The sequence below is a fragment of the Pseudomonas sp. GD04091 genome (assembly GCF_029836165.1).
GTDB lineage: Bacteria > Pseudomonadota > Gammaproteobacteria > Pseudomonadales > Pseudomonadaceae > Aquipseudomonas.
In genome coordinates this window covers 1-166,630 of the sequence record NZ_JAOEBG010000011.1, presented here as the reverse complement: position 1 = coordinate 166,630, position 166,630 = coordinate 1, and the positions used below count along the sequence as shown (strand labels likewise).

The 166,630-nt window shown below is 65.5% G+C and carries 154 protein-coding genes, 2 tRNA genes and 1 pseudogene; 77 read left to right on the top strand and 80 right to left on the bottom strand.

The window, feature by feature from the left end; translation table 11 throughout:
- Positions 1 to 532 precede the first annotated feature (532 nt).
- A complete protein-coding gene (locus N7422_RS15670) occupies positions 533 to 910 on the bottom strand; it encodes a metalloregulator ArsR/SmtB family transcription factor (protein WP_008786737.1) in 378 nt (125 codons plus the stop codon).
- A gap of 43 nt (positions 911 to 953) precedes the next feature.
- On the bottom strand, positions 954 to 2,051 hold the full coding sequence (locus N7422_RS15665; RefSeq protein ID WP_008786738.1) for a cation diffusion facilitator family transporter: 1,098 nt from the start codon (positions 2,049 to 2,051) through the stop codon (positions 954 to 956).
- Positions 2,052 to 2,275: 224 nt separating this feature from the next.
- Here N7422_RS15665 and N7422_RS15660 point away from each other — a divergent pair, with 224 nt between their 5' ends.
- Together N7422_RS15660 and N7422_RS15655 are read left to right on the top strand one after the other, a co-directional pair.
- Positions 2,276 to 2,533 carry a metal-sensing transcriptional repressor gene (locus N7422_RS15660; RefSeq protein ID WP_019396551.1) on the top strand — a complete coding sequence of 86 codons (258 nt, stop codon included), beginning with the start codon at positions 2,276 to 2,278 and terminating at the stop codon, positions 2,531 to 2,533.
- 9 nt (positions 2,534 to 2,542) lie between these two features.
- The gene (locus N7422_RS15655) at positions 2,543 to 3,853 is read left to right on the top strand and encodes an MFS transporter (protein WP_008786740.1); all 1,311 of its coding nucleotides are present in this window, start codon (positions 2,543 to 2,545) and stop codon (positions 3,851 to 3,853) included.
- Between the two features lie 38 nt (positions 3,854 to 3,891).
- Here N7422_RS15655 and N7422_RS15650 read toward each other — a convergent pair whose 3' ends face one another.
- Positions 3,892 to 4,248 carry a metalloregulator ArsR/SmtB family transcription factor gene (locus N7422_RS15650; protein WP_008786741.1) on the bottom strand — a complete coding sequence of 119 codons (357 nt, stop codon included), beginning with the start codon at positions 4,246 to 4,248 and terminating at the stop codon, positions 3,892 to 3,894.
- Between the two features lie 238 nt (positions 4,249 to 4,486).
- Between N7422_RS15650 and N7422_RS15645 the strand changes: the two genes are divergently transcribed.
- The 4 genes from N7422_RS15645 to N7422_RS15630 all read left to right on the top strand — a co-directional run bounded on the left by N7422_RS15645 (position 4,487) and on the right by N7422_RS15630 (position 8,808).
- On the top strand, positions 4,487 to 6,982 hold the full coding sequence (locus N7422_RS15645) for a heavy metal translocating P-type ATPase (RefSeq protein ID WP_008786742.1): 2,496 nt from the start codon (positions 4,487 to 4,489) through the stop codon (positions 6,980 to 6,982).
- A gap of 15 nt (positions 6,983 to 6,997) precedes the next feature.
- Complete coding sequence (gene cueR, locus N7422_RS15640) at positions 6,998 to 7,477, top strand: Cu(I)-responsive transcriptional regulator (RefSeq protein ID WP_008786743.1); 480 nt, start codon at positions 6,998 to 7,000, stop codon at positions 7,475 to 7,477.
- Positions 7,478 to 7,493: 16 nt separating this feature from the next.
- On the top strand, positions 7,494 to 7,832 hold the full coding sequence (fdx, locus tag N7422_RS15635) for an ISC system 2Fe-2S type ferredoxin (protein WP_008786744.1): 339 nt from the start codon (positions 7,494 to 7,496) through the stop codon (positions 7,830 to 7,832).
- Between the two features lie 217 nt (positions 7,833 to 8,049).
- Positions 8,050 to 8,808, top strand: a complete 759-nt coding sequence (locus tag N7422_RS15630; protein ID WP_008786745.1) for a glutaredoxin — start codon at positions 8,050 to 8,052, stop codon at positions 8,806 to 8,808.
- 74 nt (positions 8,809 to 8,882) lie between these two features.
- Here the strand turns inward: N7422_RS15630 and N7422_RS15625 are convergent, their stop codons facing one another.
- Positions 8,883 to 9,077: a heavy-metal-associated domain-containing protein gene (locus N7422_RS15625; protein ID WP_003821167.1), complete on the bottom strand. Its 195-nt coding sequence runs from the start codon at positions 9,075 to 9,077 to the stop codon at positions 8,883 to 8,885.
- 57 nt (positions 9,078 to 9,134) lie between these two features.
- Positions 9,135 to 9,509, bottom strand: a complete 375-nt coding sequence (locus N7422_RS15620) for an Lrp/AsnC ligand binding domain-containing protein (RefSeq protein ID WP_008786746.1) — start codon at positions 9,507 to 9,509, stop codon at positions 9,135 to 9,137.
- Between N7422_RS15620 and N7422_RS15615 the strand changes: the two are divergent.
- The 3 genes and pseudogenes from N7422_RS15615 to N7422_RS15605 form a co-directional block, all read left to right on the top strand.
- Positions 9,466 to 9,624 (top strand): annotated as a pseudogene (locus N7422_RS15615) (4-hydroxyphenylpyruvate dioxygenase); the annotation flags it as partial. The gene N7422_RS15620 and the pseudogene N7422_RS15615 sit on opposite strands and share 44 nt — an antisense overlap.
- 286 nt (positions 9,625 to 9,910) lie before the next feature.
- Positions 9,911 to 10,855, top strand: a complete 945-nt coding sequence (locus tag N7422_RS15610; RefSeq protein WP_008786747.1) for a LysR substrate-binding domain-containing protein — start codon at positions 9,911 to 9,913, stop codon at positions 10,853 to 10,855.
- On the top strand, positions 10,852 to 11,130 hold the full coding sequence (locus tag N7422_RS15605; protein ID WP_008786748.1) for an EexN family lipoprotein: 279 nt from the start codon (positions 10,852 to 10,854) through the stop codon (positions 11,128 to 11,130). The genes N7422_RS15610 and N7422_RS15605 overlap by 4 nt, the downstream gene beginning before the upstream one ends.
- Here the strand turns inward: N7422_RS15605 and N7422_RS15600 are convergent.
- Positions 11,120 to 11,371 carry a hypothetical protein gene (locus N7422_RS15600; protein WP_124014400.1) on the bottom strand — a complete coding sequence of 84 codons (252 nt, stop codon included), beginning with the start codon at positions 11,369 to 11,371 and terminating at the stop codon, positions 11,120 to 11,122. The two genes, N7422_RS15605 and N7422_RS15600, sit on opposite strands and share 11 nt — an antisense overlap.
- On the opposite strand from N7422_RS15600, the gene N7422_RS15595 reads away from it, so the two are divergent.
- The 15 genes from N7422_RS15595 to N7422_RS15525 all read left to right on the top strand — a co-directional run bounded on the left by N7422_RS15595 (position 11,366) and on the right by N7422_RS15525 (position 25,859).
- Positions 11,366 to 13,369 (top strand): conjugal transfer protein TraG, encoded by a 2,004-nt coding sequence (locus tag N7422_RS15595; protein WP_019396555.1) that lies wholly within the window; start codon positions 11,366 to 11,368, stop codon positions 13,367 to 13,369. The two genes, N7422_RS15600 and N7422_RS15595, sit on opposite strands and share 6 nt — an antisense overlap.
- Positions 13,366 to 13,830, top strand: coding sequence for a CopG family transcriptional regulator (locus N7422_RS15590; protein WP_008786751.1), 465 nt, complete (start codon positions 13,366 to 13,368; stop codon positions 13,828 to 13,830). The genes N7422_RS15595 and N7422_RS15590 overlap by 4 nt, the downstream gene beginning before the upstream one ends.
- Positions 13,827 to 14,879 carry a P-type conjugative transfer ATPase TrbB gene (gene trbB / locus N7422_RS15585; protein WP_019396556.1) on the top strand — a complete coding sequence of 351 codons (1,053 nt, stop codon included), beginning with the start codon at positions 13,827 to 13,829 and terminating at the stop codon, positions 14,877 to 14,879. The genes N7422_RS15590 and trbB overlap by 4 nt, the downstream gene beginning before the upstream one ends.
- Positions 14,876 to 15,259 (top strand): TrbC/VirB2 family protein, encoded by a 384-nt coding sequence (locus N7422_RS15580; protein ID WP_008786753.1) that lies wholly within the window; start codon positions 14,876 to 14,878, stop codon positions 15,257 to 15,259. The genes trbB and N7422_RS15580 overlap by 4 nt, the downstream gene beginning before the upstream one ends.
- Positions 15,256 to 15,528, top strand: a complete 273-nt coding sequence (locus tag N7422_RS15575; protein WP_008786754.1) for a VirB3 family type IV secretion system protein — start codon at positions 15,256 to 15,258, stop codon at positions 15,526 to 15,528. The genes N7422_RS15580 and N7422_RS15575 overlap by 4 nt, the downstream gene beginning before the upstream one ends.
- 12 nt (positions 15,529 to 15,540) lie before the next feature.
- Positions 15,541 to 17,994, top strand: coding sequence for a conjugal transfer protein TrbE (gene trbE, locus N7422_RS15570; RefSeq protein WP_008786755.1), 2,454 nt, complete (start codon positions 15,541 to 15,543; stop codon positions 17,992 to 17,994).
- A complete protein-coding gene (gene trbJ / locus N7422_RS15565) occupies positions 17,991 to 18,716 on the top strand; it encodes a P-type conjugative transfer protein TrbJ (RefSeq protein ID WP_008786756.1) in 726 nt (241 codons plus the stop codon). The genes trbE and trbJ overlap by 4 nt, the downstream gene beginning before the upstream one ends.
- A gap of 12 nt (positions 18,717 to 18,728) precedes the next feature.
- Positions 18,729 to 19,013 carry a hypothetical protein gene (locus N7422_RS15560; protein ID WP_008786757.1) on the top strand — a complete coding sequence of 95 codons (285 nt, stop codon included), beginning with the start codon at positions 18,729 to 18,731 and terminating at the stop codon, positions 19,011 to 19,013.
- Complete coding sequence (gene trbL, locus N7422_RS15555) at positions 19,010 to 20,380, top strand: P-type conjugative transfer protein TrbL (RefSeq protein ID WP_021221531.1); 1,371 nt, start codon at positions 19,010 to 19,012, stop codon at positions 20,378 to 20,380. Before N7422_RS15560 ends, trbL begins: the two co-directional genes overlap by 4 nt.
- 24 nt (positions 20,381 to 20,404) lie before the next feature.
- On the top strand, positions 20,405 to 21,109 hold the full coding sequence (trbF, locus tag N7422_RS15550; RefSeq protein ID WP_008786883.1) for a conjugal transfer protein TrbF: 705 nt from the start codon (positions 20,405 to 20,407) through the stop codon (positions 21,107 to 21,109).
- Entirely contained in the window at positions 21,106 to 22,104 is a 999-nt protein-coding gene (gene trbG / locus N7422_RS15545; RefSeq protein WP_008786882.1) for a P-type conjugative transfer protein TrbG, read from the top strand. The genes trbF and trbG overlap by 4 nt, the downstream gene beginning before the upstream one ends.
- Positions 22,105 to 22,106: 2 nt before the next feature.
- The gene (locus tag N7422_RS15540; protein WP_008786881.1) at positions 22,107 to 23,381 is read left to right on the top strand and encodes a TrbI/VirB10 family protein; all 1,275 of its coding nucleotides are present in this window, start codon (positions 22,107 to 22,109) and stop codon (positions 23,379 to 23,381) included.
- Positions 23,378 to 23,620 (top strand): DUF2274 domain-containing protein, encoded by a 243-nt coding sequence (locus N7422_RS15535; RefSeq protein ID WP_008786880.1) that lies wholly within the window; start codon positions 23,378 to 23,380, stop codon positions 23,618 to 23,620. Before N7422_RS15540 ends, N7422_RS15535 begins: the two co-directional genes overlap by 4 nt.
- Positions 23,621 to 23,943: 323 nt before the next feature.
- A complete protein-coding gene (gene upp / locus N7422_RS15530; RefSeq protein ID WP_279807360.1) occupies positions 23,944 to 24,582 on the top strand; it encodes a uracil phosphoribosyltransferase in 639 nt (212 codons plus the stop codon).
- Positions 24,583 to 24,584: 2 nt separating this feature from the next.
- On the top strand, positions 24,585 to 25,859 hold the full coding sequence (locus tag N7422_RS15525) for a uracil-xanthine permease family protein (protein ID WP_279807359.1): 1,275 nt from the start codon (positions 24,585 to 24,587) through the stop codon (positions 25,857 to 25,859).
- A 70-nt stretch (positions 25,860 to 25,929) separates the two neighbouring features.
- Here N7422_RS15525 and hemH read toward each other — a convergent pair whose 3' ends face one another.
- Positions 25,930 to 26,943 carry a ferrochelatase gene (hemH, locus tag N7422_RS15520; RefSeq protein WP_279807358.1) on the bottom strand — a complete coding sequence of 338 codons (1,014 nt, stop codon included), beginning with the start codon at positions 26,941 to 26,943 and terminating at the stop codon, positions 25,930 to 25,932.
- A gap of 13 nt (positions 26,944 to 26,956) precedes the next feature.
- Positions 26,957 to 27,862: a TIGR01777 family oxidoreductase gene (locus tag N7422_RS15515; RefSeq protein WP_279807357.1), complete on the bottom strand. Its 906-nt coding sequence runs from the start codon at positions 27,860 to 27,862 to the stop codon at positions 26,957 to 26,959.
- Positions 27,863 to 28,048: 186 nt separating this feature from the next.
- Here N7422_RS15515 and N7422_RS15510 point away from each other — a divergent pair, with 186 nt between their 5' ends.
- The 5 genes from N7422_RS15510 (at position 28,049) to N7422_RS15490 (ending at position 33,127) form a co-directional block, all read left to right on the top strand.
- A complete protein-coding gene (locus N7422_RS15510; RefSeq protein WP_279807356.1) occupies positions 28,049 to 29,035 on the top strand; it encodes an NAD(P)/FAD-dependent oxidoreductase in 987 nt (328 codons plus the stop codon).
- Positions 29,036 to 29,142: 107 nt separating this feature from the next.
- Positions 29,143 to 30,111, top strand: coding sequence for a DUF523 and DUF1722 domain-containing protein (locus N7422_RS15505; RefSeq protein WP_279807355.1), 969 nt, complete (start codon positions 29,143 to 29,145; stop codon positions 30,109 to 30,111).
- Positions 30,101 to 30,964: a MerR family transcriptional regulator gene (locus N7422_RS15500; protein ID WP_279807354.1), complete on the top strand. Its 864-nt coding sequence runs from the start codon at positions 30,101 to 30,103 to the stop codon at positions 30,962 to 30,964. The genes N7422_RS15505 and N7422_RS15500 overlap by 11 nt, the downstream gene beginning before the upstream one ends.
- A gap of 25 nt (positions 30,965 to 30,989) precedes the next feature.
- Positions 30,990 to 32,432, top strand: a complete 1,443-nt coding sequence (gene phrB, locus N7422_RS15495) for a deoxyribodipyrimidine photo-lyase (RefSeq protein WP_279807353.1) — start codon at positions 30,990 to 30,992, stop codon at positions 32,430 to 32,432.
- A complete protein-coding gene (locus N7422_RS15490) occupies positions 32,429 to 33,127 on the top strand; it encodes an SDR family NAD(P)-dependent oxidoreductase (protein ID WP_279807352.1) in 699 nt (232 codons plus the stop codon). The genes phrB and N7422_RS15490 overlap by 4 nt, the downstream gene beginning before the upstream one ends.
- A gap of 51 nt (positions 33,128 to 33,178) precedes the next feature.
- On the opposite strand, the gene N7422_RS15485 is transcribed toward N7422_RS15490, so the two are convergent.
- The 6 genes from N7422_RS15485 to hemA all read right to left on the bottom strand — a co-directional run bounded on the left by N7422_RS15485 (position 33,179) and on the right by hemA (position 38,545).
- Positions 33,179 to 33,697 carry an acyloxyacyl hydrolase gene (locus tag N7422_RS15485; RefSeq protein WP_279807350.1) on the bottom strand — a complete coding sequence of 173 codons (519 nt, stop codon included), beginning with the start codon at positions 33,695 to 33,697 and terminating at the stop codon, positions 33,179 to 33,181.
- A 117-nt stretch (positions 33,698 to 33,814) separates the two neighbouring features.
- Positions 33,815 to 34,612: a glutamate racemase gene (murI, locus tag N7422_RS15480; RefSeq protein WP_279807349.1), complete on the bottom strand. Its 798-nt coding sequence runs from the start codon at positions 34,610 to 34,612 to the stop codon at positions 33,815 to 33,817.
- Positions 34,605 to 35,360 carry a molybdopterin-synthase adenylyltransferase MoeB gene (locus N7422_RS15475; RefSeq protein ID WP_279807348.1) on the bottom strand — a complete coding sequence of 252 codons (756 nt, stop codon included), beginning with the start codon at positions 35,358 to 35,360 and terminating at the stop codon, positions 34,605 to 34,607. Before N7422_RS15475 ends, murI begins: the two co-directional genes overlap by 8 nt.
- Positions 35,354 to 36,184, bottom strand: a complete 831-nt coding sequence (gene prmC / locus N7422_RS15470; RefSeq protein WP_279807347.1) for a peptide chain release factor N(5)-glutamine methyltransferase — start codon at positions 36,182 to 36,184, stop codon at positions 35,354 to 35,356. The genes N7422_RS15475 and prmC overlap by 7 nt, the downstream gene beginning before the upstream one ends.
- A gap of 4 nt (positions 36,185 to 36,188) precedes the next feature.
- Positions 36,189 to 37,271, bottom strand: a complete 1,083-nt coding sequence (prfA, locus tag N7422_RS15465; RefSeq protein WP_279807346.1) for a peptide chain release factor 1 — start codon at positions 37,269 to 37,271, stop codon at positions 36,189 to 36,191.
- Positions 37,268 to 38,545, bottom strand: a complete 1,278-nt coding sequence (gene hemA, locus N7422_RS15460; RefSeq protein ID WP_279807345.1) for a glutamyl-tRNA reductase — start codon at positions 38,543 to 38,545, stop codon at positions 37,268 to 37,270. Before hemA ends, prfA begins: the two co-directional genes overlap by 4 nt.
- A gap of 991 nt (positions 38,546 to 39,536) precedes the next feature.
- On the opposite strand from hemA, the gene N7422_RS15455 reads away from it, so the two are divergent.
- From N7422_RS15455 to N7422_RS15410, 10 genes are all read left to right on the top strand, one after another.
- Positions 39,537 to 41,261, top strand: coding sequence for a tetratricopeptide repeat protein (locus N7422_RS15455; protein WP_279807344.1), 1,725 nt, complete (start codon positions 39,537 to 39,539; stop codon positions 41,259 to 41,261).
- A gap of 3 nt (positions 41,262 to 41,264) precedes the next feature.
- Positions 41,265 to 41,882, top strand: a complete 618-nt coding sequence (lolB, locus tag N7422_RS15450; RefSeq protein WP_279807343.1) for a lipoprotein insertase outer membrane protein LolB — start codon at positions 41,265 to 41,267, stop codon at positions 41,880 to 41,882.
- Positions 41,883 to 41,886: 4 nt separating this feature from the next.
- Positions 41,887 to 42,747, top strand: coding sequence for a 4-(cytidine 5'-diphospho)-2-C-methyl-D-erythritol kinase (gene ispE, locus N7422_RS15445; protein ID WP_279807342.1), 861 nt, complete (start codon positions 41,887 to 41,889; stop codon positions 42,745 to 42,747).
- Between the two features lie 20 nt (positions 42,748 to 42,767).
- Positions 42,768 to 42,842: transfer RNA gene (locus tag N7422_RS15440), tRNA-Gln, on the top strand.
- A gap of 45 nt (positions 42,843 to 42,887) precedes the next feature.
- Positions 42,888 to 43,829 carry a ribose-phosphate pyrophosphokinase gene (locus tag N7422_RS15435; RefSeq protein WP_279807341.1) on the top strand — a complete coding sequence of 314 codons (942 nt, stop codon included), beginning with the start codon at positions 42,888 to 42,890 and terminating at the stop codon, positions 43,827 to 43,829.
- Between the two features lie 121 nt (positions 43,830 to 43,950).
- The gene (locus N7422_RS15430) at positions 43,951 to 44,547 is read left to right on the top strand and encodes a 50S ribosomal protein L25/general stress protein Ctc (RefSeq protein WP_279807340.1); all 597 of its coding nucleotides are present in this window, start codon (positions 43,951 to 43,953) and stop codon (positions 44,545 to 44,547) included.
- 79 nt (positions 44,548 to 44,626) lie between these two features.
- The gene (pth, locus tag N7422_RS15425) at positions 44,627 to 45,211 is read left to right on the top strand and encodes an aminoacyl-tRNA hydrolase (protein WP_279807339.1); all 585 of its coding nucleotides are present in this window, start codon (positions 44,627 to 44,629) and stop codon (positions 45,209 to 45,211) included.
- A gap of 22 nt (positions 45,212 to 45,233) precedes the next feature.
- Positions 45,234 to 46,334, top strand: coding sequence for a redox-regulated ATPase YchF (ychF, locus tag N7422_RS15420; protein WP_167059009.1), 1,101 nt, complete (start codon positions 45,234 to 45,236; stop codon positions 46,332 to 46,334).
- Positions 46,335 to 46,529: 195 nt separating this feature from the next.
- A complete protein-coding gene (locus tag N7422_RS15415) occupies positions 46,530 to 46,826 on the top strand; it encodes a cupin domain-containing protein (RefSeq protein WP_279807338.1) in 297 nt (98 codons plus the stop codon).
- A gap of 184 nt (positions 46,827 to 47,010) precedes the next feature.
- Positions 47,011 to 48,180, top strand: coding sequence for an MFS transporter (locus N7422_RS15410; protein ID WP_279807337.1), 1,170 nt, complete (start codon positions 47,011 to 47,013; stop codon positions 48,178 to 48,180).
- Here N7422_RS15410 and N7422_RS15405 read toward each other — a convergent pair.
- Genes N7422_RS15405 through N7422_RS15380 form a run of 6 tightly spaced genes read right to left on the bottom strand, consistent with a single transcriptional unit; the run spans position 48,158 to position 53,834 of the window.
- A complete protein-coding gene (locus tag N7422_RS15405; protein ID WP_279807336.1) occupies positions 48,158 to 49,084 on the bottom strand; it encodes a LysR substrate-binding domain-containing protein in 927 nt (308 codons plus the stop codon). The genes N7422_RS15410 and N7422_RS15405 overlap by 23 nt on opposite strands.
- Before the next feature lie 38 nt (positions 49,085 to 49,122).
- Positions 49,123 to 50,067, bottom strand: coding sequence for an HlyD family secretion protein (locus tag N7422_RS15400; RefSeq protein WP_279807366.1), 945 nt, complete (start codon positions 50,065 to 50,067; stop codon positions 49,123 to 49,125).
- Between the two features lie 9 nt (positions 50,068 to 50,076).
- Positions 50,077 to 50,283 (bottom strand): DUF1656 domain-containing protein, encoded by a 207-nt coding sequence (locus N7422_RS15395; RefSeq protein ID WP_279807335.1) that lies wholly within the window; start codon positions 50,281 to 50,283, stop codon positions 50,077 to 50,079.
- Positions 50,273 to 52,429 (bottom strand): FUSC family protein, encoded by a 2,157-nt coding sequence (locus N7422_RS15390; RefSeq protein WP_279807334.1) that lies wholly within the window; start codon positions 52,427 to 52,429, stop codon positions 50,273 to 50,275. Before N7422_RS15390 ends, N7422_RS15395 begins: the two co-directional genes overlap by 11 nt.
- 60 nt (positions 52,430 to 52,489) lie before the next feature.
- Positions 52,490 to 53,110, bottom strand: coding sequence for an isochorismate family cysteine hydrolase YcaC (gene ycaC / locus N7422_RS15385; protein ID WP_279807333.1), 621 nt, complete (start codon positions 53,108 to 53,110; stop codon positions 52,490 to 52,492).
- A 34-nt stretch (positions 53,111 to 53,144) separates the two neighbouring features.
- Positions 53,145 to 53,834, bottom strand: coding sequence for a hydrolase (locus N7422_RS15380; RefSeq protein ID WP_279807332.1), 690 nt, complete (start codon positions 53,832 to 53,834; stop codon positions 53,145 to 53,147).
- Positions 53,835 to 54,301: 467 nt separating this feature from the next.
- On the opposite strand from N7422_RS15380, the gene N7422_RS15375 reads away from it, so the two are divergent.
- The 3 genes from N7422_RS15375 to N7422_RS15365 all read left to right on the top strand — a co-directional run bounded on the left by N7422_RS15375 (position 54,302) and on the right by N7422_RS15365 (position 57,723).
- Positions 54,302 to 54,691 (top strand): nuclear transport factor 2 family protein, encoded by a 390-nt coding sequence (locus N7422_RS15375; RefSeq protein ID WP_279807331.1) that lies wholly within the window; start codon positions 54,302 to 54,304, stop codon positions 54,689 to 54,691.
- An 88-nt stretch (positions 54,692 to 54,779) separates the two neighbouring features.
- Positions 54,780 to 56,279 (top strand): cytosine permease, encoded by a 1,500-nt coding sequence (locus N7422_RS15370; RefSeq protein WP_279807330.1) that lies wholly within the window; start codon positions 54,780 to 54,782, stop codon positions 56,277 to 56,279.
- Positions 56,280 to 56,292: 13 nt separating this feature from the next.
- Positions 56,293 to 57,723 carry an aldehyde dehydrogenase family protein gene (locus N7422_RS15365; protein WP_279807329.1) on the top strand — a complete coding sequence of 477 codons (1,431 nt, stop codon included), beginning with the start codon at positions 56,293 to 56,295 and terminating at the stop codon, positions 57,721 to 57,723.
- A 152-nt stretch (positions 57,724 to 57,875) separates the two neighbouring features.
- Here N7422_RS15365 and N7422_RS15360 read toward each other — a convergent pair whose 3' ends face one another.
- The 3 genes from N7422_RS15360 to N7422_RS15350 all read right to left on the bottom strand — a co-directional run bounded on the left by N7422_RS15360 (position 57,876) and on the right by N7422_RS15350 (position 62,154).
- Positions 57,876 to 60,278, bottom strand: a complete 2,403-nt coding sequence (locus N7422_RS15360) for a DUF3772 domain-containing protein (protein ID WP_279807328.1) — start codon at positions 60,276 to 60,278, stop codon at positions 57,876 to 57,878.
- A 54-nt stretch (positions 60,279 to 60,332) separates the two neighbouring features.
- Positions 60,333 to 61,391 carry a bifunctional DNA-binding transcriptional regulator/O6-methylguanine-DNA methyltransferase Ada gene (ada, locus tag N7422_RS15355; RefSeq protein WP_279807327.1) on the bottom strand — a complete coding sequence of 353 codons (1,059 nt, stop codon included), beginning with the start codon at positions 61,389 to 61,391 and terminating at the stop codon, positions 60,333 to 60,335.
- Positions 61,392 to 61,527: 136 nt separating this feature from the next.
- Positions 61,528 to 62,154: a DNA-3-methyladenine glycosylase gene (locus tag N7422_RS15350; RefSeq protein ID WP_279807326.1), complete on the bottom strand. Its 627-nt coding sequence runs from the start codon at positions 62,152 to 62,154 to the stop codon at positions 61,528 to 61,530.
- 167 nt (positions 62,155 to 62,321) lie between these two features.
- On the opposite strand from N7422_RS15350, the gene N7422_RS15345 reads away from it, so the two are divergent.
- The 3 genes from N7422_RS15345 (at position 62,322) to N7422_RS15335 (ending at position 66,338) form a co-directional block, all read left to right on the top strand.
- Positions 62,322 to 62,837, top strand: coding sequence for a sigma-70 family RNA polymerase sigma factor (locus N7422_RS15345; protein WP_279807325.1), 516 nt, complete (start codon positions 62,322 to 62,324; stop codon positions 62,835 to 62,837).
- Entirely contained in the window at positions 62,824 to 63,780 is a 957-nt protein-coding gene (locus N7422_RS15340; protein ID WP_279807324.1) for a FecR domain-containing protein, read from the top strand. The genes N7422_RS15345 and N7422_RS15340 overlap by 14 nt, the downstream gene beginning before the upstream one ends.
- A 98-nt stretch (positions 63,781 to 63,878) precedes the next feature.
- Positions 63,879 to 66,338 carry a TonB-dependent siderophore receptor gene (locus tag N7422_RS15335; RefSeq protein ID WP_279807323.1) on the top strand — a complete coding sequence of 820 codons (2,460 nt, stop codon included), beginning with the start codon at positions 63,879 to 63,881 and terminating at the stop codon, positions 66,336 to 66,338.
- A 55-nt stretch (positions 66,339 to 66,393) separates the two neighbouring features.
- Here the strand turns inward: N7422_RS15335 and N7422_RS15330 are convergent, their stop codons facing one another.
- The 3 genes from N7422_RS15330 to N7422_RS15320 form a co-directional block, all read right to left on the bottom strand.
- Positions 66,394 to 67,551 carry an MFS transporter gene (locus N7422_RS15330; protein WP_279807322.1) on the bottom strand — a complete coding sequence of 386 codons (1,158 nt, stop codon included), beginning with the start codon at positions 67,549 to 67,551 and terminating at the stop codon, positions 66,394 to 66,396.
- Between the two features lie 125 nt (positions 67,552 to 67,676).
- Positions 67,677 to 67,820 carry a hypothetical protein gene (locus N7422_RS15325; RefSeq protein ID WP_279807321.1) on the bottom strand — a complete coding sequence of 48 codons (144 nt, stop codon included), beginning with the start codon at positions 67,818 to 67,820 and terminating at the stop codon, positions 67,677 to 67,679.
- A 252-nt stretch (positions 67,821 to 68,072) separates the two neighbouring features.
- Positions 68,073 to 69,287: an MFS transporter gene (locus N7422_RS15320; protein WP_279807320.1), complete on the bottom strand. Its 1,215-nt coding sequence runs from the start codon at positions 69,285 to 69,287 to the stop codon at positions 68,073 to 68,075.
- A gap of 186 nt (positions 69,288 to 69,473) precedes the next feature.
- Between N7422_RS15320 and N7422_RS15315 the strand changes: the two genes are divergently transcribed.
- Complete coding sequence (locus tag N7422_RS15315; RefSeq protein ID WP_279807319.1) at positions 69,474 to 70,409, top strand: FecR domain-containing protein; 936 nt, start codon at positions 69,474 to 69,476, stop codon at positions 70,407 to 70,409.
- Between the two features lie 96 nt (positions 70,410 to 70,505).
- A tRNA-Met gene (locus N7422_RS15310) sits at positions 70,506 to 70,582 on the top strand.
- 102 nt (positions 70,583 to 70,684) lie between these two features.
- Here N7422_RS15310 and N7422_RS15305 read toward each other — a convergent pair.
- The 4 genes from N7422_RS15305 to N7422_RS15290 all read right to left on the bottom strand — a co-directional run bounded on the left by N7422_RS15305 (position 70,685) and on the right by N7422_RS15290 (position 75,317).
- A complete protein-coding gene (locus tag N7422_RS15305) occupies positions 70,685 to 73,123 on the bottom strand; it encodes a TonB-dependent siderophore receptor (protein ID WP_279807318.1) in 2,439 nt (812 codons plus the stop codon).
- Between the two features lie 58 nt (positions 73,124 to 73,181).
- Positions 73,182 to 74,141, bottom strand: a complete 960-nt coding sequence (locus N7422_RS15300; RefSeq protein WP_279807317.1) for a FecR domain-containing protein — start codon at positions 74,139 to 74,141, stop codon at positions 73,182 to 73,184.
- Positions 74,138 to 74,623, bottom strand: a complete 486-nt coding sequence (locus N7422_RS15295) for a sigma-70 family RNA polymerase sigma factor (RefSeq protein WP_279807316.1) — start codon at positions 74,621 to 74,623, stop codon at positions 74,138 to 74,140. Before N7422_RS15295 ends, N7422_RS15300 begins: the two co-directional genes overlap by 4 nt.
- Before the next feature lie 79 nt (positions 74,624 to 74,702).
- Entirely contained in the window at positions 74,703 to 75,317 is a 615-nt protein-coding gene (locus tag N7422_RS15290; RefSeq protein WP_279807315.1) for a LysE family translocator, read from the bottom strand.
- Positions 75,318 to 75,504: 187 nt separating this feature from the next.
- Here N7422_RS15290 and N7422_RS15285 point away from each other — a divergent pair, with 187 nt between their 5' ends.
- Positions 75,505 to 76,410 (top strand): LysR substrate-binding domain-containing protein, encoded by a 906-nt coding sequence (locus N7422_RS15285; RefSeq protein WP_279807314.1) that lies wholly within the window; start codon positions 75,505 to 75,507, stop codon positions 76,408 to 76,410.
- Here the strand turns inward: N7422_RS15285 and N7422_RS15280 are convergent.
- Positions 76,350 to 76,934 (bottom strand): D-Ala-D-Ala carboxypeptidase family metallohydrolase, encoded by a 585-nt coding sequence (locus tag N7422_RS15280; protein ID WP_279807313.1) that lies wholly within the window; start codon positions 76,932 to 76,934, stop codon positions 76,350 to 76,352. The two genes, N7422_RS15285 and N7422_RS15280, sit on opposite strands and share 61 nt — an antisense overlap.
- 64 nt (positions 76,935 to 76,998) lie before the next feature.
- Here N7422_RS15280 and N7422_RS15275 point away from each other — a divergent pair, with 64 nt between their 5' ends.
- Positions 76,999 to 78,162, top strand: coding sequence for a hypothetical protein (locus tag N7422_RS15275; protein ID WP_279807312.1), 1,164 nt, complete (start codon positions 76,999 to 77,001; stop codon positions 78,160 to 78,162).
- A 216-nt stretch (positions 78,163 to 78,378) separates the two neighbouring features.
- Here the strand turns inward: N7422_RS15275 and rimI are convergent, their stop codons facing one another.
- Together rimI and N7422_RS15265 are read right to left on the bottom strand one after the other, a co-directional pair.
- The gene (rimI, locus tag N7422_RS15270) at positions 78,379 to 78,834 is read right to left on the bottom strand and encodes a ribosomal protein S18-alanine N-acetyltransferase (protein WP_279807311.1); all 456 of its coding nucleotides are present in this window, start codon (positions 78,832 to 78,834) and stop codon (positions 78,379 to 78,381) included.
- On the bottom strand, positions 78,831 to 79,628 hold the full coding sequence (locus N7422_RS15265; RefSeq protein ID WP_279807310.1) for an energy transducer TonB: 798 nt from the start codon (positions 79,626 to 79,628) through the stop codon (positions 78,831 to 78,833). The genes rimI and N7422_RS15265 overlap by 4 nt, the downstream gene beginning before the upstream one ends.
- Before the next feature lie 232 nt (positions 79,629 to 79,860).
- Between N7422_RS15265 and mksB the strand changes: the two genes are divergently transcribed.
- From mksB to mksF, 3 genes are read left to right on the top strand one after another with little or no spacing between them, the layout of a single operon-like run.
- Entirely contained in the window at positions 79,861 to 81,150 is a 1,290-nt protein-coding gene (gene mksB / locus N7422_RS15260; RefSeq protein WP_279807309.1) for an Mks condensin complex protein MksB, read from the top strand.
- Complete coding sequence (mksE, locus tag N7422_RS15255; protein WP_279807308.1) at positions 81,140 to 81,847, top strand: Mks condensin complex protein MksE; 708 nt, start codon at positions 81,140 to 81,142, stop codon at positions 81,845 to 81,847. The genes mksB and mksE overlap by 11 nt, the downstream gene beginning before the upstream one ends.
- Positions 81,844 to 84,675: an Mks condensin complex protein MksF gene (mksF, locus tag N7422_RS15250; protein WP_279807307.1), complete on the top strand. Its 2,832-nt coding sequence runs from the start codon at positions 81,844 to 81,846 to the stop codon at positions 84,673 to 84,675. The genes mksE and mksF overlap by 4 nt, the downstream gene beginning before the upstream one ends.
- A gap of 132 nt (positions 84,676 to 84,807) precedes the next feature.
- Here the strand turns inward: mksF and N7422_RS15245 are convergent, their stop codons facing one another.
- The 5 genes from N7422_RS15245 to rplU form a co-directional block, all read right to left on the bottom strand.
- Positions 84,808 to 85,248, bottom strand: a complete 441-nt coding sequence (locus tag N7422_RS15245) for a CreA family protein (RefSeq protein ID WP_279807365.1) — start codon at positions 85,246 to 85,248, stop codon at positions 84,808 to 84,810.
- Between the two features lie 22 nt (positions 85,249 to 85,270).
- Entirely contained in the window at positions 85,271 to 86,389 is a 1,119-nt protein-coding gene (gene proB, locus N7422_RS15240; RefSeq protein ID WP_279807306.1) for a glutamate 5-kinase, read from the bottom strand.
- A gap of 87 nt (positions 86,390 to 86,476) precedes the next feature.
- The gene (gene cgtA, locus N7422_RS15235) at positions 86,477 to 87,700 is read right to left on the bottom strand and encodes an Obg family GTPase CgtA (RefSeq protein ID WP_279807305.1); all 1,224 of its coding nucleotides are present in this window, start codon (positions 87,698 to 87,700) and stop codon (positions 86,477 to 86,479) included.
- Between the two features lie 187 nt (positions 87,701 to 87,887).
- Positions 87,888 to 88,145 (bottom strand): 50S ribosomal protein L27, encoded by a 258-nt coding sequence (gene rpmA / locus N7422_RS15230; RefSeq protein ID WP_003247464.1) that lies wholly within the window; start codon positions 88,143 to 88,145, stop codon positions 87,888 to 87,890.
- A 37-nt stretch (positions 88,146 to 88,182) separates the two neighbouring features.
- Complete coding sequence (rplU, locus tag N7422_RS15225; RefSeq protein WP_003247466.1) at positions 88,183 to 88,497, bottom strand: 50S ribosomal protein L21; 315 nt, start codon at positions 88,495 to 88,497, stop codon at positions 88,183 to 88,185.
- A 245-nt stretch (positions 88,498 to 88,742) separates the two neighbouring features.
- Here rplU and N7422_RS15220 point away from each other — a divergent pair, with 245 nt between their 5' ends.
- The 3 genes from N7422_RS15220 to N7422_RS15210 all read left to right on the top strand — a co-directional run bounded on the left by N7422_RS15220 (position 88,743) and on the right by N7422_RS15210 (position 90,600).
- Positions 88,743 to 89,711, top strand: coding sequence for a polyprenyl synthetase family protein (locus tag N7422_RS15220; RefSeq protein ID WP_279807304.1), 969 nt, complete (start codon positions 88,743 to 88,745; stop codon positions 89,709 to 89,711).
- A gap of 150 nt (positions 89,712 to 89,861) precedes the next feature.
- Positions 89,862 to 90,203: a zinc ribbon domain-containing protein YjdM gene (locus tag N7422_RS15215; protein WP_046857186.1), complete on the top strand. Its 342-nt coding sequence runs from the start codon at positions 89,862 to 89,864 to the stop codon at positions 90,201 to 90,203.
- Positions 90,204 to 90,354: 151 nt separating this feature from the next.
- A complete protein-coding gene (locus N7422_RS15210) occupies positions 90,355 to 90,600 on the top strand; it encodes a hypothetical protein (RefSeq protein WP_028691179.1) in 246 nt (81 codons plus the stop codon).
- Positions 90,601 to 90,676: 76 nt separating this feature from the next.
- Here the strand turns inward: N7422_RS15210 and N7422_RS15205 are convergent, their stop codons facing one another.
- The 5 genes from N7422_RS15205 to N7422_RS15185 all read right to left on the bottom strand — a co-directional run bounded on the left by N7422_RS15205 (position 90,677) and on the right by N7422_RS15185 (position 95,525).
- The gene (locus N7422_RS15205) at positions 90,677 to 91,294 is read right to left on the bottom strand and encodes an FKBP-type peptidyl-prolyl cis-trans isomerase (RefSeq protein WP_186661735.1); all 618 of its coding nucleotides are present in this window, start codon (positions 91,292 to 91,294) and stop codon (positions 90,677 to 90,679) included.
- Positions 91,295 to 91,379: 85 nt separating this feature from the next.
- Entirely contained in the window at positions 91,380 to 91,685 is a 306-nt protein-coding gene (locus N7422_RS15200; RefSeq protein ID WP_279807303.1) for a DUF6482 family protein, read from the bottom strand.
- Between the two features lie 132 nt (positions 91,686 to 91,817).
- Positions 91,818 to 92,306: a TIGR00645 family protein gene (locus tag N7422_RS15195; RefSeq protein WP_279807302.1), complete on the bottom strand. Its 489-nt coding sequence runs from the start codon at positions 92,304 to 92,306 to the stop codon at positions 91,818 to 91,820.
- Between the two features lie 278 nt (positions 92,307 to 92,584).
- Positions 92,585 to 92,923 (bottom strand): hypothetical protein, encoded by a 339-nt coding sequence (locus N7422_RS15190; RefSeq protein ID WP_279807301.1) that lies wholly within the window; start codon positions 92,921 to 92,923, stop codon positions 92,585 to 92,587.
- Between the two features lie 163 nt (positions 92,924 to 93,086).
- The gene (locus tag N7422_RS15185) at positions 93,087 to 95,525 is read right to left on the bottom strand and encodes an AAA family ATPase (RefSeq protein WP_279807300.1); all 2,439 of its coding nucleotides are present in this window, start codon (positions 95,523 to 95,525) and stop codon (positions 93,087 to 93,089) included.
- Between the two features lie 257 nt (positions 95,526 to 95,782).
- Here N7422_RS15185 and N7422_RS15180 point away from each other — a divergent pair, with 257 nt between their 5' ends.
- From N7422_RS15180 to N7422_RS15170, 3 genes are all read left to right on the top strand, one after another.
- On the top strand, positions 95,783 to 96,271 hold the full coding sequence (locus N7422_RS15180) for a DUF3015 domain-containing protein (RefSeq protein ID WP_279807299.1): 489 nt from the start codon (positions 95,783 to 95,785) through the stop codon (positions 96,269 to 96,271).
- Positions 96,272 to 96,349: 78 nt separating this feature from the next.
- Positions 96,350 to 98,203, top strand: coding sequence for a DUF4105 domain-containing protein (locus tag N7422_RS15175; RefSeq protein ID WP_279807298.1), 1,854 nt, complete (start codon positions 96,350 to 96,352; stop codon positions 98,201 to 98,203).
- Positions 98,204 to 98,346: 143 nt separating this feature from the next.
- Positions 98,347 to 98,844: a GreA/GreB family elongation factor gene (locus tag N7422_RS15170; RefSeq protein ID WP_279807297.1), complete on the top strand. Its 498-nt coding sequence runs from the start codon at positions 98,347 to 98,349 to the stop codon at positions 98,842 to 98,844.
- 142 nt (positions 98,845 to 98,986) lie between these two features.
- On the opposite strand, the gene gdhA is transcribed toward N7422_RS15170, so the two are convergent.
- The 3 genes from gdhA to N7422_RS15155 form a co-directional block, all read right to left on the bottom strand.
- Positions 98,987 to 100,327 (bottom strand): NADP-specific glutamate dehydrogenase, encoded by a 1,341-nt coding sequence (gdhA, locus tag N7422_RS15165; RefSeq protein WP_279807296.1) that lies wholly within the window; start codon positions 100,325 to 100,327, stop codon positions 98,987 to 98,989.
- 287 nt (positions 100,328 to 100,614) lie between these two features.
- On the bottom strand, positions 100,615 to 102,282 hold the full coding sequence (gene ettA / locus N7422_RS15160) for an energy-dependent translational throttle protein EttA (RefSeq protein ID WP_110739113.1): 1,668 nt from the start codon (positions 102,280 to 102,282) through the stop codon (positions 100,615 to 100,617).
- Between the two features lie 228 nt (positions 102,283 to 102,510).
- Complete coding sequence (locus N7422_RS15155; protein WP_279807295.1) at positions 102,511 to 102,900, bottom strand: hypothetical protein; 390 nt, start codon at positions 102,898 to 102,900, stop codon at positions 102,511 to 102,513.
- 255 nt (positions 102,901 to 103,155) lie between these two features.
- On the opposite strand from N7422_RS15155, the gene N7422_RS15150 reads away from it, so the two are divergent.
- Positions 103,156 to 106,989, top strand: coding sequence for a GGDEF and EAL domain-containing protein (locus N7422_RS15150; protein WP_279807294.1), 3,834 nt, complete (start codon positions 103,156 to 103,158; stop codon positions 106,987 to 106,989).
- A 309-nt stretch (positions 106,990 to 107,298) separates the two neighbouring features.
- Complete coding sequence (gene glyA, locus N7422_RS15145) at positions 107,299 to 108,552, top strand: serine hydroxymethyltransferase (RefSeq protein WP_198743758.1); 1,254 nt, start codon at positions 107,299 to 107,301, stop codon at positions 108,550 to 108,552.
- Positions 108,553 to 108,608: 56 nt separating this feature from the next.
- On the opposite strand, the gene N7422_RS15140 is transcribed toward glyA, so the two are convergent.
- From N7422_RS15140 to N7422_RS15120, 5 genes are all read right to left on the bottom strand, one after another.
- A complete protein-coding gene (locus N7422_RS15140) occupies positions 108,609 to 108,908 on the bottom strand; it encodes a Fis family transcriptional regulator (protein ID WP_279807293.1) in 300 nt (99 codons plus the stop codon).
- On the bottom strand, positions 108,905 to 109,261 hold the full coding sequence (locus tag N7422_RS15135; protein WP_279807364.1) for a type II toxin-antitoxin system RelE/ParE family toxin: 357 nt from the start codon (positions 109,259 to 109,261) through the stop codon (positions 108,905 to 108,907). Before N7422_RS15135 ends, N7422_RS15140 begins: the two co-directional genes overlap by 4 nt.
- A 114-nt stretch (positions 109,262 to 109,375) precedes the next feature.
- The gene (gene yjiA, locus N7422_RS15130; RefSeq protein WP_279807292.1) at positions 109,376 to 110,353 is read right to left on the bottom strand and encodes a GTPase; all 978 of its coding nucleotides are present in this window, start codon (positions 110,351 to 110,353) and stop codon (positions 109,376 to 109,378) included.
- Positions 110,354 to 110,431: 78 nt separating this feature from the next.
- Entirely contained in the window at positions 110,432 to 110,629 is a 198-nt protein-coding gene (locus N7422_RS15125; protein WP_279807291.1) for a YbdD/YjiX family protein, read from the bottom strand.
- A gap of 13 nt (positions 110,630 to 110,642) precedes the next feature.
- The gene (locus N7422_RS15120; protein ID WP_279807290.1) at positions 110,643 to 112,709 is read right to left on the bottom strand and encodes a carbon starvation CstA family protein; all 2,067 of its coding nucleotides are present in this window, start codon (positions 112,707 to 112,709) and stop codon (positions 110,643 to 110,645) included.
- Positions 112,710 to 112,873: 164 nt separating this feature from the next.
- Here N7422_RS15120 and N7422_RS15115 point away from each other — a divergent pair, with 164 nt between their 5' ends.
- A complete protein-coding gene (locus N7422_RS15115; RefSeq protein ID WP_279807289.1) occupies positions 112,874 to 113,242 on the top strand; it encodes a PilZ domain-containing protein in 369 nt (122 codons plus the stop codon).
- A 260-nt stretch (positions 113,243 to 113,502) separates the two neighbouring features.
- Positions 113,503 to 115,020, top strand: coding sequence for a nucleobase:cation symporter-2 family protein (locus N7422_RS15110; protein ID WP_279807288.1), 1,518 nt, complete (start codon positions 113,503 to 113,505; stop codon positions 115,018 to 115,020).
- Between the two features lie 125 nt (positions 115,021 to 115,145).
- Here the strand turns inward: N7422_RS15110 and N7422_RS15105 are convergent, their stop codons facing one another.
- The 9 genes from N7422_RS15105 to radA all read right to left on the bottom strand — a co-directional run bounded on the left by N7422_RS15105 (position 115,146) and on the right by radA (position 126,954).
- Positions 115,146 to 116,474, bottom strand: coding sequence for a TolC family outer membrane protein (locus N7422_RS15105; RefSeq protein ID WP_279807287.1), 1,329 nt, complete (start codon positions 116,472 to 116,474; stop codon positions 115,146 to 115,148).
- A gap of 5 nt (positions 116,475 to 116,479) precedes the next feature.
- Positions 116,480 to 117,826 carry an HlyD family type I secretion periplasmic adaptor subunit gene (locus tag N7422_RS15100; RefSeq protein WP_279807286.1) on the bottom strand — a complete coding sequence of 449 codons (1,347 nt, stop codon included), beginning with the start codon at positions 117,824 to 117,826 and terminating at the stop codon, positions 116,480 to 116,482.
- 2 nt (positions 117,827 to 117,828) lie between these two features.
- Entirely contained in the window at positions 117,829 to 119,562 is a 1,734-nt protein-coding gene (locus tag N7422_RS15095) for a type I secretion system permease/ATPase (RefSeq protein WP_279807363.1), read from the bottom strand.
- 179 nt (positions 119,563 to 119,741) lie between these two features.
- Positions 119,742 to 120,338, bottom strand: coding sequence for a heme acquisition protein HasA (locus N7422_RS15090; protein WP_279807285.1), 597 nt, complete (start codon positions 120,336 to 120,338; stop codon positions 119,742 to 119,744).
- 49 nt (positions 120,339 to 120,387) lie between these two features.
- Positions 120,388 to 120,999 carry a heme acquisition protein HasA gene (locus tag N7422_RS15085; RefSeq protein WP_279807283.1) on the bottom strand — a complete coding sequence of 204 codons (612 nt, stop codon included), beginning with the start codon at positions 120,997 to 120,999 and terminating at the stop codon, positions 120,388 to 120,390.
- An 82-nt stretch (positions 121,000 to 121,081) separates the two neighbouring features.
- Positions 121,082 to 123,748, bottom strand: coding sequence for a TonB-dependent hemoglobin/transferrin/lactoferrin family receptor (locus N7422_RS15080; RefSeq protein ID WP_279807362.1), 2,667 nt, complete (start codon positions 123,746 to 123,748; stop codon positions 121,082 to 121,084).
- A 204-nt stretch (positions 123,749 to 123,952) separates the two neighbouring features.
- Positions 123,953 to 124,942: a FecR family protein gene (locus N7422_RS15075; protein ID WP_279807282.1), complete on the bottom strand. Its 990-nt coding sequence runs from the start codon at positions 124,940 to 124,942 to the stop codon at positions 123,953 to 123,955.
- A 68-nt stretch (positions 124,943 to 125,010) separates the two neighbouring features.
- Positions 125,011 to 125,514 carry an RNA polymerase sigma factor gene (locus N7422_RS15070; RefSeq protein WP_279807281.1) on the bottom strand — a complete coding sequence of 168 codons (504 nt, stop codon included), beginning with the start codon at positions 125,512 to 125,514 and terminating at the stop codon, positions 125,011 to 125,013.
- 72 nt (positions 125,515 to 125,586) lie between these two features.
- Positions 125,587 to 126,954 carry a DNA repair protein RadA gene (gene radA / locus N7422_RS15065; protein ID WP_279807280.1) on the bottom strand — a complete coding sequence of 456 codons (1,368 nt, stop codon included), beginning with the start codon at positions 126,952 to 126,954 and terminating at the stop codon, positions 125,587 to 125,589.
- A gap of 178 nt (positions 126,955 to 127,132) precedes the next feature.
- On the opposite strand from radA, the gene mscL reads away from it, so the two are divergent.
- The gene (mscL, locus tag N7422_RS15060; protein ID WP_279807279.1) at positions 127,133 to 127,546 is read left to right on the top strand and encodes a large-conductance mechanosensitive channel protein MscL; all 414 of its coding nucleotides are present in this window, start codon (positions 127,133 to 127,135) and stop codon (positions 127,544 to 127,546) included.
- A 39-nt stretch (positions 127,547 to 127,585) separates the two neighbouring features.
- Here mscL and N7422_RS15055 read toward each other — a convergent pair whose 3' ends face one another.
- Positions 127,586 to 128,362 (bottom strand): ferredoxin--NADP reductase, encoded by a 777-nt coding sequence (locus N7422_RS15055; protein ID WP_279807278.1) that lies wholly within the window; start codon positions 128,360 to 128,362, stop codon positions 127,586 to 127,588.
- 216 nt (positions 128,363 to 128,578) lie between these two features.
- Here N7422_RS15055 and N7422_RS15050 point away from each other — a divergent pair, with 216 nt between their 5' ends.
- Positions 128,579 to 129,283: an autoinducer binding domain-containing protein gene (locus N7422_RS15050; RefSeq protein ID WP_279807277.1), complete on the top strand. Its 705-nt coding sequence runs from the start codon at positions 128,579 to 128,581 to the stop codon at positions 129,281 to 129,283.
- A gap of 77 nt (positions 129,284 to 129,360) precedes the next feature.
- A complete protein-coding gene (locus tag N7422_RS15045) occupies positions 129,361 to 130,485 on the top strand; it encodes a methyltransferase (protein ID WP_279807276.1) in 1,125 nt (374 codons plus the stop codon).
- A gap of 65 nt (positions 130,486 to 130,550) precedes the next feature.
- On the opposite strand, the gene N7422_RS15040 is transcribed toward N7422_RS15045, so the two are convergent.
- The 3 genes from N7422_RS15040 to N7422_RS15030 are packed head-to-tail and all read right to left on the bottom strand — an operon-like array spanning position 130,551 to position 133,149.
- Positions 130,551 to 130,691 (bottom strand): DUF2474 domain-containing protein, encoded by a 141-nt coding sequence (locus tag N7422_RS15040; protein ID WP_279807275.1) that lies wholly within the window; start codon positions 130,689 to 130,691, stop codon positions 130,551 to 130,553.
- A 12-nt stretch (positions 130,692 to 130,703) separates the two neighbouring features.
- A complete protein-coding gene (cydB, locus tag N7422_RS15035) occupies positions 130,704 to 131,711 on the bottom strand; it encodes a cytochrome d ubiquinol oxidase subunit II (RefSeq protein ID WP_279807274.1) in 1,008 nt (335 codons plus the stop codon).
- Position 131,712: 1 nt separating this feature from the next.
- Positions 131,713 to 133,149 carry a cytochrome ubiquinol oxidase subunit I gene (locus N7422_RS15030; RefSeq protein ID WP_279807273.1) on the bottom strand — a complete coding sequence of 479 codons (1,437 nt, stop codon included), beginning with the start codon at positions 133,147 to 133,149 and terminating at the stop codon, positions 131,713 to 131,715.
- A 343-nt stretch (positions 133,150 to 133,492) separates the two neighbouring features.
- On the opposite strand from N7422_RS15030, the gene N7422_RS15025 reads away from it, so the two are divergent.
- From N7422_RS15025 to N7422_RS15005, 5 genes are all read left to right on the top strand, one after another.
- Positions 133,493 to 134,713: an MFS transporter gene (locus N7422_RS15025; protein ID WP_279807272.1), complete on the top strand. Its 1,221-nt coding sequence runs from the start codon at positions 133,493 to 133,495 to the stop codon at positions 134,711 to 134,713.
- A gap of 245 nt (positions 134,714 to 134,958) precedes the next feature.
- Entirely contained in the window at positions 134,959 to 136,254 is a 1,296-nt protein-coding gene (locus tag N7422_RS15020) for an NCS2 family permease (protein WP_279807271.1), read from the top strand.
- A complete protein-coding gene (gene trmA / locus N7422_RS15015) occupies positions 136,251 to 137,336 on the top strand; it encodes a tRNA (uridine(54)-C5)-methyltransferase TrmA (RefSeq protein WP_279807270.1) in 1,086 nt (361 codons plus the stop codon). The genes N7422_RS15020 and trmA overlap by 4 nt, the downstream gene beginning before the upstream one ends.
- Positions 137,337 to 137,394: 58 nt before the next feature.
- The gene (locus tag N7422_RS15010) at positions 137,395 to 138,300 is read left to right on the top strand and encodes a LysR family transcriptional regulator (protein ID WP_279807269.1); all 906 of its coding nucleotides are present in this window, start codon (positions 137,395 to 137,397) and stop codon (positions 138,298 to 138,300) included.
- A 104-nt stretch (positions 138,301 to 138,404) separates the two neighbouring features.
- On the top strand, positions 138,405 to 138,842 hold the full coding sequence (locus tag N7422_RS15005) for a cupin domain-containing protein (protein ID WP_279807268.1): 438 nt from the start codon (positions 138,405 to 138,407) through the stop codon (positions 138,840 to 138,842).
- Positions 138,843 to 138,956: 114 nt separating this feature from the next.
- Here the strand turns inward: N7422_RS15005 and pcaG are convergent, their stop codons facing one another.
- Positions 138,957 to 139,562, bottom strand: coding sequence for a protocatechuate 3,4-dioxygenase subunit alpha (gene pcaG, locus N7422_RS15000; RefSeq protein WP_279807267.1), 606 nt, complete (start codon positions 139,560 to 139,562; stop codon positions 138,957 to 138,959).
- Between the two features lie 11 nt (positions 139,563 to 139,573).
- Positions 139,574 to 140,293 carry a protocatechuate 3,4-dioxygenase subunit beta gene (gene pcaH, locus N7422_RS14995; RefSeq protein ID WP_279807266.1) on the bottom strand — a complete coding sequence of 240 codons (720 nt, stop codon included), beginning with the start codon at positions 140,291 to 140,293 and terminating at the stop codon, positions 139,574 to 139,576.
- A gap of 174 nt (positions 140,294 to 140,467) precedes the next feature.
- Here pcaH and N7422_RS14990 point away from each other — a divergent pair, with 174 nt between their 5' ends.
- Together N7422_RS14990 and N7422_RS14985 are read left to right on the top strand one after the other, a co-directional pair.
- A complete protein-coding gene (locus N7422_RS14990) occupies positions 140,468 to 141,352 on the top strand; it encodes a neutral zinc metallopeptidase (RefSeq protein WP_279807265.1) in 885 nt (294 codons plus the stop codon).
- 199 nt (positions 141,353 to 141,551) lie between these two features.
- Complete coding sequence (locus tag N7422_RS14985) at positions 141,552 to 143,471, top strand: methyl-accepting chemotaxis protein (RefSeq protein ID WP_279807264.1); 1,920 nt, start codon at positions 141,552 to 141,554, stop codon at positions 143,469 to 143,471.
- 85 nt (positions 143,472 to 143,556) lie between these two features.
- Here the strand turns inward: N7422_RS14985 and ggt are convergent, their stop codons facing one another.
- The 3 genes from ggt to N7422_RS14970 form a co-directional block, all read right to left on the bottom strand.
- Positions 143,557 to 145,224: a gamma-glutamyltransferase gene (gene ggt / locus N7422_RS14980; RefSeq protein WP_279807263.1), complete on the bottom strand. Its 1,668-nt coding sequence runs from the start codon at positions 145,222 to 145,224 to the stop codon at positions 143,557 to 143,559.
- A 118-nt stretch (positions 145,225 to 145,342) separates the two neighbouring features.
- Positions 145,343 to 146,239, bottom strand: coding sequence for a LysR family transcriptional regulator (locus N7422_RS14975; protein WP_279807262.1), 897 nt, complete (start codon positions 146,237 to 146,239; stop codon positions 145,343 to 145,345).
- 118 nt (positions 146,240 to 146,357) lie between these two features.
- Complete coding sequence (locus N7422_RS14970; protein WP_279807261.1) at positions 146,358 to 146,948, bottom strand: NAD(P)H-dependent oxidoreductase; 591 nt, start codon at positions 146,946 to 146,948, stop codon at positions 146,358 to 146,360.
- A 160-nt stretch (positions 146,949 to 147,108) separates the two neighbouring features.
- Here N7422_RS14970 and N7422_RS14965 point away from each other — a divergent pair, with 160 nt between their 5' ends.
- Entirely contained in the window at positions 147,109 to 147,423 is a 315-nt protein-coding gene (locus N7422_RS14965) for a putative quinol monooxygenase (RefSeq protein WP_279807260.1), read from the top strand.
- Here the strand turns inward: N7422_RS14965 and N7422_RS14960 are convergent.
- Positions 147,413 to 148,177 carry a sulfite exporter TauE/SafE family protein gene (locus N7422_RS14960; protein ID WP_279807259.1) on the bottom strand — a complete coding sequence of 255 codons (765 nt, stop codon included), beginning with the start codon at positions 148,175 to 148,177 and terminating at the stop codon, positions 147,413 to 147,415. The two genes, N7422_RS14965 and N7422_RS14960, sit on opposite strands and share 11 nt — an antisense overlap.
- Before the next feature lie 77 nt (positions 148,178 to 148,254).
- On the opposite strand from N7422_RS14960, the gene N7422_RS14955 reads away from it, so the two are divergent.
- Positions 148,255 to 149,142: a LysR family transcriptional regulator gene (locus N7422_RS14955; RefSeq protein WP_279807258.1), complete on the top strand. Its 888-nt coding sequence runs from the start codon at positions 148,255 to 148,257 to the stop codon at positions 149,140 to 149,142.
- A gap of 21 nt (positions 149,143 to 149,163) precedes the next feature.
- Here the strand turns inward: N7422_RS14955 and N7422_RS14950 are convergent, their stop codons facing one another.
- Together N7422_RS14950 and N7422_RS14945 are read right to left on the bottom strand one after the other, a co-directional pair.
- The gene (locus N7422_RS14950) at positions 149,164 to 149,571 is read right to left on the bottom strand and encodes a type II toxin-antitoxin system HicB family antitoxin (RefSeq protein ID WP_279807257.1); all 408 of its coding nucleotides are present in this window, start codon (positions 149,569 to 149,571) and stop codon (positions 149,164 to 149,166) included.
- A 56-nt stretch (positions 149,572 to 149,627) separates the two neighbouring features.
- Positions 149,628 to 149,810 carry a type II toxin-antitoxin system HicA family toxin gene (locus N7422_RS14945; protein WP_279807256.1) on the bottom strand — a complete coding sequence of 61 codons (183 nt, stop codon included), beginning with the start codon at positions 149,808 to 149,810 and terminating at the stop codon, positions 149,628 to 149,630.
- 212 nt (positions 149,811 to 150,022) lie between these two features.
- Here N7422_RS14945 and N7422_RS14940 point away from each other — a divergent pair, with 212 nt between their 5' ends.
- Together N7422_RS14940 and N7422_RS14935 are read left to right on the top strand one after the other, a co-directional pair.
- Positions 150,023 to 150,787, top strand: coding sequence for an aminoglycoside adenylyltransferase family protein (locus N7422_RS14940; protein ID WP_279807255.1), 765 nt, complete (start codon positions 150,023 to 150,025; stop codon positions 150,785 to 150,787).
- An 89-nt stretch (positions 150,788 to 150,876) separates the two neighbouring features.
- Entirely contained in the window at positions 150,877 to 151,221 is a 345-nt protein-coding gene (locus N7422_RS14935; protein ID WP_279807254.1) for a cupin domain-containing protein, read from the top strand.
- Between the two features lie 143 nt (positions 151,222 to 151,364).
- Here N7422_RS14935 and mmsB read toward each other — a convergent pair whose 3' ends face one another.
- Positions 151,365 to 152,255, bottom strand: coding sequence for a 3-hydroxyisobutyrate dehydrogenase (gene mmsB, locus N7422_RS14930; protein ID WP_279807252.1), 891 nt, complete (start codon positions 152,253 to 152,255; stop codon positions 151,365 to 151,367).
- Between the two features lie 10 nt (positions 152,256 to 152,265).
- On the bottom strand, positions 152,266 to 153,792 hold the full coding sequence (locus tag N7422_RS14925; RefSeq protein ID WP_279807251.1) for a CoA-acylating methylmalonate-semialdehyde dehydrogenase: 1,527 nt from the start codon (positions 153,790 to 153,792) through the stop codon (positions 152,266 to 152,268).
- A 134-nt stretch (positions 153,793 to 153,926) separates the two neighbouring features.
- Here N7422_RS14925 and N7422_RS14920 point away from each other — a divergent pair, with 134 nt between their 5' ends.
- On the top strand, positions 153,927 to 154,877 hold the full coding sequence (locus N7422_RS14920; protein ID WP_279807250.1) for a LysR family transcriptional regulator: 951 nt from the start codon (positions 153,927 to 153,929) through the stop codon (positions 154,875 to 154,877).
- Positions 154,878 to 154,926: 49 nt separating this feature from the next.
- On the opposite strand, the gene N7422_RS14915 is transcribed toward N7422_RS14920, so the two are convergent.
- The 6 genes from N7422_RS14915 to recC all read right to left on the bottom strand — a co-directional run bounded on the left by N7422_RS14915 (position 154,927) and on the right by recC (position 166,560).
- Positions 154,927 to 155,418: an OmpA family protein gene (locus N7422_RS14915; protein ID WP_279807361.1), complete on the bottom strand. Its 492-nt coding sequence runs from the start codon at positions 155,416 to 155,418 to the stop codon at positions 154,927 to 154,929.
- A 6-nt stretch (positions 155,419 to 155,424) separates the two neighbouring features.
- Positions 155,425 to 156,696, bottom strand: a complete 1,272-nt coding sequence (locus tag N7422_RS14910) for a diguanylate cyclase (RefSeq protein WP_279807249.1) — start codon at positions 156,694 to 156,696, stop codon at positions 155,425 to 155,427.
- The gene (locus tag N7422_RS14905; protein ID WP_279807248.1) at positions 156,693 to 157,268 is read right to left on the bottom strand and encodes a YfiR family protein; all 576 of its coding nucleotides are present in this window, start codon (positions 157,266 to 157,268) and stop codon (positions 156,693 to 156,695) included. Before N7422_RS14905 ends, N7422_RS14910 begins: the two co-directional genes overlap by 4 nt.
- Before the next feature lie 69 nt (positions 157,269 to 157,337).
- A complete protein-coding gene (gene recD, locus N7422_RS14900) occupies positions 157,338 to 159,413 on the bottom strand; it encodes an exodeoxyribonuclease V subunit alpha (protein WP_279807247.1) in 2,076 nt (691 codons plus the stop codon).
- On the bottom strand, positions 159,410 to 163,081 hold the full coding sequence (recB, locus tag N7422_RS14895) for an exodeoxyribonuclease V subunit beta (protein WP_279807246.1): 3,672 nt from the start codon (positions 163,079 to 163,081) through the stop codon (positions 159,410 to 159,412). The genes recD and recB overlap by 4 nt, the downstream gene beginning before the upstream one ends.
- The gene (gene recC, locus N7422_RS14890) at positions 163,078 to 166,560 is read right to left on the bottom strand and encodes an exodeoxyribonuclease V subunit gamma (protein WP_279807245.1); all 3,483 of its coding nucleotides are present in this window, start codon (positions 166,558 to 166,560) and stop codon (positions 163,078 to 163,080) included. The genes recB and recC overlap by 4 nt, the downstream gene beginning before the upstream one ends.
- Positions 166,561 to 166,630 lie beyond the last annotated feature (70 nt).

Sequence of the window (166,630 nt, the reverse complement as noted above, 5' to 3'; positions counted from 1 at the left end):
GGGCGCCGCGGCCTTGCCCTCGTCCTTGGCGTCGCGGGCGGCAATCGCTATGCCCCCGACGGCTGCGATGACGCCTGCCACCACAACGATTCTGATTTTTTTACGCATGGAAGTGCCCCTTTCTTGGATGCAGGACTCCGGCCCTTCCGAAGCGCTCTGCAGAAATTTGTGTGGAGGCTAGGCGTTACAACGAAGGCAAGGTCAAGCCCTTTGGGTTGCCCTAGCGGGCAGGCTGCATGGACAAGGTGGTGGGAAAACCCCGCGTCGTCGCTGTGGCCACTCCGACATCCAGCTCACGAGTGCCGTTGTGCGGTTGAACCGGTCGGTCTTGTGGGTGATTGCGAGCGCGGGAGGCTCAGGCGTCCAAGCTGCCGCTGCCCATTGCTGTGCCTGCGCGGCATCCCGGCGCCCAGGCAGGGCCCGCGATTCAGGGTGTTGCGCCCAGGCCGCATCGAGGACGTCCTTGAGGCTAACCGGCGGCGTGGGTACCGGCGCCTCGCAACCTGCCATTCGCCTGGGTGCTTGGGCCTGGTCAGTCGTCGGCTTTGTCCTCGGAAATGTGGACCGCCATGTCCTGCAGCACCTGGCTGACGTGCTGGTCCGCGATGCTGTAGAAGATGTGCTTGGCTTGGCGTTCGCCGCGCACGAGGCGCGCACCGCGCAGCAGCCGCAGGTGATGGCTGACCAGAGACTGCGACAGGTCGAGCGCTTCGGCGATGTCCCCCACGGCGACCGAGCCATGCATGCACTGCAGCAGGATCTTCAATCGCGATTGGTCGCCCAGCAGGCGGAAGGTCTCGGCCAGAACAGCGACGTCACTTTGCGACATTGCGAGGGCATCGGTCGCCGCGTCGTGGCTGGTGGTCGAGCATTGCGCGGTGTCGGCGCTGGTGGTTTTGCGGGACGTCATGGATGCAAATCCTCAAGTGGAGTGCGAGCCGGCTCGCGCGGCCTCAATGCCTGTGACCAGGAGCGGAATGGTCGTGGTCATGGCCGTGGCTGTGCCCGCCGCCATGCTTGTGATTGCCATGATCATGGCCGCTGTGGTCGTGCCCGCTGTGGTCATGACCGCTGTGATCGTGGCCGCTGTGGTCCTGACGCTCCGACGTGGGCTGCAAGCTGCAGACGTTCTCGTCGGTGCCCGAGTTCCAGTCGATCCCGACCGTGGCGTGTTCGATGCTGAATTGCTCTCGAAGCACCGCTTCGACGCGCTTGACCACGGCGCGTGCTTCCTCGTCCACGTTGGGGCGAACGTGCAGCGTGGCCATCGTGCGCCCGGAGGTGAGCTGCCACACGTGAACGTGGCTGACGGCCGCCAGGCCCGGCACGGCGCCCATCAGGCCTTGCTCCACCTTCTCCGGCGAAGCATCCTCCGGCGCGCCTTCCAGCAGGATGTGGATCGACTTGGCGAGCAGCTTCCATGCGCTGCGCAGGATCAGCGCCGCGACCAGGACCGACAGGATGGGATCGATCGGCGTCCAGCCCGTGAGGTAGATGACGATCGCAGCGACGATGGCGCCGACCGAGCCGAGCAGGTCGCCCATCACGTGCAGGATGGCCCCCTTCACGTTGACGTGATCGGTCTCTCCGCGGGTCATGATCCACAGCACGAGCACGTTCACCAGCAGGCCGAGCACGGCGACGATCATCATCGGGCCGGCCAGGATCACGGGCGGCGCCTGCAGCCGCTCCCACGCCTCGTAGGCGATCCAAGCGACGATCGCGAACAGGGTCACGGCGTTCAGGAAACCGGCGATGACCTCGAAGCGCAGGTAGCCGAAGGTGCGCTTGCTGTCGGCCGCGCGGCGGCCGAACCGGAATGCTGCGTAGGCCAGTGCGAGCGCCGCGGCGTCGGTCAGCATGTGGCCCGCGTCGGCCAGCAAGGCCAGCGAGCCCGACAGCACGCCTCCGACGGCCTCCACGACCATGAAGCCGAAGATCAGGAAAAAGGACAGCAGGACCTTGCGCTCGTTGGCGCTGGTCACGGTCGGGGTGTGGTCATGATCATGGTCGTGATCGTGACCATGGTCATGTGCGTGGGATTGGGACATGGGGCCTCGGGAAACTGGGTCTTTGACTGTGGCTCAAAATATAACACATGAACATGTTTTCATGTGAATTGTTGTACACATTTGTGTTCGCGTCTCACCACGGCCGGGATGCCGCTCCGGGCAATTGCCTTAGCCTGGCTCGGCGACCATTCCCCCCGCCTGGCAAGCAGCCGTTGATCTAACATCCAGTGGCAGTATCCCCCCTGGGGGGATATGATTTCAGCATGGAAGACATGCATAAGCACACCACCCATCCCGACCTGGTGAAGCGGCTCAAGCGCGCCGAGGGGCATCTGCGGCACGTCATCGGGATGATCGAAGGGGGAGAAACCTGCCTCGACATCGCCCGCCAGCTCGCGGCGGTGGAAAGCGCGGTGACGGCGGCCAAGCGCGTCCTGATCCACGACCACATCGACCACTGCCTGTCCCATGACGAGGACTCCGTTCTGACCGAAATGAAGGCGCTGACCAAACTGCTCTGAGGCCGTCCGATGCTCTCCGTCCTGAATAACCGCACCTACCGCCACCTGTTCACCGCCCAGGTGATCGCGCTCGTCGGCACCGGCCTGATGACGGTGGCGCTCGGCCTGCTGGCCTACGAGCTGGCCGGCGCGGATGCAGGCGCGGTGCTCGGGACGGCGCTGGCCATCAAGATGCTGGCCTACGCGGGGGTCGCGCCGGTCGCGCAGGCCTTCGCCGACCGGCTCCCGCGGCGCTCGCTGCTCGTGGCGCTGGACCTCGTGCGAGCGGCCGTCGCGCTGTGCCTGCCCTTCGTCACCGAGGTCTGGCAGATCTACCTGCTGATCTTCGTTCTGCAGGCGGCATCCGCCGGCTTCACGCCGACCTTCCAGGCCACCATCCCGGACATCCTTCCCGACGAAGAGGACTACACGAAGGCGCTGTCGCTGTCCCGGCTGGCCTACGACCTGGAAAGCCTGATTTCCCCGATGCTGGCCGCCGCGCTGCTGACCGTCATCAGCTTTCACAACCTGTTCGCGGGAACGGTGCTCGGTTTCCTCGTTTCAGCCGCTCTCGTGGTCAGCGTGCGGTTGCCCACGTCCGTCCCCGGCCCGCGCCGCGGCATCTGGGAGCGAACGACGCGCGGCACGCGCATCTACCTCGCCACGCCTCGCCTGCGGGGCCTGCTGGCGATCAGCCTGGCCGTCTCGGCGGCCGGCGCGATGGTGATCGTGAACACGGTGGTGCTCGTGAAGGCGCGTTTCGGCCTGGGCGAAGTCGAGGTGGCGTGGGCACTGGCGGCGTTCGGAGGCGGCTCGATGGTGGCCGCCTTCGTCTTGCCGTCCCTACTGGAGAAAGTAGCCGACCGACCCGCGATGCTCACCGGCGCCGCTGTCCTCGTCGTGGGCACGGCGATCGGCGCACTGCTGCCGAGCTATGCGCTGTTGCTGCCGCTGTGGCTGGTGATCGGCTTTGGCTACAGCGTGGCGCAGACGCCATCCGGCCGTCTTCTGCGCCGCTCGGCCCACGCCGAGGACCGTCCAGCGATCTTCGCGGCCCACTTCGCGCTGTCGCACGCCTGCTGGCTCATCTGCTACCCGCTGGCCGGACGCTTCGGCGCGGCCATGGGGCTGCAATCGACGTTCGTCGTCATGTCCTTGATCGGCCTAGCTGGCGTGGCGCTGGCGCTTCGGCTGTGGCCGGCCAGCGACCCGTCGGACTTGGCCCATGACCATCCGAACCTGTCGGCGGATCACCCCCACTTGCGTCAGCACGCGAACCAAGGCGGGCACCATCACGTGCTGGTCGTGGATGACTTGCACCGGATCTGGCCGAAAGGATAGGCCTCACGGGACGCGGTAAGGGCTGTTTCGCACCAAGGCTAGTCGTCGCTGTTGTCCTCAACGATGTGGATGGCCATGTCCAGCAGCACCTGGCTCACGTGCTTGTCCGCTACCTCATAGAAGATCTGCTTGGACTGGCGCGCGCCCTTGACCAGACGGGCTCCACGCAACAGTCGAAGGTGATGGCTGACCAACGACTGCGAGAGTTCGACGGCTTCCGCGATGTCGCTTACCGACGTGGACCCCTTCATGCAGCACAGCATGACCTTGAGCCGCGACGGATCGCCCAGGAGCCGGAAAGTCTCGGCCAGGATGGTCACGTCATTCTGTGACAGGGAGGCCAGATCGGTGCTTGGGCCCTTCGGTGGGGCACTGGCTGGTTTGCGTGGAGTCATCTCTCAAAAATTCCTACCCTCGAACGGCTGTTCGTGCCCTTCAGGATCAACGAGGCTGCGACCGCTTGAGCGCGCGCACAGCCCGGGACCAGGGCGAGCCTGGCGACCAAGGCCCCTCGTTTCCCCCGTGCGCCGGGCCATTTCTGAAACCTGACAGTACCCGAAAAAAGCGCTTGACCTTCCCACGATGGTAAACCCTAAGCTCCCCCATGTCGAATATCAACTATGGGAAACAACCATGAGCATGCCAATAACGAGTGATGCTCGTGCCACCGCAGCAGCGATCAGCCTACCCATCGAGGGCATGACCTGCGCGAGCTGCGTCGGCCGAGTCGAGGCCGCCCTGGCCAAGGTGCCGGGCGTGGACAGCGTGTCCGTCAATCTCGCCACCGAGCGGGCGGACATCCGCCTGGCCAGTCCTGTCGATCGCATCGCGTTGATCCAGGCGGTCGAGAAGGTCGGCTACGACGTGCCGGCTGGCACCGTCGAACTGGCGGTCGAGGGCATGACCTGCGCCTCCTGCGTGGGCCGCGTCGAGAAGGCACTCAAGGCCGTGCCCGGCGTCACCGAGGCCACGGTCAACCTCGCGACCGAGCGTGCCACCGTGCGCGGCGTGGCCGCCGTGGCGGACCTGATCGCGGCCATCGAGAAGGTCGGCTACGAGGCCAACCCGGTGGATACCGGCGCGCAGGCCGACGAGGAAGCCGCCGAGAAGAAGGACGCCGAGCGCGCCGAACTCAAGCGCGACCTGACCCTGGCCGCCGTGCTGGCGCTGCCTGTGTTCGTGCTCGAAATGGGCTCGCACATGATTCCCGGCATGCATGAGTGGGTGGCTTCCACCATCGGCATCCAGCAGAGTTGGTATCTGCAGTTCGTGCTGACCCTGCTGGTGCTCGCCATTCCGGGCTGGCGCTTCTACGAGAAGGGCTTCCCGGCGCTGTTCCGCCTGGGTCCCGACATGAACTCGCTGGTCGCGGTCGGCACGGCCGCAGCCTTCGGCTATTCGATGGTCGCCACATTCGCGCCCAGTCTGCTGCCGGCCGGCACGGTGAACGTGTACTACGAGGCGGCCGCCGTCATCGTGGCGCTGATCCTGCTGGGCCGCTTTCTTGAGGCACGGGCCAAGGGCCGCACCTCCGAGGCCATCAAGCGCCTGGTCGGCCTGCAGGCCAAGGAGGCGCACGTGCTGCGCGACGGCCGCATCGTGGACATCCCGATCAACGACGTGGCGCAGGGCGACATCGTGGAAGTGCGCCCCGGCGAGCGCGTGCCGGTCGATGGTGAAGTGACCGAGGGCCGCAGCTTCGTGGACGAGTCGATGATCACCGGCGAGCCGATTCCCGTCGAAAAGGCGGAAGGCAGCACCGTGGTCGGCGGCACCGTCAACCAGAAGGGTGCGCTGACGCTGCGTGCCACCGCCGTGGGCGGTCAGACCATGCTGGCGCAGATCATCCGCATGGTCGAGCAGGCGCAAGGTTCCAAGCTGCCGATCCAGGCCGTGGTGGACAAGGTGACACTGTGGTTCGTGCCCGCCGTCATGCTGGCCGCCGTGCTGACCTTCCTGGTCTGGCTGGTGTTCGGCCCGTCGCCCGCGCTGTCCTTCGCGCTGGTCAATGCCGTGGCGGTGCTGATCATTGCCTGCCCGTGCGCCATGGGTCTGGCGACGCCGACCTCCATCATGGTCGGCACGGGCCGGGGCGCCGAGATGGGCGTACTGTTCCGCAAGGGTGAAGCCCTGCAACTGCTCAAGGACGCCAAGGTGGTGGCCGTGGACAAGACCGGCACGCTGACCGAGGGCCGCCCGGTCCTGACCGACCTGGAGATTGCCGACGGCTTTGACCGCAACCAGGTGCTGGCGAAGGTCGCCTCTGTCGAATCGCGCTCGGAGCATCCGATCGCACGCGCCATCGTCGAGTCGGCCGTGGAAGGTGGCATCGCGCTGCCGACGATGACAGACTTCGATTCGGTCACGGGCATGGGCGTGCGCGCCACCGTGGACGGCGCGCGTGTCGAGGTCGGTGCCGATCGCTTCATGCGTGAGCTGGGGTTGGACGTGAGCGGCTTCGCTCGCACGGCCGAGCGCCTGGGCAATGAGGGCAAGTCGCCGCTGTACGCCGCGATCGACGGCCGACTGGCCGCCATCATCGCGGTGGCCGATCCGATCAAGTCCAGCACGCCCGCGGCCATTGCCGCGCTGCACCAGCTCGGCCTGAAGGTGGCGATGATCACTGGCGACAACGCGCGTACCGCGCAGGCCATCGCCAAGCAACTGGGCATCGACGAGGTGGTGGCCGAAGTGCTGCCCGAGGGCAAGGTCGAAGCCGTGCGCCGCTTAAAGGCCACCCACGGCCAGATCGCCTACGTGGGTGACGGCATCAACGATGCGCCGGCGCTGGCCGAGGCCGACGTGGGCCTGGCGATCGGCACCGGCACCGACGTGGCGGTGGAGTCGGCCGACGTGGTGCTGATGTCCGGCAACCTGCAGGGTGTGCCCAACGCCATCGCGCTGTCCAAGGCCACCATCGGCAACATCCGCCAGAACCTGTTCTGGGCGTTTGGCTACAACACGGCCCTGATCCCGGTGGCCGCTGGCGTCCTATACCCCGCATACGGTGTGCTGCTGTCGCCGATCTTCGCGGCCGGAGCGATGGCGCTGTCCAGCGTGTTCGTGCTCGGCAACGCGCTGCGCCTGCGCCGCTTCCAGCCGCCGCTGGCGGCGGATACCGCTCATTGAGAAAGGAGGAACACCATGAACATCGGTGAAGCATCCAAGGCCTCGAAGGTCTCGGCCAAGATGATCCGCTACTACGAGCAGATCGGCTTGATTCCCCCGGCCGACCGGAACGATTCGGGCTACCGCGCCTATAGCCAGGACGACGTACACCGGCTGCACTTCATCCGGCGTGCGCGCGACCTCGGCTTCTCGGTGGCCGAGATCACGGACCTGCTGGGACTGTGGAACGACAAGTCGCGCCGGAGTGCCGACGTCAAGCGCCTGGCGCAGCAGCACATCTCCGAGCTGGACCGGCGCATCGCGAGCATGTTGGAGATGGCCGAGACGCTCAAGGCGCTGATCCGGTGCTGCGCCGGCGACGAACGGCCCGACTGCCCGATCCTGCACACGCTGGAGCAACTCGATACCAGCGACGACGAGCCCGAAGCGCGCACCGGCGCCGTGCCACGGCGTGCAAGTGGCAACGCAGCGGCAAAGAAGCCGCGTGCGCACTGAGCAGCCGGGAGAGACCATGCCCAAGATCACCGTCTTGCCCCATCCTGAACTGGCGCCCGAGGGCGCCGAGCTGAACGTGCCGGTCGGCACCTCGATCTGCGAGGCGCTGCTAGACAACGGCATCGAGATCGAACATGCCTGCGACATGAGCTGTGCCTGCACGACCTGCCACTGCATCGTGCGCAAGGGATTCGATTCCCTCAACGAGGTCGAGGAGTGCGAGGACGACCTGCTTGACCGGGCCTGGGGGCTAGAGGCGCAATCGCGCCTGAGCTGCCAGGCCATCGTGGCGAACGAGGACCTGACCGTCGAGATCCCGAAGTACACGATCAACCATGCCAAGGAGAACCACTAGGACCCAGCGTGCCGCCGCGGGCGCGCCGGCCTGCGGCGGGGTTGCTCTGGCAGACGGAGGACTGACGGCGTTGCAGCCTGACGACCGCCCCGGGAGCCAGATGCCTACACCCCCTTGCACCACCGCCGGTTAGGCTGGAAATGTCGTCAAAGTCCTTCAATCCGTGATAGTCGGCGCTGCGGCCGGCCCATGAAAAGTCCCACAGGAGAAGTCCAGCATGTCTGCGCCCAAACAAGCCACGCTCTACCGGATGGTCATGCCCGGCCATACCTGCCCCTACGGGCTGAAGTCGCTCGATCTGCTCAACCGCAAGGGCTACGAGGTCGAGGACAAACACTTGGCGAGCCGCGAGCAGACGGATGCGTTCAAGAAGGAGCATGGCGTCGAGACCACGCCCCAGGTCTTCATAAACGGGCGGCGCGTGGGCGGCTACGACGACCTGCGCAAATTCTTCGGCATGTCCGTGAAGGACAAGAACGCCGTGACCTACACCCCTGTGATCGCGCTGTTCGCCATGGCGGCCGCGATGGCGCTGGCGGCGAGCTGGGCGGCCTTCGGCCAGCTCTGGAGCATTCAGGCGGCAGAGTGGTTCGTGGCCTTTGCCATGTGTCTCCTGGCGCTGCAGAAGCTCAAGGACGTGGACGGCTTCGCGACGATGTTCCTCAACTACGACCTGCTGGCCAAGCGCTGGGTTCGGTATGCCTATTTCTACCCGTTCGCGGAGGCCATCGCAGGCGTCCTGATGGTCGCGGGCGTGGGGATGTGGGTGTCGATTCCGTTGGCGCTGTTCATCGGGACCGTCGGGGCCGTGTCGGTTTTCAAGGCGGTCTATGTCGATCGCCGGGAACTCAAGTGCGCCTGTGTGGGCGGGGACAGCAACGTGCCGCTGGGCTTCGTGTCCCTGACCGAGAACCTGATGATGGTGGCGATGGCCCTGTGGATGTGGGCCAAGGTCGCCTACCTTGGGATGCACTGAGCGCCGCGCCAGGTACGGCGCAGCGCACGTGCTCGCATCGGCCGTCCTGTGTGCAGGCCGGCCACGACGCGGTGTTACTGCGCGCGCGGCGGGAAGCCAGCTTCGCTCAGGGCCGCGGCGATCTGCTCTTGCGAGGCCGAGGTCTGGACCTCGACACGGCGGGTCGGCGGGTCCGTGACGATCTTGGCGTTGGGGTCGATCGTTTGGATCGTTTTCGTAACGGTGCGGGCGCAGCCGCCGCAGGTCATGTCTTCGAGATGGAATTGCATGGAAAACTCCTTTCGGGTTGGGGTGTTTGAAGTCTGGTCCTTGCCACGGTTGGAAGGTCAAGCGCTATTTGCATCCCCGCTACACCAATCGGCCGAATGCTCATAGGGCAAGGCCGTGGTGCTCTTTACCCGATCCAGCACGAAGCTTGTCTTGCAGTCCTGCACGCTGGGGTGCTTGAGCAGCGTGTCGAGCACGAAGCGAGAGTAGTGAGCCATGTTCCTGACGACCACCCGCAGCAGATAGTCCATGTCGCCGGTCAGCGCATGGCATTCCACGACCTCCGGCCATTTCTGGACCGACGCGCGGAACACGTCCATGGGATTGCGCTTGTGCGAGTCGGAGTGCTTTTCGAGACGCACGTTCAGGTAGGCCGTGAGCGTGAGGCCGATCTTCTCCGAGCCGCTGCTCGGCCCGGTGTTCTTCGAGTTCATCGAGCGCAAGGGCAACTACCGCGAGGGCTTCGGCGAAGGTAACTTCGGTGCCTTGTTCGAGTCGATGGAGCGCGACCAGATCAACCGCGGCGCGCTGGAAATCAACCCAGCCTGATTCGGGCTTTCCCCCTGAAGGCATAGCACCTTCCGCATCTCGCGAGCCCCGGTGGGGCTCGCACTATTTTGGCAAGCGGCCTCCACGATGCCCATTGGCCCTCGTGCAGCTTGCACCATTCATCTCCTCACAATCGAACATCACCACGGCACGGTGCAGGCTTCTTTGACTAATATATGAACACATGTATAATTGTTTATTCAATATTTGGCCTCAGCTCGACTGGTGCTACAGCAGGCGTGCATCTCGTCCCCCGAATCAACATGGATCATGGAAGGACAAGACTATGGAACTTCGTCACTTGCGCTGCTTCATTGCGGTTGCTGAGGAACTCCATTTCGCCCGCGCTGCCGAGCGGCTGCACATCGAGCAGTCTCCACTGTCACGGGCCATCAAGGAACTGGAAGAAGAACTGGGCGTGATGCTGTTTGCCCGCACCACGCGCAGCACTCGGCTGACCCGTGCGGGCGAGCTGTTTCTGGAGCACGTGCGCCGCGTGCTCTCCGCCTTGGAGCAGGCACGCGATAGCGTGAAAGCGGCAGCAAACGGTTTTCATGGCCAGTTGCGCGTGGCATTGTCCGACGGCATCACGCCGTCGCGCCTTTCTGCGTTGCTCGTACTTTGCCGCCAGGAAGAACCCGAGGTCGAAATCCGGTTCTTCGAGGTGCCCCTATCGCAACAGATCAAGGGGCTGCATAGCGATCTGTATGACGTAGGGTTTGCTCAATCCGACGAAGTGGGCGACGGTATCGTCGCCACGCCCGCATGGAGCGATGCGCTGATGGTGGCCGTGCCAGCTCGGCATCCGCTTCTGGCCCACAAGCGCATCCCCTTGGATGAGTTGCTTCGCTATCCACTGGTTCTGTGCGATCCACAGGCATGTGAGGGCCATGCCAAGCAAGTTGAACGGGTGTTGCGCCGTGCGGATGTGGAGCCACTGATTGCAGAGAGGGTTTCGTCCACCGACCTGATGATGGCCCTAGTCTCGGCCGGTTTTGCGCTCGGCCTAGCAGGCAGTGCACACATTGCCGCCAGCCGTGAGCCGGGTGTAGTGGCCCGGCCGCTAGCTTCGCGCGTGTCGCCCCTCACGACCTATCTGTTGCGGCTGGACGGAGATCCGTCCGACGAGTTGGCGCGGTTTATTGAGCGCGCACAGGCCATCGAACAGCCGGAAACCCCCAGGCCCATACGAGGCCGTAATCCCGATCACCCGGAGGAACTGACGCCATGAAGAAGATCATCCCATTCTTGCTGGTTGCCGTGTTGACTGCCTGCGGCCAGTCCGATGGGCCACAGAAGTCCGCCGGTTCCGCAGCCAACATCCCGACAGTGGAAGAGCTGGCGGCCAACCCCGAACGGCTCAAGGAACTGCGCCAGCAGTGCAAGACCGACCGCCCCAAGCTGGGCGACGTGTTGTGCAACCGGGTGGCCGAGGCCACGCGCAAGCGGTTCTATGGCGACGGGGAAACGCCCTACACACCGCCGAAGGAGCCGCCTAAGTTTTGATCGTGGCCGCTTCGCCACGAATATTGGATTTCCTGACCGACACGCCGCAACGCGCCTGCGCTTGCGACGTTTTTCGTTGGCTCGCCACCGCGCTAATTCTTTCTTTTTGCTCGATCTTTCTGCTTAAAACGGTCTTTGACCGGCACTGACGCGGCACCGATCCTGACGCCTCCGGCACGTCCTTGTGCCGCTTTTTCCATGAGGAATCGGCGCAGGAGAAATCGGAGGCCAGGTCATGCAAGGGACGAACGTGCTGTTCGGTCAGATCGCCGTGGTATTCGGCATCGTGATCGCCGGAGTGTGGGGTGCCACACAATGGACAGCAGCAGCCCTTGGCTATCAAGTACGCCTTGGCTCGCCCTGGTTCGATCTTCTTGGCACGCCGATCTATCACCCGTGGAAGCTGTTTGAGTGGTGGTTTTCTTACGGCGCCTATACCCCGGAAATCTTCGACACCGGCGGAGCCATCGCTGGCAGCAGTGGCATGGTCGCCGTGGCCGTCGCCATTGCCATGTCGGTCTGGCGCTCGCGGCAGGCACGCCTTGTCACGACCTACGGATCGGCCCGCTGGGCGAACGCGCATGACATTCGCAAGGCGGGCCTCACGCAGCCAGAGGGCGTGTTCCTCGGCCAGCACGACCGCCAGTACCTGCGCCATGAGGGGCCAGAGCATGTCCTGACGTTCGCACCCACGCGCTCGGGCAAGGGCGTCGGCCTGGTGGTGCCGACGCTGCTTTCTTGGCCCGCGTCCGCCGTCATCCACGACATCAAGGGCGAGAACTGGCAGATCACCGCAGGCTGGCGCTCGCGCTTCTCGCATTGCCTGCTGTTCAACCCCACGGATGCGAAGTCGGCGGCCTACAACCCGCTGCTGGAGGTGCGGCGCGGCGCGCATGAAGTGCGCGACGTGCAGAACATCGCGGACATTCTGGTCGATCCCGAAGGCGCGCTGGAGAAGCGCAACCATTGGGAAAAGACCAGCCACGCGCTGCTGGTCGGCGCGATCCTGCATGTGCTCTACGCGGGCGAAGACAAGACGCTGCGCGGCGTCGCCAACTTCCTCAGCGACCCGGCCAGCCCGTTCGAGCTGACCTTGCATCGAATGATGACCACGCCCCACTTGGGCGAGGGGCCGCATCCGGTAGTCGCGTCGGCGGCGCGTGAAGTGCTCAACAAGTCGGACAACGAGCGTTCCGGCGTGTTAAGCACCGCCATGTCGTTCCTCGGCCTGTATCGCGATCCCACGGTGGCCGAAGTCACCTCGCGCTGTGACTGGCGCATCGCCGACCTGATCGCGGCCGAGCATCCGGTGTCGCTGTACCTGGTGGTGCCGCCTTCGGACATATCGCGCACCAAACCGCTCATCCGCCTGATCCTCAACCAGATCGGGCGACGCCTCACCGAATCGCTGGACGGCAGCGACGGCATCGAACGCCGCCACAAGCTGCTGCTGATGCTCGACGAGTTCCCGGCCCTGGGGCGGCTCGACTTCTTCGAGACAGCCTTGGCCTTCATGGCGGGCTACGGCATCCGCAGCTTCCTCATCGCGCAGTCACTCAACCAGATCGACAAGGCGTATGGACAGAACCATTCCATTCTCGACAACTGCCACGTCAGGGTGACGTTCGCCACCAACGACGAACGCACCGCCAAGCGCATTTCCGAGACGCTGGGCACTGCGACCGAGCTGCGCGCGCAACGCAACTACGCGGGCCACCGGCTCGCGCCGTGGCTGGGCCACCTCATGGTGTCGCGCCAGGAGACGGCCCGCCCGCTGCTGACGCCGGGCGAGGTGATGCAGCTTCCGCCGGACGATGCCGTAGTGATGGTGTCCAGCATGGCGCCGATCAAGGCCCGGAAGCTGCGCTACTACGCCGACGCCAATTTCAAGCAGCGCGTGCTGCCGCCGCCCGAGCTGGCGGACGGCCGGTACGCCGACGCGCCGCCACTGCGCCCCGACGACTGGAGTGGCCTGGCGATTCCTGCCGTGCCTGCCGCGCCTGCGGCCGATGCCGCCGAAGGCTTCCGGGCGTCGGCCGACGACGGCGGCCCGCGCCGTCAGCCCGAGCTAACTGAGGCCGTCGCCTACGACCCCGAGCTGGCCGCGCCCGCGGCCGACCTCGGCCTGCTCGATGACGACGACGACCTGCCGCTTCCCCTTCCTCGCCAGCTTGATCCGGCCATGCAGCGCACGGCCCGGCTGGCGTCCCTCGACCCCAACGACGGAATCGAGCTATGAGCCACTATCGCCTGAACCTCTTTATCCAGCCCGAGCACGCCCAGCGGCTCGATGAACTGGCCGCCAAGAAAGGCGTGTCCAAGTCCAGCATCGTCGCCGCTGCCTTGGCGTCCTGGCTGTCGCCGGACGCGGCCGACCAGCGCGAGGCGGCCATCGCCAAGCGCCTTGATCGCCTCTCGCGCCAGGCCGAGCGAATGGAGCGCGACCAGAGCATCGCCATCGAGACGCTGGCGCTGTTCATCCGCTACTACCTGACCGTCAGCACGCCGGTTCCCGAGGCGCACCAAGAGGCGGCCCGCGCCTTGGGCAAGGCGCGTTTCGAGCAGTTCACCGAGCAGCTTGGCCGCCACCTGATGCGTGGGCGCAGCCTGGTGCGCGACGTGGTGGAGGAATTGCATCCCGATTCGGTGCGGATGGAGGACGCGGCGGCAGCCGCCGATGCGCAGGAGCGTGCGTCATGAGCGCCGTTTCCCAATCCATGAGTGCCACGTCGCTCGACCGGCGCATCCAGATGCTGCGCACGGCAATGGGGCCGCTGATCGCCACCGCGCTCGAAGACCCCGACGTGGTGGAAATCATGCTCAACCCTGACCGCACCCTTTGGGTGGATCGCCTGTCGTCGGGCCGCGCGCCTATGGGCGTGGAGCTGCCCGAAGCCGATGGCGAGCGAATCATCCGCCTGGTCGCGGCCCACGTCGGCGCGGAGGTGCATCGCGGCCAGCCGCTGCTGTCCGCCGAACTGCCCGAAACCGGTGAACGCTTCGAGGGCATCCTGCCGCCAGCCGCGCCGGGGCCGGCCTTCGCGCTGCGCAAGCGCGCCATCGGCGTGATCCCGCTGGAGCGGTACGTCGTGGACGGAATGATGACCGCCGCCCAGGCGGGCTTTTTGGTGCGCGCCGTGCGCGAGCGCCAGAACGTCCTGATCGCGGGGGCCACCAGCAGCGGCAAGACGACCTTGGCGAACGCGCTGCTGGCCGAGATAGCTGCCACGGGCGACCGCGTGCTGGTGCTCGAAGACACGGTGGAGCTGCAATGCGCGGCCCGCGACCACGTTCCGCTGCGCACGCGCTCCGGCGTGGTGTCCATGACCGAGCTGGTGCGCTCGTCCATGCGCCTGCGACCTGATCGCGTCGTCGTCGGCGAGGTACGCGGTGCCGAGGCGCTGGATCTCATCAAGGTGTGGGGCACCGGCCACCCCGGCGGCGTCGCCACGATCCACGCCGGCTCCGCGCTGGGCGCGTTGCTGCGCCTGGAGCAACTGATTCTCGAAGTGGCGGTGAATCCGCCGCGTGCGCTGATCGCCGAGGCGGTCAACGTGGTGATCCAGATCGCCGGGCGCGGACGCAAGCGCCGCATCGAGAACATCGCCCGCATCGTCGGCTTCGACGGCGTGGGCTACCAACTGGTGGACGCGCTGGAAACGCCGTTTCCCGAGCTGCCGCCGATCCCTGATGCCGCACCCGCTGCGGCGACTTCCTCGTCCCCTGACCAACCTGGAGAACTGCTATGACGCAGATGACCATTCCTGCTTTCCGTGTTTCCGTAAATCCGGCTTTGCGCCTTGCACGGCTGCGCTGCCTGGCCCGCCCTGCGGGGCGAGGGCTGCTGCTGGCCGCGCTGTTGCTGTTCCTGGCTGGCACCGCGCAGGCCGCTGGTTCCTCGATGCCCTGGGAAGGCCCGTTGCAGTCGATCTTGGAGTCGATTCAGGGGCCGGTGGCGCGCATCGTCGCGGTCATCATCATCATTGCCACGGGCCTCGCGCTCGCCTTCGGCGACACGTCGGGCGGCTTTCGCAAGCTGATCCAGATCGTGTTCGGCCTGTCCATCGCGTTCGCGGCTTCGAGCTTCTTCCTGTCGTTCTTTTCGTTCTCGGGCGGGGCTGTCGTATGAGCGGCCCGGATAGCTTCGCGGCCGGGTTCGAGGTGCCTTTGCATCGCTCGCTCACCGAGCCGATCTTGCTGGGCGGCGCACCGCGCACCGTGGCGATTGCCAACGGCACGCTGGCCGCCGCCGTCGGGCTGGGCCTGCAACTGTGGATTCCTGGCGTGGTGCTCTGGATCGTCGGCCATTCGCTGGCGGTATGGGGTGCGCGCGTCGATCCGCAGTTCATGGCCGTGTTCGCCCGGCACATCAAGCACCGCCCGCTGCTGGACGTGTGAGGGGACGCCGCCATGCTGAACCTCGCCGAATACCGCCAGCGCCCGGCCTTGCTCGCCGATTGGCTGCCGTGGGCCGGGCTCGTCGCGCCGGGTGTCGTCTTGAACAAGGACGGCAGTTTCCAGCGCACGGCCCGGTTTCGCGGGCCTGACCTCGACAGTGCCACGCAAGGCGAGCTGATCGCCACGTCGGCCCGCTTGAACAATGCGCTGCGCCGGCTGGGATCGGGCTGGGCGCTGTTCATCGAGGCCGAACGCAGCGCCGCCGCGGACTACCCGCACTCAGAGTTTCCGGAGGCGCTGTCGTGGCTGGTGGACGAAGAACGCCGCTCGGCCTTCGAGGACACCGGCCATCACTTCGAGAGCGGCTATCACTTGACGCTGGTGTACCTGCCGCCTGAAGAATCGCGCGCTCGTGCCGCCAAGATGCTCTACGAGAACACGCCGACGAATGGCGTGGACTGGCGCGAGCGGCTGCAAGCCTTCGTCGCGGAAACGGATCGGGTCTTTGACCAGCTCGATGGCGTCATGCCGGAAATTGCCTGGCTCGATGACGCGCAGACCCTGACCTACCTGCACGCGACCATCTCGACGCGACGCTATCGCGTCGGTGTGCCCGAGGTGCCTTTCCACATCGACGCGCTGCTGGCCGACTCGCCGCTGGTTGGCGGCCTGGCCCCCATGCTGGGCGACCGGCACCTGCGCGTGGTGTCGGTGCGGGGCTTTCCGACCTCGACCTGGCCGGGGATTCTGGACGACCTCAACCGCCTCGGATTTGCGTATCGCTGGAGTACGCGCTTCCTCTGCATGGACAAATCCGAGGCGGAAAAAGACCTCGCCCGCCTGCGCCGCCAGTGGTTCGCCAAGCGCAAGAACGTCATCGCGCTGCTGCGCGAAACGATCTTCCAACAGGAGTCGCCGCTGGTGGACACGGATGCCTCGAACAAGGCGACCGATGCCGATGCCGCGTTGCAGGAGCTGGGCAGTGATCAAGTCGCCTTCGGCTACCTCACCGCCACGGTGACGGTGCTCGATGCCGACCCGGCCGCAGCCGACGAGAAGCTGCGCATGGTGGAGCGCGTCATCCAGGGCCGGGGCTTCGTGACCATCTCCGAAACGCTCAATGCCGTGGATGCGTGGCTGTCCTCGCTCCCCGGCAACGCCTATGCCAACGTGCGCCAGCCGATCGTCTCGACGCTGAACCTGGCGCACATGATGCCGGTGTCGGCCGTGTGGGCCGGCCCCGAGCGCAACGCGCATCTGGACGGCCCGCCTCTCATCGTGACGCGCACCGATGGCGCCACACCGTTTCGCTTGGTCACGCACGATGGCGACGTGGGCCACATGCTGGTGGCCGGCCCGACGGGCATGGGCAAGTCAGTGCTGCTCGCCACGCTGGCGATGCAGTTCCGCCGCTACCTCGGCTCGCGCATCTTCGCGTTCGATATGGGGCGTTCGATGCGCGCCACGATCCTCGGGCTTGGCGGCGAGCACTACGACTTGGGCACGGACGGCGAAATCGCCTTCCAGCCGCTCGCCCGCATTGACCGCGAAGGCTACCGCACCTGGGCCGCCGAATGGATCGAAGGCCGTTTGCTGCATGAAGGCGTAGCAGTCGGCCCGGACGAGAAAGCCGCCATCTGGTCGGCGCTGGGCAGCTTGGCCGGTGCGCCCGTCGAGCAGCGCACGATGACCGGCCTGTCGGTGCTGCTGCAATCGAACGCGCTGCGCCAGGCGCTCGCGCCCTATGTGCTGGGCGGCGCGCACGGCAAGCTGCTGGATGCCGACCACGACCGGCTGGGCATGGCGGACGTGCAGGGTTTCGAGATGGAGGAGCTGATGCACAGCAAGGCCGCCGTCATGGCCGTGCTGCATTACCTCTTTGCGCGCTTTGACGAACGCTTTGACGGTGCGCCCACGATGCTGATCCTCGATGAAGCGTGGCTGTTCCTGGATGACCCGGTGTTTGCCGCGCGCATCCGCCAGTGGCTCAAGACGCTGCGCAAGAAAAACGTGTCGGTGATCTTCGCCACGCAGTCGCTCGCGGACATTAAGGATTCGAGCATCGCGCCCGCAATCATCGAGAGCTGCGCAAGCCGCATCTTCCTGCCGAACCCGCAGGCGACCGAGCCGCAGATTCGCACGATCTACGAGGGCTTCGGGTTGAACTCGCGCCAGATCGAGATCGTCGCCACCGCGCAACCCAAGCGCGACTACTACTACCAATCCCGCCTCGGCAACCGCCTGTTCGACCTCGACCTGGGGGCGGCGACGCTGGCCTTCGCGGGCGCTTCCACGCCGCAAGACCAGCGCGACATAGACCGCGTGCTGCTGGACGCCGGCACGCCCGGCTTCGCGGGTGCCTGGCTGCGCCATCGCGGCCTCGATTGGGCGGCTGACCTGCTGCCCTCGTTCCCCGGCCTCGCGCCGGATTCCCTCGCTGACCAACCACAGGAGATCCTGCCATGAAGAAGCGCCTTGTCGCCGCTGCCATCGCGGCCATGCTTTGCACCGCCACTGCCCATGCGCAATGGGTCGTGATCGACCCCACCAACCTCGTGCAGAACACGATGACCGCGATCCGCACGCTGGAGCAGATCAACAACCAGATTCGCCAGCTCCAGAACGAAGCGCAAATGCTGATGAACCAGGCGCGCAACCTCGCCAGCCTTCCATCCAGCGTGGTCGGCCAGTTGCGCGCCAACCTGGCGACGACCGAGCGGCTGATCGCCCAGGCCCGAGGCTTGGCCTACGACGTGACGAATCTGGATCGGGAGTTTGCCCGCCTGTACCCGGAGCAGTACGCCGCCACCGTCAGCGGCGACCAGATGTACCGCGACGCCCAGGAGCGGTGGAAGAACACGCTGGGCGGCTTGCAGACCACCATGCAGATGCAGGCGCAGGTGTCGCAGAACCTGGGCGAAGACGAAAGCGTGCTGGCCGATCTGGTCGGCAAGAGCCAGTCGGCGCAAGGCGCGTTGCAGGCGATGCAGGCCATGAACCAGTTGCTCGCCTTGCAGGCCAAGCAGTCGATCCAGTCGCAGCGGCTCCAGATCACGCAAGACCGGGCCGCCTCGCTGGAACTGGCGCGGCAGGCGGCGGCCACCGAGCGCGCCCGCGAAGTGCGGCGGCGCTTCCTCGGGGAAGGCACGCCGTACACGCCGCAGTCCGTCAACTTCTACCGCGACTGACAGGAGGCCGCCATGCGATGCGTCCTCGTCCTTGGTGCCGTGCTGCTGGCCGCTTGCGGCGAGCAGCCGGCCGACAACCTCGCCGATGCCCTGGCCGCCGATCGCGTGCGGCTCAAGGCATTGCGCGCGCAATGCGCGGCCGACCGGCAGGCCACGGGCGAGGACGCTTGCCGCGCCGCCGCCGAAGCCTTCCGGCGGCGCTTCTTTTCCGGCGAGGCCGGGCCGGATGAATACCAGACGCTGGCCGACCTGCCGCCGATCCCGCCCAGCTTCGAGGAACCGGAGGGCACGCCATGAATGACGTGACCATCATCGACCAGTTCCTCAACACCTTCGCCACCTACATCGACTCGGGTTTCGGGCTGCTGCGCGGCGAAGTGGCGTTCCTCACGGCCACGCTGATCGTCATCGACATGACGATCGCCGGGCTGTATTGGGCCATGAGCCACGCCACCGGCCAAGGCGATGACGTGATCGCCAAGCTGCTGCGCAAGGTGCTCTACGTCGGTGCCTTCGCCTACATCCTCAACAACTTCAACTGGCTGGCCAGCATCGTGTTCCGCTCGTTCGCGGGGCTGGGCATCACCGCCACCGGCTCGGCCATCACGATGGAGAACTTCTTGCAGCCGGGCCGGCTCGCCAAGACCGGCATCGACGCCGGGGCGCCGATTCTGGAGCAGATCGGCGAGATGGCGGGCTTCCCCGAGGTGTTCGCCAATCTCGATCCCATCGTGGTGATGTTCCTCGCGTGGCTGGTCGTGGTGCTGTGCTTCTTCGTGCTGGCGATCCAGCTTTTCATCACGCTGATCGAGTTCAAGCTGACCACGCTCGCCGGGTTCGTGCTGGTGCCGTTCGCGCTGTGGAACAAGACCAGCTTTCTCGCCGAGAAGGTGCTGGGCAACGTCGTGGCCGCTGGCATCAAAGTGCTGGTGCTGGCTGTGATCGTCGGCATCGGCTCGGGCCTGTTCGCGCAGTTCCAAGTCCACCCCGCCGAGCCGAACATCGACCACGCGCTGGTCATCATGCTGGCCTCGCTCACCTTGCTCGCGCTCGGGATCTTCGGCCCCGGCATCGCCACGGGCCTTGTGTCCGGCGCGCCCCAGCTCGGCGCGGGCGCGATGGCCGGTGCCGCCGTCGGCGCGGCCGGAACGGCAGTGGCTGTCGGTGCTGCCGCGACGGGCGTGGGCGGCGCGGTGGCCGCTGGCGCGCGCATGGCCCCGGCTGCCGCCAAGCTGGCCGGCAGCGGCGCGCGTGCCGCCACGTCGGCGGCTGGCAGCGCGAAGTCGGCGTTCCAGGCGGGTTCCGCTGCCGCCGGCGGCGGTGCCAAAGGCGCGATGGCGGGCTTGGGCAACGTCGCCAAGACCGGCGCGCAGTCTGCCGGACGCGCTGCCGCATCCCGCGCTTCCGCTGCCGGGCAGCGCATGGCCGCACCGTTCCGCGCGGGCTGGAACGGCGACGCTGGCGCGTCAGCCGGCCAGGCCGCCACCAGCGAAGCGCCGGCAGGCGCTGCCGCTGCACAGGCGCCCGAGCAGCCCGCTTGGGCCAAGCGGCTGCATCGCCGCCAGCAGCTCACCCACGCCGCGACCACCGCTGCCCACGCGCTGCGCGGTGGCGACGGCGGCGGCTCCGGGCAAGGCCCGAGCCTGCGCGGCTCCGACGACTGACGCGATTCACAAGGAGAACTGACCATGCGATTCAAGAAACCGCAGGTGCGCTACGCCGACACGCCGCAGCCTGCCACGCCGTACCAAACCGCCGGCCAGGTGTGGGACGACCGTATCGGCTCGGCCCGCGTCCAGGCCAAGAACTGGCGATTCATGGCCTTCGGCTGCCTCACGCTCGCGCTGCTGATGGCCGGCGGACTGGTGTGGCGCTCGGCGCAATCCATCGTCACGCCCTACGTCGTGGAGGTGGACAACGCGGGCCAGGTGCGCGCCGTGGGCGAAGCCGCCACGCCGTACCGGCCCAACGATGCGCAGACGGCGCACCACATCGCGCGCTTCGTGACGCTGGTGCGCTCGCTGTCCATCGACCCCATCGTCGTCCGCCAGAACTGGCTGGACGCCTACGACTACACGACCGACAAAGGCGCGGCCGTGCTCAACGACTACGCGCGGGTCAACGACCCGTTCGCGCGCATCGGAAAGGAGTCGGTGACGGTGCAGATCACCAGCGTCGTGCGTGCCAGCGACACGTCTTTCAACGTGCGCTGGACGGAACGCCGCTACGTCAACGGCGCTGCGGCGGGCCTGGAACGGTGGACGGCCGTGGTGTCCATCGTGCTCCAGCCGCCGCGCACCGAAGAACGCCTGCGCAAGAACCCGCTGGGCATCTACGTCAACGGCCTTTCCTGGAGCCGCGAGCTGGATTCTTCCGAAGGAGCAAAACCATGAACCTGTCTTTCCGCTTTTACGCTTTGCCGTTGATGCTTGTTGCCCTGGCGGGCTGCGCCACGCAAGGCAAGCCGCCGCCGACCATCTCGCTCGATGAGCCGGTGCCGGTGCAGGCCCAGCCGATGCCGGAGCCGCCCGCGCCCGTGGAGGTTGTGGCCGTGCCCGAGGTGCTGCCGATGCCGGCGCAGTTGATGCCGGCACCCGAGGCCGAGGACGCCAAGCCCACGCCCGAGCCGGCCGACGAGAAGGTGCGCGTTTCACGCGCCAATGCCGAGGCGCGTGTCGCGCCCACGCGCGAGGGCTACGTCAACGCGATTCAGGTGTGGCCCTTCACCGATGGCGCGCTGTATCAGGTCTATGCGGCCGTGGGCCGGGTGACGATGGTTGCCTTGCAGCCGGGCGAGGAGCTGGTGACGGTGGCCGCCGGCGATACCGTGCGCTGGATCGTGGGCGACACGTCCAGCGGCAGCGGTGCCGACTTGCGCGTCAACGTGCTGGTCAAGCCGATCCGCTCGGGCCTCAAGACCAATCTGGTCATCATCACCAGCCGGAGGACGTACCTGCTGGAACTGACTTCCACGGAAAAGACGTGGATGGCGTCGGTGTCCTGGGAGTACCCGCGCGACCGGATGCTGGCCTTGCAGCGCCAGGCGCAAGCGGCCAGCGCCGCCGCGCCGGTGGATAGCGGCCTGTCGCTGGAGAACCTGCGCTTTCGCTACGCGATCGGCGGCAGCAATCCGTCGTGGAAGCCGCTGCGCGCTTTCGACGACGGGCAGAAGGTCTATATCCAGTTCCCCGCCGGCATCGCGCAAGGCGAACTGCCGCCGCTGTTCGTGATCGGGCCGGAAGGCGACGGGCAACTGGTGAACTACCGCTTCCGTTCGCCGTACTACATCGTGGATCGCCTGTTTGGCGCGGCAGAGTTGCGCCTGGGCGGTGACAAGGGCGACGTGGTGCGGATCGAGCGCACGGATGGCGTGGCACGGAGGAACTGACCATGAGCCAGGACGATACCCCCGACCTCGCCACGCGGCAGGCAGGCAAGGTCGCGCCCGAGGCGGTGGCGCTTCGCGCCCAGCCGCGTGCCGTGACCCGGTTGAACCGGCGCACGCTGGCCGTCCTCGTCGGCGGCCTGTCGGTCGCCGTGCTCGGGGCCACGATCTGGTCATTGCAACCGCACCGGCGCGGCGCGGGCGAGCAGACCGAGCTTTACAACGTCGATCGCGTCTCGAAGTCCGAAGGGCTGGACGGCCTGCCGTCCGACTACTCGAAGCTGCCGCCGAAGGTGCCCGAGCTGGGGCCGCCACTGCCGGGCGATCTTGGCCCGGCCATCGTGAACTCGCAGCAGTCCGCCGTGGCCGCTTACGCGGCCCCCGGCCACGATCCCAACGACGCCTTGCGCAAGGAGGCGGAAGCCGCAGCGGCTTCGTCGGTGTTTTTCCGCTCGGGCGGCCAGGGCCAGGCCGCCGCCACGGCCACGGTGGCGCCGCCGGGTGTGCCTGGTGCTGCCAACACGCTCGCGGCCTTCGACCCGCTCGCGGCTGGGCCGGCCTCGGCGGCGCCCCAGCCTGCCGATCCGACAGCTGTGCAAAACCGGCAAGACCAGAAAGAGGCGTTCCTGAAAGGCGGCTCTATGGAAACCCGCAATTCCGGAAACCTGAAAATGCCGGCCTCGCCGTATCAGGTCATGGCCGGAACGGTGATTGCGGGCGCGCTGGTGACGGGCATCAAGTCGGACTTGCCAGGCGACGTGATCGCCACGGTGACGGAGCCGGTCTATGACTCGGCCACGGGCAAGTTCCTGTTGATCCCGCAGGGGTCGCGCATCCTGGGTAAATACAACAGCCAGGTCAGCTACGGGCAGAGCCGCGTGCAGGTGGTGTGGAACCGGGTCATCCTGCCCGATACGTCCTCGCTGACGCTCGACAACCTTGTCGGCACCGATCCAGCCGGCTACGCCGGCCTGGAAGACGACGTGGACTGGCATTGGAATCGCATCGTCGCGGGCGCCGTGCTGACGACGCTGCTGGGCGTAGGCGCCGAGTTGGCCGCGCCAGAGAACCGCCAGGACGGCAACCGCATCGTCATCGCGGGGCGCGACAGCGCCCAGGACAGCATCAATCAGGTGGGTCAGGAGATCACCCGGCGCAACATGGACATCCAGCCGACGCTGACCATTAGGCCGGGCCTGCCGGTTCGCGTCATCGTGAACCGGGATCTGGTGCTGCGGCCGTGCCAGCCGCTGTTCTTCAACCGGGGAGCTTCCCAATGAACACGAAGAAACTGCGGCTAGGGCCGCTGCCCAAGACCGAGAGCGTCAAGCTGACCTTTGCCTGCCCGGCCAGCTTGAAAGCCGACCTCGACCGCTACGCCGCGCTGCACGCGCAGGCGTATGGCGAGGCCGTCGATGCCGAGAAGTTGATCCCGCACATGCTGGAGGCGTTCATGGCGGGGGATCGGGGATTCAGGAAGGGCACCACGACGCGGAGCGTGCCGTCCAAGCCGACGTGATGGCCCTCGAAGCCTGCCCAGCAACATCCATCGAACGCGCAGCCCAAGGCTGCGCGTTCTTCATTCTGGATGCCGCCAAGAGCCGCCTGGGCTATGATGACAAGACAAGCCCGCCGTCCCTCGGCAATCCAGCACGACACAGTGCGATGTGGCTTTCTCTCCCAACGCTCCTATGTGGCTCCTAGCCCACGAAGCCACACCGCGCCAAAGTGGCCGAGAAAAGAGCTAACCTACTGTCCCATATACGGTTTCAAGTCCTGCGTGATTTGCACAAAGGACTTGACACCAGAACTTTTTTGCCCGCCTCCCGGAGCCCTCCCTCTATGCCTACTCGTGAGATCCGCCATCCGCTGATCCGCCACAAGCTCGGCCTGATGCGCCGTGCCGATATCAGCACCAAGAATTTTCGCGAACTCGCCCAGGAAGTCGGCGCGCTCCTGACCTACGAAGCCACCCAGGACCTGCCGCTCGAGACCTACGAGATCGACGGCTGGTGCGGCAAGGTCCAGGTCGAGAAGATCGCCGGCAAGAAGATCACCGTGGTGCCGATCCTGCGCGCCGGCATCGGCATGCTCGACGGCGTGCTCAGCCTGGTGCCGGGCGCCAAGGTGAGCGCCGTGGGCGTGGCCCGCAACGAGGAAACCCTCGAAGCCCACACCTACCTGGAAAAGCTCGCGCCGGACATCAACCAGCGCCTGGCCCTGATCATCGACCCGATGCTGGCCACCGGCGGCTCGATGGTCGCCACCATCGACCTGCTGAAGAAGGCCGGCTGCAGGGAAATTCGCGCCATGGTCCTGGTCGCGGCACCCGAAGGCATCGAAGTGGTGGAAAAAGCCCACCCTGACGTGCAGATCTACACCGCCTCGATCGACCAGCGCCTGAATGAACACGGCTACATCGTTCCCGGCCTGGGCGATGCCGGCGACAAGATCTTCGGCACCAAGCAGAAGGACGCCTGATCATGCAGGACGGCTTCAACGACCCGCTCTGGCGTCAGGTCGTTTCGGGCGCGCAGATGCTCTTCGTGGCATTCGGCGCGCTGGTGCTGATGCCGCTGATCACCGGCCTCGACCCCAACGTGGCACTGTTCACCGCGGGCCTCGGCACCTTGCTGTTCCAGCTGGTGACCGGCCGCCAGGTCCCGGTGTTCCTGGCTTCGAGCTTCGCCTTCATCACCCCGATCATTCTCGCCAAGGGCCAGTTCGGCCTGGCCGCGACCATGGGTGGCGTCATGGCGGCCGGCTTCGTCTACACCTTCATGGGCCTGATGGTGAAGATCAAGGGCACCGGCTTCATCGACCGCATGCTGCCCCCGGTGGTGATCGGCCCGGTGATCATCTCCATCGGCCTGGCCATGGCGCCGATCGCCGCCAACATGGCGATGGGCAAGGGTGGCGACGGCAGCGTGCTGATGCCGTACAAGACCGCCATGCTGATCTCGATGCCGGCGCTGCTCACCACCCTGATCGTCGCCGTGTTCGGCAAGGGCATCTTCCGCCTGGTACCGATCATCGCCGGCGTGCTGGTGGGCTTCGGCCTGTCGTTCGCCTTCGGCGTGGTCGACACCGCCAAGATCGCCGCCGCCCCATGGTTGGAACTGCCGAACTTCACCGCGCCGGAGTTCAACTGGCAGGCGATCCTGTTCATCGTCCCGGTGGCCCTGGCCCCGGCGATCGAGCATATCGGCGGGGTGATCGCGGTGGGCAGCGTGACCGGTCGCGACTACCTGAAAAAGCCCGGTCTGCACCGCACCCTGCTCGGCGACGGCCTGGCCACCACCGCCGCAGGCATGTTCGGCGGCCCGCCCAACACCACCTACGCCGAAGTGACCGGCGCGGTGATGCTGACCAAGAACTACAACCCGAAGATCATGACCTGGGCGGCGGTATTCGCCATCACCCTGGCCTTCATCGGCAAGTTCGGCGCACTGCTGCAGAGCATTCCGGTCCCGGTGATGGGCGGCATTCTCTGCCTGTTGTTCGGCTCGATCGCAGCCGTGGGCATGAACACCATGATCCGCCACAAGATCGACCTGGCCGAGGCACGCAATCTGGTGATCGTGTCGGTGACCCTGGTGTTCGGTATCGGTGGCGTGTTGATCGGCAGCGGCGACGGTCCGGACGACTGGGGCCTGAAGGGCATCGCCCTGTGCGCCGTGGTGGCCATTGCCCTGAACCTGATCCTGCCGGGCAACGATGGCTGGAAAAACAAGAAGCTGGATGATCAGTTGCCTTGATCCCGCTTCAGCCTGTACCGGCCTCTTCGCGGGTAAATTGGCGAAGAGGCCGGTACAGGCGGCCTGAAGATCAGGCCTTCTCGCACATCCCCGCCAGCACCCTCACCCACTGCGGGTGATCATTCAGGCACGGCACCAGCACCAGCTCTTTCCCGCCGGCCTCGATGAACTGCTCGCTGCCGCGCATGCCGATCTCCTCGAGCGTCTCGATGCAATCGGCGACGAATGCCGGGCACATCACCAGCAGTTTCTTCACCCCAGCCTTGCCCAGCTCATCCAGACGGGTTTCGGTGTACGGTTCGATCCACTTGGCCCGCCCCAGTCGCGACTGGAACGACACCGACCACTTGCCCTGCGCAATGCCCATCTTCGTGGCGAATGCCCGTGCCGTGGCCAGGCACTGGCCGCGATAGCACACCGCTTTCATCTCGGCGCTGGCGTCCTTGCAGCAGTCGGCGGCCTGGAAGTCGTGGTTGCCGGTAGGATCGAGCTTTTTCAAGTGTCGCTCAGGCAGGCCATGGAAGCTCAGCAACAGGTGGTCGTAATCCTGCTCCAGGTATGGCCGGGCACTGGCGGCCAAGGCCTCGATATAGTCGGGGTGCTCGTAGAACGGCTGCAGGATGCGGGTTTGCAGGGGCAGCTTGCGCTCGGCGATGGTCTGCTTAGCCAACTCGACGACGGTGGTCACGGTGCTGTCGGCGAACTGTGGATAAAGCGGCGCCAGGGTCACCTTGCGAACCCCCTGGGCGGCCAGGCGCTCCAGCACTTCGGGTAGCGCCGGCTCGCCGTAGCGCATGGCGATTGCCACCGGGCCATGGGGCCAATGGGCGGTCATCGCCTGCTGCAGGCGGCGAGTCAGCACCACCAGCGGCGAACCCTCGTCCCACCAGATCGACGCGTAGGCATGGGCCGACTGCTCCGGCCGCTTGATCAGAATCAGCGACACCAGCAACCGGCGTACCGGCCATGGCAGATCGATCACGTACGGGTCCATGAGGAACTGGTTGAGGTAACGGCGCACGTCGGCGACCGAAGTAGAAGCCGGCGAACCCAGGTTGACCAGCAGCAGGGCGTGATCGGTCATGCAGCGTCCTATGTCAGAGGCGGCTGGACAGATTGTCCAGGGCCGATTGCAGATCGTTGAAGCGGAACGTGAAGCCCGCGGCCAGCAGCCGCACCGGGCGCGCCCGTTGACCGCCGAGCAGCAGCGTCGAGAGCTCGCCGAGCCCGGCCTTGAGCAGCAGCGCCGGCATTGGCAGGAACGCCGGGCGGTGCAAGGCGCGGCCCAGACGCCTGGCGAACTCGCGGTTGCGTACCGGCTCCGGCGCGCAGGCATTATAAGGACCGCTGGCGTCGTTGGTGTGCAAGAGAAAATCAATCAGGGCGATTTGATCGTCGATGTGCACCCAGGGCATCCACTGCCGGCCATCGCCCAGCGGCCCACCCAGGCCCAGCTTGTAGGGCAGGCGCAGGCGCGACAGAAAGCCGCCATCGGCGGCCAGCACCAGGCCGGTGCGGATCAGGGCCACGCGCATGCCCAGGGCCTGGGCACGCAGGGCGGTTTCTTCCCAGGCGATGCACAGCTGGCTGGCAAAGTCCTCCTTTACCGGCGGCGAGGCTTCGGTCAACTCACGCTCGCCACCGTCGCCATACCAACCCACCGCCGACCCAGAGAGCAATACCCCGGGACGCTGTTCGCGCCCTTCCAGCCAGGCCAGCAACTGCTCGGTGAGCGTGACCCGGCTGGCCCAGAGCAGCGAACGTCGCGCCGCGGTCCATGGCCGGTCGGCGATCGGCGCGCCCGCCAGGTTGATCACCGCATCCACCGTATCGTCCGCGGCAATCTCGTCCAGCCGTGCGACGCCACGCACGCCCGTACCACAGATTTTCGCGACCTGTTCGGGCCGGCGGCTCCACACCGTCAGGCGATACCCCTGCCCTCGCCAGAACTGGCACAGGTGTTGGCCAATCAGGCCGGTACCGCCGGTCAGCAATATATGCATGGCTGTGTCCTCACAGTTGGCGGCCGTGGTCTATTTTTAAGATCAAGGCACTTTTTTGACCGAACGCTCTCGGATAACCATAGGCCAACCTGCCTATCGAGCGGAATAACCTTATACAAACATTGTGCATTGTACAGGTTTGCCTGGCAGCGTAGGCTGCGCATAGCAAGGTTCGAAGAGGCCATCATGACAGTACCTATCGCCATCATCGGTGCCGGCATCGCCGGCCTGTCCGCCGCCCAGGCCTTGCAAAAGGCCGGGCAGACCGTCCATCTGTTCGACAAAGGCCACGGCAGCGGGGGACGCATGGCCAGCAAGCGCAGCGAGGCTGGTGCGCTTGACCTCGGCGCCCAGTATTTCACGGCCCGTGACCGGCGCTTCGTCGAGCAGGTCCAGCAGTGGGTCGCCGATGGCTGGGCCGCGCAGTGGAAGCCACAACTGTACAACTACCGCGACGGCGAGCTGACCCCCTCCCCCGACGAGCAGATCCGCTGGGTCGGCGTGCCGCGCATGAGTGCGATTACTCGAGGCCTGCTCAAGGACGTCACGGTCAACTTCGGTTGCCGCATCGCCGAGGTGTTCCGTGGCAAGCAATACTGGCACCTGCAGGACACCGAAGGCTGCAGCCATGGCCCATTCAGCCGGGTGGTGATCGCTGTGCCGGCGCCACAGGCCACGCCATTGCTGGCCGCAACCCCGAAACTCGCAGCGGTCGCCGCGGGGGTGCAGATGGAGCCGACCTGGGCGATCGCCCTGGGTTTCGAGACGCCGCTCGACACCCCCATGCAAGGCTGCTTCGTGCAGGACAACCCGCTCGACTGGCTCGCCCGCAACCGCAGCAAGCCTGGTCGCGACGAGCACCTCGACACCTGGGTGCTGCATGCCACCTCCAGCTGGAGCAAGCAGCACATCGACCTGCCCAAGGAAGAAGTGATCGAACAGCTATGGGGCGAATTCGCCGAACTGGTCGGTTGCGTGGTTCCTGCCCCGACATTCGCCCTTGCCCATCGCTGGCTCTACGCCCGCCCGGCCGGCAACCACGAATGGGGCGCTCTGGCCGATGCCGACCTAGGGCTGTATGCCTGTGGCGACTGGTGCTTGTCGGGACGAGTGGAAGGCGCGTGGCTCAGCGGCCAGGAGGCGGCCAAACGCCTGCTGGAACACCTTGAGTGATTGGGTCGACAAACCTATACAAAAAAATTCCTTGTATAAGTTTTTATCTGTGCTGGAATTGACCTGTACAAACCGTGCCACCTGTACAGGTCATTCCGGAGACAGCGATGAACGCCTCCCCTTTCGAGCCCAAGCCGCGCCTGGCCATCAGCGCCTGCCTGACCGGCCTCAGCGTGCGCTACAACGCCGGGCACAAGGCCTCCGCCCTGTGCCTTGAACTGCTCCAGGAACATTTCGACTGGGTTCCCTTGTGTCCCGAGGTCGCCATCGGCCTGGGGACGCCCCGCGAGCCCATCCGCCTGGTTGGCGACCCGGAGCATCCCGTGGTCACCGGCACGCGCAACGGCGCGACCGACCTGGCCGGCCCCTTGCGGGCCTATGGCGAGCAGATGGCCGACGAGCTCGATGACATCTGCGGCTATATCTTCATGCAGAAGTCACCCTCATGCGGCCTGGAGCGGGTCAAGGTCTACCAGGAGGACGGACGCCCGGCCCACCAGGCCGGGCGCGGCGCCTACGCCGCCGCTTTTTGTGCCCGTCGTCCCGACTTGCCGGTCGAAGAGGAGGGCCGCCTGCACGATCCGATCCTGCGGGAAAATTTCATTGCCCGCGTCTATGCCTATGCCGATTGGCAGCAACAGCGACGCCAGGGTTTGAGCCGCGGCGCGCTGATCCGCTTCCACGCCCGCTACAAGTACCTGCTGATGGCCCACAACCCCCACGCTTACCGCACGCTCGGTCGCCTGCTCGGCACCATGAGCCGCGACGACGACCCCGAACAGCTGGGCCAGCGCTACTTCCACCAGTTGATGCAGGCCCTGCGCCGCTGCGCCAGCCGGGGCACCCACGGTAATGTCCTGCAGCACCTGAGCGGTTATCTGCGCAATGACCTCGGTCCGGCAGACAAGGCCGAACTGCAGCAGCTCATCACCCAGTACCAGAAAGGCGTGGTGCCACTGGTGGTGCCCCTGACCCTGCTCAGGCATCACCTGCGCAATCACCCCGCCCCCTACCTGGCGCAACAGGCCTACCTGCACCCCCATCCCGAAGCCATGGGACTGCGCAATGCCATCTGATGAACTGCTGCCCATCGGCGAGGTAGCCCGCCTGACCGGTGTCAACCCGGTCACCTTGAGGGCCTGGGAGCGCCGCTACGGACTGATCAAGCCCCAGCGCACGCCAAAGGGACATCGGCTTTATCCACAGGAGCAGGTGCAGCGGGTCCAGGCCATCCTGCGCTGGCTGGAGCGAGGCGCCGCCGTGAGCCAGGTGCGCGAGCTGCTGGATCACAGCGCCAATGCCACGCCTGCACTGCAGGGCGAATGGGGCGCGCGGATCGAGCAGGTGGTCGAGGCCATAGGCCGCCTGGCCCAACGCCCGCTGGACCAGCTGCTGAACCAGGCCATGGCCCTCTACCCCGCACTGACCGTGTGCGAACACCTGCTCCTGCCCCTGCTCGACACCTTGGCCCAGCGCTGGCGAACGCACTTCGACGCACGCCTGGAGCAGGCCTTCTTCCAGACCTGGTTGCGCAGCAAGCTGGGCGCCCGGGTGTACCACGACAGCCATTCGCAGCCTGGCCCTGGGGTGCTGCTCGCCCGCACCGACGATACGCCTTTCGACGCCAGTTTCTGGCTGTGCGCCTGGCTGTTGAGCAGCAATGGCCATGCGCTGGAAATCCTCGAGTGGCCGGTCGAACCCCGGCAGCTGCGCCAAGCCATGGCACAGCTGCAACCACGCGCGCTGGTACTTCACCTCGGCGGCCATCCCGACCTTCCGGCACTGGGCCGTGCACTGCGCGATGTCGATGCGCCGAAACTCCTGGGAGGCGCCGCGGTCCTTCTCCATAAGGCCGAACTGAACGCGCTGGGCTTACCAGGCTTGCAGCTGTTCGACAGCCCGATGGCCGCCTTGCGCGGCCTCCAGTAACCATGACCGACAGGCCTGAGCTTCTATGCAACTGATCTGGCTACGCAGCGACCTGCGCATCGCCGACAACACCGCCCTGAGCGCCGCCTGCCAGCGCGGCCCGACCGTGGCGCTGTGGATCGCCAGCCCCGGCCAGTGGCAGGCCCATGACGACGCGCCGTGCAAGGTGGACTTCTGGCTGCGCAACCTGCGCCTGCTGCGCCAATCCCTGGACGCGCTGAACATCCCATTGCTGATCCGCAGCGTTCCCACCTGGCACGAAGCGCCGCAGTGTGTTCTCGATATCTGCCGTCAACACCGGATCGAGGCCGTGCACTGGAATGACGAATACGGCATCAACGAAAGCCGCCGTGACGAGGCGACCCGCGACCTGCTGCAGACGGCCGGCATCACCGCCACCGGCCATCTCGACCAGTTGCTGTTCAAGCCGGGAAGCGTGCTGAACCGCAGTGGCCGCTATTTCCAGGTGTTCACCCAGTTCAAGCGTGTCTGCCTGGAACATCTGCACCGCAGCCTGCCCGCGCTCGTCCCTCCAGTGCGCCGCCAGGAACCTGTGGAAATCACCAGCGACCCGATTCCCCAACACATCGAAGGGTTCGAGACGCCGCCCGAAGCCTTGCGCGACTACTGGCCCGCGGGCGAGCAGGAGGCGCAACGACGCCTCGCACGCTTCACCGAAGAGGCCATCCAGGACTACCCGCGACGGCGCGACCTTCCCGCCGAGGCCGGCACCAGCCAGCTCTCCCCCTACCTGGCTGCCGGCGTGCTCTCGCCCCGGCAATGCCTGCACGCGGCGCTGGCCAGCAATCAAGGCGAATTCGACAGCGGCAGCACCGGTGTGCAGACCTGGATCAACGAACTGCTGTGGCGCGAGTTCTACAAGCATGTCCTGGTGGGTTACCCGCGCGTTTCTCGGCATCGTGCCTTCCGCCCGCAGACCGAGGCGCTGCCATGGCGCGACGCCCCGGAGGACTTCGAAGCCTGGCAGCAAGGTCGCACGGGCTTCCCGATCATCGACGCCGCCATGCGCCAACTGCTGCACACCGGGTGGATGCACAACCGCCTGCGCATGATCGTCGCCATGTTTCTCAGCAAGAACCTTTTGATCGACTGGCGCCTGGGTGAGCGGCACTTCATGCGCCATCTGATCGATGGCGACCTGGCCGCGAACAATGGCGGCTGGCAATGGAGCGCGTCGACCGGTACCGATGCGGTGCCCTACTTCCGGATATTCAACCCCATCACTCAATCGAATAGATTTGATTCAAAATGTGTATTCATTCGAGAATGGCTTCCTGAGCTGGAAGGTCTTGATGACAAACGGATTCATCAGCCTCGCAAATCAGCCGACTTATTCGAAATAGGCCTCTACGCAAGGCCGATCGTCGATCTTGACAGTAGTCGCCAGCGGGCACTGGAAGCATTCAAAGGCCTGCCTGGCATGCAGTATCAGGAGGAGCTCTCGTGAGCATCGCGCGGACATTCTGGGTTACAGGCGCCACCCAGGGACTGGGGCTGGCATTGGTCGAACGATTGCTCGAACAGGGTCATCGGGTCGCTGCGAGCGTCAACTCGCTCCAGGCGCTCCAGGCCCTGCAGGAGCGGTACGGCGTCAACCTGCTATGCCTGGCTGGCCAATTGCAGGAAATCGATCAGGCCAGCAACGCCATCGAAGCCTTCAAGCAGCGCTGGAGCACACTTGACGGTCTGATCATCAACGCCGGTACCTGCGACTATCTGCCGGCCGAGGTGAACGATACCGACCTGTTCGAGACGATCGTCAGCAGCAACCTGCGCGCCACGGATAACAGCCTGGCCTGCGCCCTGCCCTTGCTGGCACAAGGGGACAAGCCACAGGTCATGGCCATACTGAGCCGCTATTCGGCCTTGCAACTGCATGAACCGAATCAGCCCCTCAATGGCACCAACAGCCCCTTGCACTGGTTGCGCGAGCAGCGCCATGCCTTGCAGGCCCTGGGCATCGACCTGACCATCGTCGCCCCCCAATCATTGAAGACACCGGTGACCCTGGCCCAGGCGATTCCCGAGCAATGGACGGCACAGACCACGGCACTGGAACTGGTCGCAAGACTGGATCAACGCCAACCGGAACTGGTGCTGGAGGCACTGAGCCTGAACAGCCTGTGGCCACTGCCGCGCTGACCTGCTCGCGACCATCGCCGGCAGCCTGGCTTGCCGGCGATGGCGATGGCGCTACAACGCCATGCGATAGTGCAGCGCGTAGCTTTCGACGCCGTCGTTGGGTTGCTTGATACCCGCATTCGAATAATGAATCGCGCGAATACCAACCTCATGCCCACCCGCAAAACGCAGGCCGAAACCGATCCGGTCCTCGAACTGGAACGATGAACCGAGTTCGTTATCCTCGAGCTCTGTGCTCGAGAACGCCGCTACCCCGATGCCGGCCTCGATGTAAGGTTTCACCGACTCCCCGGCGAACTCGTAGACGAACACCGGCGCGAAGGACAGGCTGTGATTGCTGGCAGTCTCATCCCCTTGCCAGTAGGTATAGGCACCATCCCAATAGCCCGTCAGACGCCCGACACTGGTCTGCCACCAGCTGACATCCCAGTTCGACTGCAGCCCCAGACGATAGACCATGGTCGAGTCGCCCGTCTGCCCTACCGAAAATGAAACATCGGCGGCCTGCACGGTCATCGCCTGCCCCAGCGTGATAGCGGCAAGCGCCGCCAAGCCCAGCAGTTTCTTCATGAGAAACATCCTTCTTCCTGATGTTGTTGTCAGTGTTCTGCCTGCGCTCAGGCAAAGCGATAGAAGTCGGCGACGGGACGATAGTTCCAACTTCCTATCAGGCCTTTCACACTTTTTTTACATCGGAAAGCTTTGCACGCTGCCGGATTTATTCCACAGAAGAGGCAGGATTTTTTCCAGAATGGCCGGATCGGCGCTGCTCCAGAATGCCGTTGGCCGTGCCGGCCCTTCGGCCAGCAGGTCGCGCGCCCCCAGCAGGCGCTGCAACTGCCGCGCCACGGCGGCGCCGGTGTCGATGATCGCCACGTCCGCCGGGACCATGTCCGCGAGCATCGGGCGCAGGAAGGGGTAATGCGTGCAACCCAGGATCAACGTGTCGCAGCCAGCAGCCAGCAATGGTTGCACGTAGTGCAGCAACAACTGGCGCAACCGCGGGCTCGCCAGATCGCCGGACTCGATGAGTTCGACCAGCCCGGGGCAGGGCTGGGTGATGACCCGCACATCATTGGCGAAGCGGTCGAGCAAGGCGGCGAACTTGGCGCTCTGCAATGTGCCGGTGGTGGCCAGGACCCCGACCACGCCCGAGCGGGTCGCCGCCGCCGCCGGTTTTACCGCAGGTTCCATACCCACCAAGGGCCAGCCTGGATAAAGCTCGCGCAGATCGGCCACTGCCGCCACGGTGGCGGTATTGCAGGCCAGGACCATGGCCTTGGCCCCCAGCCCGTGGAAGTATCCGGCGATATGGCGAAGACGCTGACGTATGTAGTCCGGGGACTTCTCGCCATAGGGCACGTGGCCACTGTCGGCCACGTACAGCAACGACTCGTTGGGCAGCAGCCGCTGGATCTCGGCGAGCACCGACAGACCGCCGACCCCCGAGTCCATCACGCCTACCGGCGCCGAACGCTCAGCCATGACGGCTGGCGCACACGGCGCAGGCCGGATCACGCTTGACCCGCAGTTCACGCATGCGCGTGCCCAGGGCATCGATCAGCAACAACCTGCCAACCAGCGGCTCGCCGAAGCCGGCCAGCAGCTTCAGCGCTTCCAGCGCCTGCAGGCTGCCGACCAGGCCCACCAGAGGGCCGATCACCCCGGCCTCGCTGCAGGTCAGTTCGGCTTCGCTGCCATGACCATACAGGCAGTGATAGCAAGGGCTGCTCTCGCTGCGCGTGTCGAACACCGACAACTGCCCTTCCAGACGGATCGCCGCGCCACTGACCAGCGGTTTGCCGGCGGCGACGCAGGCGGCATTGACCGCCTCGCGGGTGGTGAAATTGTCGGAGCAGTCCAGCACCACATCGACTGCCGCCACGGCGGCGGCCAGCGAATCTTCGTCCAGCGCCTGGCGGTGGGCGACCAGCCTGATCTCCGGGTTGATGGCCTGCAGGCGTTTGATCGCCGAATCCACCTTGCTCATGCCGACGCTGTCGCTGTCGTGGATGATCTGGCGCTGCAGGTTGGTCAGGTCGACGGTATCGAAGTCGGCCAGGTGCAGCTCGCCGACCCCGGCCGCGCCCAGGTACAGCGCCACCGGCGAGCCCAGCCCGCCAACGCCGACCACCAGCGCCTTGCCGTGCTTGAGGCGCAACTGCCCGTCGATGTCCACCTGCGACAGCAGAATCTGCCGGCTGTAACGCAACAGCTCTTGATCGGTCAGCATGGCAGGCGCCCCAGACTGATGCGTTCATGGCCACCCAGGTCGACCCGGCTGGTCACTTCGGTGAAACCACTGGCGACCAGCAGATCACGCACCGCGCTGGCCTGGTCATAGCCGTGCTCGAGCAGCAACCAGCCGCCGGGCAGCAGATGCCGTGGCGACTGGGCGATGATCAGCCGCAGGTCGTCCAAGCCATCTTCACCGGCCACCAGCGCACTGCTCGGCTCGAAACGAACGTCCCCAGCCACCAGGTGCGGATCGGCGGCACGGATATAGGGTGGGTTGCTCAGAATCAGATCGAAACGCTCATCGGCGAGGGCGTCGAACCAGTGGCTGCCACGCACCTGGACATTGCCCAGGCCCAGACGCTGGCGATTGCGCTCGGCCAGGGCCACGGCCTCCTCGACACGGTCGACGGCGATCACCTGCCAGCCCGGACATTCACTGGCCAGGGCCAGGGCGATGGCCCCGGTGCCGGTCCCCAGGTCGAGCACGCGAGCGGGCGTTGGCGCTACCAGCTCCAGGGCCGTCTCCACCAGCAGCTCGGTGTCCGGACGCGGAATCAGCGTGTGCGGCGCGACTTCCAGGTCCAGCTTCCAGAAGCCTTGCTGGCCAAGGATGTAGGCCACCGGCTCGCCGGCACGACGACGCTCGAGGTAGCCGGCGAAGATCTCGGCCGCTTCGCTGCTGACGATGCGTTCGGGCCAGGTGTGCAGGTAACTGCGCGACTTGCCCAGGGCCGCGGCCAGGAGCAGTTCGGCATCCAGCCGTTCGGTCGGCGACTCCGGCAACTGGGCGCTGCGCAACAGGCTGGCAATGATGGTCATGCGCTCAATCCCCCAGGGCGGCCAACTGATCGGCCTGGTATTCGGCCAACAGCGGCTCGATCACCGCGTCCACACCACCGGCAAGGATATCGTCCAGGGAATAGAGCGTGAGGTTGATACGGTGATCGGTGACCCGGCCCTGTGGATAGTTGTAGGTGCGAATGCGCTCGGAGCGGTCGCCCGAGCCCACCAGCAGCTTGCGTTCGCTGGCGATGGCGTTCTGCGCGGCACTGGTCTGCATGTCGTTGAGCTTGGCCGACAGCCAGGACATGGCACGTGCGCGGTTCTTGTGCTGCGAACGCTCCTCCTGGCACTCGACCACGATGCCGGTGGGCAAGTGGGTGATGCGGATCGCCGAGTCGGTCTTGTTGACGTGCTGGCCGCCGGCGCCCGAGGCGCGATAGGTGTCCACGCGCAGGTCGGCCGGGTTGATCTCGATCGCCACCTGCTCATCGGGCTCGGGCAACACCGCCACGGTGCAGGCGGAAGTGTGGATACGCCCCTGGGATTCGGTCTCGGGCACGCGCTGCACGCGGTGAGCGCCGGACTCGAACTTCAGCTTGCCGTAGACGCTGTCGCCTTCGACCCGGGCGATGATTTCCTTGTAGCCGCCGTGCTCGCCCTCGTTCTCGGAGAGGATCTCCAGGCGCCAGCCGCGTTTCTCGGCATAGCGCGAGTACATGCGGAACAGGTCGCCGGAGAAGATCGCCGCCTCGTCGCCGCCGGTGCCGGCGCGGATTTCCAGGAACACGTTGCGCCCGTCGTTGGGGTCCTTGGGCAGCAGCATGCGCTGCAGCTGCGACTCCAGCCCGAGCAGTTGCTCCTTGGCTTCGCGCACTTCCTCCACGGCCATTTCGCGCAGGTCGGGGTCGGCGTCCTTGAGCAACGCCTGGGCGCCCTCGAGGTCATCCTGAACCTTGCGCCACTCTTTATAGGCGCCGATCACCGGTTCGACCTCGGCGTACTCGCGGGAATAGGCGCGGAAACGGGTCTGGTCGGAAATGACTTCGGCGTCACCGAGCAGCGCGGTGAGTTCCTCGAAGCGGTCCTGGAGCGTGTCCAGTTTGTTCAGCAGCGACGCTTTCATTGCGGGGATTTGTCCGTCGAGCCCTCGTGGAGGGCGAAGAGTTCCTGGGCCATGGCCAGCGCATCGAGGCGGCCTTCGGCGGAGAGCTTTTTCAGTTGCACGCTGGGCGCGTGCAGGAGTTTGTTGGTCAGGCCCCTCGCCAGCTGCAACAGCACCTCTTCAGGATTGCCGCCATTGGCCAGCAGGCGCTGGGCCTTCTGCAGTTCTTCGTCGCGCAGGCGTTCGCTCTGCTGCCGGTAGGCCTTGAGCACATCCACCGCCGCCAGCTCGCGCAGGCGCACCATGAAGTCGTCGGCGCCGGCCGAGACCAGCTCCTCGGCGGCCTGGGCCGCGCCCTGTCGGCTCTTGAGGTTTTCCGCGACCACTTCATGCAGGTCGTCGACGGTATAGAGATAGACGTCGTCCAGCTCGCCGACCTGCGACTCGATGTCGCGCGGGACGGCGATGTCGACCATGAAGATCGGCTTGTGCCGACGCTGTTTCAGCGCGCTTTCCACCGCGCCCTTGCCAAGAATCGGCAGCTGGCTGGCGGTGGAGCTGATGACGATGTCGCTGTGGGCCAGCTCCTGTGGAATGTCCGAGAGCAGCACGGCATGGGCGCCAAACTGCTCGGCAAGAATGCTGGCGCGCTCCAGGGTGCGATTGGCCACGACGATACGCCGCACCCCCTGCTCGTGCAGGTGGCGGGCGACCAGGGTGATGGTCTCGCCGGCGCCGATCAGCAGCGCCTGGCTGCGTCCCAGGTCGGAGAAGATCTGCTTGGCCAGGCTCACCGCGGCGAACGCCACCGACACCGGGTTCTCGCCGATGGCGGTGTCGGTGCGCACCTGCTTGGCGGCGCTGAAGGTGGCCTGGAACAGGCGCCCGAGCAATGGCCCCACGGTGCCGGCCTCGCGGGCGACGGCGTAGGCCGACTTCATCTGGCCGAGAATCTGCGGCTCGCCGAGCACCAGCGAGTCGAGGCCCGAGGCCACGCGCATCATGTGCCTGACCGCGTCGTGGTCCTCATGGACGTAGGCGCTGGCGCGCAGCTCATCGAGGCTCAGCTGGTGATAGTCGGCCAGCCATTGCAGCACGGCGTCGGCGGCAAGGTGGTCCTGCTCTATATAGAGTTCGCTGCGGTTGCAGGTCGACAGGATCGCCGCTTCGCGGCTGGCGGTCAGTCGGCACAGCTGCTGCAGGGCGTCGACCAGCTGCTCTGGGGTAAACGCCACGCGCTCGCGTACGTCTACCGAGGCAGTCTTATGGTTGATACCAAGTGCAAGAAAGGCCATGCAAGGTCGCTGATTGGGACGTGAAGCCGATAATTGTCCTACTTCGCAGGTTTTAGAACAACCACCGTTCGCTATTGTGGTGATGAGGCCCGCCTATCGGCCCACACCTCCACCCGCCGTTGCCGTTGCCGATCGAGAGTTTATCCCATAGTCCACTAGCGACAGCTGCGTCAGCCCAGGCGCCGCCCGTAACTTCGCGACTTCAGGAGGCCGAACGCAGGTCTTGCGGAGGGAGGTGACGGGCATGGATGCCCGTCAAGCGCTGGGGCCCAGGATGGGCCCTACAGCGCGGTCCTCCCGGGAGCAAGGCCGGAGTGAGGGAACCCGGAGCGAAGCGGAGGGCCGGATGAACGGAGCGCCACGGCTTTGGTTACTTTGGCCACGACCAAAGTAACCCGCCGTAAGGGCGGAAAGGTGACTGTGCGTCGACATAGCCAATGAATGCGCTTACACCTATAAAAACCCACTCCAAAACGTTTTGGTTTTGGTTTTGGTTTTTTAGAGCGTGTGTATTGAAAGCTGTATGCACATTCATTCGCTGTGGCGACGCACAGTCACCTTTCCGCCCTTACGGCGGGTTACTTTGGACGCGGCCAAAGTAACCAAAGCCGCCCGGCTCCATTCATCCGGCCCCTACGCTTCGCTCCGGGGTCCCCTCACTCCGGTCTTGCTCCCGGGAGGACCGCGCTGAACGCCCCATCCTGGGGCGCAGCGCTTGACGGGCATCCATGCCCGTCACCTCCCTCCGCAAGACCTGCGTTCGGCCTCCTGAAGTCGCATTCTGCGTTGCCTGAACTACCGCGCGCTTAGAAGCAAAAGCAAAAACAACGGCAACGGCAGGATGCCGTGGAGTGGTTGCGAACCACCGCCCCGGCGCATTGTCCCTATACTCCGAAGCACCGCTTCACACCACGACCTTCGCAGGTGGGTTTGCCCTCACGCTTGTGTCATCATGCTCCGACCGCCGGTTTAGCCTCTTTAATAAGCCTCTATGAACAAATCCTACGCATTGCTGCTTGCCCTCGCCCTGCTCCAGGGCTGCCAGAGCCTGGCCCCGCAGAAGACGGACGCCCAACCGCCCGTTGCCGACGCAGGCAAGAGCGCGGAAAAGCCGGTGGTGTACGGATCGTTCAAACAGGACACCCTGTACAGCCTGTTGGTGGCCGAGCTGGCCGGCCAGCGCAACCGTTTCGACATTGCCCTGAGCAACTACGTCGACCAGGCCGAGAAGACCCAGGACCCGGGCGTCTCCGAGCGCGCCTACCGCATCGCCGAGTACCTCGGCGCCGACGAGCCGGCACTGGACACCGCCCTGACCTGGGCCCGCAACGACCCGCAGAACCTCGACGCCCAACGCGCCGCCGCCATCCAGCTGGCCCGCGCCGGGCGCTACGACGACTCCATGACCTACATGGAGAAGGTGCTGCAAGGCCAGGGCGACACCCATTTCGACTTCCTCGCCCTGTCGGCAGCCGAAACCGACCAGAACACCCGCGACGGCCTGATGCAGAGCTTCGACCGCCTGCTGGTGAAATACCCCGACAACGGCCAGCTGATCTTCGGCAAGGCGCTGCTGCTGAACCAGGACGACAAGCCCGAACAGGCCCTCGACCTGCTCGAAAGCCACCCACCGCAAAACGGCGAAATCGCCCCGGTGCTGTTGCGCGCCCGCCTGCTGCAAGCGCTGGATCGTGGTCCGGAAGCACTGCCGCTGCTGCGCGGGGCAATCCGCGACAACCCCGACGACAAGCGCCTGCGCCTGACCTATGCGCGCACCCTGGTCGAACAGGACCGCATCGACGACGCCAAGGCCGAGTTCGAAAGCCTGCTGCAGCAGTACCCGGAAGACGACGAGATCCGCTATTCCCTGGCCCTGGTATGCCTGGAAACCAAGCACTGGGACGAGGCCGAAGGCTACCTGCAGGAACTGGTCGAGCGTGACGCCAACGTTGACGCCGCCCACCTCAATCTCGGCCGTATCCGTGAAGAACGCGGCCAACCGGCGGCCGCCCTGCGCGAATACGCCCTGGTCGGCCCGGGCCCGGACTACCTGCCGGCACAATTGCGCCAAGCCGACATCCTCATTGCCAATGGTCGTAGCGCCGAGGCCTCGCGCCTGCTCGCCGAAGCCCGCGAAGCACAGCCCGACTACGCCATCCAGCTGTATTTGATCGAGGCCGAGAGCCTGGGCAACAACGGCAAGGAGGCCCAGGCCGGCCAGGTGCTGGAACAGGCGATCAAGCGCTACCCGGACGACCTCAACCTGCTCTACACCCGCGCCATGCTCGCCGAGAAGCGCAACGACCTGGCGCAACTGGAAAGAGACCTGCGCGCCATCCTCGCCCGCGAGCCGGAAAACGCCATGGCGCTCAACGCCCTTGGCTACACCCTGGCCGACCGCACCACCCGCTACGCCGAAGCGAAAGCCCTGATCGACAAGGCCCACCAGCTCACCCCGGACGACCCGGCGGTGCTCGACAGCCTGGGCTGGATCGCCTATCGCATGGGCAACCTCGAAGAAGCCGAGCGCCAGCTGCGCCTGGCCTTCGAACGCTTCCCCGACCATGAAGTCGCCGCCCACCTGGGCGAAGTCCTGTGGGCCAACGGCAAGCGCCGCGAAGCCCGCCAAGTCTGGGCCAAGGGCTTCGAAGCCCAGGCCGACAGCCCCATCCTGCGCAAGACACTGCTGCGCCTGACCGGATCCGAGAGCCTGTAAATCATGTTCCTGCGTCATTGCATCACCTTCACCCTCATCGCCCTGCTCGCCGGCTGCGCCGGCTTCGGCAGCAAGGAAGCCGTTCAGGGCCAGGGCAGCCCGCAGCTGTGGCGCGAGCACAAGCAGCAGCTGGGCAACCTCGATGGCTGGCAGATCAACGGCAAGGTCGGCATCCGCGCCCCGCGCGACTCCGGCAGCGGCACGCTGTTCTGGCTGCAGCGCCAGGACTACTACGACATTCGCCTGGCCGGCCCGCTGGGCCGCGGGGCGGCGCGCCTGACCGGCCGCCCCGGCGGCGTGGTGCTGGAAGTCGCCAACCAGGGCCGCTATGAGGCCCAGACCCCCGAGGCCCTGCTGGAAGAGCAGCTCGGCTGGCGCCTGCCGGTGTCGCACCTGGTGTGGTGGGTGCGCGGCCTGCCCGCCCCGGACAGCAAGAGCCAGCTGACCCTCGATGGCGACAGTCGCCTGGCCAGCCTCACCCAGGACGGCTGGCAGGTCCAGTACCTCAGCTACATAGAACAGAACGGCTACTGGCTGCCCGAGCGCCTGAAACTGCACGGCGAGAACATCGATGTAACGCTGGTGGTGAAGGACTGGCAACCACGCCAGCTGGGGCACTGAGTCGATGGACAAGCTCACCCTGCCCGCGCCGGCCAAGCTCAATCTGTGGCTGCACATCACAGGTCGCCGCGCCGACGGTTACCACGAGCTGGAAACCGTGTTCCAGTTCCTCGACCACGCCGACGAACTGAGCTTCGCCCTGCGCGACGACGGCCAGATTCGCCTGCAGACCGAAATCGACGGCGTGCCCCACGACAGCAACCTGATCGTCCGCGCCGCGCGCCAGCTGCAGGCGCAATCGGCAACCGCGCTGGGCGCCGACATCTGGTTGGACAAGGTGCTGCCCATGGGCGGCGGCATCGGCGGCGGCAGTTCCGACGCGGCGACCACGCTGCTGGCGCTCGCACACCTGTGGCAACTGGACTGGGACGAAGATCGCCTGGCCGCCCTGGGCCTATCGCTGGGTGCCGACGTACCGGTGTTCGTCCGTGGCCACGCCGCCTTTGCCCAGGGCGTCGGCGAACAACTCACCCCGGTCGATCCCGAGCAACCGTGGTACGTCGTGCTGGTGCCGCAAGTGTCTGTCAGCACAGCGGAAATTTTTTCGCATCCAGAGTTGACACGTGATTCCCTCCCCCTTAAGATGCGCCCCGTTCCCGAGGGAAACAGTCGAAATGACTGCCAACCGGTAGTAGAGCAACGTTATCCAGAAGTTCGCAATGCGCTGATTTCTCTGGGTAAATTCACCGAAGCTCGAATGACCGGCACTGGAAGTTGTGTGTTTGGGGCCTTCCCAAGCAAAGCCGAAGCTGATAGAGTTCTGGCCCTTCTTTCAGAGACCCAAACAGGGTTTGTGGCGAAAGGAAGCAATGTTTCGACGTTGCATCGCAAGCTGCAAAGTCTGATCAAGAAGTCGAGTTCATAAGAGCTCGCAGCAACAGATACAGGGGCGTCGCCAAGCGGTAAGGCAGCAGGTTTTGATCCTGCCATGCGTTGGTTCGAATCCAGCCGCCCCTGCCATTTCTTATACTCATCCAGGTTACCCTCAGCCTCCAGGTACTGCGCGTGTCCAAGATGATGGTCTTCACGGGGAATGCCAACCCCGATCTGGCTCGGCGTGTCGTACGTCAGCTGCACATTCCACTGGGTGATGTTTCTGTCGGCAAGTTCTCCGACGGCGAAATCAGTGCTGAGATCAATGAAAACGTTCGTGGTAAGGACGTCTTCATCATCCAGCCAACCTGTGCCCCAACCAACGACAATCTGATGGAACTGGTAGTGATGGCCGATGCCTTCCGCCGTTCGTCAGCGTCGCGAATCACCGCCGTGATTCCCTACTTCGGATACGCCCGCCAGGACCGTCGTCCGCGTTCGGCACGTGTAGCCATCAGCGCCAAAGTCGTCGCTGACATGCTCACTGTCGTGGGTATCGACCGTGTACTCACTGTCGACCTGCACGCTGACCAGATCCAGGGTTTCTTCGATATCCCCGTCGACAACATCTACGGCTCGCCCGTACTGGTCGACGACATCGAGGACCAGCGTTTCGAGAACCTGATGATCGTCTCCCCGGACATCGGTGGCGTGGTACGTGCCCGTGCCGTCGCCAAGTCCCTGGGTGTCGACCTGGGTATCATCGACAAACGCCGCGAAAAGGCTAACCACTCCGAGGTTATGCACATCATCGGCGACGTCGAAGGACGCACCTGCATCCTGGTAGACGACATGGTCGACACCGCCGGCACCCTGTGCAACGCGGCCAAGGCCCTGAAAGACCACGGCGCCGCCAAGGTCTACGCCTACTGCACGCACCCGGTTCTGTCGGGCCGTGCGATCGAGAACATCGAGAAGTCGGTACTGGACGAGCTGGTGGTCACCAACTCCATCCCGCTGTCCGCCGCTGCTCAAGCCTGTGACCGTATCCGTCAGCTGGATATCGCACCGGTTGTCGCTGAAGCGGTCCGCCGCATCAGCAACGAAGAATCGATCAGCGCGATGTTCCGCTAAGCGGAACGCACGTTGACGAAAAGCGCCCCGCCCCAACACTGGCTGTTGGGGCGGGGCTTTTTTGCCATCCCCGTTGGCGCTGGTCGCAAACGCCCTCGGGAGGCTATTTTGGAGAAACAAAATGACTGACTTCATCCTGAACGCCCAAGCGCGTACTGACCTGGGGAAAGGTGCGAGCCGCCGCCTGCGTCACTCCGCCAGCATCCCTGCCGTTGTCTACGGTGGCGATAAAGAAGCCCAATCCCTGACCATCGTGGCCAAGGAAATCGCCAAGCTGTTCGAAAACGAAGCTGCCTTCAGCCACGTGATCGAGCTGAACGTCGATGGCGCCAAGCAGAACGTCGTGGTCAAGGCCATGCAGCGCCACCCGGCCAAAGGCTTCATCATGCACGCCGACTTCGTTCGCGTCGTTGCTGGCCAGAAGCTGACCGCCAAGGTTCCAGTTCACTTCGTCGGCGAAGAAGCCCCGATCAAGAAAGGCGGCGAGATCTCGCACGTCGTTTCCGAGATCGAAGTGTCCTGCGAAGCCAAGGACCTGCCTGAGTTCATCGAAGTCGACCTGTCCAAGGCCGAAATCGGTACCATCATCCACCTGTCGGACCTGAAAGCTCCGAAAGGCGTAGAGTTCGTCGCTCTGGCCCACGGTGATGACAAGGCTGTTGCCAACGTCCACGCCCCGCGCGTAGCCGCTGAAGCTGCTGAAGGCGCTGCCGAGTAATCCACTCGCACGCCGGCGTTGATCGGGTTACAGTGCCGCGCGCACCGTAACCCACCAACTCCAAGGAAGAGCCCCTGACGTGACCGCCATCCAGTTGATCGTCGGCCTGGGTAACCCCGGCCCCGAATACGAACAGACCCGGCATAACGCAGGGGCTCTTTTCGTTGAACGCCTCGCCAGCGCCCAGCGCGTTTCGCTGACCGCTGACCGAAAGTATTTCGGCCTGACGGCTAAATTCAGCCATCAAGGCAACGATGTTCGTCTGCTGATCCCCACCACCTACATGAACCGCAGCGGCCAGTCCGTGGCGGCATTGGCGAATTTCTTCCGGATCAAGCCGGACGCCATCCTGGTGGCCCACGACGAACTCGACCTGCCCCCCGGCGTCGCCAAGCTCAAGCAGGGCGGCGGCCACGGCGGGCACAACGGCCTGCGCGACATCATCGCGCAGCTCGGCAACCAGAACGACTTCCACCGCCTGCGGCTTGGCATTGGCCACCCGGGCGACGCCAAACTGGTCTCCAACTTCGTCCTGGGCCGCGCGCCGCGCGCCGAGCAGGAGAAGCTCGACGCCAGCATCGATTTTGCCCTCGGCGTGCTGCCGGACGTGCTTGCCGGCGATTTCGCCAAGGCGATGCGCGAGCTGCACAGCCAGAAGGCCTGACACTTAAGAAAGGGGAATACCCATGGGTTTCAATTGCGGCATCGTCGGCCTGCCCAACGTCGGCAAGTCCACCCTGTTCAACGCCCTGACCAAGTCCGGCATCGCGGCGGAGAACTTCCCCTTCTGCACCATCGAGCCGAACAGCGGCATCGTGCCGATGCCCGACGCGCGCCTGGCGGCGCTGGCCGAGATCGTCAAGCCGAACCGTATTCTGCCGACCACCATGGAGTTCGTCGACATCGCCGGCCTGGTCGCCGGTGCGTCCAAGGGTGAAGGCCTGGGCAACAAGTTCCTCGCCAACATCCGCGAGACCGACGCCATCGCCCACGTGGTGCGCTGCTTCGAAGACGAGAACGTGATCCACGTCTCCAACAGCGTCGACCCCAAGCGCGACATCGAGATCATCGACCTCGAGCTGATCTTCGCCGACCTCGACAGCTGCGAGAAGCAGCTGCAGAAGGTCGCCCGCAACGCCAAGGGCGGCGACAAGGATGCCCTGGCGCAGAAGGCCATCCTGGAAAAACTGATCCCGCACTTCACCGAAGGCAAGCCGGCGCGCAGCCTGATGAAGAACATGGCTGACGACGAAAAGGCCGTCATCCGTGGCTTCCACCTGCTGACCAGCAAGCCGGTGATGTACATCGCCAACGTTGCCGAAGACGGCTTCGACAACAACCCGCACCTGGACGTGGTCAAGGCCATCGCCGAAGAGGAAGGCGCGGTCGTGGTGCCGGTGTGCAACAAGATCGAAGCCGAGATCGCCGAGCTGGAAGACGGCGAAGAGAAGGACATGTTCCTCGAGGCCCTCGGCCTGGAAGAGCCAGGCCTGAACCGTGTGATCCGCGCCGGTTACGAGCTGCTCAACCTGCAGACCTACTTCACCGCCGGCGTGCAGGAAGTGCGCGCCTGGACCGTACGCGTCGGCGCCACCGCGCCACAGGCCGCCGGGGTGATCCACACCGACTTCGAGAAGGGCTTCATCCGCGCCGAAGTGGTGGCCTACGACGACTTCATCCAGTTCAAGGGTGAAGGCGGCGCCAAGGAAGCCGGCAAATGGCGTCTGGAAGGCAAGGACTACATCGTCAAGGACGGTGACGTGATGCACTTCCGCTTCAACGTCTAAGCGCAAGTCGGCGTCCCCATCGCGGGGCAAGCTCGCTCCCACTGACTCGATAGAGGATCTGTGGGAGCGGGCTTGCCCCGCGATGCGTTTGCGCGCAACAAAGGTAAGTGTCCACGCAACTGACTGCCAGCAGACCTGGATTTAACATGCCGCTGGAGTAGCCCAGGCTAGGTGCTTTTCGAGCAAAGGTGCCCCATGACACAGAACCTCCCACGCGCCCAGGCCGTCCCCACCGTGCAGGTGGACACCGACGAAGTCATCGTTACCGAATGGCGTTTCGCGCCCGGCGCCGAAACCGGACGTCACCTGCATGGCCATGACTACGTGGTCGTACCGATGACCGATGGCATCTTGTTGCTGGAGACCCCGGAGGGCGAGAAGCACGCTGCGCTGGTGGCAGGCCAGAGCTACTTTCGCAAGGCCGGCGTGGAACACAATGTGGTCAATGCCAGTGACCACGAGATCGTGTTCATCGAGACCGAGTTGAAATAGCACGGATACACACGTTTGCTGTGGGAGCGGGCTTCGCGTTTTGCGCGTAACCCTCTACACTCTCCCAGCTTGTACCGGGATAACCGAAGCACTGCCTCGAAACCCGATGGACCTGACCACTGCCGGTCAACCGTCGGGACAAATGGGTCCGGACCTTGGCCGGCCCGTTTATCGGAGGCAACACATGAGCCCGCGTATCTGGCTGCTGGCCCTGGCGACATTCGTCACGGGCATGGCGGAAAACATCACTGTCGGCATCCTGCCGGCACTGGCCGATGGCCTGTCGGTACCGCTCGGCATCGCCGGGCAACTGACCACGGTCTTCTCCCTGAGCTTCGCTCTCGCCGCGCCCTTCTCGCCCCTGCTCACCACCCGGCTGCCGCTGCGCCGCCTGCTGTGCGTCACGCTGGCACTGTTTGCCCTGTGCAATCTGGCGGCGGCACTGGCGCCGGGCTATTCCACGCTGCTGATCGCCCGCATCGGCATGGCGGCGACCAGCGCCCTGACCTGCCTGACCTGCACGCTGATGGCCACGCGCATGGTCCCAGATGCCCTGCGCGGCCGGGCCATCGGTGTGATCTTCATGGGCATCTGCAGCTCGCTGGTACTGGGCGTCCCCGCCGGCATGCTGCTGTGCGACGTGGCGGGCTGGCGCGGTGTCTTCCTGGGACTGGCGGTACTGGCCATGGCGGTGTTGCTGATGGCCTGGCACGGGTTGCCCCAGGTGCAAAGCAGCGAACGCGTGGCACTGGGCAGCTACCTGCGCCATCTGCGCGACAGCCGCCTGGTAGCCGCGCAGGCCGTGTCGCTGCTGATGATCGCCGGGCATTTCACGGTGTTCGCCTACCTGGCGCCTTATGCCCAGCACGTCGCCCAGATGCCGGTGCAGTGGCTCGCTGCGGTGTTTGCCGCCTTTGGTATCGCGGGCGTGTCGGGCGGCTATGTCGGTGGCTGGATGGCCGACCGCCTTGGCGCGGGCAAGGCCATCGCGATCGCGCCGCTGCTGTACCTCGCCAGCCTGCTGCTGCTGCCCTTCAGCGCAGGCTCGCCCTGGCTGTTCCTGCCGGCGATGATGCTCTGGGGTGGGCTGAGCTGGACCACCTCGCCGGTGGTTCAGAGCTATCTCGCCAGCCGTGGGCCCGGCACCTTCCCGGCCGGCATGAGCCTGAACATGTCGGCGATGCACCTGGGCGTCGGGCTCGGCTCGGCCATCGGGGGCGTGGTGATCAGCCAGTCGACGCTGGCCGCGACTCCCTGGGCCGGGGCGCTGCTGACGGCAATGGCGGCGGGGCTGGCGATCTGGTCGGCGCGCCCGCCCCGCTCGCCGGGCTTCAGCGAGCGCGAACTGGCGTAGCGTCCTGCTGCTCCTGCTCGAACGCGTCGGCCAGAAAGTCGATCAGCTTGCGCACGGCCGGCATCAACCCACGCCGGGAAGGAAACAGCGCCACCACCTCGCCTTCCCGCGGGGTCCAGCCGTCCAGGACATGGAGCAACCGCCCACTGGCAAGGTCGGCCATCACCACCTCCTCAGGCAGCACCGCCATGCCGACCCCGGCCAGAGCGCCTTCGCGCAGCACCGCCAGGTCATCCGAAACCACACGGGGGCGCACGCGCACGAAGGCCTCGGCCCCTTGTGGTCCGGTCAAGGTCCAGGTGTAGTCCTGTACGTTGCCTCCCCAGCACAGGCTCGGCAACGCCTCCAGCGCGGCCGGCGAGCCCGGCTTGCCATGCTCGACCAGCAGCCCCGGGGAAGCCACCAGGCACTGCCGGCTCGGCGCCAGCCGGCGCATGATCAGTTCGCTGCTTTCCAGGCGCTGATGCTGCACGCTGAGCACCAGGTCGTAACCCTCGCCGATCACGTCCACGCGGCGATTGAAGCTTTTGACCAGTAGCTCGACCACCGGGCACTGCGCCATGAAGCGGGCCAGCATCGGCGCCAGACGCGAGTCGAGCAGTTCGGTGCTGCTGGCCAGGCGCACGATGCCGCGCGGCTCGGCACGGTTGCGTTCGACCGCATCCTCGGCGGCGACGGCCTGCTCGAGCATGCCCAGGCAATGGCGGTAATACTCAAGCCCCACCTCGGTGACCTGGAACTGCCTGGTCGAGCGCTGGATCAGGCGCACGCCCAGGCGCTCCTCGAGCTTGGCCACCCGCCGGCTCAGGCGTGACTTGGGCAGGCCGAGGATGCGCCCGGCGGGAGCGAAGCCACTGTGTTCCACCACCTTGGCGTACAGATACAGGTCGTTCAGGTCAAACATCGGCAACACTCGTCCACGGTTCACCGCTGCATCATCCGTCATTCCTCGAGTATCGTCACAGTGGCGGTGGTCCCGGCCCGCAGTGCGGGGGCCTGGGCGTCGGGCGGGTCCAGGCGCAGGCGCACCGGCACGCGCTGGGCCAGCTTGACCCAGGTGTAGTTCGGGTTGACGTTGGCCAGCAGGCGATTGCCGGGCTGATTCTCGCGGTCGGTGATGGCGTAAGCGATGCTCTCCACCGTGCCCCGCAGGGCCTGGCCATTCATCAGCACGATGCGCGCACGGCTGCCGATGGCGATGCGTGGCAGCTTGGTCTCTTCGAAATAGCCACTGACATGGAACGAGTCGCCGTCCACCAGCGCCAGCAACGCCGCGCCCGGCTGCGCGAAGTCGCCCTGGCGGGTCAGCAGGTTGGTGACATGGCCATTGACCGGCGCCAGCACCTCGGTGCGTTGCAGGTCCAGCCGCGCCTGCTCCAGGGTGGCCTCGGCCAGTTGCACGTTGGCTTGCGCCAGGCCGAGGCTGGACTGCTCGCGCAGCAGGTCGGCCTGGGCGACCGCGACATCGGTCCTGGACTTTTCCCACTCCTCGGCGGAGATGGCCGACAGAGACTGCAGCTTGCCACGGCGCTGTTCCTCGCTACGTCGTTGTTTGAGCAGCGCCTGGTTGGCGACGATGTTCGCCTGCGACTGGCCCAGGGCGGCCCGCGCCACTTCGACCGCGCGCCGGGCATGCAGCACGGCCAGTTCATAGCGCGCCGGATCGATCCGCAACAGCAGGTCGCCCTTGTGCACGAACTGGTTGTCCCGCACCGGCAGGGCGACGATTCGGCCACTGACCTCCGCCGCCAGGGTGACTACATCGGCACGCACCTGCGCGTCACGGGTCCAGGGCGCCTGGGTGTAATGGGTCCAGGCCAGCCAGCCCAGCACGATGGCCACGACCAGCATGGTCAGGGTCAGGCCACGCGACAACAACGGTTTGATCGACGACATCTACACGCTCACTCCCATCCACAACAGCAACGCCGCGCAGATCGCGGTGTACACGGCGCCCTGGAACAGCGCCGGATGCCAGGCGAATGCCAGTACGCCCATCCGACGCAACAGGACATCGACCAGCAGAAACAGCGGCAGCGCCAGCAGCAGTGCCTGGGCGATGGGCGGCAGGTAGACCCCGCCCAGCTCGAAATCAATGGGCATCGGCCACCTCCGGCAACGCCCGCGATCCTTCAGGCTCCAGCACCCGGCGATAGCGCGTCAGCAACTGCCCGGCCACCGCCAGCGCGACCCGCAGGATGAACAGGCGGCGCAATGCCTCGCGGCCCATCTGCCCTTGCGCTCCATGCAGGGCATCGAGCACCTGCGCCTGGTCGCTCAGCTCACGCAACAGCGGATCGAGCGCCACCGCGCCCTGGCCGCCGATGAAATCGGCAACACCCTGCAAGCTTTCTCGCAATCGTGCCCGGGTCGCCGAGGGCAACTCCAGGTCGCTGTTGCACAGGGTGCGCGCCTGACCCAGGGCGATGGCCAGCGCCGGGCACACCAGTGCGCATTCGACGCGCTCGCGAGAGGCGGCGTCCGGGGCCGCCGGCAGCAGGCCAATCAGCGCCGACAGGCGATCGAGCAGCAGGCTCTCGAAAGCGAACTGCCCGGCCAGCGAACCGCTCTCGAGCACCTGACGGCGGACATCCTCACGGGTCTGGCGGAACAATCGGGCGATGCGTTTCTGCGCATTGAACGGGAACACCAGCGCGAACACGGCCATCGCCAGCACCCCGGCCGCCAGGTAGCCGCCGGCGAACTCGAACCACTGGATATCGCTGTTGTGATAGGCCCCGACATTCTGCGGCCCGATCATCAGCAGGCTGATCAGGCCGATACCCATGCCGATCCCGGCGGTCATCGGGTTGGCCAGGCCGACCGCCGCCAGGTACAGCAGCGGCGCCAGGCACAGGGCAAGCATCTCGAAGTCGGTGAACAGCGGCAGCACGGCGAACTGATAGAGCGCCGACAGGCCCATGCCCACCAGCAGCCCGCGGTTGTAGTTCTGGCTGGCCAGCAGCGGCCGGGGCAAGGTCGCCATCAGCGAACACATCACGCCCATCAGGATCACCGCCGAGCGCGCGCCATCCCAGGCGCTCTCGATCCACAACCCGCCGATCAGCAACAGCGCCAGGCAGGCGCGCACGGCGTTCATCGCCGCCAGGGGCCAGTCCAGGTGCAGGGTGCTGGCGCGGCTCTGCTGCCGGGGGCAACTGGCCAGGCGGCCCTGCTGGATCGCTTCGTTCAGCTCGATCAGCTCGTCCAGTTGCTGCAACAGGCGCGCCTGCTCCCAGCGCAAGGCCCAGGCCAGGGCGCGCAGCTGCGGGGGCAGCGGCTCGTTGAGAAACTCGGCACGGTCGGCGGCGTCATCGAACCCCTTGTGCAGGGTGCGCAGGGCCTCGCGGTCCACTGCCGAAAGTGCCATGCCGTCACGCGCCAGCGCATCCAGGCTCGCCAGTTCGGCGTCGCGCAGCACCTGGATATCCGTCGGCAGCGGCCCCTGCCAGTGCGCCTTGACCAGCTCGCGCTGCTGACGCAGCACCAGCAGGCGCGAAACCAGCAGCACCAGCTGGTTGGCGAACAGTTGCACCAACCCATCGCCGCTGCGCAGGTGCGGGGCGTCGAAATACAGGTGCCGACGCAACCCCTCCAGTGCGCTGACCTCGGCGATCAGCCGGGCCTGGCGCTGACCGAACGCGGCTTCGTCCTCCTCGGTGCGGATCACCTCGGCGGCATGCTGGGCGATCAGTTTCAGCAGGCTGTCGACCTTGGCGAAATAGCTGTTGGCCACGGGCTGGGGGCGGGCCGTCAGCAGGCTGACCACGGCCACGCAGGCCACCGCCAGCAAGGTCTCGGTGACCCGCGTGACAGCCAGCAGAAAGGTGCCTTCGGGTTCGGGCACGGCCAGCATGGCCACCACCACGGCGGTGAAGCCGCTGAGCACGAAGGCATGGGAATCGGTGTAGCGCAGCAAGGTTCCACCGGCGGTGCACAGCCCCAGCCACAACGCCAGGCTGACCACCAGGGTGTACGGCATCTGCGCGAACAGCGCCATCAGCAGCACGGCCACCGCCGCGCCGACCACGGTGCCGAGCACCTGGGCGAGGCTGCGCTTGAGGGTCATGCCGGCCAGCGGCAGGCTGATGATGATGACCGTCATCAGTGCCCATTTCGGTTGTTCCAGGTCGAACACGAACGCCAGGTAGAGACACAGCAGGCCCGCCACCACCGTGCGCAGCGCGAACAGCAGCACGTCGCGCCCGGGGCGCAGGGCAAGCCTGAAGTAGGCAATCAGTGGAGCCATCCATTACCTCGTAACCCACAGGGCGGGCCCGGACCCCGGTAACGGGGCCCGGACACACCGTTACTTCGCCAGCTTGCTGTAGCTGGTCATCAGGTTACGGTAGTCGGGAATGTGGTTGGAGAACAGCGTGCCCAATCCTTCGATGTCGTTGCGCCAGTCGCGGTGCAGCTCGCAGGCCACGCCGAACCAGGTCATCAGCTGCGCGCCGGCGGCCTCCATGCGGCGCCAGGCCGAGTCGCGGGTCAGCTCGTTGAAGGTGCCCGAGGCGTCGGTGACCACGAACACGTCGAAGCCCTCTTCCAGTGCCGACAGCGCCGGGAAGGCCACGCAGACCTCGGTGACCACACCAGCGATGATCAGCTGTTTCTTGCCGGTGGCCTTCACCGCCTTGACGAAGTCCTCGTTGTCCCAGGCATTGATGTTGCCGGGCCGAGCGATATACGGCGCCTCGGGGAACTGTTCCTTGAGCTCGGGCACCAGCGGGCCGTTGGGGCCGGTCTCGAAGCTGGTGGTGAGGATGGTCGGCAGCTTGAAGTACTTGGCCAGGTCCGCGAGAGCCAGCACATTGTTCTTGAACCGATCCGGGTCGATGTCGCGCACCAGCGACAGCAGCCCGGTCTGGTGGTCGACCAGCAGGACCGCGGCGTCGTTCTTGTCCAGACGCTTGTATTGAAATGCCATGATGCTTCTCCTTGCTTGGATTGAAAGGCGTGGCTCAGCTGCGCTGCGAATCCAGCTGCTCGTTCTGGGTGACGACCGCCTGGGCCTTCATGTAGCTCTCGATCAGCAGCTGGTAGTGCGGGAACACCGAGCTGTAGGCTTCGGCCCACTGGGCGGCGTCCGGGCGGTTCCAGGTGCGTTGCACTTCCGAGCAGACGGCGGCGGTGTCCATCGGCACCACCCCGGCCTGGACCACCCGCGCCAGGGTCACTTCCTGGGCCATCTTGGAGTAGGTGCCTGACGCGTCGATGACAGCGAACACCTGGTAGCCGGCGGCCACCGCGCTGATGCTGGGAAACGCCATGCACACGCTGGTGATGGTCCCGGCAATGATCAGTTGCTTGCGCCCGGTGGCCTTCACCGCGGCGACGAACTCAGGGTTGTCCCAGGCGTTGATCTCGCCTTTGCGGGCCACGTACTTCGCGTGTGGCGCGGCCTCATGGATTTCCGGAATCAACGGGCCGTTGGGACCTTGCGGCACCGATGCGGTGGTGATGACGGGGATCTTCGCCAGGCTGGCGATCTTGGCCAGGGTGATGGCATTGGCCCGCAGTTCGGTCATGGGCATGTCCTTGACCGTCTGGAACAGACCGCTCTGGTGATCGATCAGCAGCATCGTGGCGTTGTCGGGGTCGATACGTGGCGCCTGACCTTCGAAGTTGGCGGCTTGCGAGAAATTGCTCATCGTTCTCTCCTCGTTGGTTTGGAGAACAGGCCATCCTGGCCAGTGCGGAGGGACCGCGACCCACAAGTCCACAGTGGGGATTATGAGAGTAGGCAACACAGGCTGAACGGGACGACCGTCAGTCGGTGACCTCGATAAATCGACCTGTGCCGAAGCAGCCCGCGCGGCCTGTGGCCCAGCGGGCAACAGGCCTAACGGTAGAGGCAGGGGGCGTGGGCCGGTAGGTCCATGGGTGAACCCTCAGAGTTGCACTGAGGGAACGATGGCCGGGCCAGCGGCCCTGTGGGAGCGAGCGGCCAGCACGTCATGTGGCGAGGCTGCCGACACCTTGGCCACGGGCTCCGCCAGGGCAGAGCCTTGGTTCACGATTTCCTGAACTGATTATTTGCCCGCAGCGATTTGTCCCCCCGCCCGCCCCCACCAGAATCGCTTCACCAACAATCACAAGAAACCGTGAGGCCACTCCCGTGGACCAGACACTCCAGGTACGGCAGGCCGCCGCCGACCTCGTCGCCGCCTTCGCCAGCAACGACACCGCCCGCTACTTCGCCTGCTTCAGCGAAGACGCCACCTTCCTCTTCCACACCTTGGCGCAACCGCTGCTGTCGCGCCGCGCCTACGAAGACCTCTGGGCCAGCTGGCAGGCGGATGACTTCGCCGTGCTCGGCTGCGAGTCGAGCAACGCCCAGGTGAGCCTGCAGGGCGACGTGGCGATTTTCATGCACGATGTGGCCACGCGCCTGCGCGTCGCCGGCGAAATCCTCGACCTCAACGAACGCGAGACCATCGTCTTGCGCCTGCACGGTGAGCGCTGGCTGGCCTGCCACGAGCACCTGTCGGTCGTATCGCCGGCCTGATCGCCCCTTGAAGCGGCCCTGCCGCACTGCCATCGCACCCACAACAAGGCCGCCCGACGGCCGACAACATTCGCGCTGGAGCATCACCATGAGCCACTCGACCGGTATCGAGACCAATGGCGTCGAACAGATCCCCGACGATCAACGCGACGCCGCCCCGCTGGACCTGTTCCGCCTGATCTTCGGCGGCGCCAACACCTTCGCCACCGCCGTGCTGGGCAGCTTCCCGGTGCTGTTCGGGCTGTCGTTCCAGGCCGGAGCCTGGGCGATCCTGCTCGGCGTCGGCGTCGGCGCGCTGATCCTCGCGCCCATGGGCCTGTTCGGCGCCCTCAACGGCACCAACAACGCCGTATCGTCCGGCGCGCACTTCGGCGTGCACGGGCGCATCGTCGGCTCGTTCCTGTCGCTGCTGACAGCCGTCGCGTTCTTCTCGCTGTCGGTGTGGAGCTCGGGCGATGCCCTGGTCGGCGGCGCCAAGCGCCTGGTCGGCCTGCCGGAGACCGACCTCACCCTGGGCCTGGCCTACGGCCTGTTCGCGGTGCTGGTGCTGGTGGTGTGCATCTTCGGCTTCCGTTTCATGCTGTGGGTCAACAAGATCGCGGTATGGGCCTCGAGCCTGCTGTTCCTGCTGGGCATCTTCGCCTTCGCCGGCCCCTTCGACGCGGGCTACGCCGGCAGTGTCAACCTCGGCCAGGCCGGCTTCTGGGCGGCGTTCGTCGGCGCGGCGATCCTGGCCATGAGCAACCCGGTGTCGTTCGGCGCCTTCCTCGGTGACTGGTCGCGCTACATCCCGAGGGAAACGCCCAAGGCGCGCATCATGCTGGCGGTGATCCTCGCCCAGGCGGCCACGCTGATCCCGTTCCTGTTCGGCCTGTGCACGGCGACCCTGGTGGCCAGCCAGGCCCCGGACTACATCGCCGCCAACAACTACGTCGGCGGCCTGCTGGCGATCTCGCCGGGCTGGTTCTTCCTGCCGGTGTGCCTGATCGCGGTGATCGGCGGCATGTCCACCGGCACCACGGCGCTGTATGGCACCGGCCTGGACATGTCCAGCGTGTTCCCGCGTCTGCTCAGCCGCGCCGCCGCCACCCTGCTGATCGGCGTGCTGGCCATCGGTTTCATCTTCATCGGCCGCTTCACCTTCAATCTGGTGCAAAGCGTGTCGACCTTCGCCGTGCTGATCATCACCTGCACAAGCCCCTGGATGGTGATCATGATCCTCGGCCTGATCACCCGCCGTGGCTTCTACCACCCCGATGACCTGCAGGTGTTCACCCGAGGCCAGCAAGGCGGCCACTACTGGTTCGACCACGGCTGGAACTGGCGCGGCATGGGCGCGTGGATCCCCGGCGCGGCCATCGGCCTGTGCTTCGTCAACCTGCCGGGGCAGTTCGTCGGCCCGCTGGGCACGCTTGCCGGTGGCATCGACCTGAGCCTGCCGGTAACCCTCGGCATCGCCGGCGTGCTGTACCTGATCCTGCTCAACCTGTTCCCCGAACCGGCTGGCGTGTATGGCCCCCGAGGCCCGCGCTGGGTGCGCTGCAAAAGCACGCCCATCAAGCCCGTCACCACCGCCGAAATGGCCTGACTGGAATCCGACCATGACCACTCCTCATTACATCGACGGCCTTTGGGTCGAAGGCCAGGGCAACGACTGCATCGTCGTCCACAACCCCGCCGACGGCCAGCCGTTCGCCGAACTGATGGCCGCCAGCGCGGCCCAGGTCGACCAGGCCGTGGCCGCCGCACGCCGCGCTTTGGCGTCCTGGAAGACGGTCAGCGCCGCCGAGCGCGCGACTTACCTGCGCGGCTTCGCCGAACAGCTGGGCCAGCGCCGCGACGAACTGATCGCCCTGCAGATGCGCAACAACGGCAAGCCGCGCCACGAGGCCGAGATCGACCTGGACGACGCCATCGCCACCTTCGCCTACTACGCAGGCCTCGCCGAGCAGCTGCCGGCGAAGAACCGCGACGTGCCCCTGGCGGCGCCGGGCTTCAGCGCCCGCACCCGCCTCGAGCCGGTGGGGGTGGTGGGCCTGATCGTGCCGTGGAATTTCCCGCTGGTGACCAGTGCCTGGAAACTCGCCCCGGCCCTGGCCGCCGGCTGCACCGTGGTGCTCAAGCCGTCCGAGGTCACGCCACTGATCGAACAGGCCTACGGCCAGATCGCCGAAGCGCTGGGCCTGCCGGCCGGCGTGCTGAACATCGTCAACGGCAAGGCCGAGACCGGCGCCGCCCTCAGTGGCCACACCGGTCTGGACAAGCTTTCATTCACTGGCAGCAACGGTGTTGGCAGCCAGGTGATGCGCGCCGCCGCGGCCCAGTGCCGACCGGTGACCCTCGAGCTGGGCGGCAAGTCGGCCATCGTGGTGTTCGACGATTGCGACCTGGACCAGGCGGTGGAGTGGATCGTTGCCGGCATCACCTGGAACGCCGGGCAGATGTGCTCGGCCACCTCGCGCCTGCTGGTGCAGGACGGTATCGCCGAGGCCCTGCTGCCACGCTTGCAGGCAGCACTGGAGGCGTTGCGCATCGGCAACCCGCTGGTTGAAGAAGTGGACATGGGCCCGCTGACCAGCCAGGCGCAGTGGCTCAAGGTCGCCGGCTATTTCGCCACCGCCCGCGAAGAGGGCCTGAAGTGCCTGGCCGGCGGCAAGGCGCTGGACCGCGATGGCTGGTTCGTCAGCCCGACGCTGTACGTCGATGTGCCCCAGAGCAGCCGCCTGTGGGGCGAGGAAATCTTCGGACCGGTGCTGTGCGCACGGCGCTTCGCCAGCGAAGCCGAAGCCATCGCCCAAGCCAACGACAGCCGCTTCGGGCTGGTCGCCACCGTCTGCTCCGCCGACCTGGAACGCGCCGAGCGTGTGGCCGACGCGCTGGAAGTGGGCCATGTGTGGATCAACTCCATACAGGCGGTGTTCGTCGAGACTTCGTGGGGTGGCACCAAGGGCAGCGGTATCGGGCGCGAGCTCGGGCCCTGGGGATTGGCGGGGTATCAGTCGGTGAAGCATGTGACCCGCTGCCTGGGTTAGACGGGAGCGTTGCAGCGCCTATGAGATCGAGCGCCGCCCACGCTTCGCGGGCAAGCCTGCTCCCACAGAGATCGCACTGACCTTGAGTCTTGCACCATTGCTGTGGGAGCCGGCTTGCCGGCGAAAGGGCTGCAAAGCAGCCCCAAAGGGCATCACGCCGGCTCGTCGGCCGGGCGCCCGGTCTCCTGCACCAGCACCATGCTCGCCGGCGACGACAGGGCGATGCCCTCGTCGCGCAGCTGCCCGAGGATGGTGAACAACAGATCGCTGCGAGCGTTGGACACCTGCCGCGGCGAAGCCACATAGCCACTCACCGCGATCACCATGCCGCTGGTGGTCAGGTCCTTGAACGTCACCGAACTGGCCGGCGCATCGAGGATCGACTCGTGCTCCTTGTAAGCCTTGAGCAGCAGCTCGCGCACATGGTTGGCATCGGTCTCCAGCGGCAGCGTGAGGGTGATGCCGACCACCCCCAGGGCATTGGCCATGGTCACGTTGCGCACGTTCTGCGAGATGAACTGCGAGTTGGGCACGATCACCGTCGAACGGTCCGCCATCTGGATCTCGGTGGCTCGCACGTTGATCCGACGGATATCGCCCTCGACACCGGCCAGGCTGACCCAGTCGCCCACCTTCACCGGGCGCTCGGTGAGCAGGATCAGGCCGGAAATGAAGTTCTGCACGATCTGCTGCAGGCCGAAACCGATACCCACCGACAGCGCACTGACCACCCAGGTCAGGCTGGTCAGGTTGATGTGCAGGGTGGACATCACCAGCATGGCCAGGAACAGGAAGCCCAGGTAGCCGACCAGGGTCACCAGGGACGCTCGCATACCCGCGTCCATGTCGGTTTCCGGCAGCAGGCGCTCGCTCAGCCAGCGCTTGACCACGCGAATGGCGAACCAGCCACCGAGGAAGATGGCCACGGCGAGGAAGATGTCCTGGGGCACGATGTTCAGGTTGCCCAGCACCTTGCCGCCGGTGCCGTCCCAGTCGGCCAGGCTCAGCAGCAGCTCGCCGGGGCTGGTGCCCGAGGGCATGAACACCAGCAGCGCGGCGGCGAACAGCAGCAGCGTGCGGCCGATGCCCGCCAGCACCGTGCTGGCCTGGGCCTGGTGCCGTTGCTGCAGACCGAGCGCCGAGGCCAGCGCCAGGCCACCTGGCTGACGCGGCGACAGCAAGGTCTCGCACAGGTCGCCGAACACCGTCACCAGCAGGTAGGCACAGGTCACCACCACGCTGACCCACAGCAGCTTGGCCGTCAGGAAGTAGGCCAGCGTCAGGTAACCGGCCAGCAGGGTCAGCAGGATCGCCAGCACCCACACCACGATCACGAACGGGATCAGCCCGGCCAGCCCCTTGGGGCGCTCCAGGCCGTGCAGGCGGCGGGCGCGGCGGTAGCGCACCAGGGCCACGACGAACAGCAGCGACACCACCAGCGCGGTCAGGCCGTTGGTGGCCAGGGTCAGCGCCAGGCTGGTGCCGATCACGCTGTTGATGCGCTCCTGGGTGAGCAGCACCATCAACGCCAAGGCCAGCACCTTCGGGAACCAGCCCAGGGCGCTGGCCACTTCGTCGGGGATGGGCGGCAGGCGCCAGGACGGACGCTGCAGCATCAGCATGGCGCGGCCCAGGCCCGAGATGAAGGCGCTGAAGATCACCAGCGCGAGGATGTGGTTGGTCAGGCTGGCGAGGTCGGTGCCCAGTTCGGCGCTGCTCTCCAGGCCCCAGCGCAGCAACGACACCGAACCGGAAATGGTGCCCAGGGTCGCCAGGCTGACGCCCAGCGCCAGGGCGCTGCGGCGCAGGCGCCCTTCGGGCAGCCAGCGGACCATCGCATCGGCCAGCAGGCGCTCCAACATCCGCCGCACCAGGGTCCAGACCAGCACCGCGGCCACCAGGGCGCTGATGAACCACCAGCGGTGCTCGGCGCTGAAGGCGCTGTCCACGGCGTCGGCCACTTCGCCGCGCAGGTCGCGCAGGCGCGCCACGTCATCGTCGGTGGGGCGGATCAGGCTCGACCAGAACGCCGGGCTCAGCGGGCTGGCGGCGCGGCTGGTGATCTGCGAGTTGAACAGGCTGCGGCGCAGGTTGACGATCTGCGTGGACAGGTCACGGGCCGACTGGGCCAGGGTGGTGGCGTCCTTCTGCTCGGCGACCAGCGCGTTCTTCTCGTCGCCAAGCTGCTTGCGCTGACGGGTCAGGCTTTCGGCCTCTTCGGCCATCGGCGGGCCGAGCACGTTGAGCTGGTCGTCCAGGCGTTGCACGTCGGCGGTGCGCTGGGTGGCCAGCACATCGGCCTGGCGCTGGACCTGCAGGGCCGACTGGCGCAGTTGCGCGAGCAGGTCATCGTTGGCATCGCCGGTGACGCCCTGGCGGATCTGGTCGAGCCGTTCGCTCAACGCATCCAGGCTGGCGTTTTCGTCCAGCTCCTGCTGTTCGGCTACCGCCAGGCGCGATACCGGCGTGGCCGGCGCGGCCCAGGCCGGGATGGCCAGGCACAGCAGCAAGACGAAAATCCCCGCGTAAAATCGGTCAAGGCTGACACGCCTCATCGAATGTTCCTCTACACAACTCGACAGGGCGTGAATTCTACGCGCTCCGGGCGCTCAGGCGAGTGCCGTTTCTCGGTCCAGCAGCTGACGCTTGCGTTCGATACCCCAGCGGTAGCCGCTGAGGTCGCCGTCACGACGCACCACACGGTGACAGGGAATGGCCACGGCGATGGCATTGGCCGCGCAGGCCTGGGCCACCGCCCTGACCGCCTTCGGCGCGCCGATGCGCTCGGCGATGTCGGTGTAGCTGACCCGGGTGCCGGGCGGGACTTCGCGCAGCGCCTGCCAGACCCGCTCCTGGAACGCCGTGCCCTGGACATCCAGGGGCAGGGCCAGGCCCAGCGCCGGCGCCTCGACGAAACCGACCACTTCGGCGACCAGCCGCTCGAACGCGTCATCGCCACCGATCAGGTGAGCCTTGGGGAACTTGTCCTGCAGGTCCTTGAGCAAGGGCTCGGGCTCGTCTCCGAGCAGGATGGCGCAGATGCCGCGCTCGCTCTGGGCCACCAGGATCGCCCCCAGCGAACACTGGGCCAGGGCAAAGCGGATGGTCACCCCCCGTCCGCCGGCGCGGTAGTCCTTCGGCCGCATGCCCAGCCGATCAGCGGCGCTTTCGTAGAAGCGGCTGTTGGAGTTGTAGCCGGCATCGAAGATGGCGTCGGTGACCCTGGCGGCGCCGTCCAGCCCCTGGCGCAGGCGCTGGGCGCGAAAGGCCGAAGCATAGGCCTTGGGGGTGAGCCCGGTCTCGGCCTTGAACAGGCGGTGCAGGTGGAACGGGCTGACATTGAGCTCGGCGCCGAGCTGGTCGAGGTTGGGCGCAGTCTCGCTGGCCTCGATCAGGCGACAGGCACGGGCCACCAGGTCGGTTCGACGGCTGCCCTGCCCGCCCTTGCAGCGCTTGCAAGGGCGGTAGCCGGCAGCCTCGGCCTGGGTGGCATCCTGGAAGAACTCGACGTTCTCGCGCTTGGCCAGGCGCGACTTGCAGGCGGGCTGGCAATAGACGCCGGTGGTGCGCACGGCGTAGACGAAATGGCCGCTGGCGGCGGTGTCGCGGGATTGCACGGCGAGCCAACGCTCGGCATCGGTGCTGTAGGTGGTCGGGGCGGGGTGCATGGCGCCTCTCCTGTCAGGTAGTGCGATGAGCTTGGCTGGATATCCGCAAGCGAACACTCCGAATCTTGCGTTGGCTTTTACCGCTAGATCGCGGGGCAAGCCCACTCCCACAATGGCTCCCGCGACAGGGCCATCTTCACGCCCGCCACAAATACCAGGCCGCCACGGTACGGTGCGGGCTCCAGGCGCCGCCCAACGCGCGCATCTGCGCAGGCGTCGGCGCCTTGTCCAACCCCTTCATGCGCCGATACCCCTCACGCACGCCAAAGTCATCCACCGGCAGGATATCCGAACGTTCCAGGCTGTAGATCAACAGCATCTCCACCGTCCACCGCCCGATCCCGCGCAAAGCGACCAGGCGCTCGACCAACGCATCGTCGGGCATCCGCAGCGCCTGCTCCCGGCACGGCACCACGCCTTCCAGCCGGGCCTGGGCGATACCGTGCAGCGTGGCGGTCTTGCTCGCGGAGAAACCACAGGCGCGCATCGTCTCCGGCGTCACCGCCAGCAACTGCTCGGGCGTGGGGAACGCCACGTCGGGAAACAACGCCAGCAGTCGCCCGAGAATCGCCTCGGCGGCTCGCGCATGCAACTGCTGGTAGGCGATGGCCCGCACCAGCGCTTCGTACGGCTCCCGTCCGGGCGTGGCCCGGTGCAGGCAGGGCCCCACGGCGGCAACATGACGCGCCCAGTCCGAATCCTGGCCGGCAAGCCAGCTGACGGCCTCGTCGAGGGCACGTGGTGAAAGGTCTGCAAGGATCATCGAGAGGACTCGGACACAACACAGTCCCCAGCCTAGCTCAACCGTTCATCGGTGAAACGCTCAATCTTGCGCATCGAATCGCCGGCGTACCATTGATCCGCCAGCATGGCCCCGCCTAGAATTGAGAACTATTAACAATCACATTAACCTGGCAGGCACTTGCGACGATGCAGATCGATGACACGCTGAAACCGGCCCAGGTCGATCTGCTCTACCAAGCCCATCACCGCTGGCTGCGCGGCTGGCTCGGAGCACGGGTGGGTTGCCAGGAACATGCCGCGGACCTGGCCCAGGATACCTTCGTGCGCCTGCTCAAGGCCCGCCAGGTCTCACCGCTCAAGGAGCCCCGCGCCTACCTGAGCAGCATCGCTCGTGGCCTGATGATCGACCAGTTCCGCCGTCGCGCCCTGGAAAAGGCCTATCTGGAGAGCCTGGCCAGCCTGCCCGAACAAGAGGCGCCCAGCGAAGAACAGCGGCTGATCATCCTCGATACCCTTGAGCGCCTGGACCTCGCCCTGCACCGACTCAAGCCACGGGCACGCCAAGCCTTCCTGATGGCCCAGCTCGACGGCCTGACACTGCCCCAGATCGCCCTGCGCCTCGATGTCTCCCGCGCCACGGTCGAGCGCGACCTGGCCAGGGCGCTGGGCGTCTGCTACCGGTTGCGCTATGCCGACGCCTGAACAGACGCCCACCCAGGCCCAGATCGACCAGGCCATCGAGTGGCTGGTCAGGCTGCGCTACGACAGCCCCGGCCCGCGCACCGAACAGCAGTTCCAGCGCTGGCTGGCCAGCCAGCCGCAGCATGCCGAGGCCTGGCAGCGGGTCAGCAGCCTCGGTGACGAACTGGCCGGCCTGCCAGGCGAGCTGAGCCGACGCACGCTGGCGGGCACCGAGCGCCAGCGCACCAGCCGGCGCGATCACCTCAAGCTGCTCTCGGTGCTGGCGCTGGCCGCGGGTACTGGCTGGGTCGCGCGCGAACCGCTGGGCCTGCCGGCGCTGCTGGCCGACACCCGCACCGGCACCGGCGAACGCCGCGAGCTGCTGGGCAGCGACGGCAGCCGAATCCGCCTCAACACCGCCAGCGCCATCGACCTGCGCTACAGCGTCGAGCAACGCCGGCTGACGCTGCTGCGCGGCGAGGTCAGCCTGGACAGCAATGCCAGCGACAACCGGCCGTTCAGCATCGACACCCGCGTCGGTGACCTGGCCACCCAGGGTGGCCAGTTGCTGCTGCGCGAAAATGCCCAGGGCCTTTTGCTGGCGGTGCGCCAGGGCGAGGTGACACTGTTCCCCGCCTCCGCTGCCGAGCACCGGGTCAGACCGGGAGAAGTTCTGCAGGTTTTCTCCGGGGGCACCTATCGGCCAGCCACGCTGCACGGCGACCCCTGGGGCTGGACCGACGGCGTGCTCAGCGTGCAGCAGATGCCGCTCGGCGAGTTCGTCGACGAGCTGTCGCGCTATCGCCCTGGCGTGCTGCGCTGTGCCCCTGAAGTGGCCGGGCTGAAAGTCTCCGGCACCTACCAACTGGCCGACACCGAGCAGATCTTGCTGCTGCTGGCGCGCAGCCTGCCGGTGCGCGTCGACTACCGCACCCGCTATTGGGTGAGCATTGGCGCCGCCTGAGCGATTTCCTTGAAAATAAATGAGGTGGAATCTCATTCTCGTCCGGCCTGAAGGAAACAAGCCCGAGCTGTGGTCTTAACAACCTTCAGGAGCGTTTCATGATTCGCCCGTGTTTCCCTCGCCACGCCAGTCTGCGCCAAGCCATTCACGCCACCGCCCTCGGCCTGGGCGTGGCCTGTGCCGGCCTGCTGCCGACACACGCCGTCGCCGCGCCTGCCAGCCAGAGCCAGCAGCGCGACTGGAACGTCCCGGCCGGCCCGCTGGCCGTCGCGCTGGACCAGCTGGCACGCCAGGGCGGGCTGAACCTGTCGTTCGACGCCGGCAGCCTGCAAGGCAAGACCACCCACGGCGTACAGGGCCGCCATGACAGCGCGCAGGCCTTGCAGATCCTGCTCCAGGGCAGCGATGTGCAGCTCCAGCAGGAAAACGACAAGAGCTTCCTGCTGATCCCGGCCCTGGACGTCGGTGGCGCCATGGAGCTGGGCGCCACCGCCATCTCCAGCAGCCGCCTGGGCGAAACCACCGAGGACACAGGTTCCTACACCACCGGCGCGGTGACCATCGGCAAGATGCCCCAGTCCCTGCGCCACACACCGCAGTCCGTCACCGTGGTGACCCGCCAGCGCATCGACGACCAGCAGATCACCAACCTCACCAACCTCCTGGAGCAGACCCCCGGCGTGGTGGTGAACTACACCGACAGCGAGCGCGTGCAGTACTACTCGCGCGGCTACCAGATCGACGCCATCCAGTACGACGGCGCCACCGTGGTGCAGAGCAGCGGCGGCGGCTCGTTCATCCAGAGCGATTCGGCGTTCATCGACCGCGCCGAGATCCTCCGTGGCGCCACCGGCATGCTGCGTGGCGCGGGCAACCCGTCCGGCACCGTCAACCTGGTACGCAAGCGCCCGACCCACGACTTCCAGGCCCAGGGCAGCGTGACCCTGGGCTCGTGGAATGCGCAACGCTACGTCGCCGACATTTCCGGCCCGCTGACCGAGACCGGCAACGTGCGCGGCCGGCTGATCGCCGTGCACGACGACCGCGACCTGTTCCAGGACTCGCGCATGGAGCGCAAGGAGGCCTTCTCCGGCCAACTGGCCTTCGACCTGAGCGACCGCACCACGCTGACCACCGGCATCGAATGGACCAAGCTGGACGCCACCGGCGCCTGGGGCAACCTGCCCGCCAACTTCGATGGCTCGCCGCTGCCGCTGGGCCGCAGCACTTATCTGGGGGCTGACTGGAACCGCTGGGATCGCAGCAACCTGCAGTCGTTCGCCGAGCTGGAGCACCATTTCGACAACGACTGGACCCTCAAGCTGATGGCCCTGCGCACCCACTTCGAGCTGGACGACCACGGTTTCAAGCAGACCTACATGACCCGCGCCAGCACCACCAACCCCTACCTGATGAACTACCAGGTCACCGAGGGCGACGGCGGCGAGAGCCTGCAGAACAACCTGAGCGCCACCCTCAACGGCCCGTTCGAGCTGTTCGGTCGCACCCACGAGCTGATGGTCGGGGTCGAGCGCATCCGCAACGACTCCTATGCCTCGGGCACCAACCGCGTGGTGTATTCGCAGGTCTACGACATCCGTAACTGGGAGCCCAAGTACAGCCTGCCGGAGCCGACCGTCCGCAACATCCCGCAGCCCTTGCGCACTCGCACCACCCAGGAAGCGGCCCACGCCACCTGGCGCATCTCCCTGGCCGATCCGCTGACCGCGGTGATCGGCGCCCGGGTCAACTGGTACGACTACGAGCAGGAGTTCGCCAGCGGCCCCGACAAGACCTTCAGCGTCGACGAGAAGATCGTGCCGTACGCCGCGCTGATCTACGACCTGAACGACAACTACAGCGTCTATGCCAGCTACACCGAAATCTTCAACCCGCAGACCGTGGTCGACCGGACCAACACCGTGCTCGATCCGGTCATCGGCGAAGCCTACGAAATGGGGATCAAGGGCGAGTTCTACGACGGGCGCCTGAACACCTCGCTGGCGGTGTTCCGCATCAACCAGGTCGGCACGCCGGTGGACGATTTCGACGGCCCCAACCCTTGCACCAGCGGCAGCACCGGCTACTGCAAGATCGCCTCGGGCAAGAGCCGCAGCGAAGGTATCGACCTGGAAGTGAGCGGCGAAGTACTGCCGGGCTGGCAGGTGACCGGTGGCTACACCTACAACACCACCGAACTGGTCAAGGACACCGCCAGCACCAACGGCAACGCCATCCGCACCACCGACCCGGAGCACATGCTGCGCCTGTTCACCAGCTACCGCCTGCCAGGCGCCCTGGAGGCCTGGACCATTGGCGGCGGGGTGCAGGCGCAGAGCGACATCTATTCGCGGGTCGGCGCGGCCAAGGCCAGCCAGGCGGGCTACGCGGTGTACAACGGCATGCTCAACTACCGCTTCAACGACAACTACTCGGTGCAGCTCAACGCCAACAATATCTTCGACAAGAAGTACTACCGCCAGGTGGGCGCCACCGCGACCGGTTATTACTGGGGGGATCCGCGCAATGTGTCGGTGACCTTGCGCGGGAGCTTTTGACGACTGTCATCTGAACCGGCCTCTTCGCGGGCAACCCCGCGAAGAGGCCCGACGCTCAATCCACTGCCGCTTGCAAGCGCCCCGCCCGCCGATACGCCTGCCGGGCAAAGCACACGAACAGTCCCGCCATCAGCGCCAGCGCCATGGGCAAACCGTGGGGCGCCACATCCATCGCCGCGCCGCTGACCAGCGGCCCGACCAGGCTGCCCACGCCCCACAGCAGGCCGACGCTGGCATTGGCCGTGACCAGGTCCTGCCCCTTGAAGCGCTGCCCGATGAGCACCAGCGCCAAGGTATAGATGCCCCCGGCCACCGCCCCGAGCACCACCAGCAGCGGCCACAGCAGCCAGGTCATCTGCAGCAGCCACGGCAGCGCGATGCCAATGCCCATGGCCGCCAGCCCGCACACCAGGTGCAACCCGGTACGCTCGACCCGGTCGGCGAGCCAGCCCAGCGGCAGCTGGAAGATCATGTCGCCGGCGAACACCACGGTCACCATCAGCGCCGCCACGCCCACGGCAAAGCCATGGCTGGTGGCGTACACCGGCAGCAGCGACAGCACCACGGCATCGAAGAACGAGAAGAACAGCACCGCCACGCACAAGGCCGGGGCGACGCGGAAGAAGCCGGCCAGGCCGAAACTCTTCTCGCCCTCCTCGTGCTCGACATGATCGTTGGGCACGGTGAACAGGATGCACACCAGAGCCAGGCCATAGCAGAACGTGACCACGCCGGTCAGCCACGGGCTGTCGGCGCCGAGCAGCGCCAGCAGCGCCGGGCCGAGCACCTGGAAGCCGGTGAAGCTGGTGGCGTACAGGGCCATGATCTTGCCGCGGTTGTGCTCCGGGCACAGCTCGTTGACCCAGGATTCGCCGAGGATGATCGCGATGCCCATGCCGATACCGAGGCCCAGGCGCAGCAGCGCCAGCCACAGCATCGAGTCGAACGCCCACTCCAGCAGGGCGATGCTCAGGGTGCACAGGCTGAAACTCAGCAGGTAGATGACGCGTCGGGTCAGGTGCTTGCAGCAGGCATCGACCATGAACGCCGAGAGCATCATCCCCGCCGCCGGAATCGCCGAGAGGATGCCGATCTCCAATGTCCCCGCTCCCGCCTCGTGCAAGCGCAACGACACCAGCGGCAGGCTCGCCCCGAGGCTGAAACCGACCACCGACACGGCGAACAACAGGCCCGCCAGCAAACGCATGTTCATGTACCACTCCTTGCAAGCCGGCGCGCAGGGGCTCTGGCCCTGGCCGACTGGAAAATCCGCTGAAAGATGTTCGAACGCGAGCGCCCACGGTCACGCCAGGAAGGCGCGGGACGCAGGGGCGCGAATCAGATCAGGGCAAGGTGTGGCGAGAAGGTGAAGGCGAACAGCACGCTGCGCCGACGCTTGAGCACCGTGTCGCTCGGCCACGCACGGCGCGCTGTCGGGGCGACAGGCTGGCGGTGTGGGCGGGGAACATCGGTACGGCGCATCACGTGAACTACGCAGGTCAATGAAAGGAGGCGGCACTCTAGGCCATGCGGATTCGGATCGTCAATCGTCGAAGGCTACACACTTCCCTGTAGGAGCGGCCTCGCCGAGGCGTCGGACCGGTCGGAAAGGGCTGCGCAGCGGCCCCAGAATCTCAGCTTCGCCACAAATGCCGCTGGGGCCGCGTTGCGGCCTTCCGACCGGTCCGACGCCCCGGCAAGGCCGCTCCTACATAGAATGCGCCTGGCCAACTTTCAACGTTTGCCAGTAGCCGGCAAAAACACCGCCAACAAGCCAAACAACGGCAGGAACGAGCAAACCCCATACACGTACTCGATCCCACGCAGGTCGGCCACATACCCCAGCAGCGCCGCGCCAATGCCGCCGAAGCCGAACATCAGCCCGAAGAAGATCCCGGCGATCATCCCCACGTTGCCCGGCACCAGTTCCTGGGCATACACGACGATCGCCGAGAACGCCGAAGCCAGGACGAAGCCGATCACCACGCTGAGCACGGTGGTCCAGAACAGGTCGGCATACGGCAGCGCCAGGGTGAACGGCGCCACCCCGAGGATGGAGAACCAGATCACCGCCTTGCGCCCGATACGGTCACCGATCGGCCCGCCGAAGAAGGTGCCGGCCGCCACCGCGCCAAGGAACAGGAACAGGTGCAGCTGCGAACTGGCCACCGACAGCTGGAACTTCTCGATCAGGTAGAAGGTGAAGTAGCTGGTGAAACTGGCCATGTAGAAGTACTTGGAGAACACCAGCAGGCCCAGCACCACCAGAGCCAGGATCACCCGCTGGCGCGAGATGCCATGGGTGGCCTGCACCGCCTTGCGCGCCTTGGCCTGGTTGAGGTGCTCCTTGTACCAGCGGCGCAGCATCAGGGTGACGGCAAAGAAGAACAGCCCGGCCACGCCGAACCAGGCCACGTGGGTCTGCCCGAACGGAATGACGATGGCCGCCGCCAGCAGCGGACCAAGGGCGGAACCGGCGTTGCCGCCGACCTGGAAGCTCGACTGCGCCAGACCGAAACGCCCGCCCGAAGCCAGCCGGGCAATCCGCGAGGTCTCGGGGTGGAAGGTCGACGAACCGATACCCACCAGCGCCGAGGCCAGCAGGATCATCGGGAAGCTGCCGACGAAGGCGAGCATCACGATCCCCACCAGGGTGCAGAGCGTGCCCAACGGCAGCAGGTTCGGGGTGGGCCGCTTGTCGGTAAAGAAGCCGACCCACGGCTGCAGCAGCGAGGCGGTGACCTGGAAGGTCAGGGTGATCAGGCCGATCTGGGCAAAGCTCAGGTCGTAATTGACCTTGAGCATGGGATAGATCGCCGGCAGCACCGACTGGATCAGGTCGTTGATCAGGTGCGCCAGGGCGCAGAAACCGATGATGCGCATCACCAGCGGCGTCGTCTGGCTGGTCGGACTGCTGACGCTGGAGGTCTGGGTGCTGCTGATGGCCATGAGCTGGATATCCGTGCACGGGTTGGGATCCGATTATCGTGAAACAAATAGATACGAAGCTACCTTTTTATTTGGGCACGCCTTCCATCGGCCACACACTTGCAAATGGTTCTCAATATATTTAGCATCCCTGGCTCTCTTCCCCCGTAAACGCTGGGCGAAAGCGCCCTGCCCTGCGAGCACACCATGAGCCCGATGCCCGCTTTGCAGCCACCACCCTGCGACCCCGAACACGAAGCACTGGAGTGGTTCGCGCGCCTGCGCCAGCCTGGCTGCGACGACAGCGTGCGCCAGGCCTTCGGCGTGTGGTGCCAGGATCCGCTCAATGCACATGCCTATGCGCAACTGGAGGCCTATTGGCAGCGACTGCAGGTACCCTCGGCGCGACCTCGTCCGCGTGTCCATGCGCTGCGACGTAGCCGAGCCGGTGTTTGGCTTGGGCTGACGTTCCTGACACTGCTGGCCATCCTCGTCTGGCTCTACTGGCCCATGTTGCAACGCTGGGGCAGCGAACTGCACACCGCCAGCGGTGAGCGACGCAGCGTGCGCCTGGCCGACGGCTCGACCCTGCACCTGGACAGCGCCAGCGCGATGAATGTCGACCTGCGCGCTCGTACCCGGCAGCTGCAGCTGGTGCAGGGGCAGGTGTATCTGGAGGTGATGCTCGATGGCCGGGCCATGGAAGTACAGGTGGATGACACCCGCATCCAGGTGTTCGGCACCCGCCTGCAGATCGCCCGCTACGCCGACCACGACGAATTGCTGGTATTCAATGGCAAGGCCACGGTCAGTCAGGGGGATGACCAGCGCATGATCAGCGCGGGCGAACGGGTTACGTTCACCGAGGGACGGATCAACCTGGTGGAGAAAACCGATATCAAGTCGGCCGACGCTTGGCGCGATGGCCGGCTCAAGGCGGACAACAGATCCCTGGGCCACGTGCTGGAGCGCCTGGCCGGCTATCAGGGGCAGCGGGTCTGGGTGATGGACGAGCAGGTTGCTCACCGCCGGGTGAGCGGCGACTTCGACCTCGATCACCCGGCGCAGAGCCTGGAGAGGCTGGCCGCCGATCAGCAACTGCGCCTGCATGCGGTGCTCGGGCACTGGCTGATCGTGCGCTGAACCGAGTCTGCCGGCTAAGCGTTTGAAAGGTCGGAAATTTTTTTTGAAAACGTTGTTGACAGGATCGCGATTCGAGCTAATAATGCGCGCCAAGTTGGCTACATAGCTCAGTTGGTTAGAGCATAGCATTCATAATGCTGGGGTCCGGGGTTCAAGTCCCTGTGTAGCCACCACCTTCTAAAAGGGCTCATCGAAAGATGAGCCCTTTTTCTTTGTCCGCAAAAAAGCAGCCATCGCCCCACCTGCCTGCAACCTGCAGACAGGCGGGCCCGACCTTACCAGTTGTAGGTCAGGTCGGTGGTCATCGTGCGCCCTTCACCGTAATAGCAGTCCAGCTCGGTGGTGCAGCTGCTGATGTACTTGCGGTCTTCCAGGTTATGCATGTTCAGTTTCAGCTTCAGGCCGCGAACCTGCAGTGGCGACTCGCCAAAGTCATAGGACAGCATGCCGTCGAACACTGTGTAGGACGGGGTCACGAAGTGTTCTTCGGCGACGTCCGTGCCATCGCTGCCGCGCACGTAGCGAGCACCGATACCAGCCCCCACGCCGCGCCAGGGAGAATCGCCACGCACCTGGTAGTCCAGCCACAGCGAAGCGGTCAGGGGGGAGGTCCCCGCCATGTGCCGCCCCTGACGACCATCGTTGTCCTTGGTGAACTTGACCTGATTGCGCGCCACCGAGGCGATCACGTTCAGGTCGCGGGCCACCTTGAGCTTGCCTTCCAGCTCCACGCCCCTGGAACGCAGCGCACCGGACTGATTGCTGTAGGTAGGGTTGTCGGGGTTGGAAGTCAACGCGTTCTGTTGGTCGATCTGGTACACCGACAACTGCACAAAGCTCTCCTGCCCCACGGGCTGGTACTTGATCCCGGTCTCGTACTGCTTGCCGGTCGAGGGCTCGAATGGCTTGCCCTCGGCGTCGGTGCCACTGAGCGGCTGGAACGACTCCGCGTAACTCACGTAAGGCGTGACGCCATTGTCGAACTTGTAGCCCAGGCCGGCGCGACCGCTGAACTGCTCATCGCGGCTGCCGCTGCGGGTACCGGCCAATGGCTGGCGGTTGTCGGTCCGGGCCCAGTCATAGCGCCCCCCCACGGTGAGGAACCAACGCCCCCAATCGAGCTGATCCTGCACATACAGGCCCGTCTGGTCGATGGTGTTGTCCCAACGGTTGGGATTGACGTAGTTCGGCCGCTGGCCATAGACCGGGTCATACAGGTCGATGGCCGGCGCGTTGTAGTCGTAGCGGCCGAGAAACTTGGAGTTGGAGTGATAGCGGTCAACGCCGATAAGCACGGTGTGCTGGATATCCCCGGTGGCAAAGCGCGCCTGGGCGATGTTGTCGATGCCCAGCACCTTGTTGTTCTGCGCCCAGTCCACGCCGTATCGGGTCATGTAGCGCTGATCGTCGGCGCCGGTGCTGGGGTTGGTGACGAAACGATAGCCGTGCAATGGCGCAACGTAGCGGTCGTCCACGGAGGCATAGCGGGTGTTCTGCCGCAGCGTCCAGACATCGTTGAGCACATAGCTCAGTTCATAGCCGAAGCTGTACTGATCGCGGTCGTAGCTGTTCAGGCCGGGCTCACCGATGAAGGTGCTGCGCTTGATACGCCCGTGCGGGGTGTTGAAGACCGTGCCGACGGCTGGCAGCCCTTGGGCCTCGGGAACGTCGTTGTCTTTCTGGAAGTGCCCGTACAGGGTCAGGGTCAGTTGTTCGCTGGGCATCCAGGTCAGGCTGGGGGCAAGCATGTAGCGCTTCTGCTCGACATAGTCGATCTCGCCATTCTTGTCAGTGACGGTACCGGTCAGGCGATACAGCCACTGGCCTTGCGGGTCCAGCGGGCCACCGAAGTCGAAAGCGCCATAGCGCCGGTCCTGGCTGCCACCGCCAAACACGATCTCGTGCACGGGTGTGGCGGTGGGACGTTTGGAAACCATGTTGATGATGCCGCCCGGCTGGTTCTGCCCGTAGAGCACCGAGGCCGGCCCCTTGAGCACCTCGATGCGCTCCAGGGTGTAAGGGTCGATCTGCATCGCACCGCCGGTGCTGCCGTTACCGTACGGCAGGTGCAGGCCATCGAGGTACAGGGGCGCCGGCAGGAAGCCACGCGAGGTGACCTCGTCAAACAGGCCGACCCGGTCCGGAAAGCCACCCCCGGTAATGCCGGGGGTATAGCGCAAGGCCTCGGTCACGCTCTGCGCCCCTTGGGCGGTGATCTGCTGCGCGGTGACGATGTTGACGGTCTGCGGCACTTCCAGCACGGAAGTGTCGGACTTGGTAGCTGTGCCGGTACGCTTGGCCACATAACCGTCAACCGGCCCCCAGGCACTTTCTGCTCCGCGCCCATCGACCTGGGTCGGCGCCAACTCCAGCGACTCGCCACTCGACAAGGGCTGCAGGCTCCAGGCGCCACCCGGGGTGATGCTCAGGACCAGACCGCTGCCGACCAGGGCTCGCTCGGCAGCCTCACGGCTGCTCATCTGACCGCGAATGGCAGGTGCCTGATGGCCCTGCACCAAGGCTGGATCTGCCGAAAGCACCTGGCCACCCTCGCGGGCGATGCGTGCGAGCGTGTCACCCAGCGGCCCTGGGGCGATGTCGTAGCTGTACAGACTGTTGACCGATTCGGCGGCCTGGAGTGAAGCGATCAGGCCACTGCTGCCCACCGCGATGGCCAGGGCCAGAACGCTGGGGTGAAAGACAAGGTTGGACATGGATGTCGCTCAAAGTGAGTGGATGTTGCAGACAGGACACGCCAGACCCGCAATCCCCTCACGCGTTTTTCATTTCGATGCGCGTCAGCCAGAAACCGCTGCTGGCAACCTCGATCGGCAAGGTCTGCGCCAGCGCCAGCAAGGTGCGCTCCACCTCGGCCAGCGGGAAGCTGCCGTAGACCCGCAGGCGCGACGCCTGCGGACTGATCCGCAGCAGCCCGGCCCGATAAGGTCGCAACGCCTCCACCACCTCGCCCAACGCCTCGTCGCGCACCTCGAGATAACCTTGTGCCCAGGTGCTGCGCGACCACAACGAGGCCGCCTGCGCAGTGATCCGCTGGCGGTCGAAACGCACCACCTGGCCAGCCTGCAACAATTGACTGTCGCCCAATCCGGTGGTGAGCAGCACGCAACCCTGCTGCACGCCGAGCACGGTCGCGGCCTGCTGCTGGCGCAGTACCAAGGTCGCGCCACTGCACTGCAACCGACCGTCGCGACAGCGCACGGTCATCGGCTCGCCCGCCTGCGCAGCCGCTTGCAGCAGCATGGCACCGGCCTTCAGGTACAGCTCGCGCACTGTGCCGACCGAGCGCACATCGACCGCGCTGCGCGCATCCAGCGTCACACGGCTACCGTCATCCAGCGAAAAGCTTCGGCGCTCGCCAGTCCCTGTGCGCAGGTCGGCGAACAACTGGTCCAGCGGCGCCAGACGGTTGAGCCAGGCAGCGCCGCCCAGCGCCAGCAGCAGGCCGGCCAGCCCTCCTCCGACGAGCCGGCGCCGCGAGACCTGCGCACCACTGCGCAAGGCCCGGGCGGCCATTGGCAACTGACCGCTGCCACGCAGATCGGCCAATGGTGCCGCCAGCACCCCATTGACGCGCTGCCAGGCCACCTGATGCACCGGGAGTTGCTCCAGCCACTGGCGAAAGCTGGCGTGGGCTGCGTCCTCCGGAGGAAGGCGCTCCAGCAGCAGCAACCAGTCCACCGCATCGCGGGTGGCCTGCTCGAGATCCGTCATGGTGTCAGGCCCAGGCAATGCAGGAAGGCCCGGCGCAAATCACGCTCGACCGTGGCCAGCGAGATCCCCAACTGCTCGGCGATCACCGGCTGGCTCAGGCCTTCCAGCCGATGCAGGATGAATGCCTGACGTGCGCGCACTGGCAGGCCATCGAGCAACCGGTCAATCTCGGCCAAGGCCTCGCGCACCAAGGCCAGCTCCTCAGGTGAGGGGTGGCAGTGCTCAGGCAGGCTCGCCAGCTCATCCAGATAAGCCTGCTCGAGGGCCCGGCGCCGATAAAGATTGCTCAGCAAACGCCGCGCGATCGTGGCCAGAAATGCCTTGGGCTGGTCGATGCTGTTCAATTGCGGCGCATCCAGCGCACGCAGGAAGGTGTCCTGGGCCAAGTCAGCCGCATCGTGCGGGCAATGCAGCCGCCTGTACAGCCAGGCACAGAGCCACCGGTGATTGGTGCGATAGAGGTCAGCTGCGGGGTCGGACACAAGACAAGCCGGACGCAAATAGGAATACCTATCATTAGCATGGAGCCATGCCAGGACACAATCCCTTGCCCGTCGAAGCTTAACGAACACCCGCGACGACAACGGCAAGCCCCAGCCCGATCAGCGCGACGCCGATGACCCGGTCGACCAGCAGTTGCCGCTCGATCATCGCCCGACGCAGCCCGCTGCTGGAGAAGAACACCGCCACCAGGCTGAACCAAACCCAGTGCGCGAAGGACATGAACGCGCCATAGGCGAAGTCCAGCGCCAGCGGGCTGCCAGGCTGCACCACCTGGGTGTAGGCGCTGACCACGAAGAGCATGGTCTTGGGATTCAGCGCGTTGGTCAGAAAGCCCGTGCGCAGCGCGCTGGCCACGCTTGCCTGGCTGGGCGCCAGGCCGTCGAGGCTGATGCGCGTGGTGTTGGTCAGCGACTTGTAGCCGAGGTAGATCAGATAGCCCGCGCCCACCACCTTCATCGCCAGGAACAGCGACGGGCTCTGGCTGATGATCACGGCAATGCCGAGCACGGTGTACAGCACATGCACCTGCACCCCCAGGGCGATGCCCACCGCCGCCGCGAGCCCGGCCTTGCGGCCCTGTGCATAGCTGCTGCGGGTGACCATGGCGAAATCGGCGCCAGGACTGATGACGGCCAGGATGGTAAAGAGGGCGACGGCGATGAGTTCGCTCACGAACAGGTATCCTCGATGAAAATTCACGGAAGATGGGATTATCCTGTTGGAACGAATGAGTAGAAAACGATTAATAGTGAAGGGAATCTGCTAGTTTTACTCACCTATTTTCATTGAGCCGAGCGGCCAATCCCGGGGCTACCCCGCTCCGACGATGCTTTACGCCGCACTCGAAACAGGCCAGCGCATGAAACTGCCTCCCCTCACCGCCTTGCGCTACTTCGACATCGCCGCCCGCACCGAAAGCTTCGTGCGCGCCGCCGAACAGCTGCACGTCACCCACGGCGCCGTCAGCCGCCAGGTGCGCCTGCTCGAGGAAAGCCTTGGGGTGGAACTGTTCGAGCGCCGCAACCGGGCGATCTTCCTCACCCACGCCGGACGCGACCTGCACGGCACCACCCAAGCGATCTTCGAGCAGCTGGAAGGTGCCGTGCAGCGCCTGCAACAAGCACCCCACGACAATGTGCTGGTGGTGTCCTGCGAGCCGACCATCGCCATGCGCTGGCTGATCCCGCGCCTGCCGCGCTTGCATGCCGAACATCCCGACCTGCAGTTGCACCTGGTGGCGGCAGGCGGACCGGTGGATTTCCTGCGCGGCGGCATCGACCTGGCCTTGCGCCGCGACGACTTCCACTGGGACCGCCGATTGCACAGCCTGAAGATCTGCGATGAATGGATAGGCCCGGTCGCCACACCAGGCTTCAAGGGCCAGCGCCTGCTGCACAGCGCCACCCGTCCGGATGCCTGGGCGACCTGGCTGCGCCTGAGCGGCCAGGATATCCGGCAACGGCAACGCAGCGACTTCGAACACTTCTACCTGTCGATCCAGGCCGCCGGCGCGGGCATGGGGCTGGCCATCGCCTCGGCGCTGATGGTCCATGACGAACTCGACAATGGCCAGTTGCAGGCGCCTTTCGGCTTCCTACGCGATGGCTCCGGCTATCACCTGCTCAGCCCGCAACCGCTGGATGACGGCAGCAAGCGCCAATGCTTTGCGCAGTGGGTCAGCGGCGAATGCCAGGCTTGCCTGGCTCAGCTGGGCTTGCTGCAGAACGACGAACCGGCGCCGCCATCACCGCCCCAGGTGCGGTAACCGGCTGTATCGAGATGGATGCGTCCAGAGGGATAACGGCCCAGCCCCATGTTCCAGGCCGCGCCATGCTGCTGCCAGAAGCGGCACAGCGGGTTGGGATCGGCCCAGGGCGGCAGTAGCAGGTCGACGGCGAAGGCGCGCATGTGCGCGCTGCTCGGCGCACCACCGGCACAGGCATTCAGACGCGGGTCGCGATAGGCCGAGACCACTTCGAACTGGCGCAGGATGCCCTGCTCGTCCAGCGTCCTGATCAGCGACAGCGTCGAACGCACCGCCGGCCAGTGGCTCGCTGGCGGCACCGCGAACGGCGAGGCCTTGCACAGGCGCCAATCCGAAGCCGAGCGCAGCAACTGGTGGATCGGCACCACCCCATACAGCCGCGCATCCACCAACATTTCACGGAACCTGCGGTTCTCGTGATCCCCTGCCCACTGGGCAAACATCCACACGTCCCGCTCGTCTGCGTGGGCCGCGCCCAGACCGATCAACACGCCGGCCAATAGCCATGCCTTGCCGCTTTTCATGCCCCCACCTCTTCATCCACCATGGGCGCCCGCCGTCCTGGCGGCCACTGACAAGGAGTTAAGCATGCACAAGATTGCTGTATCGGGCCTGGCCGCCCTCGCCTTCAGCGGCCTGGCCATGGCCGACGCGCAGATCGACCTGGGCGATGCCCAGCGGGTCACTCGGCTGTTCGCCTACCCCAACAACTGCAACGTCATCTGCTACCGCGACTGGACCCTGGAACAGACCGTCGAGCACTACCTGACCCAGAGCGTGCAGCGCGACGGCTACGCCAACGCCCAGGTGAAGGTGAACCGCGACAACGACAAGCTGCACGCCAGCATCACGGGCGTGCCACCCCGCTACACCGAACCCTTGCGCAAGCTGCTCGACAGCGGCGAGCTGGCCTACCAGGGCGCCACCCGGCTCAACCAGAAAGGTGGCTGGGATTACAGCTGGTCCCTGTTCCTGCCGCTGGGCATGGCCCTGGAGAACCGCCGCAGCATCGAACTGCTGCACTTCCCGCCGGACTATTCGCTGACCCGCTACCAGGACTACCTGAAGTCCAACACCACCGACCGCTGGGCGCAGCTGCTGACCTTCAACGGCGTCGAGGCCACCCAGACCCCGGCCTACCAGACCATCGTCGACATCGCCCCGATCGCCGCGCCCGCCAGCGCGGGCAAGGACCTGGAAGGCGTCTACGACTACTTCAACGACTACCAGGTGCGGATGGTCAAGGAAGTGACCCTGACCCACGACGGCAAAGGCGCCTTGCCGATGGTGGCCTTCGGCGCGCCGGTGCGCGCCTGGATCCAGCAGCAGTATGGGCCGAAGGTGAACGTGCTGGGGTTGGTCAGCATCACGCCCGAGCCGGACAGCGCCAAGGTCCCCGTACTGGGCGCCAACCACCCGAGCGCGATCTGGTACGCCGCCGATCCGAAAAGCTACGACGGCGACCAGGACAAGGCCGACGCCGCAGGCCTGAAGATGATGGGCCAGGACCTCTCCGCCGCCTGCTGGCAGGCCGGCATGGGCCGCAACCCGCAAGCTGACGCCAAGCTCACCCTGCAGGCCTGTACCAGCAAGTGGCAGGTAACCCAGAAGAAGCAGACCTGCGAGCTGTTCTACCGCACCATCCGCAACATGACGCCGGAACAGGCGGCGGCCAAGTGCAATACCGGGACGGTGACGCGCAGCCTGCGGGATCTGCGCAAACCGATCGATGTGGAACAGCCGAAGATCTGAGCCGACTGCTCACGCGCCCCCTGTAGGAGCGGCCTTGCGTCGCGAAAGGGGCGCGCAGCGCCCCCAGATTCCGAGCCACCATCGAAATTGCTGGGGCTGCTGCGCAGCCCTTTCCGACCGGTCCGACGCCTCGGCAAGGCCGCTCCCACTGGGGGATGGTTCCCTGCGCGACAGCGCAGCCCGCAGGGCTGAGTGATCTCCTACAAGGCATGGCGCTCAGTCTTCGAGCAGCGTACAGGCCATCACCAGCGCATCTTCCCGCCCACCCGCCATCGGGTAGTAGTCACGGCGCCGGCCGATCTCGTTGAATCCATAGCGCTCGTAGAGGCGATAGGCCGACTGGTTGCTGGCACGCACCTCGAGGAAGCACTCGCGACCATTGAGTTCATAGGCCCGCGCCATAAGGCGCTCGAGCAGGCGCAGACCCAGCCCGCAGCCCTGGTTCTCCGGCTTGACGGTGATGTTGAGCAGGTGCGCCTCGTCGATGATCACATTGATCACGCCATGGCCGACCTGCTGCTGGCCGTCGAACATCAACCACACTTCGTAGGATTTCAGCGCATCCTGGAAGATACCGCGGGTCCAGGGGTGGCTGAAGGCGGCATATTCGATCTTAAGCAGGGCATCCAGATCCGCCTCGGTCGCCGGGCGGAAACTGATCGAGTCACTCATTCAACGCGCTTCCAGCGCGCCATCAGCTGGCGCATGGCTTTCCAGACGTCCGCCTTGCGCTGCGGCTCGTCCATCAACAGTTCAAGGCCGGGCAAGGCCCAGGCATCGCCGAGCAGGTCGACCTTGAGTTCTTGGTAGTAGGCTTCGGCGTCGGCCTGGCCGGCGAAGCGAATGGCCGGCAGGCCGATCAGCCACAGGCAGGCGCACGGCGCTTCTTCCAGGCGGGCGGCGATAAAGCCCTGGACGAAATCCCGGGCGGCATCCGGGCCCTGGTCCATGTTGCCGCGCATCAACAGCGGCCAGCGCACCGGCTCGCCGATGATCTGCGGCGCGTCCGGCAGCCCGGCGGCGCGCAGCATGTCCTTGAGCAGCAGGTACGACGGGTCGCGGCTCTGGAACGGCTGGCCGGTGGCCAGCTCCACCAGCAGCAGGCAGCTACCGGCGCGCAGCAACTGCAGGGCGAAGCGCGGGGGCGGAACCGGCGCCGGGCGTGGCGTGGGGGCCTCCTGCTCGGCTTCGGCCGGCTTGGCGGCCGGTTTTGCCGCACTGCCCGGACGCGGGATCTCGATCTTCGGCCGCTCCGCGCGCGCCTGGGGCGCCGCCGGAGCTTCGCTCGGCGCTGGCGCGGGGGCCGGGGCGGCCGGGCGCACGTCGAAATCGAGGTCCTCGACCGGCGTCACCGGCGCCAGCAGCTCCGGCCGCGACGGGGCGGCGAACGGCAGTTCGGCGCGCGGCAGCCAGTGCACCACTTGCATGGCGGACAGGTAGGCGCGGCGGCGGGACTCGATCAGCAAGGCACGGGTATCCGGTGGATGAAATCAGGCGGGCATTCTAACGCCGTTGCCCGGGATGCGCCGCAACAGATTGTCAGCCATCGCGGGGCAAGCCCGCTCCCACGGCCCATGATCAGCCAGTGAATACCCCCTGAAGCCTCAGGGTTATCCCCATAACAGACCAAGGGGTGAAATCCTCCCCCCCGGATGCAGTACAATCGCCCCTTTTATTTGGCAACGAGTCGACCCGCCAATGATCGAACCCAAGCGCGTCCTGCGCGCCCTAGCCGAACACTGGGCCCTGATCGAGCCGCTGTGCGAGCGCTTCGACCAGGGTACCCTGAGCCTGGTCGAGCTGCGCCAGCAGCTGGCTCGCCAGCAGGTGGAAAGCACCCCGCAGGACATCACCCAGCTGCTCGACGTGTGGATCCGCCTGGACATCCTGGTCCCGGTGGCCAAGAGCCCGAACCGCTTCGAGCTCAACGCGCAGATCCACGACTTCCTCGCCTACCTGCGCCGTGAACACCGGCTGGGCCTGTGCCTGGAGATCGAAGCCTACCTGCGCCACCTCGAGCGCCTGGCCGGGCATATCCAGGACGCCTTCGACAACCGCGACAGCGACGACCTGGCGCGCCAGCTGCGCCTGCTCGACATGCGCGTGCGCGACGTACTGAAGAAGCTCGACAACGACGAGCAGGCGCTGGTCGCCGTGGCCGAACGGGCCAAGACCAGCAACCGGCAGATCCCCCTGCGCCAGCGCTACGCCGAAGTGCTGGCGACCTGGGACGAGTACGTCGAGCCGATGATCCAGCTGGTCAACGCCGACGGCGCCTTCGAGCAGGGCGTGCGCAAGGTCGAGACCGTGCTGCTGCGCCTTTTGGGCGAGCAGGCGCGCCTGGGCCACCTGGTCGACGACGACATGCTGCTGCGCACCCACGCGCGCATCCTCGAGATGCAGACCAGCGCCCAGCTGACCCTGCGTCACGCCCGCGAACTGCTGCTGCCGCTGCGTGAAGAAGCACGCCGGCACAACGCCGTGACCCGTGGCGCCGCGCTGGCCTTGTCGGTGATCCGCAAGAAGGGCATCGACGCCGTGCCGCAGGCCGCCATGCCGCTGTTCACCCGCCCGCAGAGCACCTTCCTCGGCAGCGCCAGCCAGGTCGAGGCCTACGTCTACGCCCTGGCCCGCTTCGAGCCCAAGCCTGCGCGCTTCCCCAAGGCGCACAAGACCCAGAAGGGCCCGCTGCCCCGCGCCCCGCGCACGGTCAAGGAAATGCTCGAGCGCTGCGAGGACGCCCTGCCGCTGCCGGACCTGATGGTCTGGCTGCTGGAGCAGGAGCCCGAGGGCGCCACCGACGAACTGCTGTACTGGTTCTCGCGCCTGTCCCGCGAGAAGCGCTTCAGCCGCGAGCGCCTCGATCGCCAGCAATACCTCACCCGCGAACACCTGGTCAGCCTGCGCTCCTTCGCCCTGACCTCCAGCCGCGAAAGCAAACCGGCGACCACGACCGAATCCACCGCGAGCCCCGTCCATGCATCTTGATCTTTCCGAACTGTCCCAGCTCGCGCCGATCTTCCGCGAGCTGTTCAAGGGCTTCCACATCAGCCGCCGCGATCCGGAGCTGTACGCCCAGCTGTCGAACTTCCAGGACCAGTACCGCACCCTGTTCAAGGCCCTGGGCTTCGAGCTGGTCTGCGATACCCGCGGCTTCTACTACTTCGTCCCCGAACAGGCCGCCGCGCAGGTCAACAAGACCGCCCAGCGCCTGTCGCTGTTCACCTTCATCCTGGTCGAGCACCTGGCCGACCAGGGCCGCGACCCGATGGCCGTGCTCGACGGCGGCAGCATCGGCCGCGACGAGCTGCCGTCGCTGCTGGACAAGTACCGCGACCTGTTCCTGCAGGCCGAAGTGCAGACCGTCGAGGAGCTCGAAGAAAAGATCATGCGCCGCATGACCCAGCTGGGCTTCGCCTTCGAGGAAGGCGGCATCTACCGCTTCATGCCGCCGATGCACCGCTTCCTCGACGTGTGCCTGTCGGTCCAGCAGGACCGCGACCTCGCCGCCACCCTGCACAGCGACCTGCCGCTGCCGGTGCCCGTGCTGGTGGTCGAAGAGACGCCCGAAGAACTCAACCGCACCGACGACCCGCTCGACCTCACGCCGTTCGACGGTGAGGAAAGCGAAGAGGATGCCCTGGCCCGGGCGATCCGCGAAGAGCAACAGGAGATTGACGCATGAGCCAGGAACGCTACGGCATCCGCCGCTTCGCACTGCTCAACACCGCCGGCTACAGCCTCGGCCTGTTCCCCCTGGAACACCCGCTGTCGGTCTATGGCGCCAACAACCTGGGTAAGTCGGCGTCGATCAACGCCCTGCAGTTCCCGATCCTGGCGCGCATGTCCGACATGAGCTTCGGCAAGTACAGCCTGGAGCAGTCACGCCGCTTCTACTTCGCCACCGACACCAGCTACATCCTCTGCGAGCTGAACCTGCCCCACGGCCCCCACGTGATCGGCGTGGTCGGCCGTGGCCCGGGTGGCGGCTTCGGCCACCAGTTCTTCGCCTACCAGGGCGAGCTGGACCTGGCCCACTACCAGAAAGACGACACCTGCCTGCGCCAGAAAGAGCTGTTCACCAACCTCGAGCGCCATGGCCTGAAAGCCTACGAGCTCAAGCCGGACGAACTGCGCCGGCTGCTGGTCGGCGGCCACACCTCGGTGCCGCTGGACCTGACCCTGATCCCGCTGCGCTCGACCAGCGAGCAGAGCCTGAAGACCTTCCGCGCGCTGTTCATCAACCTGCTGCACATGCGCGAGATCACCGCCGCCAAGCTCAAGCAGCTGTTCCTCGATGCCTTCGAACACAGCCTGCGCTCGGGCAGCGTCGACTACATCGCCGCCTGCGAAGAGGCCTTCCGCGACGTGCGCCGCATGGAGGGCGACTACAACGCCCTGGTGGCCGCAGGCCCACTGGTCGAGGCCCTGGCCGGCGGCGTGGCCCAGCGCGACATCCTGCGCGGCAAGCTGCACCGCATCTCGCCGCTGCTGGACAACCTGCTGGGCACCTGGCAGGAATACGCCATGGCGCGCAAGGAAGAGCTGACCATCCAGGCCGAGCACTACCGTGGCGAGCAGGACCGCCTGCAGAACGACCAACGTGGCGGCACCCAGGAGCTGATGCGCCTGGAACGCGAGATCACCGGTATCCAGCGTTGGCTCGGCGAGCTGTCGGTGCTCAAGCACCGCTTCGCCCTGGTCACCGACGTCAAGGTGCTGGAGCAGCAACTGCTGGCCGCCAAGGACGCCCACGACGAACTGGCCGGCGCCCTGGCCCAGTCGCGACAGTTCTCCGCCGAGGACCTCGACGAGCGCGTGCGTGACCTGGAAAAACGCGTCAAAGCAGTCAAGCTGCAACTCGACCACGCCGACAACAACAGCTATGCCCGCCTGCGCGAAGAGTTCTCGCAGCAGGACGTCGACCGCCTGATGCGCCTGTTCAACGGCGCGCTGTTCAGCCTGCCGCTGGGCGACCGTGGCATCGAGCTGGACGACAGCGACGTGTGGGTGAAGACCCTCGAAGGCGTGCTCGACCGCTTCAAGGGCGAGCGTTTCGAGGTGCCGGGCCTGTCCATCGACATCTCGCACATCGACCCGCCGGCCCTGCAGGCCCTGGCCGACCGCGCCGCCCTGCGTGACCAGAAAGAGCGTCTGGAAAAAGAGCTCAAGCAGCTCAAGACCCAGCAGGCCGTGGCCCTCGACCGCGCCGCCAGCAAGGCACAGACCGAAGCGCTGTACCAGCAGGTGCTGGATGCGCAGAAGGCGCTGGAAGACTTCCGCCGCACCGAGACCCTGGCCGCCGAAGAGCCGGAGAAGATGGAGCAACTGGGCCAGCTGGAAGCGGCCCAGGACGAGCTCAAGCGCTCCAGCGACGCCTTCACCGAACGCGTCCAGCAGCTCTCGGCCAAGCTGCAGCTGGTGGGCCGGCAGATCGCCGACCTGGAAGCCAAGCAGCGCACCCTGGAAGACGCCCTGCGCCGTCGCCAGTTGCTGCCGGCCGACCTGCCGTTCGGCACGCCGTTCATGGAAGCGATCGACGACTCCATGGACAACCTGCTGCCACTGCTCAACGACTACCAGGACAGCTGGCAGGCGCTGCAGCGCGTGGACAACCAGATCGAGGCGCTGTACGCCCAGGTGCGCCTCAAGGGCGTGGCCAAGTTCGACAGCGAAGACGACATGGAACGCCGCCTGCAGCTTTTGATCAACGCCTACTCGCACCGCACCGAGGAAGCGTTGACCCTGGCCAAGGCCCGTCGCGCGGCGGTCACCGACATCGCCCGGACCCTGCGCAACATCCGCAGCGACTACGACAGCCTCGAGCACCAGCTGGCGCTGTTCAACCGCGAGATCAACAAGCGCCAGGTGTCGAACCTGGAGAGCTTCCGCGTGGTGCTGGCACCGAACAAGGAAGCGCTCAAGCACATCGACCAGATCATCCACAGCGCCGGCCAGTACGAGGAAGGCGAGACCCTGTCGGTGTTCGACCTGACGCAAAGCGCCGAGCAGGATCACAAGAACGAAGAGGCCAAGGAGTACCTGGCGCGACTGGTGGCGGCCAACCACAACCAGTTGGGCCTGAAGGACCTGTTCGAACTGGCCTTCGAGATCACCAAGATCAACAGCCAGCCGGTGATCCACGCCGATATCGACGGTGCCGCGTCCAACGGCACCACCATGACCATCAAGGCGCTGACCAACATGTACCTGTTGCTGCACCTGATGGACCGCGACCTCGCCGGGCGCATTCGCCTGCCGTACTACCTCGACGAGGCGGCGGACATCGACGAACGCAACCAGGCCGCGCTGCTGGAGACCAGCCAACAGCTGGGCTTCGTGCCGATCCTGGCGAGCGTGAAACCGCAGGTGTCGGCGCGGGTGGCGATCGATCTGGAAGGCGGTAGCGGGCCGAACGGCATCTACATCGATGAGGCGGACTGGAAGTACATCAGCCGTCGCGACGAGGTGAAGGCGATCGTGCGCGAGGATGAGGCCGAGGAACTGGCCTGATTCGGTGTATGGGGGCCGCTTTGCGGCCCTTTCGCGACACAAGGCCGCTCCTACAGGGATATACGTACTCCACTGTAGGAGCGGCCTTGTGTCGCGAAAGGAGGCCGAAGGCCTCCCGCTTTTAGTCGGTTATCACTGCGCCCAAGGCACGATCGGAATCGCCGTCACCGCGTTCTGCGGGCTGCCTTCGATCAAGCGGTCGCTGTAAACCAGGTACACCAGCGTGTTGCGCTTCTTGTCGAGAAACCGCACCACCTGCATGGTCTTGAACACCAGCGAGGTGCGCTCCTTGAACACTTCCTCGCCATCCTTCAACTCACCCTTGAAGTTGATCGGACCGACCTGACGACAGGCGATCGACGCCTCGGCGCGGTCTTCGGCCAGGCCCAGGCCACCTTTCAGGCCGCCGGTCTTGGCCCGCGACAGGTAGCAGGTCACCCCCTCCACCTTCGGATCGTCGAATGCCTCGACGACGATGCGATCGTTCGGCCCGACGAACTTGAACACGGTGGACACCTGGCCGATTTCCTCGGCGCCGGCCAGCATCGGCAGCGCCAACGCCACGGCAATCATCCTTTTCAACACGTCAGCTTCCTCAGACCAGGACCAGGTTGTCGCGGTGAACCAGCTCCGGCTCGGCGCTATAGCCCAGCAGGCTCTCGATGGCATCGGACGGCTGACCGATGATCTTCTGCGCCTCCAGGGCGCTGTAGTTCGCCAGGCCACGGGCCACTTCCAGGCCATCGGGGCCGACGCAGACCACCATCTCGCCGCGGCGGAAACTGCCCTGCACGGTCTTCACACCGACCGGCAGCAGGCTCTTGTTGGCCTGACGCAGCGCCTGCACGGCGCCGGTGTCGAGCACCAGGGTGCCACGGGTCTGCAGGTGACCAGCCAGCCATTGCTTGCGCGCGGCGAGCATGCCGCGCTCGGGCGACAGCAGGGTACCCAGGCGCTCGCCGGCTTTAAGACGGTCCAGCACGCGCTCGATACGGCCACCGATGATGATGGTATGGGCACCGGAACGGGCAGCCAGGCGAGCGGCGCGCAGCTTGGTCTGCATGCCACCACGGCCCAGGGCGCCGCCGGTGCCGCCGGCCACGGCGTCCAGCGAAGGATCGTCGGCGCGGGCTTCGTAGATCAGCTGGGCTTCGGGGTTGTTGCGCGGGTCGGCGTCGAACATGCCGTCGCGGTCGGTGAGGATCACCAGCAGGTCGGCTTCCACCAGATTGGCCACCAGCGCCGCCAGGGTGTCGTTGTCGCCGAAGCGAATCTCATCGGTGACCACGGTGTCGTTCTCGTTGATCACCGGCACCACGCCCAGGTCGACCAGGGTGCGCAGGGTGCTGCGGGCGTTGAGGTAACGCTTGCGGTCGGAGAGGTCGTCATGGGTCAGCAGGATCTGCGCAGTGTGCTTGCCATGCTCGCCGAAGCTCGACTCCCAGGCCTGCACCAGGCGCATCTGGCCAATCGAGGCCGCGGCCTGCAGCTCGTTCATCGCGCTCGGTCGCGAGCTCCAGCCCAGCTGGCTCATGCCAGCCGCCACGGCCCCGGAGGAGACCAGCACCAGTTCCACGCCCGCTTCACGCAGGGCCACCATCTGCTCGACCCAGACCGCCATGGCGCCCCGATCGAGCCCCTTGCCGTCGGCGGTCAGCAGCGCGCTGCCGATCTTCACGACCCAGCGCCTGGCGCCAGTCACCTTGCTTCGCATCTTCTCTTCCAACCTATGTCGAATCTGTAGATACCGTGGATACAAAAACGCCGCTCCAGAGAGCGGCGTTTAGTGTACTGCAACCGATCAGTCGCGCACGTAAATGATTTCCGGGCCGTCTTCGTCGTCCTTGAAATCATCCCAGTCGTCATCGTCGCCGATGTCGTGCACGCTCTTGACGCCGGTACGGCGCAGGGTGCGGGCGTCGTCCAGAGCTTGCAGCTGGGCGCGGGCCTCGTCCTCGATGCGCTGGTCGAGCTCAGCCAGTTCCTCGGCATAGGCCGGGTCGTTGGCCAGGCGGTCGGCGCGGTCCTCGAGATAGCGCATCAGGTCATGGCTGAGCTTCTCGGTGCCCTGCTTGGCGATGGCCGAGATCACGTAGACCGGGCCGTCCCAGTTCAGGCGCTCGACCACTTCCTTGACACGCTCGTCGCGCTCGTCGTCCATGATCATGTCGGCCTTGTTCAGCACCAGCCAGCGCTCACGATCGACCAGCGCCGGGCTGAACTGCGCCAGCTCGTTGATGATGATCTCGGCGGCATCGGCCGGGCTGCTGCCGTCCAGCGGCGCCAGGTCGACCAGGTGCAGCAGCACGCGGGTACGCGCCAGGTGCTTGAGGAAGCGGATACCCAGGCCGGCACCTTCGGAGGCACCTTCGATCAGGCCGGGGATGTCGGCGATGACGAAGCTCTTCCAGCGGTCGACGCTGACCACACCCAGGTTCGGCACCAGGGTGGTGAACGGGTAGTCGGCGACTTTCGGCTTGGCGGCCGAGACCGAGCGGATGAAGGTGCTCTTGCCGGCGTTCGGCAGGCCCAGCAGGCCGACGTCGGCCAGGACCTTCATTTCCATCTTCAGGTCGCGCTGCTCACCCGGCTTGCCTGGGGTGGTCTGGCGTGGCGCACGGTTGGTGCTGGACTTGAAGCGGGTGTTGCCCAGGCCGTGCCAGCCGCCCTGGGCGACCATCAGCTTCTGGCCCGGGGTGATCAGGTCGCCGATCACTTCCTGGGTGGAGGCGTCGATCACGGTGGTGCCGACCGGCACGCGCAGGAACAGGTCGTCGCCTTTCTTGCCGGTGCAGTCGGTGCTGCCGCCATTGGAGCCGCGCTGGGCTTCGTGGTGACGGGTATAGCGATAGTCGACGAGGGTGTTGAGGTTCTCGTCGGCCACCATGAACACCGAGCCACCGTCGCCACCGTCACCGCCGTTGGGACCGCCGTTCTCGATGAATTTCTCGCGGCGGAAGCTCATGCAACCATTGCCGCCGTCACCGGCTTTTACCCGGATCGATACTTCGTCTACAAACTTCATTCAAAACCGCCTCTCGTCGGATGACGAGTCGAAAACCAGAAAACCTGAGGCTCTTGCAAAGATGAGCGCGGCGGCCCCGTACGAACCAGAAACCAACGCCGGCAGCCCATACAAACAGCTTTGCAAGAGGCTCACCACAAACGAAAAAGCCCCGTCGCATGACGGGGCTTCTGGAGCGACGTCGCGATTAAGCGGCGACGATGCTCACGTAACGGCGCATGAACTCGCCTTTCTTCTCGAACTTGATCACGCCTTCGATCTTGGCGAACAGGGTGTGATCCTTGCCCATGCCAACGCCGTAGCCAGCGTGGAATTCGGTGCCGCGCTGACGGACGATGATGTTGCCCGGCTTGATAACCTGGCCACCATACATCTTCACGCCAAGGCGTTTCGATTCTGAGTCGCGACCGTTACGAGTACTACCACCAGCCTTCTTGTGAGCCATGGTTCAATTCTCCAATAAATTCAGGGGATCGGGGCGATTAAGCCTGGATACCGGTGATTTTGATTTCGGTGAACCACTGGCGGTGGCCCATGCGCTTCATGTGGTGCTTACGACGACGGAACTTGATGATGCGAACCTTGTCGTGGCGGCCTTGCGAAACGACTTCGGCCACTACTTTAGCACCAGCAACGACTGGAGCGCCGATGGTGACTTCTTCACCGTTGGCGACCAGCAGAACGCGATCGAAGGTCACGGATTCGCCAGTGGCGACTTCCAGTTTCTCGATCTTGAGGAATTCACCTTCAGCGACTTTGTACTGCTTGCCGCCGGTAACGATTACTGCGTAAGACATTTTGAATCTCCGATAATCCTGCTCACCCAGCGCTTTATATGATGAGTATTGGCTGGCATGGCTGCATGGGGCTGGAACGGCCCTGTGCAATTGCGTAAGGCAGGTGCTGCCCAGGAAAGTTAGGGTGCGCGATTGTACGCAACCCTATAAATGCTTGCAAGGGGCGGCCAGGCCCCACGGGCACCGCGCCTTGACACACCGGGACCCGCGACCTAGCATGCCGCGCAACCTCAATGGAGCAGCCGATGCAACCCCAAACCTTCTACCGCGCGGTAGCTGACGATTTCAGCGCCGTCGACGAGATCATCAAGAAGCAGCTGACCTCGCGCGTGCCGCTGGTATCGAAGATCGGCGACTATATCACGTCCGCTGGCGGCAAGCGCCTGCGCCCGCTGCTGGTGCTGCTGTGCGGCAAGGCCCTGGGCCGCGAGGGCGACGACCTGCGCCTGCTGGCGGCGACCATCGAATTCCTGCACACCGCCACCCTGCTGCACGACGACGTGGTCGACATGTCCGGCATGCGCCGTGGCCGCTCCACCGCCAACGCCCTGTGGGGCAATGCGCCCAGCGTGCTGGTGGGTGACTTCCTCTATTCGCGCTCGTTCGAGATGATGGTCGAGCTGGGCTCGATGCCGGTCATGCAGATCCTGTCCAAGGCCACCCGGGTGATCGCCGAGGGTGAAGTGCTGCAGCTGTCGCGCGTGCGCGATGCCAGCACCACCGAAGAGATCTACATGGACGTCATCCGCGGCAAGACCGCGATGCTGTTCGAGGCCTCGACCCACAGCGCGGCGGCCCTGGCCGGCGCCAGCGACGAGCAGCGCGAAGCCTTGCGTACCTTCGGCGATCACCTGGGCGTGGCCTTCCAACTGGTCGACGACCTGCTCGACTACAAGGGCGACTCCGAGACCCTCGGCAAGAACGTCGGTGACGACCTGGCCGAAGGCAAGCCGACCCTGCCGCTGATCTACACCATGCGCGAAGGCACCGCCGAACAGGCCGCGCTGGTACGCCAGGCGATCCAGAAAGGCGGCCTCGAGGACCTGGAGCAGATCCGCCTGGCCGTCGAAGCCTCCGGCGCCCTCGACTACACCGCGCAGATGGCCCGCGACTATGTCGCCCGCGCCATCGCCTGCCTGGAAGTGCTGCCGGCCAGCGAGTACCGGGATGCGCTGGTCGAGCTGAGCGAGTTCGCCGTCGCGCGCACGCACTGATCGCAAACCCTCATCGCGGGGCAAGCCCGCTCCCACGCCATGATGTGCACTGGCGTGGGAGCAGGCTTGCCCCGCGATGCTTTTGTGCATACAAGCACAAAACCTTATACAATGTGCGCCTTTGTCCGTCTGTACTTGAAAGGAAAAGCCGTGAGCACTCTGCCACCCTGCCCCCAATGCAACTCCGAATACACCTACGAGGATGGCACCCAACTGATCTGCCCCGAATGCGCCCACGAATGGTCGGCCAACGGCGAAGCCGAAGCGGCCAGCGACGACGTGGTGAAGAAGGATTCGGTCGGTAACGTCCTGCAGGACGGCGACACCGTCACCGTGATCAAGGACCTCAAGGTCAAGGGCTCGTCGCTGGTGGTCAAGGTCGGCACCAAGGTCAAGAACATCCGCCTGTGCGATGGCGACCACGACATCGACTGCAAGATCGACGGCATCGGCGCGATGAAGCTCAAGTCCGAGTTCGTGCGCAAGGTCTGATGCTCGCCTCTTCGGGGCTACCTGCCTGGTAGCCCTGACAGATCCTGCAACAGGATCACCCGCGCCATTCGGAAGAATTCTTCCAATAGTCTCTTGCTATTTTGATAATAAGAATTATTCTCATTGGAACCGCTATCCAAGGAGAATAGCCATGACCTATCTGATCGACGCCTGGCTCGACCGCCCCCACCCTTACCTGCGCATCCTGCACCGCGAGACCGGCGAAGTGTGCGCCGTGCTCGAGGAGGACGCGCTCGATGAGCTGCGTGACCAGGGTGACCTGGACCTCACGGGACTGAATTCGAGTGAGCCGGGGGTGCTCAAGGAACTGGTGAGGAATCTGTTTCTGTTCTGCTATGCGCGGGCGTTGCGCCCGGGGGGAACGGATTGGAACTGAAAAGCATCGCGGGCCAAGCCCGCTCCCACAGATACCCTACCACCGCGTGGGAGCGGGCTTGCCCCGCGATCAGGCATTACAGAACGTCGAGCAGCTCGACGTCGAACACCAGCACGCTGTGCGGCGGGATGCTGCCGACGCCTTGGGCGCCATAGGCCAGCTCGCTCGGCACGTACAGGCGCCATTTGCTGCCGGCGTTCATCAGCTGCAGGGCCTCGGTCCAGCCAGCGATCACGCCGCCGACCGGGAATTCGGCCGGTTGGCCACGCTCGTAGGAGCTGTCGAACACGGTGCCGTCGATCAGAGTGCCATGGTAGTGAGTACGCACGTTGTCTTCACGCGATGGCTTGGCGCCTTCGCCGGCGGTCAGCACTTCGTACTGCAGGCCCGAGGCCAGGGTGACGATGCCTTCACGCTTGGCGTTGTCAGCCAGGAATTCCTTGCCGGCGGCAGCGGCGGCTTCGGCCTTGGCGGCGGCTTCGGCTTGCATCACTTCGCGGATCACCTTGAAGGCGGCCGACAGGTCTTCTTCGCTGACGCGGCTGTCGGCGCCGTTGAAGGCATCGGTCAGGCCGGCCACGATGGCATTGAGGTTGACGCCTGGTGGCGGGTTGTCGCGCAGTTGGCCACCCAGCTGACGGCCGATGCCGTAGCTGACGCGGGATTCGTCGGTGGACAGATTGAGTTCGGACATTGGCTTGCTCCGCTTTAGGGCGCACTGCAACCGCGCCCTGATGAAAAGGGCGAGCAGCCTAGCACACTGGCGCCGCGCGAAGCAGCTACCAGGCCGAACGCTGGGAAATCGGGACTTTGAGGTCTTCTTCCGGATGCGTGCCCATGCCGCACATCTCGTCCTGCACGGACCAGTGCACCAGGTTCATCGACAGCAAGGGGATCGATTGCAGAAGCAAGCGCGCATCTTCGACCGAATGCACGCGCAAGCGTCGGCCGCGGGGGTCGTCCAGGGGATGGGCACGGCCCTTGACCCGGGCCTCGAGCAGATAGTCACCGCCTTCGATGGCGATCAGGTTGAGTTCGTCGACATGGCCAGCCCTGGCCTCGGTATTGAGCTGATGCAGGTTCATGGGCGTACCTCGCTGCTGGAACCACGCATGAGTGCTCATTTTTTGTACGGAACCTGGAATTAGGCAAGGCACCGCTCGTCAGTTGCGCCGCCTCGCCTTCATTCGCGGGCAAGCCCGCGAAGAAACATCAGATCAATGCTTGCTGATGCGATCCAGGTAACCCATGACGAACGCCGAGACGACGAAGGTCATGTGAATGATCACGTACCACATCAGGTAGTCGGTGGAGATGTTCTGGGCATCCATGAACACCCGCAGCAGGTGGATCGAAGAGATGGCGACGATCGAAGCGGCGACCTTCATCTTCAGCGACGAGGAGTCCATCTTGCCCAGCCAGTTGAGCTTTTCCTTGCTCTCGTCGATGTCCAGCTGCGAGACGAAGTTCTCGTAGCCGGAGATCATCACCATCACCAGCAGGCCGCCGACCAGCGACATGTCGATCAGCGACAGGATCACCAGGATCAGATCGGCCTCGGCGAGGCTGAAGACGTTGGGCAGGACATGGATGATTTCCTGGAAGAACTTCAGGGCCAATGCCAGCAGGCCTAGCGAGAGGCCGAAGTAGATCGGGGCGAGCAGCCAGCGCGAGGCATACATCGCGTTTTCGAGGATACGTTCCATGGACAGTAGAGGACTCGTGAAGTGGCGGGAAAAGCGAGGGCGAGTATAGCCAGCCACCTGTGACAGCAAAAGCCTGCGGCCGGTTTGTAGGAGCGGCCTTGCGTCGCGAAAGGGCTGCGCAGCAGCCCCGGCAACTTTGATGGTGGCTCAGAACCTGAGGCCGCTGCGCGCCCCTTTCCGACCGGTCCGACGCCTCGGCAAGGCCGCTCCCTCAGGGGGCAATTCGCTACGCGACAACGCAGCCCAAAGGGCTGGGCGATCTTCTACAGGGAAGACGCTCAGGTTTCCGGATGGAACTGATAATCCCCGAGATTGCGGCAGCGCTCGCCATTGATCCGGCGCAGTTGCGCCTGCAGGTGCAGGCACCAGATCTGCGGATCCTCGGCCACCTGGTAACCATGAAGGGTAAGGCTGTCGACGATGGCGTTCATCACCGACTCGGCCACCTGAGGGCCATGGAACGGCCCCTGGGCCTTGATCGCCGAGGGTTGTTCGCCGGCCATGCCGGCGGCGAACAGCAAGGTCCACATACCGTTGTCGCCAGCCAGCGGACGGATGCTGCATTCGATGCGGGTCACCAGGCCCAGGCACTGGCGGGTGAGGCTGAGGTTGCGCATGGCGGCGTCCCCTCTGTAAAGCCCTGTTCAGCCTGAAACCGTCAGGCTGTTTCCATCCTGAACCCTGATAGCGTCCTTAAGTTCCACTGTAGCCGACCTGTGGAACAAGTTAGAAAACTGGCGCTGAACGGTAGCACTTCGCCGCCAGCGCCGGTTTATTGACTTATGCAGGCTTGGCCTGGGCGATGACCTCTTCCAGCCGCTCCTTCTCGGCCTCCTTGATTTCTTCCTCGCTGATCATTTCGGCAATCTCCCGCAAGCGCTCGACCACCCGGGCGTTGACGCTGCCCTCGGCGAACTGGCCCTTGTCGTCCAAGGCCCCGGCCTCCTCGCCCACCAACAGGCTGAGGGCCTCGTCGGCCTGACTGACGGCATAGACATGGAAGCGGCCGGCCTCGACAGCCTGCAGCACACGCTCGTCGAGCATCAGCGTGGCGACGTTGGCGCGCGGGATGATCACGCCCTGCTCGCCGGTCAGGCCACGGGCCTCGCAAAGGCGGAAGAAACCTTCGATCTTCTCGTTGACCCCGCCGACCGCCTGCACCTCACCGAACTGGTTGATCGAACCGGTGATGGCGAAACACTGCTTGAGCGGGGTGCGCGACAACGCCGAGATCAACGTGCACGCTTCCCCCAGCGAGGCGCTGTCACCGTCCACATAGCCGTAGGACTGCTCCAGTGCGATGCTCGCCGAAATCGCCAGCGGAAACTCCTGGGCATAGCGGCTGCCCAGGTAGCCGGTAAGGATCATCACGCCCTTGGAGTGGATTGGCTGCCCCAGGTTGACCTCACGCTCGATGTCGACGATACCGCTACCCCCTGGATAGACGGTGGCCGAGATCCGCGCCGGCATGCCGAACGCCGAATCACCGACCTCGAGCACGGTCAGGCCGTTGCACTTGCCGATCGCCGCGCCCTCGGTGTCGATCAGGATGATCCCGGCGAGCATGTCGTCGAGTACCCGCTGCGACACCCGTCCGGTCCGTGTGGCCTTGGCCTTGAGCGCGCGCTCGATGTGCCCGGCGTCGGTCATGTCCTCATTGGCCAGCTGGCGAATGAAGTCCGCCTCGCTGACCAGCTGGAACAGGTCGCCGATGCGCGCCGACAGGCGCGACTGGTTCTCCGCCAGGCGGGCGCTGTAGGTGGCCAGGCGCGCGACCGCGTCGCTGGTCAGCGGCGCCATGCCTTCTTCGTTGGTGCGCGTGCGCAGCAACTGGGCGAACTGCTCCAGGTTCTCGTCGACCATGGGCATGTCTTCGTCGAAGTCCACCAGCACCCGGAACATCTCCTGGAAGTCCGAATCGTGGTCCTGCAGCGCGTAGTACAGCTGGCGCGAGCCGATGATGACCAGCTTGACGCTGAGCGGGATCATCTGCGGCGTCAGGCTCACGGTGGCGACACGACCCAGCTCGCCCAACGGCGATTCCATCTTCAGCTTGCGCGATTGCAAGGCGCGCTTGAGGGCATCCCAGACGAAGGGCTCGCCCAGCATCTTCTCGGCTTCCAGAATGAGGAAGCCGCCATTGGCGCGGTGCAGCGCACCGGGGCGCAGTTGGCGATAAGAGGTGTACAGCGCGCCCTGGTCGGTGCTGTATTCGATACGGCCGAACAGGTTGTCGTAGGTCGGGTGCGGCTCGAACACCACCGGCGCGCCGCCGTTGCCGCAATGGCCGACCACCAGGTTGGGCGCGTACTGCTCCTCGAGCATCTTGCGCGCCACGGCGTCGGTCTTGCTGTCGTCGACCAGTTGCTCGACCACCGTGCGCAACAGGTTCAGTTGCACCGACTGCAGGTAGGCGCACACCGCGGCGTTTTCCGCGTACTTTTCCGACAGCGGCGCCAGCAGCGGCTGCAGCGCGAGGGTGATGGTCTCTTCGTTGAGCTGGCGCAGTTGGTTGTTCGACTCGCGTTTCCACTGCGGCAGGCTGGACAGCTCTTCGTTCAGGCGCTCTTCCAGCTCGCCGATGTCTTCATGAAAGCGCTCGCGCACCTCTTCGGGCAACTGGGCGAATTCGGCTTCGTCCAGTGCCTTGCCGTCGGCCATCGGGGTGAAGGCGACGTTGCTGCTGTCGCGGTACAGCGCCACGTCCTTCTCCAGGGAGGCTCGCTCGATCACGTCCAGGGCGCGGTCGTAACGCTGGTTGAAGGCCCGGTCGATGGCGCCCTTCTTCTGCTGGTAGGAGGGATGTTCGAACACGGCAGGGAAGGTCGCCACCAGGTTGTCGATCAGCCCGTTCATGTCGCTGATGAACTCATGGGCGCTGCCGGCCGGCAGTTCCAGGGCGCGTGGTTCGCGGGAGTCCTCGAAGTTGTTGACATAGAGCCAGTCGGCCGGAGTCAGCTGACGCTTGCCCTCGGCCTTCAGGTAGCGCTTGACGAACGAGAAGCGGCCCGTGCCGGGTTCGCCCATCACATACACGTTGTAACCGGGGCGCGGCATCGCCACGCCGAACTGCAGGGCCTCTACGGCACGCTCCTGGCCCAGGACACCACGAAACGGCTCCAGATCGTCGGTATTGGAAAAAGCAAACTGTTCAGCGGAGAAACGCCGGGTCAGGGCTTCGGGCGCGAGACGCAGGCGCGAGGCGACAGGATCGGGCATTGGGTTTCCTTACTTCGGCGGGGCGGATGAGAGGCATTCTGGCGCTGCCAGCGCGCTGCTTGCAAGGCTCCACGGGACTTTATGTCGCAGCCCAACAAGGCGCTTAGCGCAAGCAATTTTTCGCAATAAACAACGCAACCTTTGGATCGTGCCTAAACTCCAAGCTGCGCAGGGGGATGGTTTTGTCTCCCCGCCCTGGCAACCGCGTTGCCAGAACCCTGACCATTGGTACGACACTTGAGAAAGAGAACAACGCTATGAAACGGATTCTTCTGGGTACTCTGTTCGCCGCTGTCTCGATCAACGCCATGGCCGAAGCGCCGGGCGGCCCGAATTGCGGCTGGGGCAACCTGCTGTTCGAGGGCCAGCGCGGCACCCCGGCCCACTTCCTGGCATCCACCACCAACGGCACTTCCGGTAACGCAACCTTCGGCATGACCTCGGGCACCAATGGCTGCTCGACCAAGGCCGCACTCACCTATGGCGGCAAGTCCTGGTTCGCCATGAACGGCATGATGAACGAGCTGTCCGAAGACATGGCCAAGGGTGAGGGCGAAGCCCTGACCACCTACGCCGTGGTCCTCGGCGTGGCCCCTGAGGACCGCGCGCACTTCGCAGCCGTCACCCACGAGCACTTCCAGCAGATCTTCAGCAGCGCCGATGTGACTGCCGAGTCTGTCCACAGCAACACCCTGGCCGTGCTCAAGAGCGACCCGCAACTGGCCAAGTACGCCACCGAGGCTTGAGTTCCACGCCTCCCGCCCCGGTAGCGGGGCGGGTTTGGCGATCCATCTTTCGGCATCATCCAGACGTAGTTGCCCGACATGCTCAAACGCCTTGCGCCCCTGGCGCTGATCGTCAGCGCCCCGCTTCATGCCGCACCCCAGATCGACCCGGCCCGCATCCAGCAGCTGGCAGCCACGCCCTACTGGATCGCCCTGGGGCACTACGAGACCGCCAAGCTCGGCGGTTGGCGCAGCTATGTGGACGATGAACGCTTCTTCCTCGCCGAGGATGGCGCGCATCATCCGGATCAGGAGCTGCAGGCCACGGTCGCCGCCCTGTACGCCCCACCCAGCCTGGGCGACAAGCACGCCCAGTGCGTGTTCCCCGCGCGCACCCGCTGGCTGCGCGAACAGCTGGCCCTCACCGACCTGCCGAGCCCGGACTGCCAGGAATTCAGTACCTGGTACACATCCATCGACCCGCACAGCGCGGCGTTGATCTTCCCGGCGGCCTACCTCAACAGCCCGTCGTCGATGTTCGGCCACACGCTGCTGCGCATCGACCAGTCCAACACTCGCCGTGACGACACCACGCTGCTGAGCTACGCGATCAACTTCGGCGCCTATATCGAAGGCAGCGACAACAGCATCCTGTATGCCTGGAAAGGCCTGATGGGCGGCTACCCCGGGCTGTTCGCGATGATGCCCTACCAGGAGAAGCTCTCCGAATACCGCAGCCTGGAGAACCGCGACCTGTGGGAATACCAGCTGGACCTGACGCCGGAGGAGACCGGGCGCATGGTGGAGCACGTATGGGAGCTCAAGCAGATCAAGTTCGACTACTTCTTCTTCGACGAAAACTGCTCCTACCGCCTGCTGGAACTGCTGCAGGTGGCGCGCCCAGGCCTGGACCTGACCTCGCAGTTCCCGCTGACCGCCATTCCCACCGACACGGTCAAGGCGGTGAAGCAGTCCGGGCTGGTCACGGACGTGCGCTACCGCCCCTCCCGCGAACGTGAACTGCTGGCCCGCGCCGAACCGCTGGATCACGACGAGAAACAACAGGTGCTGGCCATCAGCGCTGACACCACGTACCTGCAGAGCCCCGGCTTCACCGCCCTGCCCCGCGAGCGCCAGGCCCTGGTGCAGGACGCGGCCTACCGCCTGGAGCGCTACCGGGCCAACGGCCAGGAACGCGACCCGGCCCAGGCCGCCCGCAGTTTCGAACTGCTCAGGGCGATCAACCGCAACCCGCCGCCGCCACAGCAGATCGAACGCCCGGGCCTGCCCGAGGACGGCCACCAGTCGCGCACCTGGCAACTGGGCGTCGGTACACGTGAAGATCGCGCCTACGCCGAGTATGGCCTGCGCATGGCCTATCACGACCTCAACGACAACCTGTACGGATTCCCGCTGGGCGCGCAGATCGAAATCCTGCAGCTCAAACTGCGCCAGTACGAGGGCAACGACTGGCAGGTGCAACGCCTGGACCTGGCCACCATTCGCTCGCTGACACCGCGCAACGCCTTGCTCAAACCCTGGTCGTGGCAGGTCGCCGGCGGCCTGGAGCGTGTGCCGGGCAAGCATGACGACGAAGTGCTGGTCAGCCATGTCAACGGCGGCGCCGGCGGCACCTGGCAACTGAGCGACGACCTGCTGGGCTTCGCCCTGGGCACGGTGCGCATCGAGCATCACAACGACTTCGCCGAGTTCATCGCGCCAGCGGCCGGGTTCAACGGCGGGCTGCTGTGGCGCAACCCGCTGGGCAACCTGACGCTGGAGGCCAAGGGCGATTACTTCACCAATGGCGAAGTGCGGCGCAGCGTGAGCCTGAACCAGCAGTGGGAGATCAGCCGCGACCTGGGGTTGAGGTTGAGTGCCTCGCGGCAGTTCAGCCACCTGGCCACGGCGCAGAACGAGGTGATGCTGGAGCTGAAGTGGTATCAGTACTGATCAACGACGAGCGCGAGCGCCAGTGGCCGCATGAAAATGACCGCAACGCGGCCCGCGCCTATCGTCACAACTGGAGGTCGCAAACGGACAACCGTTGCAACCTGCGACCCGCCACCATGGTCTCCAGAACAAGGAGGCCCCGCATGAGCCGAGCATTCGTCAACGAGGACCAGGCCGCCGCCCAGGCTGACCAGCCGGTGGAGCGCCGGATCAGCGACCAGCCCAACTATGTCACCGCCAGCGGCCTGGCCCTGTTGCAGCAGCGCCTGGCTGTGCTGAAGGCGCGGCACGACGAGCTGCAGGCCGAGGGTGATCGCGCCGACAAGCAGCGCCTGGCCGATACCGAGCGCGATCTGCGTTACTTCACGTCACGCGTGCAAAGCGCGCAGCTGGTGCTTGTGGCCACGTCCACGGAGAAAGTGCAGATTGGCAGCTGGGTGCGGTTCGTCGATGAGCACGAGCAGGAGCATCTGGTGCAACTGGTGGGAGAAGATCAGGCGGATGCCGCCCAGGGACTGATCAACTGGGGCTCGCCGCTGGGGCAGGCGTTGCTGGGAGCGGGGCCTGGGGATGAAGTGCTGTGGCGCAGGCCAGCGGGGGATCAGATGATTGAGATTCTTGAGATCGAGGTTGAAGATTGAGGGCCATGGGGCTGCTTTGCAGCCCTTTCGCGACACAAGGCCGCTCCCACAGGTACTGCGCAAAGGTTGGACCATGCGTTGTACCTGTGGGAGCGGCCTTGTGTCGCGAAAGGGCCGCAGAGCGGCCCCCTGCGATCCAGGATCAGACCACGCCCTGAGCCAGCATGGCGTCGGCGACTTTCACGAAGCCGGCGATGTTGGCGCCTTTTACGTAGTTGATGCGGCCATCGGCCTCTTCGCCATAGTGCACGCAGGCGTGGTGGATCGACTGCATGATGTTGTGCAGCTTGCTGTCCACCTCACCCGCCGTCCACAGCAGGCGCATGGCGTTCTGCGACATCTCCAGGCCCGACACGGCCACGCCACCGGCGTTCGAGGCCTTGCCCGGGGCATAGAGAATGCCGGCCTCGATGAAGATATCCACAGCCTCCAGCGTGGTCGGCATGTTGGCGCCTTCGGCCACGCAGATGCAGCCGTTGCGCAGCAAGGTGCGGGCGTCTTCGGCGTTCAGCTCGTTCTGGGTGGCGCACGGCAGGGCGATGTCGCACGGCAGGCTCCACGGCGTCTGACCCTTGCGGAACTCCAGGCTGAACTGGGTGGCCAACTCGCTCAGGCGGCCGCGCTTGACGTTCTTCAGCTCCATCAGCGCATCCCACTGTGCGTCGCTCAGGCCGGCTTCGCAGAACAGCGTGCCTTCGGAGTCGGACAGCGAGATCACCTTGCCACCCAGGTCCATCACTTTACGCGCGGCGTACTGGGCAACGTTGCCCGAGCCCGAGATGGCCACGCGGCGGCCATCGATGCGCTGGTCCTGGCGCTTGAGCATCTCTTCGGCGAAGTACACGCAACCGTAGCCGGTCGCTTCCGGGCGGATCAGACTGCCGCCATAGGTCATGCCCTTGCCGGTCAGTACCGAGGTGAACTGGTTGGCCAGGCGCTTGTACTGGCCGAACAGGAAGCCGATTTCACGGGCGCCGACGCCGATATCACCGGCCGGCACATCGAGGTCGGCGCCGATGTGGCGGTACAGCTCGCTCATGAACGCCTGACAGAAGCGCATCACCTCGGCGTCGCTCTTGCCCTTGGGGTCGAAGTCCGAACCGCCCTTGCCGCCGCCCATGGGCAGCGAGGTCAGCGAGTTCTTGAACACCTGCTCGAAGGCCAGGAACTTGAGCACGCCCAGGTTCACCGAAGGATGGAAGCGCAGGCCGCCCTTGTACGGGCCGATGGCACTGCTCATCTGGATGCGGTAGCCGCGGTTGACCTGGACCTTGCCCTGGTCATCGACCCACGAAACGCGGAACAGCACGGCGCGCTCGGGCTCGACCATGCGCTCGAGGATACCGGCTTCAAGATAGTGGGGATGCTGGTCGAGGAAGGGCCACAAGCTGCGCAGCACCTCTTCCACGGCCTGGTGGAATTCGGGCTGGCCCGGGTCGCGCTGTTGCAGACGGGCCAGGAAATCGTCGACGGATTCGATCATGGTAGACATCTCACCAAGAGGGATTGTTTTTTGGTTTTTGCGCGAATGTACCAAGAACCAATCGCACTGGAACAGGGCGAGATGTCGTTTTTATGAAATTATTTGGTGCGTTTTCTATAACTGTATACAAGTTTCCAGGCTTGCTCGTGGGGGCGGGTCGGCCCCGCGATCTTCTGTAGGGCAGCAATCGCGGGCGAGCCCGCTCCCGCGCAGCCTAGCCAACTGCCTGAATGCCAGGCACAAAAATGGGGCCCCGAAGGGCCCCATCGCTGTGCAGCGAAACCCGCTTACTGGGCCAGTTTCTTGTGACGCACACGGTGCGGCTGGGCGGCGGCGTCGCCCAGGCGCTTCTTGCGGTCGGCCTCGTACTCGGTGTAGTTGCCTTCGAAGAACACCACGCTCGAGTCGTCTTCGTACGCCAGGATGTGCGTGGCCACACGGTCCAGGAACCAACGGTCGTGGGAAATCACGATGGCGGCGCCCGGGAAGTCCAGCAGGGCTTCTTCCAGGGAACGCAGGGTTTCGACGTCGAGGTCGTTGGACGGTTCGTCGAGCAGCAGGACGTTGCCGCCCTCTTTCAGGGTCAGGGCCAGGTGCAGACGGCCACGCTCACCACCAGAGAGGTCCTTGACGAACTTCTGCTGGTCGCCGCCCTTGAAGTTGAAGCGCCCGACGTAGGTGCGCGACGGGATCTCGTAGCTGCCGATGCGGATCTGGTCGGAACCGTCGGAGATCTGCTGGAACACGGTCTTGCTGCCGTCCAGGTCCTCGCGGCTCTGGTCGACGCAGGCCAGTTGCACGGTTTCACCGATCTCGATGCTGCCCGAGTCCGGCTGCTCCTTGCCCATCAGCATGCGGAACAGGGTCGATTTACCGGCACCGTTACCACCGATCACGCCAACGATGGCGCCCTTGGGCATGGCGAACGACAGGTTGTCGATCAGCACGCGATCGCCATAGCCCTTGGTGACGTTCTTGAACTCGATGACCTTGTCGCCCAGGCGTGGACCGGCCGGGATGTAGATCTCGTTGGTCTCGCTGCGTTTCTGGAATTCCTGCGACTGCATTTCCTCGAAGCGCTGCAGACGGGCCTTGGACTTGGACTGGCGGGCCTTGGCGCCTTTGCGCACCCACTCCAGTTCCTCTTTCATGGCCTTTTCGTGGGCGCTCTGCTGCTTGGATTCCTGGGCCAGACGATCCGACTTGGCCTCCAGCCAGCCCGAGTAGTTGCCTTCGTACGGGATGCCGGCGCCGCGGTCCAGTTCGAGGATCCAGCCGGCGACGTTGTCGAGGAAGTAACGGTCGTGGGTGATCGCCACCACGGTGCCGGGGAAGTCGTGGAGGAAGCGCTCCAGCCAGGCCACCGAGTCGGCGTCCAGGTGGTTGGTCGGTTCGTCCAGCAGCAGCATGTCGGGGGCCGACAGCAGCAGGCGGCACAGGGCCACGCGGCGCTTCTCGCCACCGGACAGGTGCTCGATCTTCGCGTCCCAGGCCGGCAGGCGCAGGGCGTCGGCGGCGACGTCCAGCTGGCGCTCCAGATTATGGCCGTCGGCGGCCTGCAGGATGGCCTCGAGCTTGGCCTGTTCTGCGGCCAGCTTGTCGAAGTCGGCGTCCGGGTCGGCGTAGGCGGCGTAGACCTCGTCCAGGCGAGCCTGGGCGTCCTTGATCACGCTGACCGCTTCCTCGACCACTTCACGCACGGTCTTGGTCGGGTCCAGCTGCGGCTCCTGGGGCAGGTAGCCGACGTTGATGTCGGGCATCGGACGGGCTTCGCCGTCGAATTCCTTGTCGACGCCCGCCATGATCCGCAGCAGGGTCGACTTGCCCGCGCCGTTCAGGCCCAGCACGCCGATCTTGGCGCCCGGGAAGAACGACAGGGAAATGTTCTTGAGAATTTCCCGCTTCGGCGGCACGACCTTGCTCAGCCGATGCATGGTGTAGACGTATTGAGCCAAAACCAAGCCCTCTATAGATAGGTAAAGACACGCGCCCCGGCCTGGGCCAGGGGGATGTGATCACGGGGTGTCGTTGAACAAAGTGGGCCATTCTACGCCAAGTCGCGGCGTTGCACAGATGGGGTAGATGGCGAGGCCGCTCGGCGGCTATCGCGGGGCAAGCCCGCGCCCACGAAACGATGCGCAGGCGTGGGAGCGGGCTTGACCCGCGACAGAGGTGACGCAGGCTCAGACGTGAGCTTGCTTTACCTTGCCACGCGGCAGGCGGCAGCGGTCCGACTGCTCGGCCAGACGCGCGGCCCACGCCGACTTGACGCTGAAGCCACCACTGCGGGCAGGTTTTTCAGCAGCCTTGGCGGCGGGCTTGCTCGCGACCTTGGCGGGTGCGGCGACAGGCTTGGCAAGCGCCGGGGCGACGGGCTCGAGCGCAGGCTTGGCCTGCTTGCGCAGTTCGGCCAGCGACGGTGTCTTGTTTTTCGCGGCAACCGCGTCTGGCTTGGCCAGCGAGCGCTGGCAGGTCTTGCAGGATACGTCCTCGGCCACGGCAGTGCTGACCAGCGTCTGACTGCTGCGCCCGCAGGCGGAATCGAGGCCATTGGTGGAATAGTGGGTAACCAAAACCGTACATCTCCGATGCGTTGACTATTGAAGCGGGCGGCATTCTCGCACAGCTTGCAGGGGCTTGCCGAACCGACGTGACCAGTTGCCGCGTCGTCAACGGACGCACGGACTGGCACTTTGCCATGTTTGAAGGCATGCTAGTCGGCTTCCCCGGTGCACCTATATAGTTCGCCCGGCGACCGCGGCATGCGCCGTGCATGCACCGGGAATGCAGCCCCCTGCCATCGCCAGCACAATCGCAGGACCCAACGCTTGACCAATCTCACGCAACCGTCATCCCTGCCCCCTGCCGACTCCAAGGCGGGCGTGCACCCGCGTGGCTCGCTCAAGGGAGCGCTGGCGCTGCTCGCCCTGGTTCTGCTGGGTCTGCTGTTCTGGCAACTGTTCGCCCAGTTCCGCCACACCCAGGCCGACCTGCGCCAGCAAAGCCTGGCGAGCAGCGCGGAACTTGCCGATCACCTGGGGCTGAACATGGCCCTCAAGGCCCAGCAATCACTGAACCTGCTCCAGCCCTACGTCAATCCCCCGACGCCCGCCGCACTGCCTACCCTGCTCGCCACCTTGCAGGCACGCCTGCCGTCCCTGCGCGATCTGGCGTGGCTGGACGCCAGCGGGCAGGTGCGCAGCGACACACTGAACGGCACTGCGGACCGTCAGTCGATTGACGAGCTCCTGCAGTTGAATCAGGGCCGTGCCTTTTTCTATGGCAACGCGCCCGACAACCAGCGGGTCTACCTGCTGCTGCGCCAACCCAGCGAACAGGACCGCGGCTACTGGCTGCTGCGGCTGGACAGTCGGTTCTACCAGGAATTGACCGAGCACCTTGACGGATCGGGCCATCCCCTCTGGCTGCTGGAAAACAGCCGCAACGCCGAGGTGATCAAGCGCCACGGCCCCCGACAGAGCAGCGACGAACCGCTGCAGAGCGTGATGCTCGCCTTCATCGACAACAGCACCTGGCAACTGCGTGGCCTGTTCGATGCCGGGCTGGCTCGCGACAAGCTGCTCCCGGCCCTGCTTGGCAAAGGCCTGCTGGTGCTGTTCTGCGCCCTGCTGCCGGTGCTGGCGCTGATCAACATGCGCCGCCGCCAACGTGCCCTGCAGGAAGACCGCCGGCGCTACCAGGAAATCTTCGAAGGCACCGGCGTGGCCCTGTGCGTGCTCGATCTCTCCAGCCTGCCCGGGCAACTGGACCGCTACCACCTGCGCAACCGTGCCGCGCTCAGGCAGAGCCTGGCCCTGGACTCCAACCTGCGGCGCACGCTGCTGACGGAGTTGAAAATCACCGAGATCAACCAGGTCGCCCGCCAGTTGCTGAACGTCGAGTGCCATGAAGGTGCCTGGCAACGCCTGATCCAAGGCAGCGGCAATGGCCGCGACAGCGTTGGCATGCAACTGATCGATGCGCTGATCGAGGAACGCCAGCAACTGGAACTCGAGGTGCGCCTGCCCGCGCCGCTGGGGGGTGAGCTGCACCTGTGGCTGATGGCGCGCCTGCCCCAGCAGCGCCGCGATTACCAGGCGGTGATTCTCAGCATCAGCGACATCACCAGCCGCAAGCAGGTGGAGCTGTCGTTGCTCGAACGCGAGAGTTTCTGGTCGGACGTGGTGCGCACCGTGCCCGACCAGCTCTACGTGCAGGACGTGAACAGTCAGCGGATGATCTTCAGCAACCGCCACCTGGGCCAGACACTGGGCTACGACCGCGCGGAACTGGCACAGATGGGCGATTGTTTCTGGGAAGTGCTGCTGCATCCCGGCGACGCCGAGCACTACCGCGCCCTGCGCCAGCAGCAGCGCGACACCAGCTACGGACAATCGCTGCACTGCCAGCAACTGCGCTTCCGCCACCGGGACGGCGGCTGGCGCTGCTACGACATCCGCGAGCAGGTGCTGACCCGCGACAGCGACGGCCAGGTCACCCGCATCATCGGCGTGGGCAAGGACGTCACGGTACAGGTCGAGGCCAGCGAGTCGCTGCGCGACAGCGAGCAGCGCTATCGCATGCTCGCCGAAAGCATCAGTGATGTGATCTTCTCCACCGACAGCCAGCTGCAGCTCAACTATGTCAGCCCCTCGGTGCAGGCGGTACTGGGCTACCAGGCCGACTGGATCTTCGCCAACGGCTGGCAATCGATCATCGCCAACCCCGGCCAGCTGACCGGCGTCTACAGCCTGCTGGAGCGGGTCAGCAAGGCACTGGGCGACTGCACGCAACTGAATCAGCTGCGCGACACCCTGCCCACCCAGCTGTTCCTGTTCGACTGCCTGCGCGCCGATGGCCGCAAGATCCCCATCGAGCTGCGCCTGGTACTGGTCTGGGACGAACACAGCCGCTTCGAGGGTGTGCTCGGCGTGGGCCGCGACATCAGCCAACAGCGCCGCGCCGAGAAAGACCTGCGCATGGCGGCGACGGTATTCGAACACTCCACCTCGGCGATCCTCATCACCGACCCGGCCGGGTACATCGTCCAGGCCAACGAAGCGTTCAGCCGCGTCAGCGGCTACGCCGTGGCCGAAGTCCTCGACCAATTGCCCGGCATGCTCACCGTAGAGCAGCAGCAGAGCGCGCAGCTGGGCTACGTGCTCAAGCAACTGAGCCAGCGCGGCAGTTGGGAGGGCGAGGTGTGGCTGAAACGGCGCAACGGCGAGCACTACCCGGCCTGGGTCGGCATCACCGCGGTGCTCGACGACGAAGGCGACCTGGCCAGCTACGTGTGCTTCTTCACCGACATCAGCGAGCGCAAGGCCAGCGAACAGCGCATCCATCGCCTGGCGTACTACGACGCCCTGACCCACCTGCCCAACCGCACGCTGTTCCAGGATCGCCTGTACACCGCCCTGCAGCAGGCCGAGCGGCACAAGGCCTGGGTGGTGCTGATGTTCCTAGACCTCGACCGTTTCAAGCCGATCAACGACTCCCTCGGCCACGCTGCGGGCGATCGCATGCTCAAGGACATGGCCGAGCGTCTGCTGGCCTGCGTCGACGACGACGACACCGTGGCGCGCATGGGCGGCGACGAATTCACTCTGTTGCTGCAGCCCCGGGCAACACGCGAGCAGGCGCTCAACCGCGCCATCCATGTCGCCGAGAACATCCTCGGCGGGCTGGTCACGCCCTTCGTCCTGGAAAACCGCGAGTTCTTCGTCACCGCCAGTATCGGCATCGCCCTGAGCCCGCAGGATGGCAGCGAACTCAGCCAGCTGATGAAGAACGCCGACACCGCCATGTACCACGCCAAGGAGCGCGGCAAGAACAACTTCCAGTTCTACCAGGCAGACATGAACGCCAGCGCCCTGGAGCGCCTGGAGCTGGAAAGCGACCTGCGCCACGCCCTGGAGCAGAACGAGTTCATCCTCTACTATCAGCCGCAGTTCAGCGGCGACGGCAAGCGCCTGACCGGCGCCGAGGCGCTGCTGCGCTGGCGCCATCCGACCCGCGGCCTGGTGCCGCCGGGCGACTTCATCCCGGTGATCGAGGAGCTGGGCCTGGTGGTCGACGTCGGCGACTGGGTCCTGCGCGAGGCCAGCCGTCAGCTCAAGGCCTGGCACAAGGAGAAGGTGCGGGTACCGAAAGTGTCGGTGAACATTTCCGCCCGGCAGTTCTCCGATGGCCAGCTGGGCACGCGCATCGCCACCATCCTCGAGGAGACCGGCCTGCCCCCGGCGTGCCTGGAGCTGGAGCTGACCGAGAGCATCCTGATGCGTGAGGTCAACGAGGCCATGCAGATCCTCGACAGCCTGAAGAACCTGGGCCTGAGCATCGCGGTCGACGACTTCGGCACTGGCTACTCGTCGCTCAACTACCTCAAGCAGTTCCCCATCGACGTGCTGAAGATCGACCGTACCTTCGTCGACGGCCTGCCCGAAGGCGAACAGGACGCGCAGATCGCCCGGGCGATCATCGCCATGGCCCACAGCCTCAACCTGGCGGTGATCGCCGAGGGCGTGGAGACCCATGAGCAGCTGGAGTTCCTGCGCGAGCATGGCTGCGACGAGGTCCAGGGCTACCTGTTCGGCCGGCCGATGCCGGCCAACCAGTTCGAAGCGCAGTTCAGCAACGAGACGTTGTTCATGTTCCAGTGACGGCGGTGCCACACGGTCCCTGTAGGAGCGGCCTTGTGTCGCGAAAGGACCGCAAAGCGGTCCCGGCGATCTTGGCGTGAATGCTGACATCCTGGGGCCGTTGCACGGCCCTTTCGCGACGCAAGGCCGCTCCTACAGAGGCACGGCGCAGCGCTGGAAAACCGGACCCAAAGGTCAACTCCAGCCCAGCCACGGCGCGGTCTGCAACATGAAGGCCATTGGTCCGCGACTTGATGCCACTTCATATGCCAGCGGCGAATCAATCGGTTAGAATGCCCCCCCAATTCAGCCCGATCCTTGAGGACCGCCATGTTCAGCCGTGATTTGACCATTGCCAAGTACGACGCCGAGCTCTTCGAAGCCATGCAGCAAGAAGCCCTGCGCCAGGAAGAGCATATCGAGCTGATCGCTTCGGAAAACTACACCAGCCCGGCTGTCATGGAAGCCCAGGGCTCGGTCCTGACCAACAAGTACGCCGAAGGCTACCCAGGCAAGCGCTACTACGGTGGTTGCGAGTACGTCGACGTGGTCGAGCAACTGGCCATCGACCGCGCCAAGGAACTGTTCGGCGCCGACTACGCCAACGTCCAGCCGCACGCCGGCTCCCAGGCCAACGCCGCCGTCTACCTGGCCCTGCTGTCGGCCGGTGACACAATCCTGGGCATGAGCCTGGCCCACGGTGGCCACCTGACCCACGGCGCCAGCGTTTCCTCCTCGGGCAAGCTGTACAACGCCATCCAGTACGGTATCGACGCCAACGGCCTGATCGACTACGACGAAGTCGAAGCGCTGGCCCTGGAGCACAAGCCGAAGATGATCGTCGCCGGCTTCTCGGCCTACTCGCAGGTCCTGGACTTCCCACGCTTCCGCGAAATCGCCGACAAGGTCGGTGCCTACCTGTTCGTCGACATGGCCCACGTCGCTGGCCTGGTTGCCGCTGGCGTCTACCCGAACCCGGTGCCGTTCGCCGACGTGGTCACCACCACCACCCACAAGACCCTGCGTGGTCCACGTGGCGGCCTGATCCTGGCGCGCGCCAACGCCGACATCGAGAAGAAGCTGAACTCCGCCGTCTTCCCGGGCGCCCAGGGTGGCCCGCTGGAGCACGTCATCGCCGCCAAGGCGATCTGCTTCAAGGAAGCCCTGCAGCCTGAGTTCAAGGCTTACCAGCAGCAAGTGGTGAAGAACGCCCAGGCCATGGCCGAAGTGTTCATCGAGCGTGGTTTCGACGTCGTTTCCGGCGGTACCCAGAACCACCTGTTCCTGCTGTCGCTGATCAAGCAGGAAATCTCCGGTAAGGACGCCGACGCCGCCCTGGGCAAGGCTTTCATCACCGTCAACAAGAACTCGGTCCCGAACGACCCACGTTCGCCGTTCGTCACCTCGGGCCTGCGTTTCGGCACCCCAGCCGTCACCACCCGTGGCTTCAAGGAAGCCGAGTGCCGCGAACTGGCTGGCTGGATCTGCGACATCCTGGCCGACCTGAACAACGAAGCGGTGATCGACGCCGTGCGTGAGAAGGTCAAGGCCATCTGCAAGAAGCTGCCGGTGTACGGCAACTGATCGGCAGACGCCTGATGTGAAAAAGCCCGGCCATGTGCCGGGCTTTTTCATGCGCCTCATCGCGCTGACGTGACATCGGGCACCAGGCGTATTTCCACACGCTGCCCCAGGGCTCTCGCCGCGCTGGCCAGGGTTGCCAGCGTCATGCCGGCATCCGTCTGGTCAAGCGCTCGATCGACTGCGGTGCGGCTGGTGTGCATGCGCTCCGCGAGCGCCTTCTTGCTGACCTTCTGCCGCTTCATGGCCTCTGTCAACTGCCAGGCGATCACCCGCTTGAGCGCTGCGGCGGTGACCTCCTCCAGGAGGCCTTCTTCGGCGAGAAAATCGTCGAAATCCGAACCAATGTATGGGTTCATATCGCTTGCCTCCTCAGGTTCGCCCTGCGTTTCCTGGCCAATGCGAGGTCAACCGAGGGCGTCTTTTGACTTTTCTTGATAAACCCATGGAGCAATATCATCACCCCATCGATGATCGTGAACAGCATGCGTCCCACGGTGTCTCCCAGATCGACACGAATCTCCCAAAGCCCGCTTTCCATCTTTCGCACCAGAGGCATGCCAAGTGGCCAGCCGATCTGCACGGTCTTGATCTCGGCCCCGATCAACTGGCGCTGATCGCGCGGCAAGGCTTTCAACCACTCCCGCACAGGCTCGTTGCCAAGTTCACTGCGAAAGAAAAGCACGCTGACTTGAGGAGGTGTCGCGACCAAGTGTACCAAAAAAGGTGCTCCTTTCAAGAGAGGCCATGCCGACTGGCCCGATCAATTGAACGAAGCAAAAAAATGCCGCCATTCGGCGGCATCAACCTGTCAGCTACATCCCACTCATGCGTGTCCCAATGCCTCGAAGCCTGCCCGAATCCTCGCCTCCGGCAATTCATCGGCAATGAACACCATCACGCTTTCCCGCGCCTCACCGTCCTGCCACTCGGCATCCCAGTCGAAACCGTACAGTTTCAGCACGCCCTGGAATACCAGGCGGCGGTCTTCGCCGGCGATGTTCAGCACGCCTTTGTAGCGCAGCAACTGCTTGCCGTGCTCCTCGAGCAGCTCGTTCATGAAGTCGCTGAGGCGGTCGATGTCCAGCGGGGTCTCGGTACGCAGTACCAGGGTCGAAATGCGATCAGGTGTCGCGGGCTTGAGCACCGGGCGCAGGCCCGGCTTGAGGCTGAGTCCCAGATCAGGGTTGAGATTGAAGCCGCGCACATCGAGCAGCTCGGCCAGGTCGATGCGACCATGCTCCACCACGCGGATCGCCGCTCGGCCATTGATGCGTGCCAGGCGCTCGCGCAGAGCCTCGACCAGCTGTGGCTCGACCAGGTCGGTCTTGCTCAGCAGCAGGCAATCGGCGAAGCCGACCTGGGCCTGGGCGATGGCCTGGGTCAGGTGCAGCTCGGCGTGGGCGGTATCAACCAGGGTGATGATGCCGTCGAGGATATAGCGCTCGCGCAACTCTTCATCGATGAAGAACGTCTGCGCCACCGGCGCCGGGTCGGCCAGGCCGGTGCACTCGATCACCAGGCGGTCGAAGGCGATCTCGCCGGCATCCAGGCGCTCGAGCAGCAAGTACAGGGCGCGGGTCAGGTCACCATGGATGCTGCAGCAAACGCAGCCGTTGGCCAGGGTCATGACCTGTACCGGTTCATCGCCCAGCAGCTGGCTGTCGATGCCGGCCTCGCTGAACTCGTTCTCGATCACGGCGAGCTTCAGGCCGTGTTCGGCCTTGAGCATGTGCTTGAGCAGGGTGGTCTTGCCGGCGCCGAGGAAGCCGGTCAGCACGGTAACGGGAATCGGCGTTTGCACGCGGTAGTCTCCTGGAGCTGAAAATGAAAGTGGGAGCCCGGTTTCCCGGGCTCCCACTGGTTCACGCGTGTCGCGGGTTCAACAGCACTTGGGCCCGGACTTGCCACCATAGCGTGCTTCCTGGCGCTCGCGGAAGAACTCTTCGTAGCTCATCACCGGCTTGTCCGGGTGCTTGGTCTGCATGTGCTCGACATAGTTGTCGTAGTCGGGCATGCCGACCATCAGGCGGGCGGCCTGCCCCAGGTACTTACCCAGTTTCCCCAGGTCGTTGAACATCGCGGCGGTCCTCTCAAGCGTCAGGCAGAGCCTGGAACGGGGTTTCCTTGTCGGTGCGTTCCTTGCGGCCCAGGGCGGCGAGGCCGACCTTGACGGCGAAGAACAGCACGCTGAACACCACCACCAGGAACAGCACGGTCAGACCGGCGTTGGTGTAGGCGTTGAAGATCACATGCTGCATCTGGCCGATGTCCTTGGCCGGGGCCAGCACCTGACCGGCGTCCAGCGCGGCGCTGTACTTCTTGGCCAGGGCCAGGAAGCCCACCGCCGGGTTCGGGTCGAACAGCTTGATCAGGCCTGCGGTGGTGGTGCAGATCAGCAGCCACACGGCGGGCAGCAGGGTGACCCAGACGTAGCGCTGGCGCTTCATCTTGATCAGCACCACGGTGCCGAGCATCAAGGCGATACCGGCCAGCATCTGGTTGGAGATGCCGAACAGCGGCCACAAGGTGTTGATACCACCCAGCGGGTCGATCACGCCCTGATACAGCAGGTAGCCCCACAGCGCCACGCAGCCGGCGGTGCCGATCAGGTTGGCGGTCCACGACTCGGTGCGTTTCAGGGCCGGCACGAAGCTGCCCAGCAGGTCTTGGAGCATGAAGCGACCGGCACGGGTACCGGCGTCCACCGCGGTGAGGATGAACAGCGCCTCGAACAGAATCGCGAAGTGGTACCAGAACGCCATGGTGTTCTCGCCCGGCAGCACCTGGTGGAGGATCTGCGCGATACCGACCGCCAACGTCGGCGCACCGCCGGCACGGGCCAGGATGGTGTGCTCGCCGATGTCACGGGCGGTGGCCTCGAGCTGCTCGGGGGTGATCGTGAAGCCCCAGCTGCTGACCGTCTGCGCCACCGAGACGACGTCGGAACCGACCACTGCCGCCGGGCTGTTCATGGCGAAGTACACGCCTGGCTCGATCACCGAGGCGGCGACCATGGCCATGATGGCGACGAACGACTCCATCAGCATGCCACCGTAGCCGATGTAGCGAGCGTTGGTTTCGTTGTCCAGCAGCTTGGGCGTGGTCCCCGAGGAGATCAGCGCGTGGAAGCCGGACACCGCGCCGCAGGCGATGGTGATGAACAGGAACGGGAACAGGGTGCCCTTCCACACTGGACCGGTGCCGTCGGTGAACTGGGTCAGCGCCGGCATCTTCAGCTCAGGCGCGATGACCAGGATACCGATGGCCAAGCCGACGATGGTGCCGATCTTGAGGAAGGTCGACAGGTAGTCGCGCGGCGCCAGCACCAGCCACACCGGCAGCACGGCGGCGACGAAACCGTAGCCCACGAGCATCCAGGTGATCTGCACGCCGGTGAAGGTGAACGCCGGGCCCCAGACCGGATCCGCGGCGATCTGTCCGCCGAGCCAGATCGACAGCAGCAGCAGGACCACGCCGATGATCGAGATCTCGCCAATGCGGCCCGGGCGGATGTAGCGCATGTAGATGCCCATGAACATCGCGATCGGGATGGTCGCCATCACCGTGAACATGCCCCACGGGCTCTCGGCCAGGGCCTTGACCACGATCAGCGCCAGCACCGCGAGGATGATGATCATGATCAGGAAGCAGCCGAACAGGGCGATGGTGCCGGGAATGCGGCCCATCTCCTCGCGCACCATGTCGCCCAGCGAACGGCCGTTGCGGCGGGTGGAGAGGAACAGGACCATGAAGTCCTGCACCGCGCCGGCCAGCACCACGCCGGCGATCAGCCACAGCGTGCCAGGCAGGTAGCCCATCTGCGCCGCGAGCACCGGGCCCACGAGAGGACCCGCGCCGGCGATGGCGGCGAAGTGGTGGCCGAAGAGGATGTGCTTGTTGGTCGGGACGTAGTCCAGACCGTCGTTGTTGAGCACCGCGGGCGTGGCCCGGCGGGGGTCGAGCTGCATCACCTTGGTGGCGATGAACAGGCTGTAGTAACGGTAGGCAACCAGGTAGATGGCCACTGCCGCGACCACGATCCACAAGGCGTTGATCGCCTCACCGCGACGCAGGGCGACCACACCCAGCGCGCAGGCTCCTATGACTGCCAGCGCCAGCCACGGAATGTGGCGTAGCAGGCTATTATTGTTGTTCATGGTTTACTTCCAGCTGGTGGATTGGAAAGACCGCCCATCGAGTCTAGGGCCAGTCATCGCGCATTGCCACACTTGCTTTGGTCTAGAGCCTCTGCGGCCAGATTGCGGTACCTGATGCACATACCAAACTAACTGTAGTCAGGATGTCACCCGGAGAACCCGCCATGAGCGATCACGACGAACGCCGCCGTTTCCAGCGCATCGCCTTCGATGCCCCCACAGAACTGCGCCAGGGCGAGCGCCGCTGGCCAGTCAAGCTGCTCGATGTATCGCTCAAGGGCTTGCTGGTCCAACGCCCCGTCCCGTGGGACGCCGACCTGAGCCAGGACTTCGAAGCGGTCATCCACCTCAACGACAAGGTCAGCAAGGTGAAGATGCAGGTCGAGTTGCGCCACGAAGAGTCCACACGGCTGGGCTTCATCTGCCTCTACATCGATGTCGATTCGATGACTCACCTGCACCGTTTGGTGGAACTGAACGTGGGTGACAGCACCGAAATGATGCGCGAGCTGCGCGAACTCATCGAAGATTGATATCTCTTAGCCTGCTAACGAACTGGCCGTGACGGCTTTCCTGTCTGGCCAGACAGCTTTCCCCTGTTTTATCCCCCTCTTGTACACATCCCTCTAGAACAGCCTCCGACACGTTGGAACGCAACGTGCATCAGGGTTCCGCGCACCCTGGGTACACCCTTGCCGACGCTACGATCAAAACTTTGTATACAATTTTTGTGGCAATGTTTTGTGAGACTTGTCTACAGTAGCGCCACAACAATAAACAGAGAGCCTGCTCCATGACCACGTCCCCCAGCACGTCTCCCGCCCCGCGCCCCGAGGACGAGAACCTCGGCCTCGGCGCCAACCTGGCCTACGGGCTGCAGCATGTCCTGACCATGTATGGAGGGATCGTCGCCGTCCCCCTGATTCTCGGCCAGGCCGCTGGCCTGGCACCGGCGGAGATCGGCCTGCTGATCGCCGCCTCGCTGTTCGCGGGGGGCCTGGCGACCTTGCTGCAGACCCTCGGCCTGCCGTTCTTCGGTTGTCAGCTGCCATTGGTACAGGGCGTGTCGTTCGCCGGCGTGGCGACCATGGGCGCGATCATCAGCAGTGAAGGCGGCGGCGGCCTGCAGGGCGTGCTGGGCGCGGTCATGGCGGCGTCGCTGATCGGTTTCCTGATCACCCCAGTGTTCTCGCGCATCACCAAGTTCTTCCCGCCGCTGGTGACCGGCATCGTCATCACCACTATCGGCCTGACCCTGATGCCGGTCGCCGCGCGTTGGGTGATGGGCGGCAACAGCGCCTCGCCGGAGTTCGGCAGCGTGGCCAACATCGGCCTGGCGGGCCTGACCTTCGCCATCGTCCTGCTGCTGAGCAAGCTGGGCAACGCGACCATCTCGCGCCTGTCGATCCTGCTCGCCATGGTGGTCGGCACCCTGATCGCCTGGTCGCTGGGCATGGCCGACTTCAGCAAGGTCACCGAAGGCCCGATGCTCGCCTTCCCCACGCCGTTCCACTTCGGCATGCCGACCTTCCACATCGCCGCGATCCTGTCGATGTGCATCGTGATCATGGTGACCCTGGTGGAAACCTCGGCGGATATCCTCGCGGTGGGCGAAATCATCGATACCAAGGTCGACTCCAAGCGCTTGGGCAACGGCCTGCGCGCCGACATGGCGTCGAGCATCCTGGCCCCGGTATTCGGCTCGTTCACCCAGAGCGCCTTCGCCCAGAACGTCGGCCTGGTGGCCGTGACCGGCGTGAAGAGCCGCTACGTGGTGGCCACCGGCGGGGTGATCCTGGTGGTACTGGGCCTGCTGCCGGTCATGGGCCGGGTCATCGCCGCGGTACCGACGCCGGTGCTGGGCGGCGCGGGCATCGTGCTGTTCGGCACCGTGGCCGCCAGCGGCATCCGCACCCTGTCCAAGGTCAGCTACAAGAACAACGTCAACCTGATCATCGTTGCCGCCTCGCTGGGCTTCGGCATGATCCCGATCGCGGCGCCGACCTTCTACCACAACTTCCCGAACTGGTTCGAAACCATCTTCCACTCCGGCATCAGCTCGGCGGCGATCATGGCCATCCTGCTGAACCTGATCTTCAACCACTTCACCACCGGCAACTCGGAGAACCAATCGGTGTTCGCCGCAGCCTACGAACGCACCATCCAGTACTCGGACATCTCGGCCCTGCGTGATGGCGACTACTTCAAGGATGGCAAGCTGTTCGACGCCGACGGCAACGAGGTGCCCGTGCTGGAACTGGACGAGCACGGCAACGAGGCGCCCAGGCGCAAGGCGGTTGCCGAACACTGATCGCTGACCAGGACGGTCAACGAGGGGGAGCCGACGCGCATCGTCGGCTCCCTTTTTTCATCATGAGCAGGTACGGGCCCCACGACCGGGCAGCATCGCGAGGCAAGCCCGCTCCCACAGTCGCCCTAGCCGTGCGCCGCGAAATACCGGTTCAAGACATTCAAGTCACCGGCCTCCAGCACCCCCGCCAGATAGCGCAACTGCAACCAAGCCCGCAGGTACTCATGGCGGGCCTGAGCCAGGTCGCGCCGGGCGCCGAACAGCTGCTGCTCGGCATCCAGCACATCGAGGTTGACCCGTTCCCCACCCTGCACGCTCTTGCGCGTGGCCTGCACCAGCGCCGAGGCCGCCTTGACGGCCAGGTCATAGGCGCGGATCTTCGCCGTGCCGCTGGCGCACAGGTTGAACTGCCGACGCAGCTGGTTGACCGTGTCGCGCAGCTGCGCATCCAATTCGAAACCGGCGGCGTCGCGCTGGGCCCGGGCCTGGCGCACCGACGCCGACACACCGCCACCGGCAAACAGCGGCACGCTCAGTTGCACGCCGATGCTGTCGGTGTCGTAACGCTGGTTGTAGCTGCTCTCGGAGCTGGAACTGGAAATGCCTTTGCTGGCATAGGCGCTCAGCGAAGGCAGATGCCCGGCGCGCTGGCGTTCGATGTTCTGCTCGGCGACTTCGAGCCCATGGCGCTGGCTGGCCAGCTCGGCGTTATGGGCAACGGCCAGCTCGCGCCAGGGTTCGAAGCGCGCGGGGGTCAGCGGCTGGACGCGGAAGTCGCCGGTCATCGGCGCAAGGTCCTCGACCGCCACGGGCTCGCCGATGATCGCCTGCAAGGCGCGCAGCGCGGCATCGAGGTTGTCGCCGGCCTCGATCTCCTGGGCCTGGGCCAACTCGTAACGGGCGCGGGTCTCCAGCACATCGGTGCGGGTGCCTTCGCCGCCCTTGAGCAGGCGCTCGTTGAGGGTCAACTGCTCGGCGTAGGTACGCCGCTGAGCCTGGGCCAGGGCAATCTGCTCGTTGGCGAACAGCGCTTCGCTGTAGGCGCCGAACAGACGCACCATCAACTCCTGACCACGGCCACGATAGCGTTCATCGGCCAGCGCGGCCTGGGCCACGCCACGGCGGTAGTCGCTCCAGGCGGCGTAGTCGAACAGCGGTTGCTCGAGGGTCAGGGTCGAGCTGTAGCTGCGGTAGTCGCGCTGGGTGGTCACGTCGCCGAACTGGCTGCGCTGGGTCACCTGCGAATCATTGCGGGCGCGGTTGTAGCGGTACGACAACCGGGGCAACAGGCCGGCACGACCGATCGCCAGGTTCTCCAGCCCGGCCGCACGCTCGGCGATGGAGCCTTGCCAGGTCGGATCGTTGCGCAGCGCCAGGGCATAGGCGTCCCCCAGGTCCAGGGCCTGAACGGGGAAGCTCAGGCCCAGCAGCAATGTGGGCAGCAGCAGTCGCATCGACATCATTCCTCCGCCAGGGCGACATGCACCCGGTCCAGCAGCGGCTTGAACAGGTAGTTGAGCAACGATCGCTCGCCCGTACGCACGAAGGCCTCGACTGGCATGCCTGGGCGAATGTCGAGACCGGCCAGCTGTCGCTGCCCGTCTTCGCTGACCTTGATACGGACCTGGTAATAAGGCTGCTGGGTCTTGTCGTCGAGCAGACGGTCGGCCGACACCAGCGTCACCTCGCCCGGCACCCGTGGCGTGGTGCTCTGGTTGAAGGCGGCGAACAGCAGCTCGACCGGCAATCCGGGCTTGAGCCGGTCGACGAGTTCGACGGAAGCACGGGCGTCGACCAACAGCGGCGCATCGCTGGGCACGATCTCCATCAATTGCTGGCCACGCGCGATCACGCCACCATTGGTGAACACGCTCAGGCCCACCACGGTGCCGCTCACCGGCGCGCGCACCTGGGTATGGGCCAGTTCGAAGCCGGCGCTGCGCAGGCGGTTGTCCAGGTCTTCGGCGCTGGCCTGCAGTTCGCTCAACTGCTGGCGCACGTCGTTCTGGAACTCCTGGCGGCGCTGGCCGACGCGCAGCTTCAGCTCCTGCACCTGGCGCCGGGTGCGGCCGATCGAACCCATGTCCTCGGCGATGGAGCCGTTGACCTGGGCCAGCAGACGCTCGCTGTCGAGCAGCCGATTGCGCGGAATGTAGCCGTCACGGGCCAGCTCGCGCAGGCCGGCGAGCTGCTCATCGAGGGCACCACGCTGGGCCTGCTTGCTGGCCAACGAACCCTGCAACCCCAGCAACGAGGCCTCGGCGCCGGCGATGCTCTCGCCCAGGCCATCCAGCTCCATGCGCAAGGCTTGTCGGCGGCTCGTCAGCAATTGCCGCTGCGCCTCCAGCGCCGTGGCCACCCAAGTTGTCGCAGCCTGCTCACGCAATGCCGCGGGGAAGTCGATCACTGACTTGCCATCACGTTCGGCGAGCAATCGCGCCTCCCCGGCCCGAGCATTGACGTACTGCACCTGAAGCGATCCCTGCTGCGCCTCGGCCTGGGTGGCGTCCATGCGCAGCAACACCTGCCCGGCGCGGACCTGGTCGCCATCACGCACCAGCAGCTGCTCGATCACCCCGCCGGTGGGGTGCTGCACGGCCTGACGGCTGCCGGCCACCACAACGTTGCCGCTGACCGGCACGCCCTTGTCCAGTGGCGCCAGCGCGCCCCACAGCAGAAAGCCGCCAAGACCGGCGACCACCAGCCATCGCCCTGCCCGTGCCGGCCCTCTGGCGTCATCGCGCAACGGGTGGATGTTCTGCGCCTGGCTGGCGGCCCCTGGAGAAAACAACGGATGCACGCTCATGCTCAGGTTCTCTGACTGCCTTGGTTGAAGCTGTAGGTGACACCGCCACGCCCTGCAGGTGGTGCCGCGGCGGCGCGGCTCGTGCCTTGCAGCACCCGCGCGGTCGGCCCGAAGTTCTGCATCTGGCCGCCCTGCAGCACCAGCAGCTTGTCCAGGCCAACCAGCAAACTGGACTTGTGGCTGATCATCACCACCGTGCGCGCTTGCGCCTTGAGTTCGGCGAGCGCGGCCAGCAAGGCCCGCTCCCCGGCCTCGTCGAGGTTCGAATTGGGCTCATCGAGCACCACGAGTGCAGGCAGCCCGTAAAGCGCCCGCGCCAGCCCGATGCGCTGGCGCTGCCCGCCCGAAAGGCCGGCGCCGCCCTCGCCCAGCAGCGTGTCGTAGCCCTGGGGCAGCTTGAGGATCAGCTCGTGCACACCAGCCAGCTGCGCCGCCGCCACTACCTGGTCGGCGTCCACCGGGCCAAGGCGGGCGATGTTCTCGGCAATGCTGCCGGCGAACAGCTGGACATCCTGGGGCAGGTAGCCGATATGCCGGCCCAGCAGCTCGCGATCCCACTGGGCCAGCGCCGCGCCATCCAGGCAGACCTTGCCGGTCGCCGGACTGGCCGCGCCCACCAGCAAGCGGGCCAGGGTGGTCTTGCCGGAACCGGAAGTCCCGATCAACCCCAACGACTCTCCGGCCGCCAGTTCGAAACCGATACCGCTGAGGCACGGCCGCTGCCCGCCCGGCACCAGCGCCACCAACTGCTCGACCCGCACATGCCCCTTGGGCGGCGGCAGCGGCATGCCTCGCGCCTGCGGCGGGTAGGCCCGCAACAAGGCATCCAGGCGTTCGTAGGACTGGCGTGCGCTGCCCCACTGGCGCCATACGGCGATCAGTTGGTCGATCGGCGCCAGCACCCGGGCCATGAGAATCGATCCGGCGATCATCATGCCCGGCGTGATGAGGTGCTCCAGCGCCAGCCAGGCGCCCAGCCCCAGCACCAGCGACTGCAGGGCCAGGCGCACCACTTTGGACAGTGCGGTAACAGCCGCGGTGCGCTCGCTGCCCAGGTTCTGCAGGGCCAGAAAACCCTGTTGCAACAGGCTCCAGCGCTGACGCACGGCGTCGAGCATGCCCATGGCGGCGATGGCCTCGGCATTGCGCAGGTTGCCCGCCGCCTGTTGTCCGGCCTGGTGCGACAAGCGCCCGGCCTCGGCGAACGGGGCCTGGGTCAGGCGTTCGTTGAGCCAGGCCAGTGCGCCCAGCAACACCGCGCCGACCAGCGCCAGCAGGCCGAGCCATGGGCTGAACAGGAAGATCACCAGCAGGTAGAGCGGGAACCAGGGCGCATCGAAGAAGGCGAACAGCGCCTGGCCGGTGGCGAACTGACGCAGGCCGGTCAGGTCGCCCAAGGCTTGCTGGGCGCCATCGCGGTGGCCGGCCAGGCTGGCCTGGCTGGCGGCTTCGAACACCCGGGGCGCCAGGGCAAGGTCCAGGCGCGTGCCCAGGCGGATGACCACCTGGCTGCGCAGCCATTCCAGCGCCCCCATGAAGGCGAACAGGCCCAGCACCATCAGGCTGAGCATCAACAAGGTCATCTCGTTGCCCGACGACAGCACCCGGTCGTACACCTGCAGCATGTACAGTGCCGGCGCCAGCATCAGCAGGTTGATCACGGCGCTGAACAGGGCGACGTTGCCCAGGCCGCCACGGCAGTCCAGCAAGGCCTGCCACAATTCACCAGCGGCCATGTTGCGGTTGGTCTTCATCGATGATCCCGCAGAGTGGACGGCGCCCCCATTGACCGACGGGGCACCGCCTCGCAAAATTCGGTGTCGCCACACCCGAGCCCGGCCAGGACAGCGGATGTGGCGACGAGTGGACAGCGATTGGAGGAGTGATCTTCCAATCGCTTTTTTGTCCCCGGCTGTCAGGCGGCCAGGGCGACCTCTTCCAGGGCGACCGGCACACCTACGGCCTGCGCGGTGGCCGCAGCGTGAGGGCCTGCGGCAAGCGCCAGCCCCACGGCCTCGAAGGTGTCGTCGGTGGACACGCCGTAATCGGCCAGAAGCCGATCCAGCACGACCTCCAACGCGCTCGTGTCCCCGCGCAGCAAGCCTTCGGCTACCTGGTGGACCTGATTGTCCGCCACTGCCGATTGCGCTGCCGCGCCCAGGTCCAGACCAGCGAAACGCACCCCATAGTCCATGAAGGTCAATGGCGAGCCGCCACCACCGGTCACGGTGGCTCCCAGTGTCACGCTGTCCAGCTGCCCATAGGCGAGAAACGCTTCGGGCGTGGAGAACGAGAACAGCGTTCCCTGGCCTTCGCCGTGCAGCACAACGCCATACTCGCTACCCGGATTACCGTGGGCGAACCAGGTGGTGCCGGCGCCGGCACCACTGACATACGCGGGGATACTGATGCCGCCGTTGCCCTGCGGATCGAAGCCCTGGCGCCAGAACGCCAGGTAGTCGTCCAGGGTCGCGGGGGCGAAATACGACTCGAAACTGATCGTCAGGCTCATGGCATCTCCTGTTCAAAGCCTGGTGGAACGGACACGCTGACGGTCATGCTCAGGCAGCCAGCGCCAGGTCTTCCGGCAGTGCCTGCACGCCCACGGCCGCGGCAGCGTTGACTGGGCCTGCGGCCAGGTGCGCGGCGACGCTTTCGAAGGTGTCGTTGGTCGAAGTGCCGTAGGCGGCCAGCAGGGTGTCCAGGGCGCTCTCCAGGGCGCTGGTGTTGCCCTGCATCAGGCCGTAGATCACGCTCTGCACTTCGTTGCCGGCACGGCCAGCGCCCAGCGCGGCATCCAGGTCCAGGCCATTGAAGCTGACCACGTAGTTGCTCAGGCTGAAGTCGCTGCCACTGCCGCCACCGAGCACTTCGCCCAGGGAGACGTTGTCCAGCGAACCCCACAGGTAGTGGTTGAGGTTGTCGCCCGGAGCCTTGGAGGGATCGAACACGTAGTGCAGGCCATTGGCGGTGTTGCTGTCGGCGATGAACGCGTAGTCCGAGCCTTGGGCGCCGTGGGTGGCGTACTGGTCGCCATTGAAGGTGCCGTTGCTGAAGCCGCCGGTGTTGCTGTAGCCGTGGCCGGCGGTAACGAAGCCGGCGGTCCAGAAGGCCAGGTAGTCGTCGATGGTGGATCCGGCGAAGGCGGCGTCGTAGGTAACGGAAAGAGTCATTGACGGTTCCTCGATGTTGCACAGTTAAGACGAAGGCGCGATGGCGGCCTTCGTGTCGCCCGGAATGGGCAAACCCGGTTTTTCAGAAGCGGTACTCGAGCATCCCGGAAAGGGTGCGGCCACGAGCCAGCGACAGGTTGTTGCCATCGCCCATGGCGACGAAGTAAGCCTCGTCGGTGGCGTTCTCCAGCGACAACGCGATGTTGAGCTGCGGGGTCATCCAGTAGCTGGCGTAGAGGTCGTAGACCAGGTACTTGGGCCACAGGGCCTGGTCGATCTGGCTATAGGTGTGGGTGTTGAGGTTTTCACCATTGCCCTCGCTGTAGCGGGCCCGCATGCCCACGTCGAGGGTGCGCTCGAGAAAGCGCATGCCCAGGGTCAAGGCACCACGGTCGGCCGGCATGTAGGCGGCATTGCCCATGATCTCGCCACAGCTGGTGACGGCGTTCTGGTCATCCGCCCACTCGGCGCGGGATACCCGCACCGGCAGCATGATGATCCGACTGCCCACCTGCACCGGGCGCATCACCGTGCCGGCATTGACCAGGCGCTGGGCGCCGCCGAGGTAGTACTGCTTGGAGCAGAAGTCGTTGCTGCCGATCATGTGGGTGTAGCTGAGCTGGCCGTAGTAGGCGCCAGCGTCATAGTCCAGGCTGTACTCGACGCCACGAAAGCGCGTGCTCCTGAGGTTGTTCTCGTAGACCGAGCGACCCAGGGAGATGCCGCTGATGCTCGATCCCGGCAGGGTGGCGTTGATATCGAGGAACGAGAAGTTGTCGATGCGCGTATCGAAGTAGGCGACCTTGGCGGCGAAGCGGTCGCCGTCGCGAAACAGCGATTCGCGAAAGACATTCACCCCCAACTCCCAGTTGTGCGACTCCTCGGCCTTGAGGAAGGGGTTGGGATAGACCATCTCGGAACCTCCGCCATGGGGGCGGCCGGTCATGAACGCCTCGGTGACCTGTGGCGGGCGCCAGCCTCGGCCCCAGCGGGTGTACACCTGCAGCCACTCGGGGCCGGGCTTGACGGCGATGCCGAAGGTCGGCGAGAAGCGCCCTTCCTCGCGGTCCACATCGAACAGCATATGGGTCTGCTGACGGCGCAGGTTGGGCTCGGTGACGCCCATCGGGTACATCCAGGTGGTCACCCCGGTGTCGCCGGTCAGGCGAAAACGGTCGTAGCGCAGGCCGGCGTCGATCGTCAGCCAGTCGCCATGGTCGTAGCGCAGGTTGCCGAACAGGCTGGCCATGATCCGTTTGCCCTTGGGCGTCAGCCCTTCGACATAGGGCAGCGCGTCGATCTCGTTGGGTGCGGCGACGCGATTGGTGCTGGGGCGGAAGGTGTCCTGGAATGCCTCGCTGCCGTAGTTGAAGGCCAGCGCGCCGGCGCCGCCCACCTGCCAGCGCGAGGTATTCTCCAGCTGCAGGCCCCAGGTATCGGTCTGGTAGCGGTCGGTGTAGGCCTCGACGTGGTTGCCCGTTTGCAGCGACGACATGTTGTCGGCGTTCCAGCGGTCCTGGCGGGTGGTGACGTAGTACAGCTTGGCCTTGAAATCGACCAGGTCGTTGTCAGGTTTGTAGCTGTAGTCCAACGCTGCGTTCTTGGCGTTGATGTCGTTGGTGCTGGTGACCCGGTAGTAATAGCGGTTGCTCACCGAGTCGCTGTAGGTCCAGGCATCCTTGCTGTCGGTGTCGGTTTCGAAGTAGCTGAACTGCAGGCGCTGATCGTCGGCGAAATTCAGGCCCAGCTTGAACAGCTGCGAGCGGGTCACGCTGTCCATGGCACCGACTTCACCGTTGAGCCAGCCCTTCCAGGCCTCCCGATTGTCCAGCTTGCCGCGGATCTGGGTGCCCAGGTTGTCGGCGTTCTGCGTGCCGCTGCGATAGTCGCCGTAGTGCCGTTCGCTGTGGCCGACCAGGACGTCGCCGATCTCGTTGCCGGCGGCGAACAGGGCGCTGCCGTTGAAGTAGGTGCCATTGCCCAGCTCGCCGATGCCATGTCCGGCACGCAGGCGGCCGCCGACCTCCTTGCCCGGGCCGAGCAGGTCGCTGGCCTGGATGGTGTTGAAGCTGGCGATGCCACCGATCACCCCGGCGCCGCCCATGCCCGCCGATGTGCCCTTGTCGATCTCGATGCCCTGCACGAACTCAGGGTCGATGAACATCACGCCGTTGCGCTGCTGGTGGCCGTTGACGTTGAAGTTCTGGCGCATGCCATCGATGTTCATGTTGACCCGGCCGTAATCCTGCACGCCGCGAATGTTCACCGACAGGCCGGGGTCACGCTGGTTGACTGCGGTGTAGACCCCGGCGGTCTGTTCGAGCATGTCGGCGGCATGCCGTGGTGGGCGCTGGTCGATCTGCTCGCGAGTGATCACGCTGACCGATCGCGGGGTCTGGTACACCCAGTCGCCATCGCGCTGCGAATCGACATGGGTCGCGCCCAGCTCCAGCGCCTCGTCGCCCTGGGTCACGCGCTCCAGGCCAACCTGCCCGGCGGCGCTGAAGTGGTAGCGCACCGGCGTGCCGCGCAGCAACTGGCGCAAACCCTCATCGGGCGGGTAGCTGCCCTGCAGCCCTTCGCTGCGCAGACCAGCCAGCTTGCGGCTGTCGAAGAACACCTGCACACCTGACTGCTCGGCATAGGCCAGCACGGCGCCGTCGAGCGACTGGGCCGGAATGTCGAAGCGGATCAGGTTGCGGCTGGCGGCGCCTTGCGCATCGGCGGCCTGTGCAATGCCGATCCCCATCGGCAGCGCACTGCTGCCCAGGGCCAGGCTGCCGGCCAGGGCGAGGTGGCCCAGAGGGCGCAGGGATTGTTGTAGTGGCGTGCTCACTGCGATTGCTCGTCCGTTGTTGGCGTTTTCTAGTAATGAAAATCAATCTCAACAATCAGACGAGCAGCGCGAAAAAAGTCAGTAAATAAAATTGAAAGTTTTTTGCCGAAAGCCTTTTCAGTAGAGCACGGCCAGGCCTGGAAGCTCGATCAGCCGGGCCTTGAGCTCATCGCCGAGGACATCCGGCGCGCTGCCAAGCTGGTCCAGGCGGAACACCCCGCTGACCTCGCGCCGAGCCAGTGCGTCATTGGCGATCACCAGCCGGCCCGCGCGGTAGCGATTGAGCCGCGCCACCACTTCGTCGAGCGGCTGGCGCTCGAACACCAGCACCCCGCGCTGCCAGTCCGTGGCTCGGCGCAGGTCACGGCCAGGCCATGGCCGCAAACCGGCTCGCTGGTCGTAACGCAGGCACTGGCCTTCTTCCAGCACTTGGCTGGCCTCGCCTTGCGCGGGCGCTACCTGCAACTCCACCGCGACGCGGTGCTCGAGCATACCCACCCAGCCGCCCTCACCCGCCTCACCGACCACGAAGCGCGTACCCAGGGCACGACTGGTGGCCCCGGCGTACTCGACCACGAACGGGCGCGCCTCCTGGGCCGTGACCGGCGCGGCGCTGAACACCGCCTCGCCCGAGAGCAGGCGCACGCGACGCTCATGCTCGTCGAAGGCAAGCTGGATGGCGCTACGGCTGTCCAGCTCGACCTGGCTACCGTCGGGCAATGTCACCTGACGTATTTCACCCGTGCCGGTGAGGTAGTCCGCGCGCCAGCCCAGCCAGGCCTGAGGGCCTTGCTCCAAGGCCAGGACCGCCAGCAACAGCACCGCCGCGCTGGCCACCGCCCGGCGCAAGCGCGGACGGCGGCGCGGCACGACTGTACCGTCCCGCGGTGACGCGGGGCGCAGCGGCGTGGCGGCTGGCAGGCTCGTCAGCTGCCCGAGGTCGGCCCAAGTGGCCTGGGCGAAGCCATAGGCCCGGGCATGCCGGGGATCGCTGGCGCACCACTGCTCCAGGGTCAGCTGCTGCGTCGGGCTGAGGGGGCCGGCCTGCTGCAGCACCACCCACTCGGCGGCCTGCTCGCGGATGGCTTGCTCGTTCTGGCTGCTCACACGGTTCTCTCGCGATCTGGTTATGTCTGGGCTGACGTCTGAAGTGGCATTTGTCAGTAAACCGTTGGTCATTCGGTTTCCTGCAGGCACTGCATCACATAGGCCAGGGCCTTGGCCAGATGCTTCTGCACGGAACTGTCGGAGATTCCCAGATGGCGTGCGACCTCGGCGTGGGTCATGCCCTCGAGACGGTTGAGCCGAAACACCTGGCGAGTCCGCTCGGGCAGCTCGCCGAGGATCGCCTGCAGACGGCGCAGGTGCTGCTCGCGCGCGGCCTGTTCGTCGAGCCCTGGGCGCTCTTCGACAATGCTTTCGAGGGCTTCATGGGGAACCAGGTCGGTCTTGCGTCGCTGCTGCTGGCGCACATGGTCGACCATCAGGTTGTGGGCGGTGCGATACAGGTAGGCCTGCGCGTTCTCGATCGGGGCCTGGCGCTGCTGCTCGGCCAGGCGCAGGAAGCTGTCCTGCACCAGATCGGCAGCCAGCTGCGGGTCGCGCACCTTGCGCGAGAGCAGGCCCTGAAGGTTTTTCGCGTGCTTTACGAACAGCCGCTTGAGGTCGAACTCCGCCACACGCTCTCCATGGGGTGGTCGCAAGGTGGCGGTATGCTACTGGTTATTGAGAATCACTTGCAAGAAGATGGCTTATTCGAACAACGCATCCAGCGCCTGTTCCAGACGGGTCACGGCGATCACCTGAAGGCCGGCGGGGGCTTCTTTCGGGGCGTTGCCCTTGGGCACGATCGCGCGCTTGAAGCCATGCTTGGCCGCTTCCTTCAGACGCTCCTGGCCACTGGGCACCGGGCGTACTTCGCCCGACAGGCCAATCTCGCCAAAGACCAGCAAGCCATGGGCCAGCGGACGGTTGCGCAGGCTCGACATCACCGCCGCCAGCAGCGCCAGGTCGGAGGCGGTCTCCAGCACCTTCACGCCACCGACCACGTTGAGGAACACGTCCTGGTCATGGGTGGGAATGCCGCCGTGGCGGTGCAGCACCGCCAGCAGCATGGCCAGACGGTTCTGGTCCAGACCCAGGGTAACGCGCCGCGGGTTGGCCAGGTGACTGTCATCGACCAGCGCCTGAACCTCCACCAGCATCGGTCGGGTCCCCTCCCACGTGGCCATGACCACGCTGCCGGGCACTTCCTCCTGGGCGCGGTTGAGGAAGATCGCCGAAGGATTGGAGACTTCCTTCAGACCACGGTCGGTCATGCCGAACACGCCCAGTTCGTTGACCGCGCCGAAGCGGTTCTTCACCGCCCGCAGCAGGCGCAGGCGACCATCGGACTCACCCTCGAAATACAGCACGGTGTCGACCATGTGCTCGAGCACCCGAGGACCGGCCAACGAGCCTTCCTTGGTGACGTGGCCGACCAGGAAGATCGCCGTGCCGCTCTGCTTGGCGTAGCGCACCAGCAAGGCGGTGCTCTCGCGCACCTGGGCCACGCCGCCTGGAGCCGACTGCAGCTGCTCGGTGAAGATGGTCTGGATCGAGTCGATCACCATCACCCGAGGCTTTTCCTGGCGCGCGGTGGCGATGATGGTCTCGATGCAGGTTTCGGTCATCACCTTGAGCTGGTCTTGGGGCAGGCCCAGGCGTCGCGAACGCATGGCCACCTGTTGCTGCGACTCTTCACCGGTGACGTAGAGCGCCGGCATCGCCGTGGCGATATTGCATAGCGTCTGCAGGAGGATGGTGGACTTGCCGATTCCCGGGTCACCACCGATCAGCACCACCGAGCCATCCACCAGGCCGCCACCGAGTACCCGGTCGAGCTCGGTGCTGCTGGTGGTGAAGCGCGGGATCTCCTCGACACTCACCTCGGCCAGGGTCTTGATCTGCGCCTGCTGCCCGGTCCAGCCGGCGCGCCCGCTCGGGGCCGCGGCGGCGCCGCTCTCGATCATGGTCTCGACCAGGGTGTTCCAGGCTCCGCAATCACCGCACTGGCCGGCCCATTTGGGAAAGGTCGCGCCGCACTCGGTGCAGCCATACAAGCGCTTGGCCTTGGCCATGGGCTGGGTCTCCTGGAAAAAACCGCCATCATAGCCGAACGTGGACGTGTCCCGGAGGCCTCGGGGAGCGACAAAACTATTCGCTCTAAACGCAGTCTGTAGCTGCGAACGTCACGCATGAAGCGTTTTAGTGGCTTACACTCCGATTACCTCTCCATTCGTAACAAGGGAATACAGCATGGGCATGCTCAGTGAATTCAAGGCCTTCGCGGTCAAGGGAAATGTCGTCGACATGGCGGTGGGTATCATCATCGGCGCGGCGTTCGGCAAGATCGTGTCGTCCTTCGTCGGCGACGTGATCATGCCCCCCATCGGCCTGCTGATCGGCGGTGTGGACTTCAGCGACCTGGCCATCACGCTCAAGGCCGCCGAAGGCGATGTGCCGGCGGTGATGCTGGCTTATGGCAAGTTCATCCAGACCATCCTCGACTTCGTGATCGTCGCCTTTGCCATCTTCATGGGCGTGAAAGTGATCAACCGCCTCAAGCGTGAAGAGGCCGTGGCGCCGAGCGCCCCCCCCGTGCCGACCCCCGAGGAAACCCTGCTGACCGAGATCCGCGACCTGCTCAAGGCGCAGAACCGCCAGCCCTGAAACACCCTGTGAAAACGGCGCCCGAGGGCGCCGTTTTACTTACCAGTAGTTTTCCACCGCCACCTGTCCTGGCCGCTTGCTCAGGCTCAGTTGCAGGTCGCGGGCCTTGAGCACCTTGCGCGTCTCGTCGATCATTTCCGGGTTGCCGCACAGCATGATCCGCGAGTGTTCCGGCGACAGCTCGAGCCCCGCCACCTTTTCCAGTTCGCCATTCTCGATGAGCGTGGTGATCCGCGCGTTCAGCGCGCCTGGATGCCGCTCCCGGGTCACCACCGGTATGAACTGCAGCTTGCCGGCGAACTCGGCGAGATACTCGCGCTGTTCGAGCTCGGCAATCTCGTCCACATAGGCCAGTTCCTTCGCTTCGCGCACCGAATACACCAGCTTGATGTTGTCGAAACGCTCCCAGGCCTCGAAGTCCTGCAGGATCGACATGAACGGCGCGATCCCGGTACCGGTGGCCAGCAACCACAGGTCACGCCCGCCGACGAAGCGATCGAGGGTGAGGAAGCCGAAGGCCTGGCGGTCGATCATCAGCGTATCGCCCTCGCCAAGGCGGCTCAGCTCACTGGTGAATTCGCCCCCCGGCACCACGATCGAAAAGAAGTCCAGGTGTTCGTCATGGGGGGCGCTGACCATCGAATAGGCACGCCAGACCACACTACCATCCGCCTTGGTCACACCCAGTCGCGCGAACTGCCCGGCACGAAAACGGAAGCCCGCATCGCGGGTGACCCGCAGGGAGAACAGGTTGGGCGTCAAGGGCTGGACGTCGAGCAGGGTCTGGCGGGTGAATTTGTCAGCGCTGGCGGTCATGACGGGCTCCATGGTTCGAATGCGCCAAGTGTCGCGCAAAGCGGCCAGGATAAAAACCGTCGGTTTGTAGGGCATCGTTTATGGCATGCAACAAATAGCTAAGAATGCGCGGCAGGTATAGCAAAAAAAACCAGCGCAGATTTAGGACATTTCCTACACTAGCTCCGGTACAGCGCACGCATTGGATCCAGAACGGCGTGAAGGGGAGTGCCATCGATGCCACAGTGGAAAAGTGAACAGCTCGAGATATTGCTGGAGCAACAGGAACCACAGGCCCTGCTGGGCAAGGCCGTGGAGTTGGTACAGGCACTGGACATGGAGTTCCTCGGCTTGTCGCTGCACCTGCACATCGCCGCCCATAGCCCGCAGGTGGTGCTCTACAACAATTACCCGCGGGAATGGAACGAGCGCTACCAGAAGGAAAATCTGATCGCCATAGATCCGGTGGTTTCCAACTGCCACCGATCCACCCTGCCCGTGCTCTGGAACGACGAACTGTTCCGCGAAGTCCCGCACGTGCGCGAAGGAGCCTGCGCGCACGGCATCACCCATGGCTGGACCCAGTCGGTCCACGACCTGCGGCATAACGAGACCCAGCTCAGTGTGTCCAGGCCCAGGCACGCCGTCGATCGCCATGAGCTCTACGAGAAAGGCGCCCAGGTGATGTGGCTGTGCAACACCTTGCATGCGGTACTCAGCGAATACCATCTGGCCAAGATCAGCCCCTTGCCGCAACTGAGCGAACGCGAGCTGGAAGTGCTCAAATGGTCTGCCGCCGGCAAGACCGCCGCCGATGTGGCGACCATCCTGTCGCTGTCGACCAGCACCGTGAACTTCCATATCCGCAGCGTCATCACCAAGACCAACGCCGCCAACAAGGCCGGGGCCATCGCCATCGCCGCCATGCGCGGCCTGCTCTGACCCAACGCTAGCCCCTGTGGCGTACAAAGCCCTGTAGAATCGCCCCCTCACGCAGATTCGCAGCAGAGCCCCTTGTCATGCCCCTGTTCAACAGCCCCTTCGCCGACCTCGACCTGATCCGCCAGCCGGAGCAGGCCAACGACCCCCTGCTGGCTTTCGATGCCGCCGACCAGTACCTGCTGGAACACCTGGCTGCCCAGTCACCCACCGCAGGTTGCAAGGTGCTGGTACTCAACGACAGTTTCGGGGCGCTGGCCACGAGCCTGGCCGGCCACCTGCAGGTGACCAGCAGCGGCGACTCGCACCTGGCGCGCATGGCGCTGGAAAAGAACCTGGCACGCAATGACAAGCCGTTCGATGCGGTGCCTTTCGTGACAGCCAGCGAAACCTGGCAGGGCCCGTTCGACCGCGTGCTGGTGCGCGTGCCCAAGACGCTGGCGCTGCTGGAAGAGCAACTGATCCGCCTGCAGGGCCAGCTGGCCCCCGGAGCCCAGGTGATCGCCGGTGCCATGATCAAGCACCTGCCGCGCGCCGCCGGCGACCTGATGGAAAAGTACATCGGTCCGGTCCAGGCATCGCTGGCGCAAAAGAAGGCCCGGCTGCTCACCGCCACCGTCGCCGGACGAGCGGCCACGCGCTCGCCCTACCCGACCCGCTACCACCTGGATGAACCGGCCCTGGAGCTGGTCAACCATGCCAACGTGTTCTGCCGCGAGGGCCTGGACATCGGCACCCGCGCCTTCCTGCCGCACCTGCCACGTGACCTCGGCCGCGCCCGCGTCGCAGACCTGGGCTGCGGCAATGGCGTGCTGGCCATCGCCAGCGCCCTGCTCAACCCGGATGCGCACTACACGCTGGTGGACGAGTCGTACATGGCGGTGCAGTCGGCGCGGGAGAACTGGCAGGCGGCGTTGGGTGCCCGCGAGGTGGAAATCCGCGCGGCGGATGGCCTGGCCGGCCAGGAACGACAGTCGCTGGACGTGGTGCTGTGCAACCCGCCGTTCCACCAGCAGCAGGTGGTGGGCGACTTCCTCGCCTGGCGCATGTTCCAGCAGGCCCGGGAGGCGCTGGAGGTCGGTGGCGCGTTGTACATCGTCGGCAACCGCCACCTGGGCTACCACAGCAAGCTGGCGCGGTTGTTCCGGGGCGTGGAACAGGTGGCGGCGACGCCGAAGTTCGTGGTGCTCAAGGCCAGGAAATAAAGCATCGCGGGGCAAGTCGCAGCGTCGAACCGCCGCTGCGACTTGCCCCGCGATGGATCAAAGGCTTAGTGAGTACTAAGGCCCGCCGCACTCATGAACATGCGCATGCCATAGGCGACCACCCCAAGCGCCGCCACGCTCAACACCCAGATCAGCACCAGCCAGCCCAGGCGCTGCCACAACGGCTTCTTCTCTTCGACAGTCATTGCCTGGCACTCCTAGTGATAGCCATCGTCATGGGTCACCTTGCCGCGGAACACGTAGTAGCTCCAGTAGGTGTAGCCCAGGATGAATGGCAGGATGAACAGCGTGCCGACCAGCATGAAGCCCTGGCTCTGCGGCGGCGCCGCGGCGTCCCAGATGCTGATGGACGGCGGGATGATGTTCGGCCACAGACTGATGCCCAGGCCGCTGTAGCCCAGGAAGATCAGCACCAGGGTCAGCAGGAACGGCGTGTAGTGGGCGTTGCGCGCCACCGCGCGAAGCAGTCCGTAGAAGGTCACCAGCACCAGGATCGGTACCGGCATGAACCAGACCAGGTTAGGCATGCTGAACCAGCGTTCGGCGATCTGCGGGTAGGCGATCGGCGTCCACAGGCTGACGATGCCGATCACCGCCAGCAGCACCAGCGCCAGCGGCCGGGCCACATCGTGCATCTTCTTCTGCAGCGGTCCTTCGGTCTTCATGATCAGCCAGGTGCAGCCCAGCAGGGTGTAGGCGACGATCAGGCCCAGGCCGGAGAACAGCGTGAACGGGGTCAGCCAGTCGAGCGTGCCGCCGGCGAACTTGCGGTCGACCACCTTGAAGCCCTCGATGAAGGCCCCCAGGGCCACGCCCTGGAAGAAGGTCGCCACCAGCGAGCCCCAGATGAACGCCTTGTCCCAGATATGGCGTTTGTGGGGCCGGGCCTTGAAGCGGAACTCGAAGGCCACGCCACGGAAGATCAGGCCCACCAGCATCAGGATCAACGGCAGGTACAGCGCCTCGAGCACCACCGAGTAGGCCAGCGGGAAGGCACCGAACAGTGCCGCGCCTCCCAGCACCAGCCAGGTTTCGTTGCCGTCCCACACCGGGGCGACGGTGTTCATCATCACGTCACGGTCACGCTCGTCCTTGACGAAGGGGAAGAGCATGCCGATCCCCAGGTCGAAACCATCCATCACCACGTACATCATGACGCCGAAGATGATGATCACGGCCCAGATCAGCGGAAGATCGATTCCCATCTCAGTTCCCCTTGCTCAGGCGGGTGGAGTCGGCCTCATGGCCGTCATCGGCGGCGGACAACGGCCGCGCCGGCGTGCGTTTCTGGCCCGGGCCGCCAGGGGTGTGCTCATCGCCCTCGCCGGTTTGCGGGCCTTTGCGCACCAGGCGCAACATGTAGCCGATGCCGGTGCCGAACAGGGCGAAGTAGACCACCACGAACATCACCAGGGTGAAGCCGAGCTGCGCATAGCTGTGGTTGGACACGCCATCGGCGGTGCGCATCAACCCGTAGACCACCCATGGCTGGCGACCGATCTCGGTGGTGAACCACCCGGCGAGGATCGCGATCAGGCCGGAAGGCCCCATCCACAAGGTCAGGTAGAGGAACGGCCGCGAGCTGTACAGGGTGCCGCGCTTGCGCAGCCACAGGCTCCACAGGCCGACGAAGATCATCAGCAAGCCCAGGCCGACCATGATCCGGAACGACCAGAACACGATGGTCGAGTTGGGCCGGTCTTGCGGCGGGAAGTCCTTCATCGCCGGGACCTGCTTGTCCAGGCTGTGGGTGAGGATCAGGCTGCCGAGCGCCGGAATCTCGAGCTTGAAGTGGGTGGTCTCGGCTTTCATGTCGGGAATGCCGAACAGGATCAGCGGCGTCGGCTCACCGGGCTTGTTCTCCCAGTGACCTTCGATGGCGGCGATCTTCACCGGCTGATGCTTGAGCGTGTTCAGGCCATGGAAGTCGCCGATCACGGCCTGGACCGGCGCGACGATCAGCGCCATCCACATGGCCATCGACAGCATCTTGCGCACCGCCGGGTTGTCACGTCCGCGCAGCAGGTGCCAGGCCGCCGAGGCGCCGACGAAGAACGCGGTGGCGACGAAGGCCGCAGTGGCCATGTGCATCAGGCGATAGGGGAAGGACGGGTTGAAGATCACCGCCAGCCAGTCCACCGGGATCACCCGGCCATCGACGATCTCGTAGCCCTGCGGGGTCTGCATCCAGCTGTTGGAAGCCAGGATCCAGAACGTCGACACCAGCGTGCCGATCGCCACCATCACCGTGGCGAAGAAGTGCAGGCCACGGCCGACACGGTTCCAGCCGAACAGCATGACGCCGAGGAAACCGGCCTCGAGGAAGAAGGCCGTGAGCACCTCGTAGGTAAGCAGGGGGCCGGTGATGGAGCCGGCGAAGTCGGAGAACTGGCTCCAGTTGGTGCCGAACTGGTAGGCCATGACCAGGCCGGAGACCACGCCCATGCCGAAGTTGACGGCGAAGATCTTCGACCAGAAGTGGTAGAGGTCACGGTAGGTGTTGTCGCCGGTCCTCAGCCAAAGGCCTTCGAGAACCGCCAGGTAGCTCGCCAGGCCAATGGTGATGGCCGGGAACAGGATGTGAAAGGACACGGTAAAGGCAAACTGGATTCGGGCGAGCTCTAGGGCTTCCAATCCGAACATGATGCTTCCTCTTCAGATAATCCGGCGGCCGGGCCCGTGGCCCCGTCGCCCACTGCCCCCACGGGTATCGAGTGCGGCACGTTGGAATTGTTCTGTTCGATCGCGGGGATTCCGGCCCGAGGGCCAAGATCGTTGCATCTGGAACGATTGACCCAGATCAACGACTGAATGGAAGCATAGTCCTGAATGACCCATCCGGATGTGTGGTTGATTGCCGCGTGACCTGTTGCCTCACCCGCTTATGCGAAGCGCCGGGAGTTGATCCACGCGGTTTTCAGCAACCATTTGTTACAAACAGATGTTACGCTGCAGCCCCCTCTATCTCCGAGGCCGCAGGCATCCGATGTCCGATTCCACCCCGCAATTGCTGCGCCATCACCGTCCTTTCCTCGCGTTCTGGCTGGCCCGGGTGTTCACCGCCAGCGGCTTTCAGATGCTCACCGTGGCCATCGGCTGGCACCTCTACCAACTCACTAGCAATGTGCTCGACCTGGGCCTGGTCGGCCTGGTGGAATTCGCGCCGCGGGTGCTGTTCATGCTGCACACCGGGCATGTCGCCGATCGCTATGACCGGCGCAAGGTCGCGGCCTTGTGCCAGACCCTGCAGGCGCTGATCGCCCTGGCGCTGGCCCTGGGCAGCGCCAGCGACAATGTCAGCCGCGAGCTGATCTTCGTTCTCGCCTTCCTGCTGGGCGCCACCCGCTCGTTCGAGATGCCAGCGACCCAGGCACTGCTGCCCAACGTGGTGCCGCCGGGCCTGTTTCCCCGCGCGGTGGCGGCCTCGGCGTCGGCCACCCAGTCGGCGACCATCGTCGCGCCGGCAGTGGGGGGCTTGCTGTATGCCCTCGGCAGCACCTGGGTGTATGGCCCGACCGTGATCCTCTACCTCATCGCCTGCCTGCTGACCTTGAGCCTCGACGCCCGACGGCAGCAACCGCAACCCGGCCGGGCCAACCTTGACTCGTTGCTCGCCGGTATCCGCTTCATCCGCAGCCGCCCGGACATCTTCGGCGCCATCTCCCTGGACCTGTTCGCCGTGCTGCTGGGCGGTGCCACCGCGCTGCTGCCGGTGTTCGCCAAGGACATCCTGCTCACCGGCGCCTGGGGCCTGGGCCTGCTGCGCTCGGCACCGGCGGTGGGGGCGCTGCTGATGTCGCTGTGGCTGGCGCGCTTCCCGGTGGAGCGCAAGGTCGGGCTGATCATGTTCGCCTCGGTGGGCATTTTCGGTGTGGCGACCATCGCCTTCGGTCTCTCGACCTCGTTCTGGTTCTCGTTGGCGGTGCTGGTGGTGCTCGGCGCGGCGGACATGATCAGCATGGTCATCCGTGGCGCCTTCGTGCAGCTGGAGACACCGGACGAGATGCGTGGCCGAGTGAGCGCGGTGAACGGGCTGTTCATCGGTGCCTCGAACCAGCTCGGCGAGTTCGAGTCGGGGCTGACCGCGCACTGGTTTGGCACAGTGCCGGCAGTGGTGCTCGGGGGTGTCGGCACACTGGTGGTGACCGGGGTGTGGATGAAGCTGTTCCCGACGCTGACTCACCGGGACCGCATGCACAACGGCTGACAGGCCCTGCACGCTCTCATCGTGGGAGCGGGCTTGCCCCGCGATTTCAAAGACCCGGACGGTTGCGCCTGGCCTATCCGACGAAATCGCGGGCAAGCCCGCTCCCACGATAGGCCCCTGCCCCCCTTGCTGGTATGATGCGCGGCTTTTTTCCGCCCCGCACAAAACCACGGCACCCGGTACGGTCTGTGCTTTGCTGTTGGGGTCGATACATTCACGGCGCGAGGGCGCCCTGGGGAGCAGGCATGCTGGAAAGGCTGTTTCAACTGAGAGCACACAACACCAACGTGCGCACCGAGATTCTCGCGGGCGTCACCACCTTCCTGGCCATGGCCTACATCCTGTTCGTCAACCCGAGCATTCTCGGCGAGACCGGCATGGACAAGGGCGCGATCTTCGTCGCCACCTGCCTGGCCGCGGCCATCGGTTCGGTGACCATGGGCATCATCGCCAACTACCCGATCGCCCTGGCGCCGGGCATGGGCCTGAACGCCTTCTTCACCTACACCGTGGTCCTGCACATGGGCCATACCTGGCAGGTAGCCCTGGGCGCGGTGTTCCTCTCCGCGGTGCTGTTCTTCCTGCTGTCGATCTTCCGCATCCGCGAATGGATCGTGAACAGCATCCCGCTGCCGCTGCGCTCGGCGATCGCCGCCGGCATCGGCCTGTTCCTGGCGCTCATCGCCCTGCATAACGCCGGCATCGTCGTCGACAACCAGGCCACCCTGGTGGGCCTGGGCGACCTCGCGAAGCCGGCGCCGGTCCTCGCCACCCTGGGCTTCTTCCTGATCGTCGCGCTCGAGGCGATGAAAGTACGTGGCGCGGTGCTGATCGGCATCCTCGCCGTGACCGTGGCCTCGATCGCCATGGGCGTCACCCCGTTCGGCGGCGTGGTGTCGATGCCGCCGTCGCTGGCGCCGACCTTCCTGCAGCTGGACATCAAGGGCGCGCTGGACGTCGGCCTGATCAGCGTGATCTTCGCCTTCCTGTTCGTCGACCTGTTCGACAACTCCGGCACCCTGATCGGCGTGGCCAAGCGCGCCGGCCTGATGGGCAAGGACGGGCACATGCCGAAGATGGGCCGCGCCCTGATCGCCGACAGTACCGCCGCCATGGCCGGCTCCCTGCTGGGCACCTCGACCACCACCAGCTACATCGAGTCGGCAGCCGGCGTCAGCGCCGGTGGCCGCACCGGTCTCACCGCCATCGTGGTGGCGGTCCTGTTCCTGCTGGCCCTGTTCTTCGCCCCGCTGGCCGGCAGCGTGCCGGCCTTCGCCACCGCCCCGGCGCTGCTGTTCGTCGCCGTGCTGATGGCCTCGGGCCTGGCCGAAATCAACTGGGACGACGTCACCGAAGCCGCGCCGGTGGTGGTGACCGCCCTGGCCATGCCGCTGACCTACTCGATCGCCAACGGCATCGCCTTCGGCTTCATCGCCTGGACCGCCATCAAACTGATCTCCGGCCGTCGCCAAGACCTGAACCCGGCGCTGGTGATCCTGTCCATCCTGTTCGTCATCAAGCTCGGCTGGTTCCCCGCATGAGTGCTGTCTTCGACCCCGCGCAATACGACGCGCAGCTGGCGGCCAAGGCCGCCCGCCTGCGCGAGCTGCTGGCAGCGTTCGACGCCCCGGAGCCGGCGGTGTTCGACTCGCCCCGCGAGCACTACCGCCTGCGCGCCGAGTTCCGTCTGTGGCGCGAGGACGGCCAGCGCCACTACGCGATGTTCGCCCCGGGCGAGAAGCACAAGGCGATCCTGATCGACGAGTTCCCCATCGCCAGCCAACGTATCAATGACCTGATGCCGCGCCTGAAAGCCGCCTGGCAAGCCAGCGAGGCGCTGAACAACCGTCTGTTCCAGGTGGAGTTCCTCACCACCCTGGCAGGTGATGCGATGGTCACCCTGTGCTACCACCGCCCGCTGGACGAGGCCTGGGAAGCGGCCGCGCAGCAGTTGGCCGGTGACCTCGGCGTCAGCGTGATCGGCCGCTCGAAAGGCAAGCGCGTGGTGATCGGCCGCGACTACGCGGTGGAGAAACTCGACATCGCCGGACGCACCTTCAGCTACCGCCAGCCCGAAGGCGCCTTCACCCAGCCCAACGGCGCGGTGAACCAGAAGATGCTCGGCTGGGCCTTCGAAGCCATGGGCGAGCGCGCGGACGACCTGCTGGAGCTGTACTGCGGCAACGGCAACTTCACCCTGCCGCTGGCCACCCGTGCGCGTCAGGTGCTGGCCACCGAGATCAGCAAGACCTCGGTCAACGCCGCGCTGCACAACCTCGACGAGAACGGCGTGGGCAACGTGCGCCTGGTGCGCCTTTCGGCCGAGGAGCTGACCCAGGCGCTGAACGAGGTGCGTCCGTTCCGCCGCCTGGAAGGCATCGACCTGAAAAGCTACGACTTCGGCACGGTGTTCGTCGACCCGCCGCGCGCCGGCATGGACCCGGACACCTGCGAGCTGGCTCGCCGCTTCGAGCGCATCCTGTACATTTCCTGCAACCCCGAGACCCTGGCGCAGAACATCGCCCAGCTGCACGATACCCACCGTATCGAACGCTGCGCCCTGTTCGACCAGTTCCCCTATACCCATCACATGGAAAGCGGGGTGCTGCTGGTCCGGCGTTGACCCGCGACAGGACGGGGCCGCAACGGCCCCGCCACTCGCCATCAGGAGCGATGCATCGATGGATCAGTTGAGCGCCATGCAGGCCTTCCGCCGGGTCGTCGACCTCGGCAGCTTCAGCGCCGCCGCCCACCAGGCGGGCGTTTCCCATACCGTGCTGTCGCGCCAGGTGAAGAACCTCGAGCGCCACCTCGGCACCCAGTTGCTCAATCGCACCACCCGTCGCCTGCAACTGACCGAGGCCGGCGCGCTGTTCTACCGCCACTGCGTGCAGATCCTCGAGCAGATGCAGGCGATGACCCTCGAGTTGTCCGAGCACCAGCAGCAACCCAGCGGTACCCTGCGCCTGGGCGTGGCCACCGCGTTCGGCGAACTGGAGCTGGGGCGCTGGCTGCCGGATTTCGTCGAACGCCATGAACAGTTGCAGGTCGAGCTGCATTGCAGTGACCGCTTCATCGACCTGCTCGAAGAGGACATCGACGTCTGCCTGAGGGTCACCGACCACCTGCCAGACTCCAGCCTGGTCGCACGCCAACTGGCCGTCAGCGAAGTAGTGCTGGTGGCCGCGCCCGGCTACCTGGAACGGCACGGCGCCCCTGTCACCCTCGATGACCTCGCTGCGCACTCACTGCTTGGCTTCACCCAGCTGCTGCATCCACAACGGCTCCAGCTCACCGGCCCCGGCGGCGAGCGACAGGACGTACTGATGCCCAGGCGCCTGAGCGCCAACTCGCCCATCGCCCTGCGCACGGCAGCCATTGGCGGTCTTGGCATCGCCAGTTTCGATCGCTTCATCGTCCACGACGCCCTGCGCGACGGACGCCTGGTGCCCGTGCTGAAAGAATGGGCGCTGCCGTCGCGCACCCTTTACGCGGTCTACCCACAAAGCCGATACCTTGCGCCCAAGGTGCGGGCGCTGCTCGACTATGTGCAGGCGTACTATGCCGAGCCACGCTGGCTGAATTGATATGTGCTTAACTTGCACAAGTCATGGCTTGCTCACGGGGTATTTGTGCACGGGTTGAATGGTTAACCTTCGCCGCACAGTCAATTGGCGAAGGAGCCTCCCCCATGAAAGCACTGCACGCGATGTTCGCCGGCCTGACGATGGCCGCACTTGCCACCACTGCCAACGCCACTGGCGAGAAGCTGATTTCGGTGCCGGACAGCGCCACGCTGCACTGGCAAGCCGTCAGCGGTACCCAAGGCGCCGTGAGCTACGCCAATGTCGAAGGCGATCTGTTCGGCAGCGGCCCATACTCGGCCTACGTGAAATTCCGCAAAGGCACCGACAACGGCCTGCATACCCACAGCCAGACGCTGCCGACCGTAGTCCTGAGCGGTACCTTCTATGCGGTGATCGATGGCAAGCGGGTGGAATACCCGGCCGGTTCCTACTACAAGCTGCCGGCGAATCTGGTGCATGAGAGTGGTTGCACCGCGGCTGCCGACTGCCTGCTGTTCCAGTACCAGGCGGACGCCTTCGACCTGAACCCGGTCAAGGGCTGAGCCCGACGCCAGTTCATCACGCTCAGTTGGGGCTGCACAGCAGCCCCACTACCGCTTTAACTGATGGGCATTAAAACTCAAGCACTGTCTCAGATCCTCGCTCCCGACCTGCATTCAGAAGTCGAAGAACACCGTCTCCCCTTCCCCCTGAATACGGATATCGAACCGATACGCCGTCTTCCCATCCACTTCACAGCGCCTGGCGATCAGCGTCTCGCGCCGCTGCGGCTGCTCGATCAGGTTGAGCACCGGGCAGCGGGCGTTCGCCTCGCCCTCGTCATCGAAGTACAGGCGCGTATGCAGGTGGATATTGATCCCCCGGGCAAACAGGCTGATGTTGATATGCGGCGCCATCGGCACGCCCGCGGCATTGTTCACCACCCCCGGCTTGACCGTGCGCAGGGTCCACTCGCCCGCATCGAAGGTGGTGGCGGTGCGGCCAAAGCTGTTGAACGCGTTCTCGAGGTTGTACTCATCCTGGTACAGGCCATTGGCATCGGCCTGCCACACCTCCAGGAACGAGTCGCGCACCAGATGACCATTGCCGTCGTATACCTGGCCGATCAGCAGGATGTGCTCGCCCGGCGCCTCGGGCGTGGCCATGCGGTTCCAGATTTCCTGGTCACGGGTCGGATTGCCGGCCGCCTCCAGGGCGAGGCCGATGTGCACATAGGGGCCGGCGGTCTGCGAAGGCGTTTCCGGCAGCAATTCGATAGGCATGTCGGGCCTCCTCAGCGATTTTCGAAATGGGTCTGGCGCTGGCCGCGCAGGACGATGTCGAAGCGGTAGGCCAGGCAGTCCATCGGGTTGGCGTGGCTCATGTCGAGCTTGGCGATCAGCCGTTCGACCGCATCGGGGCTGGCGATCGACTTGACGATCGGACACAGCGGAATCAGCGGATCACCCTCGAAATACAGCTGGGTGATCAGCTTGGTGGCGATCGACGGGCCGCTGATGGAGAAGTGGATATGCGCCGGGCGCCAGTCGTTGGGGCCATTGCGCCACGGGTACGGCCCGGGCTTGATGGTGCGGAAGCTGTAGTAGCCGTCGCGGTCGGTGAGGCAGCGACCGACACCGCCGAAGTTCGGATCCAGTGGCGCCAGGTAGCGGTCGTTCTTGTGCCGGTAACGGCCACCGGCATTGGCCTGCCACATCTCCACCAAGGTGTTGGGGACGGGTTTGCCATACTGGTCGACGACCCGGCCGGCGACGATGATGCGCTCGCCGATCGGCAAGCCGCCATGATTGAAGTTGAGCAGCAGGTCGTGGTCATGCTCGGCGAAACGCAGGTGGGAAAAGTCCGGGCCGGTACTTTCGCTGATCGATTGCGGGATGCTGACCAACGCCTGGCGCGGGGAACGCGCCACCGAGGTCTTGTAGTCGGGGGTGAAGGCCTTGGGGTGCCAGTTGCGATCACGGATCACAAAGCGGCTGGTGTCCTGGGCAGGCATGCCGGTTTCCTCTCTTGGATTTATGGCTTGCAGTTTCCGGCAGGTCCGCTGGGATGAATATTGAAATCAACGGTCCCAGGCATAACCGTTTGGTTATGTTGCTGCAGCGGATGACGGTTCGGGCAGCACTGAACTAATCTTTGACTTCATGTTTCACGAACCGGAGAGCTCTACATGGAATGGCGAAAAGGCCGACGCAGCGACAACGTGGTCGACGCCCGCGGCGCAGGCGGCGGAGGCGGCATGCGTTTCGGCGGCGGCAAGGGCCTGGGGCTAGGTGCCATCCTGCTGATCGTCGGCATCGGCTGGCTCACCGGGCAGGACCCGCTGCAGATCCTCGGCCAGCTGGCCGGACAGATGGAACAGCAGCAGACGGCCCCGGCCAATGTCGGCAGCAAGGCACCACCGGCCAACGATGAACAGGCGGCGTTCGTCGCCTCGATCCTCGGCGACACCGAGGACACCTGGAAAGCCCTGTTCGCCCAGGCCGGCAAGCAGTACCGCGACCCCAAGCTGGTGCTGTTCAGCGGCCAGGTCAATTCGGCCTGCGGCTTCGCCTCTTCGGCGGTCGGGCCGTTCTATTGCCCGGGTGATCAGCGTGTATACCTGGACATGGCCTTCTTCCGCGAAATGGAAACCCGCTTCAAGGCCGCCGGCGACTTCGCCCAGGCCTACGTGATCGCCCACGAGATCGGCCACCATGTGCAGACCCTGCTTGGCGTCTCGGCCAAGGTCGACGCGGCGCGGCGCAGCGGCCAGCGCATGGAGGGCGACAACGGCCTGCTGGTACGCCAGGAGTTGCAGGCTGATTGCCTGGCCGGGGTGTGGGCCTACCAGGCGCAGAAACGCCTCGACTGGCTGGAGCCAGGGGACGTGGAAGAGGCGCTGAATGCCGCCAATGCCATTGGCGACGACCGTCTGCAGCAACAGGGGCAGGGCCGTGTGGTGCCCGACTCGTTCACCCATGGCACCTCGCAGCAGCGCGAGCGCTGGTTCAAGGCCGGGTTCTCCAGTGGCGACGTGAATCAGTGCGATACCTTCAGCGCGCGTAGCCTCTGACCTCGCACGGGGCCGCCACGCGGCCCCAGGCCTCCCGTAAAACGCAAACGTTTTCAGTAGGTTACAAATTTGCTGAAAAAGCGTTTCAGCTTCTCTACGCCTTGCCGATAAGTCCTACACAAATCTGCGGGCCCTCTGACAACAACAACGCCCAGCGATTGAGATCAAGTGAGCGAAATCATTTTCTGGGAGAGCGTGCATGAACAGCTGGTTCGCCAATATCAGCGTCAACCTCAAACTCGGCCTGGGCTTCGGCCTGGTGCTGGTACTGACCGGGCTTCTGGCCCTGACCGGCTGGACCAGCCTGGGCAGCCTGATCAACCGCAGCAACTGGATGAGCGACATCACCCAGCTCAACAGCGACCTGACCAACCTGCGCGTCGCCCGCCTGCAGTGGATGCTGACCAACGGCGACGACGCCTCGGCAGCCAACGTCCTGGCCAAGCTCGACACCTTCGGCAACCAGCAGCAGCACCTGCTCAACACCTTCAAGAGCCCGGAAAACCTCAAGCTGCTGCGCGAACAGGGCCAGAGCATCAGCGAGTACCGGGTCTCGCTGGAAAAGATGCGCCAGGGCTACAAGACCACCCTCGCCGCCCGCGATTCGATGAACCAGGCCGCCGCCCGCGCCAATGACGCCATCGAGGCGATCAGCAGCGCCGTGCTGTCCGCCCCCGAGAGCGATGCCAACCGCCTGGCCCAGTACCTGCTCATCAGCAAGGCCAAGCAGCAACTGGTGCAGGTGCGCCTGGACGTGCGCAGCTACATCGCCGACCTGACCTCGGAAGCCGAGCAAGCCGCCGTGCGCCAGCTGGAGAACGCCATGGGCGAGATCGACAGCCTCAAGCGCCAGCTGCCAACCGAGGCTTCGCGCATCCAGCAGTTCGAAAGCGCCGTGGTCGCCTATCGCGACGCCGTACGCCAGTTCCGCGACGCCACCGCCGCCATCGGCGTGGCCCGTGCCGAAATGACCGTGCAAGGCGCCGATATCGTCAAGCGCAGTGACGAGCTGTACAAGATCCAGATCGAGCGCCGCGACGATGAAAGCGTCCAGGCCCGCAGCCTGCAGACCGCCGCGACCCTGCTGGCCCTGCTGGTCGGCGTGCTGGCCGCGTTCATCATCACCCGCCAGATCACCCGCCCACTGCGCGAAACCATGGAGGTGGTCAACAAGATCGCCGACGGCGACCTCACCCAGAACCTGCGCGTCACCCGCCGCGACGAACTGGGTGCGCTGCAGCAGGGCATCGCGCGCATGGGCACCACCCTGCGCGATCTGATCACCGGCATCCGCGACGGTGTCACCCAGATCGCCAGCGCCGCCGAGGAACTGTCGGCGGTGACCGAACAGACCAGCGCCGGCGCCAACAGCCAGAAGGTAGAGACCGACCAGGTGGCCACCGCCATGCACGAGATGGCGGCCACCGTCCAGGAAGTCGCGCGCAACGCCGAGCAGGCCTCCCATGCCGCGACCAACGCCGACGACGAAGCCCGTACCGGCGACAAGGTGGTCGGCGAGGCGATCAGCCAGATCGAACGCCTGGCCAACGAAGTCCACCGCTCCACCGAGGCGATGACCCTGCTGCAGCAGGAAAGCCAGAAGATCGGCAGCGTCATGGACGTGATCAAGTCGGTGGCCGAGCAGACCAACCTGCTGGCGCTCAACGCCGCCATCGAAGCGGCCCGCGCCGGTGAGGCCGGTCGCGGCTTCGCCGTGGTGGCCGACGAGGTCCGGGGCCTGGCCCAGCGCACCCAGCAGTCCACCGAAGAGATCGAAGGCCTGATCGCCAGCCTGCAGCACGGCACCCAGCAGGTCGCCGAAGTGATGAACGGCAGCCGCAGCCTGACCGACAGCAGCGTCGAGTTGGCCCGCAAGGCCGGCGATTCGCTGGAGAACATCACCCGCACGGTGTCGAACATCCAGTCGATGAACCAGCAGATCGCCGCCGCCGCCGAGCAGCAGAGCGCCGTGGCCGAGGAAATCAGCCGCAGCATCCTCAATGTGCGCGATGTGTCGGAACAGACCGCCGCCGCCAGCGACGAGACCGCGGCGTCCAGCGTCGAGCTGGCGCGCCTGGGTGGTCACCTGCAGACGCTGGTCAGCCAGTTCCGCGTCTGACCCTCGAAGCATCGCGGGGCAAGCCCGCTCCCACGCATTGACCGGCGTGGGAGCGGGCTTGCCCCGCGATCATTTCACCCCGGCCCTACTTGACGATCATCCCCACCCCACGCCCACGCGGGTCCGACGCGGTCTCCAGCTTCTCCCCGGTCACCCGGATCGCCTGGATGTCGCCCATCTCCCAGCCCTGGTCTTCCAGCACGTAGCCCATCTTCTTCAATTCATCGGCCACCGGTCCGGTCAGCGGCGCGTAGCTGTCGTAGTAGATGGTGTCCTTGGGCAGCAACTGATGATGCACACGCTGCGCCGCCACCGCCTTCACCAGCGGCATGTCGTAATCGTAGAGGTTGTTCATCACCTGGAAGATCGAGGTGAAGATCCGCGAGCCCCCAGGCGTGCCCAACACCAGCACCACCTTGCCATCACGGGTCACCAGGCTCGGGCTCATCGACGACAGCATGCGCTTGCCCGGCGCGATGGCGTTGGCGTCACCGCCGACCACGCCGAAGGCATTGGCTGCGCCCGGCTTGGCACTGAAATCGTCCATCTCGTCGTTGAGCAGGAAGCCTGCGCCCTTGACCACCACGCCACTGCCGTAGTCGAGGTTGAGGGTGTAGGTGTTGCTCACCGCGTTGCCCTGCTTGTCGACGATGGAGAAGTGCGTGGTCTGGTGCGGCTCCAGCCCTGGCTTGACCTTGTCGGTCTCGGAGATGGCCTTTGGATTGACCTGGGCGGCGCGCTTGGCCAGGTAGTCCTTGGCGATCAGCTGGTCGACCGGGACCTTGGTGAAGGCCGGGTCACCGAGATAGTCGGCGCGGTCGGCGAACACACGCTTCTCGATCTCGGCCAGCAGGTGGATGTACTGGGCCGAGTTGTGCCCGACTCCCTTGAAGTCCGCCGCGCGGTCTTCCTTGATGCCCAGCAGCTGGGCCAGGGCGACGCCGCCGGAGCTGGGCGGTGGCGCGGTGTAGACCACGTTGCCGCGCCAGTCGATGGCCATCGGGTTGCGCCACAGGGCCTTGTAGTCCTTGAGGTCTTCCTTGGTGATCAGGCCCTTGTCGGCCTGCATCTGCGCCACCAGCAAATCGGCGGTCTTGCCCTGGTAGAACTCGCTCACGCCCTTGTCAGCGATGCGCTCCAGGGTCTGCGCCAGCTCCGGCTGCTTGAACAGCTCGCCGACCTTCATGCTGGCGAAATAGTCGTTGAAGTTGGTCGCGGTCTTGAACATGCCCTGGGCGTCGTCGCGGTACTGGTACTGCTTCTGGGCGACCTTGAAGCCATTCTTCGCATAGCCGACGGCCGGGGTCAGCAGCTCGCTCCACGGCAGCTTGCCGAACTTCTGGTGCGCTTCCCACAGGCCCATCACCGTGCCCGGCACGCCGGCGGCGCGGGCGCCGACCAGGCTGAGGTTCTCGATCACCTCACCCTTGTCGTCCAGGTACATGGTCTTGGTGGCGGCCTTGGGCGCCACTTCGCGGTAGTCGAGGAAATAGGGCTTGCCGTCGACGAACAGGGTCATGAAGCCACCGCCACCGATGTTGCCGGCTTCGGGGTAGGTCACGGCGAGGGTGAAGGCGGTGGCCACGGCGGCGTCCACCGCGTTGCCGCCCTTCCTGAGAATATCGGCGGCCACCTGTGCGCCATATTGATCAGGCGCGGCCACCGCGCCGCCTTCGAGGGTCACGGCAAAGGCGGAGGAACAGCTCAGGATCGCGACCCCGAGGGCCAGGGGCTGGAACATGACAATACGCATGCGCACTTCCTTGGTGTTGTTTTTGTTGATCAGTCATTAAGGCCGAAGCGTTTCGACTAAGCAAACACCGTAGGAAATTTCCGCCGTCAACGGGCAGACGCTGTCGCGATCAGGCAACTCAACTGGCGTAGGCCGCCAGCTTCTTCTGGATGAAATCGAGAAAGCACTGGATGCGCAGGGCCAGTTGGGTGTTGCGGTAGTAGACCGCGTGAATCGGTTGGCGGTAGCCATTGTTGTGCTCCGCGAGCAGCACCTGCAGGCGACCGCTGCGAATGTCTTCGTGGGTCATGAAGTGCGACAGGCTGACAATGCCCTCGCCGGCCATCGCCAAATAGCGCAAGGTTTCTCCGCTGGAGGCGATCAGCTGTGGACGAATCGCCCAGCGGTCGCCCTGGGCATGACGCAATGGCCATAGGTTGAGCGATTCGGGGGTACTGAAACCGAGCAGGCAGTGGTCATTCAGATCTTCGACCTTTTTCGGCGTGCCGTGCCGCGCCAGGTAATCAGGGCTGGCGAGGATCTGCACCGGGCTGCAGCCCAACGAGCGGGCGTGCAGGCTGGAGTCGGACAGTTCGCCGATGCGAATGGCCACGTCGGTGCTCTGCTCCAGCAGGTCGATGATCAGGTCGTCGGTGTTCAGCTCCAGCTCGATGCCGGGGTACTGCTGGCGGAACTCACCGATCCACGGCAGGATCGCGTGCAGCATGAACGGTGCGGCGGCGTTGATGCGCAGGCGCCCGGACGGCGTCTGGCGGTTCATCGACAGGCGCTCCTCCATGTCGTCCATCTGTTCCAGGATGACCCGCGCGCGCTCAAGGAAGAAACGCCCCTCCTCGGTCAGGTCCATGCGTCGGGTGGTGCGGTTGACCAGGGTTGTGCCGAGCTTGCCTTCCAAGCGCGACAAGGTCCGGCTGACAGCAGACGGCGTCTGGCCGATCTGCTCGGCGGCGGCGGAAATCGAGCCGCAATCGATGACGGCGACGAACACCTGGAGTTCTTCGGATCGGGTTTTCACGTGGGGGGCCTTGGCAGATGGATGCCGTGATTCATAGCGGTTGAGCGTCAACCCTGCAAGGGGGCGCCATGCGCCCCTTTCGCCGGCAAGCCGGCTCCCACAGGCCGTGTGTGGCCCATCATCGTGCCTTGCCGAACACCCGGTCCAGGTGCTGCTCGTACGCCGCCAGCACCGCCGGCACATCCGGGCGCTTCATCACATCGACGGCCAGGAAGGTCGGCAGGCCGCTCATGCCGAGGAACTGGTTGGCCTTGTGGAACGGGAAGTACACCGCATCCACGCCCTTGCCCTCGAAGAAGTCGGTCGGGTCGTCGAACGCCTGCTGCGGCGCGTTCCAGGTCAGCGACAACATGTACTGCTTGCCCTGGACCAGGCCACCACTGCCGTATTTCTGCGAAGCGTCCGAGCGGCTACGGCCATCGTTGGCGTAGAGGCTGCCGTGACCCGCGGTGAATACCTCATCGAGGTACTTCTTCACGGTCCACGGCGCGCCCATCCACCACCCCGGCATCTGATAGATCACCACATCCGCCCAGAGGAATTTCTCCACCTCGGCCTGGATGTCGTAACCGCCGTCGATGAAGGTTTCCTGTACGTCGAAGCCGGCACGGTCCAGATGCGCCAGCGCGGCATCGTGCAGGGTCTGGTTGAGGCGGCCATCGGAATGGGCGAAGCGTTTACCGCCGTTGAGCAGGAGGATCTTTTTCATGGAAGGGTCAGCCCTGAAGTGAAGTTGCCGACAGGTTAGGCATTCACGGGCATGGAAAACAGCCGCCGCCGGGCAAAATACATTTGCCCGCAAGTCACGAATGGTAAACACATTGTTGATTTAAACTCTGCCTACCCCATCACTCACAGGGACCTTTCCCATGAACGAGCAGTACGCCTTCATCCTCAAGGCCAAGACCCGCCCGGAGCAGTCCGAGGCTTTCGAGGCGTTGTTCCGACCCTATGTCGAGCCCAGCCGGCGTGAGCCTGGCTGCATCGAATACCACATGCTGCGCGACAAGGAAGACCCGAGCCTGTTCGTGTTCTACGAAGTCTGGGCGGACAAGGCCGCGCTGGACGTGCACTCGGCCTTGCCGCACATGGCCGCGTTCTTCGAAAGGCGCATGGATTACCTGGAGCGCGACTTCGAGATCCAGAGGATCGACATGCTCAGCGCCTCGTCCGCTAGCCGTTGATCAACAGGTGCACGCCCAGTAGTGCCAGGCCGATGAAAAAGCAGCGCTTGAACATCACCGCACTGATCCGGCCCCGCAACCACTGGCCGGCGAACATGCCGAGCAGCGCCGGGGCCAGCACCAGCAACGAAGCACCCAACGCCTGGCCATCCAGCACATCCTGCCCGGCCAGGCCGACGGCCAGCGCCAGGGTAGACACGCTGAACGACAGGCCCAGCGCCTGGACCATCTCGTCGCGGGACAGGCCCAGGCTCTGCAGATACGGCACCGCCGGCATGACGAACACCCCAGCGGCCGCCGTCACCACGCCGGTCACCAGCCCGCACAACGGTCCCAGCCACTTCTCCCACGGGCGAGCCACCCGCAAACCCGGTCCCGCCAGGCCGTAGAACGCATACACCAACAACGCCCCACCCAGTGCATGGGGCGCCCACGGGCCACTGTCGATTCCCAGCCAGAGACGGCCGAGCAAGGTTCCGACAAAGATCATCAGCAACATCGCGCCGAGACGTCGCACCAGCGCCAGCAGATGCCCCCCGCTCATCAACTGCCAAAGGTTGGTCAGCATCGATGGCACGATCAGCAACGCCGCAGCCTGCGCCGGGGGCATAGCCAGCCCCAGCAGCCCCATGGCGATGGTCGGCAGCCCGAGGCCAATCACGCCCTTGACCGCTCCGGCCACGAAGAAGGTTGTGATCACCAGCAATGACAGCATCGGGCCGATGTTCTGGTAAAACGCGAGCAAGGTATTCATGGGCCCATCCTGACGCGCTGCCGACCGGCTGAAAATCTGCCATATACTCAGCCAGGCTCTTGCATGGACAGAGGCAGATGCACTTCGACCTGACCGACCTCAAGCTCTTCCGGCACACCCTCGAGTGCGGGAACATCACCGCGGGCGCCCGGCGCAGCCATCTGTCGCTGCCGGCGGCCAGTGCCCGCATACGCGCCATGGAAGCGTCCCTGGGCATCCCCCTGCTCGAACGCAACCGCCGGGGCGTGCAACCAACCCCCGCCGGCCAGGCACTGTTGCAACATGCCCGGCTGATCACCCAGCAGGTCGATCGCCTGCAATACGACCTGGGGCAGTACGCCCAGGGCCAGCAAGGCCAGGTACGCCTGTTGTGCAACACGGCGGCGCTGACCGAATACCTGCCGGAACTGCTGGCCGGCTACCTGGCCGAACATCCCGCCGTCAGCATCGACGTCCAGGAACTGCCGAGCCTGCGCATCGTCCAGGCGATCACCGAGGGTATGGCGGACCTTGGCGTCGTCTCGAGCGCCGCCCCCATCGAGCACCTGCAGACCCGACCGTTTCGCGATGACCCACTGGTGCTGGTGATGCCGGATGGGCATCCGCTGGGCGACATCGGCACCCCGGACTTCAGCGCCAGCCTGGCTTACGGCCATGTGGGCCTGGGCGCCGACAGCGCCCTGGCGTTGCATCTGGAGGAACAGGCCTTGCACCTTGGGCGCCGCATGCAGGTGCGCGTTCGCGCCGAAGGCTTCGATGGGGTGATCAGGATGGTTGCCGGGGGGGCCGGGGTTGGCGTGGTGCCACTGGCAGCGGCGCGACGCTGGGAGGGCCTGCTGCCGCTGCGCAGGTTCGCCTTGCAGGAAGGCTGGGCGAATCGGCGTTTGCTGCTGTGCGCCCGGGATTTCGCGGCCTTGCCAGGTTACGCCGCGCTGCTGGTCGATCGGTTGAGCAGCCCCGCCTGAAACAGGACAGGGCTGCGGGGCTCAGTGACCCACGGCCAGTTCGCGCAGCGCCGCCGAGGCCAGGAAGCCGGAGCGCGAGGCATAGCGGTGATCGCGCTTCACCTTCTCGTCGATGCGCTGCAGCAGGTTCTCCGGCAGCGTGGCATTGAAGCGTACCGCCTTGCCCAGGTACGGGGTCACGTCGAAATCCACCACCGCCCAGATCCCGCCCGAGTAGTCGGGATTCTCCAGATGCACATCCACTTCCTGCGCCTGTGGCAGCGGCTCGCCATCGGCCACCAGCCCTTCGAAATGCAGCGCCAGGGCTTCCTGAACATTCTCCAGCGCCTGGGAGACGCTGGCGCCGGCCGAGAAGCAGCCGGGCACGTCAGGCACGCTCACGCCGTAGTCCGAACCTTCGTCCTTGTGCAGCACAACTGGGAATTTCATCGCTTGTCTCCATGGGAGTTCGAGTCGCCAGGACCACCCGGCCAACGCTACCGGCCTCATTTCAGGCCTGCCTGTTTCAATAGGCTGTGCACCGTGCCCCGGGGCAGATCGCTTTTCGGGTGAGGCACCGTCACCCGACCTCGCTTGAATGGGTGCCTGAACTGATGGTGGCTTCCTTTCACGTCCACTTCGTACCACCCATCCGCCTCGATGAGCTGGATAACGTCCCTGCTGCGCATTCATCATTCCTTTGGCAGGTGGTGTGTAGCGTACACATCAAAATGAGTGAAAACCATGCCAAATACACACGATGCACACCCACGCCGACAAGCGGCATTTTTTCCGCATGTCGCAAGATGTCGCGGGTTCACACGCAGGAAAGTGGCCCTTGCCGCAGCCAGCCCTGCGTCCCCACAATCGCCCCATGCCTCGGCAAGACAGGGAATTCGACATGCCATCGATCGACCCGCAACTGCGCGCCGCCCAGCAACTGCTCGCCCGTCTCCTGGGTGACCAGCTGCAGGCGATCCATCTCTATGGCTCGGCAGTAGCCGGTGGCCTGAAGCCCGAGAGCGACCTCGACCTGCTGGTGACCGTGGCGCAACCGTTGGATGGGGCAACGCGTCGGACGCTGATGCTCGACCTGCTCGCCATCTCGGCACCTCCTGGCACCCGCCCCGACCGGCGAGCGCTCGAAGTGACCGTGCTGGTGCACGCCGACATTCATCCATGGCGCTATCCGGCCCGTCGTGAGCTGCAATTTGGCGAATGGTTGCGCGAACCCTTGCTGGCCGGCGATTTCGAGGCTCCCCTGCTCGACCCCGACCTGGCCATTCTGCTGACCAAGGCGCGCCAGCACAGCATCAGCCTGCTCGGCCCCGCCGCCGCAGAGTGCTTCGAGCCGATACCACGCGCCGACCTTGCACAGGCGTTCCACGACACCCTCGCGCAATGGAATGGCCCCGAGGACTGGACCGGCGACGAGCGCACCGTGGTCCTTGCCCTGGCGCGCATCTGGTACAGCCTGGCGACCGGCGAGATCGCGGCCAAGAGCATCGCCGCCGAATGGTTGCTTCAGCGCCTGCCGGAAATCCATCGCCCGGTGCTCGCGAACGCCCGCGACGCCTACCTGGGCAAGGCTGCCGAACGCCTGGGAGAGTGGCCTGGGCAGGTCGCCGACTTCATCCACTACTGCAAGACGCACATGCCGGCATAGCGCGCGCAGACAGCTGGGTGTCGAACCCAGGCAACTGCCTGCCGGGCGATGGCCCTATGGTGATGCGTCACCTCACCTGGAGCCACGCCATGTCCGATTTCATCACCGTCCTGCGCGAAACCTGCCCGACCCCGGTGGTCGACGCGACCAAGTGGAAGCGCATCGGCGGCGACCCACACACCGTCAACCTCAATGCCTATCTGTCCGCCGACGGCAGCAAGATCATGGGCACCTGGATCTGCACACCGGGCAAGTTCGAGGTCAACTACGAGAAGTGGGAGTATTGCCACTTCCTCGATGGTTACTGCATCGTCACCCCGCACGGCGAGGAGCCGAAACACCTGAAAGCGGGCGACGTGTTCGTGATCGAACCGGGAATGAAAGGCACCTGGGAAGTGGTCGAGACGGTGCGCAAGTACTTCGTCTTCGCCTGATCAGGATTTGACCCGCTCGCACAGGTTCAGGCGGTGCCTGATGAATCGAGCGGGCAAAAAAAATCGCGGGGCAAGCGCCCTTCCCTCTGGTGCGCAGTTACAGAGGGAAGGCCACCCGGCCCGCGATCAATCCCACTCGCTCGTCAATCCTTCTTGCGATACCCCTCGACGATCGCCGAGAAATCCTTGCCACCCTCGCCGCGCAGGCTCATCGCCTGGTACAGCTGCTGGGCCACGGCGCCGAGAATCACCGGCTGGTGCGCCTGACGCGCCGCCTCGGTGGCCAGCCCCAGGTCCTTGAGCATCAGCTCGGCGCCGAAGCCGCCGGTATAGCCACGCGACGCCGGAGCGGTCTCGATGATGCCCGGCCAGGGGTTGTAGGTATCCGAACTCCAGCAACGCCCGGTCGAGCTGTTGATGATCCTGGCCAGCACCTGGGTGTCGATGCCCAGCGCATTACCCAGGGCCATGGCCTCGGACACGCCGATCATCGAGATGCCCAGCAGCAGGTTGTTGCAGATCTTGGCGATCTGGCCGGTGCCGACCTCGCCACAGTGCACGATATTGCGCCCCATCTGCTCCAGCACCGGCTTGAGGGTGGCGAACAGCTCGGCGCTGGCACCGACCATGAAGGTCAGGGTCCCGGCCGCCGCGCCGCCGGTACCGCCGGAAACCGGCGCATCGCCCATGTCGATGCCCTTGGCCTGCGCGGCCTTGGAAACGTCACGGGCGGTTTGCGGGTCGATGGTGCTGCAGTCCACGGTCGGGGTGCCGGGGCGGATGCCGGCCAGCACGCCGGTTTCTTCATCCAGGTACACGCCGCGCACATGGGCGGCGGCCGGCAGCATGGTGATCACCAGCTCGCTGTTGGCGGCGGCGTCTTTCGGCGAAGTGCTGACCTGGCCGCCCAGCTCGGCGAGCTCTGCCAGCACGGTCTTGTTCAGGTCGAACAGGTTCAGTTGATGCCCGGCCTTGATCAGGTTGCGGGCCATGGGCGCGCCCATGTTGCCCAGGCCGATGAATGCGATACGCATGACGAACTCCTTAGCGCAGGCTGATGGTGGTGTTCACACCGTCATTGACGCTGTCGTCATCGAACCAGCGGGCGGTGACGGTCTTGGTCTGAGTGTAGAACTGCACCACTTGCTTGCCGTAGGGGCCGAGGTCGCCGAGCTTCGAGCCGCGCGAACCGGTGAAGCTGAAGAATGGCACCGGCACCGGGATCGGGATATTGATGCCGACCTGGCCGATGTCGATCTCGCTCTGGAACTTGCGCGCCGCCGCGCCGCTCTGGGTGAACAAGCCGGTGCCGTTGCCGAACGGGTTGGCGTTGACCAGGGCGATGGCCTCATCGAGGGTGTCGACCTCGAGGGTGACCAGCACCGGGCCGAAGATTTCCTGGGTGTACACCTGCATGTCGGTGCGCACGCCGGAGAACAGGGTCGGGCCGACGAAGTTGCCCTGCTCGTAGCCCGGCACCTTCACGTCGCGACCGTCCAGTTCGAGCCTGGCGCCTTCCTTGATGCCGCTCTCGATCAGGCCCAACACCCGCTCCTTGGCGCGCTTGGAGACCACCGGGCCGACATCGGTGCCCGGCTCATTGCCGGCGTTGACCTTGAGCTTGCTCGCCGCGTCCTTGATATCCGGCAGCCATTCGCGAGCCTTGCCCACCAGCACCGCCACCGAAGTGGCCATGCAACGCTGGCCGGCCGCGCCGAACGCGGCGCCGACCAGGGCGTTGATGGTCTGGGTGCGGTTGGCGTCGGGCAGCACCACGGCGTGGTTCTTGGCGCCCATCATCGACTGCACGCGCTTGCCGTGCTGGCTGCCCAGGTTGTAGACATGGGTGCCGACCTCGGTCGAGCCGACGAACGAGATCGCCTTGATGTCCTTGTGGGTGCAGATCGCGTCGACCACCTGCTTGCCGCCGTGCACCACGTTGAGCACGCCGGCCGGGATACCGGCCTCCAGCGCCAGCTCGACCAGCATCATGGTCGACAGCGGGTCCTGCTCGGATGGCTTGAGCACGAAGGTGTTGCCGCAGACGATGGCCATCGGGAACATCCACAGCGGGATCATCGCCGGGAAGTTGAACGGGGTGATGCCGGCGCAGACGCCGATCGGCTGACGCAAAGTGTAGGTGTCGACACCGCCGGCGACGTTCTCGGCGAACTCGCCCATCTGCAGGGTGCCGATGGAGGCGGCGTGCTCGACCACTTCCAGGCCACGGAAGATATCGCCCTCAGCGTCGGCGATGGTCTTGCCCTGCTCGGCGCTGAGGGTCACGGCAATGCGCTTGCTGTGTTCGCGGATCAATGCCTGCAGCTTGAGCATGATGCGCATGCGCGCGCCGATCGGCGTGTCGCGCCAGGTCTTGAAGGCGCGCTCGGCGGCGGCCACGGCGGCGTTCACTTCCTCGACGGTGGCGAACGGCACCCGCGCCAGCACTTGCTGGGTCGCCGGGTTGACGATATCGCGCCATTCGGTGGTCTTCGACTCGACCCACTGGCCGTCGATCAGCAGCTTGACCTGCTCGACCTTGGTCTGGTCGGGGGTGTGCGGTGCGTTCATCTGCGCTCTCCTTGGAATTATTGTCGGAACGAAGACGCCTGCGCCCGGAATGGACACGGGGTGGCGTGTAGGGGCTGAGATCGAGTATAGATGTGCAAACATCCAACAAGAATGCACAAAAAATCCGGATCATCATGCAAAAAGACCTCACCTCCCTGAGCGCGCTGAACTGGGACGACCTCAAGTTCTTTCTTGAGGTGGCGCGCACCCGCAAGGCCAGCAGTGCGGCCAAGCGCCTGGGCGTGGACTACACCACGGTCTCGCGGCGCATCGCCTCACTGGAAGGGGCGCTGGGCACTTTGCTGTTCGAGAAGTCGCGGACCAACGGCTTCGTGCTCACCGCCGAAGGCCTGCGCCTGCTGAGCTACGCCGAGTCGATCGAAAGCACGCTGCACATGGCCTGCGAACAGGTGTCCGGCTCGGGCGTGGCGTTGTCGGGGCATGTGCGCATGGGTTGTACCGAGGGATTCGGCAGCTTCTTCGTGACCCCGCAACTCAGCCATTTCGTCGACGCCTGGCCGGCGATCTCGGTGGACATCCTGCCGTTGCCGCACTTCATCAGCCTGTCCAAGCGCGAGGCCGATATCGTCATCGCCCTGGAGCGGCCCGAGCATGGGCCTTACGTGTGCTGCAAGCTGTGCGACTACCGCCTGCGCCTGTACGCCACCCAGGATTACCTGGACAGCCACGCGCCGATCCGCGAGGTCGCCGACCTGGCGCGCCATCCATTCATCAGCTACGTCGATGACCTGGCGTTCAGCTCGGAGCTGCTGTACCTGGCCAACCTGATCCCCAATGCCAACGCCCACCTGCGCAGCACCAGCGTGATCGCCCAGTACACGGCGGCGCTGCAAGGGCGCGGGCTGGCGATCCTACCGTGCTTCCTCGCGGCGCAGGATCCTCGGCTGGTGACGGTGCTGCCGGAGGAGATCGAGGTGACGCGGCAGTTCTGGATGTACTGCCGGGAGGATCTGCGCAAGCTCAAGCGGATCACCCTGCTGTGGGATTACATCCGCGAGGTGACCGAGGCCAACGCGCCGTTGTTGATGGGCGAGACCCGAGAGATGAAGTTCGCTCAGGGTTGAGCGTGCGTATCATCGCGGGGCAAGCCCGCTCTGCCCCGCGATACGTGCATCAATCCGACGCCACCACGATCGACACCCGTCGGTTCTCCATACGTCCGGCGCTGGTGCGGTTGTCGGCCACCGGCTGGCTGCTGCCCATGCCGCGGGTCTGGATGTTCTGCGGCTGCATGCCGATCCCGATCAGCGCGCGGGCCACGCTCTGGGCACGACGCTCGGACAGTTGCTGGTTGTAGGCGGCCTTGCCCGAGGCATCGGCATGGCCGTCGATACGCACCCGCTGGATATCCACCGACAGCAACGCCTTGCCGATGCGTTCGACAATGTCCTCGCTCTGGCGGTTGAGGCTATCCAGGTCGCTGCCGAACAGCACTTTGCCGGACAGATCGAACGCCCACCCCTCGTCCGTCGGCGAGAAACCTTCACGCTCGAGCACGGCGACCTGCTCGGGCGTCAAGCCCTTGGGCGGCACGCTCTGGCAACCAGCCAGCGCCAGCAGTGTCAGTAGCAGGGCAAGCAACGGGAAACGCAGCAAACGGTCGATCACGGTTCAGCTCCTGTTCTTCACATCCGTGGCACAGCGTTCCGGCTGCGCCACTTGCCAATGGCCACGGCGATTGCGCTTGGCCTGGTACATCGCCGCATCGGCGGCATTGAGCAGACTGGCCGGGTCGTGGCCATCGTCCGGGTAATAGGCGATACCGACACTCAGCGAGGTGGTGATGCTGGTGCCATCCTCCAGCTGCACCGGCAGCTTCATGCTGGCGACGATCTTCTCGGCAATGCGCTGGGCATCCTCGCGTGAATGCAACGGGGTCAGCAGCACGGCGAATTCGTCACCGCCCAGCCGCGCCACCAGGTCATGCTCGCGCAGCTGCGCACGCACCCGGCTGGCAACGCTCACCAGCACCTGGTCACCCACCGCGTGACCAAGGCTGTCGTTGATCTGTTTGAAGTGGTCGCTGTCGAGGAACAACAGCGCCAGATGATCGTCATTGCGCGCGGCATTGCGCAGGCTACGGTTCAACCGGCCCTCGAAGAAGGCGCGGTTGGGCAGGCCGGTGAGGCTGTCGTGGCTGGCCTGGTGGGCGAGGCTTTCGTTCTCGCTCTGCAAATGACTGTGCCAGGCCTCCAGTTCATCGAGCAACGCGTTGAAGTCGTTGCCCAGCTCGTTGAGCTCGGCGATCTGCGTCTCGGGCACCCGCCGGTCGAAGCTGCGCTCGCGTCGCGCGGCGTGGGCGACGCTGGCCAGGTTGCGCAGCGGCCGGATGATATCGCCGAACAATCGACGTGACAGGTACAAGGCCAGCCCGGCGCTGAGCAAAGTGCAGATCAGGATGCCTACCAGCCCGCTGAGCAGGAATCGCACCAGGCTGCCGCCCTGCCCCGTCAACTCGATATGCCCGACCTTCTGGCTCATGTGCAGCACCGGCATGCTGATCGGCTCTTCCAGCAGACTGCGGGCCACCTGCGTCTGCAACTGGGCGATCAGCCCCTGGTCTTCGCGCTGCCAATGGGCGAGCAGGTCGCCATCGTTGTCGTACACCTTGGCATCGGCCACCTCCTCGGTGGTGGCGATCAGCGCCAGCGCTTCGTTAGCCGCGGCACTGTCGTCGAACACCACGGCGGCCTCGACGGTGTAGGTGATGGAGCGGGCGATCAGGTGCAGGTTGTGGTTGGCATAGACGCGCAACGCCAGCACCCCAAGCAGCGTCACCAGAACTCCGGCAAGCCCGGCGGCGAGCAAGGCAGCGCTCAGGTGTCCACGCCCGAGCACGGCACGCAAGGTGGGACGACTGAAGTACCTGGCTGCGCGTTTCATGGCTGGGCGGCCCGCCGTCGCGACAATTGCAGCACGCTGGGGTGGATGCGCACGCCGCTGCGCGCCACGGAGTCGAGGTTGACATCGAAGGCCACCTGACCGTCTCTGATCCGCAGGCAGAACAGGCTGCCCACCGTGCAGGGATCATCGGCCTCGCTGATGCTCAGCACCGGGTGGCCACTGACCGTCTGGAACAGCCGCTCACGCTGGGCCTTGTCGAGCTTGCCGATGTACACCGCATCGCAGGCATTGGCCACGCTCGGGTCGTTGGCCAGCAAACGGCGCACCTGCAGAGGATGCCCGGAGTGCTGCGTGTTGCCTTTGATCAAGTCGTCGGCGTATTCGGTGGGGCCGACCAGGCACAGGCGCAACGGATTGGGTTCGGCGGGCCAACGCGCGTAGCTGAGGATCCCCAGCACCACCTGGGTAACGGCCCGGGCCCGCTGTTGCGCCAGGGCATCCGGCACGGCGCCAGCCGCCCAGGCGGGAGTACCGATCAACAACGGCGTGGCCATCAGCAGCGCGAGCGCACAACCTGTCACTCGTCCCAGGGCCGAGACAGCCACTGTCATGAAGGGAAATCTCACAAAAAGTTTCCGGATATTGCCGCAACGATAGCATATCGGCGGCAAACTCCAGAGTCAGACTTGTTCCAGCATCAACCCTGAAACCCGCCGCACCTTGCGCCCTACCGCCTCCTCGAAGACCCCGGCGCGCGGCTCGATCAGGCTGAAGCAATGCTTGGCCCGGGTGATGCCGGTGTACACCAGCTCCTTGGTCAACACCGGGTTCAGCGCATCGGGCAGCACCAGCGCGGTATGGCTGAACTCGGACCCCTGGGACTTGTGCACGGTCATCGCGAACACGGTCTCCACTTCACCGAGGCGACTGGGCAGGACGAAACGCACCCCGCCGCTGCCGTCGTTGCGCGGAAACGCCACGCGCAGCAGCGCCTCGCCGTGCTCGTCCGGCAGGCGCAGGGCAATACCGATATCGCCGTTCATCAGGCCGAGGCCATAGTCGTTGCGGGTCACCAGCACCGGGCGCCCCTCGTACCAGGGCTGCTGGCTGTCGATCAACCCGGCGTTGTGCAGCACCCGCGCCACCCGCTCGTTCAGGCCCTCGACGCCCCAGGCCCCTTTGCGCACCGTGCACAGCAACTGGAACGCCTCGAAGCTGCGCAGCACCTCTGCCGCCCACTGCTCCCAGCGCGGATCGTCGGCGGTCGTGCCCGGCGGCGGGCGCAGGCGCCCGATGCTGCGCAGGTAGCCACGATAGCCTTGCGGCCCATCGGGGCCCTGGCCAAGGCCGTCGAGCAACAGGCGATCGAAGCGCTTGTCGTGTTCGCCGCCAAGCGTCAGGCAGAAGACATCCGCCGGCTGGCTCGCCAGCAACGCGCGGGCATCCTGGGCCTGCTGCCGATTGACCAGACGCGCCAGCTGGCCGATACCGCTGCCCTCGCCGAAACGGCGCGAATGGCGCAGCATCACGATCTGCTGGGCAAGCGGGTTGCGCTGGCCGTCACCCGGCTTCAGGCCGATGTTCGCCAGAGACTGCCCGCCCACCTGCTCCAGCCAGGCCAGGGTCTGCGGCCAATAGCAACCATCCTCGGCATCGCGGCACAAATCGCCCAGTACCGCCCCGGCCTCCACCGAGGCCAGCTGGTCCTTGTCGCCAAGCAGCACCAACCGTGCGTTGGGCGGCAGGGCGTCAAGCAGGTTGGCCATCATTTCCAGGTCGATCATCGAGGCTTCGTCGACCACCAGCACATCCAGCGGCAACGGATTGCCCGCGTGGTGGCGGAAGTGGCGCGAGCCTGGGCGGCTGCCCAACAGCCGATGCACGGTGCTGACCTCGGTGGGGATCTGCGCCCGCACCTCGCTGCCCACCTGCAAACGCTCCACCTGCTGGCCGATGGACTCGGTCAGGCGCGCCGCGGCCTTGCCGGTCGGGGCCGCCAGGCGGATACGCAGGGGTCGGCCCTGTTCGACTGCGGGGCCTTGCAACAACGCCAGCAGCCGCACCACGGTGGTGGTCTTGCCGGTCCCCGGGCCGCCGGTTATCACACTGAAGCCGGCACGGGTCGCCAATGCGCAGGCCAGCTTCTGCCAGTCCACCTCCCCGTCCGCCACGCCATTGGCGAACAGCTGCGACAGGCGAGCCTCCAGGTCGGTCGGCTGCGGCAGGCGGCGTGCCAGGCGTTCGTGCAGGGCACTGTCGATACGGCGCTCATAAGCCCAGTAACGACGCAGGTACAAGCGCTCGGCGCTCGACACCAGGGGCCGGGCGCCTTGCCCGGCGCCATCGCCGTCGGCCACCAGGGCGCTCTCGGCGATCCGCCGCAGCCAGGTATCCAGGTCAAGGCCGGCCAACAGTTGCGAGGGCAGCAGCAGCGGCCCGGCCAGCGCATCGCCCTCCGGTGGCAGTGACAGGGCGAAGTCCGGCTCGGCCAGGGTCTGGCGCAGATCGAGGCAGACATGCCCATGGCCCAGTTGATGGCTGGCCAGCGCTGCCGCCAGCAGCACCAGGGGATCGCTGCCCGGGGCGCGCTCTTCGAGAAAGCTCACGAAGGCCCGGTCCAGGGCGCGCAACCAGCCACGCTCCACCCAGCGATCGAGCAACGCCAGCAGGTCGTGGCTGTGCTGCAGCGGCGCCAGGGCGCCAAGGTGCTCCGCCTGCAGGGGCGTGGGCAGCAGATCGTCGAGTTGGCGGGTCATGGGGCGGCTCCGGCAAACAGGTCCTGTTGTTCGGGTTCATGCTCACCCCGGAACATCGCGTCGAGCTGCTCGATCAGCGCCCGGGGTGGCCGCGCATGATACAGCCCGTGGCCGGCCGAGGTGACACCACGCAGGAAGATGAACAGCGCGCCACCGACATGCCGGTCGTAGTCGTAGTCCGGCAGGCGCGCACGCAACTGGCGATGCAGGGCCAGCAGGTAGAGCACGTACTGCAGGTCGTAGCGATGGTCGAGGATCGACTGCTCCATGGCCAGGCCCCCATAAGCCTCGGCATCGGGGCCCAGCCAGTTGGACTTGTAGTCGGCGACGTAATAGCGCCCGTCGAGCTCGAACGCCAGGTCGATGAAGCCTTTGAACATGCCGTTGAGCAGGGTCGGCTGCGCGGCCGGGCGCGCGGCGCCGCCATGGGTGTGGCGTGCGACCAGGTGATCGAGACGCACGGCGTCGACCTGGTGACTGGCGAACCAGAACTCCATTTCGATCTGGTACTGCTCCAGCCCGGCCAGGGTCAAGGTGGCACCCTGCAGGGGTATGGGCTGAACCAGCAGCTGCTGCAGCCATTGTGTCAGCGTGGGGATCCAGCCGGTCCAGTCGCGTCGGTTGCAGCGCCGGCCCACGGTGCGCTCGATCGCCCCTGGCTGGGCGCAGACCTCGGCGAAGCCTTCACGGCCCGCCCATTCGAGCAGGCCGTGCAGGAAGGTCCCAGGGTTCGGCCCTCGCGGGAAGCGGTGGATATCGCCCGCCTCGGCAGGCACCTCGCGCAGCATCTGGCTGTCCAGCACCTCGTCGTCCAGCAGTTGCTGGGCCAGGGAGCTGTCGGCGACGAGGGTCTGGTCGCCCACCCGCAAGGCGCTGTAGGAGGCGATCCACCAATGTTCCGCGGCGGCGCGGCGCGGCTTGCGCGGTGGCAGCAGCTCGCGGTGGCTTTCCGGCATGCTGTAGCGCTGCGCGCCGACCTCGGGCAGCGGCCCCCGGGTGATCGCCGGGTTGCCTGCCACCAGGGCCTGGAGCCACTCGCTCAACTGGCCCGAAGCCGGCAGCGGCAAACCGCCGCCGAGCAGGTACCCCAACGCCGAGCGGTGCAACTGCGAGCTGCGCTGGGTACCGCGCTTGAGGTCGGCGACGCCCAGCCAGCAGGCGTACTGGGCGCGGGTCAGGGCGACGTAGAGCAGGCGCAGGTCCTCGGCCAGGCGTTCGTCGTCGGCGCGCTCGATCTGTGCCGCATCCGGGGTCAGGGTCAGGTGCGCAACACCGTCATCATCGTGCCAGCCCAGCGGCAGGCGCTGGCCATCCACAGGCTTGCTGGTGCAGATGAACGGCAGATAGACCAGGGGATATTCCAGGCCCTTGGACTTGTGGATGGTCACCACTTTGACCAGTTGCTCGTCGCTTTCCAGGCGCAGGATCTGCTCTTCTCCCGCCTGCCCGGCATTGGCCAGGTGCTCGGCAAGGTGGCGGATCAGCGCCTGCTCGCCATCCAGCTCGCCCGCCGCCTGCTGCAGCAGCTCGGCCAGGTGCAGCAGGTTGGTCAGCACGCGCTCGCCATCGCTACGTCCCATCAGGGCGCGCGGCAAGTGGAAGTCGTGCAGCAGGCGCCGCAGCATCGGCAGCACGCCCTGGCGCTGCCAGGTGTCGCGATAGCGGCGAAAACGCATCACCCATCCCTCCCAGACCCGCTCGTCCTGGTTCAGGCGCTCCAGTTCGATGAGCGGCAAGTCAAGGGTCAGGCTGGCCAGCGCGGCCTTGAGCAGGCGCTCGGAATCCGGCTCGGCGCAGGCCTTGAGCCACGCCAGCAGGTCGTGGGCTTCCTGGGCCGCGAACACCGAGTCCTTGTCCGACAGGTACACGCTGCGTACATCGCGGGCGGCCAGCTCGGCTCGGATCAGCTGCGCTTCGCGACCGTCGCGCACCAGGATGGCGATATCCGACGGCAGACAGGGGCGCAGCTTGTCGGCAGCATCGGCGAACCCCGTGACGCCTCGCTGCCCGCCATCGAGCAGGCCGACGATGTGACTGGCGCAACTGGCCGCCAGCTGCTGGCGATACAAGGTGCTGGAGACCGGCTCGTCGCTTTCCAGCTGCCAGCAGTGCAAGGCGGCGCTGGATTGCCCATCGATCAGCAACTGTTCGCTCCGGCCCTTGGCGCGCACTTCGACGAAAGGCAACGGGTTGTCGCCGTGGGCACGGAACAGAAAGGCGCCGCGGCCCTGGCTGCGTTCTTCGGCCTGCAGGAACACCCGGTTCACCGCCGCGACCATGGCCTGGCTGGAACGGTAGTTGGTGTCCAGGCTGTGCAGACGCCCGGCAGTGGCACGGCGCGCGGCCAGGTAGGTGAAGATGTCGGCGCCCCGGAAGGCGTAGATCGCCTGCTTGGGGTCACCGATCATGAACAGGCCGGTCTGCGGGTTGTTCTCGCCGATCCGGTAGATGCGCTCGAAGATGCCGTACTGGACGGGGTCGGTATCTTGGAACTCGTCGATCAGGGCGACCGGGAACTGCTCGCGGATCAGGGCCGCCAGGCGCTCGCCAGCCTCGCTGCCAAGTGCGTGTTCGAGGCGCAGCAGCATGTCGTCGAATCCCATCTCGGCACGCCGACGCTTCTCCGCCTCGAAACGCGCCGAGACCCAGGCGGCGGCATGCTCCAGCAGGCGGGCATCCGGGCTCGCCAGGCCCTGCAGCTGCTCACGCAAGGTTTCCATGGCATGCAGCGCTGGGTGCTCGGGCGGCGCGCCGGACTTCCAGGCTTCGGCCAGGCCAGCGGGGGTCAGGCGGGTGAAGCCGGTGCCCAGGTCCAGTTCCATGGCCTGCTCGTCACCGGCCCAGGCGCGCAGCTTGTCGAACCAGGGCTCGAAGTAGCGCGCCTGCAGCTTGCGGCCATCAGCCTGCTTGGCGGCCACGGCATCGCGGCAGATCTGCTGCAATTCATCGGCCCAGGCACGCCAGGGCGACTTGATCCGCGCCAACTGCTCGGTGCGCTGGCGCAGTGTCGCTTCGATCAGCGCCTGCGGACTCTGCTCGTCCACCTGGCCACGGACGCGGCCGAACAGCGGCCTGATCCTCGGCAACAGCGCATCGGGGCTGCCCCAGTTACCGCGCACCCAGGCCAGCGATTCGCCACGCATGCCATAGCAGAAGCGCCGCCAGTAGTCGCGCATGACTTGGGCCAGGAGCTCGCTATGGTCGGTTTCCAGGCTCTGGGTGAACAGGCTGCCGCTGTCGAACGCGTGCTCGCGCAACATGCGCTGGCACCAACCATGAATGGTCGAGACAGCAGCCTCGTCCATCCACTGCACGGCGATTTCCAGGCGGCTGGCGCAGCGTGGCCAGTGCTCCTGTGGATAATCGTCGCGCAGCAGGTGCAGCAGCGGGTCGGCGTCTTCGAGCTCGCCCCGGAAGAAGCGCGCGGCTTCGGCCAGCCGGGCCCGAATGCGCTCACGCAGCTCCTTGGTGGCCGCGTCGGTGAAGGTCACCACGAGGATCTGCGCAGGCAACAGCTCCCGTCCGAAACCCTGCTCGCCGCCGTGGCCGAGGATCAGGCGCAGGTATAGGGCCGAGATGGTGAAGGTCTTGCCGGTACCGGCACTGGCCTCGATCAGCTGGCTGCCGTGCAGGGGAAAACTCAGCGCCAAGGGGCGGGCTTGGTTCATTGGGCGCTCTCCGGGTTACCCAGGGTCTGCCAGGGCGCTGCGAACAAGGGACGATACAGGGACTCGCACCAACCCTCGAAGGTCTCGTCGACGGTCATTGCGGCGAAATCACGGTACTGCCGAGCCAGGGCCAGGCTTTCGCTGCGCTCACCGAAACTGTTCTGGCCATCGCCCTCGTAGGCGCGAGCGGCAGCGGCGAGGGCCTTGTCCGGATCCTCCTGGGCCAACCAGGCGAAGGCGGTCTTGGCCGCCACGGGCAACGGGGCATTCATGCCGGCCTGACGGGCCAGCATCAGCTCGCCCAGTCGCTGCGCCGCCTCGTCCTGGGGTAGCGGGGCCAGCAGCAAGGTCAGGTCGCTGGCGACCAACGCACTGTTCAGTGGATATCCCGAGGCGCAGGCGGCCAGGTGCATGACCCAGGCCGGAACCAGGCGATGCCATTTCAGGCTGTTGCGCCCGGCGCTCAAGGTATTGGGGACGGTGGCGATGCTCAACAGGCTCTGGTCCTCGGCCTGGTACACCCGACCGAGCCAGCCTTCCAGGCGGTGCGCCCCCTGCGTGAAATGGATCGGCAGAGCGCCCTCGACCAGCGTCGGCCAGCGCTGCAGCAAATGCTTATGGCGCTGCAGCAGGTCCGGCAGGGGCTCGATCAGCTCGGCCTGCAGCGCCTCGCCGAATCCGGCCAGGGGCAGCAGCCCGCAGGCCTGGAGGCGCCGGGCCTGGGCCTGCAACGCTTGCTCGGCGTTGTCCGGATCCGCCAGCGCGGCACCGAGCAGGCTCTCGCTCAAGCCATAGCGCTGCAACGCATCGAGGGCGAATGGCTCTTCGTCGGGGGTCGGTGCCTCCAGCGCCTCGAAGAACACCTTCAGGCGCTGACTGAAGAAGTGCCGCACAGGGTGCCGCAGGAAGTCCTGCAACTGCACCAGGCTCAGCGGCTCGTCACTGCAAAAGGGCGACAGCGCAGCTTGTACGGCATCGGTATCGTCTTCGGGCTGGTGCAGGGCCAGCCATTCGTGGGCGAAGCTGAACAGCGGGCTGCCTTTCTGGAAGTAGCGCTGGCTGAAAGGCTGCAAGGGGTGCTCCTGGGTCAGAGCATGCAACAGCTGCTGTCCGTGGTCCTCGCGCTGTCCGTCTTTGGCGCCCGCCAACCGCCAGCCGGCGGCCAGGTGATCGCGCAATTGCCCGATCAGCACCGAGGCCGGACGCTCGCTGTTGTCGCGGATGCTGCGCCCGACCCAGCTGACGTAGAGCTGATCACGCGCCGACAGCACGGCCTCGAGCAACAGGTAACGATCGTCTTCCCGACGGGAACGGTCGCCCGGACGATAGTCGTTGGCCATCAGGTCGAAATCCAGCGGCGGCTGGGCGCGGGGGTAATCGCCGTCATTCATGCCCAACAGGCAGACCACCCGGAACGGGATGGCACGCATGGGCATCAGCGTGCAGAAGTTCACCGAGCCGGCCAGGAAGCGCTGGGACAACTTGCCCTGATCCAGCCCCGACAGCCAGGCCTCGCGCACCACGGTGAGCGGCAGCAGATCCTGCAGACCGACCGCCTCGCAGGTCTCCAGCCAGGTGTCGCGCAGATCCTGAAGCTGTACCAGGAGCAGTTCGTCGTGTTCGTTTTCGGCCAGGAAGAACACCTGCAGCAAGGCATGCAACCGCGCCCCCCACTCCGCCGCCGACGCAGGCAGGGAAAGGGTCTGGCAGGCGATATCCAGCGCGTCGAGCAAGGCCACCAGTGGACCGATCAACGCCGCATCCAGCCCGCCGATCTCGTCATACGGTTCGATGCCATCACAGGCCTCGCCGACGCCGACCGCGTAACCCAGCAGCATGCGCCGCAGGCCGAATCGCCAGCTGTTCTGCTCCAGGCCTGCGGGCAACCCGAGGGTGGCGCGCTGTTCGGCGCTCAGCCCCCAGCGGATGCCGGCGCCTTCGATCCAGCGATGCAGCGTTGGCAGATCGCTTTCCTGGATGGCGAAGCGGGCGCGCAGCGCCGGCACGTCCAGCAGGTCGAGCACTTCGCTGACCGCGAAACGGCTGTCGGGCAACTTCAGCAGGTGTTCCAGGGCGATCAGCAGGGGATCGCGCCCCCGCTGGCCCTGGTCGGTCAGGGTGAAGGGTATGTAGCGCGGGTCGCTGCGTTCGAGCTGACCGAACACCGCCCGAATATGCGGCGCGTAGGTGTCGATCGCCGGCAGCATGACGATGACGTCACGGGGGCGCAGCGTGGGATCGGCACTGAAGCGGGCCAGCAGCTGATCGTGCAGGATCTCCACTTCGCGCTGCGGGCTGTGGGCGATATGGAAACGCACCGAGCGGTCTTTGTTCGGATCGACAACGGGCCATTGCTCACGGGTCTCAGCCAAGGGGCGAAGCTCGAGAATATCGTCTTGCAACTGGTTGAGCAGGGTCTGCGGTGCACCTTCGCTGAACAGGTCGATGCGGCCGTCGCTGAAGACATTCTGGTAGCTGCCGGGATCGTCGTAACTGTCGAGCAGGTTGATGTAGTCACGCCCTTGCTTGCCCCAGGCAGCCAACAGCGGATGGGCGTGCTGGTGCAGCAGCTCATCGTCCAGTTGCAGGGGCATGCCTTGCTTGCGTTGCTGGCGCTTGTACTGATGGCGCAGCAGATCCTTGTCGGCGACGATATCGCCCCAGTGATGGCGGCAGGGATTGTGCACGCACAGCAGCACCTGGCTGAAACGTGCCAGGCCCGCCAAGGCCTCCAGGATCTGGGCTGGCAGCGACGATATGCCGAAGACGATCAGACGTGCTGGCAAGCCTGCGGGGGCCTGTTCGAGGCCGTTGATCCGTTCGATGAAGCGTTGGTGAACGCCTGCGCGGCTTTGCGCCATGCCCTCTTCGCCCACATCTTCGAGCAGGATCCTCCACAGCTCGGCCTGCCAGCGGTTGCCGCTGGCCAGGGGCTTGCGCTCGCCACGTGCGGTGTTGAGGACATGGGCACCCTGCGCCCAGTCTTTCAGCCAGTCGGCGCGATAGACCTGATACTGGTCGAACAGATCAGCCAGGCGCTCGGCCAACTGGTAGCGCTTGCGCAGGTCGCCGTCGTCGGTGAGGAAGCGGCGCAAGGGTTCGAAATGCGGGCGCTCGATCACCTCCGGGAGCAGGCGCATCAGGCGCCAGGTCAGGGGCGCCTTGTCGAGCAGCGAGACCTCGGGGATCTCGTCGCGGCCCAACACGCGGCGATACAACTGCCACATGAAACTACCCGGCAGCTGTACATCGATGGCTGCGGCGATACCGCAGCCGCCTTGATCATCGTCCTGCGGGTCCTCGGCCAGTGCCAGCTTCAGCCATTGGGCGATGCCGTTGCTCTGTACCAGGGCAATCTCGTTTTCCAGGGGGGCCAGGGGATAGCGACGCATCACACTCACCACCAGATTGCGCAAGTCATCCAGGCGGTTGCCCTGGACGATCATGAAACCTGGATGCAATGAGGTGGTATTGGCCATTGGGTATTCTCTGAAAGACAGGCGGTCCCGCCGGGGAACCATATCACGGGCGACTCTTTTCCGATCCGGA

Coding starts and splice junctions, on each gene's coding strand:
- N7422_RS15670 (WP_008786737.1), bottom strand. CDS start 910: ATGACGTCCCGCAAAACCACCAGCGCCGACACCGCGCAATGCTCGACC.
- N7422_RS15665 (WP_008786738.1), bottom strand. CDS start 2,051: ATGTCCCAATCCCACGCACATGACCATGGTCACGATCACGACCATGAT.
- N7422_RS15660 (WP_019396551.1), top strand. CDS start 2,276: ATGGAAGACATGCATAAGCACACCACCCATCCCGACCTGGTGAAGCGG.
- N7422_RS15655 (WP_008786740.1), top strand. CDS start 2,543: ATGCTCTCCGTCCTGAATAACCGCACCTACCGCCACCTGTTCACCGCC.
- N7422_RS15650 (WP_008786741.1), bottom strand. CDS start 4,248: ATGACTCCACGCAAACCAGCCAGTGCCCCACCGAAGGGCCCAAGCACC.
- N7422_RS15645 (WP_008786742.1), top strand. CDS start 4,487: ATGAGCATGCCAATAACGAGTGATGCTCGTGCCACCGCAGCAGCGATC.
- cueR (WP_008786743.1), top strand. CDS start 6,998: ATGAACATCGGTGAAGCATCCAAGGCCTCGAAGGTCTCGGCCAAGATG.
- fdx (WP_008786744.1), top strand. CDS start 7,494: ATGCCCAAGATCACCGTCTTGCCCCATCCTGAACTGGCGCCCGAGGGC.
- N7422_RS15630 (WP_008786745.1), top strand. CDS start 8,050: ATGTCTGCGCCCAAACAAGCCACGCTCTACCGGATGGTCATGCCCGGC.
- N7422_RS15625 (WP_003821167.1), bottom strand. CDS start 9,077: ATGCAATTCCATCTCGAAGACATGACCTGCGGCGGCTGCGCCCGCACC.
- N7422_RS15620 (WP_008786746.1), bottom strand. CDS start 9,509: ATGAACTCGAAGAACACCGGGCCGAGCAGCGGCTCGGAGAAGATCGGC.
- N7422_RS15610 (WP_008786747.1), top strand. CDS start 9,911: ATGGAACTTCGTCACTTGCGCTGCTTCATTGCGGTTGCTGAGGAACTC.
- N7422_RS15605 (WP_008786748.1), top strand. CDS start 10,852: ATGAAGAAGATCATCCCATTCTTGCTGGTTGCCGTGTTGACTGCCTGC.
- N7422_RS15595 (WP_019396555.1), top strand. CDS start 11,366: ATGCAAGGGACGAACGTGCTGTTCGGTCAGATCGCCGTGGTATTCGGC.
- N7422_RS15590 (WP_008786751.1), top strand. CDS start 13,366: ATGAGCCACTATCGCCTGAACCTCTTTATCCAGCCCGAGCACGCCCAG.
- trbB (WP_019396556.1), top strand. CDS start 13,827: ATGAGCGCCGTTTCCCAATCCATGAGTGCCACGTCGCTCGACCGGCGC.
- N7422_RS15580 (WP_008786753.1), top strand. CDS start 14,876: ATGACGCAGATGACCATTCCTGCTTTCCGTGTTTCCGTAAATCCGGCT.
- N7422_RS15575 (WP_008786754.1), top strand. CDS start 15,256: ATGAGCGGCCCGGATAGCTTCGCGGCCGGGTTCGAGGTGCCTTTGCAT.
- trbE (WP_008786755.1), top strand. CDS start 15,541: ATGCTGAACCTCGCCGAATACCGCCAGCGCCCGGCCTTGCTCGCCGAT.
- trbJ (WP_008786756.1), top strand. CDS start 17,991: ATGAAGAAGCGCCTTGTCGCCGCTGCCATCGCGGCCATGCTTTGCACC.
- N7422_RS15560 (WP_008786757.1), top strand. CDS start 18,729: ATGCGATGCGTCCTCGTCCTTGGTGCCGTGCTGCTGGCCGCTTGCGGC.
- trbL (WP_021221531.1), top strand. CDS start 19,010: ATGAATGACGTGACCATCATCGACCAGTTCCTCAACACCTTCGCCACC.
- trbF (WP_008786883.1), top strand. CDS start 20,405: ATGCGATTCAAGAAACCGCAGGTGCGCTACGCCGACACGCCGCAGCCT.
- trbG (WP_008786882.1), top strand. CDS start 21,106: ATGAACCTGTCTTTCCGCTTTTACGCTTTGCCGTTGATGCTTGTTGCC.
- N7422_RS15540 (WP_008786881.1), top strand. CDS start 22,107: ATGAGCCAGGACGATACCCCCGACCTCGCCACGCGGCAGGCAGGCAAG.
- N7422_RS15535 (WP_008786880.1), top strand. CDS start 23,378: ATGAACACGAAGAAACTGCGGCTAGGGCCGCTGCCCAAGACCGAGAGC.
- upp (WP_279807360.1), top strand. CDS start 23,944: ATGCCTACTCGTGAGATCCGCCATCCGCTGATCCGCCACAAGCTCGGC.
- N7422_RS15525 (WP_279807359.1), top strand. CDS start 24,585: ATGCAGGACGGCTTCAACGACCCGCTCTGGCGTCAGGTCGTTTCGGGC.
- hemH (WP_279807358.1), bottom strand. CDS start 26,943: ATGACCGATCACGCCCTGCTGCTGGTCAACCTGGGTTCGCCGGCTTCT.
- N7422_RS15515 (WP_279807357.1), bottom strand. CDS start 27,862: ATGCATATATTGCTGACCGGCGGTACCGGCCTGATTGGCCAACACCTG.
- N7422_RS15510 (WP_279807356.1), top strand. CDS start 28,049: ATGACAGTACCTATCGCCATCATCGGTGCCGGCATCGCCGGCCTGTCC.
- N7422_RS15505 (WP_279807355.1), top strand. CDS start 29,143: ATGAACGCCTCCCCTTTCGAGCCCAAGCCGCGCCTGGCCATCAGCGCC.
- N7422_RS15500 (WP_279807354.1), top strand. CDS start 30,101: ATGCCATCTGATGAACTGCTGCCCATCGGCGAGGTAGCCCGCCTGACC.
- phrB (WP_279807353.1), top strand. CDS start 30,990: ATGCAACTGATCTGGCTACGCAGCGACCTGCGCATCGCCGACAACACC.
- N7422_RS15485 (WP_279807350.1), bottom strand. CDS start 33,697: ATGAAGAAACTGCTGGGCTTGGCGGCGCTTGCCGCTATCACGCTGGGG.
- murI (WP_279807349.1), bottom strand. CDS start 34,612: ATGGCTGAGCGTTCGGCGCCGGTAGGCGTGATGGACTCGGGGGTCGGC.
- N7422_RS15475 (WP_279807348.1), bottom strand. CDS start 35,360: ATGCTGACCGATCAAGAGCTGTTGCGTTACAGCCGGCAGATTCTGCTG.
- prmC (WP_279807347.1), bottom strand. CDS start 36,184: ATGACCATCATTGCCAGCCTGTTGCGCAGCGCCCAGTTGCCGGAGTCG.
- prfA (WP_279807346.1), bottom strand. CDS start 37,271: ATGAAAGCGTCGCTGCTGAACAAACTGGACACGCTCCAGGACCGCTTC.
- hemA (WP_279807345.1), bottom strand. CDS start 38,545: ATGGCCTTTCTTGCACTTGGTATCAACCATAAGACTGCCTCGGTAGAC.
- N7422_RS15455 (WP_279807344.1), top strand. CDS start 39,537: ATGAACAAATCCTACGCATTGCTGCTTGCCCTCGCCCTGCTCCAGGGC.
- lolB (WP_279807343.1), top strand. CDS start 41,265: ATGTTCCTGCGTCATTGCATCACCTTCACCCTCATCGCCCTGCTCGCC.
- ispE (WP_279807342.1), top strand. CDS start 41,887: ATGGACAAGCTCACCCTGCCCGCGCCGGCCAAGCTCAATCTGTGGCTG.
- N7422_RS15430 (WP_279807340.1), top strand. CDS start 43,951: ATGACTGACTTCATCCTGAACGCCCAAGCGCGTACTGACCTGGGGAAA.
- ychF (WP_167059009.1), top strand. CDS start 45,234: ATGGGTTTCAATTGCGGCATCGTCGGCCTGCCCAACGTCGGCAAGTCC.
- N7422_RS15415 (WP_279807338.1), top strand. CDS start 46,530: ATGACACAGAACCTCCCACGCGCCCAGGCCGTCCCCACCGTGCAGGTG.
- N7422_RS15410 (WP_279807337.1), top strand. CDS start 47,011: ATGAGCCCGCGTATCTGGCTGCTGGCCCTGGCGACATTCGTCACGGGC.
- N7422_RS15405 (WP_279807336.1), bottom strand. CDS start 49,084: ATGTTTGACCTGAACGACCTGTATCTGTACGCCAAGGTGGTGGAACAC.
- N7422_RS15395 (WP_279807335.1), bottom strand. CDS start 50,283: ATGCCCATTGATTTCGAGCTGGGCGGGGTCTACCTGCCGCCCATCGCC.
- N7422_RS15390 (WP_279807334.1), bottom strand. CDS start 52,429: ATGGCTCCACTGATTGCCTACTTCAGGCTTGCCCTGCGCCCCGGGCGC.
- ycaC (WP_279807333.1), bottom strand. CDS start 53,110: ATGGCATTTCAATACAAGCGTCTGGACAAGAACGACGCCGCGGTCCTG.
- N7422_RS15380 (WP_279807332.1), bottom strand. CDS start 53,834: ATGAGCAATTTCTCGCAAGCCGCCAACTTCGAAGGTCAGGCGCCACGT.
- N7422_RS15370 (WP_279807330.1), top strand. CDS start 54,780: ATGAGCCACTCGACCGGTATCGAGACCAATGGCGTCGAACAGATCCCC.
- N7422_RS15365 (WP_279807329.1), top strand. CDS start 56,293: ATGACCACTCCTCATTACATCGACGGCCTTTGGGTCGAAGGCCAGGGC.
- N7422_RS15360 (WP_279807328.1), bottom strand. CDS start 60,278: ATGAGGCGTGTCAGCCTTGACCGATTTTACGCGGGGATTTTCGTCTTG.
- ada (WP_279807327.1), bottom strand. CDS start 61,391: ATGCACCCCGCCCCGACCACCTACAGCACCGATGCCGAGCGTTGGCTC.
- N7422_RS15350 (WP_279807326.1), bottom strand. CDS start 62,154: ATGATCCTTGCAGACCTTTCACCACGTGCCCTCGACGAGGCCGTCAGC.
- N7422_RS15345 (WP_279807325.1), top strand. CDS start 62,322: ATGCAGATCGATGACACGCTGAAACCGGCCCAGGTCGATCTGCTCTAC.
- N7422_RS15340 (WP_279807324.1), top strand. CDS start 62,824: ATGCCGACGCCTGAACAGACGCCCACCCAGGCCCAGATCGACCAGGCC.
- N7422_RS15335 (WP_279807323.1), top strand. CDS start 63,879: ATGATTCGCCCGTGTTTCCCTCGCCACGCCAGTCTGCGCCAAGCCATT.
- N7422_RS15330 (WP_279807322.1), bottom strand. CDS start 67,551: ATGAACATGCGTTTGCTGGCGGGCCTGTTGTTCGCCGTGTCGGTGGTC.
- N7422_RS15325 (WP_279807321.1), bottom strand. CDS start 67,820: ATGCGCCGTACCGATGTTCCCCGCCCACACCGCCAGCCTGTCGCCCCG.
- N7422_RS15320 (WP_279807320.1), bottom strand. CDS start 69,287: ATGGCCATCAGCAGCACCCAGACCTCCAGCGTCAGCAGTCCGACCAGC.
- N7422_RS15315 (WP_279807319.1), top strand. CDS start 69,474: ATGAGCCCGATGCCCGCTTTGCAGCCACCACCCTGCGACCCCGAACAC.
- N7422_RS15305 (WP_279807318.1), bottom strand. CDS start 73,123: ATGTCCAACCTTGTCTTTCACCCCAGCGTTCTGGCCCTGGCCATCGCG.
- N7422_RS15300 (WP_279807317.1), bottom strand. CDS start 74,141: ATGACGGATCTCGAGCAGGCCACCCGCGATGCGGTGGACTGGTTGCTG.
- N7422_RS15285 (WP_279807314.1), top strand. CDS start 75,505: ATGAAACTGCCTCCCCTCACCGCCTTGCGCTACTTCGACATCGCCGCC.
- N7422_RS15280 (WP_279807313.1), bottom strand. CDS start 76,934: ATGAAAAGCGGCAAGGCATGGCTATTGGCCGGCGTGTTGATCGGTCTG.
- N7422_RS15275 (WP_279807312.1), top strand. CDS start 76,999: ATGCACAAGATTGCTGTATCGGGCCTGGCCGCCCTCGCCTTCAGCGGC.
- rimI (WP_279807311.1), bottom strand. CDS start 78,834: ATGAGTGACTCGATCAGTTTCCGCCCGGCGACCGAGGCGGATCTGGAT.
- mksB (WP_279807309.1), top strand. CDS start 79,861: ATGATCGAACCCAAGCGCGTCCTGCGCGCCCTAGCCGAACACTGGGCC.
- mksE (WP_279807308.1), top strand. CDS start 81,140: ATGCATCTTGATCTTTCCGAACTGTCCCAGCTCGCGCCGATCTTCCGC.
- mksF (WP_279807307.1), top strand. CDS start 81,844: ATGAGCCAGGAACGCTACGGCATCCGCCGCTTCGCACTGCTCAACACC.
- N7422_RS15245 (WP_279807365.1), bottom strand. CDS start 85,248: ATGATTGCCGTGGCGTTGGCGCTGCCGATGCTGGCCGGCGCCGAGGAA.
- proB (WP_279807306.1), bottom strand. CDS start 86,389: ATGCGAAGCAAGGTGACTGGCGCCAGGCGCTGGGTCGTGAAGATCGGC.
- cgtA (WP_279807305.1), bottom strand. CDS start 87,700: ATGAAGTTTGTAGACGAAGTATCGATCCGGGTAAAAGCCGGTGACGGC.
- rpmA (WP_003247464.1), bottom strand. CDS start 88,145: ATGGCTCACAAGAAGGCTGGTGGTAGTACTCGTAACGGTCGCGACTCA.
- rplU (WP_003247466.1), bottom strand. CDS start 88,497: ATGTCTTACGCAGTAATCGTTACCGGCGGCAAGCAGTACAAAGTCGCT.
- N7422_RS15220 (WP_279807304.1), top strand. CDS start 88,743: ATGCAACCCCAAACCTTCTACCGCGCGGTAGCTGACGATTTCAGCGCC.
- N7422_RS15210 (WP_028691179.1), top strand. CDS start 90,355: ATGACCTATCTGATCGACGCCTGGCTCGACCGCCCCCACCCTTACCTG.
- N7422_RS15205 (WP_186661735.1), bottom strand. CDS start 91,294: ATGTCCGAACTCAATCTGTCCACCGACGAATCCCGCGTCAGCTACGGC.
- N7422_RS15200 (WP_279807303.1), bottom strand. CDS start 91,685: ATGAACCTGCATCAGCTCAATACCGAGGCCAGGGCTGGCCATGTCGAC.
- N7422_RS15195 (WP_279807302.1), bottom strand. CDS start 92,306: ATGGAACGTATCCTCGAAAACGCGATGTATGCCTCGCGCTGGCTGCTC.
- N7422_RS15190 (WP_279807301.1), bottom strand. CDS start 92,923: ATGCGCAACCTCAGCCTCACCCGCCAGTGCCTGGGCCTGGTGACCCGC.
- N7422_RS15185 (WP_279807300.1), bottom strand. CDS start 95,525: ATGCCCGATCCTGTCGCCTCGCGCCTGCGTCTCGCGCCCGAAGCCCTG.
- N7422_RS15180 (WP_279807299.1), top strand. CDS start 95,783: ATGAAACGGATTCTTCTGGGTACTCTGTTCGCCGCTGTCTCGATCAAC.
- N7422_RS15175 (WP_279807298.1), top strand. CDS start 96,350: ATGCTCAAACGCCTTGCGCCCCTGGCGCTGATCGTCAGCGCCCCGCTT.
- N7422_RS15170 (WP_279807297.1), top strand. CDS start 98,347: ATGAGCCGAGCATTCGTCAACGAGGACCAGGCCGCCGCCCAGGCTGAC.
- gdhA (WP_279807296.1), bottom strand. CDS start 100,327: ATGATCGAATCCGTCGACGATTTCCTGGCCCGTCTGCAACAGCGCGAC.
- glyA (WP_198743758.1), top strand. CDS start 107,299: ATGTTCAGCCGTGATTTGACCATTGCCAAGTACGACGCCGAGCTCTTC.
- N7422_RS15140 (WP_279807293.1), bottom strand. CDS start 108,908: ATGAACCCATACATTGGTTCGGATTTCGACGATTTTCTCGCCGAAGAA.
- N7422_RS15125 (WP_279807291.1), bottom strand. CDS start 110,629: ATGTTCAACGACCTGGGGAAACTGGGTAAGTACCTGGGGCAGGCCGCC.
- N7422_RS15120 (WP_279807290.1), bottom strand. CDS start 112,709: ATGAACAACAATAATAGCCTGCTACGCCACATTCCGTGGCTGGCGCTG.
- N7422_RS15115 (WP_279807289.1), top strand. CDS start 112,874: ATGAGCGATCACGACGAACGCCGCCGTTTCCAGCGCATCGCCTTCGAT.
- N7422_RS15110 (WP_279807288.1), top strand. CDS start 113,503: ATGACCACGTCCCCCAGCACGTCTCCCGCCCCGCGCCCCGAGGACGAG.
- N7422_RS15105 (WP_279807287.1), bottom strand. CDS start 116,474: ATGCGACTGCTGCTGCCCACATTGCTGCTGGGCCTGAGCTTCCCCGTT.
- N7422_RS15100 (WP_279807286.1), bottom strand. CDS start 117,826: ATGAGCGTGCATCCGTTGTTTTCTCCAGGGGCCGCCAGCCAGGCGCAG.
- N7422_RS15095 (WP_279807363.1), bottom strand. CDS start 119,562: ATGGCCGCTGGTGAATTGTGGCAGGCCTTGCTGGACTGCCGTGGCGGC.
- N7422_RS15090 (WP_279807285.1), bottom strand. CDS start 120,338: ATGAGCCTGACGATCAGTTTCGAGTCGTATTTCGCCCCCGCGACCCTG.
- N7422_RS15085 (WP_279807283.1), bottom strand. CDS start 120,999: ATGACTCTTTCCGTTACCTACGACGCCGCCTTCGCCGGATCCACCATC.
- N7422_RS15080 (WP_279807362.1), bottom strand. CDS start 123,748: ATGGGGATCGGCATTGCACAGGCCGCCGATGCGCAAGGCGCCGCCAGC.
- radA (WP_279807280.1), bottom strand. CDS start 126,954: ATGGCCAAGGCCAAGCGCTTGTATGGCTGCACCGAGTGCGGCGCGACC.
- mscL (WP_279807279.1), top strand. CDS start 127,133: ATGGGCATGCTCAGTGAATTCAAGGCCTTCGCGGTCAAGGGAAATGTC.
- N7422_RS15055 (WP_279807278.1), bottom strand. CDS start 128,362: ATGACCGCCAGCGCTGACAAATTCACCCGCCAGACCCTGCTCGACGTC.
- N7422_RS15050 (WP_279807277.1), top strand. CDS start 128,579: ATGCCACAGTGGAAAAGTGAACAGCTCGAGATATTGCTGGAGCAACAG.
- N7422_RS15045 (WP_279807276.1), top strand. CDS start 129,361: ATGCCCCTGTTCAACAGCCCCTTCGCCGACCTCGACCTGATCCGCCAG.
- N7422_RS15040 (WP_279807275.1), bottom strand. CDS start 130,691: ATGACTGTCGAAGAGAAGAAGCCGTTGTGGCAGCGCCTGGGCTGGCTG.
- cydB (WP_279807274.1), bottom strand. CDS start 131,711: ATGGGAATCGATCTTCCGCTGATCTGGGCCGTGATCATCATCTTCGGC.
- N7422_RS15030 (WP_279807273.1), bottom strand. CDS start 133,149: ATGTTCGGATTGGAAGCCCTAGAGCTCGCCCGAATCCAGTTTGCCTTT.
- N7422_RS15025 (WP_279807272.1), top strand. CDS start 133,493: ATGTCCGATTCCACCCCGCAATTGCTGCGCCATCACCGTCCTTTCCTC.
- N7422_RS15020 (WP_279807271.1), top strand. CDS start 134,959: ATGCTGGAAAGGCTGTTTCAACTGAGAGCACACAACACCAACGTGCGC.
- trmA (WP_279807270.1), top strand. CDS start 136,251: ATGAGTGCTGTCTTCGACCCCGCGCAATACGACGCGCAGCTGGCGGCC.
- N7422_RS15010 (WP_279807269.1), top strand. CDS start 137,395: ATGGATCAGTTGAGCGCCATGCAGGCCTTCCGCCGGGTCGTCGACCTC.
- N7422_RS15005 (WP_279807268.1), top strand. CDS start 138,405: ATGAAAGCACTGCACGCGATGTTCGCCGGCCTGACGATGGCCGCACTT.
- pcaG (WP_279807267.1), bottom strand. CDS start 139,562: ATGCCTATCGAATTGCTGCCGGAAACGCCTTCGCAGACCGCCGGCCCC.
- pcaH (WP_279807266.1), bottom strand. CDS start 140,293: ATGCCTGCCCAGGACACCAGCCGCTTTGTGATCCGTGATCGCAACTGG.
- N7422_RS14990 (WP_279807265.1), top strand. CDS start 140,468: ATGGAATGGCGAAAAGGCCGACGCAGCGACAACGTGGTCGACGCCCGC.
- N7422_RS14985 (WP_279807264.1), top strand. CDS start 141,552: ATGAACAGCTGGTTCGCCAATATCAGCGTCAACCTCAAACTCGGCCTG.
- ggt (WP_279807263.1), bottom strand. CDS start 145,224: ATGCGTATTGTCATGTTCCAGCCCCTGGCCCTCGGGGTCGCGATCCTG.
- N7422_RS14970 (WP_279807261.1), bottom strand. CDS start 146,948: ATGAAAAAGATCCTCCTGCTCAACGGCGGTAAACGCTTCGCCCATTCC.
- N7422_RS14965 (WP_279807260.1), top strand. CDS start 147,109: ATGAACGAGCAGTACGCCTTCATCCTCAAGGCCAAGACCCGCCCGGAG.
- N7422_RS14960 (WP_279807259.1), bottom strand. CDS start 148,177: ATGAATACCTTGCTCGCGTTTTACCAGAACATCGGCCCGATGCTGTCA.
- N7422_RS14955 (WP_279807258.1), top strand. CDS start 148,255: ATGCACTTCGACCTGACCGACCTCAAGCTCTTCCGGCACACCCTCGAG.
- N7422_RS14950 (WP_279807257.1), bottom strand. CDS start 149,571: ATGAAATTCCCAGTTGTGCTGCACAAGGACGAAGGTTCGGACTACGGC.
- N7422_RS14945 (WP_279807256.1), bottom strand. CDS start 149,810: ATGCGCAGCAGGGACGTTATCCAGCTCATCGAGGCGGATGGGTGGTAC.
- N7422_RS14940 (WP_279807255.1), top strand. CDS start 150,023: ATGCCATCGATCGACCCGCAACTGCGCGCCGCCCAGCAACTGCTCGCC.
- N7422_RS14935 (WP_279807254.1), top strand. CDS start 150,877: ATGTCCGATTTCATCACCGTCCTGCGCGAAACCTGCCCGACCCCGGTG.
- mmsB (WP_279807252.1), bottom strand. CDS start 152,255: ATGCGTATCGCATTCATCGGCCTGGGCAACATGGGCGCGCCCATGGCC.
- N7422_RS14925 (WP_279807251.1), bottom strand. CDS start 153,792: ATGAACGCACCGCACACCCCCGACCAGACCAAGGTCGAGCAGGTCAAG.
- N7422_RS14920 (WP_279807250.1), top strand. CDS start 153,927: ATGCAAAAAGACCTCACCTCCCTGAGCGCGCTGAACTGGGACGACCTC.
- N7422_RS14910 (WP_279807249.1), bottom strand. CDS start 156,696: ATGAAACGCGCAGCCAGGTACTTCAGTCGTCCCACCTTGCGTGCCGTG.
- N7422_RS14905 (WP_279807248.1), bottom strand. CDS start 157,268: ATGACAGTGGCTGTCTCGGCCCTGGGACGAGTGACAGGTTGTGCGCTC.
- recD (WP_279807247.1), bottom strand. CDS start 159,413: ATGACCCGCCAACTCGACGATCTGCTGCCCACGCCCCTGCAGGCGGAG.
- recB (WP_279807246.1), bottom strand. CDS start 163,081: ATGAACCAAGCCCGCCCCTTGGCGCTGAGTTTTCCCCTGCACGGCAGC.
- recC (WP_279807245.1), bottom strand. CDS start 166,560: ATGGCCAATACCACCTCATTGCATCCAGGTTTCATGATCGTCCAGGGC.